General features: G+C 60.9%; 206 protein-coding genes, 9 tRNA genes and 6 pseudogenes (2 of these 221 only partly in view). 84 read left to right on the top strand and 137 right to left on the bottom strand.

Annotated elements, in window-relative coordinates; all coding sequences use genetic code 11:
* On the top strand, positions 1-300 hold the final stretch of the coding sequence (locus tag ABFB52_RS11840) for a HAMP domain-containing sensor histidine kinase (RefSeq protein WP_129974013.1). The gene continues 1,008 nt to the left of window position 1, outside the view; the window shows 300 of its 1,308 coding nt (coding positions 1,009-1,308); its start codon lies off the left edge, out of view; the stop codon is at positions 298-300.
* A 59-nt stretch (positions 301-359) separates the two neighbouring features.
* Here the strand turns inward: ABFB52_RS11840 and ABFB52_RS11835 are convergent, their stop codons facing one another.
* Both ABFB52_RS11835 and ABFB52_RS11830 read right to left on the bottom strand, forming a co-directional pair.
* On the bottom strand, positions 360-1,109 hold the full coding sequence (locus tag ABFB52_RS11835; RefSeq protein ID WP_129974014.1) for a putative DNA-binding domain-containing protein: 750 nt from the start codon (positions 1,107-1,109) through the stop codon (positions 360-362).
* A complete protein-coding gene (locus ABFB52_RS11830) occupies positions 1,102-1,941 on the bottom strand; it encodes a DUF692 domain-containing protein (protein ID WP_129974015.1) in 840 nt (279 codons plus the stop codon). The genes ABFB52_RS11835 and ABFB52_RS11830 overlap by 8 nt, the downstream gene beginning before the upstream one ends.
* A 343-nt stretch (positions 1,942-2,284) precedes the next feature.
* Here ABFB52_RS11830 and ABFB52_RS11825 point away from each other — a divergent pair, with 343 nt between their 5' ends.
* Together ABFB52_RS11825 and ABFB52_RS11820 are read left to right on the top strand one after the other, a co-directional pair.
* On the top strand, positions 2,285-3,331 hold the full coding sequence (locus tag ABFB52_RS11825) for a class I SAM-dependent methyltransferase (RefSeq protein ID WP_129974016.1): 1,047 nt from the start codon (positions 2,285-2,287) through the stop codon (positions 3,329-3,331).
* Between the two features lie 81 nt (positions 3,332-3,412).
* Positions 3,413-4,255 carry an NAD-dependent protein deacetylase gene (locus ABFB52_RS11820; protein ID WP_129974017.1) on the top strand — a complete coding sequence of 281 codons (843 nt, stop codon included), beginning with the start codon at positions 3,413-3,415 and terminating at the stop codon, positions 4,253-4,255.
* A gap of 241 nt (positions 4,256-4,496) precedes the next feature.
* On the opposite strand, the gene ABFB52_RS11815 is transcribed toward ABFB52_RS11820, so the two are convergent.
* On the bottom strand, positions 4,497-5,387 hold the full coding sequence (locus tag ABFB52_RS11815) for a LysR family transcriptional regulator (RefSeq protein WP_129974018.1): 891 nt from the start codon (positions 5,385-5,387) through the stop codon (positions 4,497-4,499).
* 284 nt (positions 5,388-5,671) lie between these two features.
* Here ABFB52_RS11815 and ABFB52_RS11810 point away from each other — a divergent pair, with 284 nt between their 5' ends.
* From ABFB52_RS11810 to ABFB52_RS11800, 3 genes are read left to right on the top strand one after another with little or no spacing between them, the layout of a single operon-like run.
* Entirely contained in the window at positions 5,672-6,370 is a 699-nt protein-coding gene (locus tag ABFB52_RS11810; protein ID WP_129974019.1) for a CoA transferase subunit A, read from the top strand.
* Between the two features lie 24 nt (positions 6,371-6,394).
* The gene (locus ABFB52_RS11805; RefSeq protein ID WP_011333516.1) at positions 6,395-7,060 is read left to right on the top strand and encodes a CoA transferase subunit B; all 666 of its coding nucleotides are present in this window, start codon (positions 6,395-6,397) and stop codon (positions 7,058-7,060) included.
* 11 nt (positions 7,061-7,071) lie between these two features.
* Positions 7,072-8,253: an acetyl-CoA C-acetyltransferase gene (locus ABFB52_RS11800; RefSeq protein WP_129974020.1), complete on the top strand. Its 1,182-nt coding sequence runs from the start codon at positions 7,072-7,074 to the stop codon at positions 8,251-8,253.
* A gap of 106 nt (positions 8,254-8,359) precedes the next feature.
* Here the strand turns inward: ABFB52_RS11800 and ABFB52_RS11795 are convergent, their stop codons facing one another.
* Positions 8,360-8,962 carry an NAD(P)-binding domain-containing protein gene (locus ABFB52_RS11795; RefSeq protein WP_129974021.1) on the bottom strand — a complete coding sequence of 201 codons (603 nt, stop codon included), beginning with the start codon at positions 8,960-8,962 and terminating at the stop codon, positions 8,360-8,362.
* 115 nt (positions 8,963-9,077) lie between these two features.
* Between ABFB52_RS11795 and ABFB52_RS11790 the strand changes: the two genes are divergently transcribed.
* A complete protein-coding gene (locus tag ABFB52_RS11790; protein WP_085748314.1) occupies positions 9,078-9,971 on the top strand; it encodes a LysR family transcriptional regulator in 894 nt (297 codons plus the stop codon).
* Here ABFB52_RS11790 and ABFB52_RS11785 read toward each other — a convergent pair.
* The gene (locus ABFB52_RS11785) at positions 9,968-11,287 is read right to left on the bottom strand and encodes an Nramp family divalent metal transporter (protein WP_129974022.1); all 1,320 of its coding nucleotides are present in this window, start codon (positions 11,285-11,287) and stop codon (positions 9,968-9,970) included. The genes ABFB52_RS11790 and ABFB52_RS11785 overlap by 4 nt on opposite strands.
* 76 nt (positions 11,288-11,363) lie before the next feature.
* Positions 11,364-11,903, bottom strand: coding sequence for a chalcone isomerase family protein (locus tag ABFB52_RS11780; protein ID WP_129974023.1), 540 nt, complete (start codon positions 11,901-11,903; stop codon positions 11,364-11,366).
* A gap of 147 nt (positions 11,904-12,050) precedes the next feature.
* Between ABFB52_RS11780 and ABFB52_RS11775 the strand changes: the two genes are divergently transcribed.
* Together ABFB52_RS11775 and ABFB52_RS11770 are read left to right on the top strand one after the other, a co-directional pair.
* Positions 12,051-12,824 (top strand): hypothetical protein, encoded by a 774-nt coding sequence (locus ABFB52_RS11775; RefSeq protein WP_129974024.1) that lies wholly within the window; start codon positions 12,051-12,053, stop codon positions 12,822-12,824.
* A gap of 86 nt (positions 12,825-12,910) precedes the next feature.
* Entirely contained in the window at positions 12,911-13,477 is a 567-nt protein-coding gene (locus ABFB52_RS11770) for a hypothetical protein (protein WP_129974025.1), read from the top strand.
* Between the two features lie 3 nt (positions 13,478-13,480).
* Here ABFB52_RS11770 and ABFB52_RS11765 read toward each other — a convergent pair whose 3' ends face one another.
* The 4 genes from ABFB52_RS11765 to ABFB52_RS11750 form a co-directional block, all read right to left on the bottom strand.
* Positions 13,481-14,197: a prolyl oligopeptidase family serine peptidase gene (locus ABFB52_RS11765; RefSeq protein WP_129974026.1), complete on the bottom strand. Its 717-nt coding sequence runs from the start codon at positions 14,195-14,197 to the stop codon at positions 13,481-13,483.
* Between the two features lie 66 nt (positions 14,198-14,263).
* Positions 14,264-15,376, bottom strand: a complete 1,113-nt coding sequence (locus ABFB52_RS11760; RefSeq protein WP_102688457.1) for a succinylglutamate desuccinylase/aspartoacylase family protein — start codon at positions 15,374-15,376, stop codon at positions 14,264-14,266.
* A gap of 128 nt (positions 15,377-15,504) precedes the next feature.
* The gene (locus ABFB52_RS11755; RefSeq protein ID WP_007956251.1) at positions 15,505-16,284 is read right to left on the bottom strand and encodes an ABC transporter substrate-binding protein; all 780 of its coding nucleotides are present in this window, start codon (positions 16,282-16,284) and stop codon (positions 15,505-15,507) included.
* A 254-nt stretch (positions 16,285-16,538) separates the two neighbouring features.
* Positions 16,539-16,973 (bottom strand): rhodanese-like domain-containing protein, encoded by a 435-nt coding sequence (locus ABFB52_RS11750; RefSeq protein WP_085748238.1) that lies wholly within the window; start codon positions 16,971-16,973, stop codon positions 16,539-16,541.
* Positions 16,974-17,073: 100 nt separating this feature from the next.
* On the opposite strand from ABFB52_RS11750, the gene ftrA reads away from it, so the two are divergent.
* Positions 17,074-18,063: a transcriptional regulator FtrA gene (gene ftrA / locus ABFB52_RS11745; RefSeq protein ID WP_085748237.1), complete on the top strand. Its 990-nt coding sequence runs from the start codon at positions 17,074-17,076 to the stop codon at positions 18,061-18,063.
* On the opposite strand, the gene cobF is transcribed toward ftrA, so the two are convergent.
* Positions 18,032-18,787, bottom strand: coding sequence for a precorrin-6A synthase (deacetylating) (gene cobF / locus ABFB52_RS11740; RefSeq protein ID WP_129974027.1), 756 nt, complete (start codon positions 18,785-18,787; stop codon positions 18,032-18,034). The two genes, ftrA and cobF, sit on opposite strands and share 32 nt — an antisense overlap.
* A complete protein-coding gene (locus ABFB52_RS11735; RefSeq protein ID WP_129974028.1) occupies positions 18,784-19,356 on the bottom strand; it encodes a histidine phosphatase family protein in 573 nt (190 codons plus the stop codon). The genes cobF and ABFB52_RS11735 overlap by 4 nt, the downstream gene beginning before the upstream one ends.
* 320 nt (positions 19,357-19,676) lie before the next feature.
* Between ABFB52_RS11735 and ABFB52_RS11730 the strand changes: the two genes are divergently transcribed.
* The 8 genes from ABFB52_RS11730 (at position 19,677) to ABFB52_RS11695 (ending at position 27,934) form a co-directional block, all read left to right on the top strand.
* Positions 19,677-20,531, top strand: coding sequence for a MurR/RpiR family transcriptional regulator (locus ABFB52_RS11730; RefSeq protein ID WP_011333500.1), 855 nt, complete (start codon positions 19,677-19,679; stop codon positions 20,529-20,531).
* A gap of 2 nt (positions 20,532-20,533) precedes the next feature.
* Positions 20,534-21,178: an isochorismatase family cysteine hydrolase gene (locus ABFB52_RS11725; RefSeq protein ID WP_129974029.1), complete on the top strand. Its 645-nt coding sequence runs from the start codon at positions 20,534-20,536 to the stop codon at positions 21,176-21,178.
* Complete coding sequence (locus tag ABFB52_RS11720) at positions 21,175-22,506, top strand: glutamine synthetase (RefSeq protein ID WP_102688451.1); 1,332 nt, start codon at positions 21,175-21,177, stop codon at positions 22,504-22,506. The genes ABFB52_RS11725 and ABFB52_RS11720 overlap by 4 nt, the downstream gene beginning before the upstream one ends.
* The gene (locus ABFB52_RS11715; protein WP_129974030.1) at positions 22,490-23,242 is read left to right on the top strand and encodes an N-formylglutamate amidohydrolase; all 753 of its coding nucleotides are present in this window, start codon (positions 22,490-22,492) and stop codon (positions 23,240-23,242) included. Before ABFB52_RS11720 ends, ABFB52_RS11715 begins: the two co-directional genes overlap by 17 nt.
* A gap of 87 nt (positions 23,243-23,329) precedes the next feature.
* Positions 23,330-24,679, top strand: coding sequence for an APC family permease (locus tag ABFB52_RS11710; protein ID WP_011333496.1), 1,350 nt, complete (start codon positions 23,330-23,332; stop codon positions 24,677-24,679).
* Positions 24,680-24,797: 118 nt separating this feature from the next.
* Positions 24,798-25,814, top strand: a complete 1,017-nt coding sequence (locus tag ABFB52_RS11705; RefSeq protein ID WP_085748231.1) for an arginine N-succinyltransferase — start codon at positions 24,798-24,800, stop codon at positions 25,812-25,814.
* A gap of 55 nt (positions 25,815-25,869) precedes the next feature.
* Positions 25,870-26,904: an arginine N-succinyltransferase gene (astA, locus tag ABFB52_RS11700; protein ID WP_007956239.1), complete on the top strand. Its 1,035-nt coding sequence runs from the start codon at positions 25,870-25,872 to the stop codon at positions 26,902-26,904.
* Positions 26,905-27,064: 160 nt separating this feature from the next.
* The gene (locus tag ABFB52_RS11695) at positions 27,065-27,934 is read left to right on the top strand and encodes an oxaloacetate decarboxylase (protein ID WP_007956238.1); all 870 of its coding nucleotides are present in this window, start codon (positions 27,065-27,067) and stop codon (positions 27,932-27,934) included.
* Positions 27,935-28,012: 78 nt separating this feature from the next.
* Here the strand turns inward: ABFB52_RS11695 and ABFB52_RS11690 are convergent, their stop codons facing one another.
* Entirely contained in the window at positions 28,013-28,315 is a 303-nt protein-coding gene (locus ABFB52_RS11690; RefSeq protein WP_085748230.1) for a hypothetical protein, read from the bottom strand.
* 442 nt (positions 28,316-28,757) lie between these two features.
* Between ABFB52_RS11690 and ABFB52_RS11685 the strand changes: the two genes are divergently transcribed.
* Entirely contained in the window at positions 28,758-29,900 is a 1,143-nt protein-coding gene (locus tag ABFB52_RS11685) for an IS481 family transposase (RefSeq protein WP_129974377.1), read from the top strand.
* A 273-nt stretch (positions 29,901-30,173) separates the two neighbouring features.
* Here the strand turns inward: ABFB52_RS11685 and ABFB52_RS11680 are convergent.
* A pseudogene (locus ABFB52_RS11680) lies at positions 30,174-31,404 on the bottom strand (M20/M25/M40 family metallo-hydrolase).
* A gap of 84 nt (positions 31,405-31,488) precedes the next feature.
* Positions 31,489-32,563: pseudogene (locus tag ABFB52_RS11675) on the bottom strand (diguanylate cyclase).
* A gap of 190 nt (positions 32,564-32,753) precedes the next feature.
* On the opposite strand from ABFB52_RS11675, the pseudogene ABFB52_RS11670 reads away from it, so the two are divergent.
* From ABFB52_RS11670 to ABFB52_RS11610, 13 genes and pseudogenes are all read left to right on the top strand, one after another.
* Positions 32,754-34,207 (top strand): annotated as a pseudogene (locus tag ABFB52_RS11670) (NAD(P)/FAD-dependent oxidoreductase).
* Positions 34,208-34,223: 16 nt separating this feature from the next.
* Positions 34,224-35,160: pseudogene (locus ABFB52_RS11665) on the top strand (alpha/beta fold hydrolase).
* Positions 35,161-35,271: 111 nt separating this feature from the next.
* Positions 35,272-36,650, top strand: a pseudogene (locus tag ABFB52_RS11660) (VOC family protein).
* Positions 36,651-36,960: 310 nt separating this feature from the next.
* On the top strand, positions 36,961-37,476 hold the full coding sequence (locus ABFB52_RS11655) for an Hcp family type VI secretion system effector (RefSeq protein ID WP_003226246.1): 516 nt from the start codon (positions 36,961-36,963) through the stop codon (positions 37,474-37,476).
* Positions 37,477-37,607: 131 nt separating this feature from the next.
* Positions 37,608-39,650 carry a type VI secretion system tip protein TssI/VgrG gene (gene tssI / locus ABFB52_RS11650; protein WP_346836129.1) on the top strand — a complete coding sequence of 681 codons (2,043 nt, stop codon included), beginning with the start codon at positions 37,608-37,610 and terminating at the stop codon, positions 39,648-39,650.
* Complete coding sequence (locus tag ABFB52_RS11645; protein WP_129974322.1) at positions 39,640-40,383, top strand: DUF4123 domain-containing protein; 744 nt, start codon at positions 39,640-39,642, stop codon at positions 40,381-40,383. The genes tssI and ABFB52_RS11645 overlap by 11 nt, the downstream gene beginning before the upstream one ends.
* Positions 40,380-44,749: pseudogene (locus ABFB52_RS11640) on the top strand (RHS repeat-associated core domain-containing protein); the annotation flags it as partial. The gene ABFB52_RS11645 and the pseudogene ABFB52_RS11640, both read left to right, overlap by 4 nt.
* 391 nt (positions 44,750-45,140) lie before the next feature.
* A complete protein-coding gene (locus ABFB52_RS11635; RefSeq protein ID WP_346836128.1) occupies positions 45,141-45,608 on the top strand; it encodes a hypothetical protein in 468 nt (155 codons plus the stop codon).
* Between the two features lie 158 nt (positions 45,609-45,766).
* Complete coding sequence (locus ABFB52_RS11630) at positions 45,767-46,192, top strand: EndoU domain-containing protein (protein WP_240868204.1); 426 nt, start codon at positions 45,767-45,769, stop codon at positions 46,190-46,192.
* A gap of 13 nt (positions 46,193-46,205) precedes the next feature.
* Positions 46,206-46,628 carry a hypothetical protein gene (locus ABFB52_RS11625; protein ID WP_085748419.1) on the top strand — a complete coding sequence of 141 codons (423 nt, stop codon included), beginning with the start codon at positions 46,206-46,208 and terminating at the stop codon, positions 46,626-46,628.
* Between the two features lie 320 nt (positions 46,629-46,948).
* On the top strand, positions 46,949-47,386 hold the full coding sequence (locus ABFB52_RS11620) for an immunity 22 family protein (RefSeq protein ID WP_240868189.1): 438 nt from the start codon (positions 46,949-46,951) through the stop codon (positions 47,384-47,386).
* An 88-nt stretch (positions 47,387-47,474) separates the two neighbouring features.
* Positions 47,475-47,945 (top strand): hypothetical protein, encoded by a 471-nt coding sequence (locus tag ABFB52_RS11615; RefSeq protein ID WP_129974320.1) that lies wholly within the window; start codon positions 47,475-47,477, stop codon positions 47,943-47,945.
* 123 nt (positions 47,946-48,068) lie between these two features.
* Positions 48,069-48,566, top strand: coding sequence for a hypothetical protein (locus tag ABFB52_RS11610; RefSeq protein WP_129974319.1), 498 nt, complete (start codon positions 48,069-48,071; stop codon positions 48,564-48,566).
* A 465-nt stretch (positions 48,567-49,031) separates the two neighbouring features.
* Here ABFB52_RS11610 and ABFB52_RS11605 read toward each other — a convergent pair whose 3' ends face one another.
* The 3 genes from ABFB52_RS11605 to ABFB52_RS11595 form a co-directional block, all read right to left on the bottom strand.
* Positions 49,032-49,409: a transposase gene (locus tag ABFB52_RS11605; RefSeq protein WP_256656697.1), complete on the bottom strand. Its 378-nt coding sequence runs from the start codon at positions 49,407-49,409 to the stop codon at positions 49,032-49,034.
* Positions 49,403-50,044, bottom strand: coding sequence for a transposase (locus ABFB52_RS11600; protein ID WP_256656696.1), 642 nt, complete (start codon positions 50,042-50,044; stop codon positions 49,403-49,405). The genes ABFB52_RS11605 and ABFB52_RS11600 overlap by 7 nt, the downstream gene beginning before the upstream one ends.
* Positions 50,045-50,425: 381 nt before the next feature.
* Positions 50,426-51,244 (bottom strand): VanW family protein, encoded by an 819-nt coding sequence (locus tag ABFB52_RS11595; protein ID WP_346836139.1) that lies wholly within the window; start codon positions 51,242-51,244, stop codon positions 50,426-50,428.
* 244 nt (positions 51,245-51,488) lie between these two features.
* Here ABFB52_RS11595 and ABFB52_RS11590 point away from each other — a divergent pair, with 244 nt between their 5' ends.
* A complete protein-coding gene (locus ABFB52_RS11590) occupies positions 51,489-52,310 on the top strand; it encodes a glycosyltransferase (protein WP_129973913.1) in 822 nt (273 codons plus the stop codon).
* A 326-nt stretch (positions 52,311-52,636) separates the two neighbouring features.
* Here ABFB52_RS11590 and ABFB52_RS11585 read toward each other — a convergent pair whose 3' ends face one another.
* The 7 genes from ABFB52_RS11585 to ABFB52_RS11555 form a co-directional block, all read right to left on the bottom strand.
* Complete coding sequence (locus tag ABFB52_RS11585; RefSeq protein WP_129973937.1) at positions 52,637-53,221, bottom strand: hypothetical protein; 585 nt, start codon at positions 53,219-53,221, stop codon at positions 52,637-52,639.
* Between the two features lie 83 nt (positions 53,222-53,304).
* On the bottom strand, positions 53,305-53,484 hold the full coding sequence (locus tag ABFB52_RS11580) for a hypothetical protein (RefSeq protein ID WP_129973914.1): 180 nt from the start codon (positions 53,482-53,484) through the stop codon (positions 53,305-53,307).
* Positions 53,485-53,495: 11 nt separating this feature from the next.
* Positions 53,496-53,738, bottom strand: a complete 243-nt coding sequence (locus tag ABFB52_RS11575; RefSeq protein WP_007956199.1) for a hypothetical protein — start codon at positions 53,736-53,738, stop codon at positions 53,496-53,498.
* An 86-nt stretch (positions 53,739-53,824) separates the two neighbouring features.
* Entirely contained in the window at positions 53,825-54,892 is a 1,068-nt protein-coding gene (locus tag ABFB52_RS11570; RefSeq protein WP_129973915.1) for a lipocalin-like domain-containing protein, read from the bottom strand.
* Positions 54,882-57,353, bottom strand: coding sequence for an FtsX-like permease family protein (locus ABFB52_RS11565; protein WP_129973916.1), 2,472 nt, complete (start codon positions 57,351-57,353; stop codon positions 54,882-54,884). The genes ABFB52_RS11570 and ABFB52_RS11565 overlap by 11 nt, the downstream gene beginning before the upstream one ends.
* Positions 57,350-58,003, bottom strand: coding sequence for an ABC transporter ATP-binding protein (locus ABFB52_RS11560; protein WP_102718586.1), 654 nt, complete (start codon positions 58,001-58,003; stop codon positions 57,350-57,352). Before ABFB52_RS11560 ends, ABFB52_RS11565 begins: the two co-directional genes overlap by 4 nt.
* A 50-nt stretch (positions 58,004-58,053) precedes the next feature.
* Positions 58,054-59,751, bottom strand: a complete 1,698-nt coding sequence (locus tag ABFB52_RS11555; RefSeq protein WP_129973917.1) for a sulfatase-like hydrolase/transferase — start codon at positions 59,749-59,751, stop codon at positions 58,054-58,056.
* Between the two features lie 382 nt (positions 59,752-60,133).
* On the opposite strand from ABFB52_RS11555, the gene ABFB52_RS11550 reads away from it, so the two are divergent.
* The 19 genes from ABFB52_RS11550 to ABFB52_RS11460 all read left to right on the top strand — a co-directional run bounded on the left by ABFB52_RS11550 (position 60,134) and on the right by ABFB52_RS11460 (position 79,646).
* The gene (locus ABFB52_RS11550) at positions 60,134-61,486 is read left to right on the top strand and encodes a UDP-glucose/GDP-mannose dehydrogenase family protein (protein WP_129973918.1); all 1,353 of its coding nucleotides are present in this window, start codon (positions 60,134-60,136) and stop codon (positions 61,484-61,486) included.
* Positions 61,483-62,520: an NAD-dependent epimerase/dehydratase family protein gene (locus ABFB52_RS11545; protein WP_102688546.1), complete on the top strand. Its 1,038-nt coding sequence runs from the start codon at positions 61,483-61,485 to the stop codon at positions 62,518-62,520. The genes ABFB52_RS11550 and ABFB52_RS11545 overlap by 4 nt, the downstream gene beginning before the upstream one ends.
* A gap of 18 nt (positions 62,521-62,538) precedes the next feature.
* Complete coding sequence (locus tag ABFB52_RS11540) at positions 62,539-63,285, top strand: sugar transferase (RefSeq protein ID WP_085748434.1); 747 nt, start codon at positions 62,539-62,541, stop codon at positions 63,283-63,285.
* Positions 63,285-63,932, top strand: coding sequence for a CpsD/CapB family tyrosine-protein kinase (locus ABFB52_RS11535; RefSeq protein WP_085698620.1), 648 nt, complete (start codon positions 63,285-63,287; stop codon positions 63,930-63,932). The genes ABFB52_RS11540 and ABFB52_RS11535 overlap by 1 nt, the downstream gene beginning before the upstream one ends.
* Before the next feature lie 21 nt (positions 63,933-63,953).
* Complete coding sequence (locus ABFB52_RS11530) at positions 63,954-64,979, top strand: polysaccharide biosynthesis/export family protein (RefSeq protein WP_085748435.1); 1,026 nt, start codon at positions 63,954-63,956, stop codon at positions 64,977-64,979.
* Positions 64,980-64,996: 17 nt separating this feature from the next.
* Entirely contained in the window at positions 64,997-66,589 is a 1,593-nt protein-coding gene (locus tag ABFB52_RS11525) for a Wzz/FepE/Etk N-terminal domain-containing protein (protein ID WP_085748436.1), read from the top strand.
* On the top strand, positions 66,586-67,677 hold the full coding sequence (locus ABFB52_RS11520; RefSeq protein ID WP_129973919.1) for a glycosyltransferase family 4 protein: 1,092 nt from the start codon (positions 66,586-66,588) through the stop codon (positions 67,675-67,677). The genes ABFB52_RS11525 and ABFB52_RS11520 overlap by 4 nt, the downstream gene beginning before the upstream one ends.
* Positions 67,674-69,044 carry an O-antigen ligase family protein gene (locus tag ABFB52_RS11515; protein WP_102718581.1) on the top strand — a complete coding sequence of 457 codons (1,371 nt, stop codon included), beginning with the start codon at positions 67,674-67,676 and terminating at the stop codon, positions 69,042-69,044. The genes ABFB52_RS11520 and ABFB52_RS11515 overlap by 4 nt, the downstream gene beginning before the upstream one ends.
* Positions 69,041-70,009, top strand: a complete 969-nt coding sequence (locus ABFB52_RS11510) for a glycosyltransferase (RefSeq protein ID WP_102688542.1) — start codon at positions 69,041-69,043, stop codon at positions 70,007-70,009. The genes ABFB52_RS11515 and ABFB52_RS11510 overlap by 4 nt, the downstream gene beginning before the upstream one ends.
* On the top strand, positions 70,002-71,138 hold the full coding sequence (locus tag ABFB52_RS11505) for a glycosyltransferase (RefSeq protein WP_129973920.1): 1,137 nt from the start codon (positions 70,002-70,004) through the stop codon (positions 71,136-71,138). Before ABFB52_RS11510 ends, ABFB52_RS11505 begins: the two co-directional genes overlap by 8 nt.
* 13 nt (positions 71,139-71,151) lie before the next feature.
* Positions 71,152-72,153 carry a polysaccharide deacetylase family protein gene (locus ABFB52_RS11500; protein WP_129973921.1) on the top strand — a complete coding sequence of 334 codons (1,002 nt, stop codon included), beginning with the start codon at positions 71,152-71,154 and terminating at the stop codon, positions 72,151-72,153.
* Positions 72,150-73,457 carry an oligosaccharide flippase family protein gene (locus ABFB52_RS11495; RefSeq protein WP_129973922.1) on the top strand — a complete coding sequence of 436 codons (1,308 nt, stop codon included), beginning with the start codon at positions 72,150-72,152 and terminating at the stop codon, positions 73,455-73,457. Before ABFB52_RS11500 ends, ABFB52_RS11495 begins: the two co-directional genes overlap by 4 nt.
* The gene (locus ABFB52_RS11490; RefSeq protein WP_129973923.1) at positions 73,454-75,373 is read left to right on the top strand and encodes a hypothetical protein; all 1,920 of its coding nucleotides are present in this window, start codon (positions 73,454-73,456) and stop codon (positions 75,371-75,373) included. The genes ABFB52_RS11495 and ABFB52_RS11490 overlap by 4 nt, the downstream gene beginning before the upstream one ends.
* A 68-nt stretch (positions 75,374-75,441) precedes the next feature.
* Positions 75,442-76,131 (top strand): N-acetyltransferase, encoded by a 690-nt coding sequence (locus ABFB52_RS11485; RefSeq protein ID WP_129973938.1) that lies wholly within the window; start codon positions 75,442-75,444, stop codon positions 76,129-76,131.
* 4 nt (positions 76,132-76,135) lie between these two features.
* Positions 76,136-77,323, top strand: coding sequence for a GNAT family N-acetyltransferase (locus tag ABFB52_RS11480; protein ID WP_129973924.1), 1,188 nt, complete (start codon positions 76,136-76,138; stop codon positions 77,321-77,323).
* Positions 77,295-78,083, top strand: coding sequence for a ChbG/HpnK family deacetylase (locus tag ABFB52_RS11475; protein ID WP_129973925.1), 789 nt, complete (start codon positions 77,295-77,297; stop codon positions 78,081-78,083). The genes ABFB52_RS11480 and ABFB52_RS11475 overlap by 29 nt, the downstream gene beginning before the upstream one ends.
* Positions 78,084-78,200: 117 nt before the next feature.
* A complete protein-coding gene (locus tag ABFB52_RS11470; protein WP_085748446.1) occupies positions 78,201-78,893 on the top strand; it encodes an N-acetyltransferase in 693 nt (230 codons plus the stop codon).
* 148 nt (positions 78,894-79,041) lie between these two features.
* The gene (locus ABFB52_RS11465; RefSeq protein WP_085748447.1) at positions 79,042-79,335 is read left to right on the top strand and encodes a type II toxin-antitoxin system RelE/ParE family toxin; all 294 of its coding nucleotides are present in this window, start codon (positions 79,042-79,044) and stop codon (positions 79,333-79,335) included.
* A 2-nt stretch (positions 79,336-79,337) separates the two neighbouring features.
* On the top strand, positions 79,338-79,646 hold the full coding sequence (locus tag ABFB52_RS11460) for an addiction module antidote protein (RefSeq protein WP_085748448.1): 309 nt from the start codon (positions 79,338-79,340) through the stop codon (positions 79,644-79,646).
* Positions 79,647-79,658: 12 nt separating this feature from the next.
* Here ABFB52_RS11460 and ABFB52_RS11455 read toward each other — a convergent pair whose 3' ends face one another.
* Positions 79,659-80,465 carry a class I SAM-dependent methyltransferase gene (locus tag ABFB52_RS11455; RefSeq protein WP_129973926.1) on the bottom strand — a complete coding sequence of 269 codons (807 nt, stop codon included), beginning with the start codon at positions 80,463-80,465 and terminating at the stop codon, positions 79,659-79,661.
* A 163-nt stretch (positions 80,466-80,628) separates the two neighbouring features.
* Here ABFB52_RS11455 and ABFB52_RS11450 point away from each other — a divergent pair, with 163 nt between their 5' ends.
* Positions 80,629-80,997 carry a hypothetical protein gene (locus ABFB52_RS11450; RefSeq protein ID WP_129973927.1) on the top strand — a complete coding sequence of 123 codons (369 nt, stop codon included), beginning with the start codon at positions 80,629-80,631 and terminating at the stop codon, positions 80,995-80,997.
* Here the strand turns inward: ABFB52_RS11450 and ABFB52_RS11445 are convergent.
* From ABFB52_RS11445 to ABFB52_RS11425, 5 genes are all read right to left on the bottom strand, one after another.
* A complete protein-coding gene (locus ABFB52_RS11445; protein ID WP_085748451.1) occupies positions 80,988-82,424 on the bottom strand; it encodes a sigma-54 dependent transcriptional regulator in 1,437 nt (478 codons plus the stop codon). The genes ABFB52_RS11450 and ABFB52_RS11445 overlap by 10 nt on opposite strands.
* A complete protein-coding gene (locus ABFB52_RS11440) occupies positions 82,393-83,886 on the bottom strand; it encodes an ATP-binding protein (protein ID WP_129973928.1) in 1,494 nt (497 codons plus the stop codon). The genes ABFB52_RS11445 and ABFB52_RS11440 overlap by 32 nt, the downstream gene beginning before the upstream one ends.
* Positions 83,887-83,992: 106 nt before the next feature.
* Positions 83,993-85,084: an SCO family protein gene (locus ABFB52_RS11435; protein WP_129973929.1), complete on the bottom strand. Its 1,092-nt coding sequence runs from the start codon at positions 85,082-85,084 to the stop codon at positions 83,993-83,995.
* Positions 85,081-87,888 carry a multicopper oxidase domain-containing protein gene (locus tag ABFB52_RS11430; RefSeq protein ID WP_129973930.1) on the bottom strand — a complete coding sequence of 936 codons (2,808 nt, stop codon included), beginning with the start codon at positions 87,886-87,888 and terminating at the stop codon, positions 85,081-85,083. The genes ABFB52_RS11435 and ABFB52_RS11430 overlap by 4 nt, the downstream gene beginning before the upstream one ends.
* A gap of 159 nt (positions 87,889-88,047) precedes the next feature.
* Positions 88,048-89,496, bottom strand: a complete 1,449-nt coding sequence (locus ABFB52_RS11425; RefSeq protein ID WP_129973931.1) for an ATP-binding protein — start codon at positions 89,494-89,496, stop codon at positions 88,048-88,050.
* Between the two features lie 318 nt (positions 89,497-89,814).
* On the opposite strand from ABFB52_RS11425, the gene ABFB52_RS11420 reads away from it, so the two are divergent.
* The 4 genes from ABFB52_RS11420 (at position 89,815) to ABFB52_RS11405 (ending at position 95,444) form a co-directional block, all read left to right on the top strand.
* Positions 89,815-91,161, top strand: coding sequence for a hypothetical protein (locus ABFB52_RS11420; protein WP_129973932.1), 1,347 nt, complete (start codon positions 89,815-89,817; stop codon positions 91,159-91,161).
* 35 nt (positions 91,162-91,196) lie between these two features.
* Positions 91,197-93,431 carry an Ig-like domain-containing protein gene (locus tag ABFB52_RS11415; protein ID WP_129973933.1) on the top strand — a complete coding sequence of 745 codons (2,235 nt, stop codon included), beginning with the start codon at positions 91,197-91,199 and terminating at the stop codon, positions 93,429-93,431.
* A 70-nt stretch (positions 93,432-93,501) separates the two neighbouring features.
* Positions 93,502-93,966, top strand: coding sequence for a curlin (locus tag ABFB52_RS11410; protein ID WP_007956150.1), 465 nt, complete (start codon positions 93,502-93,504; stop codon positions 93,964-93,966).
* A 26-nt stretch (positions 93,967-93,992) separates the two neighbouring features.
* The gene (locus ABFB52_RS11405; RefSeq protein ID WP_129973934.1) at positions 93,993-95,444 is read left to right on the top strand and encodes a curlin; all 1,452 of its coding nucleotides are present in this window, start codon (positions 93,993-93,995) and stop codon (positions 95,442-95,444) included.
* A gap of 176 nt (positions 95,445-95,620) precedes the next feature.
* On the opposite strand, the gene ABFB52_RS11400 is transcribed toward ABFB52_RS11405, so the two are convergent.
* Both ABFB52_RS11400 and ABFB52_RS11395 read right to left on the bottom strand, forming a co-directional pair.
* Positions 95,621-95,848 carry an antitoxin gene (locus tag ABFB52_RS11400; RefSeq protein ID WP_102688527.1) on the bottom strand — a complete coding sequence of 76 codons (228 nt, stop codon included), beginning with the start codon at positions 95,846-95,848 and terminating at the stop codon, positions 95,621-95,623.
* A 72-nt stretch (positions 95,849-95,920) separates the two neighbouring features.
* A complete protein-coding gene (locus ABFB52_RS11395; protein WP_085748462.1) occupies positions 95,921-96,301 on the bottom strand; it encodes a DUF6124 family protein in 381 nt (126 codons plus the stop codon).
* Positions 96,302-96,673: 372 nt separating this feature from the next.
* On the opposite strand from ABFB52_RS11395, the gene ABFB52_RS11390 reads away from it, so the two are divergent.
* Positions 96,674-96,943, top strand: coding sequence for a hypothetical protein (locus ABFB52_RS11390; protein ID WP_346836127.1), 270 nt, complete (start codon positions 96,674-96,676; stop codon positions 96,941-96,943).
* 294 nt (positions 96,944-97,237) lie between these two features.
* Here ABFB52_RS11390 and ABFB52_RS11385 read toward each other — a convergent pair whose 3' ends face one another.
* From ABFB52_RS11385 to ABFB52_RS11290, 20 genes are all read right to left on the bottom strand, one after another.
* Positions 97,238-98,098: a CsgG/HfaB family protein gene (locus ABFB52_RS11385; protein WP_064378912.1), complete on the bottom strand. Its 861-nt coding sequence runs from the start codon at positions 98,096-98,098 to the stop codon at positions 97,238-97,240.
* 29 nt (positions 98,099-98,127) lie between these two features.
* Positions 98,128-98,559, bottom strand: a complete 432-nt coding sequence (locus ABFB52_RS11380) for a curli assembly protein CsgF (protein ID WP_007956141.1) — start codon at positions 98,557-98,559, stop codon at positions 98,128-98,130.
* Positions 98,556-98,948: a curli production assembly/transport protein CsgE gene (gene csgE / locus ABFB52_RS11375; protein WP_085748464.1), complete on the bottom strand. Its 393-nt coding sequence runs from the start codon at positions 98,946-98,948 to the stop codon at positions 98,556-98,558. Before csgE ends, ABFB52_RS11380 begins: the two co-directional genes overlap by 4 nt.
* Positions 98,945-99,484 carry a type II secretion system protein gene (locus tag ABFB52_RS11370; protein ID WP_108560853.1) on the bottom strand — a complete coding sequence of 180 codons (540 nt, stop codon included), beginning with the start codon at positions 99,482-99,484 and terminating at the stop codon, positions 98,945-98,947. The genes csgE and ABFB52_RS11370 overlap by 4 nt, the downstream gene beginning before the upstream one ends.
* Positions 99,459-99,833 (bottom strand): type II secretion system protein, encoded by a 375-nt coding sequence (locus ABFB52_RS11365; RefSeq protein WP_011333435.1) that lies wholly within the window; start codon positions 99,831-99,833, stop codon positions 99,459-99,461. Before ABFB52_RS11365 ends, ABFB52_RS11370 begins: the two co-directional genes overlap by 26 nt.
* A 5-nt stretch (positions 99,834-99,838) precedes the next feature.
* Positions 99,839-100,312: a type II secretion system protein gene (locus ABFB52_RS11360; protein WP_039769040.1), complete on the bottom strand. Its 474-nt coding sequence runs from the start codon at positions 100,310-100,312 to the stop codon at positions 99,839-99,841.
* 2 nt (positions 100,313-100,314) lie between these two features.
* Positions 100,315-102,162 carry a secretin N-terminal domain-containing protein gene (locus ABFB52_RS11355; RefSeq protein WP_011333433.1) on the bottom strand — a complete coding sequence of 616 codons (1,848 nt, stop codon included), beginning with the start codon at positions 102,160-102,162 and terminating at the stop codon, positions 100,315-100,317.
* On the bottom strand, positions 102,159-102,677 hold the full coding sequence (locus ABFB52_RS11350; protein ID WP_085748465.1) for a hypothetical protein: 519 nt from the start codon (positions 102,675-102,677) through the stop codon (positions 102,159-102,161). The genes ABFB52_RS11355 and ABFB52_RS11350 overlap by 4 nt, the downstream gene beginning before the upstream one ends.
* Positions 102,677-103,225, bottom strand: a complete 549-nt coding sequence (locus tag ABFB52_RS11345; RefSeq protein ID WP_011333432.1) for a GspMb/PilO family protein — start codon at positions 103,223-103,225, stop codon at positions 102,677-102,679. Before ABFB52_RS11345 ends, ABFB52_RS11350 begins: the two co-directional genes overlap by 1 nt.
* Positions 103,212-103,757 carry a PilN domain-containing protein gene (locus ABFB52_RS11340; RefSeq protein WP_007956129.1) on the bottom strand — a complete coding sequence of 182 codons (546 nt, stop codon included), beginning with the start codon at positions 103,755-103,757 and terminating at the stop codon, positions 103,212-103,214. Before ABFB52_RS11340 ends, ABFB52_RS11345 begins: the two co-directional genes overlap by 14 nt.
* A gap of 1 nt (position 103,758) precedes the next feature.
* Positions 103,759-104,562 carry a hypothetical protein gene (locus ABFB52_RS11335; protein ID WP_129974140.1) on the bottom strand — a complete coding sequence of 268 codons (804 nt, stop codon included), beginning with the start codon at positions 104,560-104,562 and terminating at the stop codon, positions 103,759-103,761.
* On the bottom strand, positions 104,543-106,264 hold the full coding sequence (locus ABFB52_RS11330; RefSeq protein WP_129974139.1) for a GspE/PulE family protein: 1,722 nt from the start codon (positions 106,262-106,264) through the stop codon (positions 104,543-104,545). The genes ABFB52_RS11335 and ABFB52_RS11330 overlap by 20 nt, the downstream gene beginning before the upstream one ends.
* 83 nt (positions 106,265-106,347) lie before the next feature.
* Positions 106,348-106,881: a response regulator gene (locus ABFB52_RS11325; protein WP_085748467.1), complete on the bottom strand. Its 534-nt coding sequence runs from the start codon at positions 106,879-106,881 to the stop codon at positions 106,348-106,350.
* A 236-nt stretch (positions 106,882-107,117) separates the two neighbouring features.
* Positions 107,118-108,071 (bottom strand): peptidylprolyl isomerase, encoded by a 954-nt coding sequence (locus ABFB52_RS11320; protein ID WP_129974138.1) that lies wholly within the window; start codon positions 108,069-108,071, stop codon positions 107,118-107,120.
* A gap of 15 nt (positions 108,072-108,086) precedes the next feature.
* A complete protein-coding gene (locus tag ABFB52_RS11315) occupies positions 108,087-109,637 on the bottom strand; it encodes an ABC transporter substrate-binding protein (protein ID WP_102688627.1) in 1,551 nt (516 codons plus the stop codon).
* A gap of 9 nt (positions 109,638-109,646) precedes the next feature.
* Positions 109,647-110,279 (bottom strand): SCO family protein, encoded by a 633-nt coding sequence (locus ABFB52_RS11310; RefSeq protein WP_085748470.1) that lies wholly within the window; start codon positions 110,277-110,279, stop codon positions 109,647-109,649.
* Entirely contained in the window at positions 110,276-110,926 is a 651-nt protein-coding gene (locus tag ABFB52_RS11305) for an SCO family protein (RefSeq protein WP_011333425.1), read from the bottom strand. Before ABFB52_RS11305 ends, ABFB52_RS11310 begins: the two co-directional genes overlap by 4 nt.
* 13 nt (positions 110,927-110,939) lie before the next feature.
* Positions 110,940-112,862, bottom strand: a complete 1,923-nt coding sequence (locus ABFB52_RS11300; RefSeq protein ID WP_129974137.1) for a cytochrome D1 domain-containing protein — start codon at positions 112,860-112,862, stop codon at positions 110,940-110,942.
* Positions 112,863-112,937: 75 nt separating this feature from the next.
* Positions 112,938-118,772 carry a manganese-oxidizing multicopper oxidase MnxG gene (gene mnxG, locus ABFB52_RS11295; RefSeq protein ID WP_129974136.1) on the bottom strand — a complete coding sequence of 1,945 codons (5,835 nt, stop codon included), beginning with the start codon at positions 118,770-118,772 and terminating at the stop codon, positions 112,938-112,940.
* A gap of 215 nt (positions 118,773-118,987) precedes the next feature.
* Positions 118,988-119,599, bottom strand: coding sequence for a lytic transglycosylase domain-containing protein (locus ABFB52_RS11290; protein WP_064378899.1), 612 nt, complete (start codon positions 119,597-119,599; stop codon positions 118,988-118,990).
* 203 nt (positions 119,600-119,802) lie between these two features.
* Here ABFB52_RS11290 and gspG point away from each other — a divergent pair, with 203 nt between their 5' ends.
* The 3 genes from gspG (at position 119,803) to ABFB52_RS11275 (ending at position 122,142) form a co-directional block, all read left to right on the top strand.
* A complete protein-coding gene (gene gspG / locus ABFB52_RS11285) occupies positions 119,803-120,231 on the top strand; it encodes a type II secretion system major pseudopilin GspG (RefSeq protein WP_007956107.1) in 429 nt (142 codons plus the stop codon).
* 14 nt (positions 120,232-120,245) lie between these two features.
* Positions 120,246-121,433, top strand: a complete 1,188-nt coding sequence (locus ABFB52_RS11280) for a type II secretion system F family protein (RefSeq protein ID WP_007956102.1) — start codon at positions 120,246-120,248, stop codon at positions 121,431-121,433.
* A gap of 76 nt (positions 121,434-121,509) precedes the next feature.
* The gene (locus ABFB52_RS11275; RefSeq protein WP_346836126.1) at positions 121,510-122,142 is read left to right on the top strand and encodes a hypothetical protein; all 633 of its coding nucleotides are present in this window, start codon (positions 121,510-121,512) and stop codon (positions 122,140-122,142) included.
* 149 nt (positions 122,143-122,291) lie between these two features.
* Here the strand turns inward: ABFB52_RS11275 and ABFB52_RS11270 are convergent, their stop codons facing one another.
* Positions 122,292-123,191 (bottom strand): LysR family transcriptional regulator, encoded by a 900-nt coding sequence (locus ABFB52_RS11270; RefSeq protein ID WP_064378896.1) that lies wholly within the window; start codon positions 123,189-123,191, stop codon positions 122,292-122,294.
* A gap of 160 nt (positions 123,192-123,351) precedes the next feature.
* Between ABFB52_RS11270 and ABFB52_RS11265 the strand changes: the two genes are divergently transcribed.
* Positions 123,352-124,368 carry an alpha/beta hydrolase gene (locus tag ABFB52_RS11265; RefSeq protein WP_129973533.1) on the top strand — a complete coding sequence of 339 codons (1,017 nt, stop codon included), beginning with the start codon at positions 123,352-123,354 and terminating at the stop codon, positions 124,366-124,368.
* Between the two features lie 63 nt (positions 124,369-124,431).
* Positions 124,432-125,859, top strand: a complete 1,428-nt coding sequence (locus ABFB52_RS11260) for a mechanosensitive ion channel family protein (protein ID WP_129973534.1) — start codon at positions 124,432-124,434, stop codon at positions 125,857-125,859.
* A gap of 295 nt (positions 125,860-126,154) precedes the next feature.
* On the opposite strand, the gene ycaC is transcribed toward ABFB52_RS11260, so the two are convergent.
* The 7 genes from ycaC to ABFB52_RS11225 form a co-directional block, all read right to left on the bottom strand.
* Entirely contained in the window at positions 126,155-126,781 is a 627-nt protein-coding gene (gene ycaC / locus ABFB52_RS11255) for an isochorismate family cysteine hydrolase YcaC (RefSeq protein WP_039771508.1), read from the bottom strand.
* A 69-nt stretch (positions 126,782-126,850) separates the two neighbouring features.
* Positions 126,851-128,689, bottom strand: a complete 1,839-nt coding sequence (locus ABFB52_RS11250; protein WP_085747770.1) for an amidohydrolase — start codon at positions 128,687-128,689, stop codon at positions 126,851-126,853.
* A 45-nt stretch (positions 128,690-128,734) separates the two neighbouring features.
* Entirely contained in the window at positions 128,735-129,361 is a 627-nt protein-coding gene (locus tag ABFB52_RS11245) for an antibiotic biosynthesis monooxygenase (RefSeq protein ID WP_085747771.1), read from the bottom strand.
* Complete coding sequence (locus tag ABFB52_RS11240; RefSeq protein WP_039771512.1) at positions 129,354-129,770, bottom strand: DoxX family protein; 417 nt, start codon at positions 129,768-129,770, stop codon at positions 129,354-129,356. Before ABFB52_RS11240 ends, ABFB52_RS11245 begins: the two co-directional genes overlap by 8 nt.
* A 96-nt stretch (positions 129,771-129,866) precedes the next feature.
* Positions 129,867-131,597: a hypothetical protein gene (locus ABFB52_RS11235; RefSeq protein WP_129973535.1), complete on the bottom strand. Its 1,731-nt coding sequence runs from the start codon at positions 131,595-131,597 to the stop codon at positions 129,867-129,869.
* A gap of 115 nt (positions 131,598-131,712) precedes the next feature.
* Positions 131,713-132,636, bottom strand: a complete 924-nt coding sequence (locus ABFB52_RS11230; RefSeq protein WP_007956084.1) for a LysR family transcriptional regulator — start codon at positions 132,634-132,636, stop codon at positions 131,713-131,715.
* A gap of 45 nt (positions 132,637-132,681) precedes the next feature.
* Entirely contained in the window at positions 132,682-133,665 is a 984-nt protein-coding gene (locus ABFB52_RS11225) for an MBL fold metallo-hydrolase (protein WP_129973536.1), read from the bottom strand.
* Positions 133,666-133,913: 248 nt separating this feature from the next.
* Between ABFB52_RS11225 and ABFB52_RS11220 the strand changes: the two genes are divergently transcribed.
* Positions 133,914-134,315, top strand: a complete 402-nt coding sequence (locus ABFB52_RS11220) for a helix-turn-helix transcriptional regulator (RefSeq protein WP_085747774.1) — start codon at positions 133,914-133,916, stop codon at positions 134,313-134,315.
* Between the two features lie 7 nt (positions 134,316-134,322).
* Here ABFB52_RS11220 and ABFB52_RS11215 read toward each other — a convergent pair whose 3' ends face one another.
* The gene (locus ABFB52_RS11215; protein WP_129973537.1) at positions 134,323-134,892 is read right to left on the bottom strand and encodes a flavodoxin family protein; all 570 of its coding nucleotides are present in this window, start codon (positions 134,890-134,892) and stop codon (positions 134,323-134,325) included.
* Positions 134,893-135,225: 333 nt separating this feature from the next.
* Here ABFB52_RS11215 and ABFB52_RS11210 point away from each other — a divergent pair, with 333 nt between their 5' ends.
* Entirely contained in the window at positions 135,226-138,012 is a 2,787-nt protein-coding gene (locus tag ABFB52_RS11210; protein WP_129973538.1) for a winged helix-turn-helix domain-containing protein, read from the top strand.
* Here the strand turns inward: ABFB52_RS11210 and ABFB52_RS11205 are convergent.
* Together ABFB52_RS11205 and ABFB52_RS11200 are read right to left on the bottom strand one after the other, a co-directional pair.
* The gene (locus tag ABFB52_RS11205; protein WP_129973539.1) at positions 137,974-139,446 is read right to left on the bottom strand and encodes a winged helix-turn-helix domain-containing protein; all 1,473 of its coding nucleotides are present in this window, start codon (positions 139,444-139,446) and stop codon (positions 137,974-137,976) included. The two genes, ABFB52_RS11210 and ABFB52_RS11205, sit on opposite strands and share 39 nt — an antisense overlap.
* Before the next feature lie 90 nt (positions 139,447-139,536).
* The gene (locus ABFB52_RS11200; RefSeq protein ID WP_085747778.1) at positions 139,537-140,487 is read right to left on the bottom strand and encodes a GlxA family transcriptional regulator; all 951 of its coding nucleotides are present in this window, start codon (positions 140,485-140,487) and stop codon (positions 139,537-139,539) included.
* Between the two features lie 211 nt (positions 140,488-140,698).
* Here ABFB52_RS11200 and ABFB52_RS11195 point away from each other — a divergent pair, with 211 nt between their 5' ends.
* Positions 140,699-141,421 carry a pirin family protein gene (locus ABFB52_RS11195; protein WP_085689135.1) on the top strand — a complete coding sequence of 241 codons (723 nt, stop codon included), beginning with the start codon at positions 140,699-140,701 and terminating at the stop codon, positions 141,419-141,421.
* Positions 141,422-141,471: 50 nt separating this feature from the next.
* Here ABFB52_RS11195 and ABFB52_RS11190 read toward each other — a convergent pair whose 3' ends face one another.
* Both ABFB52_RS11190 and ABFB52_RS11185 read right to left on the bottom strand, forming a co-directional pair.
* Positions 141,472-142,266, bottom strand: coding sequence for a hypothetical protein (locus ABFB52_RS11190; RefSeq protein WP_129973540.1), 795 nt, complete (start codon positions 142,264-142,266; stop codon positions 141,472-141,474).
* A gap of 326 nt (positions 142,267-142,592) precedes the next feature.
* Positions 142,593-143,468 (bottom strand): LysR family transcriptional regulator, encoded by an 876-nt coding sequence (locus ABFB52_RS11185; RefSeq protein WP_102688406.1) that lies wholly within the window; start codon positions 143,466-143,468, stop codon positions 142,593-142,595.
* Between the two features lie 111 nt (positions 143,469-143,579).
* On the opposite strand from ABFB52_RS11185, the gene ABFB52_RS11180 reads away from it, so the two are divergent.
* The 4 genes from ABFB52_RS11180 to ABFB52_RS11165 all read left to right on the top strand — a co-directional run bounded on the left by ABFB52_RS11180 (position 143,580) and on the right by ABFB52_RS11165 (position 147,493).
* Positions 143,580-144,800: a YbfB/YjiJ family MFS transporter gene (locus ABFB52_RS11180; RefSeq protein WP_129973541.1), complete on the top strand. Its 1,221-nt coding sequence runs from the start codon at positions 143,580-143,582 to the stop codon at positions 144,798-144,800.
* A gap of 63 nt (positions 144,801-144,863) precedes the next feature.
* Positions 144,864-145,862, top strand: a complete 999-nt coding sequence (locus ABFB52_RS11175) for an NAD(P)H-quinone oxidoreductase (RefSeq protein WP_129973542.1) — start codon at positions 144,864-144,866, stop codon at positions 145,860-145,862.
* Between the two features lie 112 nt (positions 145,863-145,974).
* Positions 145,975-146,919 carry an alpha/beta fold hydrolase gene (locus ABFB52_RS11170; RefSeq protein ID WP_129973543.1) on the top strand — a complete coding sequence of 315 codons (945 nt, stop codon included), beginning with the start codon at positions 145,975-145,977 and terminating at the stop codon, positions 146,917-146,919.
* Positions 146,920-147,079: 160 nt separating this feature from the next.
* A complete protein-coding gene (locus ABFB52_RS11165; protein ID WP_085747784.1) occupies positions 147,080-147,493 on the top strand; it encodes a VOC family protein in 414 nt (137 codons plus the stop codon).
* A gap of 57 nt (positions 147,494-147,550) precedes the next feature.
* Here the strand turns inward: ABFB52_RS11165 and ABFB52_RS11160 are convergent, their stop codons facing one another.
* Positions 147,551-147,880, bottom strand: coding sequence for a hypothetical protein (locus ABFB52_RS11160; protein WP_085747785.1), 330 nt, complete (start codon positions 147,878-147,880; stop codon positions 147,551-147,553).
* 225 nt (positions 147,881-148,105) lie between these two features.
* Here ABFB52_RS11160 and ABFB52_RS11155 point away from each other — a divergent pair, with 225 nt between their 5' ends.
* Positions 148,106-148,363, top strand: a complete 258-nt coding sequence (locus ABFB52_RS11155; RefSeq protein ID WP_007956057.1) for a hypothetical protein — start codon at positions 148,106-148,108, stop codon at positions 148,361-148,363.
* A 99-nt stretch (positions 148,364-148,462) separates the two neighbouring features.
* Here ABFB52_RS11155 and ABFB52_RS11150 read toward each other — a convergent pair whose 3' ends face one another.
* The 11 genes from ABFB52_RS11150 to iolC all read right to left on the bottom strand — a co-directional run bounded on the left by ABFB52_RS11150 (position 148,463) and on the right by iolC (position 162,545).
* Positions 148,463-149,485, bottom strand: a complete 1,023-nt coding sequence (locus tag ABFB52_RS11150) for an ABC transporter permease (RefSeq protein ID WP_007956055.1) — start codon at positions 149,483-149,485, stop codon at positions 148,463-148,465.
* Between the two features lie 57 nt (positions 149,486-149,542).
* On the bottom strand, positions 149,543-151,108 hold the full coding sequence (locus ABFB52_RS11145; RefSeq protein ID WP_102688418.1) for a sugar ABC transporter ATP-binding protein: 1,566 nt from the start codon (positions 151,106-151,108) through the stop codon (positions 149,543-149,545).
* A 70-nt stretch (positions 151,109-151,178) separates the two neighbouring features.
* The gene (locus ABFB52_RS11140; RefSeq protein ID WP_129973544.1) at positions 151,179-152,105 is read right to left on the bottom strand and encodes a sugar ABC transporter substrate-binding protein; all 927 of its coding nucleotides are present in this window, start codon (positions 152,103-152,105) and stop codon (positions 151,179-151,181) included.
* A 160-nt stretch (positions 152,106-152,265) separates the two neighbouring features.
* Positions 152,266-153,315, bottom strand: a complete 1,050-nt coding sequence (locus tag ABFB52_RS11135) for a Gfo/Idh/MocA family oxidoreductase (protein ID WP_102688402.1) — start codon at positions 153,313-153,315, stop codon at positions 152,266-152,268.
* Positions 153,316-153,446: 131 nt separating this feature from the next.
* The gene (locus ABFB52_RS11130) at positions 153,447-154,472 is read right to left on the bottom strand and encodes a Gfo/Idh/MocA family oxidoreductase (protein WP_085747788.1); all 1,026 of its coding nucleotides are present in this window, start codon (positions 154,470-154,472) and stop codon (positions 153,447-153,449) included.
* A gap of 35 nt (positions 154,473-154,507) precedes the next feature.
* Positions 154,508-156,439 (bottom strand): 3D-(3,5/4)-trihydroxycyclohexane-1,2-dione acylhydrolase (decyclizing), encoded by a 1,932-nt coding sequence (iolD, locus tag ABFB52_RS11125; protein WP_129973545.1) that lies wholly within the window; start codon positions 156,437-156,439, stop codon positions 154,508-154,510.
* Positions 156,440-156,484: 45 nt separating this feature from the next.
* Positions 156,485-157,306 carry a TIM barrel protein gene (locus ABFB52_RS11120; RefSeq protein ID WP_129973546.1) on the bottom strand — a complete coding sequence of 274 codons (822 nt, stop codon included), beginning with the start codon at positions 157,304-157,306 and terminating at the stop codon, positions 156,485-156,487.
* A 25-nt stretch (positions 157,307-157,331) separates the two neighbouring features.
* Positions 157,332-158,834 (bottom strand): CoA-acylating methylmalonate-semialdehyde dehydrogenase, encoded by a 1,503-nt coding sequence (locus ABFB52_RS11115; protein ID WP_129973547.1) that lies wholly within the window; start codon positions 158,832-158,834, stop codon positions 157,332-157,334.
* A 30-nt stretch (positions 158,835-158,864) separates the two neighbouring features.
* Complete coding sequence (gene iolB / locus ABFB52_RS11110; protein ID WP_085747792.1) at positions 158,865-159,674, bottom strand: 5-deoxy-glucuronate isomerase; 810 nt, start codon at positions 159,672-159,674, stop codon at positions 158,865-158,867.
* Complete coding sequence (gene iolE / locus ABFB52_RS11105) at positions 159,671-160,564, bottom strand: myo-inosose-2 dehydratase (RefSeq protein WP_129973548.1); 894 nt, start codon at positions 160,562-160,564, stop codon at positions 159,671-159,673. The genes iolB and iolE overlap by 4 nt, the downstream gene beginning before the upstream one ends.
* A gap of 43 nt (positions 160,565-160,607) precedes the next feature.
* Positions 160,608-162,545 carry a 5-dehydro-2-deoxygluconokinase gene (iolC, locus tag ABFB52_RS11100; RefSeq protein WP_129973549.1) on the bottom strand — a complete coding sequence of 646 codons (1,938 nt, stop codon included), beginning with the start codon at positions 162,543-162,545 and terminating at the stop codon, positions 160,608-160,610.
* A gap of 308 nt (positions 162,546-162,853) precedes the next feature.
* On the opposite strand from iolC, the gene ABFB52_RS11095 reads away from it, so the two are divergent.
* Both ABFB52_RS11095 and ABFB52_RS11090 read left to right on the top strand, forming a co-directional pair.
* Positions 162,854-163,774: a MurR/RpiR family transcriptional regulator gene (locus tag ABFB52_RS11095; protein WP_085747795.1), complete on the top strand. Its 921-nt coding sequence runs from the start codon at positions 162,854-162,856 to the stop codon at positions 163,772-163,774.
* A gap of 120 nt (positions 163,775-163,894) precedes the next feature.
* Positions 163,895-165,016, top strand: a complete 1,122-nt coding sequence (locus tag ABFB52_RS11090) for a Gfo/Idh/MocA family oxidoreductase (RefSeq protein ID WP_129973550.1) — start codon at positions 163,895-163,897, stop codon at positions 165,014-165,016.
* Between the two features lie 143 nt (positions 165,017-165,159).
* Here the strand turns inward: ABFB52_RS11090 and ABFB52_RS11085 are convergent.
* From ABFB52_RS11085 to thrS, 9 genes are all read right to left on the bottom strand, one after another.
* Positions 165,160-165,236: transfer RNA gene (locus tag ABFB52_RS11085), tRNA-Pro, on the bottom strand.
* 89 nt (positions 165,237-165,325) lie between these two features.
* A complete protein-coding gene (locus tag ABFB52_RS11080) occupies positions 165,326-165,682 on the bottom strand; it encodes a MerR family transcriptional regulator (RefSeq protein ID WP_003179985.1) in 357 nt (118 codons plus the stop codon).
* The gene (gene ihfA, locus ABFB52_RS11075; protein ID WP_002553164.1) at positions 165,663-165,965 is read right to left on the bottom strand and encodes an integration host factor subunit alpha; all 303 of its coding nucleotides are present in this window, start codon (positions 165,963-165,965) and stop codon (positions 165,663-165,665) included. Before ihfA ends, ABFB52_RS11080 begins: the two co-directional genes overlap by 20 nt.
* Before the next feature lie 3 nt (positions 165,966-165,968).
* Entirely contained in the window at positions 165,969-168,347 is a 2,379-nt protein-coding gene (pheT, locus tag ABFB52_RS11070) for a phenylalanine--tRNA ligase subunit beta (protein ID WP_129973551.1), read from the bottom strand.
* Between the two features lie 26 nt (positions 168,348-168,373).
* The gene (pheS, locus tag ABFB52_RS11065; protein ID WP_011333387.1) at positions 168,374-169,390 is read right to left on the bottom strand and encodes a phenylalanine--tRNA ligase subunit alpha; all 1,017 of its coding nucleotides are present in this window, start codon (positions 169,388-169,390) and stop codon (positions 168,374-168,376) included.
* A gap of 109 nt (positions 169,391-169,499) precedes the next feature.
* Positions 169,500-169,856 carry a 50S ribosomal protein L20 gene (gene rplT, locus ABFB52_RS11060; RefSeq protein WP_002553161.1) on the bottom strand — a complete coding sequence of 119 codons (357 nt, stop codon included), beginning with the start codon at positions 169,854-169,856 and terminating at the stop codon, positions 169,500-169,502.
* A gap of 30 nt (positions 169,857-169,886) precedes the next feature.
* The gene (gene rpmI, locus ABFB52_RS11055; RefSeq protein WP_002553160.1) at positions 169,887-170,081 is read right to left on the bottom strand and encodes a 50S ribosomal protein L35; all 195 of its coding nucleotides are present in this window, start codon (positions 170,079-170,081) and stop codon (positions 169,887-169,889) included.
* 60 nt (positions 170,082-170,141) lie between these two features.
* Positions 170,142-170,693 (bottom strand): translation initiation factor IF-3, encoded by a 552-nt coding sequence (gene infC / locus ABFB52_RS11050; RefSeq protein ID WP_169432615.1) that lies wholly within the window; start codon positions 170,691-170,693, stop codon positions 170,142-170,144.
* Complete coding sequence (gene thrS, locus ABFB52_RS11045; RefSeq protein WP_129973552.1) at positions 170,693-172,615, bottom strand: threonine--tRNA ligase; 1,923 nt, start codon at positions 172,613-172,615, stop codon at positions 170,693-170,695. Before thrS ends, infC begins: the two co-directional genes overlap by 1 nt.
* 371 nt (positions 172,616-172,986) lie before the next feature.
* Here thrS and ABFB52_RS11040 point away from each other — a divergent pair, with 371 nt between their 5' ends.
* Positions 172,987-173,289 (top strand): hypothetical protein, encoded by a 303-nt coding sequence (locus ABFB52_RS11040; RefSeq protein WP_085747799.1) that lies wholly within the window; start codon positions 172,987-172,989, stop codon positions 173,287-173,289.
* A gap of 290 nt (positions 173,290-173,579) precedes the next feature.
* The gene (locus ABFB52_RS11035; protein WP_003179963.1) at positions 173,580-173,792 is read left to right on the top strand and encodes a cold-shock protein; all 213 of its coding nucleotides are present in this window, start codon (positions 173,580-173,582) and stop codon (positions 173,790-173,792) included.
* Between the two features lie 72 nt (positions 173,793-173,864).
* Here ABFB52_RS11035 and ABFB52_RS11030 read toward each other — a convergent pair whose 3' ends face one another.
* Both ABFB52_RS11030 and ABFB52_RS11025 read right to left on the bottom strand, forming a co-directional pair.
* Positions 173,865-174,182, bottom strand: a complete 318-nt coding sequence (locus tag ABFB52_RS11030; protein WP_129973553.1) for an I78 family peptidase inhibitor — start codon at positions 174,180-174,182, stop codon at positions 173,865-173,867.
* 167 nt (positions 174,183-174,349) lie between these two features.
* Positions 174,350-174,655, bottom strand: a complete 306-nt coding sequence (locus ABFB52_RS11025) for a hypothetical protein (protein WP_102688394.1) — start codon at positions 174,653-174,655, stop codon at positions 174,350-174,352.
* 129 nt (positions 174,656-174,784) lie between these two features.
* Here ABFB52_RS11025 and ABFB52_RS11020 point away from each other — a divergent pair, with 129 nt between their 5' ends.
* On the top strand, positions 174,785-174,997 hold the full coding sequence (locus ABFB52_RS11020; protein WP_085747802.1) for a hypothetical protein: 213 nt from the start codon (positions 174,785-174,787) through the stop codon (positions 174,995-174,997).
* A gap of 33 nt (positions 174,998-175,030) precedes the next feature.
* Here ABFB52_RS11020 and ABFB52_RS11015 read toward each other — a convergent pair whose 3' ends face one another.
* From ABFB52_RS11015 to ABFB52_RS10980, 8 genes are all read right to left on the bottom strand, one after another.
* A complete protein-coding gene (locus ABFB52_RS11015) occupies positions 175,031-176,059 on the bottom strand; it encodes a nucleoside hydrolase (RefSeq protein WP_085747803.1) in 1,029 nt (342 codons plus the stop codon).
* Positions 176,060-176,103: 44 nt separating this feature from the next.
* Complete coding sequence (gene rbsD / locus ABFB52_RS11010) at positions 176,104-176,508, bottom strand: D-ribose pyranase (RefSeq protein WP_007956017.1); 405 nt, start codon at positions 176,506-176,508, stop codon at positions 176,104-176,106.
* Positions 176,505-177,422 (bottom strand): ribokinase, encoded by a 918-nt coding sequence (rbsK, locus tag ABFB52_RS11005; RefSeq protein WP_129973554.1) that lies wholly within the window; start codon positions 177,420-177,422, stop codon positions 176,505-176,507. The genes rbsD and rbsK overlap by 4 nt, the downstream gene beginning before the upstream one ends.
* 24 nt (positions 177,423-177,446) lie before the next feature.
* Positions 177,447-178,466, bottom strand: coding sequence for a LacI family DNA-binding transcriptional regulator (locus ABFB52_RS11000; protein ID WP_102688390.1), 1,020 nt, complete (start codon positions 178,464-178,466; stop codon positions 177,447-177,449).
* Between the two features lie 3 nt (positions 178,467-178,469).
* Positions 178,470-179,447, bottom strand: a complete 978-nt coding sequence (locus ABFB52_RS10995) for an ABC transporter permease (protein ID WP_064594871.1) — start codon at positions 179,445-179,447, stop codon at positions 178,470-178,472.
* Positions 179,444-180,997, bottom strand: a complete 1,554-nt coding sequence (locus ABFB52_RS10990; protein ID WP_102688389.1) for a sugar ABC transporter ATP-binding protein — start codon at positions 180,995-180,997, stop codon at positions 179,444-179,446. The genes ABFB52_RS10995 and ABFB52_RS10990 overlap by 4 nt, the downstream gene beginning before the upstream one ends.
* A 55-nt stretch (positions 180,998-181,052) precedes the next feature.
* Complete coding sequence (locus tag ABFB52_RS10985) at positions 181,053-182,009, bottom strand: sugar ABC transporter substrate-binding protein (protein WP_007956008.1); 957 nt, start codon at positions 182,007-182,009, stop codon at positions 181,053-181,055.
* 201 nt (positions 182,010-182,210) lie between these two features.
* Positions 182,211-182,663, bottom strand: a complete 453-nt coding sequence (locus ABFB52_RS10980; RefSeq protein ID WP_085747807.1) for a hypothetical protein — start codon at positions 182,661-182,663, stop codon at positions 182,211-182,213.
* A gap of 349 nt (positions 182,664-183,012) precedes the next feature.
* On the opposite strand from ABFB52_RS10980, the gene ABFB52_RS10975 reads away from it, so the two are divergent.
* From ABFB52_RS10975 to ABFB52_RS10965, 3 genes are all read left to right on the top strand, one after another.
* Entirely contained in the window at positions 183,013-184,101 is a 1,089-nt protein-coding gene (locus ABFB52_RS10975; RefSeq protein ID WP_007956004.1) for an asparaginase, read from the top strand.
* A gap of 165 nt (positions 184,102-184,266) precedes the next feature.
* The gene (locus ABFB52_RS10970) at positions 184,267-184,557 is read left to right on the top strand and encodes a DUF1654 domain-containing protein (RefSeq protein WP_007956002.1); all 291 of its coding nucleotides are present in this window, start codon (positions 184,267-184,269) and stop codon (positions 184,555-184,557) included.
* A gap of 4 nt (positions 184,558-184,561) precedes the next feature.
* On the top strand, positions 184,562-185,251 hold the full coding sequence (locus ABFB52_RS10965; RefSeq protein ID WP_085612799.1) for an endonuclease I family protein: 690 nt from the start codon (positions 184,562-184,564) through the stop codon (positions 185,249-185,251).
* A gap of 54 nt (positions 185,252-185,305) precedes the next feature.
* Here the strand turns inward: ABFB52_RS10965 and ABFB52_RS10960 are convergent, their stop codons facing one another.
* Both ABFB52_RS10960 and ABFB52_RS10955 read right to left on the bottom strand, forming a co-directional pair.
* On the bottom strand, positions 185,306-186,208 hold the full coding sequence (locus ABFB52_RS10960) for a siderophore-interacting protein (RefSeq protein WP_129973555.1): 903 nt from the start codon (positions 186,206-186,208) through the stop codon (positions 185,306-185,308).
* A gap of 86 nt (positions 186,209-186,294) precedes the next feature.
* Positions 186,295-186,660: an SPOR domain-containing protein gene (locus ABFB52_RS10955; RefSeq protein WP_129973556.1), complete on the bottom strand. Its 366-nt coding sequence runs from the start codon at positions 186,658-186,660 to the stop codon at positions 186,295-186,297.
* A 251-nt stretch (positions 186,661-186,911) separates the two neighbouring features.
* Between ABFB52_RS10955 and csrA the strand changes: the two genes are divergently transcribed.
* Positions 186,912-187,106 (top strand): carbon storage regulator CsrA, encoded by a 195-nt coding sequence (gene csrA / locus ABFB52_RS10950; RefSeq protein ID WP_003179932.1) that lies wholly within the window; start codon positions 186,912-186,914, stop codon positions 187,104-187,106.
* Between the two features lie 205 nt (positions 187,107-187,311).
* Here the strand turns inward: csrA and ABFB52_RS10945 are convergent, their stop codons facing one another.
* The 3 genes from ABFB52_RS10945 to ABFB52_RS10935 form a co-directional block, all read right to left on the bottom strand.
* Positions 187,312-187,767: a DUF2214 family protein gene (locus tag ABFB52_RS10945; protein WP_129973557.1), complete on the bottom strand. Its 456-nt coding sequence runs from the start codon at positions 187,765-187,767 to the stop codon at positions 187,312-187,314.
* Between the two features lie 347 nt (positions 187,768-188,114).
* The gene (locus ABFB52_RS10940) at positions 188,115-188,570 is read right to left on the bottom strand and encodes a GNAT family N-acetyltransferase (RefSeq protein WP_129973558.1); all 456 of its coding nucleotides are present in this window, start codon (positions 188,568-188,570) and stop codon (positions 188,115-188,117) included.
* A 142-nt stretch (positions 188,571-188,712) separates the two neighbouring features.
* A tRNA-Val gene (locus ABFB52_RS10935) sits at positions 188,713-188,789 on the bottom strand.
* A 184-nt stretch (positions 188,790-188,973) separates the two neighbouring features.
* On the opposite strand from ABFB52_RS10935, the gene ABFB52_RS10930 reads away from it, so the two are divergent.
* A complete protein-coding gene (locus ABFB52_RS10930; RefSeq protein ID WP_129973559.1) occupies positions 188,974-190,257 on the top strand; it encodes an FAD-binding oxidoreductase in 1,284 nt (427 codons plus the stop codon).
* A 52-nt stretch (positions 190,258-190,309) separates the two neighbouring features.
* Here ABFB52_RS10930 and ABFB52_RS10925 read toward each other — a convergent pair whose 3' ends face one another.
* The 23 genes from ABFB52_RS10925 to leuC form a co-directional block, all read right to left on the bottom strand.
* Positions 190,310-191,281 (bottom strand): XdhC family protein, encoded by a 972-nt coding sequence (locus ABFB52_RS10925; protein WP_102717967.1) that lies wholly within the window; start codon positions 191,279-191,281, stop codon positions 190,310-190,312.
* A gap of 2 nt (positions 191,282-191,283) precedes the next feature.
* On the bottom strand, positions 191,284-192,519 hold the full coding sequence (locus ABFB52_RS10920) for a cytochrome c (RefSeq protein WP_129973560.1): 1,236 nt from the start codon (positions 192,517-192,519) through the stop codon (positions 191,284-191,286).
* 2 nt (positions 192,520-192,521) lie between these two features.
* On the bottom strand, positions 192,522-193,061 hold the full coding sequence (locus ABFB52_RS10915; RefSeq protein ID WP_007956473.1) for a (2Fe-2S)-binding protein: 540 nt from the start codon (positions 193,059-193,061) through the stop codon (positions 192,522-192,524).
* Positions 193,054-195,885, bottom strand: a complete 2,832-nt coding sequence (locus tag ABFB52_RS10910; RefSeq protein WP_129973561.1) for a xanthine dehydrogenase family protein molybdopterin-binding subunit — start codon at positions 195,883-195,885, stop codon at positions 193,054-193,056. The genes ABFB52_RS10915 and ABFB52_RS10910 overlap by 8 nt, the downstream gene beginning before the upstream one ends.
* 421 nt (positions 195,886-196,306) lie before the next feature.
* Positions 196,307-196,383, bottom strand: a tRNA-Asp gene (locus ABFB52_RS10905).
* Positions 196,384-196,476: 93 nt separating this feature from the next.
* Positions 196,477-196,553 (bottom strand) — tRNA-Asp (locus ABFB52_RS10900).
* Between the two features lie 55 nt (positions 196,554-196,608).
* Positions 196,609-196,684: transfer RNA gene (locus tag ABFB52_RS10895), tRNA-Val, on the bottom strand.
* Between the two features lie 90 nt (positions 196,685-196,774).
* Complete coding sequence (locus tag ABFB52_RS10890; RefSeq protein ID WP_129974336.1) at positions 196,775-197,551, bottom strand: SDR family oxidoreductase; 777 nt, start codon at positions 197,549-197,551, stop codon at positions 196,775-196,777.
* Positions 197,548-198,759, bottom strand: a complete 1,212-nt coding sequence (locus ABFB52_RS10885) for an O-succinylhomoserine sulfhydrylase (protein ID WP_085747827.1) — start codon at positions 198,757-198,759, stop codon at positions 197,548-197,550. The genes ABFB52_RS10890 and ABFB52_RS10885 overlap by 4 nt, the downstream gene beginning before the upstream one ends.
* A gap of 80 nt (positions 198,760-198,839) precedes the next feature.
* Complete coding sequence (gene purF, locus ABFB52_RS10880) at positions 198,840-200,345, bottom strand: amidophosphoribosyltransferase (protein WP_007956466.1); 1,506 nt, start codon at positions 200,343-200,345, stop codon at positions 198,840-198,842.
* A 41-nt stretch (positions 200,346-200,386) separates the two neighbouring features.
* The gene (locus ABFB52_RS10875; RefSeq protein WP_007956464.1) at positions 200,387-200,947 is read right to left on the bottom strand and encodes a CvpA family protein; all 561 of its coding nucleotides are present in this window, start codon (positions 200,945-200,947) and stop codon (positions 200,387-200,389) included.
* Positions 200,948-201,045: 98 nt separating this feature from the next.
* Complete coding sequence (locus tag ABFB52_RS10870) at positions 201,046-201,714, bottom strand: SPOR domain-containing protein (RefSeq protein WP_102687011.1); 669 nt, start codon at positions 201,712-201,714, stop codon at positions 201,046-201,048.
* A complete protein-coding gene (gene folC, locus ABFB52_RS10865) occupies positions 201,698-203,005 on the bottom strand; it encodes a bifunctional tetrahydrofolate synthase/dihydrofolate synthase (RefSeq protein WP_129974335.1) in 1,308 nt (435 codons plus the stop codon). Before folC ends, ABFB52_RS10870 begins: the two co-directional genes overlap by 17 nt.
* Complete coding sequence (accD, locus tag ABFB52_RS10860; RefSeq protein WP_064378840.1) at positions 203,002-203,922, bottom strand: acetyl-CoA carboxylase, carboxyltransferase subunit beta; 921 nt, start codon at positions 203,920-203,922, stop codon at positions 203,002-203,004. Before accD ends, folC begins: the two co-directional genes overlap by 4 nt.
* A gap of 192 nt (positions 203,923-204,114) precedes the next feature.
* On the bottom strand, positions 204,115-204,729 hold the full coding sequence (locus ABFB52_RS10855; protein ID WP_129974334.1) for a phosphoribosylanthranilate isomerase: 615 nt from the start codon (positions 204,727-204,729) through the stop codon (positions 204,115-204,117).
* 64 nt (positions 204,730-204,793) lie between these two features.
* Entirely contained in the window at positions 204,794-205,618 is an 825-nt protein-coding gene (gene truA, locus ABFB52_RS10850; RefSeq protein ID WP_085607862.1) for a tRNA pseudouridine(38-40) synthase TruA, read from the bottom strand.
* Positions 205,619-205,768: 150 nt separating this feature from the next.
* Positions 205,769-208,405 (bottom strand): FimV/HubP family polar landmark protein, encoded by a 2,637-nt coding sequence (locus ABFB52_RS10845; protein ID WP_102717963.1) that lies wholly within the window; start codon positions 208,403-208,405, stop codon positions 205,769-205,771.
* 209 nt (positions 208,406-208,614) lie between these two features.
* Positions 208,615-209,625, bottom strand: a complete 1,011-nt coding sequence (locus tag ABFB52_RS10840; RefSeq protein ID WP_129974185.1) for an aspartate-semialdehyde dehydrogenase — start codon at positions 209,623-209,625, stop codon at positions 208,615-208,617.
* Positions 209,626-209,818: 193 nt separating this feature from the next.
* The gene (gene asd / locus ABFB52_RS10835) at positions 209,819-210,931 is read right to left on the bottom strand and encodes an aspartate-semialdehyde dehydrogenase (protein WP_129974184.1); all 1,113 of its coding nucleotides are present in this window, start codon (positions 210,929-210,931) and stop codon (positions 209,819-209,821) included.
* Positions 210,932-210,997: 66 nt separating this feature from the next.
* On the bottom strand, positions 210,998-212,080 hold the full coding sequence (gene leuB / locus ABFB52_RS10830; RefSeq protein WP_085655206.1) for a 3-isopropylmalate dehydrogenase: 1,083 nt from the start codon (positions 212,078-212,080) through the stop codon (positions 210,998-211,000).
* A gap of 69 nt (positions 212,081-212,149) precedes the next feature.
* Positions 212,150-212,914, bottom strand: coding sequence for a class I SAM-dependent methyltransferase (locus tag ABFB52_RS10825; protein ID WP_129974183.1), 765 nt, complete (start codon positions 212,912-212,914; stop codon positions 212,150-212,152).
* A 35-nt stretch (positions 212,915-212,949) separates the two neighbouring features.
* Positions 212,950-213,594 (bottom strand): 3-isopropylmalate dehydratase small subunit, encoded by a 645-nt coding sequence (gene leuD / locus ABFB52_RS10820; RefSeq protein WP_129974182.1) that lies wholly within the window; start codon positions 213,592-213,594, stop codon positions 212,950-212,952.
* Positions 213,595-213,605: 11 nt separating this feature from the next.
* Complete coding sequence (gene leuC / locus ABFB52_RS10815) at positions 213,606-215,024, bottom strand: 3-isopropylmalate dehydratase large subunit (RefSeq protein ID WP_011333350.1); 1,419 nt, start codon at positions 215,022-215,024, stop codon at positions 213,606-213,608.
* A gap of 140 nt (positions 215,025-215,164) precedes the next feature.
* On the opposite strand from leuC, the gene ABFB52_RS10810 reads away from it, so the two are divergent.
* From ABFB52_RS10810 to ABFB52_RS10800, 3 genes are all read left to right on the top strand, one after another.
* On the top strand, positions 215,165-216,055 hold the full coding sequence (locus ABFB52_RS10810; protein ID WP_007956444.1) for a LysR family transcriptional regulator: 891 nt from the start codon (positions 215,165-215,167) through the stop codon (positions 216,053-216,055).
* 68 nt (positions 216,056-216,123) lie between these two features.
* Positions 216,124-219,402 carry a bifunctional diguanylate cyclase/phosphodiesterase gene (locus ABFB52_RS10805; RefSeq protein WP_085747835.1) on the top strand — a complete coding sequence of 1,093 codons (3,279 nt, stop codon included), beginning with the start codon at positions 216,124-216,126 and terminating at the stop codon, positions 219,400-219,402.
* 107 nt (positions 219,403-219,509) lie between these two features.
* Positions 219,510-221,201: a molecular chaperone HscC gene (locus tag ABFB52_RS10800; RefSeq protein WP_129974181.1), complete on the top strand. Its 1,692-nt coding sequence runs from the start codon at positions 219,510-219,512 to the stop codon at positions 221,199-221,201.
* Here ABFB52_RS10800 and ABFB52_RS10795 read toward each other — a convergent pair.
* From ABFB52_RS10795 to gltX, 12 genes are all read right to left on the bottom strand, one after another.
* Positions 221,198-223,894 carry a J domain-containing protein gene (locus ABFB52_RS10795; protein ID WP_129974180.1) on the bottom strand — a complete coding sequence of 899 codons (2,697 nt, stop codon included), beginning with the start codon at positions 223,892-223,894 and terminating at the stop codon, positions 221,198-221,200. The two genes, ABFB52_RS10800 and ABFB52_RS10795, sit on opposite strands and share 4 nt — an antisense overlap.
* The gene (locus ABFB52_RS10790) at positions 223,891-224,586 is read right to left on the bottom strand and encodes a DUF1266 domain-containing protein (protein WP_085747838.1); all 696 of its coding nucleotides are present in this window, start codon (positions 224,584-224,586) and stop codon (positions 223,891-223,893) included. Before ABFB52_RS10790 ends, ABFB52_RS10795 begins: the two co-directional genes overlap by 4 nt.
* Positions 224,587-224,771: 185 nt before the next feature.
* The gene (locus tag ABFB52_RS10785; protein WP_011333344.1) at positions 224,772-225,215 is read right to left on the bottom strand and encodes an Hsp20 family protein; all 444 of its coding nucleotides are present in this window, start codon (positions 225,213-225,215) and stop codon (positions 224,772-224,774) included.
* A 121-nt stretch (positions 225,216-225,336) separates the two neighbouring features.
* Positions 225,337-226,296, bottom strand: a complete 960-nt coding sequence (locus ABFB52_RS10780) for a tRNA-dihydrouridine synthase (protein WP_129974179.1) — start codon at positions 226,294-226,296, stop codon at positions 225,337-225,339.
* 35 nt (positions 226,297-226,331) lie between these two features.
* A complete protein-coding gene (locus ABFB52_RS10775; protein WP_102687001.1) occupies positions 226,332-226,793 on the bottom strand; it encodes a thioesterase family protein in 462 nt (153 codons plus the stop codon).
* A 47-nt stretch (positions 226,794-226,840) separates the two neighbouring features.
* A complete protein-coding gene (locus ABFB52_RS10770; protein ID WP_102687000.1) occupies positions 226,841-227,674 on the bottom strand; it encodes an alpha/beta fold hydrolase in 834 nt (277 codons plus the stop codon).
* A 30-nt stretch (positions 227,675-227,704) separates the two neighbouring features.
* Positions 227,705-228,244, bottom strand: coding sequence for a TetR/AcrR family transcriptional regulator (locus tag ABFB52_RS10765; protein ID WP_007956432.1), 540 nt, complete (start codon positions 228,242-228,244; stop codon positions 227,705-227,707).
* A 183-nt stretch (positions 228,245-228,427) separates the two neighbouring features.
* Positions 228,428-228,503, bottom strand: a tRNA-Glu gene (locus ABFB52_RS10760).
* A gap of 78 nt (positions 228,504-228,581) precedes the next feature.
* Positions 228,582-228,657, bottom strand: a tRNA-Ala gene (locus tag ABFB52_RS10755).
* A 53-nt stretch (positions 228,658-228,710) separates the two neighbouring features.
* Positions 228,711-228,786: transfer RNA gene (locus tag ABFB52_RS10750), tRNA-Glu, on the bottom strand.
* Between the two features lie 79 nt (positions 228,787-228,865).
* Positions 228,866-228,941 (bottom strand) — tRNA-Ala (locus ABFB52_RS10745).
* A gap of 202 nt (positions 228,942-229,143) precedes the next feature.
* Positions 229,144-229,177 carry the end of a glutamate--tRNA ligase gene (gltX, locus tag ABFB52_RS10740; protein WP_007956429.1) on the bottom strand. It continues 1,448 nt past the right edge of the window, so only the last 34 of its 1,482 coding nucleotides appear in the window; its start codon lies off the right edge, out of view; it ends in the stop codon at positions 229,144-229,146.

The raw sequence follows: 229,177 nt of genomic DNA, 5'->3' as shown, positions 1-229,177 counted from the left end.
AACCTGACCGACAACGCGCTGAAATTCGCCGGCGCTGCCGAGTTGCTGATTCAACGGGACAAAAGCGGCCTCTCGATCAAGGTCATGGATCGCGGCCCGGGCATCGCCGAAGAAGAACTGGCCCAGGTGATGGAGCCGTTCTACCGCGTGGAAAACTCGCGCAACCGCAGCACCGGCGGCACCGGGCTGGGGCTGGCGATTGCCCAGCAACTGGCGATGGCGCTGGGCGGTTCGCTGACGCTGAGCAATCGCGAAGGTGGCGGGTTGTGTGCGGAGCTGAAATTGCCGCTACAGGCCTGAACCAACAAAAAGCCCTGTGGGAGCCAATGCTCTCACAGGGCTTTTTGTTGTCGGTGAGATCAGTTGATGCCGATCACTCCGTCCTCATGCAGTTGCTGCAACAACGCCAGACCGCTGTCCATGAATGACACTGTTTCCGGCAACCCCGCCTCCAACGCCAACCCTTGCAGTTGCTCACGACCATTGAGCAACGGGAACTCCTCGATCCGCTGCAACAACCGCCACGCCAGCGGGCTCAGCTCGGAAAACTTCACACTGAAATCTACCGCACGCCGTACCAGCAACAACGTTGGCTGGGCCGGTGGTGTAGACGGTTGATGGTCAGGGCTGAGGATTTGCACCGGCCAGGTGTACGCCAACGGCCAGGCCAGTGCCGAAACCTGCAACGGCTGCTCCAGCAACTGCACCGGATCACTCGCAGGCGAGGCTTCGGCGTCGGACTGCTGCAACACCATTTCCACCCATTCGTAATGCGCCAGTTCCACCAGAAACGCCGGCCAGTCGCCCTCGCTCAACACGGCAGGTTCCGAGGCGAGGTAGCCGACAAACTCCTCGGCGATCTCACCGAATTTCGGCGTCTGCGCGCGGTAGTCCCGCAGAAAGCCGCGGATCAACATGCGCCAGCGTTCCTGACCGATGATCCGGATCAGCACCGGAAATGTGCTGCCCAGCAGTTGCGAGACATTGTTGAACACCAGATCGCGATAGACATTGACCCGCGCCGCGTTCATGTCGGCGGGTGGCGCTTCATGTTCTGGATCGCGCAAATAGCGGGTCAGGGCCTGTTGTTGCAGCAGAAGATTATCCACGCGGGCCTCCTTCGGCTTGCAGGCGGCGGATGGTTTGCAGTTCGGCCACCAGTTCAGAGAACGCGGGGAAATTGAAATCCCGCTCCAGCAAGGTCGGCTGCGCGCCGAATCGGGCATAAGCGTCGACCAGCAACGACCAGACCACCGGTTTGACCGAGGCGCCATGGGTGTCGATCTTCAGTGTGTCGGACTCGTCGAAGTGCCCGGCCACGTGCATCCCGACCACCCGGCCCGGCTCGATGGCGGCCAGGAATGTCTGCGGATCGAAACCGTGGTTGATCGAATTGACGTAGACGTTATTGACGTCCAGCAGCAGATCGCAATCGGCCTCGCGCAGCACGGCGTTGGTGAAGGTCACTTCGTCCATGTCCTGGCGAGGCGCGGCGTAGTAGGAAACGTTTTCCACCGCCAGTCGCCGACCGAGGATGTCCTGCGCCTGACGGATCCGTGCGGCGACGTGGTGCACCGCCTCTTCGGTGAACGGCAACGGCAGCAGGTCGTAGAGGTGACCGTCGTCGCTGCAATAGCTCAGGTGTTCGCTGTACAGCGGTACTTTGTGATGATCGAGGAAGGTCCGCACTTCCCGGAGGAAACCGACGTCCAGCGGCGCCGAGCCACCGAGCGACAACGACAGTCCGTGACAGGACAACGGATATCGCTCGGCCAGCTCACGCAACGCGGCGCCATGAGCGCCGCCGACGCCGATCCAATTTTCCGGGGCGACTTCCAGAAAGTCGAAATCGCCGGTGCGAGCGGCTTGCAGGTCTTTCATCAGGCCGCGACGCAGGCCGAGCCCGACACTGGCCTGCAAGGTGGGGTGGGGAATCTGCATGGGCAAGGTCTCTGCTGAGGAGCCGCCGGGGGCGGCGACTGACAGGCTCAGTTAAACCGGCGGGTGTATCGCGGCTGTGTGGGTAATGCGGGGGAAGTGGCGGGATTTGTATCGGCGGCGGGCCTGTACACAGTGGGATACAGACACCGTCGCGATACACAACCCCGAAATCCACACAGCCCGCTCCCGCCGGCGCCAACAGCGGCTAGACTCAATCAGTACCCAGTCGAGGGGGACGCAGGACAGCAGTGTCGCCCTGCCCGTTTCCACGACCACCGCCCGGTGGTGAATGCCTCGACCCCCAACGCCACCGGACTGTGATCCTGTCAAAGGAGCACATGAAATGGACGAGGCCAGACTCAACGAATTCATGGGCAAACTGGTCAACGACATGGGCGGCGCGGCGATGCTGGCCAATGTCATTGTCGGCGAAGAACTCGGCCTGTATCGGGCAATGGCCGACAGCCAGCCGGTCAGCCCCGAATCCCTCGCTGCAAAAACCACCTGCAACCCGCGACTGGTGCGCGAATGGCTGAGCGCCCACGCGGCGTCCGGCTACATGGAACACCACGACGGCAAGTTTCGTTTGCCGGAAGAACAGGCGCTGGCCCTGGCCAAGGAGGATTCGCCGGTGTACGTGGCCGGCGGCCTCGGGGTGGTGGCGTCGTTTTTCCATGACAAGGACAAACTGGTCAAGGCCATGCGCGGCAACGGCGCCCTGCCCTGGGGCGATCACCATCCGTGCATGTTCACCGGCACCGAGCGCTTCTTTCGTCCCGGCTACAAGGGGCATTTGATCGCCGAGTGGCTGCCGGCGCTGGACGGCGTGGTGGCCAAACTCGAAGAAGGTGCCAAGGTCGCCGACATCGGCTGCGGTCACGGTGCGTCCACGGTGATCATGGCCCAGGCGTATCCCAACTCGCGGTTCGTCGGCTTCGACTATCACGCGCCTTCGATCACCGTCGCCACCCAACGAGCCGAAGAAGGCGGTGTCAGCAGTCGCGCGCGGTTCTTCCAGGGCACGGCGAAAAGCTACCCCGGCGATGACTATGACCTGATCTGCTATTTCGACTGCCTGCACGACATGGGCGATCCGGTCGGTGCGGCAAAGCATGCGTTTAAATCCTTGAAAGACGACGGCACGGTACTGCTGGTCGAACCGTTTGCCAACGACACCCTGGACGAAAACATCACGCCGGTCGGGCGCTTGTTCTATGCCGCGTCGACGTTCATCTGCACGCCAAACTCGCTGTCCCAGGAAGTAGGACTCGGTCTCGGCGCGCAGGCGGGCGAGTCGCGCTTGCGCAAGGTGTTTACCGAAGCGGGGTTCAAACACTTCCGGCGTGCGACGCAGACGCCGTTCAACCTGATTCTGGAGGCTCGCAAATAACCTCGGGCAGCGGACGCCTCTGAAAAGAGGTGTCCGTCAGTGCTAACCTGCAAGGCACTTACAGCCTGCGGAGCGCTGATCATGCTCGACCGTCCCCTCCCCGACCCGCTCGACTATCTGCAACAGGTCATGGCCGACGGCGACTTCATTGTGCTGACCGGCGCCGGCATCAGCACGCCGTCGGGCATCCCGGACTACCGCGACACCGACGGTGTGCGCCGTGGCCGGCAGCCGATGATGTACCAGGAATTCCTCGCCGCCCCGGAATCGCGTCGGCGCTACTGGGCCCGGGCCATGCTCGGCTGGCCGCGCGTGCGCCAGGCACGGCCGAACGCTGCCCATGAGGCGTTGGCCAGTCTGCAAAGCCAAGGGCGGATCGGCGGTTTGATTACCCAGAATGTCGACACCTTGCATGATCAGGCCGGCAGTCACGACGTCATCGAACTGCACGGCAGCCTGCACCGGGTTCTGTGTCTGGATTGCGGTCAGCGCAGCGAGCGGGATTCGATTCAGCAATTGATGGAAACGCAGAACCCGTATCTGGCCGGCGTCGATGCCGTGCAGGCGCCGGACGGCGACACTCTGCTCGATCCGGCCTTCGAGGCGCGCTTCCAGGTGCCGCACTGCCCGCATTGCGCAGGCGAGCGGATGAAACCGGACGTGGTGTTTTTTGGTGAGAACGTGGCGCAGCCGACAGCAGCGCGGGCCATGGCGCTGGCGGAAAATGCCGCCGGGATGCTGGTGGTGGGTTCGTCGTTGATGGCGTATTCGGCGTTTCGCCTGTGCCGGGTGATTGCGGATCGGGGCAAGCCGCTGATTGCGATCAATCTGGGGAAGACGCGGGCGGATGAGTTGCTGGATTTGAAGATTGAGGGGTGTTGTGAGGAATTGTTACCGCTGTTGGCTCAAGCAATGAATGGTTGATGGTGGGAGGGAGATGTCCGGCTTGCGATCCCTAACCCCTCACCCTAGCCCTCTCCCAAGGGAGAGGGAACTGACCACGCTGAATATAAGAGTTACATCGACCTGAAATATCGAGTCGAACTCAAGAGTTGATGAGCCTGAATCCATAATCGACTCGGTGGCTCAGGTCGATGTACTAAGCAGCACGACTCGGTCGGCTCCCTCTCCCTCCGGGAGAGGGCTGGGGTGAGGGGGATGGATTTCAAAGATGTCCAAAATCCTCAGCCTTGAGAATGTCAAAAAGCGCCTGAGCCGCCGCCGACAGTTCATTCCCCGGATCCGTCAGCACGCCAATCGCCCGCTCAACCACGGGCTCGTGCAAGGTCAGGCAATGCGCGCCCAACTCGCGCATCTGCCCGGCACACAACGCCGGCACCGCACTGACGCCTAGCCCACTCGCCACCATGCGCCCGACTGTCGCCAGTTGATGGCTTTCAAATTCCACCGGCAGTTTCATGCCCCGGGCCTGCAAGTGTTCCTCCAGCATCACCCGAACCGTGGACGGTCGTTGCAGGGTGATGAACGGTTCCTGCAGCAAGGTCTGCCAATCAATGTCGCTACGGTCGGCCAGCGACGAATCCTGCGGCACCACCGCAACGAAGCGATCCTTATAAAGAGGCGTGAAGGTCAGCGAGGTGTTCTGCATCGGCTCGAACGCCACGCCAAGTTCCACCTGGCGATCGCGCACCATTTCCAGCACTTGCTCATTGATCACGTCGTTGACCGTCACGTTGACGTTCGGATAACGCGCACGGAAGGTCTTGAGGATCGGCGGCAGCAGGTTACCGGCAAACGACGGCATCGCCGCCAGCGTCACCCGCCCACGCTGCAGGCTGAAGCGCTGGCGCATTTCGTCTTCGGCGTTGTCCCAGTCGGCGATCAGGCGCCGGGCCAGCGGCAGCAGCGATTCGCCCTCCGGGGTCAGCGCCACGTTGCGCGTGTTGCGGCTGAACAGGCGCCCGCCCAGACCTTCTTCCAGCGCCTTGATGGTCAGGCTCAGCGCCGATTGCGAGAGGTGCAGGCGCTCGCAGGCCACGGCAAAGCTCAGGCTCTGGGCCACGGCGAGAAAAGCGCGTATCTGCTTGATGGTCATGAACGATTCACTCAAGGGATTAAGCTGAACACCTCATTGATCGTTCCCACGTCGAGGCGTCGAACCGTCCGCGTGGTAACGCAGCCCGTGACGCTCCGCGTCACTGGGACGCGGAGCGTCCCTAGAGGCATTCCCACGCAGAGCGTGGGAACGATCAACGAGGCCAATTATTGAGCTTTATCAATCAATCAACCTTAAAAATCAACTTAACAAATATATCCTTCAGCGCGACACTCCAGTCATTCGGCTAGCCAGCCGCCCGACAAACAATAAAAGAGGTGCATATGGCAGGTTTCGACAAGCGCGTGTATTCCTACGAGGAAGCGATGGCAGGTCTTGAAGACGGCATGACCGTGATCGCCGGCGGCTTCGGTCTGTGCGGCATTCCGGAAAACCTGATCGCCGAGATCAAGCGCAAGGGCACCCGCGACCTCACCGTCGTCTCCAACAACTGCGGCGTGGATGGCTTTGGCCTCGGCGTGCTGCTGACCGACCGCCAGATCAGCAAGGTGGTCGCCTCCTACGTCGGCGAAAACAAAATGTTCGAAGAGCAACTGCTCAAAGGCGACATCGAAGTCGTCCTGACCCCGCAAGGCACCCTCGCCGAAAAAATGCGCGCAGGCGGTGCCGGCATCCCGGCCTTCTTTACCGCCACCGGCGTCGGCACTCCGGTCGCCGAAGGCAAGGAAGTGCGTGAGTTCCACGGTCGCAAGTACCTGATGGAAGAGTCCATCACCGGCGACTTCGCCATCGTCAAAGGCTGGAAAGCCGACCATTTCGGCAACGTCATCTACCGCCACACCGCCCAGAATTTCAACCCGCTGGCCGCTACCGCCGGCAAGATCACCGTGGTCGAAGTCGAAGAAATCGTCGAACCCGGCGAACTGGATCCGTCGCAGATCCACACCCCCGGCATCTACGTCGACCGGGTCATTTGCGGCACGTTCGAAAAACGCATCGAACAACGCACCATCCGCAAATAATCCAGGCTGACGGAGAACAAGAACATGGCACTTACCCGCGAACAAATGGCTCAACGCGTCGCCCGCGAAATGCAGGACGGCTACTACGTGAACCTCGGTATCGGCATTCCGACCCTGGTCGCCAACTACATCCCCGAAGGCATGGAAGTCATGCTGCAATCGGAAAACGGCCTGCTCGGCATGGGGCCTTTCCCGACTGAAGACACCATCGACGCCGACATGATCAATGCCGGCAAACAGACCGTAACCGCCCGTATCGGCGCGTCGATCTTCAACTCCGCCGAGTCCTTCGCGATGATCCGCGGCGGCCACGTCGACCTGACCGTGCTCGGCGCCTTCGAAGTCGACGTGCAAGGCAACATCGCCTCGTGGATGATCCCCGGCAAACTGGTCAAGGGCATGGGCGGCGCGATGGACCTGGTGGCCGGCGCCGACAACATCATCGTCATCATGACCCACGCGTCCAAGGACGGTGAGTCCAAGTTGCTGAGCCAGTGCAGCCTGCCGCTGACCGGCGCCGGTTGCATCAAGCGCGTCCTGACTGACCTTGCGTACCTGGAAATCGAAAATGGCGCTTTTGTCCTCAAGGAACGCGCACCTGGCGTCAGCGTCGAGGAAATCGTCGCCAAAACCGCTGGTAAACTGATCGTCCCGGATCACGTACCGGAAATGCAGTTCGCTGCCGAGTGAGGAATTCGAAAATGCAAGACGTCGTCATTGTTGCCGCCACGCGTACCGCGATCGGCAGTTTCCAGGGATCGCTGGCCACCGTCTCCGCCGTGGATCTGGGCGCAGCGGTCATCCGCCAGTTGCTTGAGCAGACCGGCCTGGACGGTGCTCAGGTCGATGAAGTGATCATGGGCCAGGTGCTGACCGCCGGCGCCGGCCAGAACCCGGCGCGCCAGTCGGCGATCAAGGCCGGTCTGCCCCACGCCGTACCGGCCATGACCCTGAACAAGGTTTGCGGTTCGGGCCTCAAGGCCCTGCACCTCGGCGCCCAGGCGATCCGTTGCGGCGATGCTGACGTGATCATCGCCGGCGGCCAGGAAAACATGAGTCTGGCCAACTACGTCATGCCGGGCGCGCGCACCGGTCTGCGCATGGGTCACGCGCAAATCGTCGACACCATGATCAGCGATGGCCTGTGGGATGCGTTCAACAATTACCACATGGGTATCACCGCCGAGAATCTGGTCGAGAAATACGAGATCAGCCGCGAGCAGCAGGACGCCTTCGCCGCTGCGTCGCAACAGAAAGCCGCCGCTGCCATCGAGGCCGGTCGTTTTGTCGATGAGATCACCCCGATCCTGATCCCGCAGCGCAAAGGCGATCCGGTGGCGTTCAAGGTCGACGAGCAGCCACGCGGCGACACCACCGCCGAATCCCTGGCCAAGCTGCGTCCGGCCTTCAAGAAGGACGGCAGCGTCACCGCCGGCAACGCTTCGTCGCTGAACGACGGCGCGGCCGCCGTGATCCTGATGAGCGCCGAAAAAGCCAAGGCCCTGGGCCTGCCGGTGCTGGCGAAAATCGCCGCCTACGCCAACGCGGGCGTCGATCCGGCGATCATGGGCATCGGCCCGGTGTCCGCCACTCGCCGCTGCCTGGACAAGGCCGGCTGGAACATCGGCCAGCTGGATCTGATCGAAGCCAACGAAGCCTTCGCCGCGCAATCGCTGGCGGTGGCCAAGGATCTGCAATGGGATCTGGACAAGGTCAACGTGAATGGCGGCGCCATCGCCCTCGGTCACCCGATCGGTGCATCGGGCTGCCGCGTGCTGGTGACCCTGCTCCACGAAATGATCAAGCGTGATGCGAAAAAGGGTCTCGCGACCCTGTGCATCGGCGGCGGTCAGGGCGTGGCCCTGGCACTGGAACGCGCTTAAGCGCAAAAGAGGTTCAACAGCGGGCGGCGGATCCACGACATCCACTGCCCGTTGGCAACAAACCCGGTACGACTCACGTCGCACCGGGTATTTTTTTGCCCGGTCGTCAGCCAAATTTCACCAGATTCAGCACCGGCAAGGGCCCGCCCGGGAACTGCACCAGTCGCGCACCCACGCTCAACTCGCCCAGATCGATACCGAAGAAGCCGAGCTGATCGATCAGCGCTCCCACCTCAGCCTTGGCCTGCGCATCATCGCCGGACAGGAACAGAACACGCTTGCCCCCCTCCGACGCCGGATCCGCTTCCAGCAAACGCGCCAGCAAGTGGTTGAACGCCTTGACCACCCGCGCGCCCGGCACCCATTCGGCGAACACTTCGCTGGACGGCCGCCCCTGCAAATCCACCGGTTTGAACGATGGCGCTTCAATCGAATTGTTGGCGTCGATAACGATCCGTCCACCGAAGTCCGGGAGCCCGGCCAGTGCGGCCGGCAGTTTCGACCAGTTCACCGCGACCAGCACGATGTCTTGAGCCGCTGCTTCTTCACGGGTAACGGCACGGGCAGTCGGGCCGAGTTCCGCGACCAGCTCGGCCAGGGTCTCCGGCCCGCGACTGTTGGCGATGACCAACGGGATGCCCTGACGCGACAAGGCTTTGGCAAACGCTGAACCGATGGCGCCAGCGCCGATGATTCCGATAGTGCTCATGGTGTTCTCCTCAAAGTGGGGGTAAGACTCGAAACGAATCTTGCGCTTGCCATTCCCACTTGATTAGCCGGTAATGTCTTGAATGATCTTCAAGCATCGCTATCAGGTCGAACCTATGGAAACCCTTGCCAATCTGGAATCTTTCGTCCGCAGCGCCGAGACCGGCAGCTTCTCCGCCGCCGCACGGTTGCTGGCGCTGACCCCGGCGGCGGTCAGTCGCAACGTGGCCATTCTTGAACGCAACCTCGGCGTGCGGCTGTTTCAACGCTCGACCCGCAAGCTGTCGTTGACCGAGGCAGGTGAAGGTTTTCTGGCGAGCATCGGCGGCAACCTCGACGCCTTGCAGGCCGCGATTGCGACGGTGGCGACCGAGCGCGGCGAGCCGGCAGGCGTGCTCAAGATCAGCCTGCCGCCGACGTTCGGCATCGATCACATGCTGCCGCTGCTGCCGGAGTTTCTGGCGCGCTATCCGCTGATTCGCCCGGAATGGCACTTCGAGAATCGTCAGGTGGATCTGATCGCCGAGGGCTACGACGTGGCGATTGGTGGCGGCTTCGAACTGACGCCCGGCGTGGTCGCCCGGCCATTGTCGTCCGCCGAAGTGCTGGCGGTGGCGTCGCCGACGTATCTGGCCGGCCGCACACTGCCGCGACATCCGGCTGATCTCGCCGATCACCACGGCATCGTCATGCGCGGCCTGCGCACCGGGCGCCTGCGCCAATGGCAGATGCACAACGAAGCCGGCGAACAGGCCAGCGCCCTGCTCAACCCGAACATCGTCCTGAATGACCCGATGGCCATGCGCACCGCGGCGTTGTTGGGTCTGGGCGTGACGATGCTGGTGCTGCCCGATGTCAGTGCGCAGATCGAACGCGGTGAACTGGTGCGACTGTTGCCCGACTGGCAATGCGATGCCGGCGCGATTTCGCTGTACTACCCCAGCCGCACTTTGCTGCCGGCCAAGACCCGGGTGTTCATTGATTTTGTGGTGGAAGCGTTTGGCCGTTAGGCCGCCAGCTGCAGAATCAACCAGGCATTCGCCCCGCTGATCACCACAAACAATCCCCACGCGAGCACCTTGGTCGGCAACCGGTTCACAAACGGCCCCATCAGTTGCTTGTCGTTGGTCATGCGAATCAGCGGATACAGCGCAAACGGCAATTGCAGGCTCAGCACCACCTGACTCAGCACCAGCAACTTGCCCACCGCGCCGTCGCCCATCAGCCACACGCCGATGAATGCCGGGATCAGCGCCAGCCCACGGGTGATCAGGCGTCGTTGCCAGCAGGGAATCCGCAGGTTCAGATAGCCTTCCATGATCACTTGCCCGGCGATGGTGCCGGTGAAGGTTGAGCTCTGCCCCGACGCCAGCAGCGCCACGCCGAACAGCACACTGGCCAGCGCGCCGCCCACCAGTGGATCGAGCAAGTGATAGGCGTCCTGGATGTCGACCACGTCGGTGTGCCCGGACTGATGAAAAGCGGCCGCCGCGAGTATCAGGATCGCCGCGTTGACCAGCAACGCCAGCGCCAGCGAACCGATGGTGTCGATGCGCGCCAGTTTCACCGCATCCTGCTTGCTGGCCAGATCCTTGCCGATCAGCCGCGTCTGCACGATCGAGGTGTGCAGGTACAGGTTGTGTGGCATCACCGTGGCACCGAGGATGCCGATAGCCAGGTACAACGGCGCAGCATCGCTGATCGCCGACAGCGACGGTGTGAAGCCTTGGGCGACATCCGGCCAGTACGGTTTGATCAGCAGCAACTCGACAAAGAAGCACGCGCCGATGGTGCCCACCAGCACCAGCATGATCGCCTCCAGCCGGCGGAAACCGCGGTTTTGCAGGGCCAGCACCAGCAACGTATCGAATGCGGTCAGGGCGATGCCGAACGTCAGCGAACAACCCAGTAACAGGTGAAACGCCAGCGCGCAGCCGAGCACTTCCGCAAGGTCGGTAGCGATGATCGAGATTTCCGCCAGCACCCATTGCAGCCGCGCCGTCGGGGTGCTGTAGCGTTCGCGGGACAGCTGCGCCAGATCGCGCCCGGTGGCGATGCCCAGCCGCGAGCACAGGCATTGCACAACCATGCCCGCCAGGCTCGCCAGCAATACCACGAACAACAGGCTGTAACCGAAGCGCGAACCGGCCTCGATGGCGGTGGCCCAGTTGCCCGGGTCCATGTAGCCGATCGACACCAGCAAACCGGGGCCGGCAAAGCGCAGCACGCGTTTGAAGAACGAGGCGTTGGGATCGACCGGAACACTGCCGGCCACTTCCGGCGGGCAGAACGGCGCCGTAGCGATTTTGGGCAAGCTGAATTTCACGCACACATCCAGAAACAAGTCGAAAGACGCAGCTTAGACGTTTCAGTCGGTGCGCCCAAGCGCAGATGTGCTGCGATCAGGGTTTGGCAGTACCCAGCAGTTGCTGGCGCAGTTCGGGATTGCGCGTGCGTGGATCCAGCCAGATATTGAAAAAAGCCTGGGCGAACAGAGGGTCATTGATCTCGTGCTGCAACTGTTGGCCAACAAAAAACCGCGCGCCCTGCCCTGGCAGATACACCCCGGTGATCCGCGTGCCGGCCTGCACGTCGACGAACGATTGCTGCATCTGGGCCTGCCACACCGCCAGTTGCGCAGGATTGATGGAGGCGCCTGCCAGGCGTTTGATCTCGTCGACGCTGGCCTTGACCAAATCTTCGCGGGACACGCTACGCCGATAGATCAGCTCCAGGGCGAAGGGCTGACCATCGGCCAATGGACGCGCGGCGCTCCACAACCGGGCGTTGTAAACGTCGAAACCGAACACGCTGAAATCGCCGGTGCCGATGATCTGCGCGCCGGGCACCGCGTCCTGCCAACTGGCCCAGGTGGGTGTCAGCAACAACGCCCACAAGCCGATCCCGCAGCATCCACGCAACAACTTCGGTGTATTGCTCATCGCGGTATCGACTCCGGTAAACCCTGATACTCAGAGCATAGTCGGCTATTGCGCTCGTCATTTTGTATACATGTTTTGCATGCATATACAGCAATCCGTGAACCACAGTGCTAACGTGGCCCTTATTGACCCGAAGGAGACACCTGCGTGCTGATCCTCAAACTGCTGCTGATTCCCGGTTTCCTGCTGCTGATTTCCCTCGCGGGCAAGCGTTGGGGCCCCAGCGTCGCCGGGTGGCTGTCGGGGTTGCCAGTGGTGGTCGGGCCGATTCTGTTTTTCCTCGCCATCGAGCAAGGCCCGGCGTTTGCCGCGCAATCGGCGGTGGCGGCGCTGTCGGCCATGTTTGCGATGATCGCGTTTTGCATCACTTACGCGCAGGTGGCGCAGCGGGCGAGCTGGCCGCTGGCGTTGGTGGTTTCTTTATCGGTCTGGGCCGTGCTGGCGTTGATCCTGTCGCTGATACCGGCCTCTCTGCCCTTCTCGATTGCCGCCGCTGCAACTGCCCTGCTTGCCGCGCCATACCTGTTTCCCAAGGTACAACCGGTGGTAAGTGGCCCGGCGCCGAAGTCGGACAAACTGGTCTGGCGGATGATCGCCGGGGCCGCGCTCACGCTGGTGGTGACGATGCTGGCCAGCACCGTCGGCGAGCGCTGGAGCGGTCTGCTCGCGGTGTTCCCGGTGCTCGGCAGCGTGATGGCGGTGTTTTCCCAGCAGACCCGTGGCCCGGCGTTTACCGCCGCGTTGTTGCGGGCGACAGCGACGGGGATGTATTCGTTTTCGGCGTTTTGTCTGGTGCTGGCGCTGACGGTTCCCAATCTGGGTTTCGGCGGTTTCGTGGTGGCCGTGGCCGTTTCGGTGGCGATGCTGGGCGTCACCCGGCAGTTGCTGGCCAAACCCGCGCCGGCACCGTCGCCGAACTGAACCCGCCCGGACAAACCGCTCTGGAGTGCCGGGTGTGCTCCGTGGGATGATCGCCGCCCAAGCGCGACCATCCCTCGGAGATTCGAATGTCATTGCTTAGCAAGAAAGCCGTCGTCCTGTTGTTGGCGGCGGTGGCCGGTTTCGGCGCCATCAATGCTCAGGCAGCCAAGGCCAAAGAGAAGGTTGTCACCGAGAAAGTCTCGATGCTCGACGGCAAATTCAGTTTTGTCCTGCCCAAGGGCTTTGTCGGCGACCCGCTGCCGGCCGGGCCGACCGGCGCCAAGGGCACCATGTACAGCAACGACGCCACCAAGACTGTGGTCATCGTCGCCGAAAACCAGATTCCCGAAGGCAACAACGTCAAGGACAACGACAGTGCATTCCTCGACGGCACCGTCTCCGATTTCATCGACGCCCAACGCAAGGCCCTGCCGGACTTCAACAAGCTCAGCGAAAAGAGCCTGACCCAGAAAGGTAACGGCCTGGGCTTGCGTCAGGTCGACAGCACCGCCACCCAGGGCGGCGGCCAGACTCTCAACACCACGTTGCTGGCCGGTTCCGGCACGCGCATGGCGCTGGTCCAGGTGATTTCCCGAGCCAGCGACAAGAGCGGTCACGAGGCACTGGTGAAAACCATCCTCAAGGAAAAGTGATCTTCACGGGTTGAGTTGCTGCAACCAGTCGTTCAAATCCCGAAGCTCGGCCGCACTGATGCTGTGGCCGACGCCGGGATAGGCATGAAATTGCGGTTTGTACGACAGCTTCTGCAACAACGCATCGGCCTCGGTGCCACCGCTGTAAGGCACACGGTCATCCGCCGTGCCGTGGCCGATGAAGATGTCCAGCGGCGGATGCTGCTGCTCTGATTTCAGCTCGCTCTTGAGCACCGGCAATACCCGCCCGCTCAACGCCGCGATGCCACCCACTACCGCCGGCTGCCGCAGCCCTACCTCGTAGGTCATCATCGCGCCCTGGCTGAAACCGATCAGGTACACCTTCTCCGGTTGCGCGTGATATTTCTGCGCCGCTGCGGCGATAAAGGCCCGCAGTTTCTGGCTGCTGGCCTTCAGATCATCCGTCTCGCCGTTGTAGGCACCTTCGCCTTTCTTGCGAAACCACTGGAAACGCCCTTCACCCAACGCCATCGGTGCCTGCACCGACAGGTAGTTGTACTGCTTGGGCAGCTGAAATTTCATACCGATCAAGTCTGCTTCGTTGCTGCCATAGCCATGCAGGAAAATCACCAGCGGACGCTGTTCGGCGTCCGGGTGAACCTGGGCCAGGTAGTTGAGCGGCAGATCGTTTTGCAGCGAGGTCTGAGCCTGAACGGCAGTGGACGCGAGCAGCGTCAACAGCGTAAACACCTTCAACATAAGCCTTCCTTCACACAGTGCAGGGTTCGGCGCAGAGCCTAACACTGTGATCCGGAGGATGGGGTGTCAGTCGTTGATCAGCTTGCCGACTCGAATCGGCTCGCGCCCCGCCACTTTCGCCTGCCAGATACCCGGCTGGGTGTAGCGACCGCGATCGATGGCGAACAACACGCCACTGGTGCCGGCACGCACGGTGGTCACGCGGTCGTTCAACGGATCGACCACTTCGAACAGCGCATCGCCGCGCTCGACCCACTCACCGGCATCGCGCAGGAAACTCACCACGCCGTGGTGCGGGGCGAACAGGTATTCGGTGCCTTCGAACGGCATGCCTTCGCAGCATTCCTGCGGCGCCTTCGGCCATTCGCCGCTGATGAAGCCTTGCTCGGCCAAAAAGCCCAGAATCGCCTCGCAATTGGCCTGAGCCTGATCGACGCGGGTGTCGCCCATGCTGCCCAGTTCCAGTGTGGTAGCGAGGTTGGCCGGTGGAATCGCAGCCTCCGGGAACATCCGCGCCAGGCGCAACCACGGCGAGGAGCAGGATTCATCGAACGAACTGCCACCGGAATCTTCACACAACAGCGCCACGCCAGCCTTCAGGCGTGCGGCGAGGGATCGCCACTGCGGCCAGTGCTGCGGCAAGGCGTAGATATGAATCGCGGCGTCGAAATCGCAATGCAGATCGAGGGTGATGTCGGCCTCACAGGCGTGGCGCAGCAACAGGCGGTGCAGCGCTTCCAGTTGCGACGCCGGCGCTGGCAACGCATCAAGCACCTGGCCCATGGTCTGGCGGATCAACGCAATGTTGGCTTGGGCATCACCACCCAACTGATGCCCGATGCGCTCGGCCACCGGCGCGCTGAGTTCGACGAAGGAGCGGTTGAAGTTCTTGCCGCTGCCCAGCTCGAAACGCCCCATGTGGCTGCCTTGCAGGTGCTGATCGAGGCCGATCGGGTTGGCCACCGGCACCAGTTCGATCACGCCTTGCAACTGGCCGTTGCTTTCCAGTTCGGCCAGGCGTTTTTTCAGCTCCCACGCGGTACGCATGCCCGGCAGTTCATCGGCGTGCAGGCTGGCCTGGATGTAGGCCTTGCGCGGGCCGGCGCCGTAACGGAACACGCTCAGGGAACGTTCGCTGCCCAAGTGGCTCCAGGGCAGAAGGTGGTCGATGCGTTGCATGGGGAACTCCGGAAATTCTGTAGTCGTTGCCGAGGCAATGACTGCATTGAAAATGTGCTGACAGGATAAATCACGGGCGAAAAAAAAGTGGCCACCGAATGAACGGGGCCACTTTTTTCTACGGCGTATTAATGGCCGTACACGTCAAAGTCGAAGTACTTGTCCTGCACTTGCTTGTACTTGCCGTTGGCGCGGATTTCGTTGATGGCGGTGTTGAATTTCTCAGCCAGCTCGGTATCGCCTTTACGCACTGCAATACCGGCGCCGCCGCCGAAGTACTTGGCGTCTTCGTAGGTCGGGCCGACGAATTCAAAGCCTTTGCCGGCGTCGGTTTTCAGGAAGCCGTCGCTCAGGTTGACCGAGTCGGCCAGCATCGCGTCGATACGACCGGACACCATGTCCAGGTTGGCCTCCTGCTGCGAGCCGTAACGCACCAGCTCGATGCCGGCCGGCACCAGTACTTCGGTGGCGTAGCGGTCGTGGGTACTGGCGCGCAGCACGCCGACTTTCTTGCCTTTGAGCTCAACCAGCGGGTCTTTCACGCCCGAGCCTGCCTTCATCACGAAGCGCGCCGGGGTGTGGTAGTACTTGATGGTGAAATCGACGTTTTTCTTGCGGTCGTCAGTGATGGTCATCGAGGACAGGATCGCGTCGATCTTCTTCACTTTCAGCGCCGGGATCAGGCCGTCGAACTCTTGCTCGACCCAGGTGCATTTGACTTTCATCTGCTCACACAGCGCATCGCCGATGTCCACGTCGAAACCGGCCAGTTTGCCGTCAGGGGTTTTCATCGAGAATGGCGGGTAACCGGCTTCGATACCGATACGGATCGGTTTGGCGTCTTCGGCCACGGCGGTCAGGGACAACATCGACAGTGCCAGGGCACCGAACATAACCAGCTTTTTCATTTATTACTCCCGTGTGCGGAGGCTTTTATTGGCAGCTTTCGATTGTCAGGTTCGGTCTTGGGCTGTACAGCGCAAAAAAACCGAAGTGGCCGGCAGTCTATGGCGGCGCGCACGGGGCAAATTGTGTTTAAGCGACAAATACTTACAGAAAATCGGCGAGTGCCATCACGTGGGAAAAGTGTGCGCCAGAGCGGTGCAAGGGTTGTAGGACAAAGCCGACAAAAGGTGCCGCCGAAGCGGCAACCTTCTGGCTATCAGCAGTCGCAAGCGATCGGCGCAGTGGCGACGCGCGCTGTCGCAACACTCAACTGGAAGCCTTCATCCAGCCACCCGGTCACCCCGCCGATCATCTCCTTGACCGGATAACCCAACGCCGCCAGCTTCACCGCAGCTTTGTTGGCACCATTGCAGTGGGGACCGGCGCAATAAACCACGAAAAGCGTGTTTTTCGAGTAGTCCACCAACCCTTCCGCCGTCAGCAAACGCCCCGGAATATTGATCGCTCCCGGCACATGTCCACGTTCGTAGGCCAACGGCCCGCGCACGTCCACCAGCACAAAGTCGACATCACCGGCTTCCTGGCTGCTGAAGACGTCGGAACAATCGGTTTCAAAGGTCAGACGGTTGCTGAAATGCATCAGGGCAATGGCCGAAGGCGCTGCAGGGATTTCGCGAACCAGGCTGGGCATGTTGAATCACTCCTTTGTCGGTGGGGATGAACAGACTTTATCGGGCCGTCGCTTGCCGCTACAGTGGCGCACAAGACACTCACCGGGAATTTTCCGCCAAATGCCTGATTCACCTGGATTGGTCGCGATTCTGGCCTACGACGGCCTCTGCACATTTGAATTCGGCATCGCCGTGGAGATCTTCGGCCTGGCCCGGCCGGAGTTCGACTTTCCGTGGTACGAGCACTGCATTGCGGCGGTCGATCAAGGCCCGATGCGCGCCATGGGCGGGATCCAGGTGCTGGCCGATGGCGGTCTGGAATTGTTGGCGGATGCGCGCACCATCATCATTCCTGGATGGCGCGACCGCAGTGCACCGGTGCCGGAAGTCTTGCTCGAAACATTGCGTGACGCGCATTCACGCGGCGCTCGGTTGCTGTCGATCTGCTCCGGTGTGTTTGTGTTGGCAGCAAGCGGCCTGCTCGACGGGCATGGCGCCACCACTCATTGGCGCTACACCTCGGAGCTTGCCGAGCGCTTCCCGGCCATCGATGTCGATCCTGATGTGCTTTACGTCGATTCCGGCCAATTGATCACCTCCGCCGGCAGTGCAGCGGGGATCGACGCCTGCCTGCACCTGGTGGCGCGGGACTTCGGCACCCAGATCGCCAACTCGGTGGCGCGGCGGCTGGTGATGTCGCCGCAGCGCACCGGCGGTCAGGCGCAATTCATTCCGACGCCGGTCAGCCCGACGCCGCGCAGCGACCTGTCGCGCGTGATGCAGTGGGCCCGCGAGCGCCTGCACGAACCGCTGGAAGTGCGCGATCTGGCCAGCGAAGCGGCGATGAGCGAACGCACCTTCCTGCGAAAATTCAGCGAAGCCAGCGGCCAGTCACCCAAGGCCTGGCTGCAACACGAACGCCTGGCCCGGGCCCGGGAATTGCTGGAAAGCACGCCGCAGAACACCGAACAGATTGCCCTGCGCTGTGGCTATCGGTCGGTGGAGAGCTTTCGTGTGGCGTTTCGCAGCGTGGTCGGGGTGCCGCCGTCGGTGTATCGCGAACGCTTTGGTCGCGAGATCAAGGCTTGCGCAGAAGATAGGTGTCCATGATCCAGCCATGCTCGGCCCGCGCAGCCTTGCGTACCCGTTCTATCTCATCGGCAACGTCGCCGAGCTTGCCATGGATGAGGATTTCGTCCGGCGTGCCGAGGTAGGCGCCCCAGTAGATCTCTGTCTCCTGATCCGTCACCTGATGGTAGGAATCTTCGGCGTCGAGCATCACCACCAGACTGTCCGTGTCACTCACCTGCCCTGCCGCCAGGCGTCGGCCGGTGGTGATTTCAATCGAGCGGCCGATGGTGTTCAACGGCACCTTGTGTTGTGCCGCCAGGGCCTGAACGCTGGTGATGCCGGGAATGACTTCAAATTCAAACGCGCATCGCCCCGAATCCAGAATCGCCTGCAGGATACGAATGGTGCTGTCGTACAGCGCTGGATCGCCCCACACCAGAAAACCGCCGCACTGCCCGTCAGCCAATTCGTCACTGATCAGGCGTTCAAAGGTTTGCTGCTTGGCGCGGTTCAGATCATCGACGCTGGCGCTGTAGTCCACATCGCCGCGCTCGCGCTCCGGGCTGTGGGCTTCGGCGAAACGGTACGTACGATCGCTGATGTAGCGCTCGCAGATTTCTCGCCGCAGGTCGATCAGCTTGTCCTTGCTACGGCCCTTGTCCATCAGGAAAAACACGTCCACCCGGTTCAGCGCCTTCACCGCCTGCATCGTGATGTAGTCCGGGTTGCCGGCACCGATGCCGATCACCAGCAATCGCTTCATTGCTCTGCTCCTTCCACGCTCATGCCGGACAAGCGTAGTCGCCAGCGCCCGGCAAACCGCAGATCGACCACCGCCAGCGGCTCGACATCGATGCTGTGAAACGCCTCGCCCTGCACGACCTGCATCAATGCAGCACGAATCACGAACGGATGGGTAACCGCCACCACGTGCCCCGGCGTGGCTTGCAGTGAAACCAGCCACGCGGCCACTCGCTCGCGCAGTTGCGCCACCGACTCGCCACCATGGGGTGCGGCGTGCGGATCGTCGAGCCAGGCTTGCAATGCCTCGGGTTCGTTCCGCTGCAAATCCTTTATCGACTGACCTTGCCAGCGTCCCCAGTCGCAATCACGCAGGGCCTGATCAATATGTATGTCGTGGCCAAACCACGCCGCCGTCTGGCGAGTGCGCAGTTCCGGGCCGCAAATCAACCGTGACGCAGTGTCCAGACGCGAAGCCAGCGAGTCGGACGCCAGCGCCACGTCTTCAACAGGCTCGTTCGTAGGAAAACACGCCAATTTTTGTGCGACTGTTCTGGCATGGCAGATCAAGGTCAAACGGGTGGTCTGCACGGGAGGCTACTCGGCTGAAAGACAGGACGGTCATCGACATAATCGCTGATGAAGCGGCAATTGTGCCGTAAACCGGGATGCTCCGGGCGAGTCGATTGGATGATCCGAGCGTGTGAAAGCGGCAATGTCTGACACCATTATGGGCAATGGACTACAAAACTGGTCGACATACGTGTAACCCTTGCGTTACGGGCATCCCGCCTCATTTTGGGGCCTGATTTAAACGCGGAAAAATTCGCTAGACATGTAGCGTCAGTTACATAAATACTGTTTTAACGGATTGTGAAGCGAATTCAACACCCCATCCAGCAGGAGCCCGGATGCCCCCTTTAAGAGACCTGATCACCGACCCCGGCCTTGACCTGACGCCGTCGGAGCGCAAAGTCGTTCGCGCCTTGCTCGATCAGTATCCACGCAACGGGCTTGGCCCGATGGCGCGCCTGGCCGAACATGCCGGCGTCAGCGATCCGACCATCGTGAGGCTGGTGAAAAAGCTCGGCTTCGGTGGTTACGCCGAATTCCAGGACGCCCTGCTCAGTGACATGGACCATCGCCTGCGCTCGCCGCGCACTCTGTTGCAGCCGCGCTCGCATCAGAACAAGGACGATGCCTGGAGTCATTATCTGGCTCATAGCCACAACCTGCTGGCCGAAACCCAGGCCCTGACCCAGCCGGAAGATGTGCGAATTCTGGCCGACTGGCTGCTCGACACCCGCCATCAGGTCTACTGCTTCGGCGGACGCTTCAGCAGTTTGATGGCGACTTACCTGCTCAATCATTTGCGTCTGCTGCGCCCCGGTTGCTTTGCGCTGGAAGACAACGCGCAACTGCCCGACCGCCTGTTCGACCTGCAACGTCAGGACGTGGTGCTGGTGTTCGACTATCGCCGCTACCAGACCCAGGCCCTGCGCGTGGCGAGCGCGGCGAAGAACAGCAACGCCCGCGTTGTGCTGTTCACCGACATCTACGCCTCACCGCTGCGCGAGCTGGCCGACATGATCATCAGCGCCCCGGTGGAGTCGGCCTCGCCGTTCGACACCATGGTCCCGGCGCTGGCCCAGGTTGAAGCATTGATTGCTTGCCTGACTCTGCGTAGCCCGGACCTGGCCGATCGCCTGGAAGGCATCGATGCCCTGCGCAACGACTTCGACACCCATTTGCTGGAGGATAAATAAGGATGTTCAGCCTTCCCCATCGCTCGCCACGGGACCTGCCGTTTGTCACCGATCACACCGCCCTGTTGCTGGTGGACATGCAGCGCGCCTGGCTCGAGCCGCAGTTCGACCCGCACCTCGAAGGCCCGGACGCCGCGTATTTCCTCAACCGCACGCGCTCGCAAGTGGTACCCAATCAGGTTCGCCTGCTCAACGCCTTCCGCGAAGCACGGCAGAACGTGCTGCACACCCTGATCGAAAGCCTGACCGCCGATGGCCGTGACCGCTCGCTGGATCACAAGCTGTCGGACATGCACCTGCCCAAGGGCAGCCCGCAGGCACAGGTCATCGCCGAACTGACCCCGGCGGAAAACGAAATCGTGCTGCCGAAGACCTCTTCCGGGGTCTTCAACTCGACCAACATCGACTACGTGCTGCGCAATCTGGAAACCCGCCACCTGATCATCGCCGGAATTGTCACCGACCAGTGCGTCGACATGGCCGTGCGCGACGCCGCCGACCGTGGCTACCTCGTCACTCTGGTGGCGGACGCCTGCGCGACCTACACCGAAGCACGTCACGACGCCTGCCTGAACGCGATCAAGGGCTACTGTTGGATCACCGACACCGACACCGTGCTCGGTCGGTTGCAGGAGATGCAGCCATGAGCGAACGCCTGTCACCGTTGCCGATGACCACCATCGTCACCACCGACCTGATCGGCGTCACCCGTGGCCGTTCGTTTCCCACCGATGAGCTGGAGCATTATCAGGCCGCCGGTTGTGGCTGGGTGCCAGCCAACAGCGCGCTGACGCCGCAGGACATCATCGCTTCGACCAGTCCGTGGGGCGCGTATGGCGACCTGCGGCTGATTCCCGATCTGGCCAGCCGCGTCACCGTCGGCAACGGCCCGGACGCCACAGCACCTGCGCTGGATTTCATTCACGGCGATATCCGCGAAACCGATGGCCGGCCGTGGGCCACCTGCCCGCGCACCCTGTTGCGCAACGAGGTCGAGCGCTATCGCGATGAGCTCGGCTTGCAGGTCAACGCCGCGTTCGAACACGAATTCAACCTGCACGCCGGGTTTGCCGAACATCTGGCGTTCTCGCTGGAAGCCCAACGCCAAGGTGCGGAATTCGGTGGCTGGCTGCTCAGTGCGTTGCGCGCCGGTGGCGTCGAGCCGGAAATGTTCCTGCCCGAATACGGCAAGCATCAATACGAAATCACCTGCCGCCCAACCCTTGGCGTGGCGGCGGCGGATCGCGCGGTCAACGTGCGCGAGATCACTCGCGAAATCGCCCGGCAGATGGGTCTGGATCTGAGCTTTGCGCCAAAAACTGCTGCCGACGCGGTGTGCAACGGCGTACACCTGCACGTCAGCCTGCTCGATCTGGCCGGTCAGCCGATGCTCTACGACGCCGGCACCAGCAATGGCCTGTCGACCCTCGGCCAGCACTGGGCGGCGGGTGTGCTGCATTACTTACCGGCGCTGTGCGCATTCACTGCACCGACGCCGGTGTCGTATGAACGCTTGCAGCCGCACCACTGGAGCGCTTCCTACGCTTGCCTCGGCCAGCAGAATCGCGAAGCGGCGCTGCGGATCTGCCCGACCGTGAGCCTGGGGAACAAACCCGTGGCGAAGCAATACAACCTTGAGTTCCGCGCCATGGACGCCACCGCCTCGCCGCATCTGGCAATGGCCGCGCTGCTGATCGCCGGACGCCTGGGGATCGAGCAACGTCTGGCGCTGAACGCGATCACCGATGAAATCCCCGATTCACTCAACGACGAACAACGCAAGGCCCGGGGCATCGTTGCCCTGCCCGCCTCCCTGGCCCAGGCACTGGATTGCCTGCGTCGCAGTGAAGCGCTGGTCGAAGCGCTGCCAAGCGCGTTGCTCGAAACCTTTTTCGCCCTTAAAACCGAGGAACTGGCGCTGACGGAACAGCTCTCGCCCGCTGATCTTTGTGAGCACTATGCACGCCTGTACTGAATCCGTTGAGCTTGGGTTGTACACCCGACCGGTCTACAACCTGAGCCGTGAAGATTCGACGCACCCGCTGATTCTGGTGTGCGAACACGCCAGCCGTTACATCCCCGAGGCCCTGAACAATCTGGGCCTGGATGACACGGCGGCGCGCGAACACATCGCCTGGGACATCGGAGCCCTGGCGCTGGCCGAGCAACTGTCGGAGCAACTGGGTGCAACTCTGCTGAGCGCCAACTATTCGCGCCTGCTGATCGACCTCAACCGCCCGCGGCATGCGCCCGACAGCATACCGGCGCAGAGCGAGATCTATCAGGTGCCGGGCAACCGCGAGCTCGACGAGGCCACCCGCGAATACCGTCGCCAGTGCCTGTTCAAGCCGTTTCACACACGGCTGCAACAACTGATCGATGCACGTCTGGCCGAAGGTCGGCCGGTACGGGTGGTAGGGATTCACAGTTTCACCCCGGTGTACTACGGCCAGCCGCGCGAGCTGGAGGTCGGCGTGCTGTTCGGTCAGGCCCGGGCCTATGCCCAACGGATGCTCGACGGTCTGGAACGACACCCGCTGAAAGTCGCCGGCAACCAGCCGTACAGGATTGACCCACTGGGCGACATGACCGTGCCGGTACACGGCGATGCCCGGGGCCTGGAGTCGGTGTTGATCGAAGTGCGCAACGATCTGCTGCGCAGCCCGGAAGCGGTGACTCGCTGGGCGAATTATCTGGCTCCATTGCTGTAAGGATTGTTGTAACCACTGCTGACGCTGTAAACGACGGACCGATATAACAACTAAAACGACCGATTGGCTGACAAGGAGTTGCGCTTCATGGAAATAGAAGAGTTCGGCTACAAACAGGAGTTGAAACGTAGCCTGACACTGACCGATCTGGTGGTGTACGGGATGATCTTCATGATCCCCATCGCCCCGTTCGGCGTGTATGGCTACGTCAACGCCGAGGCACCGGGGATGGTGCCTCTGGCGTACATCATCGGCATGGTGGCGATGGTGTTCACCGCTCTGAGTTACGGCAGCATGGCCCGGGCCTTTCCGATTGCCGGATCGGTGTATTCCTACGCGCAACGGGGCCTGAATCAACACGTCGGCTTCATCGCCGGCTGGCTGATGCTGCTCGATTACCTGCTGATTCCGCCGCTGCTTTACGTCTACGCGGCGATGGCGCTCAACCATTTGTACCCGGACATTCCGAAAGTCGGCTTCATTCTGGCGTTCCTGGTCAGCGCGACCTTCGTCAACCTGCGCGGCATCACCTTTACCGCTCGCATGAACATTGTGTTCCTGCTGGCGCAACTCGTGGTGCTGGGCATTTTCCTGTTCTATGCCTGGAATGCCCTGCACAACGGTGGCGGCAACGGCCAGTTGACCCTCGCGCCGCTGTATCACCCGGAAACCTTCAACTTCGCCCTGCTGATGCAAGCGGTGTCGATTGCGGTGCTGTCGTTCCTCGGTTTCGATGCGATCTCTACGCTTGCCGAAGAGATCAAGGGCGATCCGGGCCGCAGTGTCGGCAAAGCGGCGCTGATCACGCTGGTGGTGATGGGGGTGATTTTCGTCGCACAAACCTGGATCGCTACCGATCTGGCAGCCGGCATGGGCTTCAAATCCGCCGACACCGCGTTCTATGAAATCGCCGAAATCGCCGCTGGCAGCTGGCTCGCAACCTTGACCGGTGTGGCCACGGCGCTGGCCTGGGGCGTGGCGGTGGCGATCACTTCGCAAGCCGCGGTCTCGCGCCTGCTGTTCGGCATGGCCCGCGACGGCAAGCTGCCGAAAGTGCTGGCCAAGGTGCACCCGAAACACAACACGCCGTACCTGAGCATTTATCTGGTGGCCGTGCTGTCGCTGGTGATCTGCTACCTGTTCATCAATTCGGTGGACACCCTGACTTCGCTGGTCAACTTCGGCGCCCTGAGCGGCTTCATGCTGCTGCACCTGACCGTGATCAATTACTACTGGCGCCGGCAGAAATCCGGCCAGGTGATCCGTCACCTGATCTGCCCGGTGATCGGCTTCATCATCGTCGCGGCCATCATGTACAACATGGGCGTCGATGCACAGAAACTCGGCCTGATCTGGATCGCACTGGGTCTGGTGTACCTGTTCTTCCTGAACAAGCTCGGCGCCAGTACCGCGCTGCCTGACCCGAGCAATGGCTGACAAGAAAAAGAGCGGCGTCTGACAACAAATCAGGCGACCGCCGCTTTAACGCGTGGAAACCGACAGTGATAGTCAGGTTCGGCGAATGGGCCGAACCTTTTGATACAGGAGTGCATCCATGCTGGTCTTACGCCCAGTCGAGCCAAACGACCTGCCTCAATTGCAACAATTGGCGCGCGACAGCCTGGTGGGCGTCACGTCCCTGCCGGACGATAGCGAACGTCTTAGCGAAAAAATCGCCGCGTCCTGTGCCTCGTTCGACAGCGATGCGGCGGCTCAGGGCCCGGAGAATTACTTCTTCGTGCTGGAGGACATCGACAGCCATCGACTGGTCGGCTGCTCGGAAATCCTCGCCACCGCAGGTTTCAACGAGCCGTTTTACAGCCTGCGCAACCGCCACTTCACCAGCGCCTCGCGGGAGCTGAACATCGAGCACGGCGTGCCGGCGCTGTCGCTGTGTCACGACCTCAGCGGGCATACGCTGCTGCGCGGTTTTCACATCGATGAAGCGCTGGTGCGCACGCCGTTTTCCGAATTGCTGTCGCGGGCACGCCTGCTGTTCATCGCCGCCCACGCGCCGCGATTTGCCGAAGCGGTGATCACCGAAATCGTCGGCTACAGCGACGAGCAAGGCCATTCACCGTTCTGGGATGCGCTGGGCAAACATTTCTTCGACCTGCCCTACGTCGAAGCCGAGCGCCTGTGCGGCTTGCAGAGCCGTACGTTTCTCGCCGAACTGATGCCGCAATACCCGATCTACGTGCCGATGCTGCCGCAAGCCGCGCAGGACTGCATCGGCCGCATCCACCCGGACGGTCAGGAAGCCTTCGACATCCTCGAGCGCGAGGGTTTTGAAACCAACAGCTACATCGATCTGTTCGATGCCGGCCCGACCTTGTATGCACGCACCGCCAACATCCGTTCGATCGCGCAGAGCCAGACAGTCACGGTTCAGGAGGAACCCCTGATCGATGCTCGCGGTCGCTATCTGGTGAGCAACGATGCTCTGCATGGCTTTCGGGCGGTGGTCGCCGAGCTGGATTTCCAGCCCGGTCAGCCCCTGGCGCTCGATCCGGCCCTGTGCGCGGCGCTCAACGTCCGCGCTGGCGGCACGATCCGGTTGATCGCCCTGTGAACCGCGCCCCTACCCAACGACAGTGCCCGAGCTGGCGCGCAAAAGGAGTTGCAGCATGATTGTCCGTCCGGTCCAAGTCAGCGACCTGCCAGCGTTGATGACGCTGGTGCAACAGGCCGGGCCGGGGTTCACCACCCTGCCCGCCAACGAAGATCGCCTGGCCCACCGGGTACGCTGGGCGCAACGGGCGTTCGCCGAACAGGTCGAGCGGGCCGATGCCGATTACCTGTTCGTGCTTGAAGACGACGAGCAGCGCGTGGTCGGCGTCAGCGCTCTGGCCGGGGCCGTCGGCCTGCGTGAGCCTTGGTACAACTATCGGGTCGGGCTGACCGTCAGCTCGGCGCCGGACCTGGGCATTCAGCGGCAGATCCCGACGCTGTTCCTCAACAACGAACTGACCGGCCAATCGGAGCTGTGCTCGCTGTTCCTGCGCCACGACCAGCGCCATGGCAGCAATGGACGCTTGCTGTCGCTGGGGCGTTTGCTGTTTGTTGCCGAATTCCCGCACCTGTTCGGCGAAAAGATGATCGCCGAACTGCGAGGCAGTGCCGACGAGCAAGGCTGCTCGCCGTTCTGGGACAGTCTGGGCCGGCACTTCTTCCAGATGGACTTCAGCCACGCCGACCACCTGTCCGGTCTCGGCAATAAAGCCTTCATCGCCGAACTGATGCCGCGTCAGCCACTGTATACCTGCCTACTCACCGAACAGGCTCAGGCCGTTATCGGCCAGGCCCACCCCAACACCGAACCGGCATTGAAAATCCTTCAGTCCGAGGGCTTCGCCCACAAAGGCTACATCGACATCTTCGACGGCGGCCCGGTGATCGAGGCGCCGATCCGTAGCATCCGCACCGTGCGCGACAGCCTGGAACTGACCCTGAGCATCGGCACGCCGGACGATCAGGCGCCGCTGTGGTTGATCCACAACCGCCGCCTGGAAAACTGCCGCATCACCGTCGCGCCGGGACGCCGGGTTGGCAGCAGTCTGGTGATCGACCGCCTCACCGCAAAACGCCTGCAATTGCAGCCGGGCAACTCAGTGCGGGCGGTGCCGCTGCCCAATCAACAGCAGCAGGCGGTGGCGGCCTGAGCGCCCATACCTGCTGCGAAAGAGCCTGAACAGGATTTTCCTGGTTAACTTCCTCGTTAATTCGTCATGATCCTTGACCCATTGGCGTGATAGCCTTTTCACCTTCGGCGTTGACACCTTTGCTCAAGCCTTTCCATTCCTTTGTATTGGTGGAACTCGTATGACCAGGCTTTCTCATCAAGATTTGCGCCGTAACTTCCGTCAGCTGCTGGCTTCCGACACCTGCTATCACACCGCCTCGGTGTTCGATCCGATGTCCGCCCGCATCGCCGCTGACCTGGGTTTTGAAGTAGGGATTCTCGGCGGCTCGGTCGCCTCGTTGCAGGTGCTGGGTGCCCCGGACTTTGCCCTGATCACCCTCAGCGAATTCGCTGAGCAGGCCACCCGTATCGGCCGAGTCGCCCAATTGCCGGTGATCGCCGACGCCGACCACGGCTACGGCAACGCGCTCAACGTGATGCGCACCATCGTCGAACTGGAACGCGCCGGCGTCGCCGCGCTGACCATCGAAGACACCCTGCTGCCGGCACAATTCGGCCGCAAATCCACCGATCTGATCACCGTCGCTGAAGGCGTCGGCAAGATCCGCGCGGCACTGGAAGCCCGGGTCGATTCGGAGATGGCAATCATCGCCCGGACCAACGCCGGCATCCTGCCGAACCAGGAAATCATCAGCCGCACCAAGCAGTATCAAGCTGCTGGCGCTGACGGTATCTGCATGGTCGGGATCCAGGACTTCGATCAGCTCGAGCAAATCGCCGAACACCTGACCGTCCCTCTGATGCTGGTCACCTACGGCAACCCGGCACTGCGCGACGACAAACGCCTGGCCGAACTGGGTGTACGCGTAACCATCGACGGCCACGGTGCCTACTTCGCGGCGATCAAGGCGACCTACGACAGCCTGCGCGAACAACGCCAGATCTTCACCCAGGCCTCCGACCTGAGCGCCACCGAACTGACCCACACCTACACCCAGCCTGAGGAATACATCCTCTGGGCCAAGGAATACATGAGCGTCAAAGAGTAACCCCGCACCACGCTACAAAGAGGCAGAGCGGCCCGACGCCATCACGAGTCCACTCGCATGGCGCCCGCCGCGAAACCGCTAGACCGCCGTTTTGAAGCCCTCCTCCCGCTGTAATGCCCGCGTCTGAATCACGTTCAGAATGGCGCAGCCCTCTCGCATCAGCAGATGCACCGCGCTGGTAATCCGCGTCAGATCACAATCGGAAATGCCCTTCAGGTCGAGACTGGAAAACGTGTCCGCCAGATCGCGCACGACCACAAAACGGTGCATCGCACACGCGGCCATGTCGCTGAGTTCTTTTTGGGTATTGATGAAGAGCACCGGGGATTCGGCGTCGTAGGTGTCGATGGGGAGGTAGCGGGGGATTACTTGATCCGACATTGGTGTAACTCCTGTAATTAGGGCTATCACCATTCGCGGCCAAACGAAGAGGGTGGCAGCCGTACGCGGGTTGGCCGACCGGATACAGGAACCGGCACACCCGAAGGTGTCCCACGCACAGCCGCCAAAACACAACAACTTCAGGCAAAAATCGCTGAATATGTTGGACAACTGTACGTTCCTGTATCGACCGGCCAAGGTCGTTCGCGGAGTTTTCCGCGAGCCCGAACTATAGGGGTCGATACTGAAACGCGGCAACAGGGTACGTTGTAGGAAAGGTCTTGGAAAGTTGTGCGCCGCTCACACTTTCCTCATTTCCCACAAAAGCCCCCTCACCCTAGCCCTCTCCCGGTGTATGTACCGGAGACATAGTGGACAGGTGTTCGGAGACATGGTGGACACTTTTAAATAGACACATTGCTCATCACGAAGGAGATGGCCTGTGTCTTGGGAAGAGGTGTCTACCGTGCAGCTTCGTACAGAATTCGTGCTTTTGGCTCGGCAAGAAGGGGCCAATGTTCGGCAGCTTTGCCGTCGATTCAACATCAGCCCTAGCACTGCCTACAAATGGCTCAGCAGGTTTGAAAAATCAGGGGCTGAGGGGATGAGCAATCAGTCGCGACGACCCAAGACGTCACCCAAACGTTGTGCTGACGAGGTGGAGAAGCAGATTCTGACCGTGAGTCAGGAGTACGCGGCTTGGGGCGCTCGCAAGCTCAAACGCGTGCTGGAAGACAAGGGTTTAGTGATGCCTTCCGTCAGCACCGTGCATGCAGTTTTACAGCGTCATTCGCGCGTTGATCCAAAGGCTGCTGAGATCAAACCGTTTATCCGGTTCGAGCATGAGGCGCCCAATGATTTGTGGCAGATGGACTTCAAGGGACACGTCGGTATGCGTCATGGCCGCTGCCACCCTTTGACGATATTGGATGACCATTCCCGCTTCTCGTTGTGCATCGCCGCTTGCGCCAATCAACAACGCCAAACCGTGGAAGAACAGCTTGTTGGAGTGTTTCGCCGATACGGTCTGCCGCAACGCATGACCATGGATAACGGTTCGCCATGGGGTGACCAAACCGGGGTCTACACCGCCCTGGAAGTCTGGCTGATGAGACAGGGCATCCGGGTCAGCCACTCCCGGCCCTACCATCCACAAACGCAGGGCAAGATTGAGCGATTCCATCGCAGCTTGAAGGCCGAAGTTCTGCAGAGTCAGTGCTTTATCGACCTCGTCGGAGCACAAAAAGCCTTCGATATCTGGCGAGAAACTTACAATCAGAAGCGCCCGCATCAAGCCTTGGGAATGGGGGTTCCAGCGAGCCGCTACAGCAGTAGCCCGCTTGAATACCAAGAGACCCGGCCTGTCCTGGAGTACGCGGAAGGAGATTTGGTCAGGAAAGTTCAGGGCAATGGCGAGATGTACTGGAGAAGCAGCCAATTCCTGATCGGAAAGGCCTTCATCGGGGAGCTGATAGCGATCAGGGGAACGACAGAAGATGGCATCTACGATGTCTACTGGAGCAGACATCGCATTGCCCGAATTGACTTGATTCAACAGACCGTTGTATCAGGTAAGCGGATTTGAAAACCGTCCACCATGTCCCCGAACATGTGTCCACCATGTCTCCGGTACATACACCCGGAGGGAGAGGGAACCGATTGGGGGATGCTCAGGATATTCATCGACCTGGATGCACTTCACCGAATCCATAATCGACTCGGTGTTTCAGGTCGATGTATAGCGCAAGACACCTCGGTCAGCTCCCTCTCCCTCCGGGCGGTCCGACGTTTCGGGAGGGCTGGGGTGAGGGAGAAATCTGCCTGACACCCCGCCAACTCCGCTACTCCACCGACCGGCTCACCGCCCCTTAGCCAATTCCATAATCATCCGCGACAACAGATAAATCCGCGGCGCCACGCTCTCCACCTCCGCGTATTCCTCCGGCGTATGAATGTTGCCGCCGACAATCCCGAACCCGTCCAGCGTCGGCGTCCCTACCCCGGCCGACAGGCTCGCATCCGCCGCCCCGCCGCTGCCTTCTTCGGTCAACTTGCGGCCGATTTCGCCGTAAATCCCTTGCGCCATCGCCATCAACCGATCCGACTCCGCCGTCTGCGGCATCGGTGGCAAGCCGCGTTGCAGCGAGGTCTTCACTTCGGTATCGGGGATCAACTTGTCCTGCGACACCCGCGCCAGATCCTTCTCGATCCGGTCGAACTCTTCCGGCACCGCCGCCCGCACGTCAGCCTTGGCCGTGGCCTGATCCGGGATCACGTTGGTGCGATCACCGGCCTTGAGCACGGTGAAGTTGATGGTGGTTTTCCTGGCTTCGTCGCCGAGTTTGCCGAGTTGCAGGATCTGGTGCGCCGCTTCCATCGCCGCGTTGCGCCCCAGTTCCGGTGCGACGCCGGCGTGAGCAGCCTTGCCCTTGACCTCCACCAGCGCGGTGGCGCTGCCCTTGCGCCACATCACCAGTCCATCCGCCGGACGGCCCGGTTCAAGATTGAGGGTCACGTCGTGAAGCTTGGCGGTTTTCTTGATCAGGTCGGTGGCGACGTCCGAGCCGGTTTCTTCGCTGGCATCGAGCAGGAAGGTGATTTGCGCGTAGTCCTTGAAGTCGAGGTTCTTCAGGATCTTCAGCGCGTAGATGCCGGCGACAATCCCGCCCTTGTCGTCCATCACCCCCGGCCCGTAGGCGCGGCCGTCCTTGATGTGGAACGGTCGCTCGGCGGCGGAGCCTTCCTTGAACACCGTGTCCATGTGCGCCATCAGCAGGATTTTCGCCTTGCCGGTGCCTTTGAGCGTGGCGAGCACGTGGTTGGTTTTTTCCGGGGTGTTGGGTACCAGTTCTATGGTCGCGCCGAGCTTTTTCAGCTCATCAATGGCGATGTCGCTGACTTGCTTTAGCCCCGGTTCATAGCCGGAACCGGAGTCGATATTGACCAGGCGCTCGAGCAGTTTCAGGGCTTCGGGTTTGTATTGCTCTGCGTCGGCCAGCACCTGTTTGTGCGGTTCGGCAAAGACACCGGAGGCTGCAAAAGTGAGGGACAGGCCGGCCAGCAGAAGAACGACGGAATTTGAACGTCATGAATCAATCCTTGTTTCGTGTCGGGTACTGAACCGTACCTGACATCGCCCCAAGGCTCTATCCCGGATGCGACACCCGATCCGTTCAAACCGAATCGAATACCTCGCGCCGCGGCTTGTCGTCGCTGCAGCAGATCACCCGGTTACGCCCGCCGGCCTTGGCTTCGTACAGCGCCTGATCGGCGTCATCCAGCCAGCGTGTCGCGTCGCCGTGAGCCGGATCGAGCGCCGCCAGACCGATGCTCAGGCTGACTTTCAGCGCCGGGTTCTGTTCGTACACCAGAAAGGAAAAACGCTCACGCAAGGCTTCCATCGCCTGCGCCGCATTGAACAGCGGCAAGTCCGGCAGGATCACGCAAAACTCGTCGCCGCCGTAGCGCCCCGCCACATCGGCCATACGCAGGTTCTGCTTGAGCATCTTGCTCAACTGGCGCAGGACGATATCGCCGGCCACGTGGCCGTAGGTGTCGTTGATTGCCTTGAAGTGATCGATGTCGATCAGCGCAATCGCAGCGCCTGTCTGCTGGCGTTTGCAGCGTTCGAATTCGATTTCCAGTTGATCCTTCCAGGCGCCGTGATTGAGCAGACCGGTGAGGCTGTCGGTGCGGCTCAGGGCCAGCAATTCACGTTTATGCAGGCCGAGGGTGTAGGCCTGGCGAAAGCAGATCCAGCCCAGCGCCAACGGATACAGCATCAACAGCGGCAGACAGGCATAAAGCTGTGCCGGCGTGGTCATCGGGACGAACGCGGGGGCAAATACCACCAGCCCGACGCCGACGCCGAGCAACTGCGCCGCCGCCCGGCCAGCAGAAAACGCAGGCCGCCGATGGCAACGTTGTTCATCGCCATCATCGAAATGGTCGTGGCACTGGGCAAGGGATTGAAGTGCATGGCGGCGACCCAGAAGCCACCGAGGAAGGCGTCGATCAACAGGTTGCGGTGTTCGGCGTGGTACGGAACCTTCGCCCGGCGGGCCCATTGATAAGCAAGGTGCGGCCAGACAGCAGGCCGTTGAACAGCATCAGCGCCCAGACCCAGGCCGGCGGGTCGAGCGGGTACATCGCGACGCTCACGCACAAAAGCCCCAGGACCAGCCCGAGGGTTCGCGATGTGTAGAGCCTCCTGGCCAGTGAAAGTCCCTTTCCTCCCGTTCTTCCCATAAGGGCCTCGACCACTCGACGGTACTGCGCAGACCGCAGACCCGATGTGCTGGGAGTCTATCAGGGCAACGTTAAATAGCCATCACCGGCCAGCGGGCCGAATACCTCGTCATCAGCACCACACGGCGGGCAAATGATTGGCTATACATGAAAGGAAGAAAATGGAAAAAAGACTCTAAGAAGGATGCCCATGCAGACCTATCAAGTGTTGATCATCGGCAGCGGTTTTGGCGGCCAGTGCGCGGCGGTCAATCTGCTCAAGGCCGGTATCGACGACTTTCGCTTGCTGGAACGCCGGGACTTTTTCGGCGGCACCTGGTGCCAGAACACCTACCCCGGCGCAGCGGTGGATGTGCCGTCGCCGCTGTATTCGCTGTCGTTTGCGCCTTACCGCTGGACCCAGATGTTCGCCGAACAGGCTGAACTGCATCGCTACACCGACCATGTAATCGAACGCTTCGGCCTGCGTGACCGGGTGGAACTGCAGGCCAACGTCGAGCGCGTCGAATGGGACGACACCGAAAAGCGCTGGGCCGTACACACCGGCACCAAAGGCATTTTTTATGCGCAGTTCCTGATCAATGCCACCGGGCCGTTGAGCCAACCGGTTATCCCACACTTCCCCGGTCAGGATCGCTTTCAGGGCAAGACCTTTCATACAAATAATTGGGATCACAGCTACGACTATCACGGTAAACGAGTAGCGATTGTCGGCAGCGGCGCCAGTGCGGCTCAGGTGATTCCGGCGATTGCGCCGAAGGTCGCCCGATTGCACGTGTTTCAGCGCACCGCGCACTGGGTGCTGCCCGGGCCGACCGTACGTTCGGTCGGTTCCAGCGCTGGCTGCTGGGTCTGAAACCCGCCTACAAACTGCTGCGCTGGATGATCTACTGGCAATTCGAAACCCGGGTCATCGCCTTCAAATACTCGAAACCGGCGATTCACATGGTGCAGCGACACGCCCTGAAGTTTCTCAAACGCCAGGTGACTGACCCCGAGTTGCGGAAAAAACTGACACCGGACTTCACCATCGGCTGCAAACGGGTGCTGCTCTCCAGCACCTATTACCCGGCGCTGACCCGGCCCAACGTCACGTTGCACAGCCGCGAACAGGGCATCGCCAGCCTCGATGAAACCGGCATCGTCACCACGGACGGTCAGCACATCAACGTCGATCTGATCGTCTGGTCGACCGGTTACGACGCCACCGACGGCGTGATTTCCTACCCGGTCAGCGGAAAAAACGCCGTGCAACTGCGCGATGTGTGGGCGCAATACCCGCGCGCCTACCTCGGCACCAGCCTGCCAGACTTTCCCAATCTGTTTATCGTCACCGGGCCGAACACCGGCATCGGCCACACCTCGGCGCTGTTCATCATCGAATCGCAGATGAACTACATCCTCGACTGCATCCGCACCTTGCAGGCCAAAGGTCTGCGCAGCATCGAAGTTCGCCCCGAAGCAGAACGTACCTACACTCAGATGATTCACCGGGAAATGGAACGCACGGTCTGGAAAACCGGCGGCTGCCACAGTTGGTATCAAAGCAGGAGCGGTCACGTGATCGCGATGTTCCCCGGCTTCAGTTTCAGCTACCACCGGTTGACCCGGGCGCTGAAACCGGCCGACCACATTCTGTCTTGAACAAGGAAGACCCACGATGCTTTTGCTGTTTGTCGCCCTCGCGGTTTTCGTGGCCTGGAGCTGGTTGAGCTACCCGGCAGTCGGCCACTGGCTCTACGATCTGAGCGCGGCCCTGGAGGCCAGGCTGTACCGGCTGCACAAGATTGAAGTGCCGATTGCCGAAATGACCGTATCGACCTGGCAAGGCGGGCCTTATGAAGCATCGAGCAGCATTTTGATGCTGCACGGCTACAGTGCCGAAAAGAACCTGTGGCTGCGCTTCGCCCGGCATTTTGTCGGGCAGTACCGGGTGATCATCCCGGATCTGGCCGGCCACGGCGAAACCGGCTTCAAGGCCGGCGGTGGCTACGACATTCCGGTGCAGGCCAAGCGCATGATCCAGTTGCTCGACGTCTGCGGCGTCGAGAAGGTCCACGTGATCGGCAACTCCATGGGCGGCTACATCGCCGCGTGGCTGGCGGCGACCTACCCCGACCGCATCGCATCGGTGGCGCTGATCGACCCGGCCGGCGTCACTGCGCCGAGGCCAGCGACATGGAGCGCCACCTGGCCCGTGGGCACAATCCGTTTCTGATCAATTCCCGGAAGAATTCCGACGCTTCTATGCCATGACCATGGCCTCGCCACCGTGGGTGCCCGGTCTGGTGCTCGACGCGATCGCCCAGCGCTACGAACAATGCCGCGACGAACTGGAAGAGATCTTCCGGGATTTTCGCGCCAGCCCGCCGATGGAGCCGAAACTGCCGGACATCAAATGCCCGGCGCTGTTGCTCTGGGGCCGCAAGGACCGGTTGATCGACGTCAGCAGCGTGCCGGTGTGGAGCAAAGGCATCAGCAATTTGCGGGTCGATGTCTGGGACGGCGTCGGCCATATGCCGATGGTCGAGCAACCGTCGAACACGGCACGTCTGTATCGCGAGTTTCTGGGGGAGCATTCGCGTCAGGACAGGTAAACGGTCAGTCGTTGGCAGAATGAAGTTCGTAGGATTCTTCGTTTGCCCGCGTCAGCGAAGGCTGCGATCTTTTCCGACATCCTCTACGTGACCGTGCCAGGAATTTTTTTCATGACCGTGCAGCCTTTCGTCAGCCCCGACCTGATCCGCCAACGCTTCTCCAAAGCGATGTCCGACATGTACCGCGAAGAAGTGCCGCTGTACGGCGCGTTGATGGAACTGGTGGAGCAGACCAACCGCGAAGTACTGGCACGCGAGCCGCAAATCGCCAGTCAACTGCACAGCACCGGTGAGATCGAACGGCTGGACATGGAGCGCCACGGCGCAATCCGCGTTGGTACCGCCGCTGAACTGGCCACCCTCGCCCGCTTGTTCGCAGTGATGGGCATGCAACCGGTGGGCTATTACGACCTGACCCCTGCCGGGTGCCGGTGCATTCCACGGCGTTTCGCGCGGTGCATGAAGATGCGCTGCAGGTCAGCCCGTTCCGGGTGTTCACTTCGTTGCTGCGACTGGAATTGATTGAAGACCCCGAACTGCGTGCCTTTGCTGAATCGGTGCTGGATAAGCGTTCGATCTTCACACCGGCGGCGCTGCGCCTGATCGAACAGGCCGAGTCCGCTGGCGGGCTGAATGAATCCGAGGCCGGGGAATTTGTCCTGCAGGCGCTGGAGACTTTTCGCTGGCACCACAGCGCCACCGTCACCGCCGCGCAGTACCAGACGCTCAGCGCCCAGCATCGTCTGATTGCCGATGTCGTGGCCTTCAAAGGCCCGCACATCAACCACCTGACCCCGCGCACGCTGGACATCGACATCGTCCAGGCGCAGATGCCGCAGCACGGCATCACGCCCAAAGCGGTGATCGAAGGCCCACCGCGCCGGCAGCACCCGATCCTGTTGCGTCAGACCAGTTTCAAGGCGCTGGACGAGCCGATCGCCTTCACCGACCAGACGCAAACCCGCGGCAGCCACAGCGCCCGCTTCGGTGAAATTGAACAACGGGGCGCGGCGCTGACCCCCAAGGGCCGTGCGTTGTACGACCGGCTGCTGAACGCGGCACGCGATGAACTCGGCGATTTCCCCAACGAAGCCAATGCCTCACGCTACAACGCCCTTATGACCCAGCATTTCAGCGAATTCCCTGACAGCCTCGAGGGCATGCGCGAGCAGGAACTGGCGTATTTCCGTTATTTCCTGACAGACAAAGGGCTTGAGGCGGGTCGTCCCGCTGATGTTTCGCTGCAAGCTTTGTTGCGCGACGGCTATGTGAAAGCCGAACCGCTGGTGTACGAAGATTTCCTGCCGGTGAGTGCAGCGGGGATTTTTCAGTCGAACCTGGGGGACGCAGCGCAGACGCACTATGGCGAGCATTCCAACCGACAGGCGTTCGAACTCGCCCTCGGGCGTTCGACCATTGATGAATTGGGGTTGTATGCCGAGACGCAACAACGCTCGATTGAAGACTGCCTGGCGGTGTTGAATCGATAACGCGGCGATTAGCCATACTGCGCAAGAAGTTGCGCAGTTCCCCGTAATAAAACCCCTATAAAACCTTTGAAACCCTTGTGCCACGTGCCCTCCAGCCAAGTGCGCAAGAAGTTGCGCAGTACTGCGCAACTTCTTGCGCACTTTTTGCCTGGATCCCCGCCCCTTTTCGCTAAAACCAAGGTCGCTCAGCGCCAACTCATTGGTTTATAAGGCTTCGAAAATCTTGGCACGCTCCTTGATAACAGTCAGCCACCCACCGGGCGATTTCGCCTCCCGGGCACCCTAACTTTATCCGCAAGGAGCACCTCCCATGGCAACACCAGCGTACATGTCGGTTACCGGCGAAAAACAAGGCCTGATCACTGCCGGCGCCTTCACCGCCGACTCCGTTGGCAACACCTACCAGGAAGGTCACGAAGACCAGGTCATGGTTCAGGCGTTCAGCCACGACGTGATCATCCCGCGTGACCCACAATCCGGTCAGCCAACCGGTCAGCGCGTTCACAAGCCAGTGATCATCACCAAGGTCTACGACAAGGCTTCGCCACTGCTGCAAGCCGCTCTGACCTCCGGCGAGCGCATGAGCGAAATCGTTATCCAGTGGTACCGCACTTCGGCTCAAGGTACCCAAGAGCACTACTACACCACCAAACTGGAAGACGCGATCATCGTCGCCATCAACAACAAAATGCACAACTGCCAGGATCCAGGCAACTCGCACTTCACCCACCTGGAAGAAGTGCAGTTCACCTACCGTAAAATCACCTGGACCCACGAAGTATCCGGTACTTCGGGTTCCGATGACTGGCGTGCTCCAGTCGTTTAATTACGGCTGATCGTTTCAAGCATCGGCCAGCTCTGCTGGTCGATGTTGTTTACGCCCCTCCAGAATTTCGCGTACGTTGACCCGCTTTGCGGGCGTCGACGAGCGCCGCTGTACAGCACGAGGAACAAGGGATGTTCGCGCCGGCCAATGAAACCCACTTTGCCCTGACCATCGAAGGTCTTTCCGCCGACTTTCAGGTGTTTACCCTGAGCGGCCGGGAAGCCATCAGCCAGCCTTTTGTGTTTGAGGTGGAGCTGGTCAGTGAGCAGCCGTCGCTGGACCTCGAAACCCTGCTGCACAAACCGGCCTTCCTGCAGCTGTCGCCCGACGGCAGCGGCATCCACGGCCTGATCTACCGCGCCGCGCAAGGCGATTCCGGCAAGCGCCTGACGCGCTACTCCGTGACCCTGCGCCCGCAACTGGCGTACCTCGCCCACCGGATCAACCAGCGGATCTTCCAGAACCTCAGCGTGCCGAAAATCATCGGCAAGGTCCTCGAAGATCATGGCATCCAGGGCAACGCCTACGCCTTCCAGACCGGCTCGATCTACCCGGAGCGCATCTACTGCGTGCAGTACGACGAATCGGACCTGCATTTCATCCAGCGCCTGTGCGAAGAAGAAGGCATTCACTACCACTTCCAGCACAGCGCCACGGGCCACAAACTGGTGTTCGGCGATGACCAGACGGTGTTCAAGAAACTGGCGCCGGTGGCCTATCAGCAGGACTCCGGCATGGTCGCCAGCGACCCGGTGATCAAGCGCTTCGACCTGCGCCTGGAAACCCGCACCAGCCGCACCACGCGCCGCGACTACGACTTCGAAAAACCGCGCCTGACGCTGGAAAGCGAAAACCGCGGCGACGCCCTGCCCGACCTCGAGGACTACGACTACCCGGGCCGTTTCGTCGACCGCGAACGCGGCAAACACCTGGCTAAACGCGCCCTCGAACGTCATCGCAGCGACTTCCAGCTCGCCGAAGGCAAGAGCGACCAGCCGTTGCTGGTCAGCGGCCATTTCCTCGCGCTGAAAGAACACCCGAAGGCCAAGTGGAATGACCTGTGGCTGCTCACCGAAGTCCTGCACGAAGGCAAGCAGCCGCAAGTGCTGGAAGAGTCGGTGACCAGCGACACCACCGCGCTCAAAGACGATTTCCACCAGGGCTACCGCAACCGCTTCCAGGCCACCCCGTGGGACGTGCCGAACCGCCCGCCCCTGCGCCACCCGAAACCGCGCATCCTCGGCAGCCAGAGCGCCGTGGTCACCGGCCCTAAAGGCGAAGAAATCCACTGCGACGAATACGGCCGCGTGAAAGTCCAGTTCCACTGGGATCGTGAAGGTCAGGCCGACGACAAAACCAGCTGCTGGCTGCGCGTGTCTTCCGCCTGGGCCGGCGCCCAGTACGGCGGCATCGCCATCCCGCGCATCGGCATGGAAGTGCTGGTGACCTTCCTCGAAGGCGACCCCGACCAGCCGCTGATCAGCGGCTGCCTGTACCACAAGGAAAACACCGTCCCTTACGCCCTGCCGGCGAACAAGACCCGCACCACCTTCAAGACCCTGAGCTCGATGGGCGGCGGCGGCTTCAACGAACTGCGCATCGAAGACAAGAAAGGCCAGGAACAGATCTTCCTGCACGCCCAGCGCGACTGGGACGAAAACATCGAACACGACCAGAAAATCCGCGTCGGCAACGAACGCCACGACGTCGTGGAAAAGAACAGCTACACGGAATTCAAGGCCGAAGAACACCACACGGTTTATGAAGACCGCAAAGTCGAAGCACGGGCCAACGATCACCTGACCGTGGGCGTGAACCAGCACATCAAGATCGGCACCGGGCAGTTCATCGACGCGGGGCAGGAAATTCACCTGAGCAGTGGCATGAAGGTGGTGCTGGAGGCTGGGGCCGAACTGACGCTGGTCGGCGGTGGCAGCTTCATCAAGATCGATGGCGGCGGCGTGACCATGAGCGGGCCGGCGATCAACATCAACTCCGGCGGAGGACCGGGCAGCGGCACCGGTGCTGCACCGCTGATGCCGGGCGTGCTGAAGCAGGCGGATGCCGACAAGGCGGGCTCCGTGCTGACCCCGGCGCAAATCAACACCCTCAAACGTAATGCGCCATTCTGTGAAGAGTGTGAAAAATGCAAGGCAGGTGCCTGTGCCATCTAATCGACTGACACCCAAGGACTGGCTGGCACAACAGCCGCTGCAAAAAGACGAACGTCTGTATCTGATCGTCAGCGCCGCCAGTGATGCCGAAGCGCTCAAGGCCTTGTATCAGAGCGAACCGTCCGTGCAGGCCATTCCCGTCTGGGGTGGAACGCCCTACTCCACTTGGCAACCGGTGATGCCTTACGTCGCCGAACTCAAGGCCAACTCGGCCTTCCTGCCCTGGATCACCAAAACCGACGCCCTCGACTGGGGCTGGCTGGCGGTCTCCCGCTCGGAGCCCAACGAAGTTTTCGAACACCTGCGCAGTTTGACCCAAGTGAAGATGCCGGACGGGACCGAAGTGTTTTTCCGGTTCTGGGATGGGCGGCATATCTATCCGATTCTTGATGGGCTGGGTGAGACGGCCGGGGAAGTGTTGCCGGTGTTTGAGCGGTATCTGATTAATGGGCGGAGCCTGGAAGTCGGGCCGAGGGTGGTGCCGAAGGCGAAAGATTGGCCGTGGTGGGAGGTGCCGAAAGACCTGCTGGACAGCTTGATGGCCGAAAACCCTTCGACCGTGATCGGCAACATGATGCAGTGGCTGCTGGACGAACATGCCGACCTGTACTTCTCGTTCCCTGAATCGAACCTGCAAAAGAAAGTGGCGCGTTTCGTAAAACGCACGCCACTCACGGAAGAAAATTTTACCGGCCTGCTGAAGGCCCATCTGGAAAGTGAGGTGGCTGTATGAGCATTTTGATGGGTGAGATTGTTGCCAATCTCAATGCAAAACAGCCTGATGCTCAGGCCATCATCAGCGACTTCAAGAAGTGCCTGAAGGATTATCGCGAGCATGCCGAAGCCTGGTACGGCAGCATTCTGGACGCAGAGCAACAGTTCAAGGTCGGTGACGAAGTCGGTACGGCGGACAAAGACAGCAAAAAGGAAAATACCCTTTATGCCAACTGCCCTGCCAACGGCAAACTCAAACTTGTACATAGTTTTGAGTCTGCGCGTTTTGTACCTATCGGCAATACGCCGGTGCGACTGGTGCCGGTGGAGAATGGCAAGCTCTACGGAAAGAACGAAGTCGGTCAACCGATCAACGTCAAAATCGGTCCAAGCGGGATTCTGGAGGTCACTGGCCTCAAACCGCATCAGCAATATGAAATCACTTTTTTCCCGAATCCCACCAAGGCTCAGATCGATAGCCTGTTCAACTCCTATCAAGGCGTAATCGGGGACCTTAGCGGCTGGCTGCAAACAGAGTGGACCACCGACTTTCTGCCACTTTGGCAAGCGCATACCAATGCATCCATGGCTGGACGGGCATTGCAGCAATTGGAGTCGGCGTGGAAGGGGTTCCTCAAGGCGATTATGGGGCTGTGGGGGACATCAAAAGTCTGTACGACCTGGTTGCACACCCTCGGGAAAACTACGAAAAACTCAAAAAATTCTTCACCGAAGAACAGATAAAGAAGATCTATAACGCTTCAAAAGAAGCCATTCAAACAGCCCTGCTGATCGCCAGTGACGAGCCACTTATGTGGATCTACGTCGCAGCTATCGTAGCGTGGGTCAAAATGCTGCCTCCGCAGACCTGCACTGAAGTGCTGGCAGAACTGACTACGGAAGTACTGCTGAACATCCTGATCGGTATTGTGTTGACGGGCGGGATCGGTTTGGCCGTCCGTATTGGCACCAAGGGCCTTAATGCTGCAAGGAACAGCGGCAAGGTCATGACACTGATTGAAGACTTCACGTCGATGCTGATGAAGATCAGCAAGAAGAATGCGACAGCACACGCCGATACGGCGAAACCGTTGATGCTCAACGGCAATTCGCCACTGAACCAGGCGAGAAAGGCGAGCGTAGAAATTGCGCCTCCAAAACCCGCAGAGACCGCCACACCACCAAAGAAAAAACCACCCGTTTCCGGAGGTGCTGTAGAGACGGATGCGCAGATTCATGCACGCGGCAAGAAGGAAAACAGCACCCGCGCTCAACAACAGGAAAAAGTAGACAACGCGCCCAACCAGTCCAAAAACCCAGCGGATCAACCTGCTCAGTGCGCCGATAAGACCTGCACTAACGGTGAACCGGTATCGATGGTTACCGGCGAGGAATTGCTGACGCTCACTGACGGCGTATTGGGTGGGCTGCTACCCATTGAATGGACACGTCTCTATCGCAGCAGCGCGGTTGAAATCGACGGGCGTCTCGGCCATGGCTGGAGCCACTCCCTATCCCATCGCCTGCAAATCAACGATGAAGGCGTGTTGTGGACTGATAACGAAAACCGTCAGACCCGCTTCCCGATGCCGACCGAACAACGTCCAGCCATTACCAACAGTCTGGCTCAGGCGGCGATTTATCTGGGCAGCGCGCCGGGTGAACTGATCCTCACCCAAGCAGGGGCAAAACCACGCTTTTATCACTTCCGCGCAGACCGCCTGACGACGGTCAGTGACTCGTACGGAAATCAGGTGCATATCAGCTATGACCTCGTGGGGCGGATCCAGCGCATCGATAACGGTGCTGGCCGCGCGTTGCTGTTGCGCTACGACGATCGCCATATCGTTGCCGTGGATCAGCAACAACAGCGTTCCGAGTATGACGAGCGTGGTGAGCGCCAGGATCCGTGGCTGACCATTCAGACCCTCGTCACCTATCGCTACAACGCTAGCAATCAATTGGTCTCGGCCTCCAACGCTGCAGGCGAAACCGAGCATTACCGTTATAACGATCAGCACGTCATTCTTGAGCGGCAACTGGCCGGTGGCGCCAGTTTCTTCTGGGAATGGGAACGTGAAGGCAAACTCTCCCGCTGCGTACGTCATTGGGCCAACTACTCCCAACTGGAAGCTCGCTACGAGTGGGATGACAAGGGCACGGTAACGGTTCACAACGCCGATGGCAGTGAACAGGTTTACTTGCATGACGAAAATGCACGCCTGATCAGTGAAACCGCTGCCGATGGTGCTGAAACGCAAAACGCCTATGACGCTGAGGGGCGTCTTGTTGCTGTAAAAGATCCAATGGGGGCCATCACCGAGTATCAATACAGCGATGCCGGACGATTGATGGCTGTCATCCCGCCGGAAGAAGAACCGACCCACTACAACTATTTCGATGGTCAACTGATTGAAGTCAAACGTGGCAAGGCCCGTTGGCAGTACGACCGCAATCAACAAGGCGACATCACCCAGCAAATAGACCCACAGGGCAACGAAACCCGCTACAGCTACGACCGCCAGGGCCGCTTGCTAGAAATTCACCATCCTGATGGCAGCCGCCATCAACTGGGCTGGAACAACCTCGGCCAATTACTGGAGGAGCGCCTTCCGGACGGTGGTCAGCGCAAGTATCGCTATGACGCACTCGGACGCCAGATCACCCGGCAGGACGAATTCGGCGCCATTACCCATTACCAATGGGACGCCGTCGATCGCCTGACCCAGATCACCCTCCCCGGCGGTGCCACCCGGGCTTTCACCTACAATCCCTACGGACGCGTCACCGCTGAACGCGACGAGCTCGGCCGCATTACACGCTACGAATACGCCGACAACCTGCATCTGGTCAGCCGCCGCATCAATCCCGACGGCAGCCAGCTGCGCTATCGCTACGACAACGCGGGCCTACTGCTCACTGAAATCGAAAACGAACGCGGCGAGCACTACAAGCTCGACTACTACGCCAACGGCCTGATCCAGCAGGAAACCGGATTCGACGGCCGCCGCACCGCGTACGAATACGATCTCAATGGCCAGTTGCTGAAGAAGACCGAATTCGGCGACGACGGCAGCGAACTGATCACCGAATATCAGCGCGATGCTGCCGGTCGACTGCTGGTGAAAACCCTCGCCGATGGCGAAGAGATTCACTACAGCTACGATGCCCTGGGCCGTCTGGTGAATGTCAACGACGGGCACTGGCCGCTTGCCTACGAATACGACGTGCAGGATCGCCTGATCACCGAACACCAGGGTTGGGGCACCACACGTTACGAATACGACAGCGTCGGGCAACTGAGTCACTGCCGCCTCCCCGACGGCAGCACACTCGACTACCGCCATTTGTCAGGCGGACGTCTGAGTAGCATCGACCTCAACGGCTCACGCCTGACCAGCCACCAATTCAATGCCGGTCGCGAGCAGCAGCGCCAGCAAGGACTGTTGCTCAGCCAGTACCAGTACGACGAACAAGGTCGCCTGCAAGCGCACAGCGTCAGCCAGCGTGAAAAAAACCTGTTCCAGCGTCGCTATAACTACGACGCAAACGGCAACCTCGCCGGCATCGACGACAGCCGAAAAGGCAACCGCAGCTTCCACTACGACCCGCTGGACCGCTTGACCAGCGTACGTGGCGCGACACCTGAAACGTTCGCCCACGATCCGGCCGGCAACCTGCTCGGCCAGAACAACGAAGGCACAGCCAACCTCGCCAACGTCAAAGGCAATCGCCTGCTGATGCAGGGCGACCGCCACTACGACTACGACGCCTATGGCAACCTGATCCGCGAACGCCGTGGCACCGGACAGAAACTTGTCACCGAATACCGCTACGACTGCCAGCATCGACTGATCGGTGTCAGCCTGCCGGGCGGCAGCAATGCATCCTATAAGTACGACCCCTTCGGTCGCCGCATCGAGAAAACTGTCGATGGCCATACCACCGAATTCTTGTGGCAAGGCGAACGCCTGATCGCCGAAAGCGCGGACAACCGTTATCGCACTTACATCTACGAACCCGGCAGCTTCCGCCCGCTCGCGATGCTCGACGGCGAAGGCCCGCGTAAGGCAACGCCGTTCTACTATCAACTCGATCATCTGGGCACACCGCAGGAACTCACCGACTACAGTGGCGAGATCATGTGGTCGGCGAAGTACCGTGCGTACGGCAACCTCGCTGCGCTGGATGTCAGTGAAATCGACAACCCGTTGCGATTCCAAGGTCAGTACTTTGATGCCGAGACGGGCCTACACTACAACCGTCATCGCTACTACAATCCGGGTACTGGGCGGTTTTTGACACCGGATCCGATCAAGCTTGCGGGTGGGTTAAATAGCTACCAGTACGTGACTAACCCTACTGGCTGGATAGACCCGCTGGGGCAAACTGAGTGCCCAGGAGGAAACGAAGGTGGTCTGGATCATCAAAGAAACCAGAGGATGTACCGAAGGTAAAAGAAGGGACGCCAACTCCGCCTATTGCTGACAGAAAATTTAAACCCGGAGAGGATGTACGTCACTTTGAGAAGCATGGAGAGGAAATTGGGCAAACGCTAGGCCACGACAACTACACACTCGAACAGTATGTGGCTGATGCCAACTCCGTTATTCGGAACGGGACGTTTACACCTGAGTTAAACGCTTACGTCGCAATTCCTGGAGGGGTTGGAAGTGCAAAAGGTTTGCTCGTTGGGGTCGATAGGGCTACTGGAGAAATTACTACGATGCACCTCAAACCCATTTCATTCTTTGAAAATAAAGCTCCGAGTTTAGGGTGGAAAGCACAACCGAAATCGGTAAAAACAGACACGATCGGAGCAAACCCTCAGATCGGATGGAAGTCTCCGTACGGATTAAAACCAGAGAAATAGAAATGTTAATAAAGGACATCAGTTGGATATCCAGAGATTCGGCTGAGGCGGAAGTTGAGATCAGCGACGGAAACTTTACCTGCGTTGCATTTTCTCAACCATGCAGCGCGAACATTGGAGAAACAATAAATGATCCATTGCATGTTTTTTCGTTGAAAGAAGCAATGATCTGCGAAAGCGAGTCACCAGTAGGGATCTGGAACACAGAAAAACCTGGACTATCTCGAAAAGTAATTGCCAGAGTAATAAATGCATCAGAGCATCTGGTGGCCGTGGGTGGAATCAAATTATTAATCGATGATTACTTACCCGGAGGCATAAATACTGGCGACCTAATCGAGTTCAAATGCGGCCGAATTGATCTCTGGTAAACAATCCAAAAGGGACAGATTTATTATTAGCTGAAGAAAATAAATCTGTCCCTTATCGCTCCTAAAAGTCAGACGACTCTCAAAAATCTGAACATGACGAAGGAAAAGCTCCACCGGACCCGTACAATCGTCCATACACTGGCCCAATTCCAGCACAGATGCAGAACAAAATACTGTTCGGCACTCGCAGTCCAAATAGTAACAAACCAATTGGAGGCCACTCCTCTGAGGTACTGACATCTCCCGACCACCAAATGAACGTTTTGCTGACAAATCCGGACGGTACGATAAAAGTCGAAGACTTCAAAATGATTCTTGAACGAAAAGACGGCACTACTGGCATGTCCGCCAAAAAAGGTGGAAAGCATACACTCGCACCTAAAACCTGGAGCAACGAAAAGATACTTTGGGTGACCGACGAGGTAGCAGCAACACCTGGTGTTTTCATGCGAGAAGTTGATGGTGTCACCACAACTTTGCATACAAAAACAGTTGACGGCGTGCAGTGGCAAGTACTCAAAGACGACGGCGTTATCACATCCTCCTTCCCAGCTGGCGACTCACCTATGTCGCCTCCTATTTGAATTGAGACAAATCATGGACAGCAAGGCCTTCGATGAATACAACTACTGGCTGGGACAAAGCGAGGATTCTAACTGGAATGAATACATTACAGAGCAGGTAGCCAAAGGAGTTCTAGGAAAATTCAGCGCTGAAGACTGGAACCGGCTTAATGACACGATCCTATCAAGGGAAGAGTATTGGCAGGAGCGAAGTGCTGCGGCACTTGGAGAGAATCGCTCCACCCAGGCAATTGAAATTCTAAAGAAACTTTTGGACTCTCCATTTACCGAAGTATTAATAGTCTCTGCCTCAGAACTGGACTGGAGTGAAGTCCCAATCGAGAATAAATACGCAAAAAAAATACAAGCTATTATTAACTCTCTAAACCACGAAGAACTCGAATCCTATCCAGAACTTGAAAACCTTCTAAAAAAAGCCAGCAGCGCGCAACTTTAAATAGAACTAAATCAAGGAATCAAAGGGGGCAGATTTATTTTTCGCTAAAGAAAATAAATCTGTCCCCTTTTAACTATATCCCCTTTTAACTTTCATGGTTTCGAGAGCTGACACATTCAAGCGCTGGGGCGTGAGTGCTGAACAGATATATGAGCTACGGATCGCAATTAGTGACGTGAAATTTGTAAACCCTACTGGTCATCATGGAGGCAAAGGGTCTACAAAAGCACACAATGAAATACTTAAAGTAATTGACAATTCGAAAGATTATGGCGAGTTCCGCCAAGGACTCAATGAATGGGCTGGCAGAAGACTAGACGGTGGCGTTGACTCCCTTCCTTCAGGTCTCAAAAATTAAGGCACAAAAAATGGTAGAAACAAAAACAGTCTCAATCTGGACTGCAAAAACTGGTTGGGAGCCGTCAACACTCCAGGAAATAATGTTGCCGGCATATTCAGAAGATGGAGACTCGCTTGGATGCGAGTTCACAAATGCGTTTTCACTTGGCTTTATAGATAATGATTTTATCGAAGCCGACAAAGTCGAAAACACCGACTCTCTCGAGAGCGCAATTAAAGGCTTTTCTTACGACTCCGATATATCCTCAGACATAAAATCAAAGAATATTCAGCCTACCAATCAAACGATAGACACTCTTATTGCAATATACGACTTCACTTTTCAAGGCAATCCACCAGCCCGCGTAATCCGAGGCAAAGAAATCACTTTCAGAGGCACATTCACATACAAAGAGTAGCGACAAACCTAATCCAAAGGGAATAGATTTATTTTCTTTAGCAAAAATAAATCTTCCCCCTTTTCATATGAAAAACTAAGTACGCACAATGACGAGCAACTTTGAAATTGCGCTAAGCAAACACGAGTTTCCAGATTATTTTAGGGGCAAAGGAGAGTATTTCACGAGAGACCCCGACTGGGGAACTCAGCTACATATCAGAAACTGGCAGGATTCGAGCGTATTTTTAAAATCACTGAATAACTCCACATATGTACTGAAAAACGCATTTAGCTCGTATCTAAGCACTGTAGAACTTACGATAGCCGATGCACACGACCTTCTTGAGAACATCGGCTGCTATTACTACTTAAGAACCAAGCACCCCCATCTTTCGAAGGATGGATTCGATCTGATCCGAGACGCTGACAACAATGATAAACAAACAATCTCGGCAACAATATCCTTTCTCAAAAAAGCAGTTACGACCCACAACATTCCTGAAGAGCTTGAACTCTTCAATCGTCGGATCAATATACTTATCAACAGTGGAGGCCCAGACAACATCACCAACCTCTAACACAACCAAAGTTAACAAATCCATCCTTCATAGAACCAAATAACTAAAAAGACAGATTCATTTTCATTTGAAGAAACAAATTCCCCTTTTTTTTGAACCCACTAAAGCAACTAAATACTCAATATGAGCAGACACAAAATCATCCTACCGAATGACTGGATTGCAGAATTTAACAATACAGGTGAATTCCATATGGGAGCAGAGGGTTGGGGTCTTCTGCTAACAGGTCCTAATCAAAGCCGCATCGATTATTTCAACGACCAAATCGTACTGGTAAACGATGATGAGGGCGTACACGCTAGATCGTGTATTCGCTTATCCGACAATGGCGTGTACGGTTACCTCACCACTGCTGTGGACAGCAGTTGGGTCATCGACTTTTCACGAGGAATGATTGCTCCGCACCGGATCAGCATCCAGCAGCGCCACGATGGTTATGATGAGAGTGTATCAGTTCACGAGCAACCCGCATTCAAACGGACGAGGCAGTATATTAGCGTTAGTGGTAAACACATTTACCTGACCTTCCCCCTTACCCGCGACGAAGACTTTCCGAAAATCTGGGAAGAGTATTTATCGATTCGACGACGGCAGATCGACGAGCTCTACTTTCGCAACTGAGTTCACCAACGAGGCCTATAACCAGAGAAAACTTATTTATTCTTCTAATCCAAAGGGGACACCCATTAGCCGGTCTCAAGTCAAGGTTAAAAGCCACCGCGCCCTGCAGTTTTCAACTGCAGGGTTTGCTCTCCAACTCAACCTGATCGGTTGAACCCGTCGAACCCGTTTCCTCTTCATTGGCTACGAACGAGTCGTGCCAGACACCCATTTGGATCAAGCGGTAGCGATACAACCTGCACCGCCCTGGCAGTTAACTGCCCCAGAGAAACGTTGGTGCCGCCAATGCGTCCAAAACGTGTTACAGAACTGTGGCTCGTGCAAAACACACGTCCAGTCCCAGCTGGCTCACCTGGCAGACGACCCGGTTACAACACACTCAGGCAGTGATGGTCAGTCGCCACTCAGATTTAGTGGTTCGGGCCCAGTCCCTTTTGGTTGGCCGACCATCACCTGATTCGCCCCTCAGGCGAAACAGCGTCTGGCATCAATAGGCTGTTTCTCCTTCAGGATGTGATAACTCGCTCGCGCCAGCTTGTGTGCCAGCGCCTTGGTAGCGACCACGGCGTTGGTCTTGGCTTTCTTCTTCTCGAAAAAGCGTTTGGCATCTTCGCTGAAGCGCCGGGCGAAATTAGCCGCTTCGATATAGGCCCAGATCAAATAAGCGTTGCCGTTCCTGGCGTTGCCTTCACCTTTCTTTTTGCCATTGGAGTAATGCGCACTTTTTACGCAGCGAGCGTAAGAGGCGAAGTGGCCTGCGTCGGCAAAGCGCTCGATATTTCCGGTTTCCAGCATGATGATCGTGGCCAGTACCTCGCCAATCCCGGGCATCGTTTTCAGCAAGGAAAACTCCGGGCGCAGACGGGCTTCGTGCAGTAATCGCTCTTCAAGAAATCAATCTGGGTCTGCAATGCCTGGACAATGGCGACATTCGCTTTCATTGCCAGAGCCACATCCGTCGGCAGGCCCAGCCTGTCGACGGATGTGGCTGACAGCCCTTTGACTTCATTGCAGCTCAACCGCTGGCCAAACTGGCGCGCCATGATGTTCTCGACGGACAGAATGTGCTGAGTCCGGCTGCGTACCAGTTGAATACGTTTGCGTGCCAAATCTCGCAGCGCACGTTCTTGCGGCGGATGGATATATCCGGTCGGTAAAATCCCGAGTCGCAGCAAATGAGCCAGGAAAGTCGCATCATCCTTGTCGTCAGAATGCTTCAAACCGTCGTAGCGTTTCATCGCCACGGGATGGGCCAGCTTCACCTCAAAGCCCGCTGCCTTGAGGCCATCGACCAACCAATACCAGTTGTAGGTGGACTCAACCACGACGCCAACCAGTTCAGCACGGTGAGGCTCGAGCAGCGAAAGGATTGGCGTTAGCTGGTTGGGACAGCGTCGACTGACCAGTACCCGATCCGTTTCGTCGGTAACCACCACAACACTGTTGTTCGAATGCAGGTCTATGCCACAGAATTTCATCACGGCCTCCTACGCAAAAGACTAAGTTCGCACCTTGAATTTTGCGCCACCTCCGTGAGGTGGGGAGGCCGGCCAGATGATTCTCAGATCTATTTTTTGCTGATTAAAATTTAAAATACATCTGCCCCCTTTGTCCAATCGATCCTCCCATGCGGGCAAGTACTCGATATCGGATGGTATCCAGAATTCAGCACTCGCGGCTCCTTTGTTATCTCTCTAATCCGCAATCAAGACTGGCAAAATCCGACTAATTGTGAAAAAGCAAAAAACTGGGAAGAGTTCAAAATAGCGCTAGAGAACATATCGAAAAGTCTGGAAAGCTAGTATCGATAAACGCTTCCGATATATGGAATAAACCAACTGACCAAAACAACATCACCGCTATCCCCCCTCAATCATCCCCTCCAAAACCTCATACTTAACCACCACCCGATTCCCATACAACCGCTCCCTCTCCACCAACGCCCCCACCTGCCCCTTCTCCCTCACCTCCCGCCAAATCTCATTCTCCCGATACACCCGCTCCCCCTCCCGCACAAACCGATGCCCCACCTCAAACACGTGATACCGATACGCCCGCTCCCGATCACACAACAATTCCCCCTCCAACTGCGTCTCCCCCACCTTCAGCTTCAGCTGAAAGCTGCGATCCGTCGAGTTGTGCAGTACCAGGTCGATGTAGTTGTAGAAGATTGCCGCGCCGGAACCGAATGGCAGGACGCGGCCGTCGTCCGGGAAGGGGTCGAAGCTGTGGTTGGCGCGTTCGATGACGACCAGCGGTGAGTGAATGGCCATCCAGTGGATGAGGTTGCTGAGTTGGCAGATGCCGCCGCCGATGCCGGTGCGGGCTTCGCCGAATGAGAGTTCCATGCCTTCGACATAGCCGCGTTGGCGGGTCGGGCGGCCGACGAGGCGGCAGAAGGAGAAATATTCGCCGGGGGCGATGGTGACGCCGTCGATGGCGGCGACGGCGAGTTTGAGGTTGATGACTTTGTTGTGTTGCAGCGCGAGGTCGGAGTCGCCGAGTTTACGGATCAGTTTTGAGGTGTGTTTGAGGTAGCGGTAAGGCAGCCGCTCGGACGTCGTGGCAGGCCGTGCGTAGCGTTTGCTCGAGCAGTGCCAGGCGATGTGGCGGAACAGTCTTTTTTGCCACACGCGCAGCCAGTAAAGGGCCGGGTGGTAGAGGGAAAGTGGTTTCATCCTTGGCGAACGGCGCGGGCCGTTGTCTTCCTTGAACTTGAAAGGGCGGCGCATCTTACCGTGGAACCGCGCTTGATCGCCAAGCGCCTCGCCGGTGTCGCAAGCCGTAACAAGTCGCCCGGCCCGGGCGCTTAGAAATTAAGCTTGAACTAAGGTTGCGTCCCTACCATCCGGGCCACAAAGCAGCGGTTCTGTGTGCTGATTGCCGTCAGCAGAACCCTTCAACTTGAAGTGAGCCCGGACCATGAGTGCGATCGATTCCACCTCAAAACAACTGCCCGCCTTCAGCCTTGTATTGGTCAATTACAAGACGCCGGAAATAACCCGGATGTGCCTGGAGTTTCTCCAGCAGTACGTCAAGGAGAATCAAATTCCGGTGTGGGTGGTGGACAACGATTCCGCCGATGAAAGCCTGATTTACTTGCGGTCTCTGGACTGGATCAACTTGATCGAGCGCCCTTCTCCCGGCAAGGAAGCGGGGCATATTGCTCATGGCAAGGCACTTGATCTGGCACTTGCGAAAGTTGAAACCGATTACCTGTTTTTGCTGCACACCGACACTTTCGTTTTTGACAGTACTGTCTTTTCGATGATGATGAATGAGTGCATGCAATCTTTGGATACAGCGGCGGTCGGTTGCGTCGAACAACTGGATCGCGGCGTCCTTAGAGACACCTGGCGTTTGTCTTCGCGTTATTTCAAACACTATTTCCGCCGGGCAAAACAGCACTTGGGGTTGTCCTCCCGAGATCCAAAACCCTACCGGGAAACTCACCTGAAAAGCTTCTGCACCTTGTGGAATGCACGGCTGATCAAGGCTCACGGGCTGCATTTTTCGATGGACGACCGGGTCCCGGGATACACGCTGCAGGATCGTTTAAGCAACCTTGGCTACGGCATCAAATGCCTCTCGCCGCGGACGATCTTCCGCTACCTGGATCACATCCAGGCCGGCACCGTGGCCGCGATCGGTGGATACGGCAAACAGCACCGCCGCACCACCATGTATCAGGAAACGCTCAAGCGCCTTCAGTTACAACAGCGCATGCGACCCGCCAAATCGTAAGACAATAAAAAAGGGCGACTTCAAAGTCGCCCTTTTTGCATCTGAATTCTTTGGCTTCCACTCCGAGGAGGTGTTCGCCCAGTGTAATGGCCTGGCAATCCATGCACCGGTAAAGAGCCCTGACACTGGGCGAACGGGAGGGATTTTAATGGAAGTTGGCGGATATGTCGTGCTAATTGAAGATGAAATTTATGTACTGAAAAGTTAAAGGACATTGCTTACCGATTTTTCCCGACAAACTTTCTGACATCACCACCTCGAATACTTCATATGACTGTTCTCATACAATTACTTGTACAAGAACAGCCATTCTGTAGAGTCAATACTCAACTTTCATGCTGACTGGTCACTTTTAATACATCGGTGTAAGTGACCACGACGCTTTGCCCGACTTTCAAATCTTTCAGTTTGGCCTGAATCTCAGGCTTTTCGACGTTGAGGGTTTTCGACTGGCCTGAAGGGTTTTCCAGGGTGACCTGGTTTGTCGCCAAATCGATTTTGGTGATTTTCAGTTGCACCTGAACCTGACGGAAAGCCTCGCCACCGGGGTTGCTGGTGCCCACGGCGTTGCGCAGCTCACCGGTGCGCTCGGTAGAGCCTGGCAGACCTTTATCCACGTCGGTGTCCAGATAAGCGGCGACCGAACGTGTCACCTCGATCTGGACCAGATCGCCCACTTTCAAATTACCGAGGTTTTTCGCCTTGTCGCTGAGCTGAATGTGCACCTGGCGACCTTCCGCGCCTTCCAGGACCACTTGATGATTGGCCGGGTCAACCGCCAGCACTTTGGTGGTGACCCGGTCGGCCTCGACAGCGGCCGAAAGCGGTATATCGGCGGCCACCGCCGAAAAGCTGGCAGTAGAAAGGACAGTGGCAAGTGCAATGGCGTGCGTCAGTGCTTGGAGCTTCATAAGCGATACATTCCCTGTGATGGATGGCAGCACCCATCGCCAACGCGGTCAGCGACGGATGTGCCACTGAGCATAGACGCCCTTCAGGGTTTGCTCCGCGATCGTTGCGCGGTGTCCTGCGCGGTTGACTCGCCACTGGGGGTGCCTTTACCGGAGCTCTGCCGCTGTTTGGGATCGGTGGGGCGCAGCGCGTCGTTGTCGCGCTCGGTTTCACCCGGCGGACGAGGTTCGTCGGGGTGCTCGCTATCAGGAACAGTCTTCATGTCGTACCTCCTCAGGCTTCCGGGTCATCGAGTTCCCGCGCAACGTTTACGGCGGGTGAGTCCTTGTGCAGGTCATCGGCCTTGGCTCTGAGGATCTGCCACTGCTCAAGATCAATGGCACCTTGACCAAGCAAATCGTCAGCAATGCGCTGCAGATCGAAGTAATGGGCATCCGGGGATTGTTGCCAGTACGTCTGATCGTCAAACATCTGCTGCCAGGTCGTCAGGTCTGGAGATTTCAGTTCCTCGCTCATGGATCGGATCCTCGGCCATGTTCCTCGGTAGAGGGGGCATCCTGGACAGAGTTCCAATCGATTCCTTCGCGGCACGGCGCGTGGAATCAATACCCGGTCATCTCCAGATAACCCTGCCCGCCCCGGTTGCCGCTCAGGCGCACCGGCCCTTCCCAATACGGAATGCGCAGGTTCATCCAGGCGTCGGGGTTGATTGCATCGAGGGTGATCTGCAGATTTTTTTCCGGAATGCCGATCGACCAGCGCACCGGCATCGAACGGCCGGCGACCTTCGCAGTGTCCTTCGGGGTCAGCTTGATCTGCTCGGCGTGCAGGGTTTCGGTCTGGCCATCGGCGGCAATCCACGTGCCGGTCAGGTACGGCGCCCCTTCCTTCTGGCGCATGCGGTACAGCATGACGTGTTCGCCGCTGTCCAGATGCAGGGAGAACCAGTCCCACCCTGTCTGGTTGGCGGTCAGCGGCTGGCTGCTCCACTCACGATCAAGCCAGGCCGGGCCGTTGACGGTGTAGGTCTGGCCGTCGATCTGCAGGGTGCCGCTGGCCTGGAAAAACGGCTGACTGTAGTAATACGACGCCTGGCCCTGTTCGGATTTCTGACTGAAACCCTTGTCGCCTTGCAGCACCAGCGGGCGGCTGGAGGTCAGGCGCAATTGGTAGCTGAAGTTTTTATCCCGGGCACTGAGTTGCAGGTCGGCCAGCGGATCGCTCGCCTGACTGACGAAACGCCAGTCATCGATCCACGCCTCGAACGGCGCTGCACGCACGCCGGCCTGCCCCACGCCGCCACGGGCGTAACGCTCGGCGGCATGGTGGACGCTGGCCGAGGTGACCGCCGCATGCCCGAGCCAGATCGTCTGGCTGGCCCAGCCCGGCTGCGGCGGCGAGGCGTTCAGAGCGCTGCGAAACAACGTCCACTGCACGCCGAAATCGTTGCCCTGCGCATCCTTGAGATTGGCCGTCACGTACCACCATTCGATACGAAAACCGTCATGGGCGCCGTGATCCGCCGGGAAGCTGAACACCTCCCCCGGCACCACCGGCGTAAACGCCTGCGCCTGAGCGCCCATCCCGGCAAAGCCCTTCTGCTCCGGTGCGGAGTTATCGCAACCACTGAGCAACAACGCCAAAAACACCAGCGCAAACCTAGTCTTCATGAGCAAACGTCCTCAGCAGGTCCGCCGGTTGCGTGCGGTACAGCGAATACAGCGGCCACGCCGAGGCCAGCAACGTCGCCAGCAGCGCCAGCCCCATCAGTTGCAGCAACTGCAATGGAAACACCCGCAGCGGCAGACGCCAGCCGAAGGCCTGAACGTTGATCACCGCGTCCAGACACCACGCCAGGCCGATGCCCAACGGCAAGGCCAGCACCAGCGTCAGCAGCGCCAACAGCCACGTTTGCCCGAGGTTGAGCAGCATCAATTGCCGCCGCGTCACACCCAACGCCCACAACGGTGCGAGCTGGCCGAGACGGCTCTGGCTCTGGGTCAGCAGGCTGATGAACAGCGCCACACCGGCGACAGCCAACGTCAGGCTATTCAGCGCGGCGGTCGCGGCGAAGGTGCGTTCGAAGACCTGCACCGACCAGCCCTTGAGCCGAGCCTGATCGACGATGCGGCTGTCATCGAGCTGGAAGCGTGCCTGCAAAGCCGTGAGCAACGCCGGAATGTTCGACGGGTCGATGCGCAGGTTGAAGCGGTTTGGCGTCAGCTGCGGCCAGCCGCGCAACAGGTGGTTGCTGTTGACCAGCACATGGCCCTTGGGATTGCCGTAGTCAGCGTAGATCCCGACGATGCGCGGCGACCACGACCCGCCCGGTGTGGGAATCGACAGGTGATCGCCCGGCGTCACTTTCAAGCGCCGCGCCAGTTGTTCGCTGAGCATCACCGCATCGTCCTTGGCCAGCGCCGCCCACGGGTCGTCTCCTCGAGATTCGAGCAACGGCCAGTGCTGACGATAGTGCGGATGATCGATGATCCCGAACACGTCCGCCGGCCAGCCTTGCAGCGACACCGAAACCTGCCAGTTGGGCATGATCGCGGTGACGCTCGGTTGCTGTTTGAGCCAGGTGTACAGCTCTCGCGCCTGAGCCGGGTTGCTTGGGTTCAGATAAAGCTCGGCGGTGAGCCGTTGTTCGAGCCAGTCGTTGAAGGTCTGGCGGAAACCGGCGGTCATGCTGCCGGCACCGATGTTTGCCGCCATCGCCAGCAGCAGCGCCATCAACGCCAGACTCAGCGCCGGCAATTGCTGGCGGCAATCGGCGAGAAACCATTGCCCGAGCACCGAGCGGCTGCGACCGAGCAAACCGTTGAGCAGCGCGCTGAGCAACACCGGCAGCGCCAGCGCGGCTCCGAGCAAAAGCCCCGCCATCAACACAAACCCACTGGCCAGGCTGTTGCCCCACACCAACGCCGCCAGCGCAATCACTGCACAGATACCCGCGACCCAACCCTGACGCCGCAACCAGCGCGCATGTTGCTGATGCCAGGCCTGCGGATCCGCCACCGCCAGCAATGGCAGTCGCGCTGCACGCAGCAGACTGTTGGCCCCGGCCAGCAACGCGCCGAGCAGGCTCAAGCCGATGCCGCTGAACCACCACCAAGGACTCAGGCGCAACTGCCCCGCCACTTCCGCGCCGTACAGACCGCGCAGGCTGGCCGCGACGTCCGGTAACAGCACGCTCGCCAGCCAGTAACCGCTGACCACGCCGAACAACCCGCCGATCAACGCCAGCGCGCCGAGTTCGACGATCAGGCAAGCGATCAGCATCCGCGCGCTGACCCCGCAGGCCCTCAACGTGCGCAGCAATCCCCGGCGTTGCTCCAGTGCCAGACCGATGGCCGCGTGGACAATGAACAAGCCGACGATGAACGAGAGAAACCCGAGCGCATCGAGGTTGAGGTGGAAGCTTTCGGTCAGTCGCGCAAGGTTGTTTTCCTCGCCACTGCTCTTGAGCTGCAACTGGCCTTTGAACGCGGCCGGGATGTCAGCGTGAAAATCCTTTGGCAGCAGCAGGCGTGACAGTTGCTCGGGTTGTTCGAGTACGCGCTGAGCGACGCCAATGTCCACCAGCAGAACGCCGGGGGCCATGTCGGTTTGCGCCCGCAGCGGCGGCAGCGTCTGGCCGGTTTCGCTGGCCGGGGTCGCGCCCTCGGCGAGGTTGAGCGCCCGCAAGGTTTCGGGAGAAATCCAGGTGCTGCCCGGCGGACTGAAGAACTCGACGATGCGCTCGATTGGCATCGCCTGCCCGGCCACCGCGCTGTCGCCCGGTAACGACACCGGTTCGATGCCCATCAATTGCAGACGCTGATTTTCGTGGCCTTTAAGAATCAGGCGCCCTTGCAGCACCGGCGACACCGGCCAGCCCAGACGCCGCAGATCAACGAACCATTGTTGCGGGAACGTCGCGCCGTTCGGCGTACTGAGGCTGGCCTGGGGTTCGCCGCCAATCAACTGGCTGGCCCGGGCGTAACTGTCCCGCGCCTGACTGTTGAGCGCTTCGACCCCGGTCAACAGGCTGGTGGCCAGCCACAAACCGGTCAGCACGCTGAAAAACTGCACCGGATGGCGCCGCCAGTGACTGAGCAGCGCCATCAACGCGTGGCGGAAAACCTTCACGTCAACCGACCGCTGGACAGCACCACGCGCTCCGCCAGCCGCGCCGCCACGCGCTGACTGTGGGTGACCATCAGCAAAGTGGTCGGGGTGTCGTCGAGCAATTCCAGCAACAGCCGCAGTACTTCGTCGCTGGTGGCTTCGTCGAGGCTGCCGGTGGGCTCGTCGGCCAGCAGCAGCTTCGGTTGCGCGGCCAGCGCCCGGCCGAGCGCGACCCGCTGTTGCTGGCCGCCGGAGAGTTGTTCGGGATAGCGCTTGAGTAACTCGCCCAGCCCCAGGCGCTGCACCAGATGATGCTGCCAGCGCGGATCATGCCGCCCGGCCAGCCGCGCCTGAAACGCCAGGTTGTCCTCGATCCGCAGGCTGCCGATCAGGTTGTACTGCTGGAACACCAGACCGATTTCCGTGCGCCGCCAATTGGCCAGTTGCGCCTCGTTCATGCGATCCAGCCGATGTTCGCCGCTGCTGATGATGCCGCTGTCGACTTTGTCGAGCCCGGCGATCAGGTGCAGCAGCGTGCTCTTGCCGCTGCCCGACTCGCCCATCAGCGCCAGACTGCTGCCGGGCTTGAGCGTCAGGTCGATGCCTTGCAGCACCGGCAACGGGCCTTGCGGGGTGAGGTAGCTTTTGAAGACGTTTTGAACCTGGAGCATGCCGCCATCCAATCGATCCGTGTGGGCCAAGGATAGCGGATACCGACGCGTTACTGCCCCACCGCCACACTCGTCGGCGCTTCACCCGGCGTGACGATGCTGTTCAGGTCGATGTGCTTCCACTCGGGTTTGGCTCCCAGCCGCGCGTTGAAGCGGTAGTTGAAAGTGAATTCGTCCGCCGTCGCCACGCTCAGCGGTTTGCCGTACACCGCTTCGATTCCCGGCAGGTCGTAGCCCATCAACTGCAACAGGGTCGGGAAGATGTTGTAGTGACTGGAGCGATCCTTGTTCGCCGCCAGTTGCGCCGACCAGTCGAGCGTCTGCAACTGATCGCCCTGAATCACCACCAGCGGCACCAGCCCTTCTTCCTCCACCGGATCGCCGCCGCAGTGGGTGTTCAGTCCCGGATTACCACGCTCGTGCAAATCCTGGCCGTGATCCGAGGTGTAGATCAGCAGCGCGTTGTTCAGATTGGCCTGGGCAAACACCCGCGCGAAGAACTCGCCGACATTCCACAGCACCGTGTTTTTGTAGGCGTTGCGATACAGCAGCCAGTCATCCGGCTGGCCGTTGAAACCGGTGCGCTCGCCGGTGTCGGCAACTTCCGTGAACTGCCCGCGGGGCAAGGTCGGGCGGTAGGCCATGAAGGCGTCCGGGTATTTGTCGTGCACCGGGAAATGCGCGCCGACCTTGTTGATCAGCACCAGCTCCGGTTTATCGTCGTTGAGCAGTTCGATGAGCTTGGCAGCGGCGGCCATGTCGCGGTCGCGCACGCTGGTCTGGTCGAATTGCACGAATTCGTCGATGTCCTTTTTCTCGGCATCGTTCATCAGATTCTGCAGGTTGCCGCCGGTGCGCTGAGCGTCGATGTAGACCGTGCGCATGCCGGCCTTTTTGGCGTACTGCCAGATCGACGGCAGCGTGCTGTTGATCCGCATGTAGTCGGCGCGGGTGCCGCCGTAGCGCAGGGTGATGTTGGTGTCGGCGCTGCAATTGGCGATGGACGCCGCGTAACCGTAATTGAAGATCTGCACGCCCGGACGGGCCTGCTTGAGGTTGCTGTGCACGCCGAACGGCGCGTTGATGTCCAGGTAATTGCCGGAAATGCTCTCGTCGATGATCAGCACGATGTCGTGGCCGACCGCCGGGCCATTGCGCGCCAGGGTCACCGGCTCACGCGGGCCGACGGTGTTGTGCAGCGCTTCGTAGCCGAACAAATTCAGATAGGCCAGCGGCGTGTACATGATCGGCAACCCGCGTGCACCCTCGCCGGCGCGCACGAACAACACGGCGCTGAGCAGCAACACACCGCAGAGCGGCGCAGCAATCCGCAAGGCATTGGGTACGGGCATCGCGTGACGAGGCTTGAGGCCGATTCCGAACAACAGCAGCAAGCCGTTGAGCAGTCCGTGGATGATCGCCCCCCGGTACTGATACGCCGCTTCCTGAATGAAGCCGCCGGAATACACCAGCGAGACGAAACTGCTGTAGGTCAGGTAATCGGCGGTCACCCTCGTATAAACATCGAAAAACACCGCCGAAACAAACAGGGTTAATGCGAACAAATGCCGAATGAAAGTCTGACGTATATAGGCTGTTAGTAATAATGCGAAAGTCAGCGTCAAAAACATCGCGCCAAAAAGAAGTACTGCCAGACCAATACCCATCGCATTTAAGCGGTCAAGGTAATATTCGAAATAAAGCAACAGATAAATAATTAAAAGCAGTTCTTTCAGATATCGAAACATGGCGATTCCGGGGCGCGTCCGACGAGAGGTTGTCAAGGGTTTGTCGGTCAAAATCTGACACTAGCACCGGGCCATTAAAGCGCAAGAAATGTCGGACATAATCAAAAAGCGTCAAAAAACCGTTGACTCAAATCTGACACACCCAAGTCGTTAAAACCCTTGAAATTCGTGGCCTACGACCGTTTATCGTTTTCTTCGAACGCGTCAAGGACGGGACAAATCCATCTACAGCAAGCACTTGATGGCCTTTCGCCCCCAAAAATGGGGGTGTTATACCCTTGCAACATGTCATTTTGCTGACACGCTTTTCCCACGCTGCGCTATACCCCTTTTGACAGTTCCATTTTCGATCTTCCATCACCGTCTTACGAGGCACGCCAATATGGACGTGAGCGTATTTGGTACGGGCTATGTTGGCCTGATACAAGCAGCCGCACTTGCCGATGTCGGACATCGCGTATTGTGCGTCGATATTGACCCGAACAAGATTAAACAACTGCAACAGGCAGTACCGCCTATTAGCGAACCGGGTCTTTCGGCAACTTTGGAAGAAAACATCAAGGCCGGGCGTTTGCTGTTCAGCACCCAGGCCAGCGATGCGGTGGAACATGCCGGGCTGATCTTCATCGCCGTGGGCACGCCGGCCGACGAAGACGGCTCCGCCGACCTCAGCCATGTGCTCAACGTGGCGCGGCAGATCGCCAGCTTCATGGAAGACGATCGCACGTTGATCATCAAATCCACAGTGCCGGTCGGCACGGCGGATCAGGTGCTGCACACCGCTGAAGAAGAACTGCAACGGCGTGGCAAAAGCGCTCTGGCAGTGCGGGTGGTGTCCAACCCCGAATTTCTCAAGGAAGGCAGCGCCCTCGCCGACTGCATGCGGCCGGACCGGATCATCGTCGGCACCCACGATGACCTGGCCCGCGAGCAGATGAGCGAGCTGTACGCGCCGTTCTGCCGCAACCACGAAAAACTGATGTTCATGGACAACCGCAGCGCCGAGCTGACCAAGTACGCAGCCAACGCCATGCTCGCCACCCGCATCAGCTTCATGAACGAGCTGGCCAACCTCACCGAACTGCTCGGCGCCGACATCGAAGCGGTGCGCAAGGGCATCGGCTCCGACCCGCGCATCGGCTATCACTTCATCTACCCGGGCTGCGGCTTCGGTGGCTCGTGCTTTCCCAAGGACCTGCGCGCCCTGCTGCACACCGCCGAACACAACGGCATGCCATTGAAACTGCTGCGCAGCGTCACCGACGTCAATGACGCGCAACGGCACATTCTGTTCAGCAAACTCAGGGCGCAATTCCCTCAAGGCCTGGCCGGCAAGTCGATCGCGATCTGGGGTTTGGCGTTCAAGCCGAACACCGATGACATGCGTGAAGCCCCGAGTCGTTACCTGATGGAGGCGCTGTGGGCCGAAGGCGCCAGCGTGCAGGGCTATGATCCGGAAGCGATGTCCGAATGCCGGCGCATTTACGGATACCGCAATGACCTGCACCTGTGCGCCACCCGCGACGACACCCTGGAAGACGCCGACGCACTGGTGATCTGCACCGAGTGGAAGAATTTCCGCGTGGTGGATTTCGAGCTGCTGGCCAGCAAGCTGCGCTCGAAAGTCATCATCGACGGACGCAACCTCTACAACCCGGAACAAGTGGCAGCCGCCGGCCTGCACTACAGCGGCATCGGTCTGCGCCACATCGCGCCTGACGGGTTGCGGCCATGAAAATCCTCGTCACCGGTGCGGCCGGGTTCATTGGTGCTCATGGCGTGCTGCGGCTGGTGCGCGACGGGCATCAGGTGATCGGCCTGGACAACTTCAACAGCTACTACGACCCGCAGCTCAAGCACGATCGGGTGGACTGGGTGCGCGGGCAAATTGGCGATGTCCAGCTCGCTACGGTTGATCTGGCAGATGCTGCGGCGCTGGAAGCATTGTTCGCGAGCGAGCGGCCGCAAGTCGTGGTCCATCTCGCCGCGCAGGCCGGGGTGCGCTATTCGCTGGAGAATCCACGGGCCTATCTGGACAGCAACCTCGACGGTTTCCTGAACATTCTGGAGTGCTGCCGCCGGCACCCGGTCGAGCACCTGATTTACGCCTCGTCCAGTTCGGTGTACGGCGCCAACCAGCGCACGCCCTACTCGGTGCAGGACGGCGTCAATCACCCGCTGTCACTGTACGCCGCGACCAAGAAAGCCAATGAATTGATGGCCCACAGCTACAGCCACCTGTTCGGCATCCCTTGCACCGGGCTGCGCTTTTTCACGGTCTACGGACCGTGGGGCCGGCCGGACATGTCGCCGATCCAGTTCGCCAAGGCGATCAGCGAAGGCTCGCCACTGAAGCTGTTCAACTACGGCGAGCATCAGCGCGATTTCACCTACATCGACGACATCATCGAAAGCATCGCGCGCCTGATCGAGCGGGCGCCCCGGGCCAATCCCGAGTGGAACCGCGAACAACCCGACCCGGCCAGCAGCATGGCGCCGTGGCGCTTGTTCAACATCGGCGGCCAGCACCCGGTGGCGCTGAAAACCTACCTCGCCCTGCTGGAAAAACACCTCGGTCAGAAAGCCGTGGTCGAGCTGCTGCCGCTGCAGCCGGGCGACGTACTCAATACCTGCGCCGAGGCCAGCGACCTGGCCCAGGCCACCGGGTTTCAGCCCCGGATAGAGCTGGATGAGGGACTGGGGCGGTTCATCGCCTGGTTCCGCGATTACTACCCCACTGCCTATCGCCCACGCGCCGTTCGCGGCTGAACATCAGCGGAGGACTCCATGACTGGACTTGAGAAAGGTGTACCGATCCAACAACTGGTGCGTGACAAACGCATGGATCCGGAACAGCGAATGCGCCTGGACGCGGCCATCCATCGCCAGGGCCAGGGCTGGATGACCGGTCGCGAGGGCGGTCGGCCGTGGCAACTGTCGCGCACCAATCGGGTGGTCGCCTGCCTCGGTGCGCTGACGATTCTGCTGATGATTTCGCCGCTGCTGATCGGTCTGGCGCTGGCCATCAAATTCACCAGCAAGGGCCCGGTGATGTTCGTGCAGAAACGCACCGGTTATCGCGGGCGCAAGTTCGGTATGTACAAGTTCCGGACCATGGTCGCCAACGCCGAAGAGCTCAAGGAGTCGCTGCGTCACCTGAACAAGCACGGTGCCGACGCCATCGACTTCAAGATCGACCAGGATCCGCGCATTACCGGGATCGGTGGCTTCCTGCGGCGCACCAGCCTCGACGAACTGCCCAACCTGATCAACGTAGTGACCGGCGACATGCGCCTGGTCGGCCCTCGCCCGACCTCGTTCAACGCCTATCGCTACAAGGACAGTCACCTCGCCCGTCTGGCGATCTACCCCGGCATGACCGGCCTGTGGCAGATCTCAGGACGCAGCAACATCGACTTCGACCAGCGCGTTGAGTTGGACCTCAGCTATATCGCCGAGCAGAGCCTTCTGCTTGATCTGAAGATTCTGTTGAAAACCCCCTTCAAAGTATTCAGCGGCCACGGAGCAAGCTAATGGACGGTTCAACCAACAAAAGCCTGAGCATTGCCAGCCCCAGCGAGTCGAACCTGACTTCGACCGTGCTGGACCTGGATCTGCGGATCCTGTTTCTGACCGCCGCCAACCCCGGCGCCGGCACCACCACCAGCGCCCTGGCGCTGGCCAGTCAACTGGCGCAGATGAGCAGCGGCCAGGTGCTGTACGTCGACGCCAGCCAGTCGGCGAGCAACCTGACCCAGCAACTGAACCTGAGCAAGGAGCGCGGCCTGCGCGACCTGCTGTTCAACCCGGACAACCCGCCGCTGTTGCAGGACTGCGTGGTGCAGGTGTCGAGCCTGCCGTTTCACGTGCTGCCCAACGGCCGGCCGATCCGCACCATGGAACACCTGACCGCCGAGCGCCTGAGCCCGCTGCTCGATCAACTGGGCAGCCAGTACCGCTTTGTGGTGATCGACGGCGACGCGGTGTATTCGGCCGCCGACACGCTGGTCATCAGCACCCAGGTCGACGGCGTGGTGTTCGTGGTACGCGCCGAAGACACCCGCTGGGAAGTCGCCCAGGCGGCAGTGCAGCGCTTGACCCAGGCCGGGGCCAAAGTGGTCGGCAGCGTGTTCAACCGGCGCAAGTACTACATGCCCAAATGGCTCTACAAAAACCTGTAAGCAACCGCAAAGGATGACGCCATGAACGCCAGGATTCTTGTGCTGCTGATGCTGCCGCTTGCAGGCTGCTCGAGCACCTCCGAAACCCAGAACATGCCGGTGAACATTCTCACCGCCACCCCGGCCAACTCCCAGGCCACCGACATGCCGAAGATCGAGCAGACCCTGCGCCCGCAGGATGTGCTGGACGTGATCTTCCACATCAGCACCAGCGGCTCGGACGCTTATCGCGTGCAGTCGGGGGACCAGATCGGACTTAACTTCACTGCTGCCAGCCAGCTCAATGGCAACCAGTTGGTGCTGCCGGACGGCACCATCGAACTGCCGGGCGCCAACACCTCGGTGAAAATCGCCGGGCTGACCAGCGAAGAAGCGCGCCAGGAAATCCAGCGCGCCTATCAACGCAAACAGCTGTTCCAGCCCAACCGCAATCAGTTGACGGTGCAGATCATCAGCCCGCTGACCAACGAGCAGAACCTGAAAAGCGCCCTCAACCACCCGGCCACCGGCATGAGCCGCGAGATCACCGTCGGCACCGACGGCTACGCGAGCTTCCCGGAAATCGGCGCGGTGCCGCTGCAAGGCATGACCGTCAACCAGCTCGAAGCCTTCCTCAACAAAAAGTACGCACAACTGCCGGGCCGCATGACCGTGGACGTGCTGCTCAAGTCCACCGCCGGCAACGAAATCTATGTGCTGGGTGAAGTCGGCCAGCCGGGTTCCTACCCGATCCGCCGGCCGGTGTCGGTGCTGGAGGCGCTGACCCTGGCGCGCGGCACCAACGTCAAGGCGCGGCTCGATTCGGTGGTGATCATGCGCCGCAACGGCAATCAGGTGCAGGCCGTGCGTTACGACGTCGAGAAAGCGTTGTCGGGCGAGGCGCCGCAAATCGCCTACCTGCAACCGGACGACATGCTGTACGTGCCGAAAACCAAACTGGCCAGCGCCGGCGAACTCGCCCGGCAACTGGCCGACGTGGTGCTGTTCCAGGGCGTGGGCTTCAGCTTCGGCTACCGCGTCGACAACAAAGACAGCAACAACAACTGACTCTCAGGTGACCGACCATGAATCCAAAGGAAAACTACCTGCATGAGTTCTTCAGGATCTTCTTCGCCAACAAGCAATTGGTGAAACGGGTCTTCCTGGTCTTTGCAGTGATCGCGCTGGTGCTGCCGCTGCTGCTCAAACAGAGCTTCGATATCACCGCTCAGGTAATCGTGCAGTCGAAAAAACTTTCACAGGGCGACGCCACCACGTCGCTGACCGTGGACAACGCCACCTTCATCCCGCCATCGCTGGCGGACATGGAAACCGAGAGCAACATCCTGCGCTCGCCGGCGCTGATCCGTCAGACCATCAGCGAACTGCGCGACAAGGGCGAATACACCCCTTCGCCCGGCATGTTCAGCAAACTGGTGGGCGAACCGTTCAAGCGCTACATCAGTTCGCCGCTGCGCCAGTACGTGATCAACCCCGTGCGCAACACCCTGGGGCTTGAGACCGATCCGGTGCGCGACACCGCGCTCGACGCGCTGACCCAGGACGCGATAGACAGCCTGAAAATCGAAACCCTGCCTGGCTCCAACGTGATCTCGATCGTCTACAGCTTCCCCGATCCGCATCAAGGCACGACCTTCGTCTCTGCCCTGCTGCAAAACTATCTGGTGAGCCGTCAGGCGCTGCAGTCGATCGACCTGCCGCAGTCCTTCTACGAAACCAAGAAGCATCTGTATCAGGTGCGCCTTGATGGACTGGAAGGCAATCGCCAGGCATTACTTGAAAGTGTCGGCGCGTCGGATCCGAAGGAGGAAATCACCTTCCGCCTCAACGCGATCAACACCGAAGAGCAGGCGCTGAACCTGTATCGCGACCGCCTGCTGCAAAGCCAGCGCTGGCTCGAGTACCTGAAGACCGCGCTGGCTGCCGCCAGTAACAGCAAACTCAACGACTACACCTTCCCCTACACCTTCACCACCACGGTCGACAACGTGGCGTTCGAGGATCGGGAAATCAAACAGATGGGCGAGCAACTGACCACCCAGGTCAGCCGTTACATGAATGATCTGGCGGTGTTCCAGCCGGGCAGTGAACCGATGTTGCTGACCCGCGAGCAGATTGCCCGCACTCGCCAGCAGTTCCTCAAGGTGGTGAGCAACCGTATCCAGGAACGCACCAACGATCTGGCGGTGGTCCAGCAGGTGATCGATCAGAAAACCGCGCGCATCGCCGAGTTCAAGAACCGCATCCACGAGTTGCAGCAAACCCAGAGCAAACTGCGGCAGATGGACACCGAGATCGACGCGCTGCACGCCGCGTTCTCGACCTACGCCCAGCGTTTTGCCGAAAGTAGCACCACCCGTTCGCTGAGCGACGACCTGTCCAACGCCCGGGTCTTGAGCCCACCGTTCGAACCGACCGAACCGGCGTTTCCCAAGCCGATGCTGATCATTCCGTTCGGGCTGTTCACCGGTCTGTTGCTGGCGATTGCACTGGTCTACGTGCGTGAGTTCTTCGATCACCGCTTCAAACATCCGGCGCAAATCAGCCACGAGCTGGGCCTGCCGGTGCTGCTGGTGATCAACGACCAGAACGCGCAACCGAGCAACCCGCACAAGAACTGGACCGTGCCGAGCTTCGTGCACTGGGTGCGCAATTGAACACGTCCTCTACCCCGAACGCCGCCCTGCCGATCATGCATTTGCTCAGCAGCGGTGGCTTCTACGGGGCCGAGCGGATGTTGCTCGATCATTGCCTGGCGACGCCGGGGCAGCACCAGGTGCTGTTCCTCGATGCGCCGCCGGAATTGATCGCGCGCTTTCGCGAGGCCGGCGTCGATGCACAAGGTTGCGCAGGGCTTGCTGCCCTGCTGCGGCACTTGGGTCAGCGGCGCGGTGAACGTCCGTTGATCAATACCCACAATTTCAAAGGCCTGTTGTTCGGCTGGGTCGGCGCCACGCTGTTGCGCCTGCCGCTGGTGATCACTCAACACGGCTTCACCCCGCGCAGCCGCAAGCAGAAGTTCTACACCTGGCTGAGCCTGCAACTGTGCCGCACGGCGTCGGTGGATCGGGTGGTGTGTGTCGCCGAAAGCATCGCGGTGTTGCACCGTCAGGCCAGCGTCCGCGCGGAGAAATTGCAGGTGATTCCCAACGGATTGCCGGCAGCCGCCGCGCTGCTTTCCGATGCGCCAAGACAACGCTGGCTCGCCGGTTACGTCGGGCGTTTGAGCAGTGAGAAAGGCCCGGATCTGTTTCTCGACGCGCTGATCCCGCTGTGTCACCAGCACCCGCAACTCGACGCGGTGATGCTCGGCGACGGCCCGGAACGCGAAGACTTGCAGGCGCGAATCGACGCCGCCGGTTTGCAACAGCGCATCCGCTTGCCGGGTTACCAGACCGACATGCGTCACTGGTGGCAGCAACTCGATGCGCTGGTGATCAGCTCGCGCACCGAAGGTACGCCAATGATTCTGCTGGAAGCGATGCAGGCCGGGGTGCCGGTGGTAGCGTTCGCCGTCGGCGGGATTCCCGACGTACTGGAGCATCGCCACAACGGTTTGCTTGCGGCCCCCACCGACAGCGCCGCCCTCGCCCGCCAGCTCGACACCTTGCTGTCCGAGCCTGGCCTGGCACGGCAACTGCGCGACAACGCAAAACGCACGCAACAGGATCGCTACGACCTCAAGGCCCTGGCCGAACGCTGGTCGCAGCTGTACATCCGCACGGCACGGGAGGCACGCGCATGATTTTCCCGCTCTCGATCGTCAGTCTGTTGGGGCTGGCCTGCATTGCTCTGCTGGCCAGCCCCTGGCCCTACCTCGCGCCAGGCGCAGTGCTCGGTCTGGTGGGGTTCGCGGTGTTGTACCGCAAACCGACCTGGGGCCTGCTCGGCATCGTCGCCCTGGTGCCGTTCGAGGGTTTCTTCAAGGACAGTTCCCTGTCGGGCAGCAAACTGATCGGCGCGTCGCTGGCGGTGATCCTGATGCTGCAACTGGCGATGCACCAGATTCCCTCGGATCGCCTGCGCAGCAATATCTGGCGCTTTCTGATCGCCTTCATGACCCTGTACTTTCTCAGCCTGCTCAACACCGATGACATGGGCATGTCGCTCGGCCACCTGCGGGAAATCAGCGTCGGCCTGATTCTGTTTGTGATCACCCTGCTGATCGGCCGCGAGCTGAACCTCGACCTGTTCGCCCGGTTGGTGACCCTCGCCGTCAGCACGACCTGCGCCATGGCCATGTTCTCCAGCAAATTCCAGGATCAGGGGCGGGCTGCCGGTTTGCTCGAAGACCCCAACGCTTTCGCCCTGCTGATTGCCTTCGCCATCCCGCTGGGGCTATTGCTTGTCATCCGCAGCCCGAACCTGTTGCATCGGCTGTTCTGGGGCGGATGCTGCCTGCTGTTGCTCGGCGGCATGACCAAGACCGAATCGCGTTCCGGGCTGGTGGTGCTGGCCTTGAGTCTGGTGATCGGTTGCTGGCACTACCGCGCGCAACTGGCGCGGATTCGTCCACGTCACCTCGGTTTTGCCATGCTCGGTGCGGCGATCGTGATTCCGCTGGCGATCTACGCAATGCCCGCCGGTTACATCGCGCGCATCCAGTCCCTCAGCGTGTTGAGCGCCGGCGCCAAGGGCCACAACGACGAATCCCTCGGTCGCCGCGCCTCATACATCGTGGTCGGTGGCCAGATGATCCGCGAGAACCCGCTGCTCGGCTCCGGCCCCGGCACTTTCCCGCTGCACTACGCCACCACCGGTTACGCCAAGGCGTTTTCCGCCAACCGCAAGATCGGCGACCTGTATCGCCGGGCGCATAACACCTACCTGGAAATCTTCAGCGAACTGGGGGTGCCCGCCGGATTGATGTTCGTCGGCATGCTCGCGCTGGGTCTGTACAACCTGATGCAGGCGCGCAAGGCGTGGATGCTGCGACGTGACTGGCAACAGGCGGATCTGATGACCCACCTGGGGGTGAGTTTTCTGTCGCTGACGCTGTTCCTGATGTTCCTCAGCGCACCGAACCAGAAATACCTGTGGATCATGCTCGCCATGACCAGCGTCTTGCGCCTCAAAGCCGAGCAGGCACCGATGACGGAGGCCAAAGCATGAGCCGGATCAGCATCGTCATCCCGATGTTCAACGAGGCCCGGCACATTGGCCGCACCCTGCTGGCTGCGCAAAAAGCGGCGCACGCGGCGGATGTCGAGTGTGAACTGATCGTGGTCGACAACGGATCGAGCGACGAAGGCCCGCAGATCGCCCGGCAGTTCGGCGCCCACGTACTGGTGATGCCAGGCCTGCTGATCGGCGCGTTGCGCAATCGTGGGACCGCCATCGCCACCGGGGAATGGCTGGCGTTCATCGATGCCGACATCGAAATGCCGGAAGACTGGTTGCACCCATTGTTCGACATCGAAGCCAGTGGCCAGGCCGATGTCTTCGGTCTCGACCTGCACACCCCCGCCGCCGCGCCGTGGTACGCCACCGCCTGGCAGCGCCGGACCTTGCGCCCGACCACCCACACCAGCCACGTCGTCGACTGGCTGCCCAGTGCCAACCTGCTGATGCGTCGGCGCTGGTTCGACAAGGTCGGCGGTTTCAACGAAACCCTGCGCACCGGCGAAGACAAGGAGTTCACCTTGCGCCTGAGAGAACACGGCGCGCGACTGCTCTCGATCAATGAAAGCGTGGCTCTGCACTGGGGCTACGAAATGAACTGGCGCGAGTGGATGGGCAAGGAACTGTGGCGTCAGGGCAGTCATCTGCAATTGCTGCGCAGCCACGGTTTCAGCCTGCGCCTGTTGCGGTTTCCGATGCTGTCGATCTTCGTCTGGATTCTCGATTTCCTGGCGATATCCGCGCTGCTCGACGGCTTTCCCCATCACGCCGCGATCATGGTGATGCTGACGCTGGTGCCGGGGCTGGTGCTCAGCGTGCGCCAGAGCGCCAAGCACCACAACGTCTGCCTGACCCTGCAACTGTGGGGCCTGCACTGGCTGCGCCTGCACCTGGCGGGCGCCGCGTTCATTCTCAGTCTGTGTCATTGGAACGCCAGGAGGCCTGCCCGTGGCTGAATTCATTTTCTGGATGTGCCTGCTGCTGCCGGCCTACGCCTATGTCGGCTACCCGCTGCTGCTGACGCTGCTCGCGCCGCTGTTCCCGGCGTGGCGCCACAGCCCGGCACCGCCGCTGAACGTCAGCATCGTCATCGCCGCCCACAACGAAGCGCGACACATCGAACACAAGCTGCGCTCGCTGCTGTCCCAGGATTATCAGCCGGCGACCCTGCAAATCATTCTGGCCAGCGACGGTTCCACCGACGCCACCGTGGCCTGCGCACACAAGGTCGTCGACCCGCGAATCACCGTGCTCGACCTGCCTCGCCAGGGCAAGGCCGCCACCCTGAATGCCGGCGCGGCGCTGGCCACGGGCGACATTCTGGTGTTCACCGACGCTGACAACCAATGGTCGCGGGAAACCCTCGGCTACCTGCTGGCGCCCCTGAGCGATCCGCAGGTCGGCGCCTGCGCCGGGCACATGGTGATCCCGGTCACCGGCGGCGGACTGAGCATTGGCGACAGCCTTTATCGGCACTACGAGGGCTGGTTGCGTCGGGTCGAGAACCGTACCGGTTGCATGGTCTCCGCCGACGGCGCCCTGCTGGCCCTGCGCCGCGAACTGTTCGAGAACGTGCCGGCCGAGGTCAACGACGACTTCTTCATCAGCACCTGCGCCCCGGTGAAATTCAAACGGATCGTCTACGTGCCCGAAGCGCAAGTGATCGACCACGGCGTGGACGAAGCGGACAAGCAATTCCGTCGGCGCCAGCGGGTCACCGTCGGCGGCCTGCAAAGTCTGGCGCAACGCAGTGCACTGCTCAATCCGTTGAAGCATGGGCTGTATTCGATTGCGTTGATCAGCCACAAGTTGATCCGTCGCCTGGCGCCGATCCTGTTGCTGCCGCTGCTGCTGAGCAATTTCTGGCTGTGGCAAGAGCACGATTTCTATCGACTGAGCCTGATCGCGCAATTGATCGGCTACGCCATCGCGATTGCCGGCCTGCTGGATTCACAACACCGCTTGCCCAAGCCGTTCCGCCTCGCGGCGTTCCTGCTGGTGACACTGGCGGGCATGAGCATTGGCCTGTGGCAATTCCTGCGCGGCCAGCGTTATGCCCAATGGAACCCTGACCAAAACCGTTGAGAGGGATCGAGCCATGGCGATCAAGCAACTGATTAAACGCACCAGCGGCTGGCTCTATCTCAACTCGTCCGTGGGGCGAAACCAGCTGCACGGCGCCGGCGTGATACTGATGCTCCACCGGGTGCTGTCCAACGACCGCGCCGCCGACCTGCCGCACCGCAACGAACTGTGCGTCGGGCCCAAGGCCTTCGAACACTTGCTGGTGTGGCTGCGCAAGCATTTCGATTGCGTGCCGCTGATGGAAATCCTGCAACCCAATGCCTTGCGCACCGAGCGTCCGCAAGTGGCGCTGACCTTCGACGACGGCTGGCGCGACAACGCCGCCAACGCCTTCCCGCTGCTGCAGAAACATCAGGTGCCGGCGAGCATTTTCCTCTCCACCGATTTCATCGGCAGTCGTCAGCGTTTCTGGTGGGAAAGCCTCGGCGAAACCCTGTGGGGCAGCCATGGCGAAAAGGCCCGCACGCACCTGATCGAATGCCTGCGTGCCGCCGGCCAGCCGTTGCCAGTGCTGCTGGACGACATCGATGTGGATCGCCGCAGTCTGACCCTGTTGCATTATCTGCAAAGCCTCAAGGCGCTCGATCCGAAGATACTCGAACGCCTGACCGACGAGTGTCCGCAGGAGTCGTTGCCACAAGCGCTGGACTGGCATCAGGTGCGGGCGATGGAAGCGTCGGGGCTGGTGCGTTTCGGCCCCCACGGCGCCAGTCACGCCATCCTCACCGGCCTTGACGATGTGCGTCTGGGCGAAGAACTCAGCCGCAGCCGCGATGCCCTGAACAACGGCTGCAACCGGCCGTTGCCGGTGTATTGCTATCCCAACGGGGACAACGATGAGCGTGTGCGCGAGCAGATCGCCAATCACGATTACCCCTTCGCGCTCGGCACCGGCAGTGGCATCTATCGCGGCACCGCCGATCCCCTGAACCTGCCGCGTTTCGGTGTCAGCCAGCGCACCGCGCGCAATCCGGAACTGCTGTCGTGGCGGATCTATCGCGGGGCGCGGCCATGAGTCGAGGCAGTTACCTCAAGCATCTGGCGCTGAGCATGGGCACCAAACTGGCGATGATCGCCCTGCGCCTGCTGAGGAATGTGCTGCTGGCGCGGATTCTCGGCCCCAGCGAACGGGGCCTGTTCGCCCTGCTCAGCACCCTGCCGGATCTGATCAGCGCCGCCACCAGCGGCGGTTTGAACTCCGCTGTTGGTTATCAAGCGGCCAAGCAACGACCGATGGGCTTGTTGCTCGCGCAAGTGCTGGTGTTCGGCTGTCTGCTGGCGGGTTTGTTGACCTTGCTGGTGGTAGCGCTGGTGCGCGAATTCGGCAGCGAACTGGACGTGACCCTGCAACTCGGTCTGCTGGCGTGGCTGTTGCTGCTGGCGGTGCCGTTGACCGTGCTCAAAAGTGGCCTGCTGACCTTGCACAATGCGTCCGGCGGCGTGGTCGCGTTCAATGCCTTGCGGTTGGTGGAATCTTTGGCGCCGCTGTTGCTGTTTCTCGCGTTGTTCTGGATGTGGAAAGAAGCGGCCCTCGAAGCCGCGCTGATCAGTTGGCTGGCCGGCATCAGCCTGGTGGTGCTGGTCGGCTGGCTGTGGCTCAAACGCGCGCAGCCGTTGCAGCTGCAATGGGATCGCACCAGCCAGAACGAACTGTTGCGCTTCAGTGCGCGCAGCCACCCGGATCTGCTGTTCCAGCAAGTGATCCTGCGTTCCGATTACCTGTTCATCGGCGCCCTGCTCGGCAGCACCGCCCTCGGGCATTACGCGATGGCCAGCGCCGCCGCCGAGCTGCTGCTGATCGTCCCGGAAGCGGTGACCACGCCGCTGATGAAACGCCTGCTGCAACAGGACGAAGGCATGGACAAGGTCACGCCGCTGGCGCTGCGCCTGACCGCCACGGTAATGCTCGGCGCCTGCCTGACCATGGCCGTGATCGGCGAATGGCTGATCGTCACCCTGTTCGGCGTCGCCTACCAGCCGGCGTATCCGGCGCTGCTCGCGTTGCTGCCGGGGCTGCTGGGCCTGTGCTACGCGAGCATCCTGCGCCTGGACCTGATCGGCAAGAACCGCCCCGGCACGGTGTCGTTGCTGATGGGAATCGGCGCGCTGCTCAATCTTGCGCTGAACCTGCTGCTGATTCCGGCCTACGGCATCGTCGGCGCAGCGGCGGCTTCGTCGATTGCCTATCTGGCGGTGACCGTGGCGATGCTGGTGTTGTACTGCCGGCTGAGCGGCGTGGCGTTCTGGCAAACCCTGATCATTCTGCCCAGCGACCTCACACCGATGTGGCTGATGTTGCAGCGTCGGAAGGCAGCATGAAAGGCCTGGCCCTGCTGTTCGGACTCGGCCTGTCGCTGGACGCCTTCGCGGCGTCGATGCGCTGGGGCGACATTCGTGACGGCAGCCTGTACCTGCAAGCGGATCGCCCCGACACGGTGACCGTGCGCTGGGCGCCGGCGTGGCAGGCGGAGGCCAACGAAGAGCACATTTTCCTGCTCGACGGCCGGGGTAAATTGCAGGGCGAGCGCTTTATCAAGGCCAGTGAAACCCGTGGCAGCCAGAGCTGGCCATTGGCGCCGGGGGCCGCGAGTTATCAGCTGGAAATCCCCGGCTACAGCTTCCGCGGTTACCGGGTCGAACACGACGAAAATACCGTGGCGCTGTTTGCCCCGGCCAAGGTGCATTTCAGTGCGGAAACCCGTAACGGCGATGAACTGTATTTCAAGGTCGCCGCGGGTGAGCACGCGATATTGGCGGGCAAGTTTCACGGCGGGGTCAGCGCCCTGCAAGCGCAGCGGGTCGGCGATGGACAACCACTGTCCTTGGCGCTGAAACCCTATCGCGCTTACTGGCAGTTCGATCAGGTGGCGTTGCCGGTCAGCGAACGCGAACAGGTCTGGCGCCTGCGTCTGCAAGGCAGCGGCAAAGCGGCGTTCTGGCTCGACGGTACGGCCAATCTGTTCGCACAGACCCCGCAACAGCTCAAACCGCTGCACGAAGACGACGGCCAGACGCGCCTGACCCTGCACGACAAAGTCCTCGGCCGCACCCCGGATCTGGGCATCGCCCTGCCCTACGTGATGCCGCCGCCCGCCAGCCATCCGCTGCTCGATGCACTGAAACCGACGGCCGCCAGTTACTACAGTTTTGTCGACGTGACGGCGAGACAACCGCACTTCGAAGATGCGTTTCGCCAGGTCTATCAGGATCGCTTCGGCATTCGCCAGGACATCACCTTGCTCGCCGGCAGTCAGCGTCAGGCCGATCTGCGCGCCGACGTGCAAAGCAACAGCGGCCTCGACGCCTGGCTGGCCGGCACCCGTGCGCTGGGCGGCAAAGGCACGCACTACATCGGGTTCGCCGACGAGCCCAACCTGAATTATTCGAGTTACGAGCAATACCGTTCGATCTTCACCAGCATGGCCCGGCAAGTGCGCAGCGACCCGGCCAATGCCAAGGCCGGCGTGCGTATCGCGATGCCGGCCAGTTCGCGATTGGTCAACGGCCCGTTCGCCGACAATGCGGCGAACAAGCGTGGCATCGACTGGGCCCGGCGCCTGCTCGATGAATCCGCCGATCAGGTCGATGCGCTGGCCTGGCACGAATGGATGATTCGCGACCTGCTCGCCACTCGCGTGTACCGCGACAGCGTGCGCCGCGCTGCCGATCTGGTCGGCCTCGATGCCAAGGGCCAGCCGCGCAAAGCGTTGCTGCTGGATCAGACCAACCTGTCCAGCGGCTCGAGCCTGAGCCCCTACGATCAGGAAACCCATTTCACCTCGCTGTGGTGGGCCTCGGTGGTGATCAACGCCTCCCAGGACGGTTTGCTGACGATGCTCAATTGGTTTCAGGCCGCCGATGAGCCGCAGTACCCCAAAGGCATGTTGCGGGTGCTGAGCGATGACCGCTTCGAGTTGAAACCGGTGGGCATGGCCCAGCAGTTCATCCAGCAACACTGGCTGCACAACGTGCTGTGGCTGGAGAACGACGCGTTCGAAGTCGATGTGCTGGCGATGGCCGGCGACGATCAGCGCGGGCTGCTCGGCGTGAACAAAGGCACGCGTTTGCAGCATGTCGATCTGGCGGGCGCGAAATGTCCATTGAACAACGGCGCGCTGCGCTACTTCGGCGCCGACAACCGCAGCCGCGACGCGCCTTTTCGCTGTCAGGACGGCCGCGTGCGCTTCGAACTGCCGGGACAGACCCTGTTTGCCCTGCGCTGGAGCGCCTCATGACCGCCCCGTTGATGTCCGGCCGCGCTGGCCTCTGGCCGCGCGATGACTCGTCATCAGGAGCAACGACCATGAACATGCTGCGCAAACTGACTGAAAACCTACGGCAGAAAGGACTCACTGCCACCGTGAAAAAGGTCTGGAAACACTACGTCTTTTCTCATCAGGAACTGCTGTGGATGGAGCGCGACCTTGTCAGCCCGGTGCCGCCCCACAGCCTCAAACCCTACCCGCCACTGCGGGTGGTGAAGATCACCCCGGACAACGTCAGCGCCTTCGCCCGCCACTTCGGTGACCGGGTCGGCACCATGGCCGAGCTGGCCCGGGAGAATCACACCGGGCACATGCACCTGGACGATCAGGGCCATGCGGTGGCGTTCATCTGGGGCAGCGCCCGGGACTACTTCGACCGTCACTACTACGGCTGCATGTTCCCGGTGAAACCCGGCGAGTTCTTCGAGTTCGGCGGCGAACTGACCCGCTCGTACTGGGGCACCGAGCTGTCGGTGGATCTGCAACTGGAGCTGTGGAAAGCCATGGCCGCCCAGGGCTGTGACAAGGTCGTGGACGTCTGCGAGTTCCACAACATCCCGGCGCTCAAGCTGCACTTGCGCATGGGCTATACCGAACAGGGCCGGATCATAAACATCTACAAACTGTTCGGTCGCTGGCGCTTCTACCGCGAAACCCGCTACAGCGGATCGCGCCTGGAGGCGCTGCGCAAACCTTCCCGTCCACCTGTCACAGCAACGGCGACCTGAGCCTATGGCGCGATTCGAATGGCGCACCTCGTTGTGCGCACCTGACTTCCCGGCGGCGGCCTTTGAAGCGCTGCGCCTGCGGGTGACGGATCACACGCCGTTCAACAGCCTCGACTGGCTGTGTGCGGCAGAGCAGGCGCTCGATGCGCACGAGCGGCTGCATGTATTGCTGGGTTGGGAAGCAGACGAATTGCGCCTGTGCCTGCCACTGGTGGCGAGCCGTGAACGATTTTTCGGATTGCCGTTTCGGGTAGTGCATCACCTGGGTTATCCGCTGGCCGATCGCCTGGCGTTGTTATCACAGTTGAACGCCGACGACATGCGCCAAGCCCTGCGGCTGATTCGCCATCGAGTGCCCCACGCCCTGCTGCAACTCAATGAAATCACCGAGCCGGTCGGTGCCGAAAGCGTGCTCACCGAATGGATGGTCCACAGCTCCACCGGCGAACGTCGCTTGAGCTGCCGGGTGCCGGTGCACCTGATCAGCGAGGCTGACCGCCAGGAAGTCTCGGGCGACCCGCGCTACAAACTGCGCCGGGCGCGCAAACGGATTGCCGCGTGCGGCGCCGAAGTCCGGCGGATCACGCCCGACGCGACCAGCATGGGCCCGTTGCTGCAGGTCATCAGCGAAGTCGAAGCGGTCAGTTGGAAAGGCGACGAAGGCGTCGGAATCTTTGCCAGCGACCGCAGCCGCCGCTGCATGGAAAACGCCTTCACCGCCCTCGCCGCTTCGGGCCGGGTGCGCGTGGTGATGCTGGAACTCAACGGACGTTGCATCAGCTATCGACTCGGTCTGTTCGAACAGGGCCGGCTCTACGATTACAACCTCGCCTTCCTGCCGCAATACGCGGACCTTGGCAGCGGCCGGGTGTTGCTGGAGGAATGGATTCGCTGGGGGCTGGATGACAACTGGCACTGGATCGATGCCTCGCGGGTCAGCCTGGAAAATTCCAGCCATCAATTGCACGAACGCATGACCGGGCAACTGGAACACTGGCGCTGGAGCTTCTACTCGTGGCGCCCGAGCGGCCTGTTGCTTGGGCTGGGGCTGCGCGTCTGGCACCGGCTCAAGCCTGGGTTGCAACAATGGCGGGCGAAGCGTGCGGCGGCCAAAGCGGCGGTCATTTCGACACCTGTGATCAACCCCACCAAGGAGGGCGAACATGCCTCGCCAAGTCATAGTCAACGCTGACGATTTCGGCCTGAGCCCGAACGAAAACGCGGTGATCCTCGGCGCGTTCCAGGCCGGGGTCATCAGTTCCGCCACGGCCATGGCCAACATGCCGGCGTTCGAAGCAGCCTGCGCCATGGCCCGGCTGCCGCTGCTGGAAGGCCGGATCGGTCTGCACTTCAACCTGACCTATGGCCGGCCCCTGAGCCGAGCCATTCTTGAGCGTCGCACCTTCTGCGACAGCCACGGCGTGTTCGACCTCAGCCTGGCGCGCCACAGCCTGTGGCTGGGCCGGGAAGATCGCGAAGCGGTGCAGGAAGAATTGCAGGCGCAGTGGCAGCGCTGCGTCGATCACGGCGTGCGTCCCAGCCACCTCGATTCGCATCAGCACGTGCACAACATCTGGCCGATCGGCGAGATCGTCGCGCGCTTCGCTGCCCATCAAGGTGTGCCGGTGCGCCTGGCGCGCAACCTGGGGCAAAACCTCAGCCTGCCCAAACGCGTGTTCAAGGGGTTGCTCAACCGCCGATTGCAGGGATTGGCCGGGGTGACGGCGGATTACGTCTGCACGCCGGTCGACCTGCGCAACGCCCCCGCGCCGACCGACGGCGTGCTGGAAATCGTCGCCCATCCGAACCAGCTCGGGGCGGATTTCGGCGACGCCTATCTGCAACCCGAAGAGTCCCTGAGCCGCTTGCTAGAGCAGCGGCTGACGGGGGTTCCACGGGTTTCCTATGCCGATCTGAACAAGGATTTTTTGCGGGGTGCCGAGGCGATCTGAGCCGTTACACAACTTGCAATACTTTCAAAGCTGGCGCTTTGACATGAATTTGCCGGCTTGATCTATACCCACAAAAGCGTCATCCACAACACCCGGGCTTCGGCCACGGAGGGCATCATGAGCGTCATTGAAAAGCTGCGCGAACGTATCAAGCAAAAAGGCCTGGGCCGTACCTTCGGCACGTTGTGGAAACGCTACGTGTTCTTCCATTGGGAACTGTTGTGGATGGAGCGCGACCTGGTCAGCCCGGTACCGCCGCACAAGCTGCGCCCCTACGACGGCCTGCGCAAAGTCGACATCACCGCCGAGAATGCCGGCGCGTTCGCCAAACACTTCGGTGACCGGGTGCAGACCATGGCCGAACTGGCCAACGAAGGCCACACCGGGCACATGTACCTGGATGCCGACGGCCATGCGGTGGGATTTATCTGGGGCAGCACTCGTGACTACCACGACCGCCACTATTACGGCTGCACCTTCCCGGTCAAACCCGGCGAGTTCTTCGAGTTCGGCGGTGAAATGATCCGCGCCTACTTCGGCAGCAGCCTGTCGGTGGACGTGCAGGTCGCCCTCTGGGAAGCCATGGCCGCCCAGGGTTGCAACAAGGTGGTGGACGTCTGCGAAACCCACAACATCCCGGCGCTGAAACTGCACATCCGCATGGGCTACCACGAACAGGGCCGCGTCACCCACGTCTATTGCCTGTTCGGCAAATGGCGGTTCTTCCGCGAAACGCGCTATGAGGGTTCACGCCTCGATCCGCTGCGCAAACCGGGACGGCCGGTGGTGACGGCGGCTGCGCAGGCTTGAAGGTCCAAAGCAGCACTGTGGGAGCTATCGGAGACGCTAGCTCCTACATAATCTGAGACTACTTGCCTACACCTGCAGACGACACATCCAAGGCCGATAACAGAACCGGCTGACTGCTCGACCGTATCCAAATGGATACAGTCGAGCCATGAACTATTTCGTGCAACAGACATCCGTGTTCGTGACCTGGCATGCCTCTATTCGAGATCTCCGTGCCAAGGTAGCTATTGCCCGTCGCATAGATCGTGCATCAGCAGGTAATCTAGGCGACATTAAACCCGTAGGTGATGGTGTGTCGGAAATGCGCGTTGATGTCGGCGCCGGGTATCGGGTCTACTTCACGATGCGTAACGGTGTAGTTATCGTTTTGCTGGCCGGCGGCGACAAATCCACACAAAGCGCGGACATCAGACGTGCAAAAAAAATGGCAAAGGAGGTTTAACCATGAGCCAGACTTTGACAGCTTTTGATATGGCAGCACTGCTGGACAGTGATGAAGCCATCAGTGAATACCTATCCCAAGTGTTGGCCGACGGTGACAACGAAGAGTTTCTTCGTGCAATCGGTTATGTCGTCAAGGCGCGTGGCATGACGCAGATTGCGAAGGATTCGGGCATGGGGCGCGAAAGTCTGTACAAGGCTTTCGCACCAGGAGCCAAGCCTCGCTTCGACACGGTTCTTAAAGTCATTCATGCCCTTGGCATCGATCTGTGTGCACAACCGGGACATGTGCTGAATCACTCCACGTCCTGAAAGCTGCGCTACTCAGCGCTTCACCCCCACCCACGTAAAACACATCGGCATCTGCGCCTCGCGGTTCTGGTACTGGTCATACACTTCTTCCCGGTTCGAGTGCGGGTATTCCTTGAAGTGCGAGATGTTCAGGCCGGCCTCGAGGGCGGCGGTGAAGATCGCGCCGAGGCTGTGCACGAACCAGTAGGACTTGGCCGCCGGCTGTTCGACCTTGCCGACGTAGACGATCGGTTTTTCAAGCACGAACGGTTCTTTACGGAAATACGAGCTGGCGAAACGAAACGGGTCCTCGGCCTCGGGGTCGACCATTTCCAGGAACGGGTGGGTTTCGTAGATCATCAGTTGTCCCCCCGGTTTGAGAGTCGAGGCGACGTGGCGGAAGAATTCGCCGATGTCGGGCATCCAGTTAAGGACGCCGATGGTGATCAGTGCAACGTCAAAACGGCCGCGCAGCGATTCAGGCAAATGATGAATATCGGCTTCGATGAATTCGGCGTTGTGCGGCGAACGTTTGTTCAGTTCGCGGGCCTGTTCGAGAAACGCGCTCGACTGATCGATACCGACCACGTTCCGTGCGCCGAGGGCGAACAGTGACAGGCTTTCGCGGCCGTTGTTGCAACACAGCTGCACGACGTCTTTGCCATCGACACCGACCTGCTCGAGCAAGCCGCGTAGGGTGTCGTCGAGGCAGGAAAAATCAGCCTGCGCGACGTCGGTCAGCAAGGCCTGCCACTCGGGGGAGTCCTGGTGATGACGGGCGGAATCGTTCCACGCCTGACGATTGCTCTCGACGGCGTTTTTATTGTTTGGCACTTCCATGGCGCACTCCGGGCGATGCTCACAATTGAGCGGCCCGAGTCTAGATCAGCCTCGCGCAGCAGGTTGTTGCGAACTTGTAAGCCGACAACACCTGCACCAACGCCTGCACCACGGACAGCTATAGTTAATAGCCTTGGGGAAATCCGCTTCCACAGGTGCTGCCATGGGAATGTTCAATCGACTGCTGTTGTCCGCCTGTCTGCTCGCCGCCACGAAGGTGCAGGCGCTGGACAGCAACTTCAACTACTACGGGTCGGACCAGCCTTTTGCCCACCCTGCTCCGCCGTCGCTGTCGGCTCAGCCGCCCCGGCCGTTCGATGACACGCCGCCACAGGACTTCATCGTCATCCCGGATCGCCGTGTTTTCCAGGACTCGCAACTGCCGACCGTGGCCGATGCGACGGTGCGGGTGTTTATCCGCACCTACGATGCCGAGCGCGGCATTTACGTCAACGACGAAGTGCTGGACCCGACGTGCGTGCTCGAATGCCTCGGCACGCCCAGCCCACGCAGCAACGCGGTCTACCACTGACGCTTGTCCGGGCGTGCCAGGCCGAGTTTTTCGATGCGGTAGCGCAGCATGTCGCGGCTCAGGCCCAGCAGGCGCGCCGATTTGGTGACGTTCCAGTCGGTCTTGTCGAGCATCTTGCGCACCATGTCGCGTTCGACTTCCGGCAGGTTCATCGATTCGGTATTGCTCGCCGGGCGCGGTTCGAAGTGCGGGTGCGGCACCTCGTGCTGATGCTGCGGTGGCAGGTCATCGCACAGGCTCATGCACACGTTCAACTGGTGCGCGGCGATGGTATCGCCCTGCGCCAGCAGCACGGTCTGTTCGAGCATGTTGCGCAGTTCGCGCACGTTGCCCGGCCAGGTGTAACTGAGCAGCAGCTCTTCGGCCTGATCGCTGAAATGCAGGTTCGGTTTGCCATAGCGCTTGCCGTGGCTGGCGAGGAAGTGCCGGGCCAGCAGCAGGATGTCTTCGCCACGGGCGTACAAGCGCGGGACCTTGATCGAGATGATCCGCAGGCGGAAAAACAGATCGCGGCGGAACTTGCCCTGCTGGACCATCTGCTCAAGGTTGCAATTGGTGGCGCTGATCACCCGCAGGTTGACCTTGCGCTCCTTCACCGAGCCGACCCGGCGAATGGTGCGATCCTCCAGCAATTTCAGCAGCTTGGCCTGGAGCACCAGATCCATTTCACCGATTTCATCGAGAAACAGCGTGCCGCCATCTGCGGCTTCCACCAACCCGACCCGGCGGTCCTTGGCATCGGTGAACGCGCCTTTTTCATGCCCGAACAGCTCTGACTCCACCAGGTTGGCCGGAATCGACGCGCAGTTGAATTCAATGAACGGGCCTTTGCTGCGCGCGCCGTCGAAATGCAGCGCGCGGGCGACCAGTTCCTTGCCGGTACCGGTTTCGCCCTCCACCAGAACCGGCGGCAGATCGCCGTTGGCCATGCGCCGCTCGGCGTCGAGCAACTGACCGATGGTGTTCTTCAGGTGCAGCATAGGCGCCGATTCGCCGATCAGCGCCTGCACTCCGGATTTCTGCGCCTCGCGCTCCTGGTAGAACGACAGCGTGCGCTCCATCCGTTCGGTGGCCAGGGCCTTGTCCAGCAGCAGTTTGAGTTCTGGCAGCGCGACCGGTTTGGTGACGTAATGAAAGGCGCCCTCCTTCATTGCGACCACCGCGTCTTCGACGTTGCCGTAACCGGTCATCATGATCACTTTCAGGTCCGGCGCGCTGATGCGCAGCTTCTGGATCAGATCGTGACCGCTCATGCCCGGCAGCGAGTTGTCGGTCAGGACGATGTCCGGCATGAAGCTTTCCAGTTGCCCCAGCGCGTCCTCGGCCGAGTGGCAGACCGTCACCTCGAAGTCTTTGCGCTCCAGGTAGGTCTGAATATTTTCGGCCAGCAGTTCGTCATCCTCGACCAGCAGAATGCTGTGTTCCATATTCCCCTCCCGATGCCACTCTAAAGTTGAGACTGACGCGGGTTCCTTCCTGCTCGCGGCTGGTCAGCATGACCGAACCCTGAAACCGCTCCATGATTCGCTTGACCAGCGCCAGGCCGACCCCGAGGCCGCCCTGCTTGGTGGTGAAAAACGGTTTGAACACCAGTTGTTGCTGCTGCGCGCTCATGCCTTTGCCGGTGTCGCTCAGGGTCATGCGCACCTGACCGGCCTGCGCTGTTTCAATCTCGACACTGAGTACGCCGCCTCTGGGCATCGCTTCCAGGGCATTGGCAAACAGGCTATTGAGAATTTGCGTGAGCAGCACCTGTTGACTGACCACCGGCGGACAATCTTGCGGCGTGAATCGCACTTCGACGCCGTTGCGCCGGATCAGCGCATCAAATGCCCCCAGGGTGTCCTCGACCGCCGCCAGCAGGTCCACCGCCTCGCCGTCGTCACTCATCGGGCGCAACGACACCAGCAGTTCGCGAACCCAGCGCGACATGCGGTCAACCTGGCTGATGATGTCGCCGATGTTGCGCTGTGCCCCCGGGCTGGCGATTTCCTGGGCCAGCTCGGCACTGGAACGAATGGTCGCCAGCGGGTTGCGCAGGCTGTGGGCCACCGCCGAAGACATCTCGCCCAGAGCGACAAAGGTTTCATTGCTGATCAGTTGCTGCTGCTGGCTCTGCAGCAGGGTCGAGGCGCGCCGCACGATCCAGAACAACCCGAGGTAAATCGCCGCGCCGCCGAGGATCGTCGCGGCCCAGATCGAGGCGAATCCACGGTCGATGCGGTCCACCAGATCCGCCGGTTCCTTGTAGATCTCGACCATGGCGACCACTTTGCTTTTGTCGGCGTTGAACATCGGGATGTAGTTTTCGATGAACAGGTATTTCGGTTCGCGGGACAGCCGCTGCTCGGGTTTTTCATCGTCGATCTTGTGATAACTGGAAGACACCGGGACTTTCATCTCGAACGACTCATCCAGCTCGTCGTCGTCTTCAAACTTGACGTTGATCAGTTCGGGGTTGGTCGACCAGATGACCGTGCGGTCCAGGGCGTACACCGTGGCCAGCAGAACATCCGGCAAATGTTCGACATGATCGAGAAACTCGGCACGGGCCATTGCATGGGACAGCGGATCGACGTCGGGGTAGTTCCCGTCCTGGCGCGAGTCGAGCATCTCGCCCATGGTCCGTTGCGGCGTGATGTTGGCATGGCGCATTTCTGCATCGCCGATGGCCTGCACGAATTGCGCGGTGAGCAGCGCGTCACGCTCCACACTTTCGGTGACCACGAAGCGCGTGGAGATATACCCCAGCCCCAGCGCCACGGCCGCGATGATGAAAAAACTTGCCAGCGAAAACCAGCGCAGCAGATTGAACTGCCCGCCCCAGCTCTTGATGGCCGCCAGCGCGAGGTTCGGTGCCGATGTTTTCTGTTCTTCCAGTCGTTGCATGGGGATGCCCTGGCGTTCTGGTATCGAGCCGGTTACAGCCGCCCTCTCTCGAATGAGTGTAGGTGGCAATGACCGTGACACACGGTTCAATGATGCTATTTAGCCGCTACTGCATACGACTCACCGTTTCGCTGGCAGAAGCCGGTTTTACTGGCGTCAATGCCCCGTCGGCCAAGGGCTGCACGGACGGATGCTGACGCTCGGTTTCGGCACTCAGAAAGTCGATGATCGACTGCGCCGAGGCCTCGTCCAGGCGCAGATTGGGCATCGGGATACGCTCGTATTGCTCGAACAGTTGCAGTGCGATCGGGTCCTTTTCAGCCAGCACGCGATCCGGTTCGCGGATCCAGCGATTGAGCCAGACCGCGTCACGCTGACGGGTCACGCCGATCAGGTCCGGGCCGATGTTGCGCATGCCGATGCCTTCGCCGTCCTGCGGGCCGAGGCTGTGACAAGAAGCGCAGCGGGTGCGGAACAGTTCCTCACCATTGCTCGGCGGCCGGATCTGCGGGGCGTCGGCGTAGCTTTCTTCGGTGCTGGCCTGTTTCCAGTTTTGCAGCGTGTTGGCCAGTTGGTCGGCGAGGATCCATGGGTTTTCGAACGGCGAGGCTTTCATCCAGCGTCCGGTGCTCTGGTTGCCGACGATCAGGCTCAGGTTGTGGTCCTTGGTGCGCCCGTTGTCGACGCCTTCGATGAACAGCCCGAGCTTCTTGCGCAGCTCGGTGACGTCTTCGAACTCGCCGGTGAGGAATTTCCAGCCGGGGCCGACCTTGAAGCGTTGCGCATAGGCCTTGAGCACTGCGGGGGTGTCGCTCAGCGGATCGATAGTGATCGAGTAGAAGAAGATGTCTTTCCCGACCCGGTCCCCCAGCAGTTTCTGCACCTGGCGCAAGCGTGCGGTTTCCAGTGGGCAGGAGTCGCTGCACGAAGTGAAGATGAAGTTGATCACCACCACCTTGTCTTTGATCAGGTCATCGAAAAAGCGCACCTGCCGACCGTCCTGGTCGGTCAGCAGGGTGTTGGGGAAATAGTCGCCACCCCACGGGGTGGCGGATTCACTGGCGCCTTCGGGCTGCGCCTGATGGGCGATGAGCACCTGGCTGCCGAGCAGGCAGGTGACCAGCACCAGAATCAGGTGCATGCCCAGGGCGCGGGAGCGCGGCGTTGGCTGGGTCATGTCGGCTCCCTCCCTGCTCATGGTTTCACGGTCACTTGCGGGCCGAAGCCGTCGCCAGTGCGGAAGGTTGGCAGTGCGGCGGAGTTGACGTAACGCACGCCATCCCAGCTCGGCAGCGGTGTCGGCATCAACTGCAGTTGCCCGGGTTTCTCGAGGTCCCAACGCAGCAGCATCGAGTTGTCCTCATGCTGGGTGTTGTGACAGTGCTCCATGTAGGTCCCGGCAAACTCGCGGAAGTTGATCGCCATCTCGACGTTGTCCAGCCCGTCGGCCTCCGAACCGATCCGGTAGACGTCCTTGCGCGCCCATTTTTCCCACTCAGGCGGGGCCTTGCCGCCACGGCTGAGGATGATCCCCTCCTCGAAGTGCACGTGCACCGGATGGCTCCAGCCCGTGCCGCCAGCCCTGATGTTCCAGACTTCCAGGGTGCCGATGCCGTTGACCCCGGCGTCGGTCGGGCCGCTGGCCAGTTTGGTCGAGGCATTCAACCGGCGTGGGTCCATGTGGAAGCCGAAACCGCTATCGGTCTTGATCGTCCACGGCGCTTCATCGGTGCCGTCGGCGCGACCGAAGGTGAAGGTCCGGTGCAGCGCCTTGGCCAGCAGCGCCTTGTCGGCAGCGTTGTCACGGTGGATCTTTAGCGGAATCATCACCAGGCCTTCCGCCTTGCCCGGTTTGGCCGGTTCGTAGGCCGCCGGGTTCATCGACAGATCCTGGCCGGTATAAGCCTTGACGTTGAGTTGCAGGACCTTGCCTACTACCGGGTCACCCCGATCCCATTGCGGACCCTTGCTGGTCTGTTTGATGACTGCCAGGTATTTCTCCGACAGCACGTCGGCCAGCGGGATCACTTCTTTCGGGCCCTTGCCGTCGTCCTGGGCTTGCAGGTTGACGAAGAACAGCTTGTCGCCCGGTTTGATGCCGTTTTTCGCGAAGTTGACGATGATGTCGAACCGCTCGGCGATGCCCTGGGTCGGCAGGATCGCGTTGTGGTTCTGCTTGTCGCCGTCGGCATCCAGGTCCATCGAGCCGTCGAACGGCACGCTGTGTTCCATGATGTTGCCGTCGTTGGCGATCATGTGGAACGGCACCCGGCTGTACGACACACCGGAGTTTCTCGGCCCCTGGAATTCGCCGCCGGTGCCTTTGACTTCACGCACCAGGGCGAGCTTGAAGTAGCGCGACACCGAACCATTGAGGAGGCGGAAGCGATAACTGCGCGCCCGTACGTCGAGGGTCGGTTTCCACTGCCAGTTGACCAGCACCTGATCGCCGATGAAGCCGTCGGTGTTGAACGGGTTGAACCACAGCTGACCTTGCTGATCCCAGGCCTTGTCGGCGAACACCAGATTGACGTCGTAGTCGCGGTTGCCCCACGGCAAGGCGCTGCCGCTGGGGAAACGCAGGTTGACGCCGTCGTTCACCGATTCGTTGCCACGGTCCAGGGCGCTGTAGTAGTTCATCATCGCCGCGTTGCCCTTGTAGACGTTCTGCGCGGTGAAATCGAGCATGTGGTCGTGGAACCAGTGAGTGCTCATGGTTTCGCGCCAGTCGCCACGAATCTTGATGGTGCCGTGGTCGCAGGTCTTTTTCGCAGGCTGCAGGTCATTGACCCACAGGGTTTCCCCCGGCGCGCACGGGAACGCCGCGCGTGGGTCTTCAGCCTTGGTGTTGATGCTGTCGTAGCCGGCAAGCTGGATCGGCCAGCGATAGTCGTAGTACTGGCCGGGGAAGAAAAACGCGTTGGCATAACCATCGCTTTCCGCCGGCGCGTGGCCGTTGTGCTCGTGGGTGGTGATGGTGTGCAGACCGAAACCGCGGTTGGCGGAAGGATCGATCGGCAAGCCGTTGTAGTGACGCATCAGCACTGGTTGGCCGTAGCGCACCATCAACAGTTTCGGCGGCAGCGTGCCGTCGAAGGTCCACACCGAGTTGTGGTCCTGCACCGGCATCGCCGGGTGGAACCGTGGGTCGACACCCTTGGCCGTGCCATCGGTCGCCGGCACGCCCGCGACGTTGTGGTACAGACCGCCGGGGCCGAATTCGCCCACCGCATAACCGTGCATCTGCCGACTGTCACGCAGACCACCGTTCAGCCGCGCGCCGGTCTGCACGGTCTTGTAGGCGACTTGCGGGTAGAACTCGTTCCAGCGCTGATGAGCCCAGCCTTTTCCCGGTGGCCGGCCTTCGGCGGAGGAACCGATGTGACGGTTGAGAAATAGTTCGATCTGCGCCTGCCAAGGGTTGCGGTCAACCGTGTTGGCATACTGGCTCGGAAATGGCGTGAGCCCCGGTTGACGCAGAAACGCATCCAGCGCCGTGCCGGGAGGCGCGCTGCGGGCGATGTTGTTCGGGTCTTGCGCCGGCGCCGGACCGATGGCGGCTGGCGGAAAACTCAACGGCGCGGCCGGTGTGGTCGGGTCGAGTTTTTCCGGGCCGAACTCTTCGAACAGCACCAGTTGCTGAGTGAACGGCTGGGCACCGTACAGCGGGCTCGGCTTGCCGTTGGTGGGGTAATTGAAACTGGTCTGGACGGTGGGCGGCAGGATGTTTTCCGTGCGCGTCGTGTTGCGCGTGCCTTTGACCCCGTCAGGCAGATCGAAGGAGTCTACGTTGGCCTCGGGCATGGTCAGGATTGCATTGAGCGCGCCAGCGCGGTCTTCGGGCTCGTCGTAATAGGCCGACGGGTCGGACGCTTCCGGCTGATTCTCGTCGTCGATCGGGCTCGCTCGGACCGCGGACATCTGGCCCAGGGTCAACATCAGAAAGACGCTCAGTGGCGTCAACAGGAAAAGCTTTTTGGGGTCACGCATTGCTCTGTCCATCACCAGCCGCCTCATCTAAGGAAGGGGTGATGGTGTTTTGCAATTACCTCGCCAAAAAATCATTTCCAGTTGTTACAGGGACTTGCGCGCGCTGTTGCATTCCCCACTCCCCGGTGACCGGGGCCTGACACCCACTGCTGGGGGAAAGTTCACCCCAATTTACTGAATGAGCTGAAACGCCAGACGAACGGTGGTGCCCTCGCCTTCACGGCTGTCCAGGCTCACACCGCCACCAAAGCGCTCCATGATCCGTTTGACCAGCACCAGCCCCACGCCGAGGCCGCCCTGCTTGGTGGTGAAGAACGGCCGGAACGCCATGCTGCGCTGTTCCTCGTTCATGCCTTTGCCGGTGTCGCTGAGTACAACGCTTACGCCACGGCTGTCGCTCGGTTCGAGGGTGATGGTCAGTGTGCCGCCCTTGTCCATCGCTTCCAGCGCATTGGCCAGCAGGCTGTTGAGGATTTGTGTGAGCTGCACCGGCTGGCTCAGCACCATCGGCGTCTGCTGAGGTTGAAACACCACCTGCACGCCGGCCCTGGCGATCTGCTGCTCGAACGCCATCAGGCTGTCGTGCAGCGCCGCCACCAGGTTCACCGGTTCCGGGTCGTCATTGAGCGGTCGCAACGATTGCAGCAGTTCGCGCACCCACTTCGACATGCGGTCGACCTGGCCGATGATGTCCTTGATGTTCTTCTGCGCCGGCCCCGCATCGAACTCCAGCGCCAGTTCGGCGCTGGAACGAATGGTCGCCAGCGGGTTGCGCAGACTGTGGGCCACCGCCGAGGACATCTCGCCCAAGGCGACAAAGGTTTCGTTGGCGATCAGTTGTTTTTGCTGGGCCGCCAGCAGGATCGCCGCCCGCCGCACGATCCAGTACAACCCCAGGTAAATCAGCCCGCCGCCCAGCGCGGTGGCCAGCCAGATCAGCGCCAGACCGCGCTCCATGCGGGCGATCAGGTCCTTGGGCTCCTTATAGATCTCGACCATCGCCGTGACGTTCTTGCCCTCGGCGTCGAACAGTGGAATGTAGTTTTCAATGAAGATGTATTCCGGCGGCACCACGAACTTCTGTTCTTCACGGCCCTTGTCTACGTTGTGGTAACTCGCCGACACCGGGATCTTTTCATCGAAGGCCCGGTCGAGGTCTTCGTCGGCATGAATGCGGGTGTTGACCAGCGCCGGGTTGGTCGACCAGATCACGGTACGGTCCGGCGCATAAATGTTGGCGAGGATCACATCCGGCAAATGCTCGATGTGATCAAGAAACTCACCTCTGGCGCTGGCCCGGGCTTGCGGGTCGACATCGGGAAAATCGTTGTCCTGACGAGGGTCGAGCAACTCCCCCATGGTGCGGATATTGGGAATCGAAACGTGGCGCACTTCCGCCGACGCGATGGCCTGAATGAACTGCGCAGTGAGCAAGGCATCGCGCTGCACGCTTTCTTCGATCACGAACCGTGTCGACACCGCCCCGAGCGCCACGGCCACGGTGCCGATCACCGCCATGCTGATCAATGAAAACCAGCGCAACAGGTTGAACGGCTGCTTGCGCGAGTTCAGCCGCTGGCTGCCCTCCTCGACCGGTAGCGATTGTGACTGCATGTTCATGGCGGCGACTTCCCGATACGTCCCTATAGGGTTATAGCCCACGGTTGGGTGTTTGCCCGGATGCGGGGGGTGAACGGCCCCACGTTCGGCCGATTTCCCGGTCAGGCGAAAACCGCCAGGCGTTCATGCCCCCACAATCCCCAATGCTGGGGACAGTCGCCCTATCCGGACGTGCGTCCTTTTCCCCCACGACAAGCCGCGAACCCTTGCGCCACGGGCGTTTGCCGCCGTTTGGCCCGTCGTTGGTATGGAAGTTGTAAAGCCCTCTGCAACTGACCCATCCCCAAGGGGCAGGTACTTTGATAGAGGGATTAACTCATGCACCCTTTACTGTCCAAAACCGCGACCGTCCTGGTCGTGAGCGCCTTGGCCCAGGGCATTGCCCAGGCCGCTCTGTTCGCCGTCGACCCGGGTCCCTACACGCCGGCCAATGGCGGTTTCGCCAGCTGGTATCAGGACACCCACGGCCGCACCCTGGATCTGTGCCTGTCCAAAGCACTCAGCTCACGCGTGCCGAGCACACCCGGCGCCCCGTCGTACATGTGCTCGCTGCTGCCGACCCCCGGCGTGTTCGATGACGCGCAACCGCTCGTATTCCCCACCAACTTCCCCGATGAAGCCTTCTGGTTCACCGGAGAAACCACCGTCGTCGATGCAGCACGCGGCATCGACCTGACTTACGTCAGCGCCATCGAAGCCGCGTTCGGCGGCGGCGACCCCGCAGAGGGCGACCAGATCAGCTTCGCCCGAATCCGCATCCGGGTCGATGTGCCCACTGCCGGCACCTACGTCATCACCCACCCCTACGGCGTCGATGTATTCACCGTCGATACCCCCGGCCGGCGCGCGATCAACATGACCCGCGACATCGGCATCGGCACCCCGCAAACCTACGACGGCGCGCTCAAGGGTGACATCGGTCCGTTCCTGCGCAGCGTCAACGGGCCGTACACCGAGACCAATCCGTTGACCGGCGCGGCCGAACAGTTTGTTGGCGATCCGAACCTCAACGAAGCGGTCACCGGCAGCCCGTTCAACACCAACTACGTACGCATCGAAGGCCCGGGCGGCATCGACCTGCGCAGCACGACTTTCGCCGTGTCCGGCAAGTTGTCGACAGTAGTGCGGCCAACGCCTCTGATCACCGAGCGCAGCACCTACTCGCGCAAGCCCGGCGAAAGCGCACCAGTGGCCCAACAAGACGTGTTCGTCAAAGCCCCGCCCGCGCCGGGCACCGCCGCCATCACCAGCAGCACGCCCGTGGTGAACATGACAGAAGCCGACAGTACCGGCAGCTGGTACGCGCAATCAGCGGTCAACCCGACTTTGCCCTCCGTGCTGCAGGTGACCGCCGACAACCACCTGGCGATCGCCACCAGTTCGCCGACCACCCTGCCCATGAACCTGACCGACCTGGTGGTGATCCAGCGCGCCGAGTACAGCCTCACTTCCGGGCAATTGACCGTGGTGGCCTCGACCAGTGACGAAACCTCGCCACCGGTGCTCACCGCCACCTCTGGCACCGGCGCCACCATCGGTGCGCTGGGCGGTGATGGCGCGGTGAAAACCCTGGCCACCGGGATCACGCCGATTCCACCGGCCAAGGTTCGGGTGACGTCGTCCAACGGCGGCAGCGATACCGAAGAAGTGGTCATCGTGCAATGAACGCTCACATGCCCAGATCCGCATCAGGAGGCATCATGAACAAGTGGCCACGCTTCGCGCTCAACGCGCTCGGGCTGACAATCTCGCTGACCGGCAGTGCGTTCGCGCAACTGGCCGCCGTCGATCCCGGCCCCTACACCTTCGCCACCGGGAAATTCCCGATGTGGTACCAGGACAACAATCAACTGTCGATGGAGCTCTGCCAGTCCCGCGCCGCCAGTTCCCGGGTGCCGGTCAGCACTCCACCCGCATACATGTGCACCCTGCTGCCGGAACCGGGCGTCTTCGATGACAGCCTGCCGATGGTGTTCCCCGACAACTGGCCGCCGGAAGCGTTCTGGTTCCTGGCTGAAACCGCCATCCCGAACAACGGCGCCGGTTTCGGCGTGGATGCCTACGTGGCGGGGATCGAAGCGGCGTTCGCCTCGGGGAATCCGGTGGATGGCGATCAGCAAAGCTTTGCGCGGATCCGCATTCGGGTGAACGTCCCGGTGGCCGGCACCTACACCATCACCCACCCGTACGGCGTTGAAACCGTCAACGTCACCACCCCTGGCCGGCGGGCGATCAACATCACCAAAGACATCGGCATCGGTGCGCCGGGCAACTTCAGTGGCGCGCTCAACGGTGCCATCGGCCCGTTCCTGCGCAGCATCAACGGCCCGTATACCGAAGTGAACCCGGACACCGGCGGCATCGAAACCTTCGTCGGCGACCCGAACCTCACCGAAGCGGTGACCGGCAGCCCGTTCAACACCAACTTCCTGCGGATCGACGGTCCGTCGGGTGTTGGCTCGATTCAGACCAACCTGTTCACCGTCGCCGGCAAGGTCCTCGACAATCGTCAGCAAACCCACGTCGCCGTCGACCGCGCCACCTATCGCCGGACTTCGGCGGGTGTGCGCGCCGAAGTGTTCGCCAAGGCTGACAGCAGCTCGACCCTGTGCTTCCGCGAAACCGTGGCGTTGCTGCCCGGCCCACCACCGACGCCGTGCCAGACCAGTCTGCTGGGCGACAACAACGGGCTGTTCTTCGGCCAGCGTCTGGGCACCGGCACCCTGCCGTCGGTGGTGGTCGTGACCGCGACCAACCCGGCCGGCACCACCCGTCCGACCGCCGTCTCGGCCAAGCTCACCGACGTGGTGAAAATCCAGACCGCCCGCTACAGCTGGGCCAACCACAGCCTGCTGATCGAAGCCACCTCGACCGATGAAGTCGCGGTGCCGGACATGGTTGCCCAAGGTTACGGACGCCTTTCGAAAACCGGCACGCTGCAAAAAATCACCGTCGCCGACCTGACTCAGCCTCCAGCCACCGTCACGGTCAAATCCGCCGCCGGCGGCAGCGACACCGAGCCAGTTGTTGTGGTCGGTGCAGCACCGGACACCGGTGAGAACCAGGCGCCACTGTCCGTCGCCGACACCGGCAGCACCAGCTTCGGCGTGCCGATCACCCTCAGCCTGTTGACCAACGACAGCGACCCGGACAACAACGTGCCGCTGACCATTACCGCGCTGACTCAACCGGCCGCCGGCCAGGGCACCGTCGCGCTGAGCGGCACCACCTCGGTGGTCTACACCCCGCCAGCCGTGGTCAACACTCCGCTGACCACCACCTTCACCTACAAGGCCCAGGACAACAAAGGCCTGGCCTCGGTGAACCCGGCCACGGTAACGATAAGCGTCGCGCCGAACCGGCCACCGACCGCCGTCGCCGACAGCGTCGCCACGCTGGGTGTCGCGATCCCGATCAACGTCCTGGCCAACGACACAGATCCGGAGGGCAATGTGCCGCTGGGCGTCGCCAGCCTGACCCAACCGCCGGCAGGACGCGGCACGGTCAGCACCGACGGCACGGTGATCACCTACACCCCACCGGCCACCGTGACCACGGCCTTCACCACGACCTTCACCTACATCGCCCGGGACAGCTTCGGCGCCCAGTCGACGCCGGCGACCGTCACGGTGCAAGTGTCGCCACGGCCAGCGGCGGAAACCTTCACGATCACCACCTCGACCGTGCAGGCCCGTTCCGGCGGCCGCTTCAACTGGGACTTCGCCGGCACCTCGTCGGTGACCACCGGCAACACCATCACCGTGCAGGTCACCACCCCGACCGGGCTGGTAACGCTGGGCACCACCACGGTACCGGTGACCGGACGCTGGCGGCTGACGCTGAACAACACGCTGGTCGTGCCATCAGCCAACCCGACCGCCACGATCCGCTCGTCCCAGGGCACCGTGCGGACGGTGTCGGTGACCACGCTCTGAGCCAGTGCCCCGCCTGCTTTCGGGCAGGCGGGGCAACGCTCAACGGTTAACGCCCGAGAGGATATTTGCCATGAACACGCCGACCGCCGCCCTGCTTTGCCTGCTCGCCCTGTGCGTCAGTGCGGGCGTGCGCGCCGACGACCTGATGGAAAACGACGACCTGGCGCCCAACAGCGCCGATCTCGGCGAACTGCCACCTCCCGTGGGCCAGCAAGCCCTGATCGACCAGAACGGCCAGGTCAACCTCGCCCTGCTCTCGCAGAACGGTCAGTCGCTGCTGGGCAAGATCGTGCAGTCGGGCAGCAATCAGGAGGCGTACATCCTGCAACAAGGCAGCGACCTGATGGCCTTGATCACGCAAAACGGCTCCGGCAACGCCGCGTCCATCACGCAAACCGGCAGCCACAACCGTGCGCAGATTTCGCAAAACGGCAACAACAACGACGCCAGCATCGAGCAGGCCGGCACGGGGCTGCAAAGCGCCGTGACCCAGTCGGGCAACGGCATGAGCGTTTCGGTCAAGCAATATCGCTAAGCACTGCAATCATCGGAGAGTTCATCATGTTCAAACTGACGCCCCTCACCGCCGCCATCCTGGTCATGATCAGTGCCCAGGCCATGGCCGACGACAGCCTTTCCACCCAGAGCCAGTTCGGTACGGCCAACATCGCTGATGTGAAGCAGACCCAGGCCCCGTTCAGCACCGCGACCCAGACCCAACTGGGCCAGGGCAACAACGCCGCCGCCGTGCAGGACACCGCCACCAGCGTCATCACCCAGGACGCGGTCGGCGACTACAACGCCGGTTACGCCGAGCAGCTTTTCGAAGACAACAGCACCATCACCCAACAACAGACCGGTGCCTTCAACACCGCCCACGCCAGCCAGTCTCTCGGCTTCGGCGCCGGCAACCAGGCCCTGCAACAACAGCAAGGCACCGGCAATTTCTCGTTCGTCTATCAGGACTCGCAGAACGGCAGCGAAGGCAAGACCTTCCAGTTCGGCGACAGCAACGAAGCCAACATCGAGCAACTGTACGAAGGCACCGGCAACAGCTCGGTGATCACCCAGTACGGCACCGCCAACTACGGCACCGCCGAACAAGTGCTGCACAACGGCGGCCAGATCGGCATCAACCAGGCCGGCGAAAACAACTACGCCTACGGCGACCAGCGCAACGGCACCGGCGGCAACATCACCATCAACCAGTTCGGCAACCTCAACGGCACCGAAATCTGGCAAGACTCGCAACTGGCAAGCCAAGCCACCGTCAACCAGTACGGCGACAGCAACGAAACCGTGGTCGACCAGAGCTTCGGCGAAAACAACACCGCCGCCGTCACCCAGGTCGGCAACACCAACGCCATCTATGCCGACCAGTTCGAATCGGTCAACTCGACCCTGGCGCTGTATCAAGTCGGCAACGGCAACGTGCACTTCACCTACCAGAACGGCGACAGCCACACCCTCAACGCCACCTCGGTGGGCAACGACAACAAGGTCTACGCCAGCAACTGGAAAGGCCCGCAACATGGCGGCCAGTTCGGCAGCAACCAGCGCGCCACGGTCAATCAGACCGGCAACGGCAACATCGCCAGCTTCACCCAGGACGGCATCGGCCAGATCATGACCACCAATCAGACCGGCACTGGCAACAAGACGACGGTCAGCCAGGCGGATTCCTACAACGAGCTGTACTTCGACCAGAACGGCAGCGACAACATCCTCATCGCCGACCAACGCGGCACCACCAACCTGGTTCAGGGCTCATCGAACGGCTCCGGCAACAGTGCCGAGTTCGATCAATCCGGCACCGGCAACCAGGCCTACACCGCGCAGCTGTATGGCAGCGACAACATGATCACCGTGAAACAGGCTGACACCATGAACGTGGCGTATGTGACCCAGGGCGGCACGGGGAACATTGCCAACGTGGATCAGAGCGGGATGACGCAGACCGCGAATATTCAGCAGTTCGGGTCGGCTAACCAGGCGACGGTTTTGCAGCAGTAAGTGTTGGGTGTTGGAAAACCGCGATCTTGAGGTCGCGGTTTTTTTTGCGCTGATGATTGGGTATTGATCGTTCCCACGCTCTGCGTGGGAATGCCTCAAGGGACGCTCCGCGTTCCAACTCGCGAATTTGACGCGGAGCGTCAGGGGCTGCATTCCCGCGCAGAGCGTGGGAACGATCAATTTGGTGCTGCGGTGCAGTCCTTGTTCGACGCCTCAAGTGTCTGGTACCTGCATTGAACCTCTTCCATCAATACCTGTATTTCAGCCATCACTTGCTCATGCGGAATACTTGGACGCGGGTCGTCGATTGACGCTTGGACTTCGGCACGGAACCACCGGTCGTAGCTGGCGGCCTGCTCTTCGCTTTCGAAGTCTGAAACGATGGTGGAGATCAGGGGATCCATGGTGACTCCAGTTTGAATGTGAAAAACGCGACCCGTTGCTGGGCCGCGTTTTTTTATTGGGCATGTGCTGGATCAGCCCTTCAGCTCGACGTGATCCAAGGCCTGATTTACGGCCAGTTCACCCAGCATGAGGATCTGGGCGATACCTAGGGCGGTCTTGCGGTGGGCGGGGTCGAGGGTGGCGGCGAAGTTGTTGAGCATTTCGCTGGCAGAGCCCAGGGATTCACTGGCGTTGGCGAGCAGGGATTCGGTGTTGTAGGCCGGGTTGGCGAGGTACATCGGGGCGGGTTCGTTGACGCTGCCCATGATGTGGGCGCCGGGGCAGAGGTAATGATCGAGGGCGCGTTCGGCGGCTTCGTGGAGTTTTTTCGAGTTGACGGAGGTGTATGGGGAGGTTGGGTCGGTTTCGGGGTTGGCTTGGGTTTCGGGTGGGTTGGGTGTTGGTTTGAACATGGTGAATCTCCGATCCTGAAATGAAGCTGGCCCATTCGGTTTCCGAACGAAGGGGTGGCAGCTGTACGCAGGCTGGAAACCCGGGGAACGGAGAACCCGGTTGACCCGAAGGTCTCCCGCGCACAGCCGCCATAACGGAGTGCACACTTTTCAAGGTGCGCAAGCATACGTTATGAAAAGCGCTTGTGCGCTCGGTTCTAGTCGGGGTTTCCAATCCCGATCGCTGAATTGGCAGCGACCGAAACAGGCTAGAGCCCGCGCTTCCGACGGACAACCTGAAAACCTTGTGGGAAGGATCGCTGAAACAGACACAACTTTTAAACATTCGAGAATGGAACGCGGAGCGTCCCGGGCTGCATTCCCACGCGGAGCGTGGGAACGATCAAAGCAAAAGCAATCCGCTTTCTGCTTTCTGCTTTCTGCTTTCTGCTTTCTGCTTTCTGCTTTCTGCTTTCCGCTTTCCGCTTTCCGCTTTCCGCTTTCCGCTTTCCGCTTTCCGCTTTCCGCTTTCCGCTTTCCGCTTTCCGCTTTCCGCTTTCCGCTTTCCGCTTTCCGCTTTCCGCTTTCCGCTTCTCACCACTCAACACAATGAGCGTTAGCTCGAGTACCGCTCTTGACCTGCCGGCCCCTTCGGAAGGCTGAGTGGAGGGATTCATCCGGGGGTGGGAGCGCAGCGACCGTGCGGCGAAGCCGCATGCATCGAGAGGAGGTGCAGCGAAGCAAACCGGAGGCGATGCCCCCGGATGAATCCCGGAGCGAAGGAACCCCGAGCCCCAGCGAGGGGCCGAACGCCGGGGCCCAGACCTTTTGGTTCCTTTTGGGGCGTTTGCCAAAAGGGACTCGCCGTAAGGGCGAAACCATAAGAAGCCGTTACCGCAGCAACGGATATGTACCCAAAACAACCAAAGAACCTGGTCGGCCCGAAGGCCGCCACGTTCACTCCGCATCCGGATCAATCTTGTTCTGAGTCAGGTACCGATTCAAAACATCATCCTGCGAAGGCGTAGAAGCATCCCCCGCCACCTGCCACAACCGCCGCTCAATCCCCTGCGCCACCATATGCCCCACCGCCGCCTCAATCGCCGACAACACACACAACTGCGCCGGCTCATTGGTCGTATACCCGACCTCAGCCTCAAGCAACTTCTTGAACTCGATAAACTTGAAAATCCCCGCACTGCGCGCCACCGAATAAATCGTCTTGCTGGTCATCACATTCGCCAACACCTGCCCGCTGCGAACATCCACCGCGCGCAAGTTGACGGTGACCTGATCCACCCGATACTCACGGGACAGATCAATCCCCAGATACCGCGCCCCTTCCCCACCGCTGCGCACGTTGGTGTCATAAGCGATGATCCCGCCCTCAAGCATCATGTTCGCCGCCTGCAACGGTGGCAGCTCGCCCTGAATGTTCACCGGCGTATTCGGCTTCTTCTGCGAAGCGCGAATGATCTTGCGTTCCGTCAGCAGGTTCTGCAGCCCTTCCCGTTCGAGCACCACAAACCAGCCGCTGGCCTGCATCGCGTCCATCAACATCGACGCCGCGCCCTGGGTGACGCTGGTGGAAAAGGAGCTGGCCGGGGTCGGTTTGTACTGCCCCGTCTGGTCACGGAAGCCGTACACCACCGCCATCAGCCGGCCCTTGGGTCGCGGCATTTTCAGCAAGTCGTAGTAGGTCGAGGCCCTGGGGGTCAGGGTCGGGGTATCGGTGTCCTGCTCGGCCGGCATCGGCTCGCGCAGACTGCACCCTTGTAATGCTGCCAACATCAGCCCTAGCGCAATTATTTTTTTCATGTCCATCACTCCCCGGAACCGTCATCCCGTCATGGGTTGAGGCCGTTCACCTGAATTTCGGAAACTTCGCCGCTCGCTCGGTCGGTCACCTCGATCGTGAGAGCCCCCGAGTCATCAACGACGTTGACGATAAAAGCGTCGGTGGACAGGCTCCCCGTGTTGCCGGTGGAGATGTTGTCCAGCAGTTGCCCCAGCAACCGTGACTGCAATTGACTGGTGAACCGTTCAAGTGCCGAAGTGCCGGCCACCGTCGAGCGTTTCTTGAGGTCCGGATCGTCGTGGTCGTTTTGCGCCTGGGCGTTGTTGAGCAGCCAGGTGCCGTTGAGCGGGTTGCCGCCGAACGACGGGTTGACCGGCGTGTAGACCAGTTCGGTGGCCTGGACGGCAGCGGCGCTGGCAAGCCCGATCAACAACCCCGAGATCCAGAATCCGCTGCGCCGTGAGAACGTTGTCGTGTTCATAGTTCGTCCTTCTCAAGGTCGGTGGTGTCCTGCAACAAGGCTTCCAGCTTGCGCCGGACGACCTCCAGTCGAACCGAGTCGGCGGCCTCGTAGGCCTCGTCCTTCAGTTCCACGGTGTTCGGCGGCAGGAAGCGCCGATACACCAGGCGTTGTTGATACTCGACGGTCACAAGGCTCCCCCAGCGCGCGTCGGGGCGCTCGCGCACCACCAGGTTGAAATCCATGCGGCTGGTGTCGCGCAGGCGCTCGCTGAACGAGTAGTAAAAGTCGTGGCCGATGTGCGAGATCGTGTCGTCGACGATGAAGCCCATCATTTCGTCTTCCTCGCCGGCGCTGGCGAAAGACGCCACAGCCGTGAGGATCAACGCGCACCACCATTTCCGGCTCATGGCTGCAACGCCTGCGGCAGCGCTGACTGGCCTTTTGCAGGGCCGTTGGTGCCATCAAGAAAGGCTTTCTCGGCCACGAACTGCCAGTCCGAATAACGCTGCATGCCTTCGAAATCCGACCACTGCGACGGGAAGTCCGCCTGCTTCAACGGCACCTCGGTGGAGGCACTGTTGATGCCGGTGATGCGTCCGTCGAAACCCCGTTGCAGTGCCCATTCGCCACCGCCGATCGGGTCCGGATAGAGCTGACGCAGGTGGTGGCGGGCTTCCGGAAAACGTTCGTCCTGCAGCAGGTCGACCAGCTCTTTCGGGTATTGCGCCAGCCCTGGCGAGCTGCGGTAGTAGCTGCGCAGCGCCTGGGCGTACTGGGTGCCAACCCACAGCAGTTGCTTCTCGCGATCGCGACGCGACACGGTCGACCACAACTCGCCGGCACTGGCCAGGCCCATGCCCATGATCACGATCAGGAACAGCACGCCCAGGTAGGTGAACCCACCCTGCTCCGCGTGCTTACCACTCGGAATACTGGCTGCCATCACGCGCCCTCCCGGTAGCTCCGCTCTTGATGTCGGCGACGCCGCCCGCCACACCGTCCGGTGGAGCGATCAGCACCCATTGGTCATTGCGTTCGGTGATCGGGTCCAGCGGCGCGTTGCGCAGGTAACGCATCTCCACCAGTTGCTCGATGGAATCGGGATAGCGCCCGGTGTCGCCGTAGTAGTGATCCAGCGCCTCGCGCATGGCCGACAGGCTCTGGTGCAACGTGGTCTCTTTCGAGGCCTCGAGGCTGTTGAAGTAGCGCGGCAAGGCGATGGTCATCAGGGTCGCGATGATCGCCATCACCACCATCAGCTCGAGCAAGGTAAACCCCTTTTCCCGGCGCATGAGAATCACCACTCGCGGTAAGCGATGCCGTTGAGCCCATGGCCCCGGGCGAGGGAGTAGACGTCGAACACGTCTTCGCCATCGCGCGGGTTCTGGGCCGAACTGTTGTAGGCCCGCAGGCCCCAACCGCCGTTGTCGTCACGTTTGGCCGGCACCAGCGGATCCCGCGGTATCCGGCGCAGAAAGTAGAACTTCGCACCCTTGGCACTGCGCACGTCGCGCACGCCTTCGACCAGCACTTTCAGGTTCGGCGGATAGCCGCTGCTGTTCAGGGATTTCTCGATGTAGCCGGCATCGAAGGCACGCTTGTAGGCGTCGATGCCATCGCGAATCTGATACAGCGCGGTGCGCAGTTCCTGCTCCTTGCCACGCCGTACCAGGGTCTCGGTCAGCGGCGCGGCCATGCCGGCCAGCAGGCCGATCAGGGCCAGCGTCACCACGACTTCGATCAAGGTAAAACCGCGTTGGGAGGCGTTCATGATCAAGGCTTCTCGACGGTTACACGGGTGGTGGCCACGGCCGCTTCACCGACTGCACGAGGCTGCGCGGCAGGCGCTGGCATCGAGTAGCTTTGCGAGCGATCCGGCGCCTGGATGTGCATGCTGGTTTCGGTGCCAGTGGGGAATTCCATGTCCGACGGGCTCTGGTACGGCAGGTTGCGCACGATCCGTGGGGTGATAGAGAGCACCAGTTCCGATTTGCCGATGGTGTCCTTGTTGCTGCCGAACAGCCGGCCCAGACCGGGGATGTCGCCGAGGCCCGGAATCTTGTTGCCGGTGGCGCCGTGGTCGTTGCGCATCAGGCCGGCGAGGATCTGGGTTTCGCCGTCATGCAGGCGCAGGGAAGTCTGGGCGTTGCGGGTGTCGACCTGCACCGGAATCGTCCCTTGGCGGGTCGGTTCCAGCGGCGTGGCGTTACTCACTTCCAGAGCAATCTTGATCGCCACTTCGTTGTTCAGGTGCACGGTCGGTTGCACTTCGAGCTTCAGACCGACGTCGAGGTAGGTGACGCTTTCGGTGATCACCGGGCCCTGAGTCGACGGCACCGAGGTGGCGCTGATGATCGGCACGCGCTGGCCGATGTGGATGCGCGCCTGTTCGCGGTTGCTGACGCGGATCACCGGGCTGGCCAGGGTGTTGATGTCGTTGTCCTGGGCATTGATCTTGGCTTGCGGCGACGGCGAGATCGAAATCCGGCTGGAGTTGATGCCTTTCAGTTGATCAAGAATGGTCACCGCCGAACCGTCGCTGTTGACCACGCCGAAGGTGTTCGGCCATTGCAGGCCCAGGTCGAGAATGCGCTGGGTGGCGACTTCCATCACTTCCACTTCCAGCACCACTTCGGGGTTGGACTGGTCTTGCGATTGCAGGAGTTTTTCGGCCATGCGCACGGCGTCTTCGGTGTCGCGCATGGTCAGGGTGTTCAGGCGTTCGTCGACGAACACATCGCGGGTCTTGAGCATGGTCTTGATCATGTTCAGCGCGGTGTTGGCGTCGATGCTGGTCAGGTAGAAGGTGCGCATCACCAGCTCCTGATAATCCTTCAACTTTTGCGGCGAGTCCGGAAAGATCAGCAAGGTGTTTTCGTTCACCACTTTCTGGTGCAGCTGATTCTGTTGCAGCAGCAGTTGCACGGCGTCTTCGATGCGCACGTCACGCACGAAGATCGTGGCTTTCATGTCCGGACGCAGGTCCTTGTCGAAGATGAAATTCAGGCCGGCGACCTGCGACAGCACTTCAAAAATGGTCTTGAGGTTGGCGTCGCGAAATTCCAGGGTCACCGGGCGATCGAGCCGGGTGCGCAGTTGCGGGTACTGGATCACGTTGCGGCTCTGCACCAGACGGATGTTGCCTTGCAGCTCCAGCGCGCCATCGTTTTTCGGGTCGAGTTCGAGGATCTGTTTGACCTGACGGTCGGCGCCGTAGATGTCGCCCCGGCGCAGGTCGCCACGGGCCAGTTCCAGCTTCTCGTCCATGCTGCGCAGGTAGTCGAGCTGGCGCAGGGCATCCTGGGCGCGGCGGTTGTTCGGCTCGATGGTCAGCACCCGGCTGTAGGCGGTGCGGGCCGAAGCGAAATCGCGACGGGCGCGGTCGGTGTCGCCGGAGGTCAGCAGCGCGGTGATCGCCTTGGCCCGGCCGCTGTTGAGCAGCAGGTGCAGCTCGGTGTCGCGCGGATTTTCCCGCAAGCCTTCCTCGATCCGGGCCAGGCCCGCCTCGTACTGCCCCTGATCGATCAGGTCGGCGGCTTCCTTGTTGGCGACCTGCGCGGAACTGCACGCGGCCAGCCCGGCACACAGGCCGAGGCTCATCAGCAAACGGGATCTGTTCATTGCGTACTCCCCACAGACAAGGTCTGCGACAAATGCAAAGGCAGGTAGACCAGGCTCAGTTCCACATCGGAAATCGCCGCAATCTTCCAGGTGTCGTCGATCACATCCCCGCTGCGCACGACGTAGATTTTCTCGCCGTCCTGCAAGAACACCTGCAGGTCGCTGCGGTCATGCAGCCTGCCGACGAACTGAAACGGCACCGGTGGCAGGCTCGGGGCTTGCACCACCGGGGTCGGGTTGATCGCTTGTTCGGTGACCGTCGCCAGGGTCGGCGCGGCCTTCCAGGATTTGCTCGCAAACAGGTCGCCGGCCGGGCTCAGGTCCTTGATCGGCGCTGCATTCGCCTTGGCGCTGCTGGCGGGCAAGGCGCCACGGGCGGTGGCTTTCGTCGGGCTGGCCACGGCGACTTCGGTCGAATCCGCCTCGTCGCTCGGCGAGAAATATTCCGGCAACCAGGCCAGCGCCGCCGCCACGCCGAAGAACGCCACCCAGCCGGTTATGCGTTTGGTGTCCATCACGACCTCGACAGGTAGAGGGTCATACGGATCCGGCCGCTGAGGTCGGTGTCGGCAATCTTCTTGCGTTGAAACTCGACGTCTTCCACCACCACCGCCGGCAACTGGCCGAGCAAGGCGTGCAGGAAACGGCGCAGCTGCGGATAGCTGCCGCGCACCGGCAACAGGATCTGGTAGCGCGCCAGATGGGTCTTGGGATCGACGCCGAGGGCGTATTCGCCGCGCGCCAGGGTGATGTGTTCCTGCGCGGCCAGGGCGTAGATGCGGTCGATGGCGACAGTGGCTTGCGGCTGGGCCGGCAGCTTGTTGCGAAAATCATCCAGCTGACGTTGCGGCACCACGGGCGGCGCGATGCTGCCGTCCTCGACCTTGGCCAGGTACTCGGTGGCTTCCTGGGTTTGCTGGCTGAGCTGTTGCAGCGATTGCCAGCCCGGCAGCAAGCCGCCGAGTGCCCAGGCCAGCGTGACCAGCAGCAGTGCCAGACCGGCCAGGCCCGGAACGCCGAGGCCTTGCAGGTATTCGTGAACGATCAGTCTAGGGATTCGCATCGCCTATCTCCCAGGTCGCCGACAGGTTGAATTGCACCGGTTGCTCCGGCGATTTGACGACGATTTCGTGGCTCAGCAGCGACACGTCGGACAGCTCGTCACTGGCCTCCAGCCGTTTGTGGAAATCCAGCATCGCTTGCAGATCGCGGGCTTCGGCGCTGATCCGTACCTGGCCCTTGCGCGCATCCGGGGTCAGGGTCAGCAAGGCGATGTCGTCGCGCGGCATGGCTTCGAGCATGGCGAACAGGCGTTCCCAGGGCCGGCGCAGTTGCTGCGAGACCTTGCGCATTTCGGCGAGGTTCTGCGCCTGCTCGCGGGTTTCCGCCGGGCTCAGCGTTGTCTTGCTGCCGCTGTCGCCGGTGAGTTGGCGCTGGGTGTGCTGCAGGTGACCCTGCTGTTGTTCGGCCTGATCGCCGAGGTGCTGTTGCACGCCGAAGCACACCAGCGCGAGCAACACACCGCCGCCGAGCAGGCTCCAGCCCAACGGGCCGGAACGCGGACGTGGCTGGAAGTCGAGGTTCAAGGCGCGCATGTCAGGCCACCGCCCGGGACATGACGTACAAGGCGTCACGCACGGTCATCGAGTTGTCTTCGAGGGTGCGCAGGTGCACCCCCGCCACATCCGGTTGCGCATCGAGGCGCGCCGGGGCGTGCAGATAAACGTTGAAGGCGCGTTCGCTGGTGGAGGCTTGCAGTTGCCGTTCGCGACCGATCAACGCGCTAAGTGCCGCATCGCTGTCGCTGCCGCCCACCGAACGCACCGACGACCAGCGCCCTTCCCTTGCCAGCAGCAACACGCTGCGTTGCGGTTCGGCGACGATGAACAGGAAGTCGCCGGCATCGAGGCTTTTGTCGAAGCGGTTGAACGCAGTCATCAGGTACGGCTGCACCGAACGCAGGCGCAGACCGCGACCGCTTACCAGCGTGCGCAGGCGTGCCAGCAAATCCTGCGGCAAGGCACTGGCGATCCGGTCATGCCCGGCCGGCTCGGCCGACAGCACCAGGCTCCACGGTTGGGTCGGTGCGCCGAACAGGTCTTCGAAGCACAGTTGGGCGAAGCCGCGCAGTTCGTCAGGGCTGCTGATCTGCTCGCTCCACGGCACCAGGCAGAAACGGCTGAAGTGGCCGGAGATCACCACGCTCAGCTCGGCACCGGCACGGGTGTGTTCGCCGAGCAGACGGTCGAGGGTGTCCAGCGCCACCGCGTAGCTCTGAAAGCCTTCGTCGATGTAGCCGACGCTGCCCAGCCACAGGGTGTCGCTGCCCCGGCGCTGGCCGAGGCCGACACCGCTGGCGCCGAGCACGGCGATGAATTGATCACGCGATAAAAGTGACACGATTGATCTCCTCCAGCGTGGTCCGACCGTGCTCCACCAGCTCCAGCGCCGATTCGCGCAACAGGCGCAAACCACGGGCGCAGGCCAGGGCTTTGATCTGGGTGATGGGTTGGCGCTCGACGATCATTTGCCGCAGCTCGTCGTCCAGGTGCAGCAGCTCGGCAATCGCCGTGCGGCCGCGATAGCCGCTGCCCCGGCAGTGGCCGCAGCCCTTGCCGTGGACGAAGTGGTAGTGATCGACTTTCTGTGGGTCGAGGCCCGAAGCGCGCAGCTCTTCATCGCTCGGGTTGACCGGCGTGCTGCAACTGCTGCACACCAGCCGGATCAGACGCTGGGCAAGAATCGCGTTGAGCGCCGAGACCAGGCTGTAGGGGTCGATTTCCATTTGGGTAAAACGACCGATCACGTCGAACACGTTGTTGGCGTGGATGGTGGTGAACACCAGGTGACCGGTGAGCGCCGATTGCACGGCGATCTGCGCGGTGTCCGGGTCGCGGATTTCGCCGACCATGATCTTGTCCGGGTCGTGGCGCAGGATCGAGCGCAGGCCACGGGCGAAGGTCAGGCCTTTTTTCTCGTTGACCGGGATTTGCAGCACGCCCGGCAGCTGATATTCCACCGGGTCTTCGATGGTGATGATCTTGTCCACGCCGTGGTTGATCTCGGTGATCATCGCGTACAGCGTGGTGGTCTTGCCGCTGCCGGTGGGGCCGGTCACCAGCACCATGCCGTAGGGTTCGGCAGCCAGACGACGCAGTTGGCGCAGGGTTTCGTCTTCAAAGCCCAGCGCTTGCAGTTGCACGCCGCAGACCTTGTCGGCCAGATCCTGTTTGTCCAGCACCCGCAGCACCGCGTCTTCGCCGAAGATGCTCGGCATGATCGACACCCGGAAGTCGATCTGCCGGCCGCTGATGCCGATCTTGAAGCGACCGTCCTGCGGTACGCGTTTTTCGCCGATGTCCAGCTCGGCCATGACCTTGACCCGCGAAATCACCTGCTCGGCGAACTCGCTGCCCTGGATCTTGCCGATGTTGTTCAGCACGCCGTCGATCCGGTACTTGATCACCAGGCCCTGGCCGGTGGTGCCGAGGTGGATGTCGCTGGCGTGCATTTTCAGCGCGTCGTACAGGGTCGAGTTGACCAGTTTCACCACCACGCTCGAGTCTTCGCTGATGCTGGTCAGCGACAGGCTTTGCAGGGTGTCGGTCTCGCTGCCGGCGTCGGTCTGGGCGTTGAGCGATTCGACCGCGTGGAAGCTTTCTTCGTGGCGGGCCAGATAGGCCTTGAGGTCATCGGCGTGCACCAGATACAGCGGCGCGCCGTGCAGGCATTCGTCGATCCAGGCCAGGCGCGCGGTGTCGAAGGGGTCGGCGAACACGCCGATGACTTCGTCGTTGTGGCGCAGCAGGATGAATTCACGTTTGAGGCATTGCGCGAGGGTGACCCGGTCGAACACCGGGCTCGCCAGAAACAGCGTGTCGGTGTCGAGCACCGGGTAATGCAGGGTGGCGCCGAGGCTGGCAATGAACGGCATCGGCGCCAGTTCACAGAGCACGGCCAGTGCGTCGAGCACCCGTTCTCCGGAAGTGCTGGCCCGTGCCCGAGCCTGGGCCAGTTGCTCACTGGAAAAGCGTGGCGGGGTCTGTGCCTCCTGTGGAGGATTGACCGACAGCGGTTCGACGACAACGGACAGACGATCCATGGCTTGCTCTCCAACACCCGGGGCTTGAGGCCCTGACGGCGCGGGAGGCGAATTCGGCGAGTGCCGGAACGTCTATCGCGCCATTACTCCCCGGTGAGCATTTGATCGTCGTCCGGTGCCATGACCTCCGACCGGTTTCGTCGGCGGTCCGCCAGCACCCAACTGCCATCGTACAACTGCAACGGGAAGCTCTCGGTCCTGCTCTGGCGTCGTTCGACAAAGCCTTCGGATGGGCTCGCACCGGGTTTCGCTTCGCGCTGGATCCCCAGAAGGTCGCAGACAGCTCGGGCAAGTTCCGCCAAAGGAAACGGTTTGAACAGGATGTGACTGACCCCCAGTTGCCGCGCCCGCTCACAGACTTCAGCGGTCGGGTGACCCGTTATCAGCACGAAATGACACGTCCTGTTCTGGCGGACCGCGTCGAGCACCTCGAACCCTTCCATATCGGGCAAGCGGTAATCGAACACCAGCACGTCGGGGGCGAAAGTCTCGGCCTGGCCGATTCCCTCTGCGCCGTCATGTGCAATCCGGACTTCCAGCCCTTGCGCCGACAGATAATCCTGAAGGTTCTGTGCAAGCAGCTGTTCGTCTTCGACAACCAGTACTTTGTTAACCAAGGTGGACTCCCTGAAACCTCAAGTGCCGGCAATTGAAATTCAATGACCCGAACCTGCTGGAGTGCGCCTCACAAGAGGTAACGCACACTTCATGCCAGGCTGAATGCCGGTAATTTTTTGTCTTCATGTCCTTGAATTGAATGGAAATGCCCGCTCGTCCCGGTACCCCGTTCCCCAGAAACGGGGAAGCACCTGAATGGGCATCGAAGCCATTCCCCACTATTGGGGGGGAACCTTCAGTCGTCGTCAATTCGTTCGATCCTGTTCTCTGCCCGTAATTGCGCGAGCACCTGACGACGAGCCTGGGTCTGTTGCTGTCGGGCGAGGTACGCCCTGACTGTTTCCAGCCCTTGCTCCTCTGGGACATCGGCCGCCTCCTTGTGGTTCTCGACAAAGATCAAATGCCAGCCGAACGGTGTGCGCACCGCTTCGCTGACTTCACCAGGCTTGAGGGCAAACGCCGCCGTTTCAAACGCCGGCACCATTTGCCCACGGGCGAAATACCCCAGGTCCCCGCCCTGGCTGGCGGTGACATCTTCCGATCCCGATTGCGCGACGCTAGCAAAGGTTTGCCCCCCTGCGATAGCTGCGCGCAACTCTTCTAAGCGTAGCCGCGCCGCTTCAACCGTGGCGGCATCGGCATCGCCGGCAACCTTGATCAGAATGTGCCGGGCCTGCACCTGCTCCGGCGCGCCCATTTCAGCGCGGTGTTCCTCAAAAAACGCCCGCACCGTTTGCTCGTCCGGGGCCTGGACTTTAGTCAGTTCGGCAAACATCCGCTGCGCCGCCAGTTCGCGGTGGGTGTACTCGGTGAACGAGGCCTCATCGAAACCGGCGTCCTGCAAACGCTGGAGGAATTTCTCGGTGCCGCCGATGGCGGTGCGGGTCTGTTCGACCTGTTCGCGCACGGCTTGCTCATCGATCTTCACCCCGCGCTTGCGCGATTCCTGCCAGAGCAGTTCCTTGTCGATCAACGTGTCCAGCGCGGCCTGACGCAGTTGCTTATAGGCCTTGGGGTTGCGAATACTCGCCACGGCGCGGCCCTGATCTTCCAGGTACTCGGCAAAAAAACGTTCCAGGCGAAACTCGGAAATCGCCTCGCCGTTGACCCGCGCAGCCACCGGTTCATTGTTCGCCATTCCCACCGACAACCAGCCTGTCAGCAGCCAACACAGGGTTTTGAGCTTCATGATCAGGGCCTCCGGTCAGGGCGTGGCAATAATCGGTTTGTAGGGAGCGACCAGATAAAAACGCTGGTCGGGCAAGTCAACGGTGACCACGTGCGCCCCGCTCAGGCCCAATCGTCGGCCAGGGCCGAAGCTCAGGCGCGGGGTCAGGCCGGTGTCGAAGTCGTGCAGGCCTTCGAGCGCCGCCACCAGTTTTTCGCGGCTGGCATCGCGGCCGGCCTGCTTCATGCCTTCGCTGAACAACAGCATCGAGGCGTAGGCGCCGACTTGCAGCACCGCGTGCTGGGCGCCGAGGCCTTGATGCTCGCGCAACAGCGTCAGCGCCATGCGCCCGGCCTGGGTCCAGTCGCTGGGCACGAACGGATACGCCAGAAACACCCGCCGGGAAAAACCCTCCGGCACTTGCAGCAAATCCCCCGCCACCTGGCTCGATGCGGCAAACAGGTACGGCACCTGCCCGGCATTCTGCAATCCGGCCGCCAGCCGACTGAAACCTCCGCCGCTGCCCAGGTAAAACACCGAGCGTGAGCCCAGCGGCAAGCTGTCCGCCGCCGGGTCGTAGGCCTGCAGATGGACTTTTTCCCAGCCGTGTTCCTGCAGATAGCGGCCAAGGGTCTGCGCCGCCAGCACCTGGGCCGGGTCATCGGGATAGGCAATCAGCGTCGGCCCTTGCAGCACTCGCAAACTGGCGGTGGCGTAATCGGCCAGCGCGATCAGTTGCTCGCGCAGGCCCGGCAGCGGCTCGAAAATCTGTGGGCTGGCCTGCACCGGGCCGAGCAACGACAGGGCCCCGATCAGCGGCACGCCGGACTGCTCCAGACGAGGCGCCAGTTCGCTGTCCAGCGCCGGGGCCAGCGGTGCAATCAGGGCAAAGACTTGCTCTTCCTCGATCAGCCGTTGCAGGGCCTGTTCGGCGCTGGCGCGATCCGGGCCGGGATCGGCCACGGTCAGGCGCAACTGCCGACCGTGAATGCCGCCGGCCTGATTGATCCGCGCAACGCTGCCGTTGAGCACCGCCGCGATGGTAGCGCCCTCCTCGGCCAGTGGCCCCTGGCTGGGCAGCAAGGTGCCCAAATGCAAGGTCTGGTCATCGAGCCCCGGATCGCGGTCATCGGCGAGGCGTTTGAGGTAAGCCGTGAGATTGCGCTGATCCTTCATCGACAACAGGAAGCGCGGCATGCTCGGGTCGAGGCGATTGTTGCCGGGGTCGCGGCCCTGCTGGATCACCCGCGCCAGACTGCTGTCGGTGTAGGCCGGGTAGTTGCGGCCATTGATCTGTTGCTGACCGTGGATGCTGGTCAGCCGCGACCAGTTCAGTTCCGGCGGACGCACCCCGCCTTCGGGTCGGCCGAGACCATCGGCGCCGTGGCAGTTGGCGCACGGCAGGCTGGTGGCCGGCAGCAACACGTCCGCCGCGCCGACCCGCGCCATGATCGGCTCGCCGCTGGCGGACAGGCCTTCGCGGTACAGGCGCTTGCCGGCGCTTTCTTCATCGGTCAGCGGCAACGCGGCCGCGCCGAGGCTGACGCCAGCGAGCAGGATCAGGGCGAGGACGCGGCCGAGGTTCATGGCGCGGACTCAGCGGCCGGCCACGGGCATTGTCAGCAGCTGCAAGCGCTGGGCAATGGCGGCGGCCGGGGCGTCGGGACGGATTTTGCTCCAGCGTTTGTTGGCCACATCGCCGACGATCAACTGGGTCGAGTGCTGCTCGGGCGTCGGCACGATCTGACCGATGCGGCCCAGCACCAGGTCCATCTGCGCCTTGTCGCCGGTGAGGAAAAGCCAGTGAGGGTCATCGGCGCCCTGCTTCAAGGTGTAAGCCTTGAGCACCGCCGGCGTATCGCGCAGCGGATCACTGGTAAGGGAAATGAAGGTGATGCCGTCGGCCTTGTCGCCCAGCAACTCGCGGACTTCCTTGAGCTTGCGGGTGATCAGCGGGCAGGCGTCATTGCAACTGGTGAAAATCACGTTGAGCAGCACCACGCGGTTGTGCAGTGCATCGCTGTAGAAACGCTGGACGTCGCCGTTCTGATCCAGCAGCGGCGTGTCGGTGAACCAGGTTTTCGCGTCGTGGGTGCCTTTGACCGGTGCGGGCGCAGCGCTGGTCGTTGTCGTTGCCGGTGCCGGTTGTTCGTGGCCTTCGTGGGCCAGGGCCATGGCGCTGAAAATCCAGAAACACACCGTCAGGGTGATCCAGTCCAGGGTTCTCATGGTTGTTGCTCCATGGCAATCGCGGTGTGTTTGGCGTGGGTGCGCAGGCCGCTGAGTTTCTCGACTTCCTTGGCCAGCAGTGCCGGGTCGGTGAAGCCGTAGTAGCGCGTCCAGTGGCGACTGTTGCCGTCACCGACGAGGATCAGTGGCTGATGATTCTTGAAGTCGCCGCTGAAACTGCCGAGGCCCTTGAGGGTGGCGCTGATTGATTGCGGCGAACCGGTCAGCCAGCTCCAGCCCGGGCCTTTCTGGAAGGTGCGGGCGTAATCCTGCAAGCGTTTCGGGTCGTCGCGCTGCGGGTCGATGCTGATCGACACCAGCTGCACTTCCGCGCCGACCCGGGCACCGAGCTGTTTCTGCACCTTGCCCATGATTGACGAGACCACCGGGCAGACCGTGGTGCAACTGGTGTAGATGAAGCTCATGACCACGATCTTGTTGTGCACCAGATCCTGTTCCAGGTGCACGGTCTTGCCGTTCTGGTCGAGCAGCGGCACGTCGGCGAACTTGACCTGGGCGTGCTCCTGGCTGTTGGCGGCCGGTGCCGTGTGCCCGGCATGCTCGTCCGCCGAGTGGGCGCTGGCCTGCTGGATACCGACGGCCAACAGGCACAGGGTCAGCAGGCCACGGGATGCAAATCGGTTCATGGTCTTTTCCTCGTCACTGAGTCTGGCCGGACAGCACCCGGACACTGGCAAAGGTCTTGTCGTCGAAACCGGCGCCCAGCGAGGCCGCGCGCACATGCAGGTACCAGGCGCCGCTGCGGTCGAGGGTCACCGGCGCTTCGTACACACCGTCGGCGACTTCCCGTGCGGCCACTTCACGGGGCCGGGAAGTCGGCGCGAGGAAGTAGCGCAACTGCACGTCGGTCACGCCGCTGCGCTGGATCTTCTGTTTGCCCTGGACGATACGAAAGCGCACCACGTACGGGTCGTTGAGGGCCACGGCTGTCTTGTCCAGCAGGAACTCGACTTTGGCCGCACCCAGGTGTTTTTCCGGCGCGCCATCGGACACCACCTGGGCGCTGAAGCAATGAATGATGTTCGGCTGGTTGAGCAGGAACGCCACGTCGAAGCGCCCCGCCGCCGGCAGTTTCACCCGGGCGCTGTAGAGCCCCGGCGAGACTTCGCGCAGGCTGCGGTCGATCACCAGCGCAGCACGGGCGATCTGCCCACGGTTGGGGTAACCGGACATCGGCGCGTTCATGCCTTCGGCGTAGAAATAGGTGGTGTTGTCCACCGGGTTGACCACAAACACCGCGTTGTCATCGCGCGATACCGCGAGGCTCGATGCCAGCGGCAGATCCCCGGCCAGCCTTGGCGGCTGCGGCCCGGCCTCGAAACCTTGAGTAATCGGCTGACGCCCTTCGCCGAGCGAAGACAGGTTGATCATGGTGACTTTCGGCGAGGCCAGTCCGCGCACGTAGGCATAGGCCTGGGTGAACACCACTTGATAGGGTTCCGCCGAGACTTCCAGATCATGGATCGCCGAATCGTTGGCTGCGTCGATCACCGTGGCGCGGTTTTCCACCGTGTTCAGCACCACGCCAAACCGGCCGTCGGCGCTGAAGCCCATCGGGCCGAGGCCCTGTTGCAGCTTGATCACCCGCCTCACAGCTCGGCTGTTGCTGTCGATCACGGTGACGGTGCCGTCCTTGCCATCCGCCACGTACACCGCGCCGGACAGCGGCGAATACACCACCGACAACGGGCTGGAGCCGGTCTTGACCTGTTGAACCAGGCTCAGGCTGGCGATGTCGATAACGCTGAGGGTGCCGTCGTCGCGGTTGCTGACGAAGGCGAAACGGCTGTCCTTGCTGAACGTGATTTCGTGGTGGCCGCGACCGGTCGCCAGGTGTTTCAGCGGTTTGAGGCTCTGGGTGTCGATCACCGTAACGCCGGACTCTTCAGCCTTGCTCGCGTTGTTGCCGACCCACAGCAGACGCTCGTCCGGTTGCAGGGCGACCCGCACCGGTTGGCTGCCGGCGGCCACCGAGTCGATGACCTTGAATTGCTCGCTGTCGATCACCGCCACTTCCCCCGCCTTCGGCATCGACACGAAGACCTTTTTGTTGTCCCTGGGCGTGACCCAGTCCATCGGCGACTGCTTGAGTTCGATCCGCGCCAGGGTGCTGGTGATACCGCCGACCGAGACTGACGGATCGACCACCGAAACGCTGGCATCGCGGTTCATCACCAGCAGGAAATAGCTGTTGAGGTCGAGCAGCGGCCGCGCGCCGATGTTGGATTTGAGGAACGTGCCGACCCGCGACTTGCAGCTCTGGTCACGGCCCTGGGCCTGATCGGCGGCGACGGCTTGCGGATCGATCCACGCCCCCGGCGCCACACCGGACAACGGCTGGCCGGACGCACCGTCGGTGACGCGAAACTGCACGTCGGCGAACTCGCCCTCACGCAACTGACCGTCGCTGGCCAGCGGCTTCAGATCGAAGGCGATCGACACGCCGTCGCGGGTCAGCACCTGGCCTGCGCCGGTTTGCGCCAGGGCAATCTCGCTCAACGTGAGCAGCGCGCCGACCATTGCCAGCAGGCAGACGCCGATGATGTTGATGATCCTGTTCATGTCGCTCTCCCCTACAAATCCTGTCCCCACCTGTGGGAGCGGGTTCACCGGTTCCCACAGGTTGCGCATTGGCACCTACTGAGCAGGCGGCGCCGGCTCCGGCTCATTGGTCACCCGCAGCAATCCCCACAGCCCCGAGGTGTTGCCATAGGCGCCGTAATCGCGGAACAGGTAGTCCCCCGGTATCGCGTTGCTGCCCCCGGCGCTCGGGATCATGAAGCTGAAGTGCGCCGCCGGCAGGATGCTTTCGTGAGCGCCGATGTACATCGACATCGGGTTGTAGCCGAAGCGCACCGAACCCACGCCCGGCGTGCCCATCGGGTAGCCGCCGGTGTCGCTCTTCTCGGCCTGGAACGGGTTGAGCGACCAGACGTGTCCGTCGAGCTGGAACGTCGTGCCGCGACTGCCGCCGCTCGGCATCAGGATGTGCGTACGGAACGGCTGACCCGGTTTGGCATACAGCACCGGCGTCTGTGGATCGCCCCCCACCAGCGCATTGCTGTAGGCCATGTGCGCGTTGGTCATGTCGCCGTAACCCGCGCCATCGGCATGGCCGAACGGCGCATCCGGGGCGAGGCCGAAGCGGTACCACAGCGGTTCGGTCTTGTAGTTGATGGCCATGCTCGAGTTGTCCTGCGGATCGGTCGGTACACCGAAGCCCTCGGCCGCAATGCCTTCGACCGGCCGGCCATTGGCCCAGCGGGTGTTCAGCGCCTTGTGCCAGACCATCGCGAAGTCGCGGTAAGTCGTCTGCCCCGGTGCGGTGACCGTGGCGTTGACCTTGCGCGCATCGTCGACCCAGGTCGCGCCGATCGGCAGGATGCTCATCGCCCCACCCAGACCTTTTTGCGGTTGCTTGATCACGTCCGCCGGGGTGAAGTTCAGGCCACCGAACTCCACGGCCGTGGCGTTGATGTTGTCGACACTGCGCCCCAGTTGCGTGACCGGTTTGCCTTCACGCTCCAGGTGCCCGGCGTAGTACTGATAAGTCCGGGTCGGGTAGGCGCCGCTGCTGCCCAACCGTGGTGGCACGGTCTGGACCGGGTTGGCGCCGACGTTGGCACCGTCGGACTTGGTGATGTCATAGGCCAGCAGTTGCGCGTGCAGCCCCACGTGGCTGGACGGCCGCATTAGGTTGTTGCTGAAGGTGGTCGAGCCCAATCCGCTGTTGCGATCACGTTTGACGATGCCCTGCATCACGGCGGTCTGGGTCAGGTCGGGCATCACGCTCGGCAGACGGTTTTCCAGGGTGATGTTGATGCAGTCCCCGGCCGCTGCGCGCAGCACCAGCGGTTCGACCGGAATGCCGGGTTTGAGCTTGCCGCTGACCGGATCGAGGTCGGATTTGCGCACGTACAGGATCGCTGTCGGATCATGCAGCGGCCCGCTCTGGCCACCGATGGTGATGGTCTCGCCGTCCTCCGGATCGGTCACCGTGACCTGCGGGATGCTCACCGTGCGCGAGTTCAGCACCAGGGTGCCGCCCGCCGGATTCAGCGGCCCGCCGACATGCTGACCGAGCCCGGCAGAATCGCCGATGCTCAGGCCCAGCGAATTGCCGAGGATGTCGTTGGCCAGCGCCGCGACCACTTCATAGTTGCGCTGCACCGTCGGCCGGGTGCCGATGCCGTTGGGGTTGGCGCTGATCCGTGGGCAACTGCCTTCGAACGCCACGGTGTTGCGCATGCCCGCCGGACTCGGGTTGTTGGGGATGGCGAACAGGTCATTGCGTTTGGCCGTGTAGTTGCGCATCACGCCCCAGATCCCGCTCCAGTAGCCTTCGATCGAAGCGTCCATCGAGTACAGATAGTCACCGGTGGTCGCCGCAGAGCTGGACAGCATCGACACCGGTGCGATGAAGCCCATCTGTTCGGAGATGCCGATCATCTGCGAGGCGCGCCAGCCGGAGTTGGAGCTGTTGCCGAAACCGGAACCGCTCTGCAGCCACTTCACGCCGTGCAGGGTGACGTTGTGCTCTTCCTCGTGGCCGCCGGCATGCACCCGCAGACGCACGTTGTCGCCGGTGTAGGTGCGCAGCATCGGGGTGAACGGGTCGCCCGGCTCGCTGCCGCCCTTGTTGATGTGCGGCGGGAACAGGGTGATGCCACCAGTCGGGCCGGTGGCGGCCGTCACCAGGTTCGGTGCCAGGTTCATCGCCGGGATCGCGCGGTCGGTGCGGCTTTGCATGGCGTACGCCAGATCGCCGCCGAGGCCGTCGGCCTGCATGCCGCGCTTGCCGTCCGGGCCGACCTTGTTCGGATCGTAGACCCGCAGGGCCAGCGGCTCGTTGCGATAGTTGACGACGAACATGCCCGGATCATCCACGGAGATCGCTTGCGGGCAAGGCCGGCTCGGGCAGCCCGGCACCTGACCGCCCTGCACTTCCAGCACGCCTTCAAGAAGGGTGCTGGCGTTGTTGCGCACCGGCGGGTTGATCGCGTAGCGGAAGCTGTCGGCGGTGGCCGGGAAGGCTTGCGGATTCGGCACACCGTTGGGGCCGGCGCCCACGTACACACCGGCTTCATAGGCGTGCTGGAAGTCGCTGTATTCGAGGAAGAACTCACGGAAGCTGTCGTTCTTGCCGTCGCCGTCGAGGTCGCCGGTGTTGATCACCGCCTGCCACGAGGTCGGCCCGCCGTCCTGGCGCGCGCCGCTGTACAGAGGCTCGCCGGTTTCGGCGTGGAACCAGGTGGAACCGGCCGGTTCCGCCAGCACCGTGGCATACAGGCCGATCTGCTGGTGAGTCGATGGGCCGAGGTGGTCGTGGGTGAAGATGGTGCCGAGCCCGCGATCCACGCCCTTGGCGTTGACCACCGGGTCGACGAACCAGCGTTGCATGGCCGTGCGCGCGCCCATCCAGTCACTGCGCCCGAACTGACCGAAGAACGGATGCGCCTTGGCTTTCGGGCACGCCTGGGTGCCGTCGCGCGGGTCGGTGCCCTCGCACTGGTTGAATTCACGGATCGCGTGAATGCGTTCCTGAACAGCACCGGGCGAGAGCACGCCGTCCTCGTAGTTCCAGCCGTTGGAAGAACCGTCGGCAGCCGTCAGGTCCCACTTCGGCAGGTGAATGTGCTGGCCGATCACGTCGGTCGGCGTGCGCACCTGATAGTCATCCATCTCGTAGGTGGCAGGCACCAGGTTGGTTTGCTGGTATTGCACGCAGTCGAAGGTGTTCATGCGCATCACCAGCGGCTCTGGCGGACGCTGCTTGGTGATCACCGGCCAGGCGTCTTCCCACAGCGCCAGAATCCGGGCTTGCGGGAAGTGATAACCGACCTTGTTGTAGACCGCGTCGAACTGGATGTTGGCGGCCTTGTAGATCCGTGGCCGGTCGGCGGTGAAAGTCGAGGCGCCGACGAAGGACATGCCGTCCAGCCGGTCGCCGCTGGCGAATTCACCGCTGCCGGCGCTGCTGGTCAGGCGTTTTTGCCGGTCGTCCATGCACGGTTCGTAGTACGGCGCGCCGGCAATCGGCAAGGCACCGTTGGTGCGGAAGGCCTTGGCCACGATCTGGTTGCCGGGCAGCAAGGCAAAGCTTGGGTGATCCTTTTTCGCGTGGAACGCCATCGCGGCCTGTTCCACTTCAGTGCCCTCTTCGGGCAGGTAAATCGGTTTGGCGCGGGTGACTTCCTTGGAGAAGTCCAGCGAGGTGGTCACGGTGTGCGCCTCACCTCCGGCCGACACCCCGTCGAGGGTGTGACGCTGCAAGCCGCCGTCCCAGCCGCCGGACTGATTCGGGTCGAGGTTGGCCCACAGCGCTTTGCCGCTGGCTTTCAAGGATTGCGCGGTGGCGGCGTCGAGCATGTCCAGCGGTGGGGTTGGCGGACGCTGACCCACCGAACTTTCCATGCCGCCGATCCAGAACGGATAGCCAGGGTTTTTCAGGCTGCCGTCGGCGTTGCGGTTGGCTTCGCTGCGATCAACCAGTGCCAGTGAGCCAATGGCTTGCGAACCACCGTTACCGCCGTGGTGTTCGCCGTCGTCATCGCCCTCTTCTTCCTCATCGTCGTCATCGTGGCCGGCGACCAGGGTTTCACCGATTTTCGGCACCACCACCACTTTGCCCGGCATCGGGGCCATGGCTTTGCCGGGCAGCGGCACGACGGCAGGAATCGGCGTGCCGGCAATGATCTCGCCATCCGGCAAGGCGCGGGCACCGGCGGCCGGTTTACCGCTGCGCAGGGCGTAAGGTTCACTGTGATAACCATCGGCGCCCTGTTGCGAGACTTCCAGCCGGGTGCCTTCTTCGAACACATCGTGCACCCGCCACATCGACCACATACCCTGAGCGAAATGCGGGTAGAAGTGGCAGTGATAGATCGCATCGCCGGCCACCCGGTTGCGGTTGCCGGAGCCGCCGTTGGCGATTTCGTAGGTATAGCCGGCGCCCGGACCGATGCCTTGAGCGTCGACGTAATCGGAGTTGTCGTCGTTGGGGTTGAACAGCCACTGATGGCCGTGCAGGTGGAAGATGTGCTGTTCGTGGCCGTTATGGGTGTTGCGGAATTTGACGAAGTCACCGATGTAGCTGTGGTTGACGTTCGAAGGCTCCGAGGGATACAGGGCCATGGTGGCCTTGACGCCGACCTGATCGGCGCTGGGTGTCTGGCCAGGGGCGATGTTCTCAAGCCCGGTGTTGGCCGGCACGTCCACCAGCATCGCCACGTCGCCGACGGTGTGCGAGCTGAGGAAGAATTCTTCGTAGGCGCACGACAGGCAATCGTGCATCGGCCCTACGCCGAGGCGGTTGGCGACCACTTCAGCGCCCATGCCCCCGGAACCGTAGTTGATCATGAACGAGTCGCGGGTCGGCTCCAGCACATGGGCCATGACCGGGTCGGCCCAGTAGGCGGGGAATGCCTGGGTGGCGGCGGTTTCGTCCTGGAACTGCGAGGCGAAATCGCGAAACGGCTCGAGGCGGTTGGGGATCGCCGGGTTGCGTTTGCCTACAGATTCCAGCGGATAGGTGCTGGGCGCAAAACTGCCATCGGCGTTGCTGCCCATGACGATGGCGTCGCTTTCGCTGGAGATGATTTCGTTGCCGTCGACCATGCTGATGATCGGCGTGCCGGCCTTGCCTTCACGCAGCCACGGTTCGCGCTGCGGGTAGCGGGCCTGGTAATCGACGATCGGGTGACCGGCCGGTGTACGGCCGGTGGTCGCCAGACGCATTTCTTCTTCAGTGAGGGTGTTGCGATAGGTGCGTCCCGACTTCGGCACCACCACGACCTGGCCGAACAGGCCATTGGCGGTGTTGCCGGCCGCGCCTTCCCCGCCGAATGTCGCGCCACGGCTGCTGACGGCAAACGCCCCTTCGCGCTCGGCGTACAGCACGTACGAACGGCTCGCGCCCGGCGGCACCAGGGTGTTGGCGTTGCGCCCGGTGTAGGAGGAAATGTCGTCGATGCTGTTCACCGCTTGCAGGCCGTTGACCTGGAAACCGACATGGCGGTCGGCTACCTGCTCGTCGACCTTGAAGGCATCGGCGCCACCGGGGTTCACGGTGCCCTCCTCGCCTTCAGGCCCTTCGAAATGCTTGTTCGGGTTGGCCTGGTAGTCGAGCAGGTTCTGCAGGTTGATCGTCAGGCAATCACCGGCGGCCACCCGCAGCACCAGCGGCCGTGGACGCTTGTCCGCACGCAGCGAGACCTTGCCCGGCACCGCGCTGCCGCCATAGGCCAGCGAGACGTCATGCTCATCGACCACATCGCGGCGCAAGGCGTACATCATGCCGTTGGCATTCTGCGCACCGAGGCGGTTGAACATCAGCGGTTGATCGAAGGCGACTACATTGGCCACCAGATTGCGCTCGCAGCGCACGGCGGCGCTGGCCAGTTCGACGCTGAGCATCGAGACCAGCAACAGCAGCCAGTTCAACAGGGGCGGTGCGTGGTGAATGCCAACCATGATCGGAAACCTCGTAGTGGGTGCTCACAGGGAACGATTCTCGATAAACCCCTTGGAGCAATCCGCGTGCCACAAAAAATTGCTTTTCATCTCAATCAGTTACACAAACCACTTGAGAACCCGGGGGATATTCCCCACCCGATTCCCCACTTTTCCGGGGCCATCGGTTTGCCCCGATAGTGGGGAAAGCCGGGGCTGGATTTTCAAAAAAAGCTTTACAACGGCGCATCCACCGCCAGCCCCTGCAGGCGCCGGTACTGACGCAAAACGCTCGGGACGTAACGCTGGGTTTCGGCGAACGGCGGGATCACCCGGCCGCGGCTGAGCACCGCGTCAGGCCCGGCGTTGTAGGCCGCTACGGCCAGGGCGATGTCGTTGTCGAACAGGGTCATCAGGCGCTTGAGGTATTTGGCCCCACCCTGGATGTTGGCCTTGGGGTCGTAGACATCTTTCACCCCCAGCTCGCGGGCGGTGTCGGGCATCAATTGCATCAGTCCGCCGGCGCCCTTGGGCGAGGTGGCACCGGGGTTGTAATTGGATTCGGACTTGATCACCGCGTGCAGCAAAGCCTCGGGCAGGTGATTGGCGCTGGCCGCCGCTGACACCAGCTCGGCGTAGGGCTGGTTGGCGATCAATTGCGGTTGCTGGTCAAGGCTGACCAGGGGCGCATCGGCTTCGCGAATCACCCGCTCGTAAGTGCGTCCGGGACGGTGGACGTTCGACAGCACGTAGCTGCCCTTGGCGTCCATGGAAACGAAGACATCGGCTTGTGCGACACCGACCGACAGCACGCAGCCGAGCAGTCCTGCAGTGAATGAATGGATCATTGGGCCTCCCCTGACAGGCCCCGAAAAATTGGGGGAAATGCCCCACTGACCCGTCGTTGATCAGCCGTACGCAAGCACTGTGCCGACTCTGGAAAAGCCCGTAATACAAGGGCTTCAGCCTGACCGCCGGAATTTTCGGGGGCTGAGCATGGCAATTGCATAAGCCCTTTCGGCGACACGGCTGCCACTCACGGGAGGTCATCATGAAGCTGCATTTTCGTCCGCGTGCCCAACGCGGTTTCACCCTGCTCGAACTGCTCGTGGTGCTGGTGGTGCTTGGCCTGTTGGCCGGGATCGTCGCGCCCAAATATTTCGCCCAGCTGGGGCGCTCCGAGGTGAAGGTTGCCAAGGCGCAGATCGAAGGCCTGAGCAAGGCGCTGGATCTGTACCGGCTGGAGGTCGGCCACTACCCGTCCACCGAACAGGGCTTGCAGGCGCTGGTGACCGCACCGAGCGACGAAGCCAAATGGACGGGCCCGTACTTGCAGAAAAAACTGCCGCAGGATCCGTGGGGGCGTAACTACACCTACCGCTATCCCGGCGAAAACAGCGAGTACGACCTGCTCTCGATGGGCAAGGACGGCCAGCCCGGCGGCGAAGGCGAAAACGCCGAAGTCACCAACTGGCAATAAGCGGAGCACACGGCATGCGATTTCAACTCAAAGCAGTGGGCAAGGCCGGGGTGGTGTCGCTAAGCGTCGAGGCGCCGGGTCAGAGCGAGGCGCGGCGTATCGCCGAGGATCAGGGCTTGCGCGTGGTCAGCCTGCATGCCGAGCGCCACTGGCGTTCGTTGCGCCTGAGCAAGCGTGAAACCTTCAACCTGGTGCTGTTCAGCCAGGAGCTGACCACCCTGCTCAACGCCGGCCTGCCGCTGATCGATGCGCTGGAAAGCCTGGCCGAAAAAGAAACCGCCCCCGCCGCCCGCAAAACCTTGAGCGAGCTGGTGCGGCTGCTGTACGAGGGCAAATCGTTCTCCCAGGCGCTCGGCCAGTTGTCGGCGGTGTTCCCGCCGTTGTACGTGGCGCTGGTACAGTCCAGCGAGAAGACCGGCGCGGTCGGCGATGCGCTGGGCCGTTACGTGAGCTATCGCCAGCGCATGGACGAGGTGCGGCAGAAGATCGTCAGTGCCTCGATCTACCCGCTGCTGTTGCTGGTGGTCGGCGGTGGCGTGGTGCTGTTTCTGATGGGTTACGTGGTGCCGCGCTTCAGCCTGGTGTTCGAAGGGCTGGGCTCGAACCTGCCGTGGCTGTCGCAGATCCTGATGAGCAGCGGCATGTTTTTGCATGCGCATCAGGGTGAGTTTTTCGGCCTGTTGGCGACAATCGTCATCGCCCTCGCCGTGCTGCAAAAACAACCGGCGTTTCGCCGTGGGCTGGATCGGCTGGTGGAGAAACTGCCTGCCGTGCACCAGCGGATTTTCATGTATGAGCTGGCGCGGTTTTACCGGTCGCTGGGGATTCTGCTGCAAGGCGGGATTCCGCTGGTGACGGCCATGGGCATGGTGCGCGGCCTGCTCACCGTGGCCTCGCGAGCACGGCTCGATCAGGCCTGCGAGCGGGTGCGCGAGGGGCAGTCGTTGTCCACTGCCCTTGAGCTCAACCGGCTGGTGACGCCCGTGTCCCTGCGCCTGCTGCGCGCTGGCGAGCAGTCCGGCAACCTCGGGCAAATGATGGAACGCAGCGCCGATTTCTACGACGAGGAAATCAGCCGCTGGATCGAGTGGTTCGTGCGGTTGTTCGAACCGCTGCTCATGACTTTCATCGGCCTGTTGATCGGGGTGATCGTGATCCTGATGTACATCCCGATCTTCGAACTGGCTTCGAGTATCCACTGACCTCGGGAACGGGTCGGATCACACGCAACAAGCCACATCCACGTTCCCAATCAAGACAACAAAGACGGAGAACGATATGCACATTCAAAAGCTCGTGCTCGCAATGGCCATCGGCGCAGTCCTGTCGGCGTCTACCGTACTGATTCCGGACAGCCTGTCCGGGGTGTCGAGTGTTCAGGCCAAGGATGGGGGAAATGGTGGTGGCGGCGGCGGTGGAGGTAGTGGCGGAGGCGGAGGCGGTAACGGCGGGGGTGGCAGCGGAGGCGGCGGTGGCGGCAATGGAGGCGGTGGTGGCGGTAATGGAGGTGGCGGCAGCGGAGGCGGTGGTGGCGGAAACGGAGGCGGCGGCAGCGGTGGCAATGGTGGTGGTCACGGCGGCAGCGGCAGTGCCGGCAACAGTGGCAGTGGCGGCGGTGGCAACAGTGGCCACAGCGGCAGTGACCACGGCTCGGGCCACTCCGGCAACACGGCGTCATCCGGTCGCAGCGGTACGCATTCTGAACCCGGCGACGACCACGGTGTGCATCGGTCCGGAGAGGTCGGCGATGACCACGGTGTACATCGCGCTGGTGAAATCGGTGACGACCATGGCGTACATCGTGCCGGCGAAATCGGTGATGACCGAGGCCTGCATGCCGCGGGCGAACCCGGTGATGATCGCGGTGTTCACGTCGGCGGCGAGCCTGGCGATGACAAGCGCGCCAACTGACCCGAACTGAAAGCACCGCAATCCCTGTGGGAGCTGGCTTGCCAGCGATAGGGCCCGGTCAGGTAGAAATTCTCTTGCTGACCCACCGCTATCGCGGGCAAGCCCGGCTCCCACAGGGCTCATCAGTGCCTACAAGGTCGCCGCAGAACCTAGAGAGCGACGTGATTTTGATCCAGCCGCTCCCGCAAAAACTCGATCAACGCCTGCACCGGCCGAGACGCCTGACGATGCTGCGGGTACACCGCCGACAGCGTCAGCGGTTCCGGCCGAAACTCGTCCAGCACCGGCACCAGCCGCCCATCCTTCAGCGCCGCGCCGACAATGAACGTCGGCAGATAGGTAATCCCCATCCCCGCCACCGCCGCATCCCGCAGCAATTCACCGTTGTTGACGCGCATCCGCCCGGTGACATTCACCAGCAGCGGCTTGCCCTGCCCCGCGTTGAATCGCCACTGCACCGAACGCCCGTGGCCGTATGGCAGACAGTCGTGGCCCAGCAAATCTTCCGGTTTGACCGGCGTACCGCGCTCGGCCAGATAAGCAGGACTGGCGCAATACACCCGCTCGATTGACGCGATGCGTCGGGCGATCAGGGTCGAGTCCTCCAATACGCCAATGCGCAACGCCAGGTCGTAACCCTCGCCCAGCAGATCCACCGGCCGGTCGCTCAGGTCCACTTCCACCGTGACCTCGCGATAACGCTGCAGAAACGGCGGCAGCAAGCAGCCCAGATGCGCCAGCGCGAACGACAGCGGCGCACTCACGCGAATCGCCCCGCGCGGCTCGGCAGTCTGCCCGGCGATGCCCTGCTCCACCGATTCCACTTCGCCGAGCAAACGCAGCGCCGACTCGTAATAGCTCTGGCCCAGCGGCGTCACGTCCAGGCGCCGGGTTGAACGGTTGAGCAATCGCACGCCGAGGCGCTCCTCCAGTTGCATCAACCGACGGCTGACGAACTGCTTGGACAGACCCAATTGATCGGCCGCCGCCGTGAAGCTGCCGGAGTCCATCACCTGGCAAAAAATACGCATGTCTTCGAACGGGTTCATTGTCACTCTCTGGTTGACAGTTAAACGCTTTATAACCGCTTTTTCACTTTCCGGCACCTCATTAATCTGTGCTCACGGTGTTGCTGAGGCCTGAAGCCCAGCGCCACAGCAGCCCGATCGCAAGGCATAAAAACTCAAACGACTTAAAAAGGATTTGCACATGAACATCAAGAAAACCCTCGCCGCTTCCCTCCTCGCCCTGTCCATCGGCAACGCCTTCGCCGCCGAAAGCACTGGGGTCGAACACAACACTCAGGCCTTCCTCGATGCCCTCGCCGCCGGCGGTGGCAAACCCCTTGAGCAACTGAGCCCGAAAGACGCCCGTGCGGTGCTGACCGGCGCCCAGGCTTCGGTGAAGGTTGACCTGTCCGGCGTTGAAGTCAGCGACAAGGCGATCAAGGTCGACGGTCAGACGATCAACCTGAAAGTGGTGCGTCCGGCCAAGATCAAGGGCGAGCTGCCGGTGTTCATGTTCTTCCACGGTGGCGGCTGGGTGCTGGGTGACTTCCCGACGCACCAACGCCTGATTCGTGATCTGGTGGTGGGTTCTGGCGCGGTCGCGGTGTACGTCGACTACACGCCGTCGCCGGAAGCGCAGTACCCGACCGCGATCAATCAGGCTTACGCGGCAACCAAATGGGTGGCCGAGCACGGCAAGGACATCGGAGTCGACGGCAAGCGTCTGGCGGTGGCCGGCAACAGCGTCGGCGGCAACATGGCGGCAGTCGTGGCGCTGATGGCCAAGGAACAGAAAACCCCGGCCCTGCGCTTCCAGTTGCTGATGTGGCCGGTGACCAACGCCGGGTTTGATAACGGCTCGTACCAGCAATTCGCCGAGGGCCATTTCCTGACCAAGGGCATGATGCAGTGGTTCTGGGACAACTACACCACCAACCCGGCCGAGCGTGCGCAGATCCATGCCTCGCCGCTCAACGCCAGCGCCGAACAGCTCAAGGGCCTGCCCGCCGCGCTGGTGCAGACCGCCGAGTTCGACGTGCTGCGTGACGAAGGCGAAGGCTACGCCCGCCACCTCGATGCGGCCGGTGTAGCGGTGACCTCGGTGCGTTACAACGGGATGATTCATGACTTCGGTCTGCTCAACCCGCTGAATGGAATCCCCGAGGTGAAGGCCGCCGTGCGCCAGGCCGCAGCGGAACTCAAGACCTACCTGAACTGAGTGCAACCCCTCGCCACACCTTCGGGTGTGGCGTTTTCTTTTGTGCCCGCCGGAGTTCACCTCATGAGTCTTTTTTCTGCCCACCTGCTGTCCTGGAGCGCCCTGCTGCTGGTGCTCGACACCCTGCTCTGGCATCTCGTGCCGTTCAAGCATCGCGCGCAACGGGTCGCTGTGCGACTGGTGCTGTTTCTGGGCTTCAACGCACTGGCCATCAACGCCGGTGTCAGCCCGTTGCAGGCGCCGTTGTTCGCCGATGACCCGGTGGCGCAACTCGGGGCGACGGCACTGGGGATTCTCTGGTGGCTGTACGCCGCGCGGGTGCTGACCGAAGTCATCGGCCTGATCCTGATGCGCCGCATCGGTCACAGCGGCCGGTTGTTGCAGGACGTGATCGGTGCGCTGGTGTTTCTGGCGGCCATCGTCGCGGCGGCCGGTTATGTGCTGGATCTGCCGGTCAAAGGCCTGCTCGCGACTTCCGGCGTGGTGGCGATCGTCATCGGTCTGGCGCTGCAAAGCACCTTGGCCGACGTGTTTTCCGGCATCGTGCTTAACACCACCAAGCCGTATCAGGTGGATGATCTGGTGGTCATCGACGGCGTCGAAGGCAAGGTGCTCGACATCAACTGGCGTGCCACGCACCTGCTGTCCAGCACCGGCACTCTGGCCGTGGTGCCGAACTCGGTGGCGGCCAAGGCCAAGATCGTCAACCTCAGCCGCCCGAACAACCTGCACGGCGTGTCGATCAGCATCAAGGTGCCGAACCACATTCGCCCGCGCCGGGTGCTCGACGCCCTCGAGCGCACGCTGCAAGGCAGCAGCAGTCTGTTGCTGACGCCCGCGCCGAAAGCGGTGCTGAAAGAGGCCGGCGACGAAATGTCGGAATACGTGGCCAGCGGGTTCATCGCCGAACTGGGCAAGAAAAGCGAGGTGCGCAATCAACTGTTCGACCTCGCCCACCGCCATCTCGAAGCGGCTGGCATTTCGCGGCACCCGGACGGCGTGATCGAACCTTCGACCCGCGCCCGCGCCTTGCTCGATGAAGTGAAAATCTTCCGCTCGCTGAGCCATGAGGAACGCGATCGCCTCGCCGAATCGATGGTCGCGCAGCAGTACAGCGCCGGGCAGGTAGTGCTCAATCTGGAGGAAGTCCCGGACAGCCTGTTCGTGATCGCCACCGGCGTGGTCAGCGCCAGCGTACCGGACGGCAACGGCTTCACCGAGGCCGGGCGCATGGGGCCGAGTGAGGTCATGGGCGAACAGAGCATCCTCGCGGATACGCCTTCGCAGGCGACGTTCACGGCGCTGACGTCGTCGATCATTTATCGCCTCGACAAGAACCTGACCCGCCAGTGCATGGAACAGCGCAGTGAAGTGGGTCGGGCGTTGAACAAGTTGCAGGCAGTGCGGCAGCAGAACAGTCGGCTGGCGTTGATGGCCAAGCCTGTGCCGGTTCGCAAGGGTGGATTTTTGGGATGGTTGCAGAAGCGATAATTCACCGGGCTTTCAATCTTCTTTAACTTCGAAATCCAACCCCCTCATCGGAACGCCGCCCGCCCAGCCCTCTCCCCCAGGGGGGCGAGGGGGAAAGGGAGCCGATCTCGGTGCTTTTCAAAACCTGAGTTCGACTCGATTTTTCAGGTCGATGTACCTCGAAAGAACAACTCGGTCAGCTCCCTCTCCCTCCGGGAGAGGGCTGGGGTGAGGGCTGGTTTTCGAAGTGAAAATACACACTCACCAACACCGCAAAAAAAATGCCCGCTCTTCAGCGGGCATTTTGTTCAGCCAATTACTGGGCCGTGAACTTGGTATAGCTGTTGATCAGGTTGCGGTAGTTAGGCAGACGCTGCGACAGCAGGTTCGCCAAGCCTTCCATGTCGTTGCGCCAGTCAACTTGCAGCTCACAAGCCACAGCAAACCAGTTCAACAGGTGCGCGCCGGCAGCCGACATGCGCGCCCACGCCGCTTGTTGCACGGTGGTGTTGAAAGTGCCGGAAGCGTCAGTCACCACGAACACTTCAAAACCTTCAGCGATGGCCGACAGGGTCGGGAACGCTACGCACACGTCAGTCACCACACCGGCGATGATCAGTTGCTTGCGGCCGGTGGCCTTGATGGCCTTGACGAAATCTTCGTTGTCCCAGGCGTTGATCTGGCCAGGGCGGGCAATGAACGGCGCGTCCGGGAATTGCTCTTTCAGCTCAGGCACGATCGGGCCGTTCGGGCCGGAATCGAAGCTGGTGGTGAGGATGGTCGGCAGGTTGAAGAACTTGGCGATGTCGCCCAGTGCCAACACGTTGTTCTTGAATTCGTTCGGCGAGAAATCCTGTACCAGCGAGATCAGACCGGTCTGGTGGTCGACCAACAGTACAACGGCATCGTCTTTGTTCAGGCGGCTGTAAGGAACGTTGCTCATGTGAAACTCCTCGATGGATGGTTGTTGCGGGGAGCGCCGCTCACACAGAGCGGCGCTTTTTCAAAAGGATCAGAACGCGAAGCAGGAGCAGCCGAACGCGCCCCAGAAACCGGCGAAATCGCTGACCGGCGCATTCGACATCCGCGCTTTTTCATGGCTGTGGGTATGCACCGCGCACGGGCCGCTGCACTGGTGCACCTGGGCCTGCAAGGGCGAATTCGGGCGCCAGTGGCCCGGGACTTTCACCACCGGCGACCAGTCCGGCAGCACCGGCAATGCACGTGGGCCTAGGTCTTCGAAGTCTCCGGCGGAATAAACGATTTTGCCGCCGACCACGGTCAGCACCGACTCGATCCACTTGATCGCTTCTTCCTCGACATGGAAGAAGTCCGCGCTCAGCGCTGCCAGGTCCGCCAGTTGCCCGACCTTGATCTGGCCCTTCTTGCCCTGCTCGGACGAGAACCAGGCGCTGCCATGGGTGAACAGCTCCAGCGCGGTGGTACGTGGCAAACCTTCTTCGTACAGCGCCAGACCGCCGACGGTGCGACCGCTGACCATCCAGTACAGCGAGGTCCACGGGTTGTAGCTGGACACCCGCGTGGCATCGGTGCCCGCGCCGACCGGCACGCCTTCGGCGAGCATGCGCTTGATCGGTGGCGTGGCTTCGGCGGCTTGCTTGCCGTAGCGGTCGACGAAGTATTCACCCTGGAACGCCATGCGATCCTGAATCGCGATGCCGCCGCCCAGCGCTTTCACCCGCTCGATGTTCTGCGGGGTGATGGTTTCGGCGTGGTCGAAGAACCACGGCAAACCGTTGAACGGAATGTCGCGGTTGACCTTCTCGAACACATCCAGCATGCGGCTGATCGATTCGTTGTAGGTGGCGTGCAGACGGAACGGCCAGCGCTGTTCGACCAGGTGACGCACCACCGGCTCCAGTTCCTGTTCCATGGTCTGCGGCAGGTCCGGGCGCGGTTCGAGGAAGTCTTCGAAATCCGCTGCCGAGAACACCAGCATCTCGCCGGCGCCGTTGTGACGCAGGAAGTCATCGCCCTGATGCAACTTGACGCTGCCGGTCCAGTTCTGGAAATCGGTCAGCTCTTCTTTGGGCTTCTGGGTGAACAGGTTGTAGGCGATGCGCACGGTCAACTGGTCGTCTTTGGCCAGTTGTTCGATCACCTGATAATCGTCCGGATAGTTCTGGAAACCGCCACCGGCATCGATGGCGCTGGTCAGGCCGAGGCGATTGAGTTCGCGCATGAACTGGCGGGTCGAGTTGACCTGATATTCCAGCGGCAGCTTCGGCCCCTTGGCCAGCGTCGAGTACAGAATCATCGCGTTTGGCCGCGCCACCAGCATGCCGGTCGGGTTGCCGTTGGCATCGCGCACGATCTCGCCGCCAGGCGGGTTCGGCGTGTCGCGGGTGTAGCCGGCAACGCGCAACGCAGCGCGGTTGAGCAACGCACGGTCGTACAGGTGCAGGATGAATACCGGGGTGTCCGGCGCGGCCTGGTTGATTTCTTCGAGGGTCGGCATGCGTTTTTCGGCGAACTGGAATTCGTTCCAGCCACCGACCACGCGCACCCATTGCGGGGTCGGTGTGCGGTCGGCCTGATCCTTGAGCATGCGCAGCGCATCGGCCAGCGACGGTACACCTTCCCAGCGCAGTTCGAGGTTGTAGTTCAAGCCGCCACGGATCAGGTGCAAGTGCGAGTCGTTGAGGCCGGGAATCACGCAGCGGCCCTTGAGGTCGACCACTTGCGTACCGGCGCCGCGCAGGGCCATGGCTTGCGTATCGTTACCGACGACGACAAAGCGGCCGTCCTTGATCGCCACGGCACTGGCGAGGGGTTTTTCGCGGTCTACCGTATGAAATTGGCCATTGAACAGAATCAGATCGGCGTTCATCGCAGTTCCTTCGAGATAAGTGAGACGGAGCCCGGACCCACCGCTTCAGCGTGGCGAGTTGGCATTGGATTCGAGGTGTTTGTGTGACTGACCGGCTTCCAGCCACGGCGCGAACAGACGGGTCACCGGCGGCATGAACACGTAAACCACCGACACCACGATGGTCAGGGTGATCAGGAACGTGGCGACCACGTAGTTGGACAGAAAGGCATTGAGCTGCAGCAACGGCCCCCAGATCAGCGGCACCAGCAAGGTGTGCGGCAGGATCACCAGCAGCGTCACTACAGCCTGCTTCCAGCGTGGCGGCGGCGATCCGGCCTCGGCCGTCGGCGTGAACCAGAATTCGTTGGCTGCGTTGACTTCGGTCTGGTCGCCGTCGGCTAGCATCGGCGCCGCTTCATCGATCAGCTTCTGACGCTGCGGCGAATCGAGCCAGCGCTGCATCGCCTCGGTCGAGCAATAACGCAGCACGCAGGTGAACAGTGCGAGCCCGCCCTGCTGGCTGCGCATCACGTCCACGCCCAGATGCCCTTCTTCGCGCCCCGCCACGCTGACGATATTGCGCAGCCAGGCTTCGTAAGGCGCTTCAAAACCGGCCTTGACCCGGTGTTTGACGATCAGCGTCACGGTTTCTTCGGGTCCCGGTTTTTTCAGGGTCTGGGCATCAGGCATAACGGAGTACTCCGGGCAAACGAACATTGAGCGCCAGCCGTCCCGGCCCGGCGATCAGAACAGTGGTGAAGAGGATCAACAGCAACCAGCCGAATTGCCCTTCGGCCACACTCCATTGCGGATGCACGAGCAGCAACGCCACCAGCAGCACAAAGAGAATAGGCAAGCACGCCAGACGCGCCAGCACCCCGGCGACGATCAGCAGCGGGCAGAGGACTTCGGCGAAGATCGCCAGAATCAAAGTGAGGTGGGCACCGAGGTGGAACGGGTCTTCGATCAGTTGCAGTTGCGCGGTGAAGTCCAGCAGCTTGGGCAAGCCGTGGACGAACAGCAGAAACAACCCGCCGGTCACCCGCAGGAACAGCAGGCCGAGATCTTGCGCCTGGTCATTGCGTTGTACAGCGTTCATGGGCCCACCCTTGATCAATCATTGCAGGGAATAGTGCAATGATTGATCGGGGGGGAAATTGGATGGGTGTGCTCTCTTTGCTCTTGATCGCCCGCTCTATCGAATCGTGTACTGACGCAGGACAAAAGCCTGAGCCGTTGACGAATTCGCGACGGTGTCCAGATTGACCCTGAAACGCAGGGTCAACGTGCTGCCGGGGCGCAGATCCTTCAAGTAACTGAACAAAACAATGACGCTGTAACCGTTATTGAAGACCCAGCTCTGGTTGACGGTAACGTTGCCCGTCCACATCGCGAGATTATGGGGGGCACCGTTGATGTCTTCGCCCTCCAGATCCAGCCAGAGTGACTGCAATCTCGCAATATGCGGCCATACACCAAAGCGCAAGGTTGCGCCGCCCTGCACGCTGGCCAAGAACAGGTCCGACGTACCATTGGCCTCGAGAAAAACGGGAGGAATGAACCGGTCCGCCGGGATCATCCCCACATTCAGATGAATAGGCCCCAAAGGCACGGGCTGAGCCGTGCCGCGATCATATTCGGCGCTGACCGTGACCCGCTTGCCCAGGCTGAACGCCACGAGCGTAAGCGGCAAAGGGATTCTCCTGGGACGCGTGGGGCCGGCTGTGAGGGTATTGGTGGTGTGTGAGCCCGCCGCCGGAGTCCCCGGCGCAGCAGTCCAGCGGACTCTGATCCGGTCGTTGGGCTGCATGTCGTAATTCACGACAGCCGTCAGATTCATCTCTACCGCCAACGGATCAACATTGCCATTATCGGGCGCCTCGGCAATCGTCACCTCAAGGTTCTGAATGACGACATTGATTCGCCTCGGACTGGACGTTCCCCCGCTGCCATCTGCCAAACGAACCGTGAACGAATGCCGGCCTCCGGTCAGTGCCTTTGCCAAATAGGTCCAGATACCGCCCACTGCGTTGACGGTGTCCAGAAAAGTTTGACCATCAAAGACGTCTATCGCGCCGAAACCACTACCGCTCAGGGTAACGCTGGTGTAGCGGGTGTCTGCGCCATCGGGGACTTCACCCTCGGCATCGGTGACCGACGATATGCCGGGCGTATTGGTTGCAACTGTATTGACGATGTAGTTCCGATGGGCAAATGCCTGGGCCTCGGAAAGATCCGGACTGTTTTGCAGCCCGGCCCAGAATCTCATCGTCAGCACGCTGCCATTTTGCAGACCTTGCAGCGGTGCAGCAGGGACTCTTTCCTCCTTATATCCCAGACTGAATCCATTACCGACGACATTCTCCGGTGCTTTCCAATACCAGGCCTCCCAGACACTGCCGTCGGGCTTCACACCTGTAAGCCGGAGCCAGAAGAACTGCTCGCGCCTGCTCAGCAGCCATGACCTGATACGCAATGTAACCTCAGCCAGTTCGCTCACATCCAGGTGAGTGCCCTCACCTTCGTCGCTTGCCTCCTTGATCACCGGCAGGGGCAGATCAAGTTGGTCGATGAGCGGTATGTAAAGCGGCAAAGTTTGTGATTCCACAGACGGTTCAGTGCCACGGTGAAGCGTGTAAAAGGCTCTGACAGTTAGCCCGAGATTAAATGCTACCAATGTGGTGTCAATGTGGGTCGTAAAAGGGCGTTTGAATCCGCCGATCGGGATTCGCGGCGACGTATAGGAACCGGGACCTGGAGTTCCTGCCACCTTGATCGTAATAAAGTCCCCTGGCAACCAAGGGAAGTCGATTGTTACCGTCAGGTTGTACCGGGCGGCCGCTGGCACCAGGAAACCCTTCGAACTTTCTTCAATTGCCAGTGGTGGCAGATCGTCACGGGTGAGCGCAGGAATCGGCGTGTCCATATTCACTTCCCTTGATAGCTGGCCGCTTCGGCATTGGCCCATCAAACACGGGAAGACGAGCACGCACCACTGTCAGAACTAACAGGTTGCGGGTTGATTCAGACGAACGGCACGCTTAAACCACCGGAATATCCAGCGTCACCGACATGAACTGACTGATCCGCGACCGCAGCCATTTCTCCGCCGGGTCGTTGTCATGCACCCCGCTCCACGCCATCGACAGTTGCGCCGCATCGATGGGAAACGGCGGATCTTCAGCCCGCAACGCACAGCCTTCGACCAACGCACACGCCGCGTAATCCGGCACGGTCGCGATCATCTCGGTGCCCGCCAACAGCGCGCGCAAGCCACTGAATTGCGGAACGCCAAGCACCACCCGGCGGCTGCGACCGACCTTGGCCAGGTCCACGTCGATGTTGCCGCTCAGATCGCCGGAGAACGACACCATCGCATGGGGTCGCTCGCAGTATTCGTCGAGGGTCAGCGGGCCTGGCCGGTTGTCGCCGCGCAAGACCTTGCAGGGAATGTCGCGCAGTTTCTTGCGCTTGGCGTTGGCCGGCAGATCGGTGGTGTAACTCACGCCGACGGAGATTTCCCCGGAGGCCAGCAACGTCGGCATCAGCAGGTAGTTGGCGCGGCGCACCACGACCACGATCCCCGGCGCCTCTTCCTGCAACTGGCGCAATAGCGGCGGGAACAGGCCGAACTCCGCGTCATCCGACAGACCGATGCGGAACACGTCGCAACTGGTCGCCGGATCGAATTCCTTGGCCCGGCTGACCGCGCCGGAAATCACGTCCATCGCCGGTTGCAGTTCCCGAAGAATCGCCAGCGCCCGCGCCGTCGGTTCCATGCCGCGACCGTTGCGCAGCAACAGCGGATCGTCGAACAGATCGCGCAAGCGGCCCAGCGCCGCGCTCACCGCCGGTTGGCCCATGAACAGTTTTTCGGCGACGCGGGTCAGGTTCTTTTCGAACATCAGTGCCTCGAAAATCACCAGTAGGTTCATGTCGACGCGGCGCAGATCGTTTCGGTTCATGGAGCACGTTTTCCTTGTTTGAGCCTGACGTGAAAGATGGGCACTTTACTCGATGAGCGGTACTTTGGCCGCGCGTTTGTAGGGACCGTATTCGACCGGCACCCACTGGAAGTGTTTGTCGACCGCGGTGATATGGCCGATGCCCGGGAACGGCAAGTGCGCAGCCGTTACCCAGGTCTTGCTGGCCGCCGCTGCACTGAACACAGCGTTACGACTCTTGATCGCTTGCTGGCTGTTGACGTCGAAGCTGATCGCCACCTCAGGATGATCGAACTGCACCGCGAGGTTGTGCACCAGATCCCCCATGAACACGATGCTCTGATTCTGTGAAGTAAAACGGTAGGTGGTACTGCCCGGCGTGTGCCCGGCTTCCAGTGTGGCTTCGACCAAGCCCGGCAACGGCGACTGGCCCGCCGCGAATGTCTTGAAGCGCCCGGCGGAGACGTATGGCGCGGTAGAGTCCTGAGCGATCTTGAAGAACTCCCGCGCGCCGGCTGGTGCCTTGGCGAGGGCCTGCGGGTCGAGCCAGTAATCGGCTTCTGCCTTGGCGGCGTAAACCGTCGCATTGGCAAAGATCGGCCGTTGCTGGCCGTCGACCAGTCCACAGACGTGATCCAGGTGCAGGTGCGTCAGCAGAATCGCGTCGACCTGCTCAGGCTTGTAACCCGCTGCCTGCATGTTCGCCGAGAGCTGGCCGGCAGTGGCGCCGATGCACTGGCCCGCGCCGGTATCCACCAGAATCAGTTGTTTGCCGGTGTTGACCAGGAACGCATTGAACGCGGTCTGCACGCCCGGCGTTTCAATCGAGCGACGGGCCAGCAGCGCGCGAATCTGGCTCTGGCTCATGCCCTGCAGCAGCTTCGGCGACAAATCGTTGTAGCCGTCGAACAGCGCCGTCACCTCGTAATCGCCCAGCGCCAGCCGGAAATAACCCGGCGCCTGCGTGCCAACCTGCGGTGCCTGCGCCATGGCGCTAGACATCACACCGACCAACGCCACGCCGATTGCGCCGTTGAACAAACCTTTCATATGCATCCTCTCGCCCGAGCCCGATTCTGCGGCCCCTTATGGCCCGCCCCCAATCGTCGCCATCCTGCCCGCTTCCCGTCATGGGGACTTGCAGCGGTGTGCTGAGTTGCAGCCGACGGTGGAATTAACAACGTTTAACTCGTCAGCCTTCGCCCCTCGTCAAACAATGAATCCCTCTGCGCAGCGTTGTTTTATTGACCTGAGGGAAAGCGCTGACCGTGCGTTCCCCACCGACACGGACCTTGGCCATGGCTCACTTACAGCAAACCGTCGCCCGCGCCCCTGCCAGCGAACCCCGCAAGACCAGCACCGGCGGCCTCAGCCCGCAGCGCGAGCGGCTGGTGAAACAACTGATCCTCGAACGCCTCGGCGACAGCCTTGAAGTCACCGAGCTGGCCAACGCCTGCTCACTGTCACGCAGCCATTTTTCCCGGGCGTTCAAGTGCAGCACCGGGTACTCGCCGCAAGACTGGATCCGCACCCAGCGCATTGCCCGGGCCAAGCTGTTGATCCAGCAGACGAACCACAGCCTCACGCAAATCAGCCTGGAATGCGGCTTCTGCGATCAGGCGCACTTCTGCCACATCTTCACCCGCAGCGAAGGCATCAATCCGTTTGCGTGGCGTTGTCAGGTCATGAAAAACCGCTGAGGCGGTTTCACTCCCCAGCCATCCGCTGAGCCAGTCGCGCCACCCGCTCGCCCAGATGCGCGGCGGTTTGTTGGTCTTCCAGAGGAGGTGCCTGTTCGGGCGGTTGCTCGACGCAGGATTGAGACATCGCGCCGAGGGAGCTGCCGAGGCGATTCAACTGGCCATCGAACACACCTCCGCACGCACGCGCCGGCAGCAGATCGAGCCCGACCCAGATCATCGAATGCTGAGCGGCGAACACCGCCATTTGCAGCAAGGTATTGAGTTTGTCGCCACACAGGCTGCCGGAATTGGTGAAGCCCGCCGCGAGTTTGTCGCGCCACGGCCGGGCGAGGTAGAACGGGGCCGTGGCCTCCATGAACTGCTTGAACGCCGCCGAGGCGCTGCCCATGTAGGTCGGTGCACCGAAGATGATGGCGTCGGCGCGGTGCAGGTCATCCCAGTGGGCCTCGACGTCTTCGACCGCCAGCAACAGGCAGGTGCTGCCCAAATGGCGTTCCACACCTTGGGCCACTGCCTGCGCAATGACGCGGGTGTGCCCGTAGCCACTGTGATAGACCACCACTACCTTGCTCATCGCAGCGTCCTCCGGACGTATGCATTCCATTGCCCCGGAGTTTTGGCTCTGAAGCGGGCGCGGACGAGTTAATCGTTGTTAATTTTTCCCGGCTGTCGGGTGAGCCGGCACAGGTTCCGGCCTTTAAATACAGTGGTGACGGCACCGGATGCTGAGTGATGCCAGGGCGCGTGCATTGCGCGCACGTTGCACTGGCGACAAATCCTGAGGAATATGCCCGGATACTGCGGATTAGACGGCTTGCGTGACCCTCAAGTCGCTCCCCGCCCTGCCCGTCACGGATTCTTCACCGAGGCGGACCAGGATCATAAAAAACGTCGAAGGAGTGAGCGGTTGAGTCTTTCCCCGAATCAGGCCATCGGTTTCGGCCCCTATCGGATCCACCCCGGCCAGCGGTTGGTGCTTGAGGGCGACCAGCCTTTGCGCCTGGGCCGCCGCGCCATGGACATTCTGCTGATCCTGTTGGCCCACGCCGGCGAGGTGGTGAGCAAGCAGCAGCTGATCGCCGGGGTCTGGCCGGACAGCGTGGTGGAAGACATCAATTTGCGGGTACACATGGCCGCGCTGCGCAAGGCCCTCGGCGACGGTCAGGCCGGGCAACGCTACATCGTTACCGTGGCGCAGCGCGGTTACAGTTTCGTCGCGCCGGTCGTGCTGCAATCCATCGAACAACACCCCGCCGCCGCCAACCTCGGCCGGCATAACCTGCCATTGCGGCGCACGCGGATGATCGGTCGCCAGTCGGTGGTCGACAGCCTGATGACGCAACTGCCGCGCCAGCGCTGCATCACCCTGGTCGGCCCCGGCGGCATCGGCAAGACCACCGTGGCCCTGCGCGTCGCCGAACAACTGATTGGCCGCTATCGTGACGGAATTCGTCTGCTGGATCTGACACCGCTCAACGATCCCGCTTCGATCTGCTCGCACCTCGCCGCCCTGCTGGACCTTTCGCTGCATGCCAGTGAACCGATGGCTTGCCTGATCAACAGCCTGCGCGAGCGGCAGATGCTGCTGTTGATCGATAACTGCGAGCACTTGATCGACGCCGTGGCATTGCTGAGTGAAAGCATTCTGCGTGGCGCGCCGCAGGTGCATATTCTGGCCACCAGCCGCGAAAGCCTGCGCGCCGAGGGCGAGTACGTTCAGCGTCTGGAATCCCTCGATTGCCCGCCGCCGATTGCAGTACTCGACCGCGATCAGGCGATGGGATTTTCTGCGCTGCAACTGTTCGTCGAACGGGCAATGGCGGCCCACGAACACTTTGAGCCGGACAATGCTGATCTGCCCTTGATCATCGACATCTGTCGACGGCTCGATGGCATCCCACTGGCGCTTGAACTGGCCGCCGCGCAGGTGGCGGGCCTCGGGCTGGACGGTTTGCTGAGTCAGCTTCAGGGGCGTTTGCCGACGGGCAATCAGACTCGCCTCGGCCGGCATGAAACCCTGCGCGCTACGCTGGACTGGAGTTTCAATCTGCTCAACGCCTGCGAACAGACCGGTCTGCGTCGACTGGGTGTGTTTCGTGGCGCATTCACGCTGGAATCGGCGGCGGCGGTTATCGTCGGTCAGCACATCGAGTCGAACGAAGTGTTTGCGTCGATCACGCAACTGGTCGCCAAGTCGCTGCTCAACGTCGAGGTCGGCGATGAAGAGGTGTTCTATCGCCTGCTCGACACTACCCGCCGCTATGCATTGGAAAAACTCGACCAGGCCGCCGAGCTCGGCGAAACCCGCGAACGCCATGCCGAACGCAGCCTGGCGCTGATGCATCAGGCCCAGGCCGATTGGGAAAATACGGCGACCGAAGTCTGGATCGAGCGCTACGCCCGTGGCCTCGAAGACCTGCGGGCGGCGCTTGAGTGGACGCTGAACGATGAAGGCTCGCGCGCGCTCGGCGTTCGACTGACGGCGACGTCGGCGCCGTTGTGGCAGGAGTTGTCCCTGCTCAAGGAGTACGGCGTGCATGTGCGTCGGGCACTCGCATTGCTGGCGTCATCCGACGCGCCCTGCCCGCGACTGGAAATCGCCTTGAAACTGGCCCTCGGCAGCGCCTGCTACCACACCTGGGGTGGCACACCGGAAACCATTGAAGCCTTTGCCAGCGCCCGCCTGTTGGCGCAACAGCACGACGACAAGGCCGGACAATTGCGCGCAGTGTCGGGACACATGGCGGTCAACCTCAGTTGCGGGCATTACCAGATGGCGCTCGATCAGAGCGAGCAATTCGAAAGCCTCGGTGTGCACGGCGATGCGCAGTTGTCCCTGAGTACCCATCGTTTGCGGGTACTCGCGCTGCATTACGCCGGCGATCAGCATCAGGCGCGAATCCACGCCGAACAGGTCATTCAGCGCATGGCCCACAGCGGCCACCTCAACCGCTTCACTCACGGTTTCGGCGTGCAATACGATCAGAGCGTCGCCTCGCTGACCGTGCTCGCCCGAGTGCTGTGGTTGCAAGGTTTTCCCGAGCAGGCCTGGCGCACGGCGCGGCAGGCGCTGGACATCGCGGTGCAGATCAACCACGGCACTTCGATCTGCTACACCCTGGCACTCGCCTCGTGCCTGATCGCCCATTACAACGGCGACGTACAGAACGCCCGCGCACTGCTGCAACTGTTGCTCGAACAGGCGCAGAAGCATTCGGTGCTGCTGTTCTACACGTGGGCGCGGCACTACGCGCAAGTAATCGACGCCGACAAGGCCCCCGCCATCCCGCCCGCCGACAGCGGTCTGGTCAGGGAAATCATGGTCACGCTGGATCCGGGTTTCGTTGATGATGCGTTGCTCGAACGCGCGCAAAGTGGCGCGGCGGGATGGAGTACTGCGGAGATCTTGCGGGCCCGGGCCGAACGATTGCTCGCGGCTGAATCGCCCTGCCATCACACGGTCGAAAGCGCCTTGCAGCAATCGCTTGAGATTGCGCGGACACAAGGCGCCCTGGCCTGGGAACTGCGCAGCGCCACGTCGCTGGCGCAGTTGTGGCAGCGTCAGTCGCGTTATCGTGAGGCGCTAGAATTGCTGACACCGATCTACCAGCGCTTCACCGAAGGTTATGCCACCCCGGATTTGCGCAAAGTGCGTTTACTGCTCGACGAACTGCGCGGTCAGTCGGCCGCTTGAAGCTGGCCGGGTGCGACCCAGGTAGCGCGCGTGCCGACGCTCGACATCACTCAGTTCGCCGCCCTGCTCCAGCTGTTCGCGGGCGTAGCGGCGCGTGGTGTTGAGCATTCGGTAGCGCAGCGTCCCGCTGGATCGGTCCGTTGTCAGAAAGGACCTGGCCGCCAACTGTTCAACCACTGCCACCAGTGTCGAGGGTGGTAGTTGCGCGCAACTGATCACTCCGATGGCGGCGTCGAGGGTGAATGCCATCTTGAACACCGACAAGCGTTGCAGCACGCGTTGTTCCTGCTCGCTCAAGCGCTGATAGCTCCAGTCCAGCGCAGCCTTCATCGACTGGTGGCGTGGCACGGCGGTGCGGCGACCGTGACTCAGAACTTGCAGGCCTTGATCCAGTTGGGTCTGAAGGCCGACCAGCGCCAGCGCATCGATCTGCGCCGCCGCGAGTTCGATCGCCAATGGCAGACCGTCGAGCCGCCGACAGATATCGCGCACCGTTTCCAGATCCTGCTCACGCAGACTGAAGCCGTGTTGACGCGCACGGGCACGACTGACAAACAGCTGCACCGCCGAATAGCCCATGACCTCGGCGACACTGTTGAGGGCCGAGGCTTTGGGAAGGGTCAGGGGCGGCAGCGGCTGGAGGACTTCCAGACCGAGACGCAACGGTTCGCGACTGGTGGCCAGGATCGACAGACGAGGCGCGGCGTCGAGCAGTTTTTGCAGCAGGTGCCGACAGGCTTCGTGCAGATGCTCGCAGTTGTCCAGCACCAACAAGGCGTGGCGCGCGGCCAGGGTGGGGAAGTCGATATCGAGGGTTTTCAGCAGGTGATCGAGGAGCGAAGTGTCTTCGTCGGTCTGCGACAGATCCACCTGCCACACGCCGTCACGAAAATGCTGCAGCAGCAGTTCCGCTGCACGCAATGCCACGGTGCTCTTACCGACACCGGCAGGTCCCGTCACCGTCAGGAGCCGGGTCAACGGCAGTTGCCGGACCAGACCACCGACCAGTGAATCACGACCGGTGACCGGCGTCAGCCGTGCGGGCAAGTTGTGTTGGGGTGCTTGCAGGCTTTCGAACACCACTTGGGCGACGCTGTCGCCTTGCACCGGTGCCACGAAGCTGTACCCGCATTGCGGCACATTGACGATGTAGCGCTGACCGTTTTCACCATCACCGAGAGCCCGGCGCAACGCAGCGATGTGCACTCGCAGGTTGATCTCCTCGACCACCGACGTCGGCCACACCAGCGAAATCAGTTGCTCTTTGCTGACCACCCGTCCGGCGCGCTCGACCAGCACTTGCAGAATGTCCAGCGCACGACCGCCCATGCGCAATTGCCGATCCCCTTCGAGGATCAGCCGTTGGCGCAAATGGAACGCGTATGGCCCGAAACGCAGGACCGACGCCGAGTTCAATTCGTTGAGGCTGTTCATGTCCGTTATCTTCGCAGGCCTCGATGACGGTACAACCACCACGCGGGGTCCAGCACGGACATCCGGATGCCCGTAACGGACAGAACCGCTCTAGCTGAACTGTTCGCGATATTGCGTCGGGGTCAGCCCGAGCTTTTCGCCGAACAGAAAACGCATGTGCCGCACGCTGCCGAAACCGCTTTTGTAGGCCACGGTTTTCAATGGCAGATCGCTGGTTTCCAGCAGATTGCGCGCGCAATCGATGCGCGCACTTTGCAGGAATTCCATGGGTGTCATGTTGACCTCGCGGGCGAATACCCGAGCGAAGTGTCGTGCACTCATGTTCGCAAGACTTGCCATGCGCTCGACGGTGAAGGCTTCCTCAAGATGCTCCAGCACATGGTTCTGCACCCGGGTGATCGGCGTTTCCTGGGGGGCCACCGCGGCCATCAGCGGACTGAACTGCGCTTGCCCGCCCTGACGTTTCATCACCACTAGCAGCACTTTGGCCACGTCCTGGGCAATCTTTTTGCCATGATCGCGGGCGACCACCGCCAACGCCATATCGATCCCGGCCGTGACGCCCCCGGAGGTGATCAGGTTGCGATCCTCAATAAAAATCTGGTCGGTCGCGACGTTTGCCTTCGGAAAGCCCTTGATCAGGCGTTCGGTGTAATTCCAGTGGGTGGTCACACGATAGCCGTCGAGCAATCCGGCGTGACCCAGCACGAAGGCGCCGGTACAGATCGAGCCGTATTGCCCCGCACGCGTCACCGCGCCTTGCAGCCAGGCGAGCAACGGCGGGTGTTTTTCGTTGTAGGCGCCAGGGCCGCCCGGCACCAGCAGCAAGTCGTAGCGCTCATCGGCTTCGTCGATGTGCCGATCGGTGTGCACGAGCACGCCATTGGACGCACGCAACGGCCCGCGCTCGGTGCCCAGGGTGGTCAGGTGATAGTGGTCTTGCGGTTTCAGGTAGCGGTTGGCAACCGAAAAGACTTCCAGCGGCCCAGCCATGTCGAGCAGCAGAAAATCCGGAAACAGCACCATTGCCACGGTCTTCATGGGGGTATCACCAAAATCCATGTGGAATCATAAGTCTGCGCATTATGGCCAGATACGGTGGAAACGTTGGAAAAGAATGCGTGATCCAGTACTCACAACTGTCAACTCATACGGGACAGTATTTCAATTTTCATCTACTTATTGCATCGCGGGGTAACCAGTAACCTTCTCCTCACTCGGACGAATCAACGTCCTGAAAGGAGATTTCATCATGCTGACCCTTCGTAAAGCTTCCGACCGTGGTCTGGCCAATCATGGCTGGTTGAAGTCGTTCCACACCTTTTCTTTCGCCAGCTACCGTGACCCGCGTGAACAGGGTTTCTCCGACCTGCTGGTAATCAACGATGACCGCGTTGCCGCCGGCAAGGGCTTCGGCCAGCACCCGCACCGTGACATGGAGATTTTCTCCTATGTGCTCGAAGGTGCGCTGGAACACAAGGACACCCTCGGCACCGGTTCGGTAATCCGCCCCGGCGATGTGCAACTGATGAGCGCCGGCAGCGGCGTGGCCCACAGTGAGTTCAACCATTCGGCGACCAAGCCTGTGCACTTCCTGCAGATCTGGATCGTACCGGACGTCAGCGGCGCGAAACCGCGTTACCAGCAAGAGCACTTCAGCGAACAGAAAAAACGCGGTCGCCTGCAACTGATCATTTCGCCCGAAGGCAGCCACGGCTCGCTGAAAGTGCGCCAGGATGCACGGGTGTATGCCGGGCTGTTCGATGGCGAGGAAAGCGCCACCCTCAAGCTGCCTGCCAACCGCTATGCCTATGTGCACGTCGCTCGCGGTAGTGTTGAACTGAACGGCGTGCAGTTGAAGGAAGGCGACGGCGTGCGGGTTCGTGAAGAACAGGCACTGACCCTGAGCAATGGTCAGGATGCCGAAGTCTTGGTGTTTGACCTGCGCCCGCAGGAACTGCCGGAAATGCCATAAGCCCGTGGTTTTCATCGCTCGAAAAAACGGCCTTCGTTGAAGGCCGTTTTTCATTCTGCTGGCAAGCTCATCAGCACTGCCGGCGCAGGGTTTCCAGCCTCTTTCACCGATTGAATCATGGCCAGGGTGGTCTGCATCGTGACGAGCACGTTTGCCTGATTGGCGTAGTAAGAACCCGCGAGTATGGCAACCATCCCGAGAAAATGTACGGCTGTTGCCGCCCAGTAATTCGCCTTGATCGTCGAGACCTGCCTGACGGCTTCGTCAATTCGCTCCAGAGACCTGTCAATGCGAGCCGAGACGATCGCGTAACGCTGGTCGCGCTCCAGATGAGCCTTTTCTTGTTCCAGTCTGACCTTTTCGTAGACTTTCTCTCGCTCGACCCGGGCGGTCTCCCGCTCCTGTCGGGCCGTCTCCAAGACCTTTTCATGCCCCAGCCGAGCCTTCAAGCGCTCCTGCCGCAGGTTTTCGAGATTCTTCTCGTGCGCCAGCTGGATTCTTTCCTGAGCCTGCTCCCGCTCAAGGCGCACTTTCTCCTGGGCCTCTTCCCGCTCAAGGCGCACTTTCTCCTGGGCCTCTTCCCGCTCAAGGCGCGACTTTTCCTGAGACTTCTCCCACTCCCGCCGTGCTGCCTCCTGCTCTCGTTTCTGCTCCAGACGCGCCGCGTCTTGGGACCGCTCACGCTCCACCCGAGCCGCCTCCTGAGATCGCTCCCACTCGAACCGTGCCTCCTCCATAGAGCGTTTTTGCTCCAGCCGGCCCTGCTCCTGACTTTTTTCGAGCTCCAACCGTGCCTGATCCCGCTCAGCCTGTTGGGTCAGAAAGCCATCGATCTTGGCGGACATGGACTCGATCCGTGCATCGATTCTAGTCTCGATGACTTCGATCCTGGCGCTGAATTCGTCTCGCGTTATGTAGTTCATACACTCACTACTATCCGTTTGCCCGGCCATGTCGCTTGCTTGAAATTGGCTGAATTCCCTTGCAATCAATTCCACACCTCTGACGTTTATCAACACTTCCCTGGATTGATCCCTCGGAGCGTTTCACCTGCTCACTCCGGGTGTGAGAAACGATAGGGCCCGGCCAAAAAACTCACAAGCCAGCGGATTCTGGCGCTGTTGTAGGCAAGATCGTCAGCTGATGTAGCCGTCCTACACGGCATCAAGGACTACTCATTCTCCAGCGCAAACGCTTCGACAATCTGCTCGATCACCGCCCTGACCCGCGCGGTATGGCGCAGATCCGCGTGGGTCACCAGCCACACTTCATAAGGCAACGGCCGCGTACGCTCCGGCCACAGCCTGACCAGACCGTCGCGCTCGCCCATGTAGACCGGGATTTCTCCTACACCCAGCCCGGCGGCAATCGAGCGGCGTACCAGCAGGCTGGAGCTCAGACCGGCGACGATCCGGCCGCGAGTCACGGGTTCAGTCACCAGGGTCAGGTCCTTGTTGCCTTGCAGATACGGCTGGTACACCACCAGGTCATGGCCTTCGAACGTACTGCCCGGCGTCGGCACGCCATGGCTGTCGACGTAGGCCTGCGAGGCAAACAGCCCCACCGGCCAACGCGCGATGCGCCGGGCGATCAGGTCCGGATTGTCCGGGCGGGTGTTGCGCACGGCGATGTCCGCTTCACGCTTGGCCAGGCTGAGGATCTGCGTGGAGGCGTCCAGTTGCACGCGCACGTCCGGATGCCGTTCGTGCAACTGCGCAATGGCCGGGATCAGGAAATCGATGGCCAGCGAATCGGTGGTGCTGACCCGCACACTGCCGGTCAGGCGATCGTCCAGGCCTTGGATACGCCGTTCCAGCTCCAGCGCCGAATGCTCCATTTTTTCTACCGACTTGAGCGCCGCTTCGCCGACGGCCGTCAGTGCATAGCCCTCGGAGGTGCGCAGAAACAAGGTCGCGCCCAGCGACTTTTCCAGCGCCGTGATGCGTCGCCCTACTGTCGCCTGATCCACGCCCAGCACGCGCGCGGCACCGCGCAATGTCGACTCGCGACAGACCGCAAGAAACACCCGTGCATCATCCCAGTTCATATCGTTCTCCATTGATGCATAAACGCATCACTATCACGCAAACTCGCTGCATTAACGCAGCAACGATAGCCGATATTCTGGGCGCCATAAACCTTTCAAAGGATTGCCGTCATGCACACTTCAACTGCTTCGCCCGAACGTCCGGACACAAGTGTCTGGCTGGCGATCTTCGCCGGACTTTGCGCCAGCCTGGTCAGCATCGGTCTGGCGCGTTTCGCCTACACGCCGCTGATCCCTTCGCTGATTCAGGCCCAATGGTTTTCCGCCCATGATGTGGTCTATCTGGGTGCGGCCAACCTGGTCGGCTACCTGGTCGGCGCTCTCCTCGGCCGACCGCTGGCACGCCGGCTCACCCAGAGAAATGCCTTGCGACTGATGATGCTGGCGGTGACCGTGGCGTTTTTTGCCTGTGCGTATCCCGTGTCGGTGAGCTGGTATTTCGGCTGGCGCCTGCTGTCCGGGATCGCGGGCGGCGCGATCATGGTGCTGGTGGCCGCGACCGTGCTGCCCCATGTACCGGCCGCGCGCAAGGGCCTGGCCAGCGGGGCGATTTTCCTCGGCATCGGTCTGGGCATCGCCGGATCGGGCACGATTGTTCCGCTGCTGTTGAGCCTTGGCCTGCAAGCGACGTGGCTGGGATTGGGCGTTTTGTCGCTAGCACTGACGGCATTGAGCTGGTTCGGCTGGCCCTCGGAGCAGCCCCATGCAATCACCACCACCGCTGAAGTGGATCCGGTCGAGCCGACACCGCCTGCTGTTTATCTGCTGTTTGCCCAGTACGCGTTCATGGCCGCCGGGCTGGTGCCGGCCATGGTCTTTCTGGTGGATTACGTCGCCCGCGGCTTGGGCGCCGGGGCGCATGTCGGCGCGCTGATCTGGGTCATGTACGGTCTGGGCGCCATCGTCGGCCCGGTGAGTTATGGCTTTCTCGCCGATCATCTCGGCGCACGGACCGGCATTCGTCTGGTGCTGGTGGTGCAGGCCGTCACCCTGGGTTTGCTGGCGGTTTCGCATTCGTTCCTGGCGTTGGCGCTGCTGGCGGTGATCCTCGGTTCCTTTCCACCGGGCATCGTTCCGCTGGCATTGGCCCGGGTGCATGAGCTGGTGCCGGATCATCATCGCCAACAGGTGGCGTGGAGCCGCGCCACGGTGTCGTTCGCCACGTTTCAGGCGCTGGCCGGATTCGCTTATTCGGCGCTGTTCAACGCCACGGGCGGACAACATGTGCTGCTCTTCGTGATTGCCGGCGGTGCCATCGTGATCGCGCTGATACTTGAGCACGCCATGAAACTGCTGCCCTCCTCCGTCGAACAACGCTGCTGCGCCCAATGAGGGGAATCATTGCGCCCTGACTGCGTTCCCATCTACTGATCACTTTTTCAAGAGGAATCGAAAATGACGTTGCCCCCTGAAATGACCCGAATCGAAATCACCGAACCGGGCGGGTCCGAGGTTCTGCAATCCCGGCGCGTCCCGCTGCCGGTCGCCGCAGAAGGCGAAATACTGATCCGCGTGTATGCCGCCGGCATCAATCGCCCCGACGCCCTGCAACGCGCCGGCAAATACCCGATGAAGCCCGGCATGAACCCGATTCCTGGCCTTGAAGTAGCCGGCGAAGTCGTGGCGATTGGCAACGGCGTCAGCACATTCGCGGTCGGTGACCGGGTCTGCGCGCTGACCAATGGCGGAGGTTACGCCGAATACTGCACGGTCCCGGCCGGCCAGGCCCTGCCGATTCCCGATGGGCTGGACTGGATTCAGGCAGCTGCAATTCCGGAAACCTTTTTCACGGTGTGGGCCAATCTGTTCGGCCTCGGCGGCGCCAGCCGTGGCCAGCGCGCCTTGATCCACGGCGGCACCAGCGGCATCGGCACCACCGCGTTGATGCTGTGCCGCGAGTTTGGCATCGAGGCCTTTGCCACCGCCGGAAGCGCCGATAAATGCGCAGCGATCCACAATCTGGGCGGCGAAGCGATCAACTACCGGGAACAGGATTTCGCCGCTGTCATCGCTGAAAAAACCGCCGGCCAGGGCGTCAATGTGATCCTCGACATCATGGGCGGCTCGTACCTCAACGGGAACATCAGCGCCTTGGGGATGGATGGGCGGTTGGTGATGCTCGGTTTCCTCGGTGGCGCGCGGGCCAATGACATCGATCTGCTGGCGATCCTCGGCAAACGTGCGGTGGTTACCGGCTCCCTGCTTCGCGCCCGTACCTCGGCGGAAAAAGCCGCCATCGCCGATCAACTGCGCGAACACGTCTGGCCGGTGCTCGCCGCCGGGCGCTGCCTGCCGATGATCGACAAGGTCTATCCGCTCACCGACGCAGCCAAGGCCCATGCGCACATGGAAGCGGGCGACCACATCGGCAAGATCGTGCTGAAGATCGACTGAGTCGTTGCAGCATTTTGTAATCGTTGCAGGGGTGCGGTGGTCGAAAATGTCACGCGCGGGCCGAGGCATCTGGTAAAAAGCGTTCTTTGTCCACGCTGTGGTGAAACGTTTAATGTTCCTTGCCTTCATGACCCGACTTCGACGCCGCCGTCTGGCGTTCGCCTGCATGGCCGCCCTGATCATCGGCGTGCCGGCGAGTTGTGCCGTGCTGGAACACACCGAACGCAAGCTGTTGTTCCGCATCGAACCGGGCACCGCCGGCTGGTATCACGGATTGCCCGGCAGCGTGCAGGAACTCGATCTGCAACCGAAGAGCTTCAAGGCCGGGCAAAACATTCACGCCTGGTGGTGGCCGGCGGAGCGCGCCAATGCTCCGGCCATCCTTTATCTGCATGGCGTGCGCTGGAACCTCACCGGGCAACTGTTTCGTATCGAACAATTGCGCGCGGCAGGTTATTCGGTATTGGCCATCGACTATCGCGGTTTCGGCCAGAGCCGTGGCGATCTGCCGTCGGAAAGCACGGTGTACGAAGATGCCCGGGTAGCCTGGGAACGCTTCCAGCTGTTGCAACCCGATCCGAACAAACGCCTGATCTACGGGCATTCATTGGGTGGCGCGGTCGCCATCGATCTGGCTGCCGAACTCGGTCGCGACGCCACCAGAAACCACACCCCACTGCCGGTTCGCGGACTGGTTATCGAATCCACCTTCACTTCATTGGCGGATGTTGCGGCAGCCGTGGCCAACACCTCCCTTCCAGTCCGCTGGTTGCTGTCGCAGAAATTCGATTCCATCGACAAGATCGCCGAGATCCACATGCCGTTGCTGGTGGTACACGGCCTGGCCGACGCCTTCGTGCCGTCGCGCTTCAGCGAGCAACTGTTCGCCGCCGCCCGGCAACCGAAACGCCTGCTGCTGGTGCCCGGCGCAACGCACAACAACAGCATGGCGCTGGGCGGACAGAACTATCGCAAGGCGATCGATGCGCTGATGCAAACCCGACCTGCCGCCCGAGTGGCGGGCGCTGCGGTACAGAAGAACCCGCGCGATTCCTGACGCCTCTTCCCCGCAGACCATCGGTCACCCCGAAAGGAAACTCTTGCAGCATCGGTTGGCAATCCGGCGTTCTAACGTTTTGCTGGATAGAGTCAATCCATGACGCTGCTTCGGCACACCCGGCCGCGCTGCGTTCCACTGCCTATTCGGGAGCACCCCCATGAAAATCAACCCGTACCTGATCTTCAACGGCGACTGCCGCGAAGCCTTCACGTTTTACGAGCAATGCCTGCAAGGCAAGCTCGAAGCGATGATGACCTTCGGCGAAACGCCAGCCGCCGAACATGTCCCCAAAGAGCACCACAACCTGATCATCCACACCTGCCTGAAAGTCGGGGATCAGATGCTCATGGCTTCGGACACCACACCCGACCGCCCCACCCAAGGCATGAGCGGTTGCTCGATTTCCCTGAATGTCGACAGCATCGCCGAGGCCGAACGGGTGTTTAATGCCCTGGCCAAGGATGGTCGCGTCGACATGCCGCTGGAAGCCACCTTCTGGGCCGCGCGTTTCGGCATGCTGGTGGATCGTTTTGGCGTGTCGTGGATGGTCAATTGCGAAAGTGACAAGTGACGCTGTCATTGCACCGGACATGAACAAGCCCGACCTATTCAGGTCGGGCTTTTGCGTTCAACGCTGTGCAAGCTCATGCCGAACGCACTGTTCGTAGTACGTCTGCTTGACGGCCGCCGGCTTCAGCCGCGACGCGCTGTCGTAGGTCTGCTCAGTGATGCCCATGGCGGTCATGCGCATCCACGGTTGCTGGAACTTGCGCGCCTGCAGGCGCTTGCGCGCGCCATACAGGGAAATCCCTGACAGCTTCGACTGTTGCGCACCGGCGGCGATGTCCGAACCCCAGGTACACGCAAAACGATGGCTCTTGCTCAGTTCCCTGGCCTGGGCCTCCACCGCGAGCAGAGCGAGGGAAAGCGTTGCTACAGTGATGACAATCGTCCGCATATAGCCCACCTAACCTTTTGAAAAAAGGCGAGTTTGCCGGGACTTGAAACATTCGGGGGCCAGCAATTTGCCGCCTTTTTTCAGCCAAGCTCGGCCGAAGGATGGCCATAAAGATGCGCAGCTCCACCGCCACCCGTCTCCCACCTCTCCCGCCCGTCAGCCGCCCGGCACTTTGCTTCGCCTCTGATTTTCCAAGATACATCCACCCGACGCGGAAGCCCTACGATGAACAGAACCATTGCAGCCCTCATGCTTGGAAGTCTTTTATCCGCCACCGCACCGCTGGCGATGGCGGGAAGCAGCGTCCCCCCTACCGGCATTCCCGGAGTCAATCAGGGAGGCACCGAATCCAAAGAAGACAAGGCCGACAAAAAGGGTGAAGAAGCCTCGGGGTCGAACTCCGGTGCAGAGTCCCACGAGACAGAGAAGGATGCGCAAACATCCAGTGGCTCAAAGGATGGGATGGAAGAAAAGAAACCCTGAACCACTTAGCCAGTTTTCGCAGGCATAAAAAAGCCGATCTCTCCGATCGGCTTTTGTATATGACGCTGATCCCGCCTTGGCAGGCCAGGACGATTAATTTCAGCGCTTGAGCTTGCGCTTGTTGCGGTACTGGTCGATCACCACCGCGACCACGATGATTAGTCCTTTGATAATGTCCTGTATGTAAGCATCGACCCCGACAAACGTGAACCCGCTGGCCATCACCCCAAGGATCAAAGCGCCAATTACCGTGCCGGTGATGCGCCCCACTCCACCCGCCAGACTGGTACCACCGATAACTGCCGCGGCAATCGCGTCCAGCTCATAGGACATGCCCATCCCGGCCTGCCCGGTAGCGGCGCGGGCCGAAGCCACTACGCCGGCCAGCCCCGCCAGCAGTCCGGCGATGCTGTAGACGATGACCAGATGGCGTTTGACGTTGATGCCTGAGGTGCGCGCCGCCTGCATGTTGCCGCCGATGGCGTAGGTGTATTTGCCGTACTTGGTGTAGCGCAGCGCGATGTGGAAGATCACCGCCACCACCAGAAAAATGATCACCGGCATCGCGCCGTGGCCGATGGCCGTGTAGGAGTCCGAGAGCATGCTCACTGGCTGGCCTTCGGTGTAGTAACGCGCCAGGCCACGGGCCGAAACCATCATGCCCAGTGTGGCAATGAACGGCGGAATCCCGGTGATGGCGATGATGCTGCCGTTGATCGCCCCCGCCAGCAGCCCGACACCGAGCCCGGCAATCACCGGAATCCAGACCGGCAAATCGGTCAGTGACGGGAACACCGCCCGGGCGAAATCCGAGGTCTGCGCCAGACTGGCCGCGATCATCGCCGACAACGCGAGCACCGAGCCCGACGACAGGTCGATACCGGTGGTGATGATCACCTGGGTCACGCCAATCGCCAGCAGGCCGATGATCGACACTTGCAGGATCATCAACACCAGCCGCTGGGAGTTCATCAGGAAGCTCTGGTCGCGCACGATCCAGCCGAACAGTTCGAACACCAGGCCGATGCCGATCAGCACCAGGAAAATGCTCAGCTCCGTCGGAAAGCGCCGGCGACTCTTGACCGGTGCCGTGGCCGGTTTGTTTTCCAGTATCGCGTTCATAACCACTCACCTTTCTATCGCATCATCGACGGCGGCCTCGGCCACCAGCGGTATCCATTAATGAACCGAGGACAGGCCCGAGGCCAGTTGCATCACCCGCTCCTGAGTCGCCTCGCTGCGGTCGAGGGTGCCCATCAGGTCGCCCTCGTGCATGACCATCACCCGGTCACTCATGCCGAGCACTTCCGGCAGTTCCGAAGAAATCATGATCACCGCCATGCCTTCGCTGGCGAGGTAGGCGATGAGCCGGTAGATCTCGGCCTTGGCGCCTACATCGATGCCACGGGTCGGCTCGTCGAGAATCAGGATGCGCGGGTTGGTCATCAGCCAGCGGGCCAGCAAGGCCTTCTGCTGATTGCCACCCGACAGTGTGTCGATGCATTGCTCCAGCGACGGGGTTTTCACCCGCAGCTTCTTGCACATGTCTTCGCACAAGGCGCGCAAGGCTTTTTGCTGGATGAACCCGTGGCCGGCGTAGTGCGGCAGGACGGCCATTTCCATGTTTTCCAGCACCGAGAGGCACGGGAACAGACCGCTGAGTTTGCGATCCTCGGTCAACAGCGCGAAGCCCTTCTCGATCGCCATGTGCGGATCGCTGATGCGCACCACTTCGCCATCGAGACGGATCTCGCCACCGTCGCTGGGCGTGATGCCGAAGATCGCTTCGGCCACGTTGGTCCGGCCGGAGCCCATCAAACCGGCGATGCCGAGGATTTCCCCGGCATGCAGGTCGAAGGAGACGCCCTTGAAAATGCCATCGAGCTTGAGGTCGCGCACCGACAGCAACAGATCGCCGATCGGCTTTTCGCGCACCGGAAACAACTGGCTCAATTCGCGACCGACCATCATCGAGATCAGGCTGTCGCTGTCCATGGAATCGGCCCGCTGCAGGCCGATGTAGGCGCCGTCGCGGAACACCGCCACTTCATCGGCAATCGCGAACACTTCGTTCATTTTGTGGGTGATGTAGATGATGCCTTTGCCCTGGTTTTTCAGGTCGGCAATGATCGAGAACAGATGGGCGACTTCCTTGTCGGTGATGGCCGATGTCGGTTCGTCCATGATCAGGATGTCGGAGTCGTAAGACACGGCTTTGGCGATCTCGACCATCTGCCGCTCGGCGATACTCAGATTGCCGACCTGCTCTTCGGGATCAAGGTTGATCCGCAGGCGCTCCAGCAGTTTCGCCGTGCAGCGGTGCATTTCCCGATGGTCGATCATGTGAAAGCCGTTGAGCTGCTCGCGACCGATCCAGATGTTTTCGGCGATGCTCATGTGCGGCATCAGGTTGAGTTCCTGGTGGATCATCGCGATCCCGGCCTGAAGCGCTGCCAGTGGCGTTTCGAACACCACCGGTTTGCCCCGCAGGCGCAGCTCGCCGGCGTCTGGCTGGTAGATGCCGGCGATGATTTTCATCAGGGTGGATTTGCCCGCGCCATTCTCGCCCATGAGCGCCAGCACGGAACCGGGGCGTACCCGCAGTTGCACATCGGACAACGCCACCACACCGGGGAAACCCTTGCTGACGTTGAGGATCTCCAGCAGGTACGGCTCTTCGACAGGTATTGCAGTGGGCGGGCTCCCCGTCAAAGGGGTGCTCGAAGCAGTCGCTGAAGCGAACATGATCAGGTACTCCATCAGCAAGGTCGCGATCGCCACCTTGCGGGCTTATTGTTGTTATTGAACGGACGGACTATTTGAACTGGTCAACGTTTTGCGGCGTGATCAGGCGGAATGGCACCCAGACCGCCGGCTCGACCGGCTCATTCTTCGCCATTCTCACCGCGGTATCGATGGAGCCGTCGGCCTGACCCTTGGCGTCCTGGAACACGGAAGCGGCCAGCGAACCCTTCTTCACGGCGTTCAAGCCGTCCGGCGTACCGTCGACTCCCGCAATCAGCACGCTGCCTTTGGCGACGCCGGCCTGTTGCAGGGCCATGGCGGCACCGATGGCCATTTCGTCATTGTTGGAGACCACCGCGTCGAACTTGCGGCCCTGGGTCAGCCAGTCGTTGACCAGGGTCATGCCCTTGTCCCGTAGCCATACGCCGCTCTGCTCCTGCTCGACCTTGATGTCCGGGTATTTGGCCAGCACCTCTTTAACGCCCTTGGTGCGGTTGGTGGTGGAGTTGTTCGCCAGGTCCCCCAGCAGAATCACGATATCGCCCTTGCCGCCCATCTTGTCGGCCAGGTACTGCATCTGCATCTCGCCGGCCTCCAGGTCGTTGGAAGCAACGGTTACCACGCCTTTGGGCAGGTTCAGGTCATCGGGGCGGCGGTTGACGTAGACCAGCGGAATGCCGGCCTTCACTGCCGCTTCAGTAATCTTTTTGGTGGCGGCGGTATCCACCGGATTGACCACGATGGCGTCGACTTTCTGGCTGATGAAGCTCTCGACCTGGCTCAGTTGCTTGACCACATCGCTGCGGGCGTCTTCGAACTGCAGCTTGACGCCGTCGGGATAGAACTTGGCTTTCTTGTCCATGGATTCGCGCAGGTAGGTCAGCCAGGTGTCATCGAACTGGGACATGCTGACGCCGATCTTCATATCGGCCAGCGCAGCGCCGCTGGCGAACATCAGGGACAAGGCCAGTGAGGCAAAACGGGTCTTGGTCTTCATGAAAAGTCTTTCTCCACATTCTTGTTGGTTTTATGGATGAGGCATGACGATTTCAGTAAGCGGACAAGCAGTCGAAGCGTTGGAACGTATCCCGAGACAGTGAATCTGGAATCGACTTTATTGGAAAATATTTTCCATATCAACCTGTTTTAGAATTTTATTATGATTTTATTCCATGGCTTGCAAACTCACTCAGTTCCACTACCTGACGACGTTTGAAACTCAGGCGCGCAGCGTCTAGCACGCGGGTTGTCGCCAGTGCATCACGGGCGTCCACGGGCAGTGGGCCACCGTTTTGCAACGCGATTTGTAGCTGCAAATAGAACTGACTCCAGCAGCCGCGCTCAGACGGAACCCGCTCACGCTCGTCTCCGTGTTCGAACCAGCCCCAACGGCGGTGCTCTTCGACGCCCCAGCGCTCGCCTTCGGTTTTCGGCGAGAGCCCGGCCAGTGCCTGGGCCTCTTGCCCGTCCAGACCCTCGACGCTGTAACAGCCCAGCGTGCCGCTCACCCGAAAGCGCGGGCCAGGGCTGTTTTGCAGGCAACTGCCACCCAGATGCGAGGTCACGCCGTCGACGTGGGTCAGGGACATGAAGAAGCCGTGATCGAAGGCCTGGTCTTTTTCCAGGTAGTCCAGTTCCGCGTAGACCCGTGTCACCGGACCGAACAGCAACAGCGCCTGATCGACCAGATGACTGCCAAGGTCGCGCAGGAAACCACCGCCGCTGCCGTTGTGAACCGACGACGGCGAGTAACGCTCGATACGCGACTCGAACCGGCTGACCTGGCCCAACGCGCCGGATTCGATGAGTTTGCGCACGGTTAAAAAGTCCGAATCCCAGCGCCGGTTCTGATAGACGCTGAGCGGTACATTCTGGCGCTCGGCCATGGTGATCAGGGTTTGCGCCTGCTGCCAGTCGGCGGCGAACGGCTTGTCGCTGACCACCGCCACGCCGTGTTCGATGCCGTCGAGCACCAGTGCCGGCCGGCCCTTGAGGGGCGTCGATACCACCAGCACATCAATCCCGGCTTCCACCAACTGGCCGATGCTGTCGAAGGCCGGCACACCCGGATGCTCCGCCGCCAGCAACTGTCGGCGCTCCGCTGAACGGGTGACCACGCCGACGAACGTCGCCGCCGGCAGACTGCTGATCAGCGGAGCATGAAAAAACCGGCCGCCATGGCCGTAACCGACAAGTCCGATGCGCATACAAGTATTTCCCTGAATAAAACGCGGACCCTGTGGGAGCGGGCTTGCCCGCGATGGCGGCGGCACATTCCACATTGATGTGCCCTGACAGACCGCAATCGCGAGCAAGCTCGCTCCCACAGGGATTTGCGTCAGCTGTAGAAATGGGGACGGTCCGGCAGTGCAACGTTGACGATCGCCCCGCTGTTCTGCGCTTCGATGCACGCATCGGCGGCAACCGCGGCGGCGAAGCCATCCCACGCCGACGGTCCACCCACCTGCCCCGCCCGCACGCCATCGATGAACGCCTGCAACTCGACGTCATAGGCCGCGATGAAGCGATCCTTCCAGTCCATCAGAATCGCGTTGGACAGCTTGGCCCCGCTGCGCAATTGAACCTGGGACGGCTCCGGCAATTTGGCGATGCCGGTCTCCCCCACCACTTCGCACTGGATGTCGTAGCCGTACTGGCAATTGACGAAGACTTCCACGTCGATACGCGTGCCCTTGGCGGTTTCCAGCAGCACGATCTGCGGATCTTTCAAATGCGCGAGGGCTTTGCTGCTCTTGCGCGGGAACACCACCTGCACCGAGACGTAATCGTCATCGAGCAACCAGCGCAGTACGTCCAGCTCATGGATCAACGTGTCGGTGATCGCCATGTCGGTCTTGTAGTTTTCACCCACGCTCGGGTTGCGGTGCGCGCAATGCAGCATCAACGGTTCGCCGATCTGGCCGCTGTCGATCACCGACTTCAACGCGCGATAACCTTCATCGTACGGACGCATGAAACCGACCTGCACCAGCCGTTTGCCGTGGGCGACTTCGGCCTCGACGATCTTGCGGCAGCCTTCGGCGGTGACCGCCAGTGGTTTCTCGCAGAACACCGGTTTGCCCGCCGCAATCGCGGCCAGCACGAACTCTTCGTGGCTCGGGCCCCAGGAGGTGACGAGGATCGCCTCGACGTCCGGCGCCTGGATCAGCGCATGGCCGTCGGGATAAACCTCGGCGGTCAGCTTCAGGTCAGCGACGACCTTGGCCGCCTGCTGCAGATTGATGTCGGTGACCGCCACGACCTGGCTGTTGAGCAAGGTCTGGCTGCAACGACGGATGTGGTCCTGGCCGATGGCCCCGGTGCCGATGACGCCTAGCCGCAACGCTTGGGAAAGCAATGACATGAAAGGACTCCTTGTGGTTGTTCGATTCAGGGCAATCAGTACTGACGGGCCTTGGCCAGTCGTTCGTTCAGGGTTTTGGCTACCGCGTCGGTGCGGGCGCTGGTGGAGACTTGCGCCACGCCGACCCGCCACCACGACAGATAACCGTGAATCATGGTCTTGGGCAGAACCTTGATGTCGATCAGGGTCGAGACCGTCTGCAAGCGCGCATCGGCCAGCGCCGCCTGCAGTTCTTCAACGGTATTCACCTTGTAGGTCTTGCAGCCGTAGGCCGCCGCGCTCATGGCGAAATCCACCGGCACGAGAGCACCGTCGAGCTTGCCGCTCTGCGGGTTGCGGTAACGGAACTCGGTGGCAAAGCTGTCCATGCCGTTGCCCATCTGCAGGTTGTTGATGCAACCGAAGGTCATGTTGTCGAACAGCACCACGTTGATCTTGCGCCGCTCCTGGATCGAGGTGGCGAGCTCCGAGTGCAGCATCATGTAAGAGCCGTCGCCCACCAGCGCATAAACCTCGCGCTCAGGCTCGGCGAGCTTCACGCCCAGCGCCGCGTTCACCTCATAGCCCATGCACGAATATCCGTATTCGACGTGATACGTGTTAGTGCCCTTGCTGCGCCAGCTGCGCTGCAAATCGCCGGGCAGGCTGCCGGCGGCGGCGACGATCACCGCGTCATCGGCGAGGGTTTCATTGAGTACGCCGAGCACGCGGCTCTGGGTCAGGCAGGAACCGGTCAGCTCGATGAATTCGCGCAACACCGCCGGATCGAGGTGGTCGTTGATTTCCGGGACGAATTCCCGGGCCTGATAGTCCATCTGATACAGGCGATTCACTTCCTCATCCAGTTGCGCCCGGGCCTGACGGGGTTGATCGCCCCAGCCGGAACGGTAGTCGCCCAGCGCTTCGGCCAGCGCCGACAAACCTGTCCGGGCATCCGCCAGCAGTTGCACGCCGTCGAGTTTCAGGGCATCGCACGGGCTGATGTTGAGGTTGAGAAATCGCACGTCAGGGTGCTGGAACAAGGATTTCGACGCGGTGGTGAAATCGCTGTAGCGGGTGCCGACCCCGATGATCAGATCCGCTTCCCTGGCCAGCAGGTTTGCCGCCAGGCAACCGGTTTCGCCAATGCCGCCGACGTTCAGCGGATGGCTGGACACCAGCGCGCTTTTGCCGGCCTGGGTTTCGGCGAAAGGAATATCGAAGCGCTCGGCAAACGCCTGCAACGCCGCATTGGCGCCCGAGTATTTGACGCCGCCACCACAGATGATCAGCGGTTTGCGCTTGCCTTTGAACAGTGCCACGGCATCGCCAAGCATCGCATCAGTGGCCGGACGACGCTCGATGCGGTGCACGCGTTTTTGCAGAAAGTAATCGGGATAGTCGTAGGCCTCGGCCTGCACGTCCTGCGGCAGGGCCAGGGTCACGGCGCCGGTTTCGGCGGGATCCGTGAGCACACGCATGGCGTGGATTGCTGCGGTCATCAATTGTTCGGGACGGTTGATGCGATCCCAGTATTTGCTCACGGCCTTGAACGCATCGTTGGTGCTGATGCTCAGGTCGTGGAACTGCTCGATCTGTTGCAACACCGGGTCCGGTTGACGGCAGGCATAGACATCACCCGGCAACAGCAGCAAGGGAATCCGGTTGGCGGTCGCGGTCGCGGCAGCGGTCAGCATGTTCGCCGCGCCCGGCCCCACGGACGAGGTACAGGCGTAGATCTTGCGCCGCAGATGCTGCTTGGCGAAACCGATCGCCGCATGGGCCATGCCTTGTTCGTTGCGGCCCTGATGGACGATCAGGTCACCGCTGTCCTGCTCCAGCGCCTGCCCCAGACCCAGCACGTTGCCGTGGCCGAAAATGCTAAAGATCCCGGCGACGAACTTGCTCTGAATGCCATCGACCTCGATGTACTGGTTGTCGAGGAATTTCACCAGGGCCTGGGCCATGGTCAGTCTTGTTGTGGTCATAACCGCACCTTTCAAATTCAGATCCGATCCCTGCGAGGGGCACTGTCAGCTCAGGGATTTGCTCAGGTGGTCCATGCTCGCGCCGATCGCCGTCTGGATATCCGTCAGGCCATGGACGCTATCAGCGAAGGGTTCAAACGACAGATAGCCGCTGTAGCCGCCAGCAAGCAGGCTGTTGATTTGTGCCGCGTTGCCGAGAATGTCGTCCGCGCCCACCAGCACCCGGTGGCCATCGCCAAGGGTTGCCAGCGGCGCCCCGGTTTCCTCGACACCGGAGATGTGCACCAGCCCGGTCAGCTCGGGGAAGAACTCCTGCTCACCGGCCAAATGGTGATGAAAGGTGTCGTGCACCAGACGGAACACATCCAGCCCGCCGACTGACTTGATCGCCTCCACCGCCGTGCGTTTGCGGCGCAGCGAGCAGGCTTTGAAACCCAGCGGCTCGATGAAACCCAGCAGGCCGTGATCGCGCAGGATCGGCGCCAGCTCGCTCAACGCGGTGCGCAGGCCCGACGCACGTTCGGCGACGCTGCGCGGATCGGCGCGGTCGTTCAACGGGCACATCACCAGCCCCCGCGCACCACAATCGCGGGCATAGCCAGCCAGCTTCAAGGCCTGCGCGCGGCGCTCGTCATTCCACACGTCAAACGGATACAACGCGTTGATCGACAGCACGCTGATGCCGTGGGCCGCGCACAACTCACGCACGTGTTCGGGTGCGGTGCCGTCCTCGATCTCGATGCCTTTGAGGTCGTTGCGGATCTCGATGGCGTCGGCCTTGAGGGTCACCGCCAATTCGATGAACGCCGGCAGTGACAAACGTGGAGCGACCATTCGGTTCAGGGCAAAACGCAGGGGAGTACTCATTCTTGTTGTTCTCCGCGCAGATGATTTATTTGGCCGTCGGCATGCTGAATTCCGGGCCCTTGGCAATGCTGTCGGGCCAGCGCTGCATCACGCTTTTGTAGCGACTGTAGAAACGAATGCCTTCTTCTCCGTAGGCGTGGTGATCGCCGAACAGCGAGCGCTTCCAGCCACCGAACGAATGCCAGGCCATGGGCACCGGAATCGGCACGTTGATGCCGACCATCCCGACCTTGATGCTGCGGGCGAAGGCGCGGGCGATCCCGCCATCGCTGGTGAAGCACGACACGCCATTGCCGAATTCGTGTGCGTTGATCAGCGCCACGGCACTGGCGAAATCCGGCACGCGCACGACGCCCAGCACCGGGCCGAAGATTTCCTGCTGATAAATGCTCATGTCGGTGGTGACGTGATCGAACAGCGTCGCGCCGACGAAAAAGCCCGCCTCGGCGCCCGGCACCTTGAAGTGCCGGCCGTCGACAATCAGCTGCGCACCCTGAGCCACGCCCTGATCGATAAAACCCTCCACCCTGGCCTTGTGTTCGGCGGTGACCAGCGGGCCCATGTCGTTGTCGCCTTGCAGACCGTTGCCGACTTTCAACTGATCGATCCGCGGCAGCAGTTTGGCGATCAGTTGATCGCCGACTTCGCCGACCGCGACCGCAATCGAAATCGCCATGCAGCGCTCACCGGCCGATCCGTAAGCGGCGCCGACCAAGGCATCCGCGGCTTGATCCAGATCCGCGTCGGGCATGACGATCATGTGATTCTTCGCGCCGCCCAGCGCCTGCACCCGCTTGCCGCGCGCGGTGGCCTGCTGGTGGATGTACTCGGCAATCGGCGTCGATCCGACAAACGAAATCGCCTCGATGTCCGGGTGCTGCAGCAAGGCGTCGACCGCCGTCTTGTCGCCCTGAACCACGTTGAACACGCCGTCCGGCAAACCGGCTTCGGTCAACAGGCGAGCCATCAGCAAACTGGCGGACGGATCGCGCTCGGACGGTTTGAGGATGAAGCAGTTGCCGGTGACCAGCGCCAGCGGAATCATCCACAGCGGCACCATCACCGGGAAGTTGAACGGCGTGACCCCGGCGCAGACGCCGAGTGGCTGACGCAGGTTCCAGTTGTCGATGCCGCCGCCGATGTTGTCGCTGAACTCGGTCTTCAACAGGTTCGGCGCACCGCAGGCGTATTCGACGATTTCAATGCCTCGGGTGACTTCGCCCTTGGCATCGGAAAACACCTTGCCGTGTTCGCGGCTGATGATTTCGGCCAGTTCGTCGTGATGACGATCGAGCAATTCCTTGAACTTGAACATCACCCGCGAACGGCGCAGGGACGATTGCTCGGACCAGGCCGGGAATGCCTTGAGCGCCGAAGCGACAGCAGCGTCCACGGTCTCCTGACTGGCCAGCCCGACTCGCGCCTGAACGGCACCGGTGGCCGGATTGAAGACATCGCTGAATCGTTCGCTACCGCTGTCCTGCACCTGACCATCGATGTAGTGGCCTATGACCGGGGCGTCGCTCATTGTTCTTGTTCTCCGTGCGAAAGTTGGAATTCAGAGATCCAGCAGCCAGCTGTGCTGCGGGTCGTTATGGAACTGCCAGACGCGTTTCGGCCCGGCCATCACGTTCAAGTAATAGGACTCGTAGCCATACGGCACGCTGACCGGGTGATAGCCCTTGGGCACGACCACGAGGTCGCTGTTTTCCACGGCCATGGCCTGATCGATGCTGCGGTCGTCGGTGTAGACCCGCTGGAACACGAAGCCCTGGGGCGGGTTGATCTGGTGGTAATAGGTTTCTTCGAGAAAGCTCTGGTGCGGCAGGTCGTCGGTGTCGTGCTTGTGCGGCGGATAGCTCGACGAGTGTCCCGACGGCGTGCGCACTTCCACCACCAGCAGCGAATGGGCCGGCTCGCTGTCCGGCAGGATGTCGCAGACATAACGGGTGTTGGCGCCCTTGCCGCGCACGCTGCGCTTCATGGTTTCAGGCCTGATCAGGCGCGGGCCGAGGCCCGTGGTGGTCGAACCGGGAGCGGCGCAAACCGCCACTTGCGCATCACTCAATGCCACCACCTGCGCCTGACTGCCGAGTGGCAGGTACGCGGCGAACGGGGATTTGTCTTCGAACACCGACTGGCGATCACCGAGGTTGTCCCAGTTGAAGGCGCCTTGCCCCGGCGCTTCGCCGTGGATGCCGACCCGGCCGCTGAGCAGCACCAGGCACAGCTCCTTGTCGCCCGCTGCGACAGGCAAGGTTTCACCCAGGCTCAAGCGATAGGCGGCGAAACCGACGTATTGCAGCTCACCTTCAGCCAGCTCGACCATGGTCCGGCCACGGGCATTGCTTTTGACCAGCAGGCTCATCGTGCAGTCCTCGCGTCGAGCAACGCACGCAAGGTGTCGAAGCCTTTTTTCGCGTAGACATAACTCGGCGCCACTGCCGGATCCTGCTCGGCCTCGACCACCAGCCAACCGTGGTAATCGGCCGCCAGCAGCACGTCCAGCAACTCGGAGAAGTCGATGTCACCATCCCCTGGCACGGTGAAGGTGCCGTTGATGATGCAGTCGGGGAAGCTCCACAGGTTGTTGCGCGCCAGTTGTACCACCGGTTTGCGCACGTCCTTGAAATGCACGTGGCAGATGCGCGACAGGTGTTTGCGCAGCACCTGCAAGGGTTTGCCGCCGCCCATGTAGCAATGGCCCGAATCGAACAGCAACCCGACTTCATTACCGGTCGACGCCATCAGGGTGTCGATGTCCGACGGCGATTCGACGTAGGCACCCATATGGTGGTGATACGCCAGACGCACGCCCTGGGACAGGGTGAAGCGCGCCAGCTCGGTCAGCTTGTCGGCGTATTGTTGCCACGCCTGTTCGGTATGAAAACGCGGGCGCTCGACCAGCGGAATTCGTTGGCCCTGAATGGAATCGGCGACCTCACCGTAAACCAGCACGTTCGCGCCGTTCTTCGCCAGCAGCTCGACATGGCTGGCAATCGCATCGATTTCCTCGGCCACCGAACGCCGCGCCAGACGACTGGAATACCAGCCGGACACCAGCGCCAGGTCATACGGACGCAGCACGTCGCCAACACCTTTGGCGTCCTTGGGAAACTTGCCGTTGAGTTCGAAGCCTTCATAACCGATGGCCTTGCCTTCGCTGAGGGCGGTGCTCAGCGGCGTTTCACCGCCGAGGGACGGCAGGTCGTCGTTGCTCCAGGAAATCGGGTTGATGCCAATTCGGATAGCGGGCATGGCTGCACCTTTTATTGTTATTTCTAGAATGTTCAACCGCGGCTCAGGCCCGGGCCGTACGCCAGGCATCGATCAGTTCGACGAAGGTGCCCTGTACCTGACGGATCAGCGTCTCGTCGTCGATTTCGCCGGCCAGCCAGGCGCGGCTCGGTTCCTGGAAAATCGTCCGGCCCACGGCGAACCCGCGGCAGGTCTGGCTCTGACTGGCCTGCTGGAAGCCTTCGGCCAATGCGGATGCCGGGGCATTCAGGCCCAGCAGCACCACGCCTCGGCAATAGGGATCGCGCGCCTGGATCAGTTCGTCGAGCTGTTGCCATTCCTTGGCGCTTTGCGCTTCGATCTTCCACCACGCCGGGTAAATGCCGAGGTTGTAGAGACGTTTGAGCGCGCGATACAACACGTCGGGATGCGGTGAGGGGTGATCCTTGGGCGGGATGATTTCCAGCAGCAGTTCGTGACCGCTGACTTGCGATGCCTGATACAACGCCTTGATTTGCGCTTCCTGCTCCAGCCGCAGCATCGGTTCGTCATCCGGGTGGAATTGCACCAGGCATTTGATGATTTGTTCCTGCGGCCAGGCGATCAGGTTGCTGCCGATCGAGCGCCCGTGCTCGAAGGCCAACGGCCGCGAGCCCTGCACCTCGACAGGCCGCGCCACCCACCAGCCTCGACCGGTGGCGGCGTTCAGCGAGTCCTGACCGAAACGCTGATCCGCCAGCAGCCCGACATCGGCTTCGATGCTCTGCTCGCGCAAATCGTTTTCGACCCGCTCCACGGCCTTGATAAACAGTTGCTTGAGTTCGCCGATGGCGCCGAGGTCGCGTCCGCCCTTCTGGGCCAGTTCCACCAGTTGTCCGCGATGGTCGAAGGCAAAGATGAACAGTTGCTTCCACTGTTTGCGCGGCACACTGACCTGATGCAGGCGTTGCAGGGTGACGTCCTGATCCGGCCGGGTAATCGGTACCGGGCTGCTGAAGAGGTAATCGAGTTCGGCACGGGTCGGCATCGCCGGCGCGCAGGCATGGCGCGACACCACCAGACCACCGCAGGCGTTGGCCAACTGGCAGCAACGCTCGTCGCTGGCATCCTCCAGCCAACCGCTGAGGAAACCCGACATGAACGCATCGCCGGCGCCCAGTACGTTCAGCACCTCGACCCGCACGCCGGGATAAATCGCGCCGTCTTCAAGACGTTGTGGAATCTCCCCGTGGATCACCGTGCAACCTTGCGGACCGAGCTTGACCACCAAGGTCGCTGCGCTCAAGCGCCGGACATTGCGCAGGGCGGTGAGCAAATCCTCGGAACCGCCGGCCAGCAGAAACTCTTCTTCCGTCCCGACCACAAGGTCGAAGCGCGGGAGGATTTGTTGCACATGTTGAGTGACGTTCTGATCGGCAACGAAACGGGTTTCGCCGTCCGCCTTGCCGGCGAGTCCCCACAGGACCGGGCGGTAGTCGATGTCCAGCACCCGTTTGACGTTGTGCTTTTCGGCGTAGTCCAGCGCCTGGGTGCTCGCCTTGTAGACGCCATCGGTGGAGAAATGAGTGCCGGTGATCAGCAAGGCTTTGCTGGAGGCGATAAAGGCTTCGCTGATGTCTTCGGCCCGCAGCGCCATGTCGGCGCAATTCTCACGGTAGAAGACCAGGGGAAAGGTTTCCCGATCCTTGAGACCCAGCAGCACCATGGCGGTCAGTCGCTCCGGATCGACCTTGATGCCGCTGACATCGCAGCCTTCACGGGCCAGCGACTCGATCAGGAAACGCCCCATATGATCGTCGCCGGTCCGGCTCAGCATCGCCGATCTGAGCCCCAGCCGGGCGGTGCCGAACGCGATGTTGGCGGACGAGCCGCCGAGGTATTTGGCGAAGCTGCTCACATCCTCCAGCCGTGCCCCGACTTGCTGCGCATAGAGGTCGACGCCGAGGCGCCCGAGGCAAATCAGATCCAATTGACGTCCACTGGCAAAACTAGTCTGGCCCATGCTGGCTCCTGTTATTTTTATCAGCCTGTGCCCAACGCGGTGACCGCGCCGGACACTCTTGGTGGATGCAGACTAAAACGAGCCGGATCGAACAATCAATAAATATTCCAATTATTTTTCACGTGGAATATTTTTTCCAATAAGCTTCAGTGCGGGCGCTCCAGACGCAGTGCATCGTTTCAGCAGGCATCCCGCTGGCGCAAGCCCAAGATTTTGTCCGGGCCGAGCCTGTAGACTGCGCACAGCCAAACTATTGTCAGGGGACGAGACGTAACCGTCCCTATAAGAACAAGCCAAAAGGATTATTTATGTCCAGCACCGATCAGCCGGCTACCGCCGAGAGCACGCCCGAGAGCGATCTTGCCAGCCCCCCGATCAATGCCGAGCGTCTGCTGCAGCTCATCACCACTGAATACGAAAGCCTTCCGCGCCAGCTCAAACGCATCGCCAGTTACATGAGCCAGCAAAGCGACCGGATCATGGTCGACCGCATCAGCGACATCGCCCGCGAGTGCGAAGTGCACCCGTCGGCCATCGTGCGGTTTTCCCAGCGTTTCGGTTTCAGCGGATTCAGTGAAATGCAGGCGCTGTTCCGCGAGGCGTATACCCACAAAGCCACGCCGGTACAGAACTACCAGCAGCGCATTCGCAGCATGATCGCCAACAAGTCGCAGAAAGCCAGCGGCGGCGACCTGGCCCGCGAGTGCATCGACGCCACCCTTTCGGGCATCGAACGCCTGGGCCAGGAACTGGATGACCAGGCCTTTGAAAAGGCCGTGGATCTTGTGGTCAATGCCGACAATATCTACGTGGTCGGGGTGCGCCGCTCGTTCGCCGTGGCCGACTATCTGGTCTACAACCTGCAACACACCAACAAGCGCATTCACCTGGTCTCGGGCCTCGGCGGCAGCTATCGCGAGCAGATGCGCAGCGTGCGCGCCAATGACCTGGTGATCGCCATCAGCTTTACGCCGTATGGTAAGGAAACCCAGCACTGCCTGCGCATCGCCCAGCACCATCAGGCGAAAACCCTGATCATCACTGACAGCAATCTCTCGCCCCTGGCCAAGCGCGCCAATACCCTGCTGCTGGTCAATGAAGGTAGCTCGTTTGCGTTCCGATCCTTGAGTGCGACTTTGTGCCTTTGCCAAGCGCTGTTTATCGCCGTGGCCTATCGACTGGAGTTGAAGGTGGACGAGATTCACGAGCAGGTCGGGTTCGAGGACTGATCGGAGCACCGTAATCTCAACGAATGCGGCAAATCAAAATATTTATTCCATTATTTGAATACAGGGAATATTTATTCTATAAACAGGATCTCTGAAAACAAAAACTCAAAGGATCCTGTCATGCGTGAACTCGGAATCGGCCTGATCGGCACGGGCTTCATGGGGCGCGCCCACGCCCTGGCCTTTCGCAACGTCAGCGGGGCATTCGAACTGCCCTTCACCCTTCGCCTGGCCGGCCTGGCTGACGCCGATCCCGCACGCGCACAAGCCTGCGCCACCGCCTGGGGCTTCGATCAGGCCCATGGCGACTGGCAGCGATTGATCGACGACCCCAAGGTCAACCTGATCGCCATCACCACTCCCAATCACCTGCACTACCCGATGGCCATGGCCGCCCTCGCCGCCGGTAAGCCGGTTTACTGCGAAAAGCCGCTGGCGGTGAATCTTGAGCAAGCTCATGCCATGCACGTGGCGGCGAAGCATGCCGGCGTCGTCGCCCGGGTCGGCTACAACTATCAGCACAACCCGATCATCGGCCTGGCATGCGAGCTGATCCTGAGTGGCGAACTCGGCAAGATCATCAGCTTTCAAGGTGAGTTCAGCGAAGATTTCATGGCCGATCCGGCCTCCCCCTGGTCGTGGCGCTGCGAACCGGAACATGCCGGTGGAGCATTGGCGGATCTGGGCAGCCACCTGCTCGCCATGGCGCGCTACCTGCTGGGCGATGTCGAAGCGGTGTGCGCCGACTCCCAGACAGTCCATGGCCAACGCCCGACCACAACCGGCAGCCAGGAACGACGTCGCATTGCGGTCGACGATCAAGCCCATGCCTTGCTGCGTTTCGCCAGTGGCGCGCGGGGTACCTTCAGCAGCAGCTGGCTCAAGCATGGCTACAAGAATCATCTGAGCTTCGAGATCAGCGGCACCCGAGGCACCCTGGCGTTTGATCAGGAGCGCTTGAACGAGCTACGCCTGTGTCGCGCCGGCGAAGGTGGCTTCCAGCGTTTACTCGCCGGACCGGACTTGCCCGGCTACGCCGCGTTCAGCCCGGCGCCGGGGCATCAGCTGGGCTACAACGAGCTGAAGACACTGGAAGTGCATGAGCTGATAATGGCGTTGGCCGGGAGCGGGCAGACCGGGACTGATTTTGAAGAGGCATTTGAAGTTGAGAGGCTGGCGACGGCGATTCGGGTCGCGGCTGAGGAACGACGCTGGGTGTCTGTCAGTGAAATCACTGGGTAGTTTTGTGCGGGCACAAAAAAGCCGATCTAGGTGATCGGCTTGAGTGTCGGACTTTGATGAGGAAGTAAACTGGATCCCCTGTAAAAGTCCCTGCGCATGAAAAAGCCCAACTCGCTAAAGTTGGGCTAAGTCATTGAATTATATGGTCGGGACGGAGTGATTCGAACACTCGACCCCTAGCACCCCATGCTAGTGCGCTACCGGACTGCGCTACGCCCCGACTAGGTTTGAAACTCGTTCTCCATCTCGAAGAACGCTCAAGAATATATCGCAAGCTTTTGAAAACTGGAAGTATTTAAAAGCAGGAAATTATTTCTTGAGAACCACCAGAACATCTTCGAGCTCGGCGATCATCTGGCGGATCATTTGCTTGTATTGGGTGGTGTCGTCTTTGGCTTCATCGCCGGACAGACGCAGTCGCGCGCCGCCGATGGTAAACCCCTGATCGTAAAGGAGCGCGCGGATCTGCCGGATCATCAGCACGTCCTGGCGCTGATAATACCGGCGGTTTCCGCGGCGTTTGACGGGGTTGAGCTGAGGAAACTCCTGCTCCCAGTAGCGCAGCACGTGCGGTTTTACCGCACACAGCTCGCTGACTTCACCAATGGTGAAGTAGCGTTTGCCCGGGATGACGGGGAGTTCGTCGTTATGACTTGGTTCCAGCATAAGCCTCAACTCGGGCCTTCAACTTCTGCCCTGGACGAAAGGTGACCACACGGCGAGCCGTGATCGGGATTTCTTCCCCCGTTTTCGGGTTGCGGCCAGGCCGCTGGCGTTTGTCCCGAAGGTCGAAATTGCCGAAACCCGACAATTTGACCTGCTCGTTGTCTTCAAGAGCGTGCCTGATTTCCTCGAAAAACAGTTCAACCAATTCCTTGGCTTCCCGCTTGTTCAGGCCCAGCTCTTCATACAGACGTTCCGCCATCTCAGCTTTCGTCAAAGCCCCCATACGTCACTTCCTTAACGTGGCGTTCAACCTTTGTTCGAGCGAGGTGAGGATATTTTGCGTCGTCGAATTCACCTCATCGTCATTAAGAGTGCGCGATGGATGCTGCCAGGTCAAGCCGACTGCGAGGCTTTTTCTATCAGGATCAATGCCTTTACCCTGATATACGTCAAATAGCCTGAGGTCTGTCAGCCATTCGCCTGCATTTTCACGGATTACGTCCAGTACAGCCGAGGCTGCAACGTCTTTGTGCGCAATCAGTGCCAGGTCACGACGCACTTCAGGAAAGCGCGACAACTCGTGGAATTTCGGCATTTTACCCAGAGCGACTTCAGGCAGAACCAGCTCGAAGACGAAGACCGGACGGTCGAGACCCAGGGACTTCGACAGTTCAGGGTGAATCGCGCCGATAAAGCCGACTTCACGCCCTTCCCGCTCGATGCGTGCGGTCTGGCCCGGATGCAGCGCAGGGTGTTTGCCCGGTGCAAAAGTGAACTGATCCAGCGCACCGGCAAAGCCCAGCACTGCTTCTACGTCAGCCTTGACGTCGAAGAAGTCCACGGTATCGCGACCTTGCGCCCAGCCTTCCGGCAGACGGCTGCCGCATACCACACCGGCGATCATCGGCTCTTGCTTCAGACCTTCCAGCTGACCGACAAAGCGCAGACCGCTCTCGAACAGACGAACACGATCCTGCTGACGGTTGAGGTTGTGCTGCAACGCCTTGACCAGACCCGGCCACAGCGACGAACGCATGGCGGCCATGTCATTGGAGATCGGGTTCGCCAACAGCAGCGGCTCCACGCCCGGGTTGAACAGCTCGAACTGCTTCGGATCGATGAAGCTGTAGGTGATCGCTTCCTGGTAGCCACGGGCAACCAGCAGACGACGCAGCTCCGGCAGATCGCTGCGCGCTTCGGCCTTGGCCTGTGGCGCCAGACGAGCTTGCGGGTAACGAACCGGCAGGCGGTTGTAACCGTACAGACGAGCCAGCTCTTCGATCAGATCGACTTCCAGGCTGATGTCGAAGCGATGGCTTGGCACTTCTACGCGCCACTGCCCTGCTCCGTCGGCGGAAACCTTCAGACCCAAAGCATTGAGCAGACGCTCGACTTCGGCCGAATCCATTTCCATGCCCAGCATCTGGGTGATGCGCTGAGCGCGCAGGGTGATCGGCGCGATCGACGGCAAGTGCTGCTCGCTGACGGTCTCGATGATCGGGCCGGCTTCACCACCGGTGATTTCCAGCAGCAGGCCGGTGGCGCGCTCCATGGCTTCACGGGCCAGTTGCCAGTCCACACCGCGCTCATAGCGGTGCGAAGCGTCAGTGTGCAGACCATACGAACGAGCCTTGCCCGCGACAGCGATCTGGTCGAAGAACGCACTTTCAAGGAACACGTCGCGAGTGGTCGCGGAAACGCCACTGTGCTCGCCACCCATCACGCCGGCAATCGCCAGAGCGCGAGTGTGGTCGGCGATCACCAGCGTATCGCTGCGCAGGCTGACTTCCTGACCGTCGAGCAGAACGAGCTTCTCGCCCTCTTCCGCCATGCGCACACGGATGCCGCCATTGATTTCGGCGAGATCGAAGGCGTGCAGAGGCTGGCCCAGCTCGAGCATCACGTAGTTAGTGATGTCGACGGCGGCGTCGATGCTGCGGACTTCGGCGCGACGCAGACGCTCAACCATCCACAGCGGCGTCGGCCTGGACAGGTCAACGTTACGGATGACACGGCCCAGGTAACGCGGGCAGGCAGCAGGTGCCAGGACTTCTACCGAGCGCACTTCATCGTGCACAGCCGGAACGGTCATCACCACCGGGCGAGTGACCGGAGCGTCGTACAGCGCGCCGACTTCACGGGCCAGACCGGCCAGGGACAGGCAGTCGCCACGGTTCGGAGTCAGATCGACTTCGATGCTGGCGTCTTCCAGGTCCAGATAAACACGGAAATCTTCGCCCACCGGCGCATCGGCCGGCAGCTCCATCAGACCGTCATTGCCTTCACCGACCTGCAGCTCGGATTGCGAGCACAGCATGCCGTTGGACTCGACACCGCGCAGCTTGGCCTTCTTGATCTTGAAGTCGCCCGGCAGCTCGGCACCGATCATCGCGAACGGAATCTTCAGGCCTGGACGCACGTTTGGCGCACCGCACACGACCTGGAAAGTTTCCGCGCCATTGCTGACCTGGCACACGCGCAATTTGTCGGCATCGGGGTGCTGCTCGGTGCTCAGCACCTCACCCACCACCACGCCACTGAAAACACCGGCGGCCGGCGTAACGCTATCGACCTCAAGACCGGCCATCGACAGACGGGCAACCAGCGCGTCGCGATCTACCTGCGGGCTGACCCAGCCACGCAGCCATTGTTCACTGAATTTCATCCTGCTCTCCTAAGAATTCGTTACGACTAGCGAAATTGCGCGAGGAACCGCAAGTCGTTGTCGAAGAACAGACGCAAGTCGTTCACGCCGTAACGCAGCATGGCCAGACGCTCAACGCCCATGCCGAAGGCGAAGCCCGAGAACTCTTCCGGATCGATCCCGGACATGCGCAACACGTTCGGGTGAACCATGCCGCAGCCCATCACTTCCAGCCAGCCGGTCTGTTTGCAGACGCGGCAGCCTTTACCACTGCACATCACGCATTCCATGTCGACTTCGGCGGAAGGCTCGGTGAACGGGAAGTACGAAGGACGGAAACGCACCGCCAGCTCTTTCTCGAAGAACACCCGCAAGAACTCTTCGATCGTGCCTTTGAGGTCGGCGAAGTTGATATCGCGATCGACCAGCAGGCCTTCGACCTGGTGGAACATCGGCGAATGGGTGATATCGGAGTCGCTGCGGTACACACGGCCTGGGCAGACAATGCGGATCGGCGGCTTTTTCGATTCCATGGTGCGGACCTGTACCGGCGAGGTATGGGTGCGCAGCAACATGTTGGCGTTGAAATAGAAGGTGTCATGCATCGACCGGGCCGGGTGGTGGCCTGGGATGTTGAGCGCCTCGAAGTTGTGATAGTCGTCTTCAACCTCAGGGCCTTCGGCAATGCCGTAGCCGATATGGGTGAAGAACTGTTCGATACGTTCCAGAGTCCGGGTTACCGGATGCAGACCACCGGAAGTCTGACCGCGGCCCGGCAGGGTCACGTCAATCGATTCGGCAGACAGTTTGGCAGCCAGTTCGGCTTCTTCAAACAGAGCCATGCGCGCATTGAGAACGCCTGTAACACGTTCCTTGGCAACGTTGATCAGGGCGCCGACCTGCGGACGCTCTTCTGCCGGCAAATTCCCCAGGGTCTTCATCACCTGAGTCAATTCACCCTTTTTGCCAAGGTATTGAACCCGGATTTGCTCCAGGGCATTGATATCTTCAGCGCTTTGCACAGCCTCTAGTGCTTGAGAGACCAGCGCATCCAGGTTTTCCATGTACAGACTCCAGATACAAAATAGGGGAAGAGCTTGAAGGCTCTTCCCCTATTTATGACGTTTAACACCTGGCCCCACAGAGGTGTGGCCAGGTGACTGTCGGGGGTACTTAAGCCAAGGTGGCTTTAGCTTTCTCGACAATCGCAGCAAACGCCGCTTTTTCGTTCACTGCCAGATCAGCCAGAACCTTACGGTCGATCTCGATGGACGCTTTTTTCAGGCCAGCGATGAAACGGCTGTAGGACAGACCGTTAACACGAGCACCAGCGTTGATACGAGCGATCCACAGAGCGCGGAACTGACGTTTTTTCTGACGACGGTCACGGTAGGCGTATTGGCCTGCCTTGATTACCGCTTGCTTGGCAACACGGAATACGCGGGAGCGTGCGCCGTAGTAGCCTTTAGCAAGTTTCAGAATTTTTTTGTGACGTTTACGGGCAATGACGCCACGCTTTACACGAGCCATGAGTTACTTCCTCTATTCTTGATCCAAAAATTAACGAAGGCGCAGCATGCGCTCGACTTTTGCCACGTCAGACGGATGCAGCAAGCTGCTACCGCGCAGTTGACGCTTACGCTTGGTCGACATTTTGGTCAGGATGTGGCTCTTGAAAGCGTGCTTGTGCTTGATACCGTTAGCAGTTTTCAGAAACCGCTTAGCAGCACCACTTTTGGTTTTCATCTTTGGCATGTTCGGATACTCCGCATTCAGTTGATAAACATAATCAGAAGGCCTGCCGTGCCCTGTTGATTACTTCTTCTTTTTCGGGGCGATGACCATGATCAGCTGGCGTCCTTCCATCTTAGGATGCTGTTCGACCGAACCGTACTCGAGCAGGTCTTGTTCAACCCGCTTGAGGAGTTCCATCCCCAGCTCCTGGTGGGCCATCTCACGGCCGCGGAATCGCAAGGATACCTTGGCCCTGTCCCCGTCACTCAGGAAACGTACCAGGTTGCGCAGTTTTACCTGGTAATCCCCTTCCTCCGTCCCTGGACGAAACTTGATTTCTTTTACCTGAATCTGCTTCTGGTTCTTCTTCGCCGCAGCAATCTGCTTCTTCTTTTCGAAGATCGATTTGCCGTAGTCCATCACCCGGCAAACCGGCGGGACTGCGTCGGCAGAGATTTCTACCAGATCAAGCTTTGCTTCTTCAGCAATACGAAGCGCTTCATCAATCGAGACGATGCCAATCTGCTCGCCATCAGCGCCAATTAACCGAACCTCGCGTGCCGAGATATTCTCGTTGATCGGGGCTTTCGGTGCAGCTCGTTTATCTTGTCTCATTTCACGCTTAATAATAATTACTCCGAATCTGGGCGACCACGCCGGGAAACCGCTTGCGCGAGAAACTCAGCGAACTGGGCGACGGGCATCGAGCCCAGGTCAGCACCTTCACGAGTACGCACAGCGACAGTCTGCATCTCGACTTCCTTATCCCCAATAACCAAGAGATATGGAACCTTGAGCAAAGTATGCTCGCGGATTTTAAAGCCGATCTTTTCATTTCTCAAGTCGGACTTGGCACGAAACCCGCTTTCGTTGAGAGTTTTTTCGACCTGAGCGACGAAATCTGCCTGTTTATCAGTGATATTCATGATCACTGCCTGGGTTGGCGCCAGCCACGCGGGGAATGCACCTTCGTAGTGCTCGATCAGAATCCCGACGAAACGCTCGAACGAACCGAGGATCGCACGGTGCAACATCACCGGATGCTTGCGGCTGTTGTCTTCGGAGACGTATTCGGCTCCCAGACGCACCGGCAGGTTGAAATCGAGCTGCAAGGTACCACACTGCCACACGCGACCGAGGCAATCTTTCAGCGAGAATTCAATCTTCGGACCGTAGAAAGCGCCCTCACCCGGCTGCAGATCGTACGGCAGACCAGCGCTATCAAGCGCTGCAGCCAGGGCCGCTTCGGCGCGATCCCACAGCTCGTCGGAACCGACGCGTTTTTCCGGACGAGTGGACAGCTTCATCTCGATGTCTTTAAAGCCGAAGTCGGCATAAACATCCATGGTCAGCTTGATGAACGCTGCCGATTCAGCCTGCATCTGTTCTTCGGTGCAGAAGATGTGGGCGTCGTCCTGAGTGAACGCACGCACACGCATGATGCCGTGCAGCGCACCCGACGGCTCGTTGCGATGGCAGGCACCGAACTCGGCCAAGCGCATCGGCAGCTCGCGGTAGCTCTTCAGACCCTGGTTGAACACCTGCACGTGGCAAGGGCAGTTCATCGGCTTGATGGCGTAGTCGCGGCTTTCCGACTCGGTGGTGAACATGTTGTCGGCGTAGTTGGCCCAGTGCCCGGATTTCTCCCACAGGCTGCGGTCAACGACTTGCGGCGTCTTGATCTCGAGATAGCCGTTGTCGCGCTGCACTTTGCGCATGCACTGCTCGAGAACCTGGTAAAGCGTCCAGCCATTCGGGTGCCAGAACACCATGCCCGGCGCTTCTTCCTGGGTGTGGAACAGGCCCAGGCGCTTGCCGATCTTGCGGTGATCGCGCTTTTCAGCTTCTTCGATACGCTGGATGTAAGCAGCCAGTTGCTTCTTGTCAGCCCACGCGGTGCCGTAAACGCGCTGCAATTGCTCGTTCTTGGCATCACCGCGCCAGTAGGCGCCGGACAGCTTGGTCAGCTTGAAGGATTTCAGGAAGCGAGTGTTCGGCACGTGCGGACCGCGGCACATGTCGACGTATTCTTCGTGATAGTACAGGCCCATGGCCTGCTCGTTCGGCATGTCCTCGACCAGACGCAGCTTGTAATCTTCGCCACGAGCCTTGAACACTTCGATCACTTCGGCACGCGGAGTGACTTTCTTGATGACGTCGTATTCAGTGTCGATCAGCTGTTGCATGCGCTGTTCGATGGCCGCCATGTCGTCCGGCGTAAAAGGACGCTCGAAGGCGATGTCGTAATAGAAGCCTTCATCAATGACCGGACCGATGACCATTTTGGCCGTCGGGTACAACTGCTTGACCGCGTGGCCAACCAGGTGGGCGCAAGAGTGGCGAATGATCTCCAGCCCCTCTTCATCCTTTGGCGTGATGATTTGCAGCGTTGCGTCGCTGTCGATGATGTCGCTGGCGTCAACCAGCTTGCCGTTCACCTTGCCGGCCAGGGTGGCCTTGGCCAGGCCTGCACCGATGGATGCGGCGACCTCGGCTACGGAAACCGGGTGATCGAATGAACGTTGACTGCCGTCGGGAAGAGTAATAGTTGGCATGGCGCCTCCTCTCCTAGTGGTGACCCCTACCAAAGGTCACGTGGGTTGGGATGAGCCAGTACAAGATCCGATCCAGGCCATTCAATGACGAACGCCTGCCTTACAGCGGCAGGAGCCTTGCGGCCAACCGGAAAACCGAACCAGAGTGACTGGGATTCAAATCAGAAAATTCGTACGCTGCCGCTGCCAGGACTGAAGGTCATCCGGAGCTTGCGAACGCCCGAGCCAGGCATGCTAGCACAGATGAACGGTCACCGATGCACTCTGGTTTTACCGGGAGGCAAATCGTCCGTTTTATGCCAGAGTGCTGAACTTGATCGGCCTTAGGCCCCTCAGATAACAAGACATTGACCCACAAGGAGCATCCTCGCATGCGTCTTAACACCCTGCTTGCTGCAGTCGCCCCCCTCGTTTTGCTGCTGCCGTTGAGCGCCCACGCCGACTGGCCGAAGGGCGAGCGTGAGAAATACATGGCTCAGTGCACCCAGGCGGCCACTCCGCAAATCGGTGCCGCTGCCGCAAAGTCCCACTGCGCGTGCGGTGCCGATGCGATCAAGTCCTACCCGGCCAGCGACATTCAGGCACTGATGGACAACAAGGCCAGCCAGGAACTGCAGCAGAAAGCCCTGGGGCAAATTGCCAAATGCAAGGCCAATACCCCGGCGAAAAAATGATGAAACAGGCCTTTTCACTGCCCCCAGCACCGCTGAAAAGCATCTGATTCAGGCCTTTTCGTACGATTTATGCAGGTTTTACAGGTTTTTTTATTGTCTTTATTTTTCGCCAGAAGCCTTTTAAACCGGGGCCTCCAGCCGAAACAGGCAGTAAAGAAAACACGACTGATTGGCAAACAGCACGTCCGGGGGGCTACCAAAGCGAACATTTCGACTATGATACCCCAGTGTGCCCAGTTGGCCTGAGCAGCACAGTACTACTGAAAATATATGTTTCTTGGAGATACACCATGTCTAATCGCCAAACCGGCACCGTTAAATGGTTCAACGATGAAAAAGGCTTCGGCTTCATCACTCCTCAAGGTGGCGGTGACGACCTGTTCGTACACTTCAAAGCTATCGAATCCGACGGTTTCAAAAGCCTGAAAGAAGGCCAGACCGTTTCCTTCGTGGCTGAGAAAGGCCAAAAGGGTATGCAAGCTGCACAAGTTCGCCCAGAGTAATTTCCCGGCGCACTAAAAAAACCCCGTCCATGTGACGGGGTTTTTTATGGGTGAAACAAACGCCCGAAAGGCTCAGCCGCAGTTGACGCGGGTGACTACCAGGTTCTGATCGGTATTCAGGTTGAGGCGATCGGAGCGGTACTCCAAAGTAATCATGTCATTCGGCTTGAGGAATCGGGCGTTCTGCGCACCGGCTTTCTTGCGCGCTTGCTCCAATAGTTCCGGCGAAGCTTTCTTGCCGAGAGCGAACTCCGCAGCCGATGCTTCACAACGACCATGTCCGGCCTCAGTCGCCACGGGATCCTTCTGCGACTCGCTGGAGGTCGTAGAGCAACCAGTCAACAGAGCAACGGCCATCAGTGCACCCAGTGACGCGAACTTCCAAGGCATTGAAGCCTCCTTATTTCAATTTTGAGCAGAGATCGTGCGACCGCCAATACGGCGTTTGGTTTCACGGTGAGTGCTATCACCCCGCCCCACAATCGGAAAAACACTGAGTGTGCCTGAGCAACGTCTGAAGCTTCACCCCGTAAAACGTCACTGAATATTAATGACGCTCAGTAGACATCTATGTAATCGAAGGGAGGATTTGGCCAGTTGTCCTTGAGCGCGTTGAAGATCTGCATGACCCAGACTTCGTCGTTGGCCGCGACATTTCCCACGTATCCCGAGCCTTTTGCCCAAGTCTCCAGACGAAATAGCAGGCCATCTATGTCTTGACCACCAGTGACACCCGAAGAGATATACGCAATCCCGCCCTTGGTCACGCGCAGTTGAGTGTGTTCGTCATCACTGGCTGACGCCAGCATCCGGCGGACAGCATCAAGGGTCAGGCCGTCGGGGCTATTCAAATCGATCTGCACAGCGCAATCCTTGTTTTTTTGCGGAAACGACCAAGTGTCGCATAGCCCTGCGCTCATGCCTAAGTCGCAGTGCCAAACGCTCGGCAAAGTGGTTAACTCAAAACTCCGATCCCGCGACCGAGCCTTGCCATGACCACCGTAAGCATTACCGCCGACATCAAGGCCGCCTGGCCGCAAGGGCACAGTTCTTACAGCCCGGGCAGTCCGGAGGAATTGGCATTGATCAGCATTGACTTGCTGGTGAAGACGCTGGGAACGCAAGGCGCGCAGTCGTTCATCGCCCAGTTGTTCGAAAAGTATCCCGATGACTTCAAAGGCACATCGGACACCGAGAGGGAGTAAAAGCCCGCAAGTTGGCACCTGCGGGCGTATCGCTTACTTCAGACGTTTCAGACGCTCGGTCAGCAGATCGAAAAAGCCTTGGGCGTCGCCGTTCTCCACCCAGAAGGCGTTCTTCGGCGCCTTGAGGCCGTCATACCAGTCGACAATAGTCTGGCCGAAGGTCGGGCCTTCACGGCTGTCGACCACCACATTCACCGACCGGCCAGTGAACAGCTCAGGCTTGAGCAGATAAGCCACGACGGTGGCGTCATGCACAGGACCACCCGGAATACCATAGTGCTCCATATCCCCTTTGATGTACTCATTGAGGATGTCGCCGACAATCTTGCTCGCATTGTTGTTCAGCGCCGCGATCTGCTTCAGGCGCGCATCGCTGGTCAGGATCTTGTGGGTCACATCCAGTGGCAGGTAAGTCAGTTTCACCCCGCTTTTAAGCACCACTTCCGCTGCTTGCGGGTCGGCGTACAGGTTGAACTCGGCCACCGGCGTGATGTTGCCGCCATTGAAGTGGGCGCCACCCATGATCACCACTTCCTTGATCCCCTGAACAATCTCCGGCTCCTGGATCAGCGCCAGGGCCAGGTTGGTCTGCGGGCCGAGCATCGCGATGGTGATGCTGTGCGGCTTGGCTTTTTTCAGGGTGTCGATCAGGTAGTTGACCGCATTGCCTTCGGCCAGGCCTTTTTTCGGTTCGTGCACGGTGACACCCGACAGGCCTTCCTTGCCATGGATGTTTTCGGCGTAGATCGGCGTGCGCATCAACGGTTTTGGCGCGCCGGCGTACACCGGAATCTCTTCCCGCCCTGCCCACTCACGGGCCAACCGCGCATTGCGCGAAGTCTTGTCCAGACGCACGTTGCCGGCCACGGTGGTGAACGCGCGAATGTTCAGCTCCTCCGGTGAGGCCATGGCTAACAACAGGGCGACCACGTCGTCGGCGCCCGGATCGGTGTCGATGATCAGGTCGATCTTTTCCGCCGCTTGGGCGCCGGTCGCGGTTATCACGGACAAAAGCAGCAGACTCCGAATCAATTGATGCATTTTTTGAGCATAGCGGTGCATGGCGCATTCCTTGTGCAGATGAAATCAAAAGGGGCGAACCCTGTTTAGAACGTAACTCCAGACACCAGCACGATGTTGCAGTACGGCTGGCATTCGCCCGTACGAACGATCGCTCGTGCCTGTCGGCTGAGTACTTTGAATTGCTCGTGACTGAGCAGGTCACGCCGCCCCAGCGAGCCTTCGTCATTCAGCTCGTCCAGCGTGGACAGCGCAGTCGGTTGCTTGTCGAAAATCTCCTTGGCCAGCGCGTGGCTTTCCACCTGCATTTCGCTGAGCACGACTTTCAGGGTGCTGACGAAATCCGGAACGCCGTGCGTCAACGCCAAGTCGATCAACTCGACACCCGGCGGCACCGGCAGGCCGGCATCGCCGATCACGACCATGTCGCCATGCCCAAGGGAAGCAATCAGCCGCGACAGGGCGACATTGAGCAAAGGAGTCTTTTTCATGCGGGTTTGAATGCCTGTACGTCGGAGGTGGTGGGAATGGACGGCTGGGCACCTGCCCGGGTAACCGACAGGGCCGCAGCGACCTGCCCGAAACGAATGGCCTCGTCCTCGGTTCTGCCGGCCGCCAGTGCCGCCGAAAATCCGCCGACAAACGTATCCCCGGCGGCGGTGGTATCGACCGCCTTCACTTTGGGTGCAGGAAAATGCTGGTAACCCGTGCCGTTGGCGAACAACGAGCCTTGAGCCCCCAGCGTGATGATGACCTTGCCGGCGCCCAGTGACATCAGGTGCGCAGCGGCTTTTTCAGCGGTCGCCAGCGAGTCCACCGGCAAACCGCTGAGGGCGGCGGCCTCGCTCTCGTTGGGAATCAGGTAATCGATGGCGGCAAACCAGTCTGCCGGCAGCGGGCGACTGGCCGGCGCAGGGTTGAGGATGACCGTCTTGCCCAGTTCACGTCCACGTTTCAGCGCATGGCCTACCGTGGCGTCGGGGATTTCCAATTGGCAGATGATCACGTCGGCCGCTTGCAGCACGGCGTCGAACCGGTCGATGACCGCCGGGGTCATCGAACCATTGGCGCCGGCCACGATGACAATCGCGTTCTGACTGTTGTCATCGACCACGATCAGCGCCACGCCACTGGAATCCTCCACCACGCTGACCGCCTGACAATCGATCTGCTCGGCCAGCAACGCGTCGCGCAATTGCACGCCATAGTCATCGTTGCCGACACAGCCGACCATCGACACCTGCGCACCCAGCCGTGCAGCGGCTACCGCCTGATTGGCGCCCTTGCCGCCGGACACAGTCGCGAAAGAATGGCCGATCAGCGTCTCACCGCCCCGGGGCAAGCGCGGCGCCCGAGTGACCAGGTCCATGTTCAGGCTGCCTATTACCACTACATTTGCGGACATACATCATTACTCATCAATTCGGTTTCAGCGGTATTCGGTGAACACCCCGGACAGCGGTGCAGTCGATTCGCGCAGGACAATACTCGGGGTCACGATCCGCTGATCCGTCGCCAGATCCGGGGTGGCAATTCTTCGCAACAACACTTCCGCGGCCATCTCGCCCAGTTGCAGGATCGACTGGCCCACGGTCGTCAACGCTGGATACACATAGCGACTCATCTGGATATCGTCGAAGCCGATCACCGACAGCTCGGCGGGCACGCGCACGTTACGTTCCGCCGCCGCTCGCAACACGCCAATGCCGATCATGTCGTTACCGGCAAAAATCGCGCTCGGCGGGTTGTGCTCAAGCAGAACCGAAGCCGCGTTGTAACCGCCGGTGCTGGTGAAGTCGCTTTCCAGCATGCGCGACGGGGCCACTTCAACACCCGCCTCTTTCAGCGCTCGAGCAAAACCGGCCTGACGCATTTGCGCGACGCTGGTACTCGTCGGACCACCGATCGTGGCGATATCGCGATGACCGAGCTCAAGCAAATGCCGCGTCGCGAGGTACGCGCCATATTCGTGATCGATGCGTACCAGGTCGGCGTCCACGCCTTCGAGTCCACGGTCGACGATCACCATCGGCGTCTTTACGCCCGCCAGTCCTTGCGCCAGACCACTGTCGCCACCCGCAGAGGCGACGATCAAGCCGTCGATGCGCTTTTCCAACAGGACCCGCAGGTAGCTGCGCTGCTTGTCCGGGTTGTCGTCGGAGTTGCAGAGAATCACGCAGTAGCCGTTACGCTCGCAATAATCCTCGATCCCGCGCGCCAGTTCGGCGAAGTACGGGTTGAGGCTGTTGGGCACCAGCAAACCAATGGTGGCGGTGGTTTTCGCTTTCAGCGAACGGGCCACCGCGCTCGGCACATAGTCGAGACTCTTGATGGCCGCCTCGACCTTGAGCCGCACTTCTTCGCTCACCGGTCGGGTCTTGTTTACTACGTGGGACACGGTCGTGTAGGAAATTCCTGCAAGTGCCGCCACATCCTTGATCGTTGCCATTTATCAGCCCCGTCGGCTTGCGCGTTGACTGCGATAGGTGTCGAGCACCACGGCGATCACGATCACCGCACCGGTGATGATGCGCTTGGTCGGCTCGGTCGCGCCAATCTGCGCCAGACCGGCCGCCAGGACGGAGATGATCAACACACCGAAAAAGGTGCTGATCACCGAACCACGTCCGCCCATCAGGCTGGTGCCGCCGATCACCACGGCAGCGATGACTTGCAGCTCAAGGCCGGAACCAGCGTTCGGGTCGGCCGCTTCCAGCCGGGAAATCTGGAACAGCGCCGCAATGCCGGCGAGCAGCCCCATCAGGCTGAACACCAGAATTTTGTAGGGCTTGGGATTGATCCCCGCCAGACGCACCGCTTCTTCGTTGGTGCCAATGCCGATCAGATAGCGGCCGAACACGGTACGGGTCAGAACGGCCTGGGCAACGAAAATGACCAGCAAGGCGATGATGAACGACGGCGAAATGCCGAAGGCGATCGGGTTCGACAGCCAGGCGAAGGAATCACCGATATAGGCCGTGCGCGAACCGGTCATCTGATAGGCCAGGCCACGGGCCATTTCCAGAACACCGAGCGACACAATGAATGACGGAATTCGCCACGCCACGGTAATCGAGCCGGTCACCGTGCCGGCCAACGCCGCGACGGCCATCCCCAACAAGGCAGCCGGCAATACGCTCCAGCCCCAGCCAAGAATCGCCACGCTGACGGTAGATGCCGCGAGCGCCAGTACCGAGCCTACCGACAGGTCGATCCCGCCGATGATCAGGACGAACGTCATGCCCACCGCCAGAACCATCAGGTCGGGAATCTGGTTGGCCAGGGTGCTGAAGGTGTTGTACGACAGGAAATGGCTGCTCATGACCGAGAACAGCGCAATCATTGCCAGCAACGCGCCGGCCAGGCCCAGGTAAGTGCCGAGGCCGTAGAAGTTGCCACTGGATTTGCCGGCGGAAGATGCAGTTTTCATGGGAGATCCCTAGGCGCTGCTTCGTTGAGCAACGCATCACGTTTCTGGTAGCCGGCGAACGCGGCGGCAAGCAAGTCATCCTGGGTCCAGCTGTCGCGCTCGAACGTGTCGATCAGGCGCCCCGCCGACAGCACTCCGATGCGGTCGCAGATCAGCATCAGCTCGCGCAAATCGCTGGACACCACGACCAGCGCCTTGCCCTGCCGAGTCAGTTCGCCGAGCAGGGCATAAATATCGAACTTGGCGCCGACATCGATACCGCGAGTCGGCTCGTCGAACAGCAGCACCGAACAGTCGCGCTCGAGCCAGCGACCGATCACCACCTTTTGCTGATTACCGCCGGACAGCTCGGACACCAGTTGCGTCGGGCTGGAACTGCGGATGCGCATGGCGTCGATCTGCCGCTGCGCGAGCTTCGTTTCATCGCCGTTGTTGACGAACCCGCCGCTGGAAATCTCCGGCATGTTGCCCAAAGCGATGTTGGCGCTGATCGACTGGCTCAGCAGCAGGCCTTCGCCCTTGCGATCCTCGGTGATCAAGGCGATGCCGTTGCGCACTGCATCGACTGGCGAGCGAATGCTCACCACCTGGGCCGGAGATCCGAGCGCCACCGTGCCGCTGTCCGCGACATCGGCGCCGAAGATCAGCCGCAAAAGCTCGGTGCGCCCTGCTCCGATCAGCCCCGAAATGCCGAAAATCTCACCGGCGCGAACCTCAAAGGACACGTCACGCACCTTGTCGGAGCGGGTCAGACCTTTAACAGTCAGGGCCGGCGCGCCGATGTTGCGAGCCCCCAGATCGATATGCTCGCCCAGCTCCCGACCAACCATCAGGGTGACCAGTTGCTCGCTGTTGTAATTGGCCATTGGCTCGACACAGACCAGGTTGCCGTCGCGCAACACGGCAATGCGCTGTGCTACCCGGGCCAGCTCTTCGAGGCGATGGGAGATGTAAATGATCGAGACGCCGCGCGCCTGCAACCGGGTGATCTGCTCGAAAAGCATTTCAACTTCGCGAGCGGTGAGCATTGCGGTCGGTTCGTCGAGGATCAGCACATGGCAATCGCCGATCAGGTTGCGAGCGATCTCGACCATTTGCTGGTGACCGATGCCCAATTCGCCGACCAGTGTGTCCGGGTCGATGGCATCGAGGCCGACTTGAGCCATGGCTTCGATGGCGGCCTTGCGCAGCTGCTTGCGACTGATCCAGCCACCGTTACTTGGCAGGTTGTCGAGGAACAGGTTCTCCGCCACCGAAAGCGTCGGCAGCAGATTGAGCTCTTGCATGACCATGCGCACACCCAGCTCTTCAGCCTGCGTGCGACTGCCGGGGCGATAGTCCTTGCCCTGGAACTGCATCTGGCCGGTGGTAGGTGTGACCAGCCCGCCGATGATCTTCGACAGGGTGCTTTTGCCGGCACCGTTCTCACCGGTCAGTGCCAGCACTTCACCGCGCATCAACGTCAGGTCGATGCCGGTCAGAACCGGTTGCGCATAGGTCTTGCCGATACCGCTGACCGAGAGGACAGCGTTCGGAGCGGAAACTGACATAAAAATCTCCATGCGCTCGCCCGGACGGACGAGCGCCGTTGTGTCGCCAGAGGACTTATTTGGTGACCAGCTCGACTGGTGTCTCAATCACACCATTCGCACCACTGTCGACTTTCTCGCCCTTGATGATTTTCAGCGCAGTCTCGATGCCAAATACCGCTTGCTTCGCGGCGTACTGGTCGGCAGTCGCCAGAACGCGGCCGTCCTTCAGCATGGGCTTGATGGCATTGATGTTGTCGTAACCGACAACCTGCACCTGACCGGCCTTGCCGGCAGCGCGCACGGCGGAAACGGCACCCACGGCCATGCTGTCGTTACCGGCCAGCAGCGCCTTGACGTCCGGGTACTCGCTGAGAATCGAAGCGGCCACCTTGTTGCCCTTGTCGATTTCCCAATCGCCGGACTGCAGGGAAACAACCTTGATCTGCGCAGCCTCCATCGCATCCTTGAAGCCAGCGGTACGCTGCTGGGCGTTGGTCGTCGTGGAGACGCCTTCAATGATGCCGACTTCGTCACCGGCCTTCAGTTGCTTGGCCAGGTACTCGCCCACCAGACGCGCGCCTTTGCGGTTGTCCGGGCCTACGAACGGAACGCTGATGTTCTTGCTTTTGATCACAGCCGGATCGAGCTGGTTGTCGATGTTGATCACAGTGATACCGGCATCGACGGCTTTCTTGATCACCGGCACCATCGCCTTGGAATCAGACGGTGCGATGACCAGCGCGTTGACCTTTGCCAGAATCATCTGCTCGACGATGCGCGTCTGCCCCGCCGTGTCGGTTTCGTCCTTGATGCCGTTGGAGATCAGGTCGAAATCGGCGGAGTGTTCCTTCTGGTAGGCCTTGGCGCCGTCTTCCATGGTCAGGAAGAATTCGTTGGCCAGGGATTTCATGACCAGGGCGACTTTGGGTTTTTCAGGGGATTCGGCGAAAGCCGAAGAGACAGGCAGTGCGGCGGATGCGGCAGCCAGCATGGCGACAGCAAGAAGACGTCCAGCGAATGGCAGCTTCATGGGTTCACTCCGATCTTATGATTATTGTGAGCAACGCTTGCGCTGGCGTAAGCTCGCTGCACCCCACGACAATTCAATCCATCGCGAAGGCCGCGCAAACGTTTGCGTAGACCGAACTATGCGAATCACGCCGACATTTGTCAACAATCAGAAATCGGTATTGCGTTGCAGGGCGAATCCATCGATCCGCCCCTTGAGTGCTCAAGCCGTGGTGTTGACCACGTTACCGGCAGAAGAACCCTTCGACATTTCCTTGACCAATGCAGCCGAGACTTCCAGCAACGCACCGCTGGTTTGAGCGATCTGCCCCTGTATGGACATCACCGCCTGCGACTTGGCTTCGGGGGTTGGATAACTCGCAGCCTGCGCGGCAGCCAGTTGCTGTTGCTGCTCCTGAAGCTGCTTCTGCAGTTCCTGCATCCGTTTGAGCAGCGTCTTGATAGTGATGCTCAGATTGTCACCGCCTTGAGCCTCGCTCGCGCTTGCTTCCTGGGCAGGACCACCGGTTCTGACCTGATTGGTTTCAACCTTCTCGGTACCCAGTGCCTCGGCTGACGCATCGGCTTCAGCTTCACTCATTGCATTGATCGTCGCAGCAGTTTTACCGCCGATCGTGACCGAACCGGGATTTGAAAAACCGATAGTCAATGACATTTGAACTCCTGAAAAATTGAATCCCTGTCAAGGCGCATCGGCCAGCGCGCCGTTTTCTTTAGCAGAGATCTGGAAAGCAGCCAGTTCAGTCTGAGGACGAGGCTCGTAGTCCTTTTCGGTGAGCCGAACGAGAAAACATCCCGCGTTCGGAAACCCGGATGAGCTAGGCAAGCTCACAACCACTCTTCAAATAAATCTTGATTCAAATCATAAGGTTAAACATTTCTCTCAAGCACAGTACGACTGGTACAGATCCTGCTCCCTCCCTGCACCCCTGGCATTCAGATCGGCCCGGGGCGCATCTAGATGAACCTGCATCAGCACCGTCTCACTACTAGAGAGAAAAATAATGACATCTGCTTTGAAGAGTTTCGTTCCGGGCGCTTTGGCCCTCCTCCTGCTCCTGCCAACTGCCCTCCAGGCAAAAGAAGCTGAAACCCAGGCCAAGCTGGCCAACGTGGTGGTACTGGCCACCGGCGGCACCATCGCCGGCGCGGGCGCCAGTGCAGCCAACAGTGCGACTTATCAGGCCGCGAAAGTGGGCATCGAACAATTGATCGCCGGCATTCCCGAACTGAGCACGCTGGCCAATGTGCGTGGCGAACAGGTCATGCAAATCGCCTCGGAAAGCATCACCAACGAAAACCTCCTGCAACTGGGACGTCGCGTTTCCGAACTGGCCGACAGCAAAGACGTCGATGGCATCGTCATCACCCACGGCACCGATACCCTGGAAGAGACCGCGTACTTCCTGAACCTGGTGGAAAAAACCGACAAGCCGATCATCGTCGTCGGCTCCATGCGCCCGGGCACCGCCATGTCGGCGGACGGCATGCTAAACCTGTACAACGCCGTGGCCGTCGCCAGCAGCAAAGAAGCGCGCGGCAAAGGCGTACTGGTGACCCTGAACGATGAAATCCAGTCAGGTCGCGATGTCAGTAAGATGATCAACATCAAGACCGAAGCGTTCAAAAGCGCCTGGGGTCCGCTCGGCATGGTGGTAGAAGGCAAATCCTACTGGTTCCGCCTGCCAGCCAAGCGCCACACCATGGATTCGGAATTCGACATCAAAAACATCAAGAGCCTTCCTGATGTAGAAATCGCCTATTCCTACGGCAATGTCAGCGACACAGCCTACAAGGCCCTCGCCCAGTCCGGCGCCAAGGCGATCATCCATGCCGGTACCGGCAACGGCTCGGTTTCCTCGCGCGTGGTTCCGACCCTGCAGGCGCTGCGCAAGGACGGCGTGCAGATCATTCGCTCGTCTCACGTCAATGCCGGTGGTTTCGTCCTGCGCAACGCCGAACAGCCTGACGACAAATACGACTGGGTGGTTGCTCACGACCTGAACCCACAGAAAGCCCGCATCCTGGCCATGGTCGCGCTGACCAAGACCAACGACAGCAAAGAGCTGCAACGGATGTTCTGGGAATACTGATTCATCCTCGCCTGATCCTTTCCTGATCGGGCACTGACTTCACCCTTCGTCAACTTGACGGAGGGTGAAGCTTGCGCCTCCTCCAAAGATAAATTTCACCTGAGTGACATCAAACCCGGAAAACCGCTGTCAGAGGATTTTCTTGAATTTTAAGCAGTTGCGAAAATGCCTACAGTTAAATACTGTATGCACGTACAGCTTAATAAGGATAACCTCGTGGCCACTTCCCCTGATGCTCCTGACGCTTACGAACGCATGGGCATGCGCGTTCAAAAAATCATCAATTCCCCCACCGCACAAAAAGCCAAAGCCGCACTGATCTTCCGCCTTCCGGACGAGCCGGTGGATGACTGGGAGCGCTTGCTGGAAGAGATCGACGAGAACGACAACGTCACCCTCGCCTACCGCGACGATGGCGGTGTACAGATTTTCTGGGTTGTGCCGAAGGAAGATTGATTCAATGATTCTGCGTTTTGCTGCTGTGCTGTTGCTGTTCATTTCCCTGGGTGCGCAAGCTGGCGCGCCGCGTACGTTCACCGAAGCCAAGAAGGTCGCCTGGAAGCTGTACGCACCACAATCCACCGAGTTCTATTGCGGGTGCAAATACACCGGCAACAAGGTCGATCTTGCCGCCTGCGGCTACGTCCCGCGCAAGAACGCCAAGCGAGCGTCCCGCATCGAATGGGAGCACATTGTTCCGGCCTGGCAGTTCGGCCATCAGCGTCAATGCTGGCAGGAAGGCGGCCGCAAGAATTGCACCCGCTACGACCCGAGCTATCAGAAAGCCGAAGCCGACCTGCACAACCTGGTGCCGAGCATCGGCGAGGTGAATGGCGACCGCAGCAATTTCAGCTACGGCTGGCTGCCGGTCGAAAAAGGTCAGTACGGCTCCTGCCTGACTCAGGTCGACTTCAAGGCGAAGAAGGTCATGCCCCGCCCTTCGATCCGCGGCATGATCGCCCGCACCTACTTTTACATGAGCAAACAATACGGCTTGCGCTTGTCGAAGCAGGATCGACAACTGTACGAAGCCTGGGACAAGACTTACCCGGTGCAAGACTGGGAGCGCCAGCGTAATCAGAGCGTGGCGTGTGTGATGGGGCGCGGCAACGAATTTGTCGGCCCGGTGAACCTGAAAGCCTGCGGTTGATTGTCTGATCAAAAGAAAAGGCCTTGAGCGATAAACTCAAGGCCTTTTTTGTGCTCAACCGCCGGATTTGTTGTGACGCCAGTAGCCCATCAGATTGAGTGACTCGCGCGGAATGCCGCGCTCCTTGATGAGGTATTTGCGCAGGCTCATGACCGCAGCGGATTCTCCGGCGATCCAACCATAGAAACACTCGCTGGCCGTATCGGCGATCTCCCACAGAATCTCTTCTTCGATGTCGACATCCGCCAGCTCGACCGCTTGCCCAACCGGCGATGCATCGGCAGGCAACGTCGCCTGCTGCACGGCTTCCACCATCAACGTGCCGGCAGTTGCGTGATCGCGGATCAGCCATTGCACCGAAAGTCCGGGCCAGTCAGGAACCGCCAACATATCCTCACGACTGTCGACTTCAAAAAACGCCTGGGCCTGCGGCGGTTCAGTAAGTGTCGCCAGTTCTTCCAGGATCCCCATGGCGGCCGGCAACGCTGTGGCGTCGGCGACCAACAGAAGTTGCTTGAGCGTTTGCGGTGGCTTCCATTCAAATCCCCCCGCCTCTTGTGCCGAGAATCGGCTGTCGGGCGCCAGAATCTGCATCGACTCGCCAGGTTGCGCTCGCAACGCCCAACGGGAGGCCGGGCCGGTTTCGCCGTGCAGGACGAAATCGATATCGACTTCACCCGACTCGGCACGCAAATGACGGATGGTGTAAGTGCGCATCGCCGGGCGACGATCAACCAGCATCGAGCGGAAACGGGCGTACCACCCTTCGCCCTGAGAAAGCTTGGCGGGTGAACCGTCGGCTGCCGGGAAAAACAGCTTCACTCGCTGATCCGGCGCCCAGGTCGCCATCTCGGTGACCGTGGGGCTTGCGAGCGTGATCCGCATGAGATGCGGGCTCAATTGCTGCTTGTGACGCAAAACGACGTCGAACAACTTGTAAGGATTGGCGGAGGCCATGCGGAGCTCCTTCTGGGTATCTTCAGTGACTCCTTGAAAAACGAATCACGGGGGACACCCTTTAGTCAGCTCCGTCGAAAGGCCCCTTATAGCGTCGCCGTGCGCTCGATCACCAGCGTTTCGATGTTCTGCTTCTTCGCCTTGATCAATGCGGCGTTCACATCTGCCTGGCGCGCCTCGGCGTCAGCCTTCGAATTGAAAGGGCCGAGCAGGATCCGGGTCTTGCCGCTGGCGTCCTTGATGACACTGGCCACAAAGCCATGCTCTATCAGCCAGCCGCTGAGGTCGCTGACGGCCTGAGGGGTTTCACCGCGCACTTCGAGATCCCACTGCGGGCCCACCGCAGCAGGCGCCGCTACCACCGCCGGTTTCGGCTTTTGCGCATCCACACTCTTGCCTTCGCCACATCCTGCCAATGCCAGTGCCGCGACTACCCAGACCAATTTGCGCACAACGCTTCCCTCTGAATTCTCAAAGCGGCGATCTTAACATTCGAGAATACTTTCCGAGCCCCGCAAATTGCGGCATAAAACTACGAGATTGATGCCGACGGCCCCTGTATAGTTACGCGCTGGGAATTAATGCCGCTGCTGCGCGTCAGAAAGAGGCACCCAAACTGTAAGACTTCGCACTAATCTATACGTACCACCGACCTCTGCACTGTCTGAATCAGGTGCCCTACAAAGCAATCAAGGAGAAGACCATGCTGATACTCACCCGCAAAGTCGGTGAAAGCATAAACATTGGTGATGACATCACGATCACCATTCTCGGCGTCAGCGGCCAGCAAGTTCGAATCGGCATCAATGCTCCGAAGAACGTTGCAGTGCACCGGGAAGAGATCTACCAGCGCATCCAGGCTGGCCTGACCGCACCGGACAAGCCACAAACGCCCTGAGCCCTAAGCAGTCAGTAGCCAGTTCGTTTGCCTGCGCGCAATGACTGGCTAAAGATTCAAGCGCCGTATTGCCATCCCCCACCTCCCTGGTGACGGCGCGTGCCACGCCACTTCCTGCCTCAACCCTTCTCGCAACCGATACTAACCGTCATTCAACGAGCTGGCTGTCGGACATTTCCGAATAGCGGCTGGGAATCTCGCCCGACTAGCCGAATGTAACGCCACGCGCCATTCCGGTGGCCGCCACGACCATCAATACCAACAGAAGCGCTTCGGCATGACTGATCCGCGCGAACATCTTTGCACGCCCCGTGTCAGGGACAGCGCCGCGCGCCTTGGCCACGCGCCATTTGATCAGGGTGATCATCGGCATGAGTTCCAGAAGCAGAATCAGCACGAACAGCGTCATCTTCAGATGAAACAGTGGCTGATGCAGGTAATAGTCGGTTCCCTTCTCATAACCTGCGAAGGCGCGCATGCCGCCGGTGACGAGCAACACCAACGCCGAAAGCCCCCAAAGATTGTCGGCTAGCAACACTCGCCCGACATCACCGGAGCCGGACGCCAAACGACTGAAGGCCGTCCCACGCGTCAACACCGCCCAGAAGCCCATGGCAAAAGCCAGTAAATGAATCGCTGCAAGAAACCAATGAACCAGCATCGATGAACTCCTGTCCGGCAGAGCTGAAATCAGCCTGACAGTAGTAGTCGAAAAAATATGGACTTGCCTGTCACCGCTCCCGGAAAACAGGAACGGGCGAGACGAGAGGCTGGGCAGAGGTGCGGGAAAGGCAAATCGCGGGCAAAAAAAATCCCAAGCAGCTGATGGAAGCTTGGGATTTAAAAATGCATAAACCGTGGTGGTGAACGCGGGGCGGATATTACTGATTTTTCCAGTATGTAACAACGTATTTTTGATAACCGGATGGTTAATAAAATCCGTAACCCCTTAAATATCCACACTATTTAAAAGGTCGCTCGCGACGGTCGGCGACGAATGGATCAAAATCAATCACGATCAATACGCGCTTGGCTCAAGAATTTTACAAAAATGAGCTCGGGATCCCCCGAATCCAGATTCTCTACCATTCCGCTGTGCTGATATTCAAGATTTGTAAGCAGCTGTCGCATCGGCGAGTTGGACGTATTGGTCGACGTGAAGATCTTTTCTGCACAAGCATGCTGCTCCAGACCGCTCACGATCTGCCGCCCCACGCCGGAACGCCTGTTCGCACTGGAGACGATCACGAGAGGTATGAACCACTCTCCAAGAAAGCTTCGATCCAGACATCCGTAGCCGACGGGAGCGCCAGGATCGTCCGCCTCGCAGACAACCCAGCACTCCTGCGCCCGTACAGCCCTCGCGATGTACTCGCGACGGCAGCTATCTTTTTCAGCGACAGGATCAATCTTCAACAGGCTTTCGATATCGCCTGGACCGGCGCGCCTGAATTGGCGACTCATGAATACACCTCTGCAAATGTGCCGGAGTGTAGCTGCGGTCGACCAAACCGAAATTTTGCAAAGGTTCTGAAATCGCAGACAACAAAAAAGGGCCCACTTTTCGGTGAGCCCTTCCAGACCGCCCAGCAGAGCGGATTTTGTTTGGTAGGCGCGATTGGACTCGAACCAACGACCCCCACCATGTCAAGGTGGTGCTCTAACCAACTGAGCTACGTGCCTGCTGTGAGGCGGCATTCTACGGAATTCCGAAGGGGTGTCAACACCTTTTTTTCACCTAACCCTATGAATATGCAAAATATTTAATTTCGACCCGCCGCAAGAAGATTTCCCGGTGGCTGGCGGAGGTTTTTCAACTGGGGTAGGATCGCTGCAGTCGTAAAATATATTAAACAGAGGCTGCAGGATGGCAAACACCCCTTACCCAGAGTCTTATTACGCTGCGTCGGCCAACGCCGTGCCACCACGCCCTGCCCTGCAGGATGACGTGGAGACGGATGTCTGTGTGATCGGCGCTGGTTATACGGGACTTTCCTCGGCCCTGTTCCTGCTGGAGAACGGGTTTCGCGTGACCGTGCTGGAAGCCGCCAGGGTCGGCTTCGGCGCTTCGGGGCGCAATGGCGGACAAATCGTCAACAGCTACAGCCGTGACATCGATGTGATCGAACGCAGCGTCGGCCCGAAACAGGCACAACTGCTCGGGCAGATGGCGTTCGAGGGCGGCCGGATCATTCGTGAACGCGTCAGCAAGTACAACATCCAGTGCGACCTGAAAGACGGTGGCGTATTCGCCGCCCTCACCGCCAAGCAAATGGGCCACCTCGAATCGCAGAAGCGCCTGTGGGAACGCTTCGGCCATACCCGACTGGAACTGCTCGATCAGCGCCGCATCCGTGAAGTGGTCGCCTGCGATCAATACGTCGGCGGCATGCTCGACATGAGCGGTGGCCATATCCACCCGCTTAACCTGGCATTGGGCGAAGCTGCTGCCGTGGAATCCCTGGGCGGCACCATCTATGAACAGTCGCCGGCCGTACGCATCGAACGCGGCGCCAATCCGGTCGTGCATACACCGCAGGGCAAGGTCAGAGCCAAATTCATCATCGTGGCCGGCAACGCCTACCTCGGCAATCTGGTGCCGGAACTGGCGGCCAAATCGATGCCGTGCGGCACTCAGGTCATCACCACCGAGCCATTGGGCGATGAGCTGGCGAAATCCCTTCTGCCGCAGGACTACTGCGTCGAAGACTGCAACTACCTGCTCGACTACTACCGCCTCACCGGCGACAAACGTCTGATCTTCGGCGGCGGTGTGGTGTATGGCGCACGGGATCCGGCAAACATCGAGGCGATCATCCGCCCGAAAATGCTCAAGGCCTTCCCGCAGCTCAAGGACGTGAAGATCGACTACGCCTGGACCGGCAATTTCCTGCTGACCCTGTCGCGTCTGCCTCAGGTTGGGCGCCTGGGCGACAACATCTATTACTCCCAGGGCTGCAGCGGCCACGGCGTGACCTACACGCATCTGGCCGGCAAGGTATTGGCCGAGGCGCTGCGCGGGCAAGCCGAGCGCTTCGATGCGTTTGCCGACTTGCCGCACTACCCGTTCCCCGGCGGGCAACTGCTGCGCACACCGTTTGCCGCGCTGGGCGCGTGGTACTACGGACTGCGCGACAAGCTCGGTTTCTGACGAGCCAAAAAAAGGGCCGCTGAATAGCGGCCCTTTTTACATTCAGCTCAAATCACAACTGATCCCGCGCAATCCCGCTGCGAATCCGCAGGATATCCGCGAGCACCGCCAAAGCGATTTCCGACGGCGTCTTGCTGCCGAGGTTAAGACCGATCGGCGCATGAATCCGCGCCAGTTCGCTTTCCCCCAGACCGCCAATCCGGCGCAATCGCTCGAAGCGCTTCTGCGACGTCTGCTGCGAACCCATTACGCCAATGTAGAACGCTTCGGTACGCACCGCTTCCATCATCGCCAGATCGTCGATACGCGGATCGTGGGTCAACGCCACCACCGCCGTATCCCGGTGACAACCACCATCGGCGATAAACACCGACGGCAATTGCCGGCGGATCTCCACGCCATTGAGCACCACGCCTTCCAGCACCTCATCACGCGGGTCGCAGAGAATCACTTCGAAGCCAAGACCCACCGCGAACTCCGCACACGCCTGCGCCACGCTGGAATACCCCGCCAGCAACAAACGCTGAGCGGCGCCGATGCGGATCCGCACCCGGTCGATTTCACGCTCGATCCGCGCACCTTGTTCGCGATCGGCAAACAGGCTACGCGCGCCCGTGGCCAGATCGACCTCGCGAATCAACCGGCGCTGCCCCAGCAACGCCGATTCGAGTTCACGCAGGTGCGCCTGCACATCGCAGCTCGCGTCAAATTTCTCTACCAGCACATCGAGAATGCCGCCGCACGGCAGGCTGACCCGCGAACGTGGATCGTCACCTTCGCCATAACGGACGACATTGATCGCATCGAGAAACGCACCTTCGGCGACGCGCTCGAGAAAGTCTTCCTCGACGCAACCACCGGACAGCGACCCGATCCACTGCCCGCCATCGTTCACCGCCAGCAGTGAACCCGGCGCGCGCGGCGCCGAACCGTAGGTGGTCAGCACGGTGCAAAGCCAGATGCGCTGCCCCGCCGTCGACCACTCCAGCGCCCGACGCACAACCTGCAGATCGAGATGCTGCATGATCAGTGCGCCTTGTGCTCGATGGACGGGGCGTCAGCCTGAAGCTTCTGCATATCGCTGACCGCCAGCTCGGCCGACTGACCACCCCAACCCTGACGCAGGTAGTTCAGCAGATCGGTCAGTTGATCAGCACTCAGCTTGTCGGCGAAACCCGGCATCGGCTGCATGTGTTCGAATCCGGCGAATTTCTGCTCGCCGATACCATCCTCGATCACTCGCAACAGGTTGCGCGGGTCTTCCAGACGCAGCGTGGTGTTGCCGCGCATGGCCACCGCGATGTGCGGCTTACCCTCGCCACCGGCCGCGTGACAGCCGGCGCAGACGTTCAAGTATTCCTGACGACCGCGTTGAGCGCTGGCACTGAGTTTTTCCAACGGCACGTCGGCCAGCTCTTTCGCCGCCGGAGGCTTGTCGCCGAGCAGGAACGTCGCCATCGCCGCCAGATCCGGATCATTCAGGCCCTGAGTGCTGTTGTGGAACACCGGGAACATCTCGTTGAACATCGTGCCCTGGGCGCTCATGCCGTGCTTGAGGAACGTGCTCAGGTCCTGATGGTTCCAGCCGCGGGCCGCCAGATCAGTGGCCAGCAGGCTCGGTGCCAGATAGCCGTTGAGGATGCCGCCGGTCAGGCGCTTGTCCAGTTGCATCGCGCCCGGCAGGCCGCGTGGCGTATGGCATTCGCCGCAATGGCCGAGCACTTCGACCATGTACTGGCCGCGTTTCCAGGCGTCGCTTTTGCCTTCGGCAGATTCGAGCTTCAAGGCTTTGCCGTACATCATGTTCCAGCCGATCAAGCCCGGACGCACGTTGAACGGAAAGCTCAGACTCGTCACCGGCGCTGCACGCTCGATTGGCTCGATGGTTTTCAGATACGCGTGAATCGCATCCGAATCCGCACGCGGCATCAAGTGATACGAGGTGTACGGCATCGCCGGATATAGGTTCGCGCCGTCACGGCGCTTGCCTTCAGTCAGCGCAGCGAAAAACTCGTCGTCGTTGTACAAACCGATGCCGTGCTCTTTGCTTGGAGTGATGTTGGTGCCGTAGATCGTGCCGAACGGCGACACGATCGGCAGGCCGCCAGCAAATGGCGCGCCGCCGGGCGCCGTGTGGCACGCCATGCAGTCGGCCGCGCGGGCGAGGTATTCGCCGCGCTTGACCTGATCATCCGCGTGCACCGCCAACACAGGCACAGCCAGCCCGACCGCCAGGGTCAGGCGGGTCAGTAATTGCTTCATGCTTAACCCTCCTTGACCAGGCCGAGATCGGTCAGCACGTTGCGGGTGGCGTTGTAGTAACGCACGTACCCGGTGCAACGGCAGACGTGATGGCCGAGGCTGTCCTCGATGACTTGTTCCAGTTTGCTTTTGACGATTGGCTGGCGTTGCAGCTTTTCCACCAGCACGGTCGCGGCGTTGACGAAGCCCGGCGCGCAATAGCTGCACTGGAAGGCGAATTCGTCGACGAAACGCTGCTGGATCGGGTTCAGTTCGGTGACTTGGCCCTGCTCGTCGCGCTTGGCGTGACCTTCGATGGTGCGGACTTTCTTGCCCTCAAAGTAATGCGCGCCAGTGATGCAGGTGCGCACTTCTTCGCTGGTGCCGTCCGGGTTGTCGACGATCACCACGCAGGCGTGGCAGATGCCCTGGCCGCAGCCCAGGCGCGAACCGGTGAGGTTCTTGTATTCGTGCAGGTAATCGATCATCGGTAGGTCATCAGGGATGTCCACCGGGCCGACGGATTGACCGTTGAGGGTCAGTTGAAGCGGACGGTTAGCCATTGAGGGCCTCCTTGATGCGCGCAGCAGTGATTGGCAGATCGCGAACACGTTTACCGATGGCGTGGGCCACGGCGTTACCGATGGCACCGACCACCGGGATCATCACCACTTCGGCGATGCCTTTGGACGGGTCACTTGGGGACAGCGGCGGCAGGATTTCCGACGTCTGTTTCCAAACAGCCACGTGGCGCGCCATCGGCAGGCGATAACGGTTGAAGTTCCAGTCACCCTCCCCCGGCCCGCCTTCGTACAACGGCATCTCTTCCATCAAGGCGTGACCGATGCCCATGGCGATCCCGCCTTCGAGCTGGCCACGAACCAGTTCTTCGACCAGCACCCGGCCGCATTCCAGCCACGAGTGATGGTTGAGCACTTCGACTTCTGCCGAACCTTTGTTGACCTTCAACTCGACCAGCGTTGCGACTGGGCTGTAGTAGGTCACGGCGGCGTTGTTCAACTGAACCACCGGGTAGGCGATGCTCTGCCGATCCAGCAGGTGGAAACCTGCGCTGGTCATCTGCGCTTTCTTCGCCTTAGGAGCGCCGTCGCCGTACTTCACCGCCAGACCGTCAAGCGGCAGACGCTCGCGCACGCCGTCGATGCTGTATTCGGCTTCGGCCCAGCTCCAGCGGTTAAAACCGTGAACCGTGGCGCCAGTGACCAGACCGCGCTCGTGAGCACGCTTGGCCAGCTCTTCGAAGGTCAGCGGCTGCATGCCGTTGGCGGTCAGTTTGCCGTCGACCCAGTGCGCATCTTCGCGACGCACCACGTAAGGGTTGGCCTGGCCGCCGTACGGGCCCTGACGCCAGATCTCCAGCGCCGCCGGCCACAGACCGTGGTTGAACAGCACGCGCGCCGCTTCACGGGTGGCGTGGCTGAAGTAGTAGGCGGAGTTGGTCGCGGACGAGGCCGATGCCAGCTTGCCGACCCAGCGCGGATTGCGCAGGAAGTTGTCCTGCTCGGCCTGACTCATGATGTAAGGGTTGCCGGCGGTGACCAACTGCATTTCATCCCACTCGGTTTCACCGGTCTTCACATCGTGAGCCGCGCTGCCGAGGAAATCAGCCACCACCAACGCTTGCGAGGTGGACATGCCGGTGCCGATCTCGATGCCGATGTGACGCAGGGAAATGCGCCCGTCAGCGGTGAACTCGATGCTGGCCATCGGCGCTTCGGAACCGGTGCCGAAGTCTTTCTGGCAAATGGCGAAACCTACGCCGTACCAGTTGTCCGGGTCTGCCGCTTCGCGCTGCTTTTTGATCGCGTCGCGGTTTTTCCAGACTTCGTGCAGCGAAGCCTTGTCGAGAATCTCGTGCAGGCGCAACGCACCGGCCGGGATCGCGCCCTGAGTGTTTTTCATTCCCGAGCGCAGCGCGTTCTTGCGGCGCAGATCAATGGCGTCGACACCAAGGCGATCGGCGATTTCGTCGACCATCATTTCGGTGGAGGCCATGCTCTGCAGCGTGCCGTAGCCGCGCATCGAACCTGCTTCAACGGCGCGGGAATGGTAAGCGGTGACCTGCAGGTCGTTCTGCGGCATGTAGTAGATCGACTGCGCCGCAGTAGCGCCAACGGCGGCCACCGACGGGCTGTAGTTGATCCGGCCGCCACCGTCGACGCTCATCTCGGCACGGAAAATCTTGAAGCTGTGATCGGTCTTGTCCACTGCCAATTGGTAGCGGATGTCGAACGGGTGACGCTTGATGCCGCTCTGGAACTGCTCGTAGCGGTCGTTGGCCAGGCGAATCGGCACACCTGCGCCGTACAACGCCGCCAGGGCCGCGTAGTAGACGAAAATATTGTGGTCTTTGGAGCCGTAACCGACGGTGTAGCCCGGGTGCATGTTCAGGTTCGCCAGGCCGAAACGCGACGGCCCGATCATCTTCGCGGTCTCGGTGGCGGTTTCCAGCGGGCACTGAGTGGCGACGACGAAATGCAGGGTCTTGGTCGCCGGGTCGTACCAGCCGTTGCCGTTGTCCGGCTCCATCGCAGCGGGTTCGATTGACGGGGTTTTGTAGCGTTCGTCGAACACCAGCCAGTTGTCCGGGGGGGTGTCGATCTCTTTTTTCATGCGATCGGCGTAGAACAGGCCGCGCTCGGTCAGGTTGCCGTGCAGGTTCGGCTGGGAATTCCACACCGGACGACGGTTTTTCAGCATCGGGAACAGGATCGAGTCCTTGAGGCTGGCGAACTCGTCTTCGTCCGCCGACGTCGGGCCACCGACGCGCACGTAGCGAAAACTGCCATAGGGATCGCCTTCGTAGAACGGTACTTGCGCACCGTAACGAATCGCTTTGTCATTGAATTTGAGTTTGTTCTTGGCCTGGCGGAAACGCTCGAAGTCGTTCCAGATCAGGATCGCAACCGGGTGGCCGATGAACATCGGCACTTTGCCTTCCGGCAGCAGCGGATCCGGTGCGTGCTCTTCAGGGAACACGATGCCGTCCTTGTCCAGGTCGGCGGCGGTAACGATACGATCAGGCTGCAGATCGGCGCCGAGCCACGACAGGTCGTAACCGTCGTAGATGCGGTCGGCCTTGATGGTTTTCAGCAACATGGCGTGGCCTTGCTGCTGGGGCCAGCCCGGCATGTCCTTGGAACGGATGTCGCGGGCAAACACCTTGCTGCCGCAGACCTTGGACAAGGCATCATTACGCTGGCGCGCCTTGCCGTTGTTGCCGAGCCACTGCTCGGACGGCACGGTCACGCTGTTTTCCATCAAGGCACCGAGCGCCTGACTGCTGAGCGGCGTGAGCGTAACGCTCACACCCGCCACCAGCCCGCCCTGGAGGAACGAGCGCCGGGATATTTCACGGTTGGACATGGATCATCCTCTGGACGGTTATGGATCCGCCCTTCTGGTTATCTACTGGGAATCTCGAGTCTTGCAGAAGCCCTTTTTGACGAAGCAAAGGGCGTGATGACAGTGCAAAGCTGACCGAAAGGTTAACTTTATAGGTTTCTGAGCTCGCAGCAAACAACCAGTTACAAAAATTTGACCAAAGAATCAAAAAATCAATGCGGTATTGCATCGCAGCGACTCAGAGACACAGGTAGATTGCCCGGCGGCATCGAACGAGCCACGGCTAGGCTTCGTCGCCGGCTAGAAGGGAGGAATTTGGGAAAGGTCAAATTTCAGACACAAAAAACCCCGGTCTTTCGACCAGGGTCTTTGCTATCGATGCCGAATCAACCCGAGGTTGCTTTCGGTGTTTCAAGGCGTTCAGTGATCCTTGAAACAGATATGGCGCAGCGGACGGGACTCGAACCCGCGACCCCCGGCGTGACAGGCCGGTATTCTAACCGACTGAACTACCGCTGCGTATCGCTTTGAGCTGACGCTCAAGTAACTCGTTTGACTGAAAGCTTCGGTGCTTTTCAATCGCGAACCAGACATTGTCTGACTCGTTAAATATGGCGCAGCGGACGGGACTCGAACCCGCGACCCCCGGCGTGACAGGCCGGTATTCTAACCGACTGAACTACCGCTGCGCGTCGGTGCAGGCACTTTCAGCCTACGCTCTTGCTTACGCAAGTATCTCGGGAGTGGTGGGTGATGACGGGATCGAACCGCCGACATTCTGCTTGTAAGGCAGACGCTCTCCCAGCTGAGCTAATCACCCGTTTGCATCTCCGAGGCCGCGAAATTTACGCAGGTAGCGAACCTAAGTCAATAGCAGGATTGAAGTTTTTCTAAAAAAGACGAAATTGCTTCATTCCTTATAAATCATCTTCTTGGTCATGCCGCCATCGACCACGAATTCCTGCCCCGTCACAAACCCTGCATTCTTCGACAGCAACCACGCCACCATCGCCGCCACATCCTCGACCGTCCCTACCCTGCCCGCCGGATGCTGGGCATGATCGGCATCGGTCAACGGCTCCGCGCGTCGGGCGGAAGGGTCCCGCGCATCGATCCATCCAGGACTGACCGCATTGACGCGAATCTCCGGCCCGAGACTGATCGCCAGTGCGTGAGTCAGCGCCAGCAAACCGCCCTTGCTCGCCGCATAGGCCTCCGTATCAGGCTCCGACTGCGCCGCTCGGGTCGAGGCCAGATTGACGATCGCCCCGTTGTGCGCACGCAGATATGGCGCACAGTGCTTTGCCAGCAACATCGGCCCACCGAGGTTCACCGCCAACACCCGATTCCAGTAAGCCAGATCGAGACTTTCCAGCGTGATGTTGTGGGGGTCCGCCACGGCAGCATTGCACACCAACGCATCCAGACGACCAAACTGCCCCAGCACCTCAGCGACACCCAACGCCACCTGGCTTTCGTCCGCGACGTCCATGGCGATGAACCAGGCGTTCTCACCCAACACCTTCGCCACTTTCGAACCCCGTGTACGATCCAGGTCCGTCAACACCACCTGCCAGCCTTCGCTGATCAGCCACGCAGCGATGCCCAGACCGATCCCGCGCGCGGCACCCGTGACCAATGCAACGCGGCCATGGGTGCCGATCTTTGGCGTAGACAACTCGATCACAACGCCGCCAGACCGCGCGACAGGTCGGCTTGCAGGTCAGCGACATCTTCCAGACCGACCGCGATACGGATCAGGCTGTCACGAATGCCGGCTGCCTCACGCTCCTGCGGCGCCAGACGGCCGTGGGACGTGGTGCTCGGGTGGGTGATGGTGGTTTTGCTGTCACCCAGGTTGGCCGTGATCGAAATCAAACGGGTCGCATCGATGAAGCGCCAGGCGCCCTCTTTGCCGCCCTTGACCTCAAAGCTCACCACCGCACCAAAACCCTTCTGCTGACGCTGGGCCAGCTCGTGCTGCGGATGGCTCTTGAGTCCGGCGTAATGCACCTTCTCGATACCTTCCTGCTGCTCCAGCCATTCGGCCAATTGCTGGGCGTTGGCGCAGTGCGCCTTCATCCGCAGGTTCAGGGTTTCCAGACCTTTGAGGAAGATCCAGGCATTGAACGGGCTCAGGGTCGGCCCAGCGGTACGCAGGAAACCGACGATTTCTTTCATCTGCTCGCTGCGACCGGCAACCACGCCGCCCATGCAACGGCCCTGGCCATCGATGAACTTGGTGGCCGAGTGCACAACGATGTCTGCGCCCAACTTCAGCGGCTGCTGCAAGGCAGGCGTGCAGAAGCAGTTGTCGACCACCAGCATCGCACCCTTGGCGTGCGCGATTTCCGACAGCGCGGTGATATCCACCAGCTCAGCCAACGGATTGGACGGCGACTCGACGAACAGCAATTTGGTGTTGGACTTGATCGCTGCGTCCCAGGCCGACAGATCGGCCAGCGGCACGTAATCAACTTCCACGCCGAAGCGCTTGAAGTACTTTTCGAACAGGCTGATGGTCGAACCGAACACGCTGCGCGACACCAGCACATGGTCGCCGGCGCTGCACAGGCTCATCACCACCGCCATGATCGCAGCCATGCCCGTGGCGGTAGCAACCGCTTGCTCGGCGCTTTCCAGCGCGGCAATACGCTCTTCGAACGCGCGAACGGTCGGGTTGGTGTAACGCGAGTAAACGTTGCCCGGCACTTCCCCGGCAAACCGTGCGGCCGCATCGGCGGCGGTACGGAACACGTAGCTGGAAGTGAAGAACATCGGATCACCGTGCTCGCCTTCCGGCGTACGGTGCTGACCGGCACGTACGGCCAGGGTATCGAACGCTACGCCTTCGAGGTCGCTGTCCAGCCGACCGGCATCCCATTCCTGACTCATGCTGTCACTCCTTGCCCTGTTCTCGATAAATAAAAGTCTTTTGCCAGATACAAAACCGGCCCCTAAGGGCCGGTTGAAACTCAGTTGTTGTACAGATCGATGATCGCACTGACCGCCTGGGTCTTGACCTTCGAGGCATCGTTGCGTGCCTGTTCGATCTTGTTCAGGTAAGCCTCGTCGACGTCGCCGGTGACGTACTTGCCGTCAAACACTGCGCAATCGAAGTTTTCGATCTTGATCTTGCCGCCGCCGACCGCTTCGATCAAGTCAGGCAGGTCCTGATAGATCAGCCAGTCGGCGCCGATCAGATCAGCGACATCCTGAGTCGAACGGTTGTGGGCGATCAGCTCGTGAGCGCTCGGCATGTCGATGCCGTACACGTTCGGGAAGCGAACAGCCGGAGCCGCCGAGCAGAAGTAGACGTTTTTCGCGCCGGCCTCGCGGGCCATCTGGATGATCTGCTTGCAGGTGGTGCCGCGAACGATCGAGTCATCCACCAGCATCACGTTCTTGCCGCGGAACTCCAGCTCGATGGCGTTGAGCTTCTGGCGTACCGATTTCTTGCGCGCGGCCTGGCCGGGCATGATGAAGGTACGGCCGATGTAACGGTTCTTGACGAAGCCTTCGCGGAATTTCACGCCCAGATGATTGGCCAGCTCCAGCGCGGCAGTGCGGCTGGTGTCCGGAATCGGGATGACCACGTCGATGTCGTGCTCCGGACGCTCGCGCAGGATCTTCTCGGCCAGCTTCTCACCCATGCGCAGACGGGCCTTGTAGACCGACACGCCGTCGATGATCGAGTCCGGACGCGCCAGGTAGACGTGTTCGAAAATGCACGGGGTCAGGGACGGATTGGTCGCGCACTGACGGGTGTGCAGCTTGCCGTCTTCAGTGATGTAGACCGCTTCGCCCGGTGCCAGGTCGCGGATCAGGGTGAAGCCGAGCACGTCGAGCGAAACGCTTTCGGAGGCGATCATGTACTCGACGCCTTCGTCGGTGTGACGCTGGCCGAACACGATCGGGCGGATGCCGTGCGGGTCACGGAAACCGACGATGCCGTAACCGGTCACCATCGCCACGACAGCGTAGCCACCGACGCAACGGTTGTGCACGTCGGTCACGGCGGCAAACACGTCTTCTTCGGTCGGTTGCAGCTTGCCGCGCTGGGCCAGCTCGTGGGCGAACACGTTGAGCAACACTTCCGAGTCGGAGCTGGTGTTGACGTGACGCAGATCGGATTCGTAGATCTCTTTGGCCAACTGTTCAACGTTGGTCAGGTTACCGTTGTGCGCCAGGGTGATGCCGTACGGCGAGTTGACGTAGAACGGTTGAGCCTCGGCCGAGGTCGAGCTGCCGGCAGTCGGGTAACGGACGTGGCCGATCCCCATGTGGCCGACCAGGCGCTGCATGTGACGCTGTTGAAACACGTCACGCACCAGGCCATTGTCCTTGCGCAAGAACAACCGGCCATCATGGCTGGTCACGATACCGGCAGCGTCCTGGCCGCGGTGCTGGAGCACGGTTAGCGCGTCATACAGCGCCTGATTGACGTTCGACTTACCGACGATACCGACGATGCCACACATGCGACGCAACCCCTACTTAATGGATCTGAACTGAACAACACTCACTGAGGCGTTTTCGCCGACGGCAAGAGTTGCTCCTTGAACGGAATATCAGCGGGTACGCTGATTCCGCTGGCAAGCCACTGACTGCTCCACCCGAGAATCAGGTTCTTGGACCAGTCTGCGACCAATAGAAACTTTGGCACGAGCTGTGATTCTTTCCACCACCCGTCCTGCTGTACCGGCCCCAGGCTCAACAGCCCGACCGCCACGACCACCAGCAACACGCCACGCGCAGCGCCGAAGGCCATGCCGAGGAATCGATCGGTCCCGGACAACCCGGTGACGCGAACCAACTCGCCGATAAGATAATTGATCATTGCGCCCACGATCAGTGTGGCGACAAACATGATGGCACAGCCCGTGATCACACGAGCCGACGGTGTTTGAATGTATCCGGCGAGGTACTCGGACAGTGAGCCACCGAACATCCAGGCAACGGCTCCTGCGATGATCCAGGTCACCAGCGACAATGCTTCTTTGACGAAGCCGCGGCTCAAACTGATCAAAGCGGAAATGGCGATGATTGCAACGATCGCCCAGTCAACCCAGGTAAATGGCACAGTGCAGCCTACAGACGGATAAGGCGGCGCATTTTAGCAGAGCGCATGGCTGTCGGTAAGCTGCGATTTTCAGTGCATTTCTATCGAGGTGATAGATATCAGCCGCGTTCGGGCTGGAAGCGCACCACAAACCCCTTGAGGTTCTGCTGACGGCTCAGCAGATCGCGCAGGCGATCGGCTTCGGCACGCTCGATCAGCGGACCGACGAACACCCGGTTCTTGCCATCGGCGGAACGGATGTAAGCGTTATAGCCCTGGCTGCGCAGGGTTTTCTGCAGGCTTTCGGCGCTGGCGCGGCTCGACAGACTGGCCAGTTGCACCGACCAGCTCACCGACAGGCCATTGGCATCGACGCGGCTTTGAGTGGTATCCGGTTTGGCAGACAGCGCAGCGATCGGCTGAGCCGGGGCTGTGGTTGGCTTGACCACAGGAGCGGGAGCGGGAGCCGGTGCAACCGGTTTGGCTACCGGCGCCGGAGCCGGAGCTGGCGCGGCGGAAGCAATCGGCGCCGCTGGCGCCGCTTGCTCGGCGACCTCGTCATCGCTCGGCACTGGCTCTTGCGGCAGAACCTGCGGCTCGGGCACGGCCACGGTTTCCATCTGGATCTGCGCCACGGCAGGCGCTTGCGGTGCGGCCGGCGCATCGACGGTCACCTGACGCTGCTCATCCTGACGGGAAAACAGCATCGGCAGGAAAATCACCGCCAGCGCCACCAGCACCAGGGCACCAACCATGCGCTGTTTGTACGCTTTATCCAGCAAAGCCATTTGCCGCTTCCTCCGTGGAGCGCCGAGACAGCCATTCGAGGGCCTCGGCGACACAATAAAATGATCCGAACAGCAAGATCTCGTCGTCGCTGGTGGCCACTGCACACTGCCCTTCCAGCGCAGCCGCCACACTGTCATAAGACGTGACCGATGCGCCAAGGTTCTGCAGTGCAACATTCAATTCAGCCACCGGCCGCGCACGCGGCGAATCCAGCGGCGCCACCGCCCAATGCTGGACGCTGGCATTCAATTCACCGATGACACCGTCCAGATCCTTGTCCGCCAACAGGCCGAACACCGCCAGACGCTTGCCGACCGGTGGACGAGCAGCCAGACGCCGCGCCAGATACTCCGCCGCATGCGGGTTATGGCCAACGTCCAGCAGCAGATTCAAGCGCTTGCCGTTCCATTCGAACGAACGACGATCCAGGCGACCGACCACGCGAGTCGCCTGCAACGCCGCAACAATCTGTTCGGCATCCCATGGCAAACCGAGCAGCAGATACGCCTGCAACGCCAGCGCGGCGTTTTCCATCGGCAGATCAAGCAGCGGCAAATCGCGCAGCTCGACGACCTGACCGTCAGCATTAGTGCCGCGCCACTGCCAGAATTGATCAGTGATGCCGAGATCGAAATCCCGCCCGCGCAGGAAGAACGGGCAAGCAAGCTCACGCGCCTTGTCCAGCAGGGGTTGTGGAGGATTCAGATCGCCGCACAGCGCAGGCTTGCCCTGACGGAAAATCCCGGCCTTCTCGAAGGCCACGGATTCGCGGGTATTGCCCAGGTAATCGGCATGGTCGACACCGATGCTGGTGACCAGCGCGATATCGGCATCGACCACGTTGACCGTATCCAGACGCCCGCCCAGCCCGACTTCCAGCACCACCGCGTCGAGCCCGGCCTGTTGAAACAGCCAGAACGCCGCCAGAGTGCCCATTTCGAAGTAAGTCAGGGAAGTCTCGCCGCGCCCCGCTTCGACCGCCGCGAAGGCTTCGCACAGCTGCGCGTCAGTGGCTTCGACGCCATTGAGCTGCACCCGCTCGTTGTAACGCAGCAGGTGCGGAGAATTGTAGACACCGACGTTCAGGCCCTGCGCCCGCAGCAATGAAGCCACGAAAGCGCAGGTCGAACCCTTGCCGTTGGTGCCGGTGACCGTAATCACCCGTGGCGCCGGCTGGCCCAGTCCCATGCGGGACGCTACCTGTTGCGAACGCTCCAGCCCCATGTCGATGGCCGATGGATGCAACTGTTCAAGGTAGGCGAGCCACTCGCCAAGGGTGCGCTCGGTCATACGTTGGCAGGCACCGGCGGAACGACGATCGGCTCGATCGGCGCAGCAACGAATTTAGGCGTCGGCTTGCCGGTCAGTTGCGCCAGCAGGTTGCCCAGACGCGGACGCAATTCGCGACGGTCGATGATCAGGTCGATGGCGCCGTGCTCCAGCAGGAACTCGCTGCGCTGGAAGCCTTCCGGCAGTTTTTCGCGCACGGTCTGCTCGATCACGCGTGGACCGGCGAAGCCGATCAGGGCTTTAGGCTCGCCGACGATCACGTCGCCCAGCATCGCCAGACTGGCGGAAACGCCGCCGTAGACCGGGTCGGTCAGCACGGAGATGAACGGAATGCCTTCTTCACGCAGACGCGCCAGCACGGCCGAGGTCTTGGCCATCTGCATCAGCGAGATCAGGGCTTCCTGCATCCGCGCGCCACCGGAGGCGGAGAAGCAGACCATCGGGCAACGGTTTTCCAGCGCGTAGTTGGCGGCGCGTACGAAGCGCTCACCGACGATGGCGCCCATGGAACCGCCCATGAAGCTGAATTCGAACGCCGAAACCACAACCGGCATGCCCAGCAGAGTGCCGCTCATGGAAACCAGTGCGTCTTTCTCGCCGGTCTGCTTCTGGGCGGCGACCAGACGGTCCTTGTACTTCTTGCCGTCGCGGAATTTCAGACGGTCAACCGGCTCCAGATCGGCGCCCAGTTCAGCACGGCCTTCGGCGTCCAGGAAGATGTCGATGCGCGCACGTGCGCCGATGCGCATGTGGTGGTTGCACTTAGGGCAAACGTCCAGGGTCTTTTCCAGCTCCGGACGATACAGCACAGCCTCGCAGGACGGGCATTTGTGCCACAGACCTTCAGGGACCGAGCTCTTCTTGACCTCGGAACGCATGATCGAAGGGATCAGCTTGTCTACCAACCAGTTGCTCATGCTTTCTTTCTCCAGTACCGGCGGCCCGAACGCTCTGGTTCGCGGCCCCGCGTATGCCCTTCAGCTAAATTCATGTGTGGCGATGATCGTCCGGACTGCCGGGTCAGCGGAACTGACCTGCGTACACCCCGAAAAGACCCTCAGCCTCTTTTCTACAGAGCTGTGGACGGCGGCAGTCTGCCAGCCGTCACATCAGCGTACGGCGTTGATGAATGCACGAATCTTTGCGTGATCCTTGATGCCCTTGCTCGCCTCTACCCCGCCGCTGACATCCACGGCATACGGCCGCACCCGGGCAATCGCATCGGCGACGTTCTCCGGCGTCAGGCCGCCGGCCAGAATCAACGGCTTGCTCAAGCCTTGCGGAATCAATGACCAGTCGAACGCCTCGCCGGTTCCGCCGGGCACGCCTTCGACATAAGTGTCGAGCAGCACGCCGCTGGCGCTTGGGTAGGCATCGCAGGCTGCGGCAATGTCATCGCCTGCCTTGACCCGCAAGGCCTTGATGTACGGCCGGTGCCAGCCTTCACACTCGGCGGCGGTTTCGTCGCCGTGGAACTGCAGCAGATCCAGCGGCACGGCATCGAGGATTTCCCCGAGTTCGCAGCGGCTGGCATTGACGAACAACCCGACCGTGGTCACGAACGGCGGCAAGGCGGCGATGACCGCCCGCGCCTGCTGCACGGTCACGGCCCGGGGACTTTTAGCGTAGAACACAAAACCGATGGCATCGGCCCCGGCCTCGACGGCTGCCAACGCATCTTCCATGCGGGTAATCCCGCAAATCTTGCTGCGAACGGCTGACATGTCGATAAAAACCCCAAGGCAAATCCGAGAAAGTCCCGGATGGTAACAAATGCGTTCGAGGGCGTCAGCCGTCAAGTTCCGAGAAACCCGTAAGGAAATGTGGCCCGATGAAACGCTCGGGCAACGGGAACTCGTCGTGGTACTCGACCTGCACCAGATACAGGCCGAACGGATGCGCCGTGACCCCGCCGGAACGCCGCTCGCGGCTCTCCAGCACTTCTTTCATCCACTCCACGGGCCGCTCGCCGGCGCCAATAGTCATCAGCACCCCGGCAATGTTGCGCACCATGTGGTGCAGGAACGCATTGGCGCGGATGTCCAGAACGATCATTTTGCCGTGACGGGTCACGCGCAGATGATGCATCTTTTTGATCGGCGACTTGGCCTGGCACTGGCCGGCACGGAACGCGCTGAAATCATGGGTACCGATCAGGTACTGCGCGGCTTCGGCCATGCGCTCGACGTCCAGCGGACGGTGATTCCAGGTGATTTCTTCGTTGAGATGCGCCGGGCGGATCTGATCGTTGTAGATCACGTAGCGATAGCGCCGGGCAATCGCCTTGAATCGCGCATGGAAATGCGCCGGCATGACCTTCGCCCAACTGACGCTGATGTCGTGGGGCAGATTGATGTTGGCGCCCATGACCCAGGCTTTCAGCGAACGGTCGACCTGGGTATCGAAATGCACCACTTGCCCGCAGGCATGCACACCGGCGTCGGTGCGCCCGGCACATTGCAGCGAGATCGGCGAGTCGGCGACCTTCGACAGGGCTTTTTCCAGGGTTTCCTGCACGGTGAGCACACCGGTGGACTGGCGCTGCCAGCCGCTGTAGCGCGAGCCCTTGTATTCAACGCCCAGCGCGACGCGGAAAAAGCCTTCGGGTGCCATTTCGGCGGCCGGGTTATCTATGTTTGCCAAGTCGGGACAGCCTGCTGATCTACAAAGGCGGGCATTATAAGGCGACGGGACGGGGAAACCAGACCCAAACAAAAACGGCAGCCTCATGGGCTGCCGCTTTGTTTACCGCTGAAGGCCGACTCAGGCCAGATGCGAAAGCATTTCGCTCGCTTCGCTCTTCTGTTTGTCGTTGCCCTCGCTGATGACTTCATTGAGGATATCGCGCGCGCCGTCGTTGTCGCCCATGTCGATGTAGGCCTGAGCCAGATCGAGCTTGGTCGCGGCTTCGTCGGTACCGGACAGGAAGTCGAAGTCATCCTCACCCAGATCGTCGCCCAACGCGGCATCAGCTTCGGTGAAGCTTGGCTCATTGATGCTGCTCGACAGACGATCCAGCTCGGCGTTGACGTCGTCCAGTTCGGCGGCGAACGCATCCGGCTCGGCAGGCGCCGCGTCCATTTCGTCGGCCAGGGACAGGTCGAAATCGGCTGGCAGCTCCAGATCGTCCTGCGGCACGTCGGTCACGGCCGGGGTTTCGACCAGCGGCAGATCCTTCACGCCTTCGTCCAGATCCAGCAGGAAATCATCGTCTGCCAGCTCGACCGGCGCAGGCGCAGGATCGGCACCGAGGTCCAGATCCAGGTCGAAGTCCGACAGGTCGTCGAGGTTTTCCTTGATATCGGTCTGCTGCTGCAGCACCGATTCGAAGCTCAGGTCGTCGTCAGTCGGGAATGCGTCGAGTTCGACCGGCGCTTCCGGCTCGACAGCCGCCACAGGCTCTACTGGCGTGATGTTGTCGAGATCGTCGAGGCTCAGATCGAAAGCGCTGTCCAGTTCGGCATCTGCCGCAGCAGGCGCTTCAGGCTCGTCGAGCAACAGCTCCTTGACGTAATCCTCGTCCAGCTCGGCGGCAATGGCCGCTGCCGCCAGACCGCTGGCCGCGACGACCGCCATGGCCGGGAAGCGGCTTTTCAGCTCTTCGACCTTGGCGAAGTTGTCGCCATTGGCAACCAGTTGGCGCTCCTGACCGACAAAGGCATCGCGATCACCCTGACGACCGTAGACTTCCATCAGCTTCAGGCGCAGATCGCTGCGCTGCGGCTCCAGACTCACGCCCTCCTCCAGCAGCGCGGCCGCTTGATTCAGGCGACCGCCGTCGATGTGCGACTGCGCCTTGTCCAGCACGTCGTCGGAACGCTCGGCGGCCGGCGCCACCAACGGCGCGGCGATCGGCTCGGCCATCACGACTGGCGCAACTACAGCAGCAGCGGCTGGGGCTGGGGCTGGGGCTGGGTTCAGCTTGACGCTGGCGGCTGGCACTTCCAGACCTTCGAAGCTGCTTTCCGGCAGATCGAGGTCCTGGGAGAACGATTGCTCCTCCAGGGCACGGGCCATTCGCAGGTGTTTTTCGGCTTCCTGCTGGGCCTTGCGGCGACGAGCCAGCAGCAACAGCAGGAGCAGCAGAACCACTGCACCGCCACCGACCAGACCCAACAGGATCGGATTGGTCAGCAGTTCGTTGAAGGTTTTTTCGTCATTGGCGGCCGGCGTGGTTTCAACCACAGGCTCGACAACCGGCTCTACCGGTGCCGGAGCAGCAGCCTCAGGTGCAGGTGCGGCCGGAGCAGCCTCTGCCGGAGTAGCCGGCGGCGTGGCCGCCAGTTCCGCGGTGATCGCCGGCACCACTGGCGCAGTGGCGGCGGTCGCGGGAGCAGCGCCCGAGCCTTCGGCCTGCATTTTCGCCAGTTGATTGTTCTTCAGCTCGATCAGGCGCTGCAGCTTGTCCAGCTGGCTTTGCAGATCGGCCATGCGGCTTTTCAGTTCTTCGTTGTCACGACGGGTGGTGTCGAGACTTTCCTGGGTCACCGCCAGTTTGTTGCTCAGGGCCTTGGCGTCGCCGGCCGGGCCCTTGCCACGCGCCTTGGCGCTTTCGGCGGACACCAGGCTCAGGTTGTCCTTGGCGTTTTGCGCAGCACCGGTATTGGCGCGGCCACGATTGGTCGCATCGAGTTGCTGCTGACCGGCGCCCGGCTTGGCCACATAACGACGGCCCTGGCGCCAGGCTTCGTTCTGCGCAGCCACTTCAGCAATCGCTTTGGACTGCGGCAGCGCGGTGCTTTGCACCTGATCCGGCAGACGCAGCACCTGTCCGGTTTTCAGGCGGTTGATGTTGCCGCCGATGAACGCGTCCGGGTTCAAGGCCTGGATCGCCAGCATGGTCTGCTGCACCGAACCGCCGGTGCGCGCCTTGGCGGCGATTTCCCACAGGGTGTCGCGTGGCGTGGTGGTGTGGGTCGAATGCGTGGCGCCGGTGGTCGGTGCGGTGATGGTTTGTGCCGGCGCAGGCTGAGCGGCGGCATCAGCGGTCTGCGGCGAGAACTTCGACGGATCCAGCAGCACGCTGTAATCACGTAGCAGACGGCCGTTCGGCCACATTACCTGCACGAGGAATTTCACCATCGGTTCCGACAGCGGCTTGCTCGACGTTACGCGCAGCACGCTTTTGCCGCTGGCGTTGAGCACCGGGGTGAAGGTCAGATCATTGAGGAAGGCCTGGCGATCGACGCCGGCCTTGGCGAAATCTTCCGGCGAGGCCAGGCTCGGCACCACTTCGGCAGCGGTCAGATCCTTGACATCGAGCAGCTCGATTTCCGCCACCAGCGGCTGGTTCAGGGTCGACTTCAGGGTCAGCTCCCCGAGCCCGAGGGCATGCGCCATACCGGAGGACAGCGCCGAGGCGGCCGCTATTGCTAACACCAGTTTGCGAACTTGAACCATAGCCTCTTCCTTTGTTTGAACGTTCCTCGGCCAGCGAGAAGATGTTGATTGTCGCTGCCGTAAGGCATTGCGCGCGACGACGACAGCATGCCGCGCGCGATCATTTCTTTGATGCCCCGGAAAGTCCCGGAGGGTGACACGTCATCGAGTGCTCCGGCCAAGCATAGCGCTCGCCTAGAATCAGTCGACAAATTGTTGCCAAGTATCTTTTACAGCAGGTCTTTTATCAACAACTCGGCGACCTGCACGGCGTTGAGGGCCGCACCTTTGCGTACGTTATCTGACGTCAGCCACAGATTAAGTTCCGACGGCTCGTCGACACCGGCACGCACGCGCCCGACATAAACCACGTCCTGCCCGACCGCGTCACCGACGGCGGTCGGATAATCGCCGGCCTCGACCAGCTCGATGCCCTCGGCCTCTTCAAGCGCGGCGTTGACCTTTTCCAGGTCGACCGCGGCCGCTGACTGCAAGGTCACGCTAAAGCTATCGCCAAAAAACACCGGGGCTTGAACGCAAGTTGCGGAAATCTTTAATAAAGGCTTGGCCAGCACCTGACGCAGCTCGCGCACCAGACGTTTTTCCAGCAGCGTGTGGCCTTGCGCGTCGGGCGTGCCGACCTGAGCCAGCAGGTTGAAAGCCATCTGCCGGTCGAAGAATGTCGGCTCCAGCGGACGCATGTTCAACAACTCGGCGGTCTGGCGCGCCAGCTCGGTCACGGCTTCGCGGCCCTGGGCGGAAACCGCCAGATTGGCGGTGACATGCACGTATTGCAGCTCGATCAGATCGAGCAGCGGCGCCAGCACCACGGCCAATGTGGTGGCCGACGGGCTCGGACTGCTGACCTGGAACGGTACTTTCAAACCGGCCAACACAGCGGCATTGGCTTCCGGCACCACTTGCGGCGCCTGATCCGCCGACAAGGCGCCGGACAAGTCGACCAGCGAGCAACCTGCCGCGTGAGCGCGGGCGGCGTAACTCAGAGTAATGGCCGGGCCGGCGGCGAAGAACGCCAGCTTGACCTTGCTGAAATCGAACTCGTCGACTTCACGCACGCGCACGTTCTTGTTGCGAAACAGCACCGAGCTGCCGGCGGATTCGCTGCTGGCCAGCAGGTGCAACGTGCCCACCGGGAAGTCGCGCTCTTCGAGAATCTGCACGAGGGTTTCGCCGACAGTACCGGTGGCGCCGATCACGGCAATATCAAGGGTCTGGGTCATGTTGCTACCTCTGGCGAAACGGGGGGAGCGGCACTTTACCGGGTGAGTCGCACGCAGGCAATTCGCGCCCGCCGCGAAGAGCGGACGCGGAGCGTCCATGGCTGCATTCCCACGCAGAGCATGGGAACGATCAACAGGTACAAAAAAACCCGCGCCTCTTGCGAGGCGCGGGTTCTCTCATTGCATCAAGCGATCAACGCTCAAGCAGGATCCGCAGCATGCGACGCAGCGGTTCGGCCGCGCCCCACAGCAGTTGGTCGCCGACGGTGAAAGCACCGACGAACTGCGAACCCATGTTCAGCTTGCGCAGACGACCAACCGGTACGTTCAGGGTGCCGGTGACTTTCGTCGGGCTCAGCTCCTGCATGCTGATATCGCGGCTGTTCGGCACCAGTTTGACCCAAGGGTTGTGCTGGCTGATCAGCCCTTCGATGTCGGCGATCGGCACGTCTTTGTTCAGCTTGATGGTCAGCGCCTGGCTGTGGCAACGCATGGCGCCGATGCGCACGCAGATGCCGTCGACCGGGATCGGGCTCTTGAAGCGACCGAGGATCTTGTTGGTCTCGGCCTGGGCCTTCCACTCTTCGCGGCTCTGGCCGTTCGGCAGTTCCTTGTCGATCCACGGGATCAGGCTGCCGGCCAGCGGTACGCCGAAGTTTTCGGTCGGGTACGCGTCGCTGCGCATGGCTTCGGCCACACGACGGTCGATGTCGAGGATCGCGCTGGCAGGATCGGCCAGTTGATCGGCGACAGCGGCATGGGTCGCGCCCATCTGCTTGATCAGTTCACGCATGTTCTGCGCGCCGGCACCGGAGGCCGCCTGATAGGTCATGGCACTCATCCACTCGACCAGACCGGCCTCGAACAGACCGCCCAGGCCCATCAGCATCAGGCTGACGGTGCAGTTGCCGCCGATGTAGTTCTTGGTGCCCGCGTCGAGCTGCTGGTCGATGACCTTGCGGTTGACCGGGTCGAGGATGATGACGGCGTCGTCGTTCATCCGCAGGCTCGAGGCCGCGTCGATCCAGTAACCCTGCCAGCCGGCTTCGCGCAGCTTCGGGAATACTTCGCTGGTGTAGTCGCCGCCCTGGCAGGTCAGGATCACGTCGAGGGTCTTCAGCTCTTCAATGCTGTAAGCGTCCTTGAGCGGAGCAATGTCCTTGCCCACGGACGGGCCTTGGCCACCGACATTGGAAGTGGTGAAAAACACCGGCTCGATAAGATCGAAATCCTGCTCTTCCAGCATCCGCTGCATGAGCACGGAACCGACCATGCCGCGCCAACCGATCAGACCTACACGTTTCATCGCAACTACACCTTCTTGAAAAGTGGGCCGCTGCTTTGTATTGAATTTCGCAGCGGGCCCGAGAGATTACAGATTCCGCAGCGCGGCGACTACTGCGTCACCCATTTCCTGCGTACCGACTTTAGTGCAACCGGTCGAAAAGATGTCGCCGGTGCGCAGACCCTGATCCAGCACCACGCTGACCGCTTTCTCGATGGCATCCGCCGCTTCGTGCAGATTGAAGCTGTAACGCAGCATCATCGATACCGACAGAATGGTCGCCAGCGGGTTGGCGATGCCTTTGCCCGCGATGTCCGGCGCCGAACCGTGGCAAGGCTCGTACATGCCCTTGTTGTTGGCGTCCAGCGAGGCCGACGGCAGCATGCCGATGGAGCCGGTGAGCATCGACGCTTCATCGGACAGGATGTCGCCGAACATGTTGTCGGTGACGATCACGTCGAACTGCTTCGGCGCACGCACCAGTTGCATGGCGGCGTTGTCGACGTACATGTGGCTCAGCTCGACGTCCGGGTAATCCTTGGCCACCTGCTCGACCACTTCACGCCACAGTTGGCTGGACGCCAGCACGTTGGCCTTGTCCACCGAGCACAGTTTCTTGCCACGCACGCGGGCCATGTCGAAACCGACGCGGGCGATGCGGCGGATTTCGCTTTCGCTGTACGGCAGGGTGTCGTAGGACTGGCGCTCGCCGTTTTCCAGGGTGCGGGTGCCGCGCGGTGCGCCGAAGTAGATGCCGCCGGTCAGCTCACGGACGATCAGGATGTCCAGGCCGGCAACGATTTCCGGCTTCAGGCTCGAAGCGTCGGCCAGTTGCGGGTACAGGATCGCCGGACGCAGGTTGCCGAACAGGCCCAGTTGCGCGCGGATTTTCAGCAGGCCGCGTTCAGGGCGGATGTCACGTTCGATGGTGTCCCATTTCGGGCCACCCACGGCGCCCAGCAAAACGGCATCGGCAGCGCGAGCGCGGTCGAGGGTTTCGTCGGCCAGCGGCACGCCGTGCTTGTCGATGGCGGCACCACCGATCACGTCATGGCTCAGCTCGAAGCCCAGGCTGTACTTGTCGTTGGCCAGCTCCAGCACCTTGACCGCTTCGGCCATGATTTCCGGACCAATACCGTCGCCTGGGAGAATCAGAATCTGCTTGCTCATGCTTTCCTCGTGTCTTCAGTCGGTGCGCCATCGACTGGCGCGCCCGGAAAAATACTTATCGTTTCAGGATTACTTTTCAGCCCAGAGCACCAGTACATCTGTACTGAACGAACCATCGGCCTCAATCTCAAAATATTCGCGCACTTCGTTGCCCATCGATTGCTGCAACTGGCGGATCGCGGCGCGCATCACTTCGGGTGTGCGCATGCGCTCGACCCAGCTGTTGTACTCCAGACGCAGGCGCTGACGCGTGGTGCTGCGGGTGTGCAGACCGGCCTCGCTGACCTGGCGCACCCACTCACCGGCCGAATAATCGCGCACATGGCTGGTGTCGCGCAGCACTTCGACACTCTGCAAATAGGTGTCGAACAGCGGACTGCCCGGCGACAGCACATCGATGAACGCCGCCACGCCGCCCGGCTTGAGCACACGACGCACTTCGCGCAAGGCCACGCCGAGGTCACTCCAATGGTGCGCCGAATAGCGGCTGAACACGAAGTCGAATTCGCCATCGGTAAACTGCAGACGCTCGGCGGCGCCATTGACCGTGGACACGTTGCTCAAGCCGCGATCAACGGCAGCGGCGGCCACCACGTCGAGCATCTGCTGCGACAGGTCATAGGCCACCACTTCTTTCACCAACGAGGCAACGTGAAAACTCACGTGCCCGGCGCCACACCCCAGATCCAGTACCCGTGCCTCACCCTGCCCCGCCAGCTCAGCCTGCAGCAGCGCAAATTCAGTGCCTTGAGCGTGAACGGCGCTGCTCAGGTAGGCGGCGGCCTGTTCACCGAATTGCTTTTGTACAACCTGACTGTGGGCGGTGCTGGTCATGGGTACGTCCTTTTCTGGGTTTCAACCTTTCAGATTCACGCGTCGCGGAACAACCACGGCTGGCTCGCGCAATGCTTGGCTTCAAACGCGGCAATCGCATCGCCGTCCTGCAGGGTCAGGCCGATGTCGTCCAGGCCGTTGAGCAGGCAGTGTTTGCGGAAGGCGTCGATCTCGAAGCGGTAGACCTTGCCGTTCGGGCTGGTGACGGTCTGCTCGTGCAGATCGATCTGCAACTGATAGCCCGGCGCGGCTTCGACCTGCTTGAACAGCTCGTCGACTTCGGCGTCGCTCAGGATGATCGGCAGCAAGCCGTTCTTGAAGCTGTTGTTGAAGAAGATGTCGGCATAGCTCGGCGCGATGATGCTGCGGAAACCGTACTCTTCCAGCGCCCACGGCGCGTGTTCACGGCTGGAGCCGCAACCGAAGTTCTCGCGGGCCAGCAACACGCTGGCGCCTTGATAACGCTCGGCGTTGAGCACGAATTCCTTGTTCAGTGGACGTTTGGAGTTGTCCTGATACGGCTGACCCACATCAAGGTAACGCCACTCGTCGAACAGGTTCGGGCCGAAACCGGTGCGCTTGATCGACTTCAGAAACTGTTTCGGAATGATCTGGTCGGTGTCGACGTTGGCACGATCCAGAGGCGCGACGAGACCAGTGTGCTGGGTAAAAGCTTTCATGCTGCGCTCCTTTAGATCAATTCACGAACGTCGATGAAACGACCGTTCACCGCCGCCGCAGCGGCCATGGCCGGGCTGACGAGGTGGGTACGGCCACCGGCGCCCTGACGGCCTTCGAAGTTACGGTTGGAGGTCGAGGCGCAATGTTCGCCGGACTCCAAACGGTCCGGGTTCATCGCCAGACACATCGAGCAACCCGGCTCGCGCCATTCGAAACCGGCTTCGAGGAAGATCTTGTCCAGACCTTCGGCCTCGGCCTGCGCCTTTACCAGACCCGAGCCCGGCACCACGATGGCCTGTTTGATGGTCGACGCAACCTTGCGGCCCTTGGCGATCACCGCCGCAGCGCGCAAGTCTTCGATCCGCGAGTTGGTGCAGGAGCCGATGAATACGCGGTCGAGCTGAATGTCGGTGATCGCCTGATTGGCGGTCAAACCCATGTATTTCAAGGCGCGGACGATCGAGTCGCGCTTGACCAGATCCATCTCTTTAGCCGGGTCCGGCACGTTCTGATCAACGGCCAACACCATTTCCGGCGAAGTGCCCCAGCTGACCTGCGGCTTGATCTGCGTGGCGTCGAGCTCGACCACGGTGTCGAAATGCGCGTCGGCGTCGGACACCAGGTCTTTCCAGGATTCGACCGCCAGATCCCACTCGGCACCTTTCGGTGCGAAAGGACGACCCTTGACGTAATCCACGGTCTTCTGGTCCGCCGCTACCAGGCCCACGCGGGCGCCGGCTTCGATGGACATGTTGCAGATGGTCATGCGGCCTTCGATGGACAGGTCGCGGATCGCGCTGCCGGCGAATTCGATGGCATGGCCGTTACCGCCGGCGGTGCCGATCTTGCCGATCACCGCGAGGACGATGTCCTTGGCGGTCACGCCGAACGGCAACTGGCCTTCGACGCGCACCAGCATGTTCTTCATTTTCTTGGCGACCAGGCACTGAGTGGCGAGCACGTGCTCGACCTCGGAGGTGCCGATCCCGTGAGCCAAGGCGCCGAACGCGCCGTGGGTCGAGGTGTGCGAGTCGCCGCAGACCACGGTCATGCCCGGCAAGGTCGCGCCCTGCTCCGGGCTGATCACGTGAACGATGCCCTGGCGCACGTCGTTCATCTTGAATTCGACGATGCCGTATTCATCGCAGTTGTCGTCGAGGGTCTGAACCTGCAAACGCGAGACCTGGTCGGCAATGGCTTCGATGCCGCCCTTGCGCTCCGGGGTGGTCGGTACGTTGTGGTCCGGGGTGGCGATGTTGGCATCGATGCGCCACGGCTTGCGCCCGGCCAGACGCAGGCCTTCGAAGGCTTGCGGCGAGGTCACTTCGTGGATGATGTGACGATCGATATAGATCAGCGCCGAGCCATCGTCGCGCTGCTTGACCAAATGCGAATCCCAGAGCTTGTCGTAGAGCGTTTTGCCGGCCATCAGACGGTTCCTCATCAGCTTGTTTCTATGCCCTGGGCTTATCAATAACCCTTTGGCTTGTGAGGCCGATCCTATGGGGTTAGATTAAATAACTCAAATTCATATTTTTTATGCTTTGGATAACCAACTGGAATACGAACATGGACCTGGCCAACCTCAATGCTTTTATCGCGATTGCCGAGACCGGAAGCTTCTCCGGCGCCGGTGAACGGCTGCACCTGACACAACCGGCGATCAGCAAACGCATCGCCGGGCTGGAGCAGCAATTGAATGTGCGGCTGTTCGACCGGCTCGGTCGTGAAGTGGGCCTGACCGAGGCCGGCCGGGCCCTGCTGCCAAGGGCTTATCAGATTCTCAACGTACTGGACGACACGCGCCGTGCTCTGACCAACCTGACCGGAGAAGTTACGGGTCGCCTGACTTTGGCCACCAGTCACCACATCGGCCTGCACCGCTTGCCACCGCTGTTGAGGGAATACACTCGCCGCTACCCACAGGTGGCGCTGGATATTCAGTTCCTCGATTCGGAAGTGGCCTACGAAGAAATCCTCCACGGCCGCGCAGAGCTGGCGGTCATCACCCTGGCGCCGGAGCCACATACGCTGGTCAAGGCCACGCCAGTCTGGGATGACCCGCTGGATTTCGTGGTCGCCCCGGAGCATTCATTGATCAGCAACGGCGCCGTCACATTGGCGGACATTGCCGGCCATCCGGCGGTTTTCCCCGGCGGCAACACCTTTACCCACCATATTGTCCAACGGCTGTTCGAGGCTCAGGGGCTGACGCCGAACATCGCCATGAGCACCAACTACCTGGAAACCATCAAGATGATGGTGTCGATCGGCCTGGCCTGGAGCGTTTTGCCGCGCACGATGCTCGATGAACAGGTGGCGCGCATACCTTTACCGGGCATACAGCTCAGTCGCCAGCTAGGCTATATCCTGCACACTGAAAGGACGCTGTCGAATGCTGCACGGGCGTTTATGGCCCTGCTGGACGCTCAAATCGATCTGCCAGGGACTCTCGGCTAACTTGTGCTACTCCTATAGAGCTGCCGTCCCTGTGCCTAACGCCCAAATCAGCTCAAGGCCCCTTAACAATGCCGAAATCTGTTGACCGTATTCCGCCGATGCCGCGTATTCAGGCCATTGATCCACGGCGATCCGAGCAGAGCTGGGAGAGCGCGCCGCAATTGCTCGCGGCGCTCAACGGTGCCCGCCTCGGCGCCTGGTACTGGGACATCGAGCGCGGGCAGATCAGTTGGTCGCGCGGCACTCAGGCCTTGTTCGGCTTCGATCCGCGGCAACCGCTGCCCGAAGACCTGGAATACCTTGACCTGCTGCCGCCGGAAGACCGGGCGAAAACCATCCGCGCCTTCCACGCGGTGATTGCCGGTGCGCCGCTGGAACAGGCGATGCACCACCGCATCCGCTGGCCCGACGGCAGCCTGCACTGGCTGGAGATCAACGGAAGCCTGTTGCCGGACAAACACGGTCGCCCCCGAATGATCGGGGTGATCCGCGAAATCACCCACCAGCGGCAACGGGAACAGGCGCTCAGCAGTTCGGAGAAACGTTTTGCGACACTGTTTCACCTGTGCCCGAACATGGTACTGCTGACCCGTCAGGAAGACGGCCTGATCAGCGAGGCCAACCAGTATTTTGAAAGCCTGTTCGGCTGGCCGGTGCAGAGCGCCATTGGTCGCACCACCCTGGAACTGGGCCTGTGGGTGCATCCCGAGCAACGGGCCGAGCTGGTCAAGAAGACCAAGGCCAAGGGCGAACTGATCAGCATGGAGGTGCAGTTTCGCGCCAGCAACGGCCAGATCCACGACGGCATCCTTAGCGCGCAAAAGGTCGAACTCGAAGGCCAGCCGTACCTGCTCAGTACCTTCCTCGACACCACTGAACGCAAAGCCGCCGAACATGCCCTGAAAGACAGCCAGGAACGCCTCGACCTGGCGCTGGATTCGGCGCAGCTCGGCACCTGGGACTGGCACATTCCCAGCGGCATGCTCTATGGCTCGGCCCGCGCTGCGCAATTACACGGTCTGGAGCCAAAACCGTTCCATGAGTCGTTCGAAGAGTTCTTCGAGGGCGTCCCCGGCGAAGAGCGCGACAGCATGCGCGACGCCTATCGCAGCCTGCGCGAAGGCCCGGCCGGCAATTACCAGCTGACTTACCGCGTACAACTGCCCGACGGCAGCTCGCGTTATCTGGAAAGCCGCGCCCGCCTCTATCGCGACGACAACGGCGTACCGTTGCGGATGGCCGGCACCCTGCTGGACATCACCGATCAGGTTGAACGCGAGCAACGGCTGGTGGCTTCGGAAGAGAAATTCGCCACACTGTTCCAGGTCAGCCCTGATCCAATCTGCGTGACCCGACAGGAAACCGGGGAATTCATCGAGATCAACTCCAGTTTCTCCCAGACCTTCGGCTGGAGCGCCAGCGATGTGATCGGCCATACCGCCGAAGAAATCGGCCTGTGGGACGCCTCCGCGAAAAGCCTGCAACGCATCGAACGGGTGATCCGCGAACAGGGCCTGAGCAATGTTGCGATCATCGTCCAGCACAAGGACGGTCAGTCGCTGACCTGCGTGATCTCCAGCCGGCAGATCAGCGTCGGCAACCAGCCGTGCATCGTTACCACGCTGCGCGACATCACCCAGCAACAGCGCTCGGAAGCGGCGCTCAAGGCCAGCGAAGAGAAATTCGCCAAGGCGTTCCACTCCAGCCCCGACGCCATCACCATCACCGAGCGCGACACCGGACGCTATCTGGAGGTCAACGACGGTTTCTGCCGCCTCACCGGCTACCGCGCCGACGAAGTGGTGGGCAAAACCGTGTATCAGGTCGGCATCTGGGCCGAAGAAAAACAGCGCTCGGCACTGCTCGCCGAGCTGCAGATCAAGGGCCGCGTACACCATCAGGAAATGCTCGGGCGCAACAAGCGCGGCGAGATCCTGACGGTGGAAGTCTCGGTCGAACCGATCACTCTCAACGAAACCGCCTGTCTGCTGTTGACCGCCCGGGACGTCAGCCTGCTGAAGAACGCCGAGGCGCAGATCCGCCACCTGGCCTATCACGATCCACTGACCAACCTGCCCAACCGCGCACTGCTGATGGATCGCCTGAGCCAGCAGATTGCCCTGCTCAAGCGCCACAACCTGCGCGGTGCGCTACTGTTTCTCGATCTGGATCACTTCAAGCACATCAACGACTCGCTGGGTCACCCGGTTGGCGACACGGTGCTGAAAATCATCACCGCGCGGCTTGAAGCCAGCGTGCGCATGGAAGACACCGTGGCGCGGCTCGGTGGCGATGAATTCGTGGTGTTGCTCAGCGGTCTGGAGGGCACGCGCAACGAAGTCAGCGCGCAAGTACGCGAGCTGGCCGACACCATTCGCGAACTGCTGTCAGAGCCGATGTTCCTCGACGGCCAGCGCCTGCAAGTGACGCCGAGCATCGGCGTGGCGCTGATTCCCGATCACGGCTCGACCCCGACCGACCTGCTCAAACGCGCCGATATTGCGCTGTACCGGGCCAAGGATTCGGGGCGCAACACCACGCAGATGTACCACAACACCATGCAAAAGGCGGCCAGCGAACGGCTGCGCATGGAGACCGACCTGCGCCTGGCGCTGTCCCGGGGCGAGTTCGACGTGCACTACCAACCGCAAATCGACGCCCGGGACAACCGCATCATCGGCGCCGAAGCCCTGGTGCGCTGGAATCACCCGGAACTCGGCGCGCAATCGCCCACCGAATTCATCAAGGTGCTGGAGGACAGCGGGCTGATTCTGGAAGTCGGCACCTGGATCCTCGATGAGGCGTGCGAAGCCTTCAAGCAATTGATCGCCGAAAAACTGATCGACCCTCTGGCCTTCAGCCTGTGCGTGAACATCAGCCCCCGGCAGTTCCGCCAGAATGACTTCGTCGAGCGCATCGAGCGCAGCATGAGCAGCCACGGCCTGCCCTGCTCCTTGCTGAAACTGGAAATCACCGAAGGCATCGTCATTCAGAATCTGGAAGACACCATCAGCAAAATGCGTCGTCTGAAAAAACTCGGCGTGAGTTTTGCCATGGACGATTTCGGCACCGGCTATTCATCGCTGACCTACCTGAAACGATTGCCGGTGGACACGCTGAAGATCGATCAGTCGTTCATCCGCGACGCCACCACCGACCCCAACGACGCCGAAATCATCCGCGCCATCGTCGCCATGGCCCGCAGCCTGGAACTGGAAGTGATCGCCGAAGGCGTGGAAACCCCGGAACAGCTGGCCTTCCTGCAAGGGCTGGGCTGCCATTTGTATCAGGGTTATCTGCACAGCCGGCCGTTGCCGCTGGAAGGGTTGAAGGGATTGCTGAAATGACCCGACACCTGCGATTGCTTGTCGCAAGTATTGACCCAGGCCGGTAATTGCCAGGGTTGGCGGCAACCTGTAGGGTCGCGTTTTTTCGCGCTGTTTCGAGATCGATCATGCAGGATGCAACCCTCCCCCGCCCGGCCCTGCTGGGCATTGACCTTGGCACCACCAACAGTTTGATCGCCGTCTGGCTGGACGGTCAGGCCCGATTGATCCCCAACGCCCTCGGTGAGGTACTGACCCCTTCGGTGGTCAGCCTCGATGAAGACGAGACCATTCTGGTCGGCAAAGCCGCACGCGCACGCCTGACGACCCACCCGGAACGAACAGCCGCCGCGTTCAAGCGATTCATGGGCAGCGACCGGCAGATCGAACTCGGCACCAAAACCTTCAGCCCCGAAGAGTTATCGGCACTGGTGCTGGGCTCACTCAAGCAGGACGCCGAAGCCTTTCTCGGCCACCCGGTGGCTGAAGCGGTGATTTCCGTGCCGGCGTATTTCAGTGACGAGCAACGCAAACGCACGCTGTTCGCCGCCGAACTGGCGGGCCTGAAGGTTTCCCGACTGATCAACGAGCCGACCGCCGCTGCAATGGCGTACGGGCTGCACGAGCAGAAATTCGAACGCACGCTGATCTTCGATCTGGGCGGCGGGACGTTCGATGTCACGGTGCTGGAATATGCGTTGCCGCTGATTGAAGTGCATGCGTCCACCGGTGACAACTTTTTGGGTGGGGAGGACTTTACCGCTGCACTGCTGAATGCCTGTCTGAAAAGCTGGCAACTGACCCCGTCGATGATTGATCCGCAAGGCATGGCCAGCCTGGGCGATGCCCTGGAACAACTCAAATGCAAACTCGGCGAAGGACCTCAATCGCTGAACTGGCGCCATGCCGACGAACTGTACGAATGGTCGCTGGATGAAGCCGCTGCCGTGAAGATCTGGGAACCGTTGCTGGCACGATTGCGCGCGCCGATCGAACAGGCCCTGCGCGATGCGCGCCTGAAACCACGGGATCTCGACAGTCTGGTGCTGGTCGGTGGGGCAACGCGGATGCCTGCGGTACAACAGTTGGTCGCCACACTGTTCGGACGCCTGCCCTACCGACATCTTGATCCCGACACCCTCGTTGCACTGGGTGCGGCCACGCAAGCGGCCTGCAAGGCGCGCGATGGTGCGATCGAAGAACTGATTCTGACCGATGTCTGCCCGTATACGCTGGGCATCGCAACCATGCGTGGCAAAGGCATCGACGGCGCCTTTTCACCGATCATCGAACGCAACACCATCATCCCGACGTCACGGGTCGAGCGCTACCACACAACCCATCCCCGGCAGGAGCTGCTGCGCATTGCCGTTTATCAGGGTGAGCGGCCGTGGGTACGTGACAACATCCTCATTGACGCTTTCGATGTCACCTTGACGCCCACCGATAACATTCAGGAGTTGGACGTACGCTTCAGTTACGACATCAACGGTTTACTCGAGGTCGACGTCACGCTGCTCCAGACCGGCGAACGCCACAGCCACAGCATCGACCGCAGTCCCACCGGGCTGAATGAACAAGCACGCAGAGACAGCCATAACCGTCTGTCGACGCTGAAGGTCCATCCACGCGACGCATTGCCCAACCGCACACTGCTGGCCCGTCTGGAGCGGGCATGGATGCAAAGTCTGGGCACGCAGCGCGAACACATTGCCGAGTGGCTGCACAACTTCACCACGGTACTCGGCGGACAGCAGCCGGCCGAGATCGCCAGCCACCGCTCAGAGCTCAACAAGGCGCTGGATCAACTGCGCCTCTAACCGTTAAGTAGCCGCAGAGCAGCCTGCAGACCACCGGACAGCATCTCGCCACCGCCGCTGTCCGGTGGCACCCCGTACCGGTTGGGCAACTTGTCACCGGGAAAGCCGAACAGCAGCAGCGGCAGAAACGGCAAGACCGGCAACAAGGCCATGAATATCAGCAATGTGGGCAGGCCTCGTCCCATATCATGCAAACGGCGCAGAGTGGCACCGAATAACAGCAGAACACCCAGTAACAGGATCAGAATGCCAAAGAATGTGGTACCGCTGATCAATCCTGCCACCGGCGTAATCACCACCCCCCCCAGGACCTGGGCGATAAAAGCCTTGCGCCCCAGCCGCGACCCCAGGCGCCAGATCGCCCCTGCTGGCACCGGCTGAATATCACTTTTGGCCAACATCAAACGCTCCGACCAGGACAGCAAGGCACACAGCGCCAGGCGCAAGCCGATACTGTTCTTCACGTCATCCTTGCCCTGCTGCAATTGGCGCAGCACTCGCGTTTTCGGCACTCCGGCAGCGCCATAGCGAACCATGGCCTTGAGCGAATCGAGGGCTTCGTATGCCAACAGTTTGTCGACCTCAAAATCCGTCAACACCTTGCGCGGCGGCCACACCGGCTCGCCCTTGATCAAGCCGTCACGAAACCCTTCGAACCAGTCATCCTCGCAACTGACTGCCGCGATGGACTGCAGCAAGGCACGATGCTGCTCGGCGCTCAGGCTCGGGTCGTGATAGAGCACGCCCCAGAACATCAACAGCCCCAACAGATCGTCGCCACACGCAGCGCGGTCGCTCTCGATGCAGGTGTAAAGCAGGGTATTGGCAGGCAATCGGGCGCTGTCGAGTGCCTGCTGCACGCTGAACAATTGCTGCACCAACAAGCCGTGCACCGGATCATTGCCTTGCAGCCAGCCCAGTAAACCGTCGCAATTGCCTTGCTCGCGTTGCAACCGCCGCAACAGTGGCTGCAGTCGACTCAAAGGATGAGCCGGACTGAACGGCAGACGCTCCAGGCACTGCCCATCGATCATTGGCAGCCAGCGCTCCGGCTGATCCAGCAACGCCAGCAAAAACACGGTTTGAGCGTGCCACTCCCAGGCAGCCTCGCCCAGCCCCACCGGCGGCAACCCTATCCCGCGACGGCTCAACTGAAGGAGCAGATCGAGCTCGGACAAGTCACAGTCGTCTTTGACGGCGCCCAATTTGAACGCTTCTGCGATGCGCTCCAGGGCGGTGTCACTGTAGGGCCGCAAGCGACGCAGCCACAGACGACAGACCTTGTGCAGCTCGCCTGTTGTCAGTGCCTGCGGCAATTGCTGCGATATTGAATCCGCTTCGCTGAATACGCTCATAGCCTGCGCAATCGGCGCATTCTCCAACCAGCGCAGATGTTGTCCGGCCTGAACTTTGAACCCGCTCAACACCAGGCATTCAAGCGCATCGACCGGGAGCGGCTGATCCAGAATCCGCTGCAGCAAGACCGCATCACCGCGATGCAGCGCCCAGGCATGCCGGTACAGTTGCAGCAGCCTGCTGTCGGCATTCTCACCCAGCAGTTGGGCAAGCAACGGGAGTTCATCGCCTGTCATGCGCCAATCGACAAAACTTTGCGCCAGGCTATCGAGCTTCAACCGTCCAACACCCAACCAACGGTTCAGCGTCTCGGGGCGTTGTGACGGACTGCCGTATACCTGCGCGTCATCCCCGAGATCCGCAGGCCACTCGGAGAAATCGCCCAGACAATCGAACGCCTGAATCAGCAGAGGCAGAAAAGTCGGTTGCCGCTTGGCGCACAATTCCAGCAGACGACTTTCGGCCATAGGATGGCGGAACTCGTTCCACAGTCGGATCCAGCAAGGCAATGCCTGATCGTCCCGCCCCAGCAGACTGCTCTGACACGCCAACAGGTAAAGCCAGTCCACGTCATCAGGTGCCTCCAGCTGCTTTTCGACGCAGCACTGCAAAAATGTCGATGCACCGATGCCCGCCTGAGTGAACTGCACCAGCAAACGCTTGATGAACGCAGCATCATCCGGCAACGGCAGACAGGTGTGCTGACCGGCGAAGTCGGCAAACTCATGGAGTGGACGCTTGGCGAAAATGAAGTCAAGGCTGCGTGCGTACCAGAGTGTTTCGGTCTGCGCAGCCTCTGACCAAGCGCTCATCAGATCGGTATCGAACGGGTCAGGCGTTTCAATTCGTTGCAGAAAGGCTTCAACCCGCTGTGCGTCTTCGAATTCCAGATCCAGCAACTGCTGATCCCAGGCCATTCGCCTGGCCAACAAATTCGCGCAGCGGTAAGACAGCGGACCGGCGTCGGCCAGCCGGTGGTAGAGCCCCCAACTGAGTTCATCAAGCTGTTCCAGCGACAGCTCATCAAGCGCCCGGACAAATGCCTGCCATGCCCCGACATTGAACCGCCGCGCGGGATCGTCAAGTAATTCGCAGAAATCCACGAACGCCTGCGGGACCTCGACAACCTCCTGCCCTGACTCTTCAGTTTCTTCCTCGGGCGCATCTTCCTCGCCTTCCCGCGCCAGACGCAACGCGTTTTCGTAGGCCATACGCAGCGCCTGAAAACCTTCCGGATCGGTTTCCGGATGATGCGACGGCAAACGTGCGCGGTAGGCATCACGAATCCGGGTTTCGTCGGAGGTGGGCTCGATGCCCAGGCGAATCCAGCAACTCATGACCAGTCGAACTCCTTGAGCGATGCCGGACGGGGTAACGAATCAATTTCCATGTGCCAGGGCAGGTCGGCGAGAAAGTGCGGGATGTTCTGGGCGAGGCCGCGGGTGATCCGCAGGTTATGAGCACTGTCCCCCTGCCGCTCCAACTCCCAGGCTAACTCGTCGTCGCTTGTGTTCAGGCAGCACCAAAAGCTGCGACCCACAACAAAGCCATTGAAGTAGGACATCCAGTTACCGTAGTGAAACTGCGCCCTGACGGCCAAACGACTGTGCAACCAGTTGCTTTCGGCCAGATCAATCCACTGATTGCGCACTGCGCAACGCAAGAGAAACCCCATCCGCCCGTAATCCCAGGACAAGATCCCTCCTGGACCACAACCGCCAAAAGTGCGACTGGCAAACTCATGCAGAACACGCTCGCGAGGGCTCAGCTCTTCGAGCAGGCGTTGCCATTCATTCGGCAGACAACGTTGCCACGCCGAATAGGCGCCACTCAGGTGCTTGGCATGTCCGTCGTCCGTCATCCATTGAAGCATGTCGAACAATTGTCGCCGGTCATCGATTCCCCAGCTGCCTTTCAGATCGATATAGCGGTCGTCGCAGAAGGCAGGGTCGTCATACCCGGCGCCGGTATTGAGCGCTGCCATTGGCGCAGAAAGGGCGCACAGCCAGCGCTGTTGAATATCGTCCATGAAAAAAGGCTCCAGGCCGACCGCTAAGGATGGGGTCGGCTAAACTGCGGCGGATTGTAGAGAAACCGCCGCTGGCGGCAAAGTCGAACAGCCATTTTCCTGCGCCCACAAAAAAGGCCCCGACGTATCGGGGCCTTCATTCAGCGGCTTATCGCCCGTTCAGACGATTTGTTTCTGCAAGTGACTCAATGTTGCAGAGCCGGCTGCGCTCCGTTGATCGGGATGCGCTTGGCTTTCGCCTCTTCCGGGATCACGCGCAACAGGTCGATGCTCAACAGACCGTTGCTCAGGCCGGCGGCCTTGATCTCGATGTGATCGGCCAGACGGAAGGACAACTTGAATGCACGCTGGGCAATGCCCTGGTGCAGGAACGTGACGCCTTCGTTGGCATCACGCTTGCCGCCACTGATGGTCAGCACGCCTTTCTCGACTTGCAGTTCCAGGTCTTCTTCCTGGAAACCGGCCGCCGCCACGACGATGCGGTATTGATCGTCACCGTGTTTTTCCACGTTGTAAGGCGGATAGGTGCTGCCTGGCTCGTTGCGCAGAGCGGTTTCGAACAGGTCGTTGAAACGGTCGAAACCCACCGAAGAACGGAACAGTGGAGCGAGGGAAAATGCAGTACTCATGATTCAAATCTCCTGAAAACAATCAGCAAGTTTTTTTGTCTCCGCGACCCGAATTCGGCATCGCGTAACCCTTAGATAGGGACCTGCGTTTTGTTTTCAAGAGATCGTTTGAAGATTTTTTTCAGGCGGCTTCGGCGACCGGCAAACCCAGCAAACGCGAGACCTGATCCGGCTCGGTCTCCCGGCGCAGCACGGTGAAAAGCTCAACGGCTTCGGGATAATTGCGGGTCAACATGGCCAACCACTGCTTCAAACGGCCCGGCGATTGGCGCGCGGTCATTTGTGCTTTGGCTTGCAGCCAGAAGTCCTGGATCAGCGGCATCAGTTCGGTCCAGGTCATCTCGACGACTTCCTCGCCGGCACGGGCAGCGGCGATCTGTTTGGCCAGATCCGGACGCGATACAAGACCGCGACCGAGCATGATGTCTTCTACGCCGCTGATTTCCCGGCAGCGGCGCCAGTCTTCGACGCTCCAGATGTCACCGTTGGCAAACACCGGCACCTTGACCACGTCCTGCACGCGCGGAATCCACTCCCAATGCGCCGGCGGCTTGTAGCCGTCGACCTTGGTCCGGGCGTGAACCACGATGTGCTCGGCGCCGCCCTCGGCCAGCGCCGTGGCGCAGACCAGCGAGCCGTCCGGGCTGTCGAAACCCAGGCGCATCTTGGCGGTAACCGGAATGTGTGCAGGAACGGCGCGACGCACGTGCTCGACGATCCGGTTGAGCAGTTCCGGCTCCTTGAGCAGCACCGCACCGCCACGGGATTTGTTGACCGTTTTTGCCGGACAACCGAAGTTCAGGTCGATCACTTCAGAACCGAGCTCGCAGGCCAGCGCCGCGTTTTCTGCCAGGCACACCGGATCGGAACCCAGCAATTGCACGCGCAGCGGCACGCCGGAAGCGGTGCGCGCACCGTTGAGCAGTTCAGGGCCGAACTTGTGGAAATAGGCCGGGGTCAGCAACTGATCGTTGACCCGAATGAACTCGGTCACGCACCAGTCAATACCGCCGACACGGGTCAGGACATCGCGCAGGATGTCGTCGACCAACCCTTCCATCGGCGCCAGAGCAATTTGCATGGGAAACACACACTCAAGGAAAAACGTGCGGCAGTTTACTGGGTTTCGCGGGCGAAACCCATGTCCGCCGTCTGTATGGCCGGGCCGTAGCCCTCGATGAACTCGGCGGGCATGCGCCTGGGTTTGCCGGTGGACAGCTCGATGCAGACGAAGGTGGTCTGGGCGCGCAGCAGCGTGGCGTTGTCGCTGGGGCGAATCAGCTGGAAGTGACGAGTCATTTTCAGGCGCTGATCCCAATCGACGATCCAGGTCGCCAGTTGCAGCTCGTCGCCTTCGTAGGCGGCGGCCAGGTAATCGATTTCGTGGCGCACAACGGCCATCGCCCGATCCAGACGCCGGTACTCGACCAGATCCAGACCCAGACGCTGTGAGTGGCGCCAGGCGCAGCGCTCGAGCCAGGTCACGTAGACCGCGTTGTTGGCGTGGCCCAGCCCGTCGATGTCCTCGGCGCCCACTTGCAGATCAATGGTAAACGGCGTTGCCCGATCCCAGCCCATGCCCTACTCCCGGTCAAATGATTCAACCGGGGCAGTGTAACGGATGACTAGGCCGATTGCCGCGCCTGAAGGCTGCGCCCGGCCAGCAGTGATAACACGCCATCAATCACCCGAGGGTCGGCCAGTACGCGTTGATGGCCGCCGGCTTCCAGACGCAGCAAGCGACTGTCGAACCAGGATTCGTGGATCAGTTGGGATTCCTTGACCGAGACGAAAGTGTCGTCTTCGGCATGCACGATCAGGCCCGGTATATCCAGTTGATAGTGGGCGACATCGAGGGTGGCGGCGCGCATGCCGACGTCCTGTTCAACCTCGCGAATGAACGCGGAACGAGCTCTGGGTGGCATGCCGACGTAGCGGGCAAATCCGCGCAAAACACCAAGAATTCGCGCCGGAGCGGCAATGCTCACCAAGGTCTCGGTACGCAACCCCAGTTGCACAGCGAGCATGGCGCTGGCGCCGCCCATGGAGTGGCCGATGACCGCTTGCAGCGGTGGTAATTCGGCAGCGGCCTCAAGCATCGCACGAGCGAACAGCACGACATTGGCTTCACGCCCCGGTGAGCGGCCGTGGGCCGGACCATCAAGCGCGACTACGGTGTAGCCCGCTTCGACCAGCGCAGTGATCAATGCAGCAAACTGGGTGGGCCGCCCTTCCCAACCGTGCATCAGCAAGACAGTCGGGCCTTGCCCCCAACGCAGGGCCGAGAGACCGAAACGCAAGGTAATGCGCTCGGATTTGGCCAGCAGCGGCAGTTCCCAGTCCCGCGGTGCATTCGCGCGCGGCGTCATGAACGCCAGCCGCATTTTGCTCGCCACCAGTTTCGGTGCGAACCAGCCCAAGGTGCCATTAACGCCGCGAACCCACTTCAACGTGCTCATCGCTCTCTCCTCGGGCTTGTAGCCTTCAGGTCAACGCACCGCCGACTTGGCAGCGCGCAGCAATCGATCGGATAAATCACCTGGGCCCAACGCCCTTGAGAGCGCCAGACCACCTACCATCAAGGCCACGTCGGCCAACGCTTTATCGATGTCTTCAGGGCTTGAAGCCAACTGCGCAATCATCAGTTCCAGGTGCTCGTTCAGCGCTATGCGGAATTCTTCCGGCAGCCGCCCAAGCTCGCCGATCGAGGCCGGAATCGGGCAGGCCGAATCGCTGGAATCGCGATGCTTGCGCGACAGGTAGAACGCCGCCACCAAGGCGCGGCGCTCTTCACCGGTCAGCTCGCTGTCCATGTCGGCAATCAGGTCGCGACGGCGACCGAGCAATTGCTTGAACGCCTCAAGCATCATTGCGTCCTTGCTTTCGAAGTGGGCGTAGAAGCCACCGACGGTCAGGCCGGCTGCACCCATCACTTCGCCCACGCTCGGTTCAGCCGGGCCGCGCTGGATCAGTGCAGCGCTGGCGGCCTTGAGAATGCGTTCGCGGGTTTGAGCTTTCTTGTCGTTCATCGTCGCCTCCGAATATTACGATAGCAATATTATTCTCATAATAATATTCCGCAAGTCACAAGCGTGACCGCTGGTCTGAAGCACAGTGTTAAGGAAAAAGAGGATTTGGCCAAACGCCAGACAAACAAAAGGGCCATTCAATAATTGAATGACCCTTATAAAATCCCGCAGAGCGGGTAATCGTGGCGTCCCCTAGGGGACTCGAACCCCTGTTACCGCCGTGAAAGGGCGGTGTCCTAGGCCACTAGACGAAGGGGACACAAACCTTCTATACAACTGATCAGCGCTGAGTACTGATCGATTCAAGGCCGGTGTGGCCAGACCTTGAACTGTAAATTGGTGGAGCTAAGCGGGATCGAACCGCTGACCTCCTGCATGCCATGCAGGCGCTCTCCCAGCTGAGCTATAGCCCCGGATTTTTCGCCTCTCGGCGGAGCGACATCTTGCAACATCGCTTCTGTAAAACTGGCGTCCCCTAGGGGACTCGAACCCCTGTTACCGCCGTGAAAGGGCGGTGTCCTAGGCCACTAGACGAAGGGGACGCAAACCCTTCTATACAACTGATCAACGCTGAGTGTTGATCGCTTCGAAGCCGGTGTGGCCAGGCTTCGAAGTGTAAATTGGTGGAGCTAGACGGGATCGAACCGTCGACCTCTTGCATGCCATGCAAGCGCTCTCCCAGCTGAGCTATAGCCCCTCATCGTTGATGTCATCGCTGAGGACGGGGCGAATCTTAAGGGCGTATCGAAAGGCTGTCAAACTTATTTTTGAAAAAAATCAAAATTTTTTGTCGGCATTACAATCACTTACCGCCCTCCCCCCGTAAATTCGGGGGAAAACACCGAAGGACAGGATCAAAAGATCCTGGCCTTCGGCGCGTCCTGCAGAGTCAAACGCAATCAGGCGATGGCGCCCAACAGCTTTTCCCACTCT

It is taken from the genome of Pseudomonas sp. 9.2(2024), assembly GCF_039695385.1.
Taxonomy (GTDB): domain Bacteria; phylum Pseudomonadota; class Gammaproteobacteria; order Pseudomonadales; family Pseudomonadaceae; genus Aquipseudomonas; species Aquipseudomonas paraglycinae.
Note: the sequence above shows the minus strand (reverse complement) of the source record. Positions and strands in the feature narration are given on the sequence as shown.

Coding starts and splice junctions, on each gene's coding strand:
- ABFB52_RS11830 (WP_129974015.1), bottom strand. CDS start 1,941: ATGCAGATTCCCCACCCCACCTTGCAGGCCAGTGTCGGGCTCGGCCTG.
- ABFB52_RS11825 (WP_129974016.1), top strand. CDS start 2,285: ATGGACGAGGCCAGACTCAACGAATTCATGGGCAAACTGGTCAACGAC.
- ABFB52_RS11820 (WP_129974017.1), top strand. CDS start 3,413: ATGCTCGACCGTCCCCTCCCCGACCCGCTCGACTATCTGCAACAGGTC.
- ABFB52_RS11815 (WP_129974018.1), bottom strand. CDS start 5,387: ATGACCATCAAGCAGATACGCGCTTTTCTCGCCGTGGCCCAGAGCCTG.
- ABFB52_RS11810 (WP_129974019.1), top strand. CDS start 5,672: ATGGCAGGTTTCGACAAGCGCGTGTATTCCTACGAGGAAGCGATGGCA.
- ABFB52_RS11805 (WP_011333516.1), top strand. CDS start 6,395: ATGGCACTTACCCGCGAACAAATGGCTCAACGCGTCGCCCGCGAAATG.
- ABFB52_RS11800 (WP_129974020.1), top strand. CDS start 7,072: ATGCAAGACGTCGTCATTGTTGCCGCCACGCGTACCGCGATCGGCAGT.
- ABFB52_RS11795 (WP_129974021.1), bottom strand. CDS start 8,962: ATGAGCACTATCGGAATCATCGGCGCTGGCGCCATCGGTTCAGCGTTT.
- ABFB52_RS11790 (WP_085748314.1), top strand. CDS start 9,078: ATGGAAACCCTTGCCAATCTGGAATCTTTCGTCCGCAGCGCCGAGACC.
- ABFB52_RS11780 (WP_129974023.1), bottom strand. CDS start 11,903: ATGAGCAATACACCGAAGTTGTTGCGTGGATGCTGCGGGATCGGCTTG.
- ABFB52_RS11770 (WP_129974025.1), top strand. CDS start 12,911: ATGTCATTGCTTAGCAAGAAAGCCGTCGTCCTGTTGTTGGCGGCGGTG.
- ABFB52_RS11765 (WP_129974026.1), bottom strand. CDS start 14,197: ATGTTGAAGGTGTTTACGCTGTTGACGCTGCTCGCGTCCACTGCCGTT.
- ABFB52_RS11760 (WP_102688457.1), bottom strand. CDS start 15,376: ATGCAACGCATCGACCACCTTCTGCCCTGGAGCCACTTGGGCAGCGAA.
- ABFB52_RS11755 (WP_007956251.1), bottom strand. CDS start 16,284: ATGAAAAAGCTGGTTATGTTCGGTGCCCTGGCACTGTCGATGTTGTCC.
- ABFB52_RS11750 (WP_085748238.1), bottom strand. CDS start 16,973: ATGCCCAGCCTGGTTCGCGAAATCCCTGCAGCGCCTTCGGCCATTGCC.
- ftrA (WP_085748237.1), top strand. CDS start 17,074: ATGCCTGATTCACCTGGATTGGTCGCGATTCTGGCCTACGACGGCCTC.
- cobF (WP_129974027.1), bottom strand. CDS start 18,787: ATGAAGCGATTGCTGGTGATCGGCATCGGTGCCGGCAACCCGGACTAC.
- ABFB52_RS11730 (WP_011333500.1), top strand. CDS start 19,677: ATGCCCCCTTTAAGAGACCTGATCACCGACCCCGGCCTTGACCTGACG.
- ABFB52_RS11725 (WP_129974029.1), top strand. CDS start 20,534: ATGTTCAGCCTTCCCCATCGCTCGCCACGGGACCTGCCGTTTGTCACC.
- ABFB52_RS11720 (WP_102688451.1), top strand. CDS start 21,175: ATGAGCGAACGCCTGTCACCGTTGCCGATGACCACCATCGTCACCACC.
- ABFB52_RS11715 (WP_129974030.1), top strand. CDS start 22,490: ATGCACGCCTGTACTGAATCCGTTGAGCTTGGGTTGTACACCCGACCG.
- ABFB52_RS11710 (WP_011333496.1), top strand. CDS start 23,330: ATGGAAATAGAAGAGTTCGGCTACAAACAGGAGTTGAAACGTAGCCTG.
- ABFB52_RS11705 (WP_085748231.1), top strand. CDS start 24,798: ATGCTGGTCTTACGCCCAGTCGAGCCAAACGACCTGCCTCAATTGCAA.
- astA (WP_007956239.1), top strand. CDS start 25,870: ATGATTGTCCGTCCGGTCCAAGTCAGCGACCTGCCAGCGTTGATGACG.
- ABFB52_RS11695 (WP_007956238.1), top strand. CDS start 27,065: ATGACCAGGCTTTCTCATCAAGATTTGCGCCGTAACTTCCGTCAGCTG.
- ABFB52_RS11690 (WP_085748230.1), bottom strand. CDS start 28,315: ATGTCGGATCAAGTAATCCCCCGCTACCTCCCCATCGACACCTACGAC.
- ABFB52_RS11655 (WP_003226246.1), top strand. CDS start 36,961: ATGGCAACACCAGCGTACATGTCGGTTACCGGCGAAAAACAAGGCCTG.
- tssI (WP_346836129.1), top strand. CDS start 37,608: ATGTTCGCGCCGGCCAATGAAACCCACTTTGCCCTGACCATCGAAGGT.
- ABFB52_RS11630 (WP_240868204.1), top strand. CDS start 45,767: ATGCAGAACAAAATACTGTTCGGCACTCGCAGTCCAAATAGTAACAAA.
- ABFB52_RS11625 (WP_085748419.1), top strand. CDS start 46,206: ATGGACAGCAAGGCCTTCGATGAATACAACTACTGGCTGGGACAAAGC.
- ABFB52_RS11615 (WP_129974320.1), top strand. CDS start 47,475: ATGACGAGCAACTTTGAAATTGCGCTAAGCAAACACGAGTTTCCAGAT.
- ABFB52_RS11610 (WP_129974319.1), top strand. CDS start 48,069: ATGAGCAGACACAAAATCATCCTACCGAATGACTGGATTGCAGAATTT.
- ABFB52_RS11600 (WP_256656696.1), bottom strand. CDS start 50,044: ATGAAATTCTGTGGCATAGACCTGCATTCGAACAACAGTGTTGTGGTG.
- ABFB52_RS11595 (WP_346836139.1), bottom strand. CDS start 51,244: ATGAAACCACTTTCCCTCTACCACCCGGCCCTTTACTGGCTGCGCGTG.
- ABFB52_RS11590 (WP_129973913.1), top strand. CDS start 51,489: ATGAGTGCGATCGATTCCACCTCAAAACAACTGCCCGCCTTCAGCCTT.
- ABFB52_RS11585 (WP_129973937.1), bottom strand. CDS start 53,221: ATGAAGCTCCAAGCACTGACGCACGCCATTGCACTTGCCACTGTCCTT.
- ABFB52_RS11580 (WP_129973914.1), bottom strand. CDS start 53,484: ATGAAGACTGTTCCTGATAGCGAGCACCCCGACGAACCTCGTCCGCCG.
- ABFB52_RS11575 (WP_007956199.1), bottom strand. CDS start 53,738: ATGAGCGAGGAACTGAAATCTCCAGACCTGACGACCTGGCAGCAGATG.
- ABFB52_RS11570 (WP_129973915.1), bottom strand. CDS start 54,892: ATGAAGACTAGGTTTGCGCTGGTGTTTTTGGCGTTGTTGCTCAGTGGT.
- ABFB52_RS11560 (WP_102718586.1), bottom strand. CDS start 58,003: ATGCTCCAGGTTCAAAACGTCTTCAAAAGCTACCTCACCCCGCAAGGC.
- ABFB52_RS11555 (WP_129973917.1), bottom strand. CDS start 59,751: ATGTTTCGATATCTGAAAGAACTGCTTTTAATTATTTATCTGTTGCTT.
- ABFB52_RS11550 (WP_129973918.1), top strand. CDS start 60,134: ATGGACGTGAGCGTATTTGGTACGGGCTATGTTGGCCTGATACAAGCA.
- ABFB52_RS11545 (WP_102688546.1), top strand. CDS start 61,483: ATGAAAATCCTCGTCACCGGTGCGGCCGGGTTCATTGGTGCTCATGGC.
- ABFB52_RS11540 (WP_085748434.1), top strand. CDS start 62,539: ATGACTGGACTTGAGAAAGGTGTACCGATCCAACAACTGGTGCGTGAC.
- ABFB52_RS11535 (WP_085698620.1), top strand. CDS start 63,285: ATGGACGGTTCAACCAACAAAAGCCTGAGCATTGCCAGCCCCAGCGAG.
- ABFB52_RS11530 (WP_085748435.1), top strand. CDS start 63,954: ATGAACGCCAGGATTCTTGTGCTGCTGATGCTGCCGCTTGCAGGCTGC.
- ABFB52_RS11525 (WP_085748436.1), top strand. CDS start 64,997: ATGAATCCAAAGGAAAACTACCTGCATGAGTTCTTCAGGATCTTCTTC.
- ABFB52_RS11515 (WP_102718581.1), top strand. CDS start 67,674: ATGATTTTCCCGCTCTCGATCGTCAGTCTGTTGGGGCTGGCCTGCATT.
- ABFB52_RS11510 (WP_102688542.1), top strand. CDS start 69,041: ATGAGCCGGATCAGCATCGTCATCCCGATGTTCAACGAGGCCCGGCAC.
- ABFB52_RS11500 (WP_129973921.1), top strand. CDS start 71,152: ATGGCGATCAAGCAACTGATTAAACGCACCAGCGGCTGGCTCTATCTC.
- ABFB52_RS11495 (WP_129973922.1), top strand. CDS start 72,150: ATGAGTCGAGGCAGTTACCTCAAGCATCTGGCGCTGAGCATGGGCACC.
- ABFB52_RS11490 (WP_129973923.1), top strand. CDS start 73,454: ATGAAAGGCCTGGCCCTGCTGTTCGGACTCGGCCTGTCGCTGGACGCC.
- ABFB52_RS11485 (WP_129973938.1), top strand. CDS start 75,442: ATGAACATGCTGCGCAAACTGACTGAAAACCTACGGCAGAAAGGACTC.
- ABFB52_RS11480 (WP_129973924.1), top strand. CDS start 76,136: ATGGCGCGATTCGAATGGCGCACCTCGTTGTGCGCACCTGACTTCCCG.
- ABFB52_RS11475 (WP_129973925.1), top strand. CDS start 77,295: ATGCCTCGCCAAGTCATAGTCAACGCTGACGATTTCGGCCTGAGCCCG.
- ABFB52_RS11470 (WP_085748446.1), top strand. CDS start 78,201: ATGAGCGTCATTGAAAAGCTGCGCGAACGTATCAAGCAAAAAGGCCTG.
- ABFB52_RS11465 (WP_085748447.1), top strand. CDS start 79,042: ATGAACTATTTCGTGCAACAGACATCCGTGTTCGTGACCTGGCATGCC.
- ABFB52_RS11460 (WP_085748448.1), top strand. CDS start 79,338: ATGAGCCAGACTTTGACAGCTTTTGATATGGCAGCACTGCTGGACAGT.
- ABFB52_RS11455 (WP_129973926.1), bottom strand. CDS start 80,465: ATGGAAGTGCCAAACAATAAAAACGCCGTCGAGAGCAATCGTCAGGCG.
- ABFB52_RS11450 (WP_129973927.1), top strand. CDS start 80,629: ATGGGAATGTTCAATCGACTGCTGTTGTCCGCCTGTCTGCTCGCCGCC.
- ABFB52_RS11445 (WP_085748451.1), bottom strand. CDS start 82,424: ATGGAACACAGCATTCTGCTGGTCGAGGATGACGAACTGCTGGCCGAA.
- ABFB52_RS11440 (WP_129973928.1), bottom strand. CDS start 83,886: ATGCAACGACTGGAAGAACAGAAAACATCGGCACCGAACCTCGCGCTG.
- ABFB52_RS11435 (WP_129973929.1), bottom strand. CDS start 85,084: ATGAGCAGGGAGGGAGCCGACATGACCCAGCCAACGCCGCGCTCCCGC.
- ABFB52_RS11430 (WP_129973930.1), bottom strand. CDS start 87,888: ATGGACAGAGCAATGCGTGACCCCAAAAAGCTTTTCCTGTTGACGCCA.
- ABFB52_RS11425 (WP_129973931.1), bottom strand. CDS start 89,496: ATGAACATGCAGTCACAATCGCTACCGGTCGAGGAGGGCAGCCAGCGG.
- ABFB52_RS11420 (WP_129973932.1), top strand. CDS start 89,815: ATGCACCCTTTACTGTCCAAAACCGCGACCGTCCTGGTCGTGAGCGCC.
- ABFB52_RS11415 (WP_129973933.1), top strand. CDS start 91,197: ATGAACAAGTGGCCACGCTTCGCGCTCAACGCGCTCGGGCTGACAATC.
- ABFB52_RS11410 (WP_007956150.1), top strand. CDS start 93,502: ATGAACACGCCGACCGCCGCCCTGCTTTGCCTGCTCGCCCTGTGCGTC.
- ABFB52_RS11405 (WP_129973934.1), top strand. CDS start 93,993: ATGTTCAAACTGACGCCCCTCACCGCCGCCATCCTGGTCATGATCAGT.
- ABFB52_RS11400 (WP_102688527.1), bottom strand. CDS start 95,848: ATGGATCCCCTGATCTCCACCATCGTTTCAGACTTCGAAAGCGAAGAG.
- ABFB52_RS11395 (WP_085748462.1), bottom strand. CDS start 96,301: ATGTTCAAACCAACACCCAACCCACCCGAAACCCAAGCCAACCCCGAA.
- ABFB52_RS11385 (WP_064378912.1), bottom strand. CDS start 98,098: ATGAAAAAAATAATTGCGCTAGGGCTGATGTTGGCAGCATTACAAGGG.
- ABFB52_RS11380 (WP_007956141.1), bottom strand. CDS start 98,559: ATGAACACGACAACGTTCTCACGGCGCAGCGGATTCTGGATCTCGGGG.
- csgE (WP_085748464.1), bottom strand. CDS start 98,948: ATGAGCCGGAAATGGTGGTGCGCGTTGATCCTCACGGCTGTGGCGTCT.
- ABFB52_RS11370 (WP_108560853.1), bottom strand. CDS start 99,484: ATGGCAGCCAGTATTCCGAGTGGTAAGCACGCGGAGCAGGGTGGGTTC.
- ABFB52_RS11365 (WP_011333435.1), bottom strand. CDS start 99,833: ATGCGCCGGGAAAAGGGGTTTACCTTGCTCGAGCTGATGGTGGTGATG.
- ABFB52_RS11360 (WP_039769040.1), bottom strand. CDS start 100,312: ATGAACGCCTCCCAACGCGGTTTTACCTTGATCGAAGTCGTGGTGACG.
- ABFB52_RS11355 (WP_011333433.1), bottom strand. CDS start 102,162: ATGAACAGATCCCGTTTGCTGATGAGCCTCGGCCTGTGTGCCGGGCTG.
- ABFB52_RS11350 (WP_085748465.1), bottom strand. CDS start 102,677: ATGGACACCAAACGCATAACCGGCTGGGTGGCGTTCTTCGGCGTGGCG.
- ABFB52_RS11345 (WP_011333432.1), bottom strand. CDS start 103,225: ATGCGAATCCCTAGACTGATCGTTCACGAATACCTGCAAGGCCTCGGC.
- ABFB52_RS11340 (WP_007956129.1), bottom strand. CDS start 103,757: ATGCGCGCCTTGAACCTCGACTTCCAGCCACGTCCGCGTTCCGGCCCG.
- ABFB52_RS11330 (WP_129974139.1), bottom strand. CDS start 106,264: ATGGATCGTCTGTCCGTTGTCGTCGAACCGCTGTCGGTCAATCCTCCA.
- ABFB52_RS11320 (WP_129974138.1), bottom strand. CDS start 108,071: ATGAAGCTCAAAACCCTGTGTTGGCTGCTGACAGGCTGGTTGTCGGTG.
- ABFB52_RS11315 (WP_102688627.1), bottom strand. CDS start 109,637: ATGAACCTCGGCCGCGTCCTCGCCCTGATCCTGCTCGCTGGCGTCAGC.
- ABFB52_RS11310 (WP_085748470.1), bottom strand. CDS start 110,279: ATGAGAACCCTGGACTGGATCACCCTGACGGTGTGTTTCTGGATTTTC.
- ABFB52_RS11305 (WP_011333425.1), bottom strand. CDS start 110,926: ATGAACCGATTTGCATCCCGTGGCCTGCTGACCCTGTGCCTGTTGGCC.
- ABFB52_RS11300 (WP_129974137.1), bottom strand. CDS start 112,862: ATGAACAGGATCATCAACATCATCGGCGTCTGCCTGCTGGCAATGGTC.
- mnxG (WP_129974136.1), bottom strand. CDS start 118,772: ATGGTTGGCATTCACCACGCACCGCCCCTGTTGAACTGGCTGCTGTTG.
- ABFB52_RS11290 (WP_064378899.1), bottom strand. CDS start 119,599: ATGATCCATTCATTCACTGCAGGACTGCTCGGCTGCGTGCTGTCGGTC.
- gspG (WP_007956107.1), top strand. CDS start 119,803: ATGAAGCTGCATTTTCGTCCGCGTGCCCAACGCGGTTTCACCCTGCTC.
- ABFB52_RS11280 (WP_007956102.1), top strand. CDS start 120,246: ATGCGATTTCAACTCAAAGCAGTGGGCAAGGCCGGGGTGGTGTCGCTA.
- ABFB52_RS11275 (WP_346836126.1), top strand. CDS start 121,510: ATGCACATTCAAAAGCTCGTGCTCGCAATGGCCATCGGCGCAGTCCTG.
- ABFB52_RS11270 (WP_064378896.1), bottom strand. CDS start 123,191: ATGAACCCGTTCGAAGACATGCGTATTTTTTGCCAGGTGATGGACTCC.
- ABFB52_RS11265 (WP_129973533.1), top strand. CDS start 123,352: ATGAACATCAAGAAAACCCTCGCCGCTTCCCTCCTCGCCCTGTCCATC.
- ABFB52_RS11260 (WP_129973534.1), top strand. CDS start 124,432: ATGAGTCTTTTTTCTGCCCACCTGCTGTCCTGGAGCGCCCTGCTGCTG.
- ycaC (WP_039771508.1), bottom strand. CDS start 126,781: ATGAGCAACGTTCCTTACAGCCGCCTGAACAAAGACGATGCCGTTGTA.
- ABFB52_RS11250 (WP_085747770.1), bottom strand. CDS start 128,689: ATGAACGCCGATCTGATTCTGTTCAATGGCCAATTTCATACGGTAGAC.
- ABFB52_RS11245 (WP_085747771.1), bottom strand. CDS start 129,361: ATGCCTGATGCCCAGACCCTGAAAAAACCGGGACCCGAAGAAACCGTG.
- ABFB52_RS11240 (WP_039771512.1), bottom strand. CDS start 129,770: ATGAACGCTGTACAACGCAATGACCAGGCGCAAGATCTCGGCCTGCTG.
- ABFB52_RS11235 (WP_129973535.1), bottom strand. CDS start 131,597: ATGGACACGCCGATTCCTGCGCTCACCCGTGACGATCTGCCACCACTG.
- ABFB52_RS11230 (WP_007956084.1), bottom strand. CDS start 132,636: ATGAACCGAAACGATCTGCGCCGCGTCGACATGAACCTACTGGTGATT.
- ABFB52_RS11225 (WP_129973536.1), bottom strand. CDS start 133,665: ATGAAAGGTTTGTTCAACGGCGCAATCGGCGTGGCGTTGGTCGGTGTG.
- ABFB52_RS11220 (WP_085747774.1), top strand. CDS start 133,914: ATGGCTCACTTACAGCAAACCGTCGCCCGCGCCCCTGCCAGCGAACCC.
- ABFB52_RS11215 (WP_129973537.1), bottom strand. CDS start 134,892: ATGAGCAAGGTAGTGGTGGTCTATCACAGTGGCTACGGGCACACCCGC.
- ABFB52_RS11205 (WP_129973539.1), bottom strand. CDS start 139,446: ATGAACAGCCTCAACGAATTGAACTCGGCGTCGGTCCTGCGTTTCGGG.
- ABFB52_RS11200 (WP_085747778.1), bottom strand. CDS start 140,487: ATGAAGACCGTGGCAATGGTGCTGTTTCCGGATTTTCTGCTGCTCGAC.
- ABFB52_RS11195 (WP_085689135.1), top strand. CDS start 140,699: ATGCTGACCCTTCGTAAAGCTTCCGACCGTGGTCTGGCCAATCATGGC.
- ABFB52_RS11190 (WP_129973540.1), bottom strand. CDS start 142,266: ATGTCCGCCAAGATCGATGGCTTTCTGACCCAACAGGCTGAGCGGGAT.
- ABFB52_RS11185 (WP_102688406.1), bottom strand. CDS start 143,468: ATGAACTGGGATGATGCACGGGTGTTTCTTGCGGTCTGTCGCGAGTCG.
- ABFB52_RS11180 (WP_129973541.1), top strand. CDS start 143,580: ATGCACACTTCAACTGCTTCGCCCGAACGTCCGGACACAAGTGTCTGG.
- ABFB52_RS11175 (WP_129973542.1), top strand. CDS start 144,864: ATGACGTTGCCCCCTGAAATGACCCGAATCGAAATCACCGAACCGGGC.
- ABFB52_RS11170 (WP_129973543.1), top strand. CDS start 145,975: ATGTTCCTTGCCTTCATGACCCGACTTCGACGCCGCCGTCTGGCGTTC.
- ABFB52_RS11165 (WP_085747784.1), top strand. CDS start 147,080: ATGAAAATCAACCCGTACCTGATCTTCAACGGCGACTGCCGCGAAGCC.
- ABFB52_RS11160 (WP_085747785.1), bottom strand. CDS start 147,880: ATGCGGACGATTGTCATCACTGTAGCAACGCTTTCCCTCGCTCTGCTC.
- ABFB52_RS11155 (WP_007956057.1), top strand. CDS start 148,106: ATGAACAGAACCATTGCAGCCCTCATGCTTGGAAGTCTTTTATCCGCC.
- ABFB52_RS11150 (WP_007956055.1), bottom strand. CDS start 149,485: ATGAACGCGATACTGGAAAACAAACCGGCCACGGCACCGGTCAAGAGT.
- ABFB52_RS11145 (WP_102688418.1), bottom strand. CDS start 151,108: ATGTTCGCTTCAGCGACTGCTTCGAGCACCCCTTTGACGGGGAGCCCG.
- ABFB52_RS11140 (WP_129973544.1), bottom strand. CDS start 152,105: ATGAAGACCAAGACCCGTTTTGCCTCACTGGCCTTGTCCCTGATGTTC.
- ABFB52_RS11135 (WP_102688402.1), bottom strand. CDS start 153,315: ATGCGCATCGGACTTGTCGGTTACGGCCATGGCGGCCGGTTTTTTCAT.
- ABFB52_RS11130 (WP_085747788.1), bottom strand. CDS start 154,472: ATGTCATTGCTTTCCCAAGCGTTGCGGCTAGGCGTCATCGGCACCGGG.
- iolD (WP_129973545.1), bottom strand. CDS start 156,439: ATGACCACAACAAGACTGACCATGGCCCAGGCCCTGGTGAAATTCCTC.
- ABFB52_RS11120 (WP_129973546.1), bottom strand. CDS start 157,306: ATGAGTACTCCCCTGCGTTTTGCCCTGAACCGAATGGTCGCTCCACGT.
- ABFB52_RS11115 (WP_129973547.1), bottom strand. CDS start 158,834: ATGAGCGACGCCCCGGTCATAGGCCACTACATCGATGGTCAGGTGCAG.
- iolB (WP_085747792.1), bottom strand. CDS start 159,674: ATGAGCCTGCTGGTCAAAAGCAATGCCCGTGGCCGGACCATGGTCGAG.
- iolE (WP_129973548.1), bottom strand. CDS start 160,564: ATGCCCGCTATCCGAATTGGCATCAACCCGATTTCCTGGAGCAACGAC.
- iolC (WP_129973549.1), bottom strand. CDS start 162,545: ATGGGCCAGACTAGTTTTGCCAGTGGACGTCAATTGGATCTGATTTGC.
- ABFB52_RS11095 (WP_085747795.1), top strand. CDS start 162,854: ATGTCCAGCACCGATCAGCCGGCTACCGCCGAGAGCACGCCCGAGAGC.
- ABFB52_RS11090 (WP_129973550.1), top strand. CDS start 163,895: ATGCGTGAACTCGGAATCGGCCTGATCGGCACGGGCTTCATGGGGCGC.
- ABFB52_RS11080 (WP_003179985.1), bottom strand. CDS start 165,682: ATGCTGGAACCAAGTCATAACGACGAACTCCCCGTCATCCCGGGCAAA.
- ihfA (WP_002553164.1), bottom strand. CDS start 165,965: ATGGGGGCTTTGACGAAAGCTGAGATGGCGGAACGTCTGTATGAAGAG.
- pheT (WP_129973551.1), bottom strand. CDS start 168,347: ATGAAATTCAGTGAACAATGGCTGCGTGGCTGGGTCAGCCCGCAGGTA.
- pheS (WP_011333387.1), bottom strand. CDS start 169,390: ATGGAAAACCTGGATGCGCTGGTCTCTCAAGCACTAGAGGCTGTGCAA.
- rplT (WP_002553161.1), bottom strand. CDS start 169,856: ATGGCTCGTGTAAAGCGTGGCGTCATTGCCCGTAAACGTCACAAAAAA.
- rpmI (WP_002553160.1), bottom strand. CDS start 170,081: ATGCCAAAGATGAAAACCAAAAGTGGTGCTGCTAAGCGGTTTCTGAAA.
- thrS (WP_129973552.1), bottom strand. CDS start 172,615: ATGCCAACTATTACTCTTCCCGACGGCAGTCAACGTTCATTCGATCAC.
- ABFB52_RS11040 (WP_085747799.1), top strand. CDS start 172,987: ATGCGTCTTAACACCCTGCTTGCTGCAGTCGCCCCCCTCGTTTTGCTG.
- ABFB52_RS11035 (WP_003179963.1), top strand. CDS start 173,580: ATGTCTAATCGCCAAACCGGCACCGTTAAATGGTTCAACGATGAAAAA.
- ABFB52_RS11030 (WP_129973553.1), bottom strand. CDS start 174,182: ATGCCTTGGAAGTTCGCGTCACTGGGTGCACTGATGGCCGTTGCTCTG.
- ABFB52_RS11020 (WP_085747802.1), top strand. CDS start 174,785: ATGACCACCGTAAGCATTACCGCCGACATCAAGGCCGCCTGGCCGCAA.
- ABFB52_RS11015 (WP_085747803.1), bottom strand. CDS start 176,059: ATGCACCGCTATGCTCAAAAAATGCATCAATTGATTCGGAGTCTGCTG.
- rbsD (WP_007956017.1), bottom strand. CDS start 176,508: ATGAAAAAGACTCCTTTGCTCAATGTCGCCCTGTCGCGGCTGATTGCT.
- rbsK (WP_129973554.1), bottom strand. CDS start 177,422: ATGTCCGCAAATGTAGTGGTAATAGGCAGCCTGAACATGGACCTGGTC.
- ABFB52_RS11000 (WP_102688390.1), bottom strand. CDS start 178,466: ATGGCAACGATCAAGGATGTGGCGGCACTTGCAGGAATTTCCTACACG.
- ABFB52_RS10995 (WP_064594871.1), bottom strand. CDS start 179,447: ATGAAAACTGCATCTTCCGCCGGCAAATCCAGTGGCAACTTCTACGGC.
- ABFB52_RS10990 (WP_102688389.1), bottom strand. CDS start 180,997: ATGTCAGTTTCCGCTCCGAACGCTGTCCTCTCGGTCAGCGGTATCGGC.
- ABFB52_RS10985 (WP_007956008.1), bottom strand. CDS start 182,009: ATGAAGCTGCCATTCGCTGGACGTCTTCTTGCTGTCGCCATGCTGGCT.
- ABFB52_RS10980 (WP_085747807.1), bottom strand. CDS start 182,663: ATGTCATTGACTATCGGTTTTTCAAATCCCGGTTCGGTCACGATCGGC.
- ABFB52_RS10975 (WP_007956004.1), top strand. CDS start 183,013: ATGACATCTGCTTTGAAGAGTTTCGTTCCGGGCGCTTTGGCCCTCCTC.
- ABFB52_RS10970 (WP_007956002.1), top strand. CDS start 184,267: ATGCCTACAGTTAAATACTGTATGCACGTACAGCTTAATAAGGATAAC.
- ABFB52_RS10965 (WP_085612799.1), top strand. CDS start 184,562: ATGATTCTGCGTTTTGCTGCTGTGCTGTTGCTGTTCATTTCCCTGGGT.
- ABFB52_RS10960 (WP_129973555.1), bottom strand. CDS start 186,208: ATGGCCTCCGCCAATCCTTACAAGTTGTTCGACGTCGTTTTGCGTCAC.
- csrA (WP_003179932.1), top strand. CDS start 186,912: ATGCTGATACTCACCCGCAAAGTCGGTGAAAGCATAAACATTGGTGAT.
- ABFB52_RS10945 (WP_129973557.1), bottom strand. CDS start 187,767: ATGCTGGTTCATTGGTTTCTTGCAGCGATTCATTTACTGGCTTTTGCC.
- ABFB52_RS10940 (WP_129973558.1), bottom strand. CDS start 188,570: ATGAGTCGCCAATTCAGGCGCGCCGGTCCAGGCGATATCGAAAGCCTG.
- ABFB52_RS10930 (WP_129973559.1), top strand. CDS start 188,974: ATGGCAAACACCCCTTACCCAGAGTCTTATTACGCTGCGTCGGCCAAC.
- ABFB52_RS10925 (WP_102717967.1), bottom strand. CDS start 191,281: ATGCAGCATCTCGATCTGCAGGTTGTGCGTCGGGCGCTGGAGTGGTCG.
- ABFB52_RS10920 (WP_129973560.1), bottom strand. CDS start 192,519: ATGAAGCAATTACTGACCCGCCTGACCCTGGCGGTCGGGCTGGCTGTG.
- ABFB52_RS10915 (WP_007956473.1), bottom strand. CDS start 193,061: ATGGCTAACCGTCCGCTTCAACTGACCCTCAACGGTCAATCCGTCGGC.
- ABFB52_RS10910 (WP_129973561.1), bottom strand. CDS start 195,885: ATGTCCAACCGTGAAATATCCCGGCGCTCGTTCCTCCAGGGCGGGCTG.
- ABFB52_RS10885 (WP_085747827.1), bottom strand. CDS start 198,759: ATGAGTCAGGAATGGGATGCCGGTCGGCTGGACAGCGACCTCGAAGGC.
- purF (WP_007956466.1), bottom strand. CDS start 200,345: ATGTGTGGCATCGTCGGTATCGTCGGTAAGTCGAACGTCAATCAGGCG.
- ABFB52_RS10870 (WP_102687011.1), bottom strand. CDS start 201,714: ATGGCTTTGCTGGATAAAGCGTACAAACAGCGCATGGTTGGTGCCCTG.
- folC (WP_129974335.1), bottom strand. CDS start 203,005: ATGACCGAGCGCACCCTTGGCGAGTGGCTCGCCTACCTTGAACAGTTG.
- accD (WP_064378840.1), bottom strand. CDS start 203,922: ATGAGCAACTGGTTGGTAGACAAGCTGATCCCTTCGATCATGCGTTCC.
- ABFB52_RS10855 (WP_129974334.1), bottom strand. CDS start 204,729: ATGTCAGCCGTTCGCAGCAAGATTTGCGGGATTACCCGCATGGAAGAT.
- truA (WP_085607862.1), bottom strand. CDS start 205,618: ATGGCACCCGAAGGCTTTTTCCGCGTCGCGCTGGGCGTTGAATACAAG.
- ABFB52_RS10845 (WP_102717963.1), bottom strand. CDS start 208,405: ATGGTTCAAGTTCGCAAACTGGTGTTAGCAATAGCGGCCGCCTCGGCG.
- ABFB52_RS10840 (WP_129974185.1), bottom strand. CDS start 209,625: ATGACCCAGACCCTTGATATTGCCGTGATCGGCGCCACCGGTACTGTC.
- asd (WP_129974184.1), bottom strand. CDS start 210,931: ATGAAACGTGTAGGTCTGATCGGTTGGCGCGGCATGGTCGGTTCCGTG.
- leuB (WP_085655206.1), bottom strand. CDS start 212,080: ATGAGCAAGCAGATTCTGATTCTCCCAGGCGACGGTATTGGTCCGGAA.
- ABFB52_RS10825 (WP_129974183.1), bottom strand. CDS start 212,914: ATGACCAGCACCGCCCACAGTCAGGTTGTACAAAAGCAATTCGGTGAA.
- leuD (WP_129974182.1), bottom strand. CDS start 213,594: ATGAAAGCTTTTACCCAGCACACTGGTCTCGTCGCGCCTCTGGATCGT.
- leuC (WP_011333350.1), bottom strand. CDS start 215,024: ATGGCCGGCAAAACGCTCTACGACAAGCTCTGGGATTCGCATTTGGTC.
- ABFB52_RS10810 (WP_007956444.1), top strand. CDS start 215,165: ATGGACCTGGCCAACCTCAATGCTTTTATCGCGATTGCCGAGACCGGA.
- ABFB52_RS10805 (WP_085747835.1), top strand. CDS start 216,124: ATGCCGAAATCTGTTGACCGTATTCCGCCGATGCCGCGTATTCAGGCC.
- ABFB52_RS10800 (WP_129974181.1), top strand. CDS start 219,510: ATGCAGGATGCAACCCTCCCCCGCCCGGCCCTGCTGGGCATTGACCTT.
- ABFB52_RS10795 (WP_129974180.1), bottom strand. CDS start 223,894: ATGAGTTGCTGGATTCGCCTGGGCATCGAGCCCACCTCCGACGAAACC.
- ABFB52_RS10790 (WP_085747838.1), bottom strand. CDS start 224,586: ATGGACGATATTCAACAGCGCTGGCTGTGCGCCCTTTCTGCGCCAATG.
- ABFB52_RS10785 (WP_011333344.1), bottom strand. CDS start 225,215: ATGAGTACTGCATTTTCCCTCGCTCCACTGTTCCGTTCTTCGGTGGGT.
- ABFB52_RS10780 (WP_129974179.1), bottom strand. CDS start 226,296: ATGCAAATTGCTCTGGCGCCGATGGAAGGGTTGGTCGACGACATCCTG.
- ABFB52_RS10775 (WP_102687001.1), bottom strand. CDS start 226,793: ATGGGCTGGGATCGGGCAACGCCGTTTACCATTGATCTGCAAGTGGGC.
- ABFB52_RS10770 (WP_102687000.1), bottom strand. CDS start 227,674: ATGAGCACGTTGAAGTGGGTTCGCGGCGTTAATGGCACCTTGGGCTGG.
- ABFB52_RS10765 (WP_007956432.1), bottom strand. CDS start 228,244: ATGAACGACAAGAAAGCTCAAACCCGCGAACGCATTCTCAAGGCCGCC.